General features: G+C 48.3%; 204 protein-coding genes, 3 tRNA genes and 1 riboswitch (2 of these 208 cut by a window edge). Of the genes, 137 read left to right on the top strand and 70 right to left on the bottom strand.

What is annotated here, in order from left to right:
- Positions 1–444, bottom strand: the beginning of a protein-coding gene (locus tag KFF03_RS12325; protein ID WP_255857221.1) for a LysR family transcriptional regulator. 450 nt of this gene lie to the left of the window's left edge; 444 of the gene's 894 nt are visible here — the first part of the coding sequence; the start codon lies at positions 442–444; its stop codon lies off the left edge, out of view.
- A gap of 146 nt (positions 445–590) precedes the next feature.
- On the bottom strand, positions 591–1,460 hold the full coding sequence (locus tag KFF03_RS12320) for a DMT family transporter (RefSeq protein WP_255857220.1): 870 nt from the start codon (positions 1,458–1,460) through the stop codon (positions 591–593).
- 394 nt (positions 1,461–1,854) lie between these two features.
- Between KFF03_RS12320 and clpB the strand changes: the two genes are divergently transcribed.
- Positions 1,855–4,467 carry an ATP-dependent chaperone ClpB gene (clpB, locus tag KFF03_RS12315; RefSeq protein WP_255857219.1) on the top strand — a complete coding sequence of 871 codons (2,613 nt, stop codon included), beginning with the start codon at positions 1,855–1,857 and terminating at the stop codon, positions 4,465–4,467.
- A 94-nt stretch (positions 4,468–4,561) separates the two neighbouring features.
- Here clpB and KFF03_RS12310 read toward each other — a convergent pair whose 3' ends face one another.
- Together KFF03_RS12310 and KFF03_RS12305 are read right to left on the bottom strand one after the other, a co-directional pair.
- Positions 4,562–5,008 (bottom strand): thioesterase family protein, encoded by a 447-nt coding sequence (locus tag KFF03_RS12310; protein ID WP_255857218.1) that lies wholly within the window; start codon positions 5,006–5,008, stop codon positions 4,562–4,564.
- 123 nt (positions 5,009–5,131) lie between these two features.
- Positions 5,132–6,184, bottom strand: a complete 1,053-nt coding sequence (locus KFF03_RS12305; protein ID WP_255857217.1) for an AraC family transcriptional regulator — start codon at positions 6,182–6,184, stop codon at positions 5,132–5,134.
- Positions 6,185–6,395: 211 nt separating this feature from the next.
- On the opposite strand from KFF03_RS12305, the gene KFF03_RS12300 reads away from it, so the two are divergent.
- From KFF03_RS12300 to KFF03_RS12285, 4 genes are all read left to right on the top strand, one after another.
- Positions 6,396–6,472 (top strand) — tRNA-Met (locus KFF03_RS12300).
- Between the two features lie 58 nt (positions 6,473–6,530).
- Positions 6,531–6,607, top strand: a tRNA-Met gene (locus KFF03_RS12295).
- 212 nt (positions 6,608–6,819) lie between these two features.
- A complete protein-coding gene (locus KFF03_RS12290) occupies positions 6,820–9,384 on the top strand; it encodes a penicillin acylase family protein (RefSeq protein ID WP_255857216.1) in 2,565 nt (854 codons plus the stop codon).
- Positions 9,385–9,434: 50 nt separating this feature from the next.
- Positions 9,435–10,160 carry an SDR family NAD(P)-dependent oxidoreductase gene (locus KFF03_RS12285; RefSeq protein WP_255857215.1) on the top strand — a complete coding sequence of 242 codons (726 nt, stop codon included), beginning with the start codon at positions 9,435–9,437 and terminating at the stop codon, positions 10,158–10,160.
- On the opposite strand, the gene folK is transcribed toward KFF03_RS12285, so the two are convergent.
- Complete coding sequence (gene folK, locus KFF03_RS12280) at positions 10,150–10,545, bottom strand: 2-amino-4-hydroxy-6-hydroxymethyldihydropteridine diphosphokinase (protein ID WP_255857214.1); 396 nt, start codon at positions 10,543–10,545, stop codon at positions 10,150–10,152. The two genes, KFF03_RS12285 and folK, sit on opposite strands and share 11 nt — an antisense overlap.
- A gap of 233 nt (positions 10,546–10,778) precedes the next feature.
- On the opposite strand from folK, the gene KFF03_RS12275 reads away from it, so the two are divergent.
- The 7 genes from KFF03_RS12275 (at position 10,779) to KFF03_RS12245 (ending at position 18,285) form a co-directional block, all read left to right on the top strand.
- The gene (locus KFF03_RS12275; RefSeq protein ID WP_255857213.1) at positions 10,779–11,639 is read left to right on the top strand and encodes a DNA ligase; all 861 of its coding nucleotides are present in this window, start codon (positions 10,779–10,781) and stop codon (positions 11,637–11,639) included.
- 36 nt (positions 11,640–11,675) lie between these two features.
- On the top strand, positions 11,676–13,421 hold the full coding sequence (gene recJ, locus KFF03_RS12270; protein ID WP_255857212.1) for a single-stranded-DNA-specific exonuclease RecJ: 1,746 nt from the start codon (positions 11,676–11,678) through the stop codon (positions 13,419–13,421).
- A gap of 12 nt (positions 13,422–13,433) precedes the next feature.
- On the top strand, positions 13,434–13,877 hold the full coding sequence (locus tag KFF03_RS12265; RefSeq protein WP_255857211.1) for a DUF4124 domain-containing protein: 444 nt from the start codon (positions 13,434–13,436) through the stop codon (positions 13,875–13,877).
- A 202-nt stretch (positions 13,878–14,079) separates the two neighbouring features.
- A complete protein-coding gene (locus tag KFF03_RS12260; protein WP_255857210.1) occupies positions 14,080–14,916 on the top strand; it encodes an HDOD domain-containing protein in 837 nt (278 codons plus the stop codon).
- 77 nt (positions 14,917–14,993) lie between these two features.
- Positions 14,994–15,866 (top strand): DMT family transporter, encoded by an 873-nt coding sequence (locus KFF03_RS12255; RefSeq protein ID WP_255857209.1) that lies wholly within the window; start codon positions 14,994–14,996, stop codon positions 15,864–15,866.
- An 87-nt stretch (positions 15,867–15,953) separates the two neighbouring features.
- On the top strand, positions 15,954–16,460 hold the full coding sequence (locus KFF03_RS12250; protein WP_255857208.1) for a TIGR03546 family protein: 507 nt from the start codon (positions 15,954–15,956) through the stop codon (positions 16,458–16,460).
- A gap of 10 nt (positions 16,461–16,470) precedes the next feature.
- Positions 16,471–18,285 (top strand): TIGR03545 family protein, encoded by a 1,815-nt coding sequence (locus tag KFF03_RS12245; RefSeq protein WP_255857207.1) that lies wholly within the window; start codon positions 16,471–16,473, stop codon positions 18,283–18,285.
- Between the two features lie 53 nt (positions 18,286–18,338).
- Here KFF03_RS12245 and KFF03_RS12240 read toward each other — a convergent pair whose 3' ends face one another.
- From KFF03_RS12240 to KFF03_RS12220, 5 genes are read right to left on the bottom strand one after another with little or no spacing between them, the layout of a single operon-like run.
- Positions 18,339–18,962: a hypothetical protein gene (locus KFF03_RS12240; RefSeq protein WP_255857206.1), complete on the bottom strand. Its 624-nt coding sequence runs from the start codon at positions 18,960–18,962 to the stop codon at positions 18,339–18,341.
- 1 nt (position 18,963) lies between these two features.
- Positions 18,964–19,458: an RNA polymerase sigma factor gene (locus tag KFF03_RS12235; RefSeq protein ID WP_255857205.1), complete on the bottom strand. Its 495-nt coding sequence runs from the start codon at positions 19,456–19,458 to the stop codon at positions 18,964–18,966.
- Positions 19,455–20,123, bottom strand: a complete 669-nt coding sequence (locus KFF03_RS12230) for a putative DNA-binding domain-containing protein (protein ID WP_255857204.1) — start codon at positions 20,121–20,123, stop codon at positions 19,455–19,457. Before KFF03_RS12230 ends, KFF03_RS12235 begins: the two co-directional genes overlap by 4 nt.
- Positions 20,120–20,995 (bottom strand): DUF692 domain-containing protein, encoded by an 876-nt coding sequence (locus KFF03_RS12225; protein WP_255857203.1) that lies wholly within the window; start codon positions 20,993–20,995, stop codon positions 20,120–20,122. Before KFF03_RS12225 ends, KFF03_RS12230 begins: the two co-directional genes overlap by 4 nt.
- Positions 20,995–21,270, bottom strand: coding sequence for a DUF2282 domain-containing protein (locus KFF03_RS12220; RefSeq protein WP_255857202.1), 276 nt, complete (start codon positions 21,268–21,270; stop codon positions 20,995–20,997). The genes KFF03_RS12225 and KFF03_RS12220 overlap by 1 nt, the downstream gene beginning before the upstream one ends.
- A gap of 150 nt (positions 21,271–21,420) precedes the next feature.
- Between KFF03_RS12220 and KFF03_RS12215 the strand changes: the two genes are divergently transcribed.
- Positions 21,421–21,738, top strand: coding sequence for a hypothetical protein (locus tag KFF03_RS12215; RefSeq protein ID WP_255857201.1), 318 nt, complete (start codon positions 21,421–21,423; stop codon positions 21,736–21,738).
- A gap of 76 nt (positions 21,739–21,814) precedes the next feature.
- On the opposite strand, the gene KFF03_RS12210 is transcribed toward KFF03_RS12215, so the two are convergent.
- The 3 genes from KFF03_RS12210 to KFF03_RS12200 form a co-directional block, all read right to left on the bottom strand.
- Positions 21,815–24,643 (bottom strand): insulinase family protein, encoded by a 2,829-nt coding sequence (locus tag KFF03_RS12210; protein ID WP_255857200.1) that lies wholly within the window; start codon positions 24,641–24,643, stop codon positions 21,815–21,817.
- A gap of 45 nt (positions 24,644–24,688) precedes the next feature.
- Positions 24,689–24,949 (bottom strand): hypothetical protein, encoded by a 261-nt coding sequence (locus KFF03_RS12205; RefSeq protein WP_255857199.1) that lies wholly within the window; start codon positions 24,947–24,949, stop codon positions 24,689–24,691.
- Between the two features lie 136 nt (positions 24,950–25,085).
- A complete protein-coding gene (locus KFF03_RS12200; protein ID WP_255857198.1) occupies positions 25,086–26,594 on the bottom strand; it encodes a response regulator in 1,509 nt (502 codons plus the stop codon).
- A gap of 226 nt (positions 26,595–26,820) precedes the next feature.
- On the opposite strand from KFF03_RS12200, the gene KFF03_RS12195 reads away from it, so the two are divergent.
- Complete coding sequence (locus tag KFF03_RS12195; RefSeq protein ID WP_255857197.1) at positions 26,821–27,369, top strand: helix-turn-helix domain-containing protein; 549 nt, start codon at positions 26,821–26,823, stop codon at positions 27,367–27,369.
- 28 nt (positions 27,370–27,397) lie between these two features.
- Complete coding sequence (locus tag KFF03_RS12190; RefSeq protein WP_255857196.1) at positions 27,398–29,428, top strand: response regulator; 2,031 nt, start codon at positions 27,398–27,400, stop codon at positions 29,426–29,428.
- Positions 29,429–29,452: 24 nt separating this feature from the next.
- Here the strand turns inward: KFF03_RS12190 and KFF03_RS12185 are convergent, their stop codons facing one another.
- Positions 29,453–29,854 carry a hypothetical protein gene (locus KFF03_RS12185; protein ID WP_255857195.1) on the bottom strand — a complete coding sequence of 134 codons (402 nt, stop codon included), beginning with the start codon at positions 29,852–29,854 and terminating at the stop codon, positions 29,453–29,455.
- Between the two features lie 170 nt (positions 29,855–30,024).
- On the opposite strand from KFF03_RS12185, the gene KFF03_RS12180 reads away from it, so the two are divergent.
- Together KFF03_RS12180 and KFF03_RS12175 are read left to right on the top strand one after the other, a co-directional pair.
- Positions 30,025–31,164, top strand: coding sequence for a 1-acyl-sn-glycerol-3-phosphate acyltransferase (locus KFF03_RS12180; RefSeq protein ID WP_255857194.1), 1,140 nt, complete (start codon positions 30,025–30,027; stop codon positions 31,162–31,164).
- Between the two features lie 33 nt (positions 31,165–31,197).
- Positions 31,198–32,397 (top strand): DUF4377 domain-containing protein, encoded by a 1,200-nt coding sequence (locus tag KFF03_RS12175; RefSeq protein ID WP_255857193.1) that lies wholly within the window; start codon positions 31,198–31,200, stop codon positions 32,395–32,397.
- Here the strand turns inward: KFF03_RS12175 and KFF03_RS12170 are convergent.
- The 6 genes from KFF03_RS12170 to KFF03_RS12145 all read right to left on the bottom strand — a co-directional run bounded on the left by KFF03_RS12170 (position 32,381) and on the right by KFF03_RS12145 (position 38,940).
- Complete coding sequence (locus KFF03_RS12170) at positions 32,381–32,929, bottom strand: YaeQ family protein (RefSeq protein ID WP_255857192.1); 549 nt, start codon at positions 32,927–32,929, stop codon at positions 32,381–32,383. The genes KFF03_RS12175 and KFF03_RS12170 overlap by 17 nt on opposite strands.
- Before the next feature lie 55 nt (positions 32,930–32,984).
- Positions 32,985–33,470, bottom strand: a complete 486-nt coding sequence (locus KFF03_RS12165; RefSeq protein WP_255857191.1) for a hypothetical protein — start codon at positions 33,468–33,470, stop codon at positions 32,985–32,987.
- Positions 33,471–33,516: 46 nt separating this feature from the next.
- Positions 33,517–35,436 carry a bifunctional diguanylate cyclase/phosphodiesterase gene (locus tag KFF03_RS12160; RefSeq protein WP_255857190.1) on the bottom strand — a complete coding sequence of 640 codons (1,920 nt, stop codon included), beginning with the start codon at positions 35,434–35,436 and terminating at the stop codon, positions 33,517–33,519.
- Positions 35,437–35,438: 2 nt separating this feature from the next.
- Positions 35,439–36,563 (bottom strand): FIST signal transduction protein, encoded by a 1,125-nt coding sequence (locus KFF03_RS12155; protein WP_255857189.1) that lies wholly within the window; start codon positions 36,561–36,563, stop codon positions 35,439–35,441.
- Positions 36,564–36,701: 138 nt separating this feature from the next.
- Positions 36,702–37,748: an acyl-CoA desaturase gene (locus tag KFF03_RS12150; RefSeq protein ID WP_255857188.1), complete on the bottom strand. Its 1,047-nt coding sequence runs from the start codon at positions 37,746–37,748 to the stop codon at positions 36,702–36,704.
- Positions 37,749–37,857: 109 nt separating this feature from the next.
- A complete protein-coding gene (locus KFF03_RS12145) occupies positions 37,858–38,940 on the bottom strand; it encodes an AraC family transcriptional regulator (RefSeq protein ID WP_255857187.1) in 1,083 nt (360 codons plus the stop codon).
- A 201-nt stretch (positions 38,941–39,141) separates the two neighbouring features.
- Between KFF03_RS12145 and KFF03_RS12140 the strand changes: the two genes are divergently transcribed.
- Positions 39,142–40,863 (top strand): AMP-binding protein, encoded by a 1,722-nt coding sequence (locus KFF03_RS12140; RefSeq protein ID WP_255857186.1) that lies wholly within the window; start codon positions 39,142–39,144, stop codon positions 40,861–40,863.
- A gap of 188 nt (positions 40,864–41,051) precedes the next feature.
- On the top strand, positions 41,052–42,860 hold the full coding sequence (locus KFF03_RS12135; protein WP_255860911.1) for an acyl-CoA dehydrogenase C-terminal domain-containing protein: 1,809 nt from the start codon (positions 41,052–41,054) through the stop codon (positions 42,858–42,860).
- Between the two features lie 89 nt (positions 42,861–42,949).
- On the opposite strand, the gene KFF03_RS12130 is transcribed toward KFF03_RS12135, so the two are convergent.
- The 7 genes from KFF03_RS12130 to flgA form a co-directional block, all read right to left on the bottom strand.
- Positions 42,950–43,897, bottom strand: a complete 948-nt coding sequence (locus KFF03_RS12130) for a GGDEF domain-containing protein (protein ID WP_255857185.1) — start codon at positions 43,895–43,897, stop codon at positions 42,950–42,952.
- Positions 43,898–44,247: 350 nt separating this feature from the next.
- Positions 44,248–45,822 carry a phosphoglucomutase (alpha-D-glucose-1,6-bisphosphate-dependent) gene (gene pgm, locus KFF03_RS12125; RefSeq protein WP_255857184.1) on the bottom strand — a complete coding sequence of 525 codons (1,575 nt, stop codon included), beginning with the start codon at positions 45,820–45,822 and terminating at the stop codon, positions 44,248–44,250.
- Between the two features lie 158 nt (positions 45,823–45,980).
- Positions 45,981–46,056, bottom strand: a tRNA-Arg gene (locus KFF03_RS12120).
- 45 nt (positions 46,057–46,101) lie between these two features.
- Positions 46,102–46,842 (bottom strand): flagellar brake protein, encoded by a 741-nt coding sequence (locus tag KFF03_RS12115; RefSeq protein ID WP_255857183.1) that lies wholly within the window; start codon positions 46,840–46,842, stop codon positions 46,102–46,104.
- A gap of 71 nt (positions 46,843–46,913) precedes the next feature.
- The gene (locus KFF03_RS12110) at positions 46,914–47,384 is read right to left on the bottom strand and encodes a flagella synthesis protein FlgN (protein WP_255857182.1); all 471 of its coding nucleotides are present in this window, start codon (positions 47,382–47,384) and stop codon (positions 46,914–46,916) included.
- Positions 47,385–47,399: 15 nt separating this feature from the next.
- On the bottom strand, positions 47,400–47,732 hold the full coding sequence (gene flgM, locus KFF03_RS12105; RefSeq protein WP_255857181.1) for a flagellar biosynthesis anti-sigma factor FlgM: 333 nt from the start codon (positions 47,730–47,732) through the stop codon (positions 47,400–47,402).
- Positions 47,733–47,795: 63 nt separating this feature from the next.
- Positions 47,796–48,518 carry a flagellar basal body P-ring formation chaperone FlgA gene (gene flgA, locus KFF03_RS12100; RefSeq protein ID WP_255857180.1) on the bottom strand — a complete coding sequence of 241 codons (723 nt, stop codon included), beginning with the start codon at positions 48,516–48,518 and terminating at the stop codon, positions 47,796–47,798.
- 91 nt (positions 48,519–48,609) lie between these two features.
- On the opposite strand from flgA, the gene KFF03_RS12095 reads away from it, so the two are divergent.
- The 15 genes from KFF03_RS12095 (at position 48,610) to flgL (ending at position 65,422) form a co-directional block, all read left to right on the top strand.
- Complete coding sequence (locus tag KFF03_RS12095; RefSeq protein ID WP_255857179.1) at positions 48,610–49,533, top strand: chemotaxis protein CheV; 924 nt, start codon at positions 48,610–48,612, stop codon at positions 49,531–49,533.
- Positions 49,534–49,570: 37 nt separating this feature from the next.
- Entirely contained in the window at positions 49,571–50,392 is an 822-nt protein-coding gene (locus tag KFF03_RS12090; protein ID WP_255857178.1) for a protein-glutamate O-methyltransferase CheR, read from the top strand.
- 250 nt (positions 50,393–50,642) lie between these two features.
- Positions 50,643–51,041: a flagellar basal body rod protein FlgB gene (gene flgB, locus KFF03_RS12085; protein ID WP_255857177.1), complete on the top strand. Its 399-nt coding sequence runs from the start codon at positions 50,643–50,645 to the stop codon at positions 51,039–51,041.
- Positions 51,042–51,043: 2 nt separating this feature from the next.
- The gene (flgC, locus tag KFF03_RS12080; RefSeq protein WP_255857176.1) at positions 51,044–51,490 is read left to right on the top strand and encodes a flagellar basal body rod protein FlgC; all 447 of its coding nucleotides are present in this window, start codon (positions 51,044–51,046) and stop codon (positions 51,488–51,490) included.
- 10 nt (positions 51,491–51,500) lie between these two features.
- Complete coding sequence (locus KFF03_RS12075; RefSeq protein ID WP_255857175.1) at positions 51,501–52,295, top strand: flagellar hook assembly protein FlgD; 795 nt, start codon at positions 51,501–51,503, stop codon at positions 52,293–52,295.
- A gap of 34 nt (positions 52,296–52,329) precedes the next feature.
- Positions 52,330–55,986, top strand: a complete 3,657-nt coding sequence (locus KFF03_RS12070; RefSeq protein ID WP_255857174.1) for a flagellar hook-basal body complex protein — start codon at positions 52,330–52,332, stop codon at positions 55,984–55,986.
- 288 nt (positions 55,987–56,274) lie between these two features.
- Positions 56,275–57,021, top strand: coding sequence for a flagellar basal-body rod protein FlgF (gene flgF / locus KFF03_RS12065; protein WP_255857173.1), 747 nt, complete (start codon positions 56,275–56,277; stop codon positions 57,019–57,021).
- A 28-nt stretch (positions 57,022–57,049) separates the two neighbouring features.
- Positions 57,050–57,835: a flagellar basal-body rod protein FlgG gene (flgG, locus tag KFF03_RS12060; RefSeq protein WP_255857172.1), complete on the top strand. Its 786-nt coding sequence runs from the start codon at positions 57,050–57,052 to the stop codon at positions 57,833–57,835.
- An 8-nt stretch (positions 57,836–57,843) separates the two neighbouring features.
- A complete protein-coding gene (locus KFF03_RS12055; RefSeq protein ID WP_255857171.1) occupies positions 57,844–58,524 on the top strand; it encodes a flagellar basal body L-ring protein FlgH in 681 nt (226 codons plus the stop codon).
- A gap of 64 nt (positions 58,525–58,588) precedes the next feature.
- Entirely contained in the window at positions 58,589–59,677 is a 1,089-nt protein-coding gene (locus KFF03_RS12050; RefSeq protein WP_255857170.1) for a flagellar basal body P-ring protein FlgI, read from the top strand.
- Positions 59,674–59,976: a hypothetical protein gene (locus KFF03_RS12045; protein WP_255857169.1), complete on the top strand. Its 303-nt coding sequence runs from the start codon at positions 59,674–59,676 to the stop codon at positions 59,974–59,976. Before KFF03_RS12050 ends, KFF03_RS12045 begins: the two co-directional genes overlap by 4 nt.
- A 141-nt stretch (positions 59,977–60,117) precedes the next feature.
- Positions 60,118–60,252: a hypothetical protein gene (locus tag KFF03_RS12040; RefSeq protein WP_255857168.1), complete on the top strand. Its 135-nt coding sequence runs from the start codon at positions 60,118–60,120 to the stop codon at positions 60,250–60,252.
- Between the two features lie 18 nt (positions 60,253–60,270).
- On the top strand, positions 60,271–61,167 hold the full coding sequence (flgJ, locus tag KFF03_RS12035; protein ID WP_255857167.1) for a flagellar assembly peptidoglycan hydrolase FlgJ: 897 nt from the start codon (positions 60,271–60,273) through the stop codon (positions 61,165–61,167).
- Positions 61,168–61,180: 13 nt separating this feature from the next.
- Positions 61,181–64,162 carry a flagellar hook-associated protein FlgK gene (flgK, locus tag KFF03_RS12030; protein ID WP_255857166.1) on the top strand — a complete coding sequence of 994 codons (2,982 nt, stop codon included), beginning with the start codon at positions 61,181–61,183 and terminating at the stop codon, positions 64,160–64,162.
- A 21-nt stretch (positions 64,163–64,183) separates the two neighbouring features.
- Positions 64,184–65,422, top strand: coding sequence for a flagellar hook-associated protein FlgL (flgL, locus tag KFF03_RS12025; protein WP_255857165.1), 1,239 nt, complete (start codon positions 64,184–64,186; stop codon positions 65,420–65,422).
- A gap of 9 nt (positions 65,423–65,431) precedes the next feature.
- Here the strand turns inward: flgL and KFF03_RS12020 are convergent, their stop codons facing one another.
- Together KFF03_RS12020 and KFF03_RS12015 are read right to left on the bottom strand one after the other, a co-directional pair.
- Complete coding sequence (locus tag KFF03_RS12020; protein WP_255857164.1) at positions 65,432–66,631, bottom strand: sodium:proton antiporter; 1,200 nt, start codon at positions 66,629–66,631, stop codon at positions 65,432–65,434.
- 74 nt (positions 66,632–66,705) lie between these two features.
- A complete protein-coding gene (locus KFF03_RS12015; protein ID WP_255857163.1) occupies positions 66,706–67,023 on the bottom strand; it encodes a hypothetical protein in 318 nt (105 codons plus the stop codon).
- A 71-nt stretch (positions 67,024–67,094) separates the two neighbouring features.
- Between KFF03_RS12015 and KFF03_RS12010 the strand changes: the two genes are divergently transcribed.
- From KFF03_RS12010 to KFF03_RS12000, 3 genes are read left to right on the top strand one after another with little or no spacing between them, the layout of a single operon-like run.
- Positions 67,095–68,420, top strand: a complete 1,326-nt coding sequence (locus KFF03_RS12010; protein ID WP_255857162.1) for a DsbA family protein — start codon at positions 67,095–67,097, stop codon at positions 68,418–68,420.
- Positions 68,421–68,464: 44 nt separating this feature from the next.
- Positions 68,465–70,012 (top strand): hypothetical protein, encoded by a 1,548-nt coding sequence (locus tag KFF03_RS12005; protein ID WP_255857161.1) that lies wholly within the window; start codon positions 68,465–68,467, stop codon positions 70,010–70,012.
- A 33-nt stretch (positions 70,013–70,045) separates the two neighbouring features.
- A complete protein-coding gene (locus tag KFF03_RS12000) occupies positions 70,046–71,578 on the top strand; it encodes a hypothetical protein (protein WP_255857160.1) in 1,533 nt (510 codons plus the stop codon).
- Between the two features lie 55 nt (positions 71,579–71,633).
- On the opposite strand, the gene KFF03_RS11995 is transcribed toward KFF03_RS12000, so the two are convergent.
- A complete protein-coding gene (locus tag KFF03_RS11995; protein ID WP_255857159.1) occupies positions 71,634–71,999 on the bottom strand; it encodes a nuclear transport factor 2 family protein in 366 nt (121 codons plus the stop codon).
- Positions 72,000–72,163: 164 nt separating this feature from the next.
- On the opposite strand from KFF03_RS11995, the gene KFF03_RS11990 reads away from it, so the two are divergent.
- The 9 genes from KFF03_RS11990 to KFF03_RS11950 all read left to right on the top strand — a co-directional run bounded on the left by KFF03_RS11990 (position 72,164) and on the right by KFF03_RS11950 (position 81,877).
- Positions 72,164–73,033 carry a LysR family transcriptional regulator gene (locus KFF03_RS11990; RefSeq protein ID WP_255857158.1) on the top strand — a complete coding sequence of 290 codons (870 nt, stop codon included), beginning with the start codon at positions 72,164–72,166 and terminating at the stop codon, positions 73,031–73,033.
- Positions 73,034–73,126: 93 nt separating this feature from the next.
- Complete coding sequence (gene cmoA / locus KFF03_RS11985) at positions 73,127–73,879, top strand: carboxy-S-adenosyl-L-methionine synthase CmoA (RefSeq protein ID WP_255857157.1); 753 nt, start codon at positions 73,127–73,129, stop codon at positions 73,877–73,879.
- Between the two features lie 307 nt (positions 73,880–74,186).
- Positions 74,187–75,185, top strand: a complete 999-nt coding sequence (gene cmoB, locus KFF03_RS11980) for a tRNA 5-methoxyuridine(34)/uridine 5-oxyacetic acid(34) synthase CmoB (protein WP_255857156.1) — start codon at positions 74,187–74,189, stop codon at positions 75,183–75,185.
- A 187-nt stretch (positions 75,186–75,372) separates the two neighbouring features.
- On the top strand, positions 75,373–76,596 hold the full coding sequence (locus KFF03_RS11975) for an efflux RND transporter periplasmic adaptor subunit (protein ID WP_255857155.1): 1,224 nt from the start codon (positions 75,373–75,375) through the stop codon (positions 76,594–76,596).
- 23 nt (positions 76,597–76,619) lie between these two features.
- Positions 76,620–79,790, top strand: coding sequence for an efflux RND transporter permease subunit (locus tag KFF03_RS11970; RefSeq protein ID WP_255857154.1), 3,171 nt, complete (start codon positions 76,620–76,622; stop codon positions 79,788–79,790).
- 111 nt (positions 79,791–79,901) lie between these two features.
- Positions 79,902–80,330 (top strand): GIY-YIG nuclease family protein, encoded by a 429-nt coding sequence (locus KFF03_RS11965; protein WP_255857153.1) that lies wholly within the window; start codon positions 79,902–79,904, stop codon positions 80,328–80,330.
- Between the two features lie 63 nt (positions 80,331–80,393).
- Positions 80,394–80,717, top strand: a complete 324-nt coding sequence (locus tag KFF03_RS11960; protein WP_255857152.1) for a hypothetical protein — start codon at positions 80,394–80,396, stop codon at positions 80,715–80,717.
- Between the two features lie 113 nt (positions 80,718–80,830).
- Positions 80,831–81,298, top strand: coding sequence for a hypothetical protein (locus KFF03_RS11955; protein ID WP_255857151.1), 468 nt, complete (start codon positions 80,831–80,833; stop codon positions 81,296–81,298).
- A 150-nt stretch (positions 81,299–81,448) separates the two neighbouring features.
- Complete coding sequence (locus tag KFF03_RS11950; RefSeq protein WP_255857150.1) at positions 81,449–81,877, top strand: hypothetical protein; 429 nt, start codon at positions 81,449–81,451, stop codon at positions 81,875–81,877.
- 32 nt (positions 81,878–81,909) lie between these two features.
- On the opposite strand, the gene ubiM is transcribed toward KFF03_RS11950, so the two are convergent.
- The gene (ubiM, locus tag KFF03_RS11945) at positions 81,910–83,103 is read right to left on the bottom strand and encodes a 5-demethoxyubiquinol-8 5-hydroxylase UbiM (RefSeq protein WP_255857149.1); all 1,194 of its coding nucleotides are present in this window, start codon (positions 83,101–83,103) and stop codon (positions 81,910–81,912) included.
- A 146-nt stretch (positions 83,104–83,249) separates the two neighbouring features.
- Between ubiM and KFF03_RS11940 the strand changes: the two genes are divergently transcribed.
- From KFF03_RS11940 to KFF03_RS11920, 5 genes are all read left to right on the top strand, one after another.
- Entirely contained in the window at positions 83,250–83,954 is a 705-nt protein-coding gene (locus KFF03_RS11940) for a VC0807 family protein (RefSeq protein ID WP_255857148.1), read from the top strand.
- Between the two features lie 49 nt (positions 83,955–84,003).
- Positions 84,004–85,020, top strand: coding sequence for a DUF3080 family protein (locus KFF03_RS11935; RefSeq protein WP_255857147.1), 1,017 nt, complete (start codon positions 84,004–84,006; stop codon positions 85,018–85,020).
- Between the two features lie 14 nt (positions 85,021–85,034).
- Positions 85,035–85,514 carry a DUF4124 domain-containing protein gene (locus KFF03_RS11930; protein ID WP_255857146.1) on the top strand — a complete coding sequence of 160 codons (480 nt, stop codon included), beginning with the start codon at positions 85,035–85,037 and terminating at the stop codon, positions 85,512–85,514.
- Positions 85,515–85,534: 20 nt separating this feature from the next.
- Positions 85,535–86,380 carry a hypothetical protein gene (locus tag KFF03_RS11925; RefSeq protein ID WP_255857145.1) on the top strand — a complete coding sequence of 282 codons (846 nt, stop codon included), beginning with the start codon at positions 85,535–85,537 and terminating at the stop codon, positions 86,378–86,380.
- A gap of 303 nt (positions 86,381–86,683) precedes the next feature.
- A complete protein-coding gene (locus tag KFF03_RS11920) occupies positions 86,684–86,947 on the top strand; it encodes a hypothetical protein (protein WP_255857144.1) in 264 nt (87 codons plus the stop codon).
- Positions 86,948–87,265: 318 nt separating this feature from the next.
- On the opposite strand, the gene KFF03_RS11915 is transcribed toward KFF03_RS11920, so the two are convergent.
- Complete coding sequence (locus tag KFF03_RS11915; RefSeq protein WP_255857143.1) at positions 87,266–88,117, bottom strand: pseudouridine synthase; 852 nt, start codon at positions 88,115–88,117, stop codon at positions 87,266–87,268.
- Between the two features lie 183 nt (positions 88,118–88,300).
- Here KFF03_RS11915 and KFF03_RS11910 point away from each other — a divergent pair, with 183 nt between their 5' ends.
- Positions 88,301–89,461 carry a major royal jelly family protein gene (locus tag KFF03_RS11910; protein ID WP_255857142.1) on the top strand — a complete coding sequence of 387 codons (1,161 nt, stop codon included), beginning with the start codon at positions 88,301–88,303 and terminating at the stop codon, positions 89,459–89,461.
- Positions 89,462–89,491: 30 nt separating this feature from the next.
- Entirely contained in the window at positions 89,492–89,806 is a 315-nt protein-coding gene (locus tag KFF03_RS11905) for a DUF2007 domain-containing protein (RefSeq protein ID WP_255857141.1), read from the top strand.
- 69 nt (positions 89,807–89,875) lie between these two features.
- Here KFF03_RS11905 and KFF03_RS11900 read toward each other — a convergent pair whose 3' ends face one another.
- Positions 89,876–90,400, bottom strand: coding sequence for a DinB family protein (locus KFF03_RS11900; protein WP_255857140.1), 525 nt, complete (start codon positions 90,398–90,400; stop codon positions 89,876–89,878).
- Between the two features lie 177 nt (positions 90,401–90,577).
- Here KFF03_RS11900 and KFF03_RS11895 point away from each other — a divergent pair, with 177 nt between their 5' ends.
- The 4 genes from KFF03_RS11895 (at position 90,578) to KFF03_RS11880 (ending at position 96,397) form a co-directional block, all read left to right on the top strand.
- Positions 90,578–93,517 carry a hypothetical protein gene (locus KFF03_RS11895; protein WP_255857139.1) on the top strand — a complete coding sequence of 980 codons (2,940 nt, stop codon included), beginning with the start codon at positions 90,578–90,580 and terminating at the stop codon, positions 93,515–93,517.
- Between the two features lie 83 nt (positions 93,518–93,600).
- Complete coding sequence (locus KFF03_RS11890) at positions 93,601–94,920, top strand: NAD(P)-binding protein (protein ID WP_255857138.1); 1,320 nt, start codon at positions 93,601–93,603, stop codon at positions 94,918–94,920.
- A 26-nt stretch (positions 94,921–94,946) separates the two neighbouring features.
- A complete protein-coding gene (locus KFF03_RS11885; RefSeq protein WP_255857137.1) occupies positions 94,947–95,873 on the top strand; it encodes a hypothetical protein in 927 nt (308 codons plus the stop codon).
- Positions 95,874–95,932: 59 nt separating this feature from the next.
- Positions 95,933–96,397: a GFA family protein gene (locus KFF03_RS11880; RefSeq protein ID WP_255857136.1), complete on the top strand. Its 465-nt coding sequence runs from the start codon at positions 95,933–95,935 to the stop codon at positions 96,395–96,397.
- Between the two features lie 94 nt (positions 96,398–96,491).
- Here the strand turns inward: KFF03_RS11880 and KFF03_RS11875 are convergent, their stop codons facing one another.
- The 5 genes from KFF03_RS11875 to KFF03_RS11855 form a co-directional block, all read right to left on the bottom strand.
- Positions 96,492–97,463 carry a fumarylacetoacetate hydrolase family protein gene (locus KFF03_RS11875; protein WP_255857135.1) on the bottom strand — a complete coding sequence of 324 codons (972 nt, stop codon included), beginning with the start codon at positions 97,461–97,463 and terminating at the stop codon, positions 96,492–96,494.
- 37 nt (positions 97,464–97,500) lie between these two features.
- A complete protein-coding gene (locus KFF03_RS11870; RefSeq protein ID WP_255857134.1) occupies positions 97,501–98,544 on the bottom strand; it encodes an AraC family transcriptional regulator in 1,044 nt (347 codons plus the stop codon).
- Positions 98,545–98,663: 119 nt separating this feature from the next.
- Positions 98,664–98,945 carry an SCP2 sterol-binding domain-containing protein gene (locus KFF03_RS11865; protein ID WP_255857133.1) on the bottom strand — a complete coding sequence of 94 codons (282 nt, stop codon included), beginning with the start codon at positions 98,943–98,945 and terminating at the stop codon, positions 98,664–98,666.
- Positions 98,946–99,017: 72 nt separating this feature from the next.
- Complete coding sequence (locus tag KFF03_RS11860; protein ID WP_255857132.1) at positions 99,018–99,884, bottom strand: TauD/TfdA family dioxygenase; 867 nt, start codon at positions 99,882–99,884, stop codon at positions 99,018–99,020.
- A 163-nt stretch (positions 99,885–100,047) separates the two neighbouring features.
- Positions 100,048–101,487: an RsmB/NOP family class I SAM-dependent RNA methyltransferase gene (locus KFF03_RS11855; protein ID WP_255857131.1), complete on the bottom strand. Its 1,440-nt coding sequence runs from the start codon at positions 101,485–101,487 to the stop codon at positions 100,048–100,050.
- Between the two features lie 87 nt (positions 101,488–101,574).
- On the opposite strand from KFF03_RS11855, the gene tmpT reads away from it, so the two are divergent.
- Positions 101,575–102,312 carry a thiopurine S-methyltransferase gene (gene tmpT / locus KFF03_RS11850; RefSeq protein ID WP_255857130.1) on the top strand — a complete coding sequence of 246 codons (738 nt, stop codon included), beginning with the start codon at positions 101,575–101,577 and terminating at the stop codon, positions 102,310–102,312.
- Between the two features lie 26 nt (positions 102,313–102,338).
- Here the strand turns inward: tmpT and tsaA are convergent, their stop codons facing one another.
- The 8 genes from tsaA to KFF03_RS11805 form a co-directional block, all read right to left on the bottom strand.
- On the bottom strand, positions 102,339–103,043 hold the full coding sequence (gene tsaA / locus KFF03_RS11845; RefSeq protein WP_255857129.1) for a tRNA (N6-threonylcarbamoyladenosine(37)-N6)-methyltransferase TrmO: 705 nt from the start codon (positions 103,041–103,043) through the stop codon (positions 102,339–102,341).
- Between the two features lie 83 nt (positions 103,044–103,126).
- On the bottom strand, positions 103,127–104,626 hold the full coding sequence (locus KFF03_RS17685; RefSeq protein WP_304941498.1) for a methyl-accepting chemotaxis protein: 1,500 nt from the start codon (positions 104,624–104,626) through the stop codon (positions 103,127–103,129).
- Complete coding sequence (locus tag KFF03_RS11830; RefSeq protein WP_255857128.1) at positions 104,601–105,110, bottom strand: PAS domain S-box protein; 510 nt, start codon at positions 105,108–105,110, stop codon at positions 104,601–104,603. The genes KFF03_RS17685 and KFF03_RS11830 overlap by 26 nt, the downstream gene beginning before the upstream one ends.
- A 164-nt stretch (positions 105,111–105,274) precedes the next feature.
- The gene (locus tag KFF03_RS11825) at positions 105,275–106,192 is read right to left on the bottom strand and encodes an alpha/beta fold hydrolase (RefSeq protein ID WP_255857127.1); all 918 of its coding nucleotides are present in this window, start codon (positions 106,190–106,192) and stop codon (positions 105,275–105,277) included.
- 94 nt (positions 106,193–106,286) lie between these two features.
- Complete coding sequence (locus KFF03_RS11820) at positions 106,287–106,982, bottom strand: hypothetical protein (protein WP_255857126.1); 696 nt, start codon at positions 106,980–106,982, stop codon at positions 106,287–106,289.
- 39 nt (positions 106,983–107,021) lie between these two features.
- On the bottom strand, positions 107,022–107,810 hold the full coding sequence (locus KFF03_RS11815) for an HDOD domain-containing protein (RefSeq protein WP_255857125.1): 789 nt from the start codon (positions 107,808–107,810) through the stop codon (positions 107,022–107,024).
- Positions 107,811–107,857: 47 nt separating this feature from the next.
- On the bottom strand, positions 107,858–108,700 hold the full coding sequence (locus tag KFF03_RS11810) for an HDOD domain-containing protein (RefSeq protein WP_255857124.1): 843 nt from the start codon (positions 108,698–108,700) through the stop codon (positions 107,858–107,860).
- Between the two features lie 50 nt (positions 108,701–108,750).
- The gene (locus tag KFF03_RS11805; RefSeq protein WP_255857123.1) at positions 108,751–109,740 is read right to left on the bottom strand and encodes a folate-binding protein YgfZ; all 990 of its coding nucleotides are present in this window, start codon (positions 109,738–109,740) and stop codon (positions 108,751–108,753) included.
- A 109-nt stretch (positions 109,741–109,849) separates the two neighbouring features.
- On the opposite strand from KFF03_RS11805, the gene KFF03_RS11800 reads away from it, so the two are divergent.
- Together KFF03_RS11800 and KFF03_RS11795 are read left to right on the top strand one after the other, a co-directional pair.
- Positions 109,850–110,119: a succinate dehydrogenase assembly factor 2 gene (locus KFF03_RS11800; RefSeq protein ID WP_255857122.1), complete on the top strand. Its 270-nt coding sequence runs from the start codon at positions 109,850–109,852 to the stop codon at positions 110,117–110,119.
- The gene (locus KFF03_RS11795) at positions 110,103–110,516 is read left to right on the top strand and encodes a hypothetical protein (protein WP_255857121.1); all 414 of its coding nucleotides are present in this window, start codon (positions 110,103–110,105) and stop codon (positions 110,514–110,516) included. Before KFF03_RS11800 ends, KFF03_RS11795 begins: the two co-directional genes overlap by 17 nt.
- A 47-nt stretch (positions 110,517–110,563) precedes the next feature.
- Here the strand turns inward: KFF03_RS11795 and nadB are convergent, their stop codons facing one another.
- The gene (nadB, locus tag KFF03_RS11790) at positions 110,564–112,171 is read right to left on the bottom strand and encodes an L-aspartate oxidase (protein WP_255857120.1); all 1,608 of its coding nucleotides are present in this window, start codon (positions 112,169–112,171) and stop codon (positions 110,564–110,566) included.
- A gap of 240 nt (positions 112,172–112,411) precedes the next feature.
- On the opposite strand from nadB, the gene rpoE reads away from it, so the two are divergent.
- The 12 genes from rpoE (at position 112,412) to acpS (ending at position 123,058) form a co-directional block, all read left to right on the top strand.
- Positions 112,412–112,999, top strand: a complete 588-nt coding sequence (gene rpoE / locus KFF03_RS11785) for an RNA polymerase sigma factor RpoE (RefSeq protein WP_255860907.1) — start codon at positions 112,412–112,414, stop codon at positions 112,997–112,999.
- An 83-nt stretch (positions 113,000–113,082) separates the two neighbouring features.
- A complete protein-coding gene (locus KFF03_RS11780; RefSeq protein ID WP_255857119.1) occupies positions 113,083–113,760 on the top strand; it encodes a sigma-E factor negative regulatory protein in 678 nt (225 codons plus the stop codon).
- Between the two features lie 6 nt (positions 113,761–113,766).
- Positions 113,767–114,774: a MucB/RseB C-terminal domain-containing protein gene (locus KFF03_RS11775; protein WP_255857118.1), complete on the top strand. Its 1,008-nt coding sequence runs from the start codon at positions 113,767–113,769 to the stop codon at positions 114,772–114,774.
- Positions 114,775–114,802: 28 nt separating this feature from the next.
- Positions 114,803–115,243: a SoxR reducing system RseC family protein gene (locus KFF03_RS11770; RefSeq protein ID WP_255857117.1), complete on the top strand. Its 441-nt coding sequence runs from the start codon at positions 114,803–114,805 to the stop codon at positions 115,241–115,243.
- Between the two features lie 142 nt (positions 115,244–115,385).
- On the top strand, positions 115,386–116,807 hold the full coding sequence (locus tag KFF03_RS11765) for a DegQ family serine endoprotease (RefSeq protein ID WP_255857116.1): 1,422 nt from the start codon (positions 115,386–115,388) through the stop codon (positions 116,805–116,807).
- A 199-nt stretch (positions 116,808–117,006) separates the two neighbouring features.
- Positions 117,007–118,806: a translation elongation factor 4 gene (gene lepA, locus KFF03_RS11760; RefSeq protein ID WP_255857115.1), complete on the top strand. Its 1,800-nt coding sequence runs from the start codon at positions 117,007–117,009 to the stop codon at positions 118,804–118,806.
- A gap of 34 nt (positions 118,807–118,840) precedes the next feature.
- On the top strand, positions 118,841–119,224 hold the full coding sequence (locus tag KFF03_RS11755) for a DUF4845 domain-containing protein (RefSeq protein ID WP_255857114.1): 384 nt from the start codon (positions 118,841–118,843) through the stop codon (positions 119,222–119,224).
- Positions 119,221–119,910 (top strand): ribonuclease III, encoded by a 690-nt coding sequence (gene rnc / locus KFF03_RS11750; RefSeq protein ID WP_255857113.1) that lies wholly within the window; start codon positions 119,221–119,223, stop codon positions 119,908–119,910. The genes KFF03_RS11755 and rnc overlap by 4 nt, the downstream gene beginning before the upstream one ends.
- Positions 119,907–120,812 carry a GTPase Era gene (era, locus tag KFF03_RS11745; protein WP_255857112.1) on the top strand — a complete coding sequence of 302 codons (906 nt, stop codon included), beginning with the start codon at positions 119,907–119,909 and terminating at the stop codon, positions 120,810–120,812. Before rnc ends, era begins: the two co-directional genes overlap by 4 nt.
- 288 nt (positions 120,813–121,100) lie before the next feature.
- Positions 121,101–121,808, top strand: a complete 708-nt coding sequence (recO, locus tag KFF03_RS11740; RefSeq protein WP_255857111.1) for a DNA repair protein RecO — start codon at positions 121,101–121,103, stop codon at positions 121,806–121,808.
- Positions 121,809–121,877: 69 nt separating this feature from the next.
- Entirely contained in the window at positions 121,878–122,630 is a 753-nt protein-coding gene (pdxJ, locus tag KFF03_RS11735) for a pyridoxine 5'-phosphate synthase (RefSeq protein ID WP_255857110.1), read from the top strand.
- Positions 122,630–123,058 (top strand): holo-ACP synthase, encoded by a 429-nt coding sequence (gene acpS / locus KFF03_RS11730; protein WP_255857109.1) that lies wholly within the window; start codon positions 122,630–122,632, stop codon positions 123,056–123,058. Before pdxJ ends, acpS begins: the two co-directional genes overlap by 1 nt.
- A 32-nt stretch (positions 123,059–123,090) precedes the next feature.
- Here acpS and KFF03_RS11725 read toward each other — a convergent pair whose 3' ends face one another.
- On the bottom strand, positions 123,091–125,952 hold the full coding sequence (locus KFF03_RS11725; RefSeq protein WP_255857108.1) for an ATP-binding protein: 2,862 nt from the start codon (positions 125,950–125,952) through the stop codon (positions 123,091–123,093).
- 187 nt (positions 125,953–126,139) lie between these two features.
- On the opposite strand from KFF03_RS11725, the gene cysM reads away from it, so the two are divergent.
- The 4 genes from cysM to mazG all read left to right on the top strand — a co-directional run bounded on the left by cysM (position 126,140) and on the right by mazG (position 131,693).
- Complete coding sequence (cysM, locus tag KFF03_RS11720; protein WP_255857107.1) at positions 126,140–127,078, top strand: cysteine synthase CysM; 939 nt, start codon at positions 126,140–126,142, stop codon at positions 127,076–127,078.
- A 76-nt stretch (positions 127,079–127,154) separates the two neighbouring features.
- Positions 127,155–128,594, top strand: coding sequence for an rRNA adenine N-6-methyltransferase family protein (locus KFF03_RS11715; RefSeq protein WP_255857106.1), 1,440 nt, complete (start codon positions 127,155–127,157; stop codon positions 128,592–128,594).
- Between the two features lie 4 nt (positions 128,595–128,598).
- The gene (relA, locus tag KFF03_RS11710; protein ID WP_255857105.1) at positions 128,599–130,860 is read left to right on the top strand and encodes a GTP diphosphokinase; all 2,262 of its coding nucleotides are present in this window, start codon (positions 128,599–128,601) and stop codon (positions 130,858–130,860) included.
- Positions 130,857–131,693, top strand: coding sequence for a nucleoside triphosphate pyrophosphohydrolase (mazG, locus tag KFF03_RS11705; RefSeq protein ID WP_255857104.1), 837 nt, complete (start codon positions 130,857–130,859; stop codon positions 131,691–131,693). The genes relA and mazG overlap by 4 nt, the downstream gene beginning before the upstream one ends.
- A gap of 17 nt (positions 131,694–131,710) precedes the next feature.
- Here the strand turns inward: mazG and KFF03_RS11700 are convergent, their stop codons facing one another.
- Complete coding sequence (locus KFF03_RS11700; protein WP_255857103.1) at positions 131,711–132,043, bottom strand: type 1 pili tip component; 333 nt, start codon at positions 132,041–132,043, stop codon at positions 131,711–131,713.
- A gap of 133 nt (positions 132,044–132,176) precedes the next feature.
- On the opposite strand from KFF03_RS11700, the gene KFF03_RS11695 reads away from it, so the two are divergent.
- Positions 132,177–132,428 carry a cysteine-rich CWC family protein gene (locus KFF03_RS11695; RefSeq protein WP_255857102.1) on the top strand — a complete coding sequence of 84 codons (252 nt, stop codon included), beginning with the start codon at positions 132,177–132,179 and terminating at the stop codon, positions 132,426–132,428.
- On the opposite strand, the gene KFF03_RS11690 is transcribed toward KFF03_RS11695, so the two are convergent.
- Both KFF03_RS11690 and KFF03_RS11685 read right to left on the bottom strand, forming a co-directional pair.
- Entirely contained in the window at positions 132,404–133,213 is an 810-nt protein-coding gene (locus tag KFF03_RS11690) for a transporter substrate-binding domain-containing protein (protein ID WP_255857101.1), read from the bottom strand. The two genes, KFF03_RS11695 and KFF03_RS11690, sit on opposite strands and share 25 nt — an antisense overlap.
- 88 nt (positions 133,214–133,301) lie before the next feature.
- Positions 133,302–134,195: a LysR family transcriptional regulator gene (locus KFF03_RS11685; protein WP_255857100.1), complete on the bottom strand. Its 894-nt coding sequence runs from the start codon at positions 134,193–134,195 to the stop codon at positions 133,302–133,304.
- Positions 134,196–134,307: 112 nt separating this feature from the next.
- Here KFF03_RS11685 and KFF03_RS11680 point away from each other — a divergent pair, with 112 nt between their 5' ends.
- From KFF03_RS11680 to KFF03_RS11670, 3 genes are all read left to right on the top strand, one after another.
- A complete protein-coding gene (locus tag KFF03_RS11680; protein ID WP_255857099.1) occupies positions 134,308–135,081 on the top strand; it encodes a ferredoxin--NADP reductase in 774 nt (257 codons plus the stop codon).
- A 78-nt stretch (positions 135,082–135,159) separates the two neighbouring features.
- Complete coding sequence (locus tag KFF03_RS11675) at positions 135,160–135,642, top strand: hypothetical protein (RefSeq protein WP_255857098.1); 483 nt, start codon at positions 135,160–135,162, stop codon at positions 135,640–135,642.
- An 83-nt stretch (positions 135,643–135,725) separates the two neighbouring features.
- Entirely contained in the window at positions 135,726–136,724 is a 999-nt protein-coding gene (locus KFF03_RS11670; RefSeq protein WP_255857097.1) for a phospholipase A, read from the top strand.
- 88 nt (positions 136,725–136,812) lie between these two features.
- Here the strand turns inward: KFF03_RS11670 and KFF03_RS11665 are convergent, their stop codons facing one another.
- The 3 genes from KFF03_RS11665 to KFF03_RS11655 all read right to left on the bottom strand — a co-directional run bounded on the left by KFF03_RS11665 (position 136,813) and on the right by KFF03_RS11655 (position 140,012).
- Positions 136,813–138,588, bottom strand: a complete 1,776-nt coding sequence (locus KFF03_RS11665) for a sodium:solute symporter family protein (RefSeq protein WP_255857096.1) — start codon at positions 138,586–138,588, stop codon at positions 136,813–136,815.
- 15 nt (positions 138,589–138,603) lie between these two features.
- Positions 138,604–138,867 (bottom strand): DUF4212 domain-containing protein, encoded by a 264-nt coding sequence (locus tag KFF03_RS11660; RefSeq protein WP_255857095.1) that lies wholly within the window; start codon positions 138,865–138,867, stop codon positions 138,604–138,606.
- A gap of 281 nt (positions 138,868–139,148) precedes the next feature.
- Complete coding sequence (locus KFF03_RS11655) at positions 139,149–140,012, bottom strand: bile acid:sodium symporter family protein (protein ID WP_255857094.1); 864 nt, start codon at positions 140,010–140,012, stop codon at positions 139,149–139,151.
- 376 nt (positions 140,013–140,388) lie between these two features.
- On the opposite strand from KFF03_RS11655, the gene KFF03_RS11650 reads away from it, so the two are divergent.
- The 5 genes from KFF03_RS11650 to KFF03_RS11630 all read left to right on the top strand — a co-directional run bounded on the left by KFF03_RS11650 (position 140,389) and on the right by KFF03_RS11630 (position 147,365).
- Positions 140,389–143,025 (top strand): TonB-dependent receptor, encoded by a 2,637-nt coding sequence (locus tag KFF03_RS11650; RefSeq protein ID WP_255857093.1) that lies wholly within the window; start codon positions 140,389–140,391, stop codon positions 143,023–143,025.
- Between the two features lie 222 nt (positions 143,026–143,247).
- A complete protein-coding gene (locus KFF03_RS11645; RefSeq protein WP_255857092.1) occupies positions 143,248–144,477 on the top strand; it encodes an FAD-binding oxidoreductase in 1,230 nt (409 codons plus the stop codon).
- Between the two features lie 21 nt (positions 144,478–144,498).
- On the top strand, positions 144,499–145,869 hold the full coding sequence (locus tag KFF03_RS11640; protein ID WP_255857091.1) for a DUF5690 family protein: 1,371 nt from the start codon (positions 144,499–144,501) through the stop codon (positions 145,867–145,869).
- A 75-nt stretch (positions 145,870–145,944) separates the two neighbouring features.
- Positions 145,945–146,649 (top strand): UTRA domain-containing protein, encoded by a 705-nt coding sequence (locus tag KFF03_RS11635; protein ID WP_255857090.1) that lies wholly within the window; start codon positions 145,945–145,947, stop codon positions 146,647–146,649.
- 143 nt (positions 146,650–146,792) lie between these two features.
- A complete protein-coding gene (locus KFF03_RS11630) occupies positions 146,793–147,365 on the top strand; it encodes a YceI family protein (protein WP_255857089.1) in 573 nt (190 codons plus the stop codon).
- Positions 147,366–147,436: 71 nt separating this feature from the next.
- Here KFF03_RS11630 and KFF03_RS11625 read toward each other — a convergent pair whose 3' ends face one another.
- From KFF03_RS11625 to KFF03_RS11610, 4 genes are all read right to left on the bottom strand, one after another.
- Complete coding sequence (locus KFF03_RS11625) at positions 147,437–147,781, bottom strand: hypothetical protein (protein WP_255857088.1); 345 nt, start codon at positions 147,779–147,781, stop codon at positions 147,437–147,439.
- 101 nt (positions 147,782–147,882) lie between these two features.
- Complete coding sequence (locus KFF03_RS11620; RefSeq protein ID WP_255857087.1) at positions 147,883–148,215, bottom strand: tautomerase family protein; 333 nt, start codon at positions 148,213–148,215, stop codon at positions 147,883–147,885.
- Positions 148,216–148,355: 140 nt separating this feature from the next.
- On the bottom strand, positions 148,356–149,225 hold the full coding sequence (locus KFF03_RS11615) for a hypothetical protein (RefSeq protein ID WP_255857086.1): 870 nt from the start codon (positions 149,223–149,225) through the stop codon (positions 148,356–148,358).
- A 59-nt stretch (positions 149,226–149,284) separates the two neighbouring features.
- On the bottom strand, positions 149,285–149,827 hold the full coding sequence (locus KFF03_RS11610) for a hypothetical protein (protein WP_255857085.1): 543 nt from the start codon (positions 149,825–149,827) through the stop codon (positions 149,285–149,287).
- A gap of 498 nt (positions 149,828–150,325) precedes the next feature.
- On the opposite strand from KFF03_RS11610, the gene phnW reads away from it, so the two are divergent.
- Genes phnW through phnX form a run of 3 tightly spaced genes read left to right on the top strand, consistent with a single transcriptional unit; the run spans position 150,326 to position 152,868 of the window.
- Positions 150,326–151,429 carry a 2-aminoethylphosphonate--pyruvate transaminase gene (gene phnW / locus KFF03_RS11605; protein ID WP_255857084.1) on the top strand — a complete coding sequence of 368 codons (1,104 nt, stop codon included), beginning with the start codon at positions 150,326–150,328 and terminating at the stop codon, positions 151,427–151,429.
- A gap of 25 nt (positions 151,430–151,454) precedes the next feature.
- Positions 151,455–152,048, top strand: coding sequence for an HD domain-containing protein (locus tag KFF03_RS11600; protein WP_255857083.1), 594 nt, complete (start codon positions 151,455–151,457; stop codon positions 152,046–152,048).
- Positions 152,041–152,868: a phosphonoacetaldehyde hydrolase gene (gene phnX / locus KFF03_RS11595; RefSeq protein ID WP_255857082.1), complete on the top strand. Its 828-nt coding sequence runs from the start codon at positions 152,041–152,043 to the stop codon at positions 152,866–152,868. The genes KFF03_RS11600 and phnX overlap by 8 nt, the downstream gene beginning before the upstream one ends.
- 74 nt (positions 152,869–152,942) lie before the next feature.
- On the opposite strand, the gene KFF03_RS11590 is transcribed toward phnX, so the two are convergent.
- Positions 152,943–154,313: a DUF4397 domain-containing protein gene (locus KFF03_RS11590; RefSeq protein WP_255857081.1), complete on the bottom strand. Its 1,371-nt coding sequence runs from the start codon at positions 154,311–154,313 to the stop codon at positions 152,943–152,945.
- A gap of 263 nt (positions 154,314–154,576) precedes the next feature.
- Here KFF03_RS11590 and KFF03_RS11585 point away from each other — a divergent pair, with 263 nt between their 5' ends.
- The 12 genes from KFF03_RS11585 (at position 154,577) to KFF03_RS11530 (ending at position 167,474) form a co-directional block, all read left to right on the top strand.
- Positions 154,577–155,125, top strand: a complete 549-nt coding sequence (locus KFF03_RS11585; RefSeq protein ID WP_255857080.1) for a DUF2147 domain-containing protein — start codon at positions 154,577–154,579, stop codon at positions 155,123–155,125.
- Positions 155,126–155,192: 67 nt separating this feature from the next.
- Positions 155,193–155,302: riboswitch (TPP riboswitch) on the top strand.
- 174 nt (positions 155,303–155,476) lie between these two features.
- Positions 155,477–157,396: a phosphomethylpyrimidine synthase ThiC gene (gene thiC / locus KFF03_RS11580; RefSeq protein ID WP_255857079.1), complete on the top strand. Its 1,920-nt coding sequence runs from the start codon at positions 155,477–155,479 to the stop codon at positions 157,394–157,396.
- Between the two features lie 8 nt (positions 157,397–157,404).
- Positions 157,405–158,571, top strand: coding sequence for an FAD-dependent oxidoreductase (locus KFF03_RS11575; protein WP_255857078.1), 1,167 nt, complete (start codon positions 157,405–157,407; stop codon positions 158,569–158,571).
- Entirely contained in the window at positions 158,572–158,799 is a 228-nt protein-coding gene (gene thiS, locus KFF03_RS11570; RefSeq protein ID WP_255857077.1) for a sulfur carrier protein ThiS, read from the top strand.
- A 2-nt stretch (positions 158,800–158,801) separates the two neighbouring features.
- Complete coding sequence (locus tag KFF03_RS11565) at positions 158,802–159,608, top strand: thiazole synthase (protein WP_255857076.1); 807 nt, start codon at positions 158,802–158,804, stop codon at positions 159,606–159,608.
- Positions 159,609–159,680: 72 nt separating this feature from the next.
- A complete protein-coding gene (locus KFF03_RS11560; protein WP_255857075.1) occupies positions 159,681–161,309 on the top strand; it encodes a bifunctional hydroxymethylpyrimidine kinase/phosphomethylpyrimidine kinase in 1,629 nt (542 codons plus the stop codon).
- 99 nt (positions 161,310–161,408) lie between these two features.
- Complete coding sequence (gene rarD, locus KFF03_RS11555; RefSeq protein WP_255857074.1) at positions 161,409–162,293, top strand: EamA family transporter RarD; 885 nt, start codon at positions 161,409–161,411, stop codon at positions 162,291–162,293.
- A gap of 56 nt (positions 162,294–162,349) precedes the next feature.
- The gene (locus tag KFF03_RS11550) at positions 162,350–163,696 is read left to right on the top strand and encodes a sodium-dependent transporter (protein ID WP_255857073.1); all 1,347 of its coding nucleotides are present in this window, start codon (positions 162,350–162,352) and stop codon (positions 163,694–163,696) included.
- A 183-nt stretch (positions 163,697–163,879) separates the two neighbouring features.
- Entirely contained in the window at positions 163,880–165,781 is a 1,902-nt protein-coding gene (htpG, locus tag KFF03_RS11545) for a molecular chaperone HtpG (protein ID WP_255857072.1), read from the top strand.
- A 212-nt stretch (positions 165,782–165,993) separates the two neighbouring features.
- Entirely contained in the window at positions 165,994–166,563 is a 570-nt protein-coding gene (locus KFF03_RS11540; protein WP_255857071.1) for a YfaZ family outer membrane protein, read from the top strand.
- A 20-nt stretch (positions 166,564–166,583) separates the two neighbouring features.
- The gene (locus KFF03_RS11535; RefSeq protein WP_255857070.1) at positions 166,584–167,063 is read left to right on the top strand and encodes a DUF6586 family protein; all 480 of its coding nucleotides are present in this window, start codon (positions 166,584–166,586) and stop codon (positions 167,061–167,063) included.
- 159 nt (positions 167,064–167,222) lie between these two features.
- Positions 167,223–167,474 carry a hypothetical protein gene (locus KFF03_RS11530; protein ID WP_255857069.1) on the top strand — a complete coding sequence of 84 codons (252 nt, stop codon included), beginning with the start codon at positions 167,223–167,225 and terminating at the stop codon, positions 167,472–167,474.
- A gap of 96 nt (positions 167,475–167,570) precedes the next feature.
- On the opposite strand, the gene KFF03_RS11525 is transcribed toward KFF03_RS11530, so the two are convergent.
- Entirely contained in the window at positions 167,571–168,014 is a 444-nt protein-coding gene (locus KFF03_RS11525) for a SulA-like leucine-rich domain-containing protein (protein WP_255857068.1), read from the bottom strand.
- A 49-nt stretch (positions 168,015–168,063) separates the two neighbouring features.
- On the bottom strand, positions 168,064–168,663 hold the full coding sequence (gene lexA / locus KFF03_RS11520; RefSeq protein ID WP_255857067.1) for a transcriptional repressor LexA: 600 nt from the start codon (positions 168,661–168,663) through the stop codon (positions 168,064–168,066).
- Between the two features lie 248 nt (positions 168,664–168,911).
- Here lexA and KFF03_RS11515 point away from each other — a divergent pair, with 248 nt between their 5' ends.
- The 7 genes from KFF03_RS11515 (at position 168,912) to KFF03_RS11485 (ending at position 176,456) form a co-directional block, all read left to right on the top strand.
- The gene (locus tag KFF03_RS11515; protein WP_255857066.1) at positions 168,912–169,559 is read left to right on the top strand and encodes a TetR/AcrR family transcriptional regulator; all 648 of its coding nucleotides are present in this window, start codon (positions 168,912–168,914) and stop codon (positions 169,557–169,559) included.
- Positions 169,560–169,706: 147 nt separating this feature from the next.
- Positions 169,707–170,222, top strand: coding sequence for a L,D-transpeptidase (locus tag KFF03_RS11510; protein ID WP_255857065.1), 516 nt, complete (start codon positions 169,707–169,709; stop codon positions 170,220–170,222).
- On the top strand, positions 170,207–171,253 hold the full coding sequence (gene nagZ / locus KFF03_RS11505; protein ID WP_255857064.1) for a beta-N-acetylhexosaminidase: 1,047 nt from the start codon (positions 170,207–170,209) through the stop codon (positions 171,251–171,253). Before KFF03_RS11510 ends, nagZ begins: the two co-directional genes overlap by 16 nt.
- A 1-nt stretch (position 171,254) precedes the next feature.
- Positions 171,255–172,001, top strand: coding sequence for an S-methyl-5'-thioinosine phosphorylase (locus KFF03_RS11500; RefSeq protein WP_255857063.1), 747 nt, complete (start codon positions 171,255–171,257; stop codon positions 171,999–172,001).
- A 271-nt stretch (positions 172,002–172,272) separates the two neighbouring features.
- Positions 172,273–173,232: a hypothetical protein gene (locus KFF03_RS11495; RefSeq protein WP_255857062.1), complete on the top strand. Its 960-nt coding sequence runs from the start codon at positions 172,273–172,275 to the stop codon at positions 173,230–173,232.
- 2 nt (positions 173,233–173,234) lie between these two features.
- A complete protein-coding gene (locus tag KFF03_RS11490; RefSeq protein ID WP_255857061.1) occupies positions 173,235–174,254 on the top strand; it encodes a putative solute-binding protein in 1,020 nt (339 codons plus the stop codon).
- Between the two features lie 87 nt (positions 174,255–174,341).
- A complete protein-coding gene (locus KFF03_RS11485; protein ID WP_255857060.1) occupies positions 174,342–176,456 on the top strand; it encodes a TRAP transporter large permease subunit in 2,115 nt (704 codons plus the stop codon).
- 59 nt (positions 176,457–176,515) lie between these two features.
- On the opposite strand, the gene ccoG is transcribed toward KFF03_RS11485, so the two are convergent.
- Together ccoG and KFF03_RS11475 are read right to left on the bottom strand one after the other, a co-directional pair.
- A complete protein-coding gene (gene ccoG, locus KFF03_RS11480) occupies positions 176,516–177,904 on the bottom strand; it encodes a cytochrome c oxidase accessory protein CcoG (RefSeq protein WP_255857059.1) in 1,389 nt (462 codons plus the stop codon).
- A gap of 209 nt (positions 177,905–178,113) precedes the next feature.
- Positions 178,114–179,577: a sigma-54-dependent Fis family transcriptional regulator gene (locus KFF03_RS11475; RefSeq protein ID WP_255857058.1), complete on the bottom strand. Its 1,464-nt coding sequence runs from the start codon at positions 179,575–179,577 to the stop codon at positions 178,114–178,116.
- 154 nt (positions 179,578–179,731) lie between these two features.
- On the opposite strand from KFF03_RS11475, the gene KFF03_RS11470 reads away from it, so the two are divergent.
- The 19 genes from KFF03_RS11470 (at position 179,732) to KFF03_RS11380 (ending at position 209,971) form a co-directional block, all read left to right on the top strand.
- On the top strand, positions 179,732–180,784 hold the full coding sequence (locus tag KFF03_RS11470; RefSeq protein ID WP_370647410.1) for a DUF2333 family protein: 1,053 nt from the start codon (positions 179,732–179,734) through the stop codon (positions 180,782–180,784).
- 285 nt (positions 180,785–181,069) lie between these two features.
- Positions 181,070–182,305, top strand: a complete 1,236-nt coding sequence (locus tag KFF03_RS11465) for a DUF6160 family protein (RefSeq protein WP_255857057.1) — start codon at positions 181,070–181,072, stop codon at positions 182,303–182,305.
- Positions 182,305–183,747 (top strand): DUF6160 family protein, encoded by a 1,443-nt coding sequence (locus KFF03_RS11460; RefSeq protein ID WP_255857056.1) that lies wholly within the window; start codon positions 182,305–182,307, stop codon positions 183,745–183,747. The genes KFF03_RS11465 and KFF03_RS11460 overlap by 1 nt, the downstream gene beginning before the upstream one ends.
- Before the next feature lie 34 nt (positions 183,748–183,781).
- Complete coding sequence (locus KFF03_RS11455) at positions 183,782–191,260, top strand: lectin-like protein (RefSeq protein WP_255857055.1); 7,479 nt, start codon at positions 183,782–183,784, stop codon at positions 191,258–191,260.
- Positions 191,260–192,762 (top strand): hypothetical protein, encoded by a 1,503-nt coding sequence (locus KFF03_RS11450; protein ID WP_255857054.1) that lies wholly within the window; start codon positions 191,260–191,262, stop codon positions 192,760–192,762. The genes KFF03_RS11455 and KFF03_RS11450 overlap by 1 nt, the downstream gene beginning before the upstream one ends.
- Positions 192,747–193,268, top strand: coding sequence for a DUF6160 family protein (locus tag KFF03_RS11445; RefSeq protein ID WP_255857053.1), 522 nt, complete (start codon positions 192,747–192,749; stop codon positions 193,266–193,268). Before KFF03_RS11450 ends, KFF03_RS11445 begins: the two co-directional genes overlap by 16 nt.
- Before the next feature lie 18 nt (positions 193,269–193,286).
- A complete protein-coding gene (locus KFF03_RS11440; protein WP_255857052.1) occupies positions 193,287–194,420 on the top strand; it encodes a hypothetical protein in 1,134 nt (377 codons plus the stop codon).
- A gap of 122 nt (positions 194,421–194,542) precedes the next feature.
- A complete protein-coding gene (locus tag KFF03_RS11435) occupies positions 194,543–195,847 on the top strand; it encodes an HD domain-containing phosphohydrolase (protein WP_255857051.1) in 1,305 nt (434 codons plus the stop codon).
- On the top strand, positions 195,844–196,410 hold the full coding sequence (locus KFF03_RS11430) for a heme NO-binding domain-containing protein (protein ID WP_255857050.1): 567 nt from the start codon (positions 195,844–195,846) through the stop codon (positions 196,408–196,410). The genes KFF03_RS11435 and KFF03_RS11430 overlap by 4 nt, the downstream gene beginning before the upstream one ends.
- Before the next feature lie 21 nt (positions 196,411–196,431).
- Complete coding sequence (locus KFF03_RS11425; RefSeq protein ID WP_255857049.1) at positions 196,432–197,352, top strand: sensor histidine kinase; 921 nt, start codon at positions 196,432–196,434, stop codon at positions 197,350–197,352.
- A 208-nt stretch (positions 197,353–197,560) separates the two neighbouring features.
- The gene (locus tag KFF03_RS11420; RefSeq protein WP_255857048.1) at positions 197,561–199,156 is read left to right on the top strand and encodes an isocitrate lyase; all 1,596 of its coding nucleotides are present in this window, start codon (positions 197,561–197,563) and stop codon (positions 199,154–199,156) included.
- 387 nt (positions 199,157–199,543) lie between these two features.
- On the top strand, positions 199,544–200,152 hold the full coding sequence (locus KFF03_RS11415; RefSeq protein ID WP_255857047.1) for a paraquat-inducible protein A: 609 nt from the start codon (positions 199,544–199,546) through the stop codon (positions 200,150–200,152).
- Positions 200,145–200,777 carry a paraquat-inducible protein A gene (locus tag KFF03_RS11410; RefSeq protein WP_255857046.1) on the top strand — a complete coding sequence of 211 codons (633 nt, stop codon included), beginning with the start codon at positions 200,145–200,147 and terminating at the stop codon, positions 200,775–200,777. The genes KFF03_RS11415 and KFF03_RS11410 overlap by 8 nt, the downstream gene beginning before the upstream one ends.
- Positions 200,778–202,406: an intermembrane transport protein PqiB gene (gene pqiB, locus KFF03_RS11405; RefSeq protein WP_255857045.1), complete on the top strand. Its 1,629-nt coding sequence runs from the start codon at positions 200,778–200,780 to the stop codon at positions 202,404–202,406.
- 23 nt (positions 202,407–202,429) lie between these two features.
- On the top strand, positions 202,430–203,038 hold the full coding sequence (locus tag KFF03_RS11400; protein ID WP_255857044.1) for a membrane integrity-associated transporter subunit PqiC: 609 nt from the start codon (positions 202,430–202,432) through the stop codon (positions 203,036–203,038).
- A gap of 219 nt (positions 203,039–203,257) precedes the next feature.
- A complete protein-coding gene (locus KFF03_RS11395) occupies positions 203,258–205,639 on the top strand; it encodes an OmpA family protein (RefSeq protein WP_255857043.1) in 2,382 nt (793 codons plus the stop codon).
- Positions 205,640–205,648: 9 nt separating this feature from the next.
- A complete protein-coding gene (locus KFF03_RS11390) occupies positions 205,649–206,344 on the top strand; it encodes a response regulator transcription factor (protein ID WP_255857042.1) in 696 nt (231 codons plus the stop codon).
- 4 nt (positions 206,345–206,348) lie between these two features.
- Positions 206,349–207,377 carry a FecR domain-containing protein gene (locus tag KFF03_RS11385; RefSeq protein ID WP_255857041.1) on the top strand — a complete coding sequence of 343 codons (1,029 nt, stop codon included), beginning with the start codon at positions 206,349–206,351 and terminating at the stop codon, positions 207,375–207,377.
- Entirely contained in the window at positions 207,377–209,971 is a 2,595-nt protein-coding gene (locus KFF03_RS11380) for a CHASE2 and HATPase_c domain-containing protein (protein ID WP_255857040.1), read from the top strand. Before KFF03_RS11385 ends, KFF03_RS11380 begins: the two co-directional genes overlap by 1 nt.
- Positions 209,972–209,976: 5 nt before the next feature.
- Here KFF03_RS11380 and KFF03_RS11375 read toward each other — a convergent pair whose 3' ends face one another.
- Positions 209,977–210,348 carry a DUF3060 domain-containing protein gene (locus KFF03_RS11375; RefSeq protein ID WP_255857039.1) on the bottom strand — a complete coding sequence of 124 codons (372 nt, stop codon included), beginning with the start codon at positions 210,346–210,348 and terminating at the stop codon, positions 209,977–209,979.
- A gap of 169 nt (positions 210,349–210,517) precedes the next feature.
- Between KFF03_RS11375 and KFF03_RS11370 the strand changes: the two genes are divergently transcribed.
- The 7 genes from KFF03_RS11370 (at position 210,518) to nqrF (ending at position 218,210) form a co-directional block, all read left to right on the top strand.
- Positions 210,518–211,966, top strand: a complete 1,449-nt coding sequence (locus KFF03_RS11370; protein ID WP_255857038.1) for a glyceraldehyde-3-phosphate dehydrogenase — start codon at positions 210,518–210,520, stop codon at positions 211,964–211,966.
- Between the two features lie 387 nt (positions 211,967–212,353).
- Positions 212,354–213,688 (top strand): Na(+)-translocating NADH-quinone reductase subunit A, encoded by a 1,335-nt coding sequence (locus KFF03_RS11365; RefSeq protein WP_255857037.1) that lies wholly within the window; start codon positions 212,354–212,356, stop codon positions 213,686–213,688.
- Positions 213,688–214,899 (top strand): NADH:ubiquinone reductase (Na(+)-transporting) subunit B, encoded by a 1,212-nt coding sequence (locus KFF03_RS11360; protein ID WP_255860903.1) that lies wholly within the window; start codon positions 213,688–213,690, stop codon positions 214,897–214,899. The genes KFF03_RS11365 and KFF03_RS11360 overlap by 1 nt, the downstream gene beginning before the upstream one ends.
- Positions 214,889–215,701 (top strand): Na(+)-translocating NADH-quinone reductase subunit C, encoded by an 813-nt coding sequence (locus KFF03_RS11355; protein WP_255857036.1) that lies wholly within the window; start codon positions 214,889–214,891, stop codon positions 215,699–215,701. The genes KFF03_RS11360 and KFF03_RS11355 overlap by 11 nt, the downstream gene beginning before the upstream one ends.
- Positions 215,701–216,360 (top strand): NADH:ubiquinone reductase (Na(+)-transporting) subunit D, encoded by a 660-nt coding sequence (locus KFF03_RS11350; protein WP_255857035.1) that lies wholly within the window; start codon positions 215,701–215,703, stop codon positions 216,358–216,360. The genes KFF03_RS11355 and KFF03_RS11350 overlap by 1 nt, the downstream gene beginning before the upstream one ends.
- A complete protein-coding gene (gene nqrE / locus KFF03_RS11345; protein ID WP_255857034.1) occupies positions 216,360–216,974 on the top strand; it encodes an NADH:ubiquinone reductase (Na(+)-transporting) subunit E in 615 nt (204 codons plus the stop codon). The genes KFF03_RS11350 and nqrE overlap by 1 nt, the downstream gene beginning before the upstream one ends.
- Positions 216,975–216,986: 12 nt before the next feature.
- Entirely contained in the window at positions 216,987–218,210 is a 1,224-nt protein-coding gene (gene nqrF, locus KFF03_RS11340) for an NADH:ubiquinone reductase (Na(+)-transporting) subunit F (RefSeq protein ID WP_255857033.1), read from the top strand.
- A 72-nt stretch (positions 218,211–218,282) separates the two neighbouring features.
- Here nqrF and KFF03_RS11335 read toward each other — a convergent pair whose 3' ends face one another.
- Positions 218,283–219,311, bottom strand: a complete 1,029-nt coding sequence (locus tag KFF03_RS11335) for an AraC family transcriptional regulator (RefSeq protein WP_255857032.1) — start codon at positions 219,309–219,311, stop codon at positions 218,283–218,285.
- A 152-nt stretch (positions 219,312–219,463) separates the two neighbouring features.
- Here KFF03_RS11335 and KFF03_RS11330 point away from each other — a divergent pair, with 152 nt between their 5' ends.
- Entirely contained in the window at positions 219,464–220,465 is a 1,002-nt protein-coding gene (locus KFF03_RS11330) for an AraC family transcriptional regulator (RefSeq protein WP_255857031.1), read from the top strand.
- 22 nt (positions 220,466–220,487) lie between these two features.
- Here KFF03_RS11330 and KFF03_RS11325 read toward each other — a convergent pair whose 3' ends face one another.
- The 4 genes from KFF03_RS11325 to KFF03_RS11310 are packed head-to-tail and all read right to left on the bottom strand — an operon-like array spanning position 220,488 to position 223,917.
- Positions 220,488–220,877 (bottom strand): tautomerase family protein, encoded by a 390-nt coding sequence (locus KFF03_RS11325; RefSeq protein WP_255857030.1) that lies wholly within the window; start codon positions 220,875–220,877, stop codon positions 220,488–220,490.
- Positions 220,878–220,887: 10 nt separating this feature from the next.
- A complete protein-coding gene (locus KFF03_RS11320) occupies positions 220,888–221,205 on the bottom strand; it encodes a hypothetical protein (protein WP_255857029.1) in 318 nt (105 codons plus the stop codon).
- A gap of 25 nt (positions 221,206–221,230) precedes the next feature.
- Complete coding sequence (locus KFF03_RS11315) at positions 221,231–222,463, bottom strand: iron-containing alcohol dehydrogenase (protein WP_255857028.1); 1,233 nt, start codon at positions 222,461–222,463, stop codon at positions 221,231–221,233.
- Between the two features lie 8 nt (positions 222,464–222,471).
- The gene (locus KFF03_RS11310; protein ID WP_255857027.1) at positions 222,472–223,917 is read right to left on the bottom strand and encodes a coniferyl aldehyde dehydrogenase; all 1,446 of its coding nucleotides are present in this window, start codon (positions 223,915–223,917) and stop codon (positions 222,472–222,474) included.
- Positions 223,918–224,179: 262 nt separating this feature from the next.
- On the opposite strand from KFF03_RS11310, the gene KFF03_RS11305 reads away from it, so the two are divergent.
- The 3 genes from KFF03_RS11305 to KFF03_RS11295 all read left to right on the top strand — a co-directional run bounded on the left by KFF03_RS11305 (position 224,180) and on the right by KFF03_RS11295 (position 230,152).
- A complete protein-coding gene (locus tag KFF03_RS11305; protein WP_255857026.1) occupies positions 224,180–225,904 on the top strand; it encodes a ricin-type beta-trefoil lectin domain protein in 1,725 nt (574 codons plus the stop codon).
- A gap of 61 nt (positions 225,905–225,965) precedes the next feature.
- Positions 225,966–228,188 (top strand): ricin-type beta-trefoil lectin domain protein, encoded by a 2,223-nt coding sequence (locus KFF03_RS11300; protein ID WP_255857025.1) that lies wholly within the window; start codon positions 225,966–225,968, stop codon positions 228,186–228,188.
- Between the two features lie 101 nt (positions 228,189–228,289).
- Entirely contained in the window at positions 228,290–230,152 is a 1,863-nt protein-coding gene (locus KFF03_RS11295; protein ID WP_255857024.1) for a ricin-type beta-trefoil lectin domain protein, read from the top strand.
- Between the two features lie 74 nt (positions 230,153–230,226).
- On the opposite strand, the gene KFF03_RS11290 is transcribed toward KFF03_RS11295, so the two are convergent.
- Positions 230,227–230,686: the 3' portion of a phosphoribosyltransferase gene (locus KFF03_RS11290; protein WP_255857023.1), read on the bottom strand. 161 nt of this gene lie beyond the right edge of the window; 460 of the gene's 621 nt are visible here — the last part of the coding sequence; its start codon lies beyond the right edge, outside the window; it ends in the stop codon at positions 230,227–230,229.

Here is a 230,686-nt window from a genome sequence, read left to right as displayed (position 1 = left end):
CAGGGTGCCAATACGCAAGGCAAAATCATAACCTTCCTTGACGATGTCTACCGGTCGGTCAGAGATATGTAACTCAAAGCTGATGTCAGGGTAGAGCTCAGAAAAGTCGTTAAAGATGCGTGCCAGCTCGCGTCGTCCGAAGTTCGACATGGCGGTGATGCGCAAACGCCCACGTGGTGTGACGTCAAAATCGGTAACCAGCTTTTCCGCCTCGGTGATCGATTCAAGAATGTTTTCACAATGCTGGTAAAACATTTGCCCGGCTTCGGTTGGGCTGACAGAACGCGTGGTACGATTCAGTAAGCGGACGCCCAGCTTTTCTTCGAGACTACTGATTTGCTTACTGACGGCGGATGGTGTCACGCCCAGAGAGTCGGCTGCGGATGTGAAATTACGGGAACGTACAACGGAAACAAAGGTTTGCAGGGAATCGATACGTGACATTATTATTAACTCATTGTGGTTAATGGTGTTGATATTTCCACTATATTGGATTTTTAGGAAATAATGGAGTGATTTTTTGTAACGCGAGACTTATGTCTAAGCGGATGCAAGGAATGACATTTGTGATTTCAGGTTCAGATTTGGCGTTATTTACGCAAATTGATGATTCCTGAGGCGATAATCAGTGTGGCTCCCAGCCAGGTGCTCCAGAGCGGCACTTCCTCCCAGAACAACCAGCCCATCAAAGCACCATAGACAACAGCGCTATAGGCGTACACACCAACACTCCCCGTTGGTGCAATTTTATAGGCTTTGGTCAGGGCCAGCTGGCCAAAGGTGGCAACCGCACCGATCAGAAACAGCAGTAACCAATAGGATGGTGGAACAGGCTGCCAGTTCGCCAGTGCTGCAGGAAAGGATACGGTCGCAGCAATCACACCAAAATAAAACACAATGCGCTGGCTGGGTTCCTGGGTCACGGACAGCTTTCGAATGGTGACTTTTGCCAAAGCCGCAAGAAAAGCACCGAGTAAGCCAATCAATGCGGCATAAGTAAACGCAGCATCACCGCCAGGGCGTAATATAAAAGCAACGCCGGTAAAGCCAACCAGCAATGCCAGCAGGCTGTGTTTGCCCGATTTCTCCGACAGCCAGAGCCAGGCTATCAATGGCATAAATAACGGACTGGAGAGCTTGACCAGAAAAGCCTCAGTTAACGGCATGTTGGCAATCGCCCAAAAGTAACAATACATCGCGGTGACCCCTACCAGGCCGCGCATCAGGTGCCAGTGCCAGACCGATGTCTTGAGCAGGGACGGGCCCTGGCGCAGCACCATCGGAATCAGAATGATCAGGCCAGCCAGGTTGCGGAAAAACACAATCTGCTCGGTAGAGAGCTCGTCAGAGACAAATTTGATCAAGGCGCCCATGATCGCCAGCAGTGCTTCACCGCCAATCAGAAACAACGCGCCGAGGCGAATGGCATCACGTTGAGACACGGGGGCTGAGCTGGACAAGGGGGACTCCGGTTGATTCACCTCAAGCGAATCTTTTGTTGAACCTTTAAATTCACAAAAGCAGAGCTATATAAGAGGTAGGTATTATTTAAGGCATTGGATTATAAAGTATTCCGGGTGATCACGTTGAACATTAGATGTTCCAAAGACATTAGCCGCACCCATCGCAAGGCGCGTCCCTGCGCCTGCGATGCGCCCGCAACATCCATGTTGCTGCTATTAATGTCTTCTGGAACACCTAATGTTAATGCCTTATCAGATATTAATTATTTATAAAAATAAACTTTTTTCTATTTTACTTGAAAAAAACTAATCAGCCCGCAAATAGCTTAGTAACAATTAAGAACGCGATTAACAAAACGATTGGGTCACAAGATCGAGGAGTCATCTCATTATGCGTATGGATCGTTTAACCACCAGTTTACAAAACGCGCTGGCCGAGAGTCAGAGTCTGGCGCTCGGCCAGGATCACAATCAGATTGATACCGTGCATGTGTTGTTGGCATTGCTGGAGCAAACCAACAGTTCGATTAAGGATGTGATTCGCCGAGCAGGTGTTAACGTACCTGAGTTAGAGCGTGCTCTGCGCGCGGTGTTGAATGACCAGCCAAAAGTCAGCTCCCCGGACGGTAATATCCAGTTAGCGCAAGAGTTGGGGCGCTTATTAAATCTGGCGGATAAAGAAGCACAAAAGCGTGGAGATCAGTTTGTTTCCAGCGAAATTTTCTTGCTGGTTGCCTTACAAGATAAAGGTGCAGCGGGCAAAGCACTGGCAGACGTTGGGCTAAAAGCCGAGCCCTTAGAAAAAGCCATTAAAGAGATGCGTGGTGGCGAAGCCGTGAATGATGCCAACGCCGAGGATAACCGTCAGTCGTTGGATAAATATTGCATTGACCTGACCGAACGGGCGGAAGAAGGCAAGCTGGACCCGGTCATTGGTCGTGATGATGAAATCCGTCGTACCGTACAGGTATTGCAGCGCCGTACCAAAAATAACCCGGTATTAATTGGTCAGCCTGGGGTGGGTAAAACTGCCGTCGTTGAAGGTCTGGCCCAGCGTATTATCAACGGCGAAGTGCCGGAGAACCTGAAAAATAAACGTATTTTATCGCTCGATATGGGCGCTTTAGTGGCTGGTGCTAAATACCGGGGCGAGTTTGAAGAGCGCTTAAAAGCCGTATTAAAAGACGTTGCCAAACACGATGGCAGCATCATTTTGTTTGTCGACGAATTACATACCATGGTTGGCGCCGGTAAAGGCGACGGTGCTATGGATGCCGGTAATATGCTCAAGCCAGCACTGGCGCGCGGTGAACTGCATTGTGTGGGTGCTACCACACTGGATGAATACCGCGAGTACATCGAAAAAGACGCGGCGTTGGAACGTCGTTTCCAGAAAGTGCTGGTGGATGAGCCGTCTGAAGAAGACACCATTGCCATTCTGCGCGGTTTAAAAGAACGTTATGAAGTGCACCATGGGGTGCAGATCACTGACAGCGCGATTATTGCTGCGGCTAAATTATCCCAGCGTTATATCACCGATCGTCAATTACCGGATAAAGCCATTGATCTGGTGGATGAAGCGGCATCTGTGATTCGGATGGAAATTGATTCCAAGCCCCAGGAAATGGATAAGTTAGAGCGCCGTTTAATTCAGCTAAAAATTGAACGCGAAGCGCTGAAAAAAGAAAAAGATGATGCGGCACGTAAGCGTCTGTCTGGTTTAAACGAAGAGATCAACAAAGCGGGCAGTGCCTATGTTGAACTCGAGGAAGTTTGGAAGAAGGAAAAATCCCTGCTGGAAGGCGCGTCTAAGTCTAAAGAACAGCTGGAGCAAGCCAAACTTGACCTGGAAGCCGCACGTCGTAGTGGTGATTTACAGCGCATGTCCGAGCTGCAATACGGCACCATTCCAGAGTTAGAAAAGCAGCTTGAATCCGCCAACGAAGCCGAAGCAGCGGGTGCGCAGGAATTCAGTCTGCTGCGTAATAAAGTAACCGAAGATGAAATTGCCGAAGTGGTCTCGAAGTGGACCGGCGTACCGGTAAACAAAATGCTCGAAGGTGAGCGCGACAAACTCCTGCGCATGGAAGACGTGTTGCACGATTCTGTTGTGGGTCAGCAACAAGCCATTGCGGCGGTATCCAATGCGGTACGTCGTTCCCGTGCTGGCCTGAGTGATCCGAATCGACCTAACGGTTCTTTCCTGTTTTTGGGCCCAACCGGGGTGGGTAAAACCGAATTGTGTAAGGCGTTAGCCACATTCTTGTTCGACAGCAAAGACGCCATGGTGCGCATTGATATGTCGGAATATATGGAAAAACATTCGGTAGCTCGTTTGATTGGTGCGCCTCCGGGTTATGTTGGCTATGAAGAGGGCGGCTATTTAACCGAAGCCGTTCGTCGTAAGCCGTATTCTGTGATTTTGTTGGATGAAGTCGAAAAAGCACATCCGGATGTATTCAATATCTTGCTGCAGGTACTGGATGACGGTCAGCTGACCGATGGTCAGGGTCGCAAGGTCGACTTCAAGAATACCGTACTGGTGATGACGTCTAACCTCGGCTCGGATGTGATTCAAACTCTGGCAGGCGCATCGGCAGAAGAAGGTGTTGAGGCCAATTATGAAGATATGCGCGAAGCTGTGATGGGTATTGTTGGTACACATTTCCGTCCGGAATTTATCAACCGCATTGACGAAGCGGTGGTGTTCCACCCACTGCAGAAAGAACAGATCCGTGGCATCGCTGAAATTCAGCTGCAGCTATTGCATCAGCGTTTACGTGAACGTGATCTGTCGCTGGTATTAACCGATGCAGCCATCAGTAAGCTGGTGGATGTGGGGTACGACCCAGTATTTGGCGCGCGGCCTTTGAAGCGTGCGATTCAACAATGGATCGAAAACCCACTGGCGCAGGATATTCTCGGTGGCAAGTTTGTTGCGGGACAAACCATTAAAGCGGATGTAGACGGTGAGATGGGTCAGTTGATCTTTCGAGCCAATTAACGCTCACACTGATTGTGACATTTGAAGCACTGTTTGTGTCTTTGAATCATAGAAAAACCACGGTCTGGAAATCCAGATCGTGGTTTAGGCATGATTACACGGTTGCCGAAGCTGGCTGGTAAACCGGAGCGTTGTGAACTGGCTCTGGCACGGGTACCACCTTGCGCTTCACCAGATCAATCCAGGCTGATAACACACTGACGCTGGCCGCTAACTCGCCATCACTTTTGTACAGGTTACAGACCAGAGTGATGGTTTTATCCGAGCCTGTTGGCTCTCCGGCTTCAACATTAACGGTGAGCACATCACTCAGGTGAGCTTCACGGAAATACTCCGTGGTTTCTTTGAATAAAACCGGGCCAATCTGATGTTCTTTCATCCACTGGTCGGTTAACCCCAGTGATTCGAGATATTTAACCCGGGTATGAGCAGCCATATCCGCATAAGCGCTGTGGCGCATGTGCTTATTGGCATCGCAATCGGACCAGCGAACTTCAAAAGTTGTGCTCAGTAAAACAGTATCGTGATGAGATTCACGCATAATCATCGCTCTGTAAAAACAAAGCGGTGATTATGCGTCAGACGGGATGCGGAATTAAAGTCAATTAAGGACGGATTGAATAAACAAGCCGTTGATGTAAACCCTGAATTTAAGCCATGCAGGTTAAACCATGGCGGCCATTCGCTCCAGCGGTGCACCCTGATTGCGATAATTTCTGCGGTATGCTGCGGGAGTTTCCCCAGTCCATTGTTTAAACGCGCGTTCAAAGCCACGTCGATCTGAGAAACCAAGATCCAGAGCCAGTTGCTGCACATCAGCAGAATCCTGCTCCAGTGCCTGTTTGGCTTTTTCCAGGCGAACTTCTTTTACCAGTGTTGAAAACTGGCAATCTTCTTCCTGCAATCGTCGGGTCAGCGTGCGGCTGCTGGTGTTTAATAGCGCGGCAACGGCGGTTTTCGTAATGGCGACCGATTCAGGCCATTGATGCAGGACGTACATCACTTTACGGCTGAAGGCTTGCAAGTGGCTAAAGCGAGACAGGTTGTCTTCGGCTTGCGATCTCAATGTATGAACCAACATCGGGTTGGCATACATCAATGGTGAATCAAGGTGTTTGCTGTCGGTAGAGATCCAGTTTTGAGGTTGGTTGTACTCGATTGGTACACCAAAATATTCCTCAAGTTTGTGGCGGTATGACGGCGGAGCACTGCGGAAACCAATGCCTTTGAGGCGATAATAACTGCCACCAATGGCTTTGCCGATACTATGGATACCGGCCGCAACAAACTCGGCGCGTGCCTGACTGCCAAAATGTTGTCCTTCGCTGACGTAGAACAGCACTTTGATGGATTCCTGACCAATATAAAAATCCGGAGAACGAGAATCGCTGATCAGTGAATAATAGCGCCTCAGAATGGCCAATACTTCGCGGCCAGATTGACAGCTGCTGATCAGGAAGCCGAGCAAATAAAAATTCGGCAGCTCTAAACGCTGGCCAGCCGCTAAGCCGATGGCTGGTTCATCGATCAAGTGGCTACAATGCTCCAGCAAGCGGTCAAAATCGTGGATTGAGATCCGTTGTGTGGTGCTGATGGTATTGGAATTCAGTCCGATTGATTTCAGCAGCTCGCTGCTGGCGTAGCCTTTACTTTCCAATAAACGGAACAAAGGCTGTAGGGCCGCCGTTGCCATGGTATTGGGGGTGCGTTGACTCATGATTGTGATGCTTTTGTTTTTATTTTTGGTATTGAAATAAGCTACCACCAGATTTGATAATAGGCTAGTACCCAAATTGATTGTTTTCAGTAATTCTCGGGGCTGATAATGAAATTCCTGATAAGTAACGGAAGTTTTAAAAAACTTTAGCTTTTTCAAGTTGTTAGTATTGACACAGGGTACTGATCTGCGTACTATGCGCAGCCTCTGACGCGGGGTGGAGCAGCCTGGTAGCTCGTCGGGCTCATAACCCGAAGGTCGTCGGTTCGAATCCGGCCCCCGCAACCAATTATATCTTTACTGCTCGATAATTGGTTTGTTAACAACATGTCAGACACAAAATTGCCGCGGGGTGGAGCAGCCTGGTAGCTCGTCGGGCTCATAACCCGAAGGTCGTCGGTTCGAATCCGGCCCCCGCAACCAATTTCAAATTAACCAGCCATGAGCTGGTTTTTTTGTATCTGAAATTTACCGCCGACCTGAGCGGTCGTCGAGCTAGGCGTCCCCAGCTAGGCGCCCCTATCGAATATGTCCTTGCTGATAATCTAAATTCTGTCTGAATTCCCCCTGTCGTCAGTCAGCGGCAAATACCATAATCGCGTACTTAATAAATCCAATAATAAAAGGATCTCACCATGGCGTTGGTTCGGGTATTCGGCAAGGCAGTGGGTGTCGTGTCGTTGGCAATGGTATTAAGCGGTTGTGATAGCCTGTTCGGTTATTTGGCAGAAAAAAATCTGGATCAGCCAGGCACTGAAGTCCAGGTAATTGGATTACAGCATGAAGTTGCTATCCGGCGTGATGATTTTGGTGTGCCTTACATTAAAGCGGAGACAATGTCAGACCTTGCGTTTGGAATCGGCTATGCCATGGCACAAGACCGCTTAGCCGAAATGACCGGAATGAACCTGCTTGCACGTGGCCGTTTGAGTGAAATGGTTGGCCCGATGGCCGTTGATATGGACGTTTACATGCGCACACTGGGCGTGACTCAGGTGATAGAAGATCGTTACGCCGCCTTAAGCGATGAGCTGAAACAACATTTGCAGCACTTTTCGGATGGCGTGAACGCCTATATTCAACAGCATGATGATAATCTGCCACTGGAATTAACGCTGAGTGGTTATGAACCAGCTGCCTGGCATCCAAGTAATACCATCGGAATTTTTGTCTTACTGAATCTGGGTGTCGGCTTTAATCTTCATGAAGAATTAGGCTTTTTACAGTTTGCTGAACAGTTTGGCTGGCAGAAAGCGGCTTATCTTGCGCCGATATACCCTGACGAAGCCATTGATTTTCCTGAAGCGAAAAAAACGGCGGGTTTATTCGACTCGCAGTCCGATGCACAGGCGATGGCCCGTTTAAACCAACAAATCGATCAACTTAAAAAAGTTGAGCAACAATTAAAAGCGATCAACGGCCAGGGTATTGCGGCGTCTAATAACTGGGCGGTGCATAAAACCCGCACCAAACATAATGCGTCGCTGGTCGCCAATGACACGCATCTGTTATTAACCCATCCATCGACCTGGACATTGATGGCGGTAGAAAGTCCGGAATATTCAGGGGTTGGAATTACTCTGGCAGGCGTGCCCGCCTTAGTAGCCGGTTATAACGGTCATATTGCCTGGGGTGAAACCATGGTGATGGCGGATACTCAGGACGTCTTTATTGAAAAGCTGCGTGATAACAATGGAGTCCGAGAGTATTTATATCAGGATCGCTGGTATCCGGTTGAAGAGCGGCAGGAAATTATTAAGGTCAAAGGGGAGGATGACGTTGAATTTACGGTTCAGTCCACTCGTCATGGCCCGTTGTTAAACAATGCTCTGGCTGTGCCCTCAAAACATGCCATTATCCCGCCGCCGTTAAACGTGGAGTATGGTTTGGCCGTTTCCTGGACGGCACAGTATCCGGATAAAACAATCGAGTCCTTTTTTCAGTTAGGGCAAGCAAAAAATATTGAAGAAATTGAACGCTCGCTGGATGGGGTGGGGTTTATTCATCTGAATGTTGTGTATGGCGATAAAGATAATATCGGTTGGCAAATAACTGGTAATTACCCGCTGCGCAAACAGGGAACAGGGCACTTCCCAAGCCCTGGCTGGAGTGGAGACTATGATTGGCAGGGGCCATGGGGAGGTGAACACACGCCGCGTCGTCAGAATCCGGCTCAAGGTTGGCTGGGTACAGGCAACCATCGCACGGTTGATGCGGGCTTTACCCCAACGTTAACCAGCTCCTGGTATTACCCGGAGCGTTCTGAACGGATTGCACAATTATTATCAACGCCCAAACTCCACGATTACCACAGCATGGAAGCCATGCAGTCGGATCGTCGAGATCTGTTTTTAGCCAAAGTTCAGCAGCGTTGGGGTGACGCGGATGTCAGCCAGGAAGTTGAATCGTCATTGTTACAGCTCAGTGATCAACAACAGCAGAACGCCCGGTTTATTCTTGATCGTATAATGGAATTTAATGGCGAAATGCAGGAAAACTCCGCCAATGCCGCCATCTGGGGAGCATTGGAATACAGTCTGATCCGGGCGATATTCCTCGATGAAATCGGGCCGGAAGACGCCCATTTATGGCAAGTATTTATGTCGGTGAATGGTCGTGCTTATTCGGCGTATCAGGATCATGTGCTGGGCCGTGAAGGCGCGCCATTCTGGGATAACGTTAAAACCCCGCAATTACAGGAACAGGAAAGCGATATTATTGTTCAGGCTGCCGTGGATGCTTACGACTATTTGCAGCAACAACTGGGAAGCGACTCGTCGCAATGGCAATGGGGAGCGTTATTAACGTATCACTGGCAAACCAACTCGACCAAAATGGCAAAATATATGTCGGGTGTACAAGCGTATGCGGTGGATAAACTCGCGGATTATACTGATCGCGGGCCATACCCTGCGGGCGGCAATCGCAATACTTTAAATGTCGCGGGTTATGATCTCGGCAGTGATCATAATGTCTGGAATATTCCGGCGATGAGAATGATCGTTGATTTCAGCAAAGAAGAGCCGCTGCATCTGGTAGTTGCGGGGGGGCAATCCGGTAATCCGGCATCACCCCATTACGACGACGGCATCGATTTATGGTTGAGTCAGAAAAACCGTAATTTGCCGATTAATTCGGATGAAAAAGTTCAGCAACATTATTATCCACACACCTTGTTAAAAGTCGTGGCTGATGAGTAATAACGGCGTCATAATAAAGCACTAGATGAGAACAGCTATATGAGGCAGTCATGAAACAAACCATACTGATCACCGGAGCCGGCAAACGACTTGGCAAATTATTAGCTGAACATTATCTGGGATGTGGCTACCGTGTTATTGCGCATTTTAATACGGTGAATGAATTGGACGAGCATCCTGACCTTGTCACACTTCAGGCTAATCTCAGTAGTCAATCCGATGTGGCTCAATTATGCAATTCACTGAAACAGTATGCGCCATTTTGTGGTGTTATTCACAACGCTTCTTGTTTTGTTGCCGATGGAGTTGCAGCTCAGAATAACACTGACTTTCAGGATCATTTTCAGCAGCATTTTTCGGTGCATGTGTATGCACCGATGATGATTACGGAAGCGCTCAGCGGTCTGTGGGATGAGTCGTCATGGATGACGGTTATCTCCGATATTTACAGTGAAATCCCTAATGAGCGTTTTTCAGTTTATTGCGCTTCAAAGGCTGCCTTACAAAACTGGGCGCTGAGCATGGCACAGCGGTTATCACCACAGGTGCGTACCAACATTATTCAGCCGGGGCCCATTCAGTTTTTGCCCGAGCACTCCGAAGCCTATCGGCAAATGGTGTTATCACAATCTCTGATTAAACAAGAGTTGGGTTACCAGGCGATTATTGACGCCTGTGATTATCTGGCTGGAAGTCAGGCGGTTTGTGGCAATGTCATGCGGGTTGATGGTGGCCGGTTTGTGGCTAACCGGTACGATCAGACGTTTAATAATTAAGCTGCAGTTGCTGTAACCAATGGCTTTGAACCTGTTGGTTATAGCTATCTTCTAATTCAGCATGCAGGCAGTCGTGTTCGGAATTACCCTGATATAAAATATCAATATCGATTGTGCGGTCTTTGTCTTTTCTCGCTGGATTTTTTGCTTCTCTGCCAAGCTGAGTTTCTGTTTTTTGTAACCGAACTTTTAACAGATTGGGTAATAAATCGCAGTCGAAAATCACCAGCTGATTCATAAAAGAATGATGGAAGCTCTGGCCAACAGGTGCAGTTTCTAATGCCGGAGAGGTCAGGCGAACCACGCCATAGTTATTCAAAAGCCGGATCGCTTCTGCCAGGTTATCTTGTGGATTAATATTGCTGCCCAATCCCAGCAAATACATGATCAGCTCTCATTGTGTTTTTGAGGTTCTTTTTTACCAGAGCCATCACATTGTGACAAATGCAAAATATGTAAAAAGCTCTCTGTCTAAAGTCTGATTCTTCATGGATTTCGTCTGCCTCATACTTGCAAGCCATCACAAGATAATTTTTTGTTATACAGAACAAAATATTTCAGCACCCGCTGAGCGCTCTCAAGAGCGCAAGACCATGGCATGTCAGGGAGGACATACCCATGCATTCTTATCTTGTCGTCACCGCTTTAGTCACTGTGTCACTGCTGTTTTCACTGTTCCCTCTTTGGGCTGCTTCCGGGCAACTGGCGCCACCCCCTTTGATGCTCGCCACTCATTACATCAGTGGCATTGATGTTCGTAAATATTATGTCAGTGAAAAACTCGATGGGGTTCGTGCCTATTGGGATGGCCGTCAACTGTACACTCGCAGTGGCCGGGTTATTCCTGCACCGTTATGGTTTGTGGCGGGGCTGCCAACGACTCGGTTGGATGGTGAACTCTGGCTGGGGCGAGGTCGTTTTGAGGAAATGAGTTCGCTGGTGCGAACGATCCAACCGGTTGATCAATCATGGCGAGAGGTCAAATTTATGGTGTATGACCTGCCGGAGATGGTGGCACCGTTTCATGAACGTTATTGGTTGCTGAAAACTCTGGTTGCTGAGCAGGGAACCCCTTGGCTAAAAGCACTGACTCAAAAAAAAGTAGTCAACGAAGCCGCGTTAAATGACTGGCTGCAGCAGGTTGTTGCGGCTGGTGGTGAAGGTCTGATGTTACGCCATGGGCGTGCTTTATATCAGGTGAAACGCAGTCAGGACTTACTCAAATTAAAGCCGCGTGATGATGCGGAAGCTACGGTAATTGATTATGTTGCCGGTGAAGGTAAATATCGCGGTATGGTCGGCGCATTGGTTGTACGGGATCAACAGGGCCGTGAATTCCGCTTAGGCTCAGGTTTAACGGATGCCCAGCGTCAGACCCCGCCAGCGATTGGCTCTGAGGTGACTTATTCCTACAACGGTTTAACCAATACCGGCTTACCCAGGTTCGCCCGTTTTGTGCGCGTACGGCCAGATGAATAAAGCCTGTGCCGCATGAAAGCCTGTTAAACTAGCCCGATGACTCAGATTATTCAGCGCTCGTTACCCTCACAATCGCAGTTATCCGGGGTGTCCCCGATTCTGCAACGCATTTATGCCGCTCGCGGTGTGACTTCCAATGACCAGCTTGAGCTTCAGCTGAACCGTTTATTGCCCTGGCAATCACTCAAAGGGATTGAAGCGGCCGTCGATTTGTTGGTGCCGGTTGTCACTGAGCAAAAAAAGTTATTAGTGGTCGGAGACTTCGATGTCGATGGTGCCACCAGTACCGCCTTGGCGATTCGTGCTCTGGGTTTATTCGGGGCGCAGAATCTCGATTATCTGGTACCCAACCGGTTTGATTTTGGTTACGGCTTATCCCCCGAGTTAGTGGCGGTTGCTGCGCAACGCCAACCGGATCTGATTATGACGGTTGATAATGGCATTTCGTCGGTTAGTGGTGTCGCAGCGGCGCAGGCTCACGGTATTCCGGTATTGGTCACAGATCATCATTTGCCCGGTGATGAATTACCCGCTGCCGCAGCCATTGTGAATCCTAATCAGCCTGGCTGTGAATTTGCCTCGAAAGCGGCTTGTGGTTGTACGGTGGTGTTTTATGTGATGCTGGCATTACGTGCACGATTGAGTGATATGGGTTGGTTTGCTGACCAACAAGCGCCCAATATGGGCCAGTTATTGGATTTAGTGGCCCTGGCGACAGTCGCCGATGTGGTACCGCTGGATTTTAATAATCGCATCCTGGTTGAGCAGGGGCTCAGGCGCATTCGTGCCGGGCAGGTGCAGCCTGGTATTCAGGCATTATTACAAGTTGCCGGAAAAAGTGTATCCCGGGTTGTTTCGTCCGATTTTGGTTTTGCTCTCGGGCCACGCATTAATGCTGCAGGACGACTCGATGATATGTCGCTGGGTATTGAATGTTTATTAACGTCCAGCGCGTCATTGGCGTTGTCGATGGCGCAGGAACTGGACGAGATGAACCGCAGTCGCCGTGACATTGAGCAAGGTATGCAGCATGAGGCGATGCAGTATGTGAAACAATTCGAGCAGAGCGAGAACCTGCCTGTGGGCTTGTGTCTGTATCAGCCGGACTGGCATCAGGGCGTGATTGGTATTCTGGCATCACGGATTAAAGACAAAGTGCATCGCCCTGTCATTGCTTTTGCTGCCGACAGTGCGTTTGCTGACGACAAAGACAGCGCTTTGCCGGAATTAAAAGGCTCTGCCCGGTCGATTTCCGGGTTGCATATGCGCGATGTTCTGGACGAAGTGGATAAACGCCATCCGGGGGTGATCAAGAAGTTTGGCGGTCATGCGATGGCGGCCGGTTTAACACTGAATCCCGGTGGTTATGACACCTTTGCCAATGCATTTAATCAGGTGTGTGCCACACACCTGAAAGCGGAGCAGTTGCAGCAGGTCATTGAGTCCGATGGTGAGCTGAGCCAGTCTGACTTCACGTTAGCGATGGCGCAGGAGTTGAAGTGGGCCGGACCATGGGGGCAGGCATTTCCTGAACCATTGTTTCATGGCGAGTTCCGCTTGATTCAGCAGCGTATCGTTGGTGAACGACATTTAAAGCTGGTGATGCAGCCATTGAACAGTCAGCTGTTGATCGATGCTATTTATTTTAATATCGAGCCAACACAATGGCCGAATTATCGTGATGACGCTGTGGTTGCGGCGTTTCAATTAGATGTGAATGAATTTCGCGGTGAGCAGAATGTGCAGTTGTTGATTCGTCACCTGGAGTTTTCGACACCTTAAAAGGAATATTTTATGCGCTACGGATTGGTGCTTATTGGTGCAATTATGGTCAGCACAGCGGATGCAGAAATGTATCGCTGGCAGGATGAATATGGGCGTTGGCAGTTTTCCGATAAACCGCCAGCGCATACGACAACAACATCACCGGTTGAACAGGTCCGGGTTCCTACGGCTCAGGAGACACAGTCGGTACACATACCGCATCGGCCCAAGTCATCTGGCAGCCCATGGCTAACAAAAGAGCGGAATGCTTACCGACAGAAAAAGTCCCGACGTTTAAAGCAGGAAAAACAACAGCGTCAGCAGCAGAGGCAAGAAGAGAGGTGCCGGGCGGCACGTGATGCCTATCGTTCGATTCAGAATTCTTTTTATCGGGCCAGTAGCCCGAATGCGCTCAATAAGCGTCGCGAGCGATTGAAAAAACAAAAACGAAAAATAAAAGAGAGCTGTGGCTAGAGCCTGTTCGCAGGCCTGAGCATGTTACTGGCGAGCTGATGTTATACGACGGGGTTATTATCTTTTTTGATAAATTTATTGTGTCTGGTTTGTCTCAATGTCTTACCGTTTTATCTAAGTAAATGGTGTGACTTTCTGCCGTTCTTTGACTAGAGTTGCTGATACAGAAATTTGTAAATAACTCTCACTTCGTACGGACGCTATGACTTCAAAACTGCTTATCCCTTCGCGCCCAGATTTATTGTTAGAGATTCAAGATATTTTATCCCAGCCGGACCCGGACCCTTCTGCCATTGTTGAGCTGATTAAGAAAGATGTTGGGCTCTATACGGTATTATTAGCGGCGGTAAATAGCCCCTTATATCGGCGTGAGTTTCTGATTGAATCTGCAGCTCACGCGGTGGCGATTCTCGGAATGCAACGTGTAACGAATATGGTACGAGCGGTTGCGCTGCGCAGTGCGGTGGATCCATCTGGACAGTGGCAGGCTTTTTGGGATGCTGCCGCTGAAGTTGCGACTTTGTGTCAGCAATTATCCGCTCGATTACACTGCCTGTTACCAGACAATGCTTACACGCTTGGCATGATGCACAATATTGGTGTGCCGTTAATGCGTACCCAGTTTGCTGACTATGATGAACGCATCGTGGCTCAGCCAACCGATAATGCGGTGAAAATTCGTCGGGCTGAGCTGGATGCATTTCAACTGGATCGTTTTCAGTTGGCCAGCCAGTTAGCAAAAGAATGGTATATGGGAGACGATCTAGTTGACGCATTAAGGCTTCAGGCACATTCCCAGGCCGCATTGATGGGCAAAGCAGAGGTTCCTGAGAGCGTTTTGCAGGCTAACGCGTTGTTGGTGCTGGCCAAGGACATCAGTCAGGAATATCAGAATTACTGGAATTTTGATTCCTCTGAGGAGTTATCACCGCTGGTGGTTCGTGCGTTAGCTTTGCTTGCCTGTGATTCATACGATTATCTGGATATTAAAGAAGATTTATTGCAACAAATGTCACGTGCCGAAACCGCTCAACATTGATATTCCGGTGGCTGACTGAACTAATGGCAAAAAAAATACTCACAGTGCGCTGACAGACAGCTAACGGGTTCGGGTTTATGGTATTTCAGGTATCACTGGTTTTATTGGCATTTGCCGCTAACTCTCTCTTATGTCGCTGGGCGCTGGATGTTCATCAGTTTGACCCGGCGGTATTTTCGTTAGTGCGTCTGTTATCCGGAGCAGTGACCCTGACCTTATTGCTGGTGCTGACCCGCCAACAACAAACATCTTCAATTTCCTCTCGGCTCAACCTCAGGTCTCAGTTACAACAGCCGCGTTTCTGGTATCTGGGTTTAGGCCTGGGAACCTATGTGCTGGGTTTCTCCTGGGCGTATACCCAATTGGATACCGGTATTGGCGCTTTTATTCTGTTTGCAACGGTACAGCTGGCCATGCAGATTGCCGGATTCATTCAGGGCGGGCGTTTAACCTGGCTGCAATGGGCTGGAGTGGTGATTTCGTTATTGGGCCTGGCAGGATTGTTATTGCCCGGGGGCAGTGCACCAGAGCCATTGGCTGCCGTCCTGATGTTTATTGCAGCACTGGGTTGGACCACATTTGTATTAATGGCTAAGGCGTCGGGTAACGCACTGGAAGATGTTCAGCAGGCGTTTGTGGCTGCAAGTTTATTGCTGATTCCACTGTTTCCGTTATTACTGGAAGAATGGCTGCACTGGAGCCCGATGCCATGGTTGCTGGCCTTGTTGTCTGGCAGCGTAGCATCCGGCCTGGGGTACTTTCTCTGGTATCGTATTTTGCCGCAGTTGGGAGTGCATCGTGCGGCACAATATCAATTATTGGTTCCGGTGATTGCGGTGGTTATGGGTATGGTTGTTTTACAGGAGGCCGTTGCCGTTGAGTCCTTTGTGGCGATGGCAGTCATTATTGCCGGTGTGGTGTTATCAACTTTTGTAAAAAAGCCCGCCTGAATCACAGGGCTTGTCGTCAGATGCTTTTAACCTGATGGCATAACTTTTATAGTTGCGTTGTGAAAATTATTAATCAAGGACGCAACTATGCTCACCTTATTGGCCAAGCTGTTTAAGGCGCTCAATTCTGAATCATCTCCCGGTCAGATTGCTCTGGCTTTTTCGTTAGCCGTTATTGTTGGCCTGACGCCTTTTACCAGCTTGCATAATATTCTGGTATTGCTACTGGCCTTTATTCTGCGTGTGAACTTATCCGCGTTTTTTCTTGCTGTTGCCGTATTCAGTGGCGTTGGCTATCTGATTGATCCAATGTCGGTACAACTGGGTGAAACCATCTTACAGTCGCCAGCTTTATACGACAGTTGGACTGAGCTGTATCAGAATGACTTATGGCGCATGATGGCGTTTAACAACACCTTGGTGATGGGTGGTTTTACGCTGGCAATGATTGCGTTTATTCCGGTCTTGGTTGTATCGCGTTTGTTGATTGTGATGTATCGCGACAAATTGCTGGCCTGGGTGAATAAATTAAAAATTGTTCAGGCATTAAAAGCCGGTAAATTCTATAACATCTATCAATCGTTGGCCGACTAAGGAGTCACTTATGAAACAATGGATTCGCTGGTCTGGTCTGGCAGGTTTTGTGGTTGTTTTTGGTTTAATCGTCGCGTTTTTTATGCTGGCAGCCGGCCCTCTGATCAAAAGCAGTATTGAATATTTTGGCAGTGAGCTGGCCGGTGCCAAGGTATCGGTTGATGACGTCAGTCTGCAGTTCAGCCCGTTTGGTATCGAATTACAGCAGCTGCAAGTCGCGGATGCCGACAAGCCGATGGAAAACCTGTTGCAGTTTGATCAAGCCGTCGCTGAGCTTGAGCTGGCTCCGCTGTTGCTGGGTAAAAGCATTGTCAGAGAGCTGAGTGTCGACAACCTGCAATTTAATACGCCGCGTACCGAATCCGGCGCGCTGGAGAAAGTTGCTGAGGAAGAAGCCGTTGACGAGGAAGCCGAGACTCAGGCTGAGGAGCCATCGATTGCTAAGTTGCCGAGTGTTGATGAAATTCTGGCTCGTGAGTCATTAAAAACCGAGCAGGCTGGACGTGATGTTCAGCAGGCGTTTGAAAGCCGTAAACAACAGGTTGAGCAGGCCACAGCTGCTGTTCCCGATGCCGAGGCACTGGCGCGTTATCAGCGTGAGCTGGAAGTATTGACCTCCGGTGATATTAAATCACTGGAAGACTTTAATCAGCGCAAGAAAAAATTTGATCAACTGAAAAAGCAGTTTAAACAGGACAAAAAAGCTGTTGTTGCTGCAAAACAGGCAATTTCTGATGCACGTCGTGACTTGTCGGAAAAATTATCGGCATTAAAAGCGGCGCCGGGTCAGGACCTGGAATCCATTCAGAATAAGTATCAGTTTAACGCCAGTGGTGCCACCAATGTGAGTGCTTTATTGTTTGGTGAAGAGGCCGGCCAGTGGGCTGAAAAAACACTGTACTGGTATGAAAAAATCAAACCCTACTTAGCCAGCGATGGGAGTGAAAGTGGTGAAGCGGAAGTTGAAGAAATTGAGCCGCAACGAGGTACGGGCCGTTTTATTCATTTCCCATCGAATGATCCCTGGCCAGAGTTTTTGATTCGTAAGGCGCATTTAAGTGCACCGATGCTGGGTGGTCAGATGTTAATCGAGGCAACGGACGTGACACACCAGCAGGCTGTTTTAGGCCGCCCTACGCTGGTGGTTATTCAGGGAGAAGCGTTAACGGATATTCAGGGGCTGGCTATTGAAGCAACGTTGGACCACCGTCAGGCTCCGGGCAAAGACAGCGTGACGCTGGATATGAAAGACTGGAACCTGAAAGGTGTTAATCTGGGCGTTGCTGGGGCAGAAATTGAGTCTGCACTGGTTCAGGTACAAGGCCTGGCGCTGGTTTCCGGCGACCAACTACAAGCCAAAGCCGATGCTCAACTGGGCCAGACGCAATTTGCGGGTCAGGGAAAAACCCAGTTTGCTAAAGAAATGTTGCGGGCTCTGGCAAGTATCGATCAGTTCACGATTGAGTCCAGTGCGACAGGCGAGCTAACCTCTCCAGAGGTGAAATTTGGCTCAGATCTGGATCGCAAACTGAATAAAGCCTTTAAGCAGCGCCTGAAAAAAAAACAAGGTGAGCTGGAAGCTAAGTTGCAATCGCGCCTGGATGACAAGATGCAGTCATATCTGGGGGATTACGCCGATGACCTGAAAGCGTTGAATCAACTGGATGGTTCTCTGGATGACAAAACAGAGCAGCTGACTCAAATGGCTGAAAAGCAGTTGGATGATTATCAGGCACAGCAAAAAGCCAAAGCCGATAAAGAGCTGAAAAAACAAGAAAAGGAATTAGAAAACAAATTAAACGATAAGCTGAAAAGCTTCTTTTGATGAACCACAGCTCTCCGGAATCTATCCGGGGAGCTGCCCGCATAGCAGCTGCGTTATCCTTCTCCGACCAATACCATTAATAGCCCGTTTTCTCGCCACAACTGAACCTCAAGCCCGTTTACTTGTAATGTGTCTGGCATTTGTTGCTGACTCACATCCGGAATATCTCCATGCAATTTGGGATTGTAGGGTACCTGGTAAAAGGTGTGTAAATCCGGTGTCTGATAACGAAGCTGTGCTGCTGTCACTCCTTTAATCGAGCAATAGCGTCCGCCTAACATATATTTATCCGCCAGCTTCATTTTCTGTTCCAGAATATTGGATCGACTGGGGGAAAAGTCCAGCTGAGTAAAATACGCCTGCAGCTCTTTCAGGCGATTGGTCTGGATATCCAGTGGTTTTAATTTCAGGTGGTTTTTGACCACTTCATAAGCGATTTCCTGGCGATAATCTTGTGGCTGCAGGTGATACAGCATGATACCGAGGATCAGTAATACTGAGGCCAACCATCCTGCCATAGGTGATTTCAGTCGTTGTTGCCATGAAGGGGCAGGCTGCAGAAGGGTATTCTGATAATGCAACAGATCATCCAGTTCCTGAGGATTCAATTCAGGCTGCTGGCATATTTCCTTCACGCTTTGTTTAAAGTCTCCCGGTGGTGTTGATGAAGTGGTCATATCAATAGGACCCTCCCTGCGATGAGTCGTCAGCCATCAAGGGTTGGCAACGTTTACGCAAACGATGAATTTTCGACAAAAAAGTACCTCGTGGCATATTCAGTTGCTCACACGCTTCATCGGTACTTAACCCCAGTACAGCCCAGTGATATAAAATCTCTCGCTCTGTTGTACTTAATGTTGCCCATATTTGTTGTAATAACTCTTGATTGATATGTAATGCTTCGAGATTGAGTGGAGAAATATCGTAGGACGATTGTTCCTCAAAAGTATCTTCCTGCCAGCGTTGCTGGTGGCGATAGCGGTCAATATAACGGTGACGAATTGACTGCCTGATATAAGCCATTTTTTGTTTAACGGCGTTTCCCGATTGTAATTCGCGTAAATAACTTTCAACCGCGCTTTGTAATAAGTCTTTGGCGTTGTCATGGTGCTGGGTTAACACCATGGCGTATTGAAACAGGCTTTGTAATTCAGTGCGGTTAAGACGACTCATGAATGACCCCAGCCTGCTCGATTGTGATGTATCTGTATCGTGAAACCAGACGACTGATCGCAGTTGGTTTCACAAGTCATCACAAACTCGTTTTTAGCGTTGGCTTGTGTCTTTACCTGTGTCAGGGCCTGGACGGGGAAGGTTAGTTGTGGATGAAAATGTTTTAACCCCGGAAAAATCTGATCAGCATGGGTTAGCCTAAAAGGTAATACAGTATCGTTGGCCTGATACGTCGGGGTAATCTGATAATAAAATCCCAGAATGTGGTATTCGACCTGAGCGATATCGGCCAATAACAGCCAGTCTTTTTCATTGGCTTTAGGGCCAAATTGTTGCTGTGCTAACCAATCGCAGAAACCATTACCAAACTGATTAATGTCCCAGCGTTGTTGGTGTTGGTGTTGGTGTCGGTGCCGATGTTGTCTGTCGTGATGGATAATGTATTGCTGAGCCAAAGGATAAAATAATTCTTCGCCACATAAATGATGCGTTAGCGGGTAATTATTAACCAAAGCCTGGATATGCCCCGCCAGCTGATTATTACGGTAGATTGGATGTTGTTGCAGAATGTGGTGACAAAACTGTTCGAGCAAATGGTGATAACCTCGCGGGTCTCCATTACTGGCAGCATTGCATAACAGAGGCTGAGAGGTCGCTTGTGTCATGCCGATTCTCCATACAAACAGCGTTGCTCTGCAATGTATTGAGCGCGTTGTTGTTGCTCCAATAGCACTCCAAACGATGGCAGATTGTTGTCCCACTCAATCAGACAAGGTGGTAGGCTGCTGGTTCCGGTTTTTTGCCAATGGTCAATAAAGTCAGCCCATAACTGCCAAACCGGATCGCTAACGGCATTGCCGTGTGTATCCACCAGATAATCATCCTGTTGTGAATGACCTGCTAAATGAATCTCACCAATCGCTTGTGCGGGTATCTCACTCATCACGTGCTGCAGGGAATGTTGTGGGTCGTGCGGAAAATTTTGTTGGTTAACGTACAGATTGTTTAAGTCCATCAACACCCCACACCCCGTGCGTTGGCAGAGCTCGGCTATAAACTGTGCTTCGCTGTAGTTGCTTTCTGGATAGACGCTGTAACGTGATACATTTTCGATCAGGATCTGGCGGCCAAACGCTTCCTGAACCTGATGAATTCGGCTGGCAAAATGATGGATGGCTTCCGTGGTGTAAGGAACGGGTAATAAGTCGTGAAAGTGTTGGCCATTATGAGCTGTAAAACAGGCGTGCTCTGACACCAGTGCTGGCTGGTAATCATGAATCACCTGCTTCAGTGCTGTCAGGTAATGTTTGTTAAGAGGGTCGGTTCCTCCCAGGTTCAGGCTGACACCATGAAAACTGAGGGGGTAATGTTCAGCGATTTGACGCAGATAATACTGGTTCAACGGAGCATTGAGGAAATTACAGATATGAACCTCAAACCAGGCAACGGCGGGCTTTTGCTGCAATATAACGTCCAGATGAGGGGTGCGCAGGCCTAAGCCCACGCCCTCTGCAAGATTGGCTGATACCATGGTCATTATTTCGCAGGTTTTACTTTTGCGACCTGTCCACCAGTAATTTTTTCGCAGGTACCTTTGGGAACATAAACCCATTCGATGTCCAGATTGTCGAGTTTGGCCTGGCCCGCACAGCCATGGGAGCCATCGAGGGCGCCACAATCATTCATGCCCGCTTTAGCAATGCCCGCACATTTTTCCCAGGCTTGTGGAGCATCTGGTACCGCATGGGCACTGGCAGCGCTGAGAGTTCCAAGGCCGATTAAGGTCGCAGAGACCAGTTGTTTATGATTCATTGTTGTTGTCCTCAAATGGTGATGGCACCCACGAATTGATGGGCTTACATACAAAGACGACTCAGCCGGTGCTTTGATTGCGAGGCAATGCGCATTACTATTCGTTTTTTAGTTTTGGTACGCCTGATATCAGTGCAAAGAGGTAATGTTGTGCAGACCCGTTTATTAAGCAAAGAAGAATTTGACGCTACCCGTTCGCAGCCACAACGAGTAAACGACGGAGAGCCGCCGGCGGATTTCTGGACTTATGTTGAGTCGATCCCGGCTGAAGATTTTGGTGTGGCAGATTGCCGTGAAGGGCAGGTGAGCCATGTATATCGTATGGGCGACCTGTATGAGCATGTGTTAATTAACAGTCAGTATCAGGGGCTGGCGATGGTGGTTGTCATTGATCTGAATGAAAAACGAGTTTATGGACATTATTTGTTGGACATTAATCCGGTGAATACTCAAGTTCCTGAAAGTTGATTTAAAAAAACCATAAAAAAACCGGAAGCTGTTTTACAGCTGCCGGTTTTTTTATGCCATCTATGTGGCAAGAGGGTTATTCGGATGTTCCCAAGTTAAATAACGCAGCAGCTTCACGATCAACCTCAGAGAGCGGTTTGATATCTTCGAGCTCGCCACCATTCACAAATAATAACCAAGGCTGTTGCTGGTCGATAATGGCTGATTGGTAGAGCGCCTGAATGTCTTCTAACGTTAGCTGTTTGACCTGTTCAGCGATAGCAGGCATGGAGTCAAAGCTGTAACGCTGATCTCCCAGGTCACGCCAGAAACGGCTGGCTTTTTCAGCCATATTTTTGGGCTTTTCCAGTAACAGGTTAATTAACCCATTCTGAAAATTAACAAACTCTTCTTGCGACATAGTGGTTAATGTCTCAGCAAACTGTTTAAAGAAGGTTTGTGAGTGCGCAAAAATTTTCTCCGGGCTGGCTTCCGGTGACTGCACAATAAAGGCCAGAGCCGGTACGGTTTGTTGTGGGTACGGCGTGGCAAACACAATGTATCCCAACTGTTGTTCGGTGCGCATATATTGGTAATACGGGGCTGACAACACTTGTCCCATCAGGCTCATGGCGGCACGGCTGCGATCTGATGTGTCTGCACCCTGAACGTACAAGGTGAATGCCGTGTCCTGATGATCAACCTGCACCGGTTGCTGGTGTTGCCCGGCGGGTGCTTTGCGGACTTTGGCCGGTGTCAACAGCGCATGGTTGGCCGGGAAGGCTGCCTGAACCTTATCAGCCATATCTCGTGCCTGAGCCTGTGACAAATGACCGTGTAAATACAGCTGGTGTGCCATTTTGTCAGAGAAGCCGGCGGCAAACGACTCGACATCTGCACGGGTGACGTTTTCCAGTTCGGCTAACAATTGTTGTGGGCTGAATGCGGGTTGGTACAACCAGTGTTTCAGCTCTTCCAGCGAGCGTTGATAGGGTTTGCCTTTTAACTGGTTTTCCAGCGCACGCTGCAGTGAGTTTTTATAACGAATAAATTCATCGTCGTTTAACTGCGCCTGCTGCATTTCTGTTAACACACGTTGCAACAATTCCGGCAGCTTATCCTGATAGCCACCAATGTGTAATAACAGGCCCTGACCAGAAACACTGAGGTTGTAACTCAGCCCGGCGATGGCAGCCGGGTAACTATAAGTATTTAACGCTTCATTAACGGTGCGGGTATATAAGCGCGCTAACACACGCTGGCGCGCACTGTTCTGGATATCAGGCTGTTGCAGCAACACACGGACATGCGATTTTGGTTGTTTAAAATCCGGTTCGGCGTAATACCACACCGCACGCTCAGCTTCATTGATCAGTGCCAGCGGTTTTTCTGTGACAACGTCTGCCTGTAATTCCAGGTTTTCCGGTATAAACGGGTTGGCCTGTGGCAGATGCATGGTGTCCAGACCACTGGTGGTTAATTCCAGTGACGGGAAGGTACTTGGACGCAAGCGAATGTTGGTGCCGTACCAGGGGTCGACAATTTCGGTGGTAACGTTGGGCGCAATCAGTGTGCGCAGCATGTTATCGGCTGTTAATGCATCCAGGAACGGTTTAATGGTTGGCTGGCTGATTGGTTGCCACTTGTAGTCACCGTAAATCACGTCATGCGGTTGGTAGACCAGCAAGTTGCTGCTCAGGCGAACGACATAATCGGATAAACGGCTTTGCTCCTGGAAGCGGAACGCCAGCTCACTCAGGTTCGCCTGCTCCTGGCTGATGTATTCAGGCAGCGGTGCCTGCTTCATCAGATCAATATAATGCATCAGTGCCAGGGTAATCTGATCGGTATATAACAAGCCTTTTTGTGTCAGGCTGACCTGTACCACCATGGTGGTTTCATGATCACTGGCCATGGAGCGACCGGCACTTAAACCTTCTGCCCAGCCACGTTGTTTCAGGAAGGCTAACAAGCTGCCTTCGCCTTCATGACCAATCAGGCTGCTGATGACCTGAATCGGTTTGTAGGCATATAAATGTTTTGATGCTGGTAACGGAAAGGTAAATTGCAGACGACGAATTTCTTTCACCGGCTCAATATTCAGATCTAACGGCAGTTGCCCTTCGGTGAATAACGGCACTGGTTGTGGTTGTTTTGTGGTTTGTTGTTGTGGAACGGCATTAAAATGTGAAACCGCCCACTGTTCCAGTTGCTCCAGAGAATAATTACCCGCCAGTACCAATGTCATTTTATCGGATGAATAATGCTTGGCATAAAAATCCAATAATTCATCACGAATATTGCTGCCATCGCGATCGGCCAGCGTGTCCAGGTTGCCGGTTGAGAAGGAGGCAAACGGATGAGCCGGGTTCATTGCTTGTTTTTCAGCGGAAAAAATACGGCGGAAGTCATCTTTGTATTTGGACTTATATTCAGCATGAACCGCATTTTTTTCACGCTCGACGTATTGTGCGTCAAACGTTGGGGAAATAAAGAAAGGCGCAAAACGATCCAGTGCGCCTTCCATTGCAGTGTTATTGACCTCAAAGAAATAAGTGGTCTGGCTGTTGGCTGTAAAGGCATTGTGCGAGCCACCATTACGGGAAATATAAGCCTGGTAGTCACCCGCTTCCGGGTAAGGCTCGGTTCCTAAAAACAGCATGTGCTCTAAAAAATGCGCCAGGCCTTCACGTCCTTCCGGATCATCGCCACTGCCCACTGAAACCGAAACCGCTGCTGCGGCTTTATCCGCGTCAGGGGTCGAAACCAGCAGCGTTTTCAGCCCGTTATCCAGTTCCAGATAACGATATTGATAAGGGTCTGACGGGCTGACGATCAGCTCGGGTTGATCAAGGCGTTGGTACATAGAAAAAACAATCGCTGCAAATACGATGAGTAAAAAAGTCCAGTAACGAGGTGACAACATGCCAGCTCCTTTCCGTAAGGTTTATTGTTATTAGCCGACTCTGAATCAGTGAGCCGTGCCATTGGCATTAATAATGGCCTGGGCATCCGCAATTGAGTGACGCTGAGGGTCCAGTTGATTGATCAGGTTAAGACGTTGTTTGCTGTCTTCAAGTTCCGCCAGAACCAAAGCAAACTGCCCCTGAAATGCCTGGTCGATGGTGTCATACAGTTCCTGGGCGGCATCTTTGGATTCACCAGCATTACTTTCGCGCAATGTTTTTAAACACGCTAATGCAATCTGATGGTAAGCCTGGTCTTTATTCACTTCTGACTCCTGAAAACTATTTTGAGCGTTATTATCGCCGCTAATAATAACTCAGCCGGGTAGGATGAACAGCGTTATCGTGTCGGGAAATGTGAAACCGGGAGTGAATGAATCTGAGATGCTGGAAAGCCACGCTTCAGATTCTGAACCAGGCGAGTTGATCCGCTGTCAGAGGCGGAGACAGAGCATCACCGCTGAGCCAGTCTACATCACTTTGGTGCGCCGCCGCCAAGGCATCGGTGGAGTGAATATCGGGTGCATAAATGCTCAGTTTATGGGTGTGAATGCGTTGTAATAAACGCTTACTTTGCGGCAACGACTTGTTGTTGCTCATATTGGGTAAAAACTCGGGCGCCAGCACCACACCTTCAATGGGCAGAGTCAGGATCTGGCGTGAGTTGAGGAAGCTACGACCAAAATTGGCGACAAATAAGCGACATCTTGCCTGACGCCAATCGTGTCGTAATGATTGCTGAGGATACGATTCGTCCATCAGCTGGCTTTCATTGACAAGAATAACGGGGTCAATTGTATTGATCGAGCCTTGTTCTGCTATCAGATCTTCCAGCGCTTGCAAGTAGTTGCGGTTGGCTGCTTCATCGGCCAGCTGTGCGTCATACACCACACATAATGTTCCCTGAAAGGAAGCTTGCCAGGCTTGTAACATCACTGTTAGCCAGTCATGCCACTGTTGCTGGTCATAGTTAATATGAGGTGTTTTAAGCGCCACTATCTGACCACTGGCGTCGAATAATGCGGTGGTTTTATAGTCGCTATGTCGTTGCAAGCATTGGCCAGTTTCGTGATTTTCAGCAGTTTTTTCAGCGGGGAACGGCTTGTGTGCATTAACATCGTGAGTCGGGTGCTGTGAATATTCCGAATCATGATGTGTGTAGCGTTTGAGTTCATCCTGATAGGCGCTCGGTGCCAGGGTATTCTGGCTGACAAAGCGACACAAGCATACGCGATAGTGTTCACTGACGGAGGTCACTGCCATCCAGGCTGAAATTTTCTGTTCAGACATGGGTAAAAAACTGAAATACCCCAGCCAGCTGTGACTAGATTCAACCTGAGTGGTGATCTCAGCCTCTAACTCAAATGGCATGGCCGACAGGTTTGCAGCAAACAGGTTGATGCCAACCAGATCGGATTCCTCAACCCCTAGTGCTTCACAAACGGATGGGTTGGCCAAACGAATGACCCAGTTAGCATCGGTTAGCAGCAGAGGCTGATCGCCCTGAACATTGTGGCGCAGGAAAAGTGCTTTGCGCAGCAACTGATGTTGTTTAAGGCCTTCGGTGACATCATTTTTGAGCAGCAGGTTATCCCAGGGTTTTGCCACAAACCGGTGAACATCACCATGACGCCAGGCCTGTTGCAGAACGGGGTAATCAACTTGTCCGGATAACAGGATGCGGTAAGTGGCCGGAGAGCGCTGACGGACTTCACGACACAATGCTAAACCATCGGTGTTTGGCATTTTGTAGTCGGTGATCATCAGATGAATATCGTGCTGTGCAAATAACGTCAGTGCCTCGGACGCGTTGTTAGCCTCAAAAATCGTGAATGTGTCAGAGCGGAGCATTCTGCGCAGGGTTTGCAGGATGTCGGCTTCATCATCAACCAGTAATAAATTCCACTGCATCACTTGTCTCGTCACTTTTTAACAGGCCATCTATTACTGTAGCTGGCCTCACCAGTGAATAACAAGCGGATAACCGCATCATTAATGAGCGGTAACACATTGCTACAGAAATAATTCGCACAGAAAACAGGGTTTTTATACCCGTTTCTTGTTTACTACGGATTTTGCCTTGCATTGCTCGCAGGCTATCTATACTGAACCCATGTCCTGCTGAGTTTGAGAGTTCATGGTGAGGGATAAACAAGCATTAACAACCGGCGAAGTCGCTAAATATTGTGGTGTGAATTTTCGCACTGTCATCCGTTGGATTGAGCGCGGTCATCTTGAAGCGTATAAATTGCCGGGGCGCGGAGATAACCGCATACCGATAGAAAGCTTTGTTGCGTTTCTGAAAGGCAACAATATGCCGGTACCTGATGATCTGGTGCTCGGCGGTAAGGTGTTGTTGCTATTAGCGGGTAACAACGACAAGTCGATTGAGATTTCCGCCGCCGTTCGCCGGGCCGGTTGGGATGTTAAGGTGACATCAGACCCGATTCAATTTGGCTTTATGATTGCCCAGCAACAGCCCGGAGCGATCGCTGTCAGTGCAGACAAAGATCGCCAGTCGGTCGAAAAAGTACTTAAAGATGTCGAAGGTCGGGATATTTTGTGTTTGTGCTTCGACAAACCTGTCAATAAAGAAGCTGCTAACAGTCATTCCTGGTTGTATTATCAGTGGCCTAACGATCAACAAGAGCTGATTAATTACCTGACCAGCGATGTTGCTGCCTGATGCTCTTTGCTAATACAACAGGGTTGTGATGAATCTGGTTTGGCTTTTTTTAACAGTAACCCTGTCTCTGCTTGTTTCGTATCTGATTCTGCATTCCCGTAAGTTATCCAAACAGCTGGAGGCGGTTGAAAAAGACCGCACCCGGTTTCGGCTGCTATGGAAGCAAATGCCGGACATTGTCACTGAAATTGACCTCAATGGTTACATCGTTGATATCAATCACCCGGCCAGCGGTTTTGATAAAAGTCAGGTATTGGGAACACCTTGTGAACAATACCTGACGCCCGAGGTGGTCACTATTTTTCGTGACAAGATGCGCCAGGCCATCAGCACCCGGGTGACGCAACAATACGAAATGAGCGTCGATGCCGGCACTCAAGGAACACTGTATTTTTCCAATCAACTGGTTCCGATTATTTGTGATGGTGAATTGCATAGCCTGATGGCCATCAGTTCGGATATTTCGGAGCAGGTGAAAGCCAGAGAAGTGCTCAGGCTGGAGCGTGACCAGGCGGAAGAAGCCAATATTGCCAAAAGCCGCTTTCTGGCGAGCATGAGTCATGAGATTCGTACCCCGATGAATGGCTTGTTAGGGATGGCTTCGTTACTGGAGCAAACTGAGTTATCCAGTGAGCAGCACAGCTTCCTGAAAGTGATTCAAACCTCCTCTGACCACCTGCTGGCCATCGTCAACGATATTCTCGACTTATCAAAGATTGAAGCGAATAAGCTGGCTATCGAGGAAGAGGTATTCAGTTTACGCAGCATGGTGGAAGACTTGCTGAGCATGGTTTCGGCTAAAGCTAAAGAGAAAAGCCTGGTGCTGCAATCCTTTACCGAAGATGAGGTGCCCGACTTATTGCTCGGGGATGCTATTCGTATTCGCCAGATTCTGATGAATTTTCTGACCAATGCCATCAAGTTCACCGAACGAGGTCATGTGTTATTACGCGTTGTTCGGGTTGAGCGTGAGCAGCAGCGGGTATGTTTGCGTTTTACGGTGGAAGATACCGGATTAGGCATTGAAGCCAATAAGGCCATGCACTTGTTTGATGAATACAGCTTTGCTCATGGGCGGTTATCAACCATGGTTGGAGGTACCGGATTAGGGCTGAGTATTTGTCAGCGTCTTGCCAACCTGATGAACGGACAGGTTGGGGTGGTCAGTGCCCCCGGTGTGGGTTCGAACTTTTGGCTGGACTTATCGCTGGCGACTGTTGATGACGTTACCTTGCCGGTAGAAGAAGCCGCATCTGATCGTGTTAATACACACTCGCTTTGGCTGGTCGATGAGGTTCCGGTGAATCGGGCTTTGCTGGTTTCGGTTGGGCGGCGTTTACAAATGCCACTGCAACAGTTTGGCAGTTTGGATGATGTCAGTCAGGCAATTAACCGTGGTGAATCATTACCCGAAATTCTGGTGATCTCGAGGCGTTTATTTGAATCATTGCCGGACGCTATGGAGTGTTTGGTTGAGAAGGGGGTACGCATTGCTGTGACCTTTTCTGAGGCTGTTCATTTTGAAGAATCCAGCCTGAGAAAGCAGGGGGTTTACGGCTATTGGGACTGGCCCATCAGTGAAGAAAAATTACGCTCAATGCTGTTGGCACTGTCACAGTGTGAGACACAGCCAGAGCGCTTAATTACCCAGTACCGTCGAACAGGGGTGCTACCGGATAACTCGAAAGAACGGTTACAGCATAAACGTATTCTGTTAGCAGAAGATAACCCGGTGAATCAAAAGGTGGCGACTCAGATGCTCACCCGGATGGGGTGCGATGTTCGGGTTGCCACCACCGGATCTGAAGCCGTTGAACTGTATCAGGCACAGGCGTTTGATCTGATCTTGATGGATTGCCATATGCCGGAAATGGATGGTTTAGACGCAACGCGAGCGATTCGTAAGCTCGAAGGTGAAGCACACATTCCGGTTCTGGCATTATCGGCCGACGTCATGGCAGAACAGAAAAAAGCCTGCCTTGACGCTGGTATGAATGATTATCTGGCCAAACCTATTCGTGTTAATGAGCTTAAACAGGCTTTGTTAAAGTTTCTGTGATGACTTCATGAGGTGCCCTAGGTTTTAGAGCACGCTGCCATAGGGAATAAAGCGATTATCCGTTTTATTCTTGAGTGCTTTGATAAAATCTTTTTCCGGAAGTTGCTGATTCTTCTTCAGATAGCGGAAAATCCAGATAGCCGGGTTTTTATCCCGTGCTTGCCAACCGCTTAATTTCACTTCTGCAACCGTATAAAAGGTAGCCAGCGCCAGCTGTTGTTCATGGCTTAACTGCGCAATCACGGGTTGCCATGCTTCTTCGGTTAACTGCAGCCAGCTGCGGCCTGAAGCCAGTTGTGCATCATCCAGCAGCGCTGATATATCACCGCTACTCTCCAGCGCTTCTGCGGCCGAGGCCATTTTTTGCAGCACTGTCAAGTCGGGACTGGTAGAAGAGGGGTTGGCGGGTTGCCAAACATCGACCATAGAGGGTTACCTGATTCGCTCGTTGAGAAACGCAAGGATATACTAAAGCAATAATCAGGATAAACCGTTCATAGAATAGGGTTTTGGTTGCGATAAGATAGCTGAAGCATCTGCCAGCCCCCTTTCATAACACAGAACTCTGCGGTTAAACGGTATATAAAGAGAGTAATATGTCTGATCTGTTTGCGGATATTCGTCCGTTTAATGATGATGAAGTTGAATCCGTACTGACGCGGTTGTTGGCATCCGACACCCTGGTGTCTGCCATGCTGCAGTATCGTCTGCCACAACTCCCAAGGCTGTTGCGCCCTGTGGTCAAGCCGTTGTTTCGTACTTTGATGCGTACTCAGTTTAACCGTTTATCGTCAGTTGAGGATTTTCAATTCTGGCTGGAACCCCGGGTTGAGCAACTGTTAAACAGCACAACGACGGAAGTTGAAGTGTGTGGCCTGGACAACCTTGACCCGGAAAAAACACACGTCTGGATTTCCAATCATCGCGACATCGCGATGGATCCGACCATGATTAACTATTCTCTGCACCTGGCAGGCTGGCCAACCAGCCGGATCGCCATTGGTGACAACCTGTTGTCAAATCCAGACGTGGCCGATGTGATGCGGCTCAATAAGAGCTTCGTCGTTAAGCGTAATATTGAAAATAATCGTCAGAAGCTGAAAGAGTTGCAGCGTTTATCGGCGTATATCCGTCATTCCGTCAGCGAAGGTGAATCGATCTGGATTGCTCAACGTGAAGGCCGGGCAAAAGATAATATTGATCGCACCGATACGGCGGTTTTAAAAATGCTGGCCTTACATGGCCGTGCCAATAAAGAATCGTTTACGGACACCATGCAGCAGCTGAACCCAGTCCCGGTATCTATTCAATACGAATGGGATCCGTGTGATGTATTAAAAGCCCGGGAATTGGTGATGTTGGAACAAACCGGCAGTTACCAGAAGGAAGCGGAAGAAGATGTTCGCAGCATTTTATTGGGACTGACCGGGTGTAAAGGTAAAGTAAAAGTGAACTTTGGACGTCCTCTGACGGAGTCAGAATTGCTCGATGCTGATACAATGGCGCGCTGTATCGATCAGCAATTGACTGACATGGCCGAAATTTGGCCGGTTCATCAAGCCGCCGCAGAATTGTTACAAGCAGATGACGGTTTGATGTCTCAGGCTGCTCAGCGCCAACCGATCGATAATAAAAAAGTACAACTTGAACAGCGCTTAACGGGACTCCCGGATGCTGTTCGCCAGCAAATGCTTAAAAATTACGCCGTCGGTTGTTCTGCAGAAATATCTGACTGACCAGCTTGTTGCGGCACAGCAGAGATTGCCATTATGTCGCAACGTTTTGTTTCTCATATCCGTGTTTTTTTCTTATCGCTGTCTTTTGTTTGGTTAACAGGCTGTGACCTGGGCATTGATTACAGCGATAAAGATGAACGTATCGACGTTAATTATTTTAAGCAGCAGTGTGATAAAGACTCCGCCAGTCTTTGCTTTAGCGTCAAAGATGAAGGCAGCGACAGTGATTACGAGGTATTTAATAACCTCAATGGTTTCAGCAGTTATCAGTGGGGAAATTACTACACGATTAATGTTGAAACTTCTTTCGACAACTCAGGTGATGCAGAAAGTTATCGCTTCTTATCCGAACACACTTCCACCGCCAACAATAATGCGTTCAGCCTGACACTGTATCCGCGTTCAGGTGTGATCAGTGCGGCCAACTCAGAAAAAACGTCCTGGTCTTTGGGGGGCGAAATTACCTTTACCACGACATCAGAGCAGGGAACGGATATTGATCAGGCGATCGCCGATGATCATGTCATGCAACTTGAATTCACCGCAGCAAGCAACGTGCTGACGTTCTCTTCCCTGGTTTGTTCCGCTGCTGAAGATGATTTTGCATCGGCTTGTGAAGGCATCAGCAAAGACGAATGGACCATCCGTCATTTTCAAAGTGATTGTAATTTTACCGAGCCAACTCTGTGTCTGGTCTACCGTGCCGACAGTTCGGATGACTGGGAATTATTGCAAACCACATCATCGGATATTTCGGGCTTTTCTCCGGAGTGGGGTCAGCAATATGACATCGAGGTCGAAAAAACACTCAGCTCAGGTGGCCAGCTGACGTCGGCCAAACTGGAAACGAATGATGACTCGCCCGAAACTCTGTCTGGCAGCAGCAATAATTTTTTATTTGTTTTGAATGCCCGAGACCTGGCCGATGCTGACTCGGATAATAAAATTACGCTCTATGATGGTGAGCAAACACTCCTCTGCGACACCCTGTGTAATGATTTTGCTCAGGCTAAAGACGACGAACATATGTTGTTGCTGGATGCTTATGTTGAAGTCAGCGGAGGCAATAACACCCAAAACAACAACCAAAGTGATGGTGATGCGTCAGTGAACCAACGCATTGAAGTTGTGGTGACGTCGATTGTCTGCAACGAAAATGTGGGTAGCGACTTTGACAGCTGTGTTGAGGATCAGGACGATATCGATTGGTGGCCAGCTAACCAATCTCAGTAGCATTGTTAAAATACTGGAACGGAATTTCCAGGTTAATCGTTTCGTCAGTTAGCCAGATGGTATTGTCATCAATGGTCAGCTGTAGATTCATCGTACGTTTGACGATCTGGCCCAGCTGATCACAGCCCTGAAGTTCCAGTACCGAGACATTATCAAAGCGTTCCAGCTTGCTCTTTTGCTGCTCCCACCAGATGGAGAATGGTCGTTGTTGAAATCCTGCAATGACCACGTGTTCTGAGCGACCGCTGGCTTTCCGAACGCGCTTTTCGTCCGGTTGACCCAATTCAATCCATAGCTCAATTTCGTCACTCAGGCTCTTCTGCCAGATATCCGGTTCATCATCACTGCTCAGGCCTTTGGTGAACTCCAGTGAATCACTGGCGTATAAACAAAAGCATAGTAACCTGACCAGCATGCGTTCTTCTGTTTCGGATGGGTGTAATGCCAGAGTTAAGGTGTAGTCCTGATAATGGTGGCGACGTAAATCAGAAATATTCAATTGCGCTTTAAAAATAGTGGCAGATAAAGCCATAAAAAATCCTGGAAAATAAAAGGAGAGTTTGATGATTTAAGGTATCAGCAGGCGCTCATTGACGATTTTCTCTGGCCCATACTTCCAACATCATTCGTACACGGTCATCACACATCTGATCAGACAACTGCAGGTCTTCCCGTACTTCCCGTATCAGGTTTTGATCCTGAACCTGATCATAACAAGCGCTCACTTCCAGGCTGAGGTCACGTCCGCAAGCTTCGTATAAGGTTTCTAATAATTGCTCTGTTCGCGGAGCGTCATCACTGGCAACCAGTGGTTGCTCCAGGTCGTGTTCCAGCTCACGTAATACCGACCAGCAGGTTTCGCCCCGCTGATAGAGTGTGTCCTGGCTGATACCGTGCAGGTCTTCGAGTGCAAAGTCCCAGTCATGCCAATCGTCTTCGGGTTGTATCAGGGTTGTTTTGATGGTGCCATCGGCCAGTGACCAGGCAATGGCAACAGGGTGGGCGTTTTCTTCCCAGGAGCTGCCATCAACGGCCAGAAAATGAGGGTAACGGTGGCTGCTTTCATCGGTCATGTTCAGCGATGCTCGTGGATAATTAAATTCGGGCGAATGTACGACGTCAGCCAGGCTTTGACAAGGGTAGGGGTGTCAGAAACTGTTCGGCCTGTTCGGCCGGCAATGGTCGTCCATAAAAATACCCTTGTGCTAAGTCGCAACCGCTATCAATCAGAAATTTTGCCTGTTCTGACGTTTCAACGCCTTCAGCGACGACCAACATATCCAGATTTTTTCCCAGTGCAATAATGGAAGAGGCAATAGCCTGGTCAGCGTTACTATTGCTCAGATCTTTAACAAAAGTCCGGTCAATTTTAATGGCATCAACAGGCAGGTTTTTCAGGTAATTTAATGATGAAAAACCGGTGCCAAAGTCATCGAGATAAATATATATCCCGTTACTGCGGAAATATTCTAATACCTGCCGGGCATTGTTGAGATCCTGCATCAGCAGGCTTTCGGTAATTTCAATAGAAATCAGATTGTGCGGCAGCTGCAGGGTTTCCAGCGTGCTGATAATGTCTTTATCAAAATCCGGTATTAAAAACTGTTTTGGCGAAATATTAATACTGATATTGGCGTTAAAACCACGCTCATACCAATGTTTTGCCTGCTGCGCTGCCTGGCGTAATACCCAATCGCTGACACGGCCAATCATGCCAGCATCTTCAGCAATGTGAATAAAGCTGTCGGGAGGAATAAAGCTGCCATCTTTTTGCGGCCAGCGAATTAATGCTTCAAAACTGTGTGTTGCCGTTGTACCTGCTGTTGCACCGTGCTGCTGTAAAAAAAACTTGGGTTGGTAAAATAACTCCAGCTCGTCATTTTCCAATGCATGGCGCAGATTGGTTTCCATTGTTAAACGGTGTTGTGCAATCCGCTCCAGTGATGGCGTAAAAAAGTGGAATCGGTTTTTGCCATTTTCCTTGGCTCGGTACATGGCAATATCCGCATTTTTAAGCAGTGCACCCGGTGTTGTACCGTCGTTCGGGTACATTGCAATACCCATCGAAGCGCCAATAAAAAAGGTTCGGTCATTAACCGGAATGGGCTCTGCCAGTGTTTCTAACAAACGTTCGGCCAGGTACAACACTTCTTCCTGATTACGCACTGCGTCGAGCAGGATGACAAATTCATCGCCACCTATGCGAGCGAGAGTGTCACTTTCCCGTATCCGATTTTTCAGACGTTGGCTGACTTGCTGTAATAACACATCCCCCGCGTCATGGCCCAGGCTATCGTTAACCGCTTTAAATGCATCAAGGTCAAGATAACAGACGGCTAAGCGCTTTTTCTGGCGCTGAGCACGCTGGATGGCATTTTCCATGCGATCCAGTAATAACACGCGATTGGGTAGCTGAGTTAAGGCGTCATGACGGGCCTGATGCTCGATGGTTTGTTCTTTTTCACGAATTTCAGTGGTATCCCGTAACATCCAGATAAATCCAGCCACAGGGTCATTGCAGGCATAAGCCTCAACCCAGTGGTTATTATGGCTGCGGTACACTTCATGTAAAAAATCACCGGGAGAATTGATCAGTGATTCCACCTGGTGTTGTAGCTTTTGTGGCTCAGTGACCAAACTCATGGAGTTTTTCATCAGGTCGCGTAAATCCATGCGCTGGATTTCATCTGGACTTAATTGGCTTAACGCCAGGTAACGCTGGTTATAAACCGCCGGGTGGCCATCGGTGTTAATGACTAACACACCTTCTTGTGATGCATTCAGTGTGGCATCCAGAATCTGATAAGACTGCTTCAGTGCTTGCTGAGAGGCGGCCTGTTCCTGAAGGTTGATACGTAATTTATGATTGCGTTGCAGTAACTCTTCGGAGGTGAGCTGTAATGAACGCTCCAGCATTTCCCGATCCACATCCTGTTGCTGATAGGCCTGATCAATGACTTCCAATAAGTCTTTAAAGCGGTGCTGATCTTGTGGATCCGGCAAATAGCGCTTTAGCTGGCGTTTTAACAAACGATGCATGGCTACTCCTGTTCCGAAAAGGTCGTAACCGTCATGGTTTGATTGTGCAGGTTACAAGGGCCGTTCCCCATGATGGGTGCAATTTCACCATAAGAATAAAAGCCGCTATGGGGAATATCCTGGCACAGGGTTTCGGATAACACTTCGACTTCTTCATCGGCAATTTGTTGCAATACCGAACGACGGCCAATACAACTGACCATCAAGGCAAAGTCAGGACAGCTGTCTGCGCAGTCTCCACACGCTTGTGCACTGGCTAGCTGAGCGCCATCAATCAGGCTATCCATGCTGGCATGCATCAACTGGGTGATTGAACCTTCGGGAATATTTAACGCAAAAATCAGGCAGTTATCTTCGCGGTCGATACCAAACACGGTGCAAACAACCTGATCAGTGTCTTGTTCGTGGTAACGTACGCCTAATGGAAAACGCTGGCCTGAGGCTGGCAGATCGGCGGCATGTTCACCCAGGTATTGCTCATACAATGCCAGCGCACTCTGGCCATCTAATTCATATAAACGATTGCCTTCTGAGCGTGTCACATAACGCATTGGGCCAAATGCTTTCCAACCGCCATAACAGCCATATTTCACCTGTAATCGGCTGCCATAAAAACCAACCAGAAGAATGCGATTGCTGGAGATACCATCCTGATGATAGGTGTAGGTTTGCTGATAACGTTCACCGTCGCCGGCCACCCCACCCGAGATGTTATTAAATGGAGCCAGAGCGGTGGTGATTCCCTGAACCGCTGTTTGGGCGTTTACTGATAAGCCATCGGTGAGCATCATCAGGTGTTGAAGATCTGTATGCTTAGCCTGCTGCGCCAGCTGTTCCGCTACAGCCGCACTGCTGTCGGGTGAAGTTACTTCCTGGCTGAATACTTTGATACGGGTATCGGAAAAATACATCAGAGTAATGGTGGCAATATTATCGCGTACGGTGCGTTGCGCAATTTCTCCGCTGGTGGAGCATCCGGCAATGTGAGTTTCCGGGAAATGATGCTGTAGCAGAGGTAATGCTTGTCGTGCGGCTTCATTGCCAAACAGAAGAATTAACTGCGGCGCTTCGTCAGGAAGCTCTGGCGTCATCTTGCCATTCTGCCAGATGTGTTGGCTGACTTTCATACCTGTTCTCCTGTTATATTCATACCGGTGGGGTAGTCATGAAATAAAAGAAACAGGGTGCCGCGCATAAAAGCCTCTCAGGTGGTGCTCCGGAGAAACTACATTCTCCGCTAATCGACTCAGTTTAGCAGTGAAAAACTATCTATGCTGGCTGCTTTTCCCCATATTTTTTAAATGGTTATAGTGCCCGATAAGCGCTTGCCACACGGTTGGGTATGAGCGCATTCTGTTGGCAACCGAAGTTGAACGCAGCATACGATTTAATTCCGGGTAGTGAATATGGCTGATGCGAGGAAATAGATGATGCTCGAGCTGAAAGTTCAGTCCTCCCAGTGCCCAGGTCACCAGTCGGTTGTCGGTAGCAAAATCCACCGTGGTTCTCAACTGGTGTACTGCCCATTCATCAGCCATTTCTCCGTCTTTGTCTCCTCCTTGTTGTGGTGCCGGAAACTCCGCTTTATCAACCACATGCGCTAGCTGGAAAACCACCGCAAACAGAAACCCTAAGGCCGCATGCATGATTAAAAAGCCGGTGATGGTATTTTCCCAGCCCAGCAATGTCGCAGGCAGCATCAGGTAAAGGCCGATATAAAGCGCCTTGGAACACCAGAACTCAACATGGTCTGCGATGCTCATACTATGACTGAAAGCGCGACTGGCAATGCGGCGGGTGAAGTAGGCCTTATAATCTAAAACAAAGAACCAGAATAAACTGGTCAGCGGATACAGAAACCAGGCATAGAGGTGTTGCCAGCGGTGAAAAAACAATCGAGGCTGCCTTGGGCTCATACGGAATAAACCAAATGCATCAATGTCTTCATCCAGCTCATCTACGTTGGTAAAGGTATGGTGATTGCGATTGTGCTTTTGTGCCCAATAAAACCGGTTTGAGCCAATCAGGTTAAAGCTCAGTGCCGCCAATCGGTTGACTTTTTTTGAGCGGCTGAAAGATTCGTGGGCACCATCATGCATGATATTAAAACCAACCAGTGCGGTTGCGATTCCGTGTGCCATCCAGGCCAGCCAGCTACACCCGGAAGGTGCGATAAAAATTAATAAAAAGCTAAGCAGAAATGCGCTACTGATAATGGCCGCTTTGCGATAGAGAGTACGATTGCCGGTTTTATGCGTGTTGCTGTCACGGAAGTACTGATTGACCTGCTGCGATAGCTGTTGGTAAACCACACGATTCCCGCTGGGAAAATGGATCGAATGCATTGTTATTATTGGAGTTAGTTATTTTGTCGTATCTTAGCGAAATCGTGTCTGATATTAAATACTGGTAAGGCATCGGTTAAATATCCGGCACAAACTGCTCGGCTTGCTCCTGATGTTTTTTGCGGAAAGCACGAGGGGACATGCCCAGCCAGCGGCGAAAAGCTCGGCCAAAATTTGATGGATCGTTGTAGCCCAATTGGTGGGCTAATTCATCGATGGAGCAAGGACTATTCAGCAGTGCCTTCATGGCTGATTCGCAGCGAACTTCTTCAATAATGTGCTGATAGCTGGTGTTGATTTGAGCCAGTTGCCGGTTAATTGTCCTGGGACTGGAATCCAGCCGTTCCGCCATCACCGCCAGCGTTGGGTGGGCTTGTAGCTGCTTTAGTTGTGAGCGGATTTTACTGGCCAGATCTTGCCCTTTATCGAGCTGATCGAGTAATTCGAGGCATTCCGCTTTGGCATTTCTCCGGGCAATGATGTTGGCATTGGAAACCTGGGCATCCAATAAATACTCAGGCAAGCACAGCTGATTATGCGTCTGCTTAAACATCACTGGCACGCCAAGAATATCCTCATAACAAAAATCAGGTTTTTGTGCGCTGCCAGTGAGTTTGACGATGGCGGTTAACTCTTCGTGCTGTTGAATCAGAAAACGAAAAATGGTGACAAAGGTGGACAGGATATTGTGTACAACAAAGTCAAATGTATCAGGCATCGCCGCTAACCGGTTAATCTGAATAATGGCGCTGTCGTCTTCCTGAATAAAACGAATGTCCGCCATCAGGGTTTGGCTTCTGGCATAACGAATGGCTAACGACAGGGCATCATTGAGGGTTTCTGAGGCCATCATGGTCAGTCCGAGAAAGCCATGGCTGTGGACATTCATACGCTTACCATGTTCCAGCCCTAGCAACGGGTCATTAGTGAGCCGGAGCGCATTTTCGATAATTTTATGATATTGCAGCGGGGAAACCTGCTCCCGGGTTGATGTCAGGGATTTGGCAGACAGGCCAGTACTGCTAACCAGTTGATGAGGCTGAATACCCTGATGGGCCAGCATTTCAATTAATTGTGATAAATATTCGGTATCGATGCAGGGCGTTTCGATACCAGGTGTTTCTGAATGCTGTCGGGAAGTTGAACTGGCTGATGGCATGGGGCGTATCGGATAGGTATTGGCGTATTATGACCGGAATCATTTCATGATTGGCCCTTTAACTCAATGAAACTTTGCTTCATAGTTCGGGTTATTAAAAAAACAATCAGACCTTCTGCTCGGCAAACTCAGTTTTTCTTACGGCTCAGGGACGTCAGGGCAACGGTTATTCTCTTAAAATCCGCATTGGGGAGACTACACGTGGAAGCATCTTTCTGGGATGGTAAGCGCGCACCTGGCGTGCCAGATACGATTAATCTGAGCGAATACGACGCAGTTGTTGAAGTGATAGAACACTCTTTCAAACGTTATGCTGAGCGTCCGGCATTCACCAGTATTGGTTATACACTCACGTATCAACAGATTGATGAATACAGTGCAGCCTTTGCGGCTTATCTGCAAAATCATACAACCCTGAAGCCCGGTGATCGCATCGCGATTCAGATGCCAAATATTCTGCAATTCCCGATTGCGATGTACGGTGCACTGCGTGCCGGCATGGTGGTGGTAAACACCAACCCGCTGTACACCGAACGAGAGATGAAACATCAGTTTAATGATTCTGGTGCCAAAGCTCTGGTGTGCATGGATGTGTTTGCTCAATCCGTACAGAACATTAAAGACGAAACGGGTTTACAGCATATTATCGTGACGTCGCTGGCGGATATGTTGCCTTTCCTCAAGCGTACTCTGATTAACAACGTCGCTAAGTACGTTAAAAAGATGGTTCCGGCCTACAGCTTGCCGCAAGCGGTGTCTTTTCGTCAGGCCCTGGCTCAGGGCGCGAAACATAATGGTTTTGAGAAAAACTATATTAAGAATCCGGATGACACCATTATTCTGCAATACACCGGTGGTACGACCGGTGTAGCCAAAGGTGCAGAGCTGACCAACCGTAACCTGGTTGCCAATATGATGCAGGCTCACGCCAGCTTGCAGCAGGTTGACGACAAAGGGCAGCCGTTAAAACCAACCAGCGGTGCAAAAATTGTTGCGCCACTTCCGCTGTATCACATTTATTCATTTACTGTGCACTTAATGGCCCTGTTTGAATCGGGTGATCACAGTATTCTGATCGCTAACCCGCGTGATACCGATATGTTTGTACGCATGATGAAACCGCATCAGCTAACCGGCATTATTGGTTTAAACACCTTGTTTGTTTCTTTGCTGGCTCACAAAGAATTCCGTGAGATGGACTTCAGTCAGCTGCGTATCACGTTATCGGGTGGTACGGCTCTGGTGGACGACACCGCCAGTCGCTGGAAAGAATTAACCGGTGTGGGTATTTCGGAAGCTTATGGTTTAACCGAATGTTCTCCAGCCGTGACCATGAATCCGGGTGCCGGACTTGAGCGTCAGGGAACCGTTGGCCTGGCAGTTCCTGGTACTGCCTTGAAGTGCATCGATGATGAAGGCAATGAAGTTGCTATTGGTGAGCGCGGCGAGCTGTGCGTGAACGGCCCGCAGGTCATGAAAGGTTACTGGAATCGTCCCGAAGCGACGGCAGAAACATTCACCCCGGATGGCAAATGGTTCCGTACTGGTGACGTTGCGGTGATTGATGAAGACGGTTTCGTCAAAATCGTTGACCGGATTAAAGACATGATTCTGGTGTCAGGTTTTAACGTTTATCCAAATGAAATTGAAGATGTGGTTGCCGCTCATCCGTCGGTTGAAAACTGCGCGGCCATTGGTATCCCTGATGACAAAACCGGCGAAGCAGTGAAGTTATTTGTGGTTGCGTCAGACTCGAATGTGACGGTCGAAGAAATCCGTAACTTCTGCCGTGATAAATTAACAGCGTACAAAGTGCCACGTTATGTTGAATTCCGAGAGGAATTACCAATGACTCCAGTTGGTAAAATTCTGCGTCGTGAATTAAAAGACGAAGAGAACGCGAAGCAAGCTGAGCCAGCCTGATACGTTTATTCTTCTGACAAAACGCCCGCTTTTAAGCGGGCGTTTTTGTTTCCTTTCTATCTCAATCTAAAACTAAAACACCGAACTGACACCACATGCCTGCTTATCAGGCCAATGGTTTGAGTACTGAGCTGAGTGACAATGCTTACCGTTTTATTGCCATTGTCAGATTAAGGTTAACGTTCATTATGATTCAGTACAAAGCACCGATAAAAGACATTAAGTTTTTAATTAACGATGTCTACAAATTTCAGCAACACTATCAACATATTCCGGGTGGTGAAGAAGCCACTCCGGAGATGGTGGATATGATTTTAGAGGCTTCGGCTTCTTTCTCCGAAGAGGTTCTCTCTCCGCTTTATCAAACCGGTGATAAAGGTTGCCGCTTTGAAGGTGGCGATGTGCAAACCCCGGCCGGTTTTAAAGAAGCCTATCAAATGTATGTTGAGAATGGCTGGCAGTCGATGTCGACACCGGTTGAGTACGGCGGTCAGGGTCTACCCATGTCGTTGTCCGTTGCCAAGTCAGAAATGATCGGTACGGCCAACTGGCCCTGGGGAATGTACCCCGGACTTTCGTTAGGTGCGATGAACACCATCTTTTTGCACGGTACTGAGGCACAAAAACAAACCTTTTTTATGCCGCTGTCGGAAGGTCGTTGGACGGGAACGATGTGTCTCACCGAAGCCCAATGTGGTACCGACCTGGGCCAGGTTAAAACCAAGGCGGAACCTAATGGTGATGGTTCATACGCCTTAACCGGACAGAAAATTTTTATTTCATCCGGCGAGCATGACCTGGCTGAAAATATTATTCATATCGTACTGGCAAGATTACCGGGTGCTCCAGAGGGAACCAAAGGTATTTCTCTGTTTATTGTGCCGAAATTTAACGTGAATGATGATGGCTCGCTGGGGGAGCGCAACCCGGTCAGTTGTGGCTCCATTGAAGAGAAAATGGGGATTCACGGATCATCGACCTGTGTGATGAATTTTGATGGTGCCAAAGGTTTTTTAATCGGTCCTGAAAACAAGGGACTGATGTGTATGTTCACGTTTATGAATACCGCTCGCATCGGTACATCAATCCAGGGGCTGGCATCCGCAGAGTTATCATTTCAGGGAGCTCTGCCTTATGCCAAAGACAGACGCTCTATGCGTTCGTTAACCGGCACCAAAGATCCGGATAAAGCAGCAGATACCCTGATGGTTCACCCGGATGTACGTCGCATGTTATTAACGCAAAAAGCGATTGCTGAAGGTGGCCGTGCCATGATTTATCACGCAGCCCGATTGGCTGATTTGATGATGGCGGCACATTCCAAAGGAGATACTGCACTCTATGAGCAATATGATGATGAATTAGGTTTCCTGACGCCGATTCTGAAAGCCTTCCTGACGGAGCTGGGTTACGAAGCGGCTAACCATGGGGTGCAGATTTATGGTGGCCATGGATTTATTAAAGAGTGGGGTATGGAGCAAATTGTACGTGATGCTCAGATTTCCAAACTTTATGAAGGAACCACCGGTGTTCAGGCATTGGATTTATTAGGGCGGAAAATGCTACTGGGTAAATTTAAATCTTTTGATAATTTTTCCAAGCAGGTTCAGGAATTTACTCGTGCGACTAAACGCCCGGAAATGAAAAAGATGATCCGCAAGCTCAAGCGCACCATGCTTGGCTGGAAACTGAATAACTATCACATTGCTTTTAAGGCATCTAAAAACCGTGACATGGTTGGCTCAGCTTCGGTCGATTACCTGATGTATTCGGGTTACAACGCCATGGCGTATTACTGGGCGATGATGGCCGAAACGGCTTATCAGAAACTGGAGTCCGGAGATGGTGACGCTGACTTTTATAAAGCAAAAATTCAGATGGCAGAGTTTTATTACAAGCGTATGCTGCCAAGAGCTAAGTCACATGCCAAGATGATGGTGCGCGATCCTAAGTCGTTAATGCAAATGAAAGAAGAACATTTTTCTTTCTTAGACTGATGCCAGAAAAAATCCCACTTGAATTCAATTCGTAGTGAATCCAGGTGGGATTTTTAATCTTGCTGGTGAAATGTTAAATAAGCCGCCTATCAGACTCGTTCTGATTCTGTAAAGGCGGTATCCGCATCGCTGATGACCCGGTTACGGCCACCATGTTTGGCTTCGTATAATGCAGTGTCGGCACGTTGTACCAGGCTGTCAGTATTATCTATGCCGCGTAACGTAGCGCAGCCAATACTGGTGGTTACCTGCAGTTTGCCTTTGGCATTTTCAAAGGTCATATCGCTGATGCTCATACGGATGCGCTCGGCGATACGTAAAGCACCTGCCTGGTCGGCGCTGGATAGCATGACCAGAAATTCTTCGCCGCCGTAACGGAAACACATATCGGTTTGTCGAATGCAGGCTGTCATGCAATCGGCGGCATCTTTCAGCACCTTGTCACCCATGCTGTGACCAAACTCATCGTTCACCTGCTTGAAGTGGTCAAGGTCAATCATCAACACGGATAACTGCTGGCCGTGGCGTTTGGCCAATTCGACTTCACGACTGAGTGTTTTATCTAATGCCACACGGTTGCCCGCGCCTGTCAGTGGATCACGGAAGGCGGCAGCCAACGCTTCGTAATACCGTAAAGCATTACGCATCGGATAAACCAATGTGGTCAACAAGCCTTCCAGGTTCGCCAGCTCGTGCTCACGAAAACGAGTCGAGCGGTGAAAGGTCAGGTCACCCATATAGTCCTGCTGTGTTTGCAGGCGATAGCTCACGGAATGTGGTGAGTTTTTCCCCTGGCTGATCAGCAAGTTATTGGCTGAATGGGCAAAGGTAAGTCCGTCGACCAAAACGGCTTGCTGGATCTCTTCAAAAAAGATTTCCAGTAGCTGAGACAATTCCAGCGTGGTCTGTAACTTGCCGGATAATTTTAATAATAATTCCGGGCGTAAATCAGGTTTTAACGCAAGGTCACCAATTGATGTTACGGCTTTTTCTTCTCGTAACTGAGCACGACCATTGCTGTGTAAAGGACTCACCATGAGCAACCTCATAGGGGTAAAAATACTTAAATCGGATAAAGCGATTTCTGTGCCAGTATTTTTTAAACTTAAAAGTCCTTATAAAACAGTGGTTTACGAGGATTTGGCAGGGTTAGCTTAGCAGCTGATGACTATTTGGCGTCGCTAATAAAAAGGTTTTAGCCAATAAAATGACTGATTGATTAGTAAAAGGTGGCAGTTGAACGACGCTGTTGACCTGTCTTAACTGTCATTATTGGGGAGTTGATTGGAATGAAGCACATGGTTGGCAGGCCGCTGTGGCAGCGGCAACAAAGGTTGCCGCTGTTTGCCGCCATGAAATAGCGGCCAGATATTGCTACAAGAGATGGCTACAGGATATTGCTCAAGAGCTTTTGTGCTTCTTTAATCAGAGACTGAAGGTGATCCTCCCCCTGAAAACTCTCGGCATAAATTTTATAGATATCCTCGGTGCCACTTGGGCGTGCGGCAAACCAGCCTTGCTCCGTGCAGACTTTTAAGCCACCTATCGACGCATTATTTCCGGGCGCATTGGTATGTACTGAGGTGATGGCGAAACCAGCCAGCTCACTTTCCGTAACGCTATCCGCCGTCAGTTGTGCAAATGCAGCCTTTTGTTCTGGTGTTGCAGCGGCATCAACACGCTTGTAATGCGGGTTACCATGTTGCTCCACCAGTTTGGCGTAATACTGTGATGGCGTCAGGCCGGTAACAGCGGTGATTTCTGCCGCTAACAAACACAAAACAACGCCGTCTTTGTCGGTGCTCCAGGGCTTGCCATCAAAGGTCAGTAAGCTCGCTCCGGCACTTTCTTCACCGCCAAATGCCAGCTCGCCCTGGAACAATCCCTGAACGAACCATTTAAAGCCAACCGGTACTTCATACAAGGTACGATCATTAGCCGCAACGACACGATCCATCATTGAAGACGTGACTAAGGTTTTGCCAACTTTTAAGTCCGCTGACCACTGTGGGCGGTGTTTCATCAGGTAATCCACACAAACACACAGGTAGTGGTTTGGGTTCATCAGGCCTGCGGCATCGACAATGCCGTGTCGGTCGGCATCCGGATCATTACCGAACGCCAGGTCAAACTGATCTCGAATTTCCAGCAGATTGGTCATGGCCGCGGTGCTGGAACAATCCATACGAATACGACCATCGTGATCTGGCGGCATAAAGGCGAAAGACTCATCAATCTGATCGTTCACCACCTGTAGGTTAAAGTCCGGGTTTTCAGCCAGCTTGTTCCAGACGGGTAATGCCGTGCCGCCCATTGGATCAGCGCCCAACTTCAATGAGCTGCTGGCGATGGCCTGTAAATCGATGACTCGTTTCAGATCTTCAACGTAAACACCGACGTAATCGTAGGTTTGTGTGTTTGCCAGTGCCTGCGCCATATCCAGACGTTTCACATCGGTGCAATTGTTTTGCAGGTATTGGTTTGCACGGTTTTCAATCCAGCTGGTGACCGTACCGTCAGCGGGGCCACCATCGGGGGTGTTGTATTTAATGCCACCATCTTCAGGCGGGTTGTGAGACGGTGTGATAATAATACCGTCGGATTTCTCTGCTGCTTGAGTATTCGCTGTCAGAATGGCATGGCTCACCAGAGGCGTGGCGGTGACTTCATCATCCTGTGCAATTCGCACATCAACCTTGTTGGCGGTTAAAACCTGAATCACAACGTCCCAGGCGGGTTTTGATAACGCATGGGTGTCGCGGCCAACAAATAGCGCACCGCTGATATTATGTTGCTCGCGATAATCGGCTACCGCCTGGGCGATCGCAACGATGTGCTGCTCGTTAAAGCTTCCTTTCAGGGATGTGCCCCGATGCCCTGATGTGCCGAACTTGACCGGCTTTAATGCTTCGCCATTGACTTCAGAAGCTGAAAAAAGAGTTAAAACAGATTCGTTGAACATCCTCATTCCTTGTTTGTAGAAACCGAAAACCAAATAATCGCGGCATTTTCTTACAATCTGATGAGAATGTCTTGTGTTGTGGGGCTTTGCAGCAATGCAGGCATGACAGATCAGCCACTTGCGTTGTTTGGATAATGAAAAAGAAAGGCGAGGCAAAATGGCCTCCTCACAGGGACTCGAACCCCGATCAACCGCTTAGGAGGCGGTAGTTTTATCCGGTTAAACTATGAGGAGACTGGCTGAAGATTTTAATACGTTGTTACTAAGATGTCATGCCTGTCAGAGATCGCCGACTTCGGAGTCTTGTTGTTCTTTAACACGCCGCTCTTCCCACTGGAATTCGGTGATGAGTCGATCAATATAACGTTGTGCTGTGGCTGAAATTAATGTGAAGGCAAAGCCGCAATGGGTGTTGCCTTGGTCATCGAGAATGACGTGGCGAGCTTCCAGAGAGCAGTCCATGTAATGTTCCTGGTTAAAGCGAACTTTAGCGATTGGAAAGTTCCGTATCTCGTCGAGGCGTTTTTTGACGTTGCCATTAATTTTCACCCGAAAGCCATTCGATGACAGATCCTGAATGGTTCCCAATATATTGCCTTCATCATCTGGCATCTGAATTTTCAGGCGAATGTTATGTGCCGGGGGCACCATCACCCGATACGCCGTACGGCGTTGCAAATAAAGCAGGCTCTCAGGAAACTCAACCCGGTATTGTTCTTTGGCGGCGCTGTATTTCATGCGCCCGGTAACTTTGAACTCAATGCGAATGCCCTGGGAGTCACACTCAACGGTGTAACGGTTGCCCTGGCGAATCAGGTCATTGCCTTCTTCGGGAGTCACCTGATCCATAAAGAAGCTACGGCTCTTCAGGTCGGTCTGGGTGATCGCAGAGCGAAATGTATGTTGCTGGCTTTCAATGCGGATTTGCACGGGTGTTTCCATCACCACAATTTTTCGCAATGCGCCATAAATGTCTTCGGGGGCGGTCAGAATATATTCCTGGTTGCTGTCCTGTAACATTGAGAAGTCCGTCGATTACTACCGTTAATACTGGGTGCAGTTAATGCAATTGCAGTTAATGTTAGGTTTAGTCAGGCCGTTGTGTAGCCTGAACCTCGGTTCAGCCCTCTGGCTTTACCAGTTGCACTGTATAATTGTGGATCATTCTGCTTGCCACGCAAGATATTAAGTTGATCAATTGTGCTTTTTCGCGCTTTTAACACCATTTCAGACAGGACTTCTGACAGGTGCTGGTTGGCGGAATAGCTATCGGCTAATTGTTGCCACAGGGTTTTAATTTCATTTTGATCGGCAAACTCCGGCCGTAGCAGGCAATCTCTGGAGTGGGGGAGTTGTTCCTGGGTCATCCAGTCCAGACGTTGTCTGGATTGAGATTGCAGGGTGGATAGCAGCTGGGATTTTTGTTGTTGGAGATCCGCCAGCGGCTTCAGTTCGCGGTTGCGAAAAGCCGCCAGTTCTTGCTCAAGCAACTGATGCAGGGACTGGGTCACCTGCAGCTCGGAAATCAGAAGCTGAGCAAAGGTGGTACTGATATCAGGCATAAGCCCTCGCTGGAATTAGTTTAAACGCTCCTCGAAATCAAGCATTTTTCCTGCCAGCTTTTGATAATCAATTTTGTATTCGCCGCTTTCAATCTGACTGCGGATGCGCTCAACGGTGCTGTCGTCGACATCCGGCAAGCTGCGTACTTCAGCTTCAATTTGCTGAATGCTTTTGCTGCTGGCACTCAGTTTTACCTGGTCAGTAAAGCCAGCGCTGTCTTTGGCTTGTGTCTGCGCTTCTGACCCGGCGGGTGCTTTGCTGGGTTCGTTCCGGGTTCTCGCATGATTATCGAGACCTCCGGTAAATTTATTGATGTTCATTACTAAATCTCCGAGCTGAATAGCCATTATACACTCCTGCATAGGTGTTATCGGCGCCTAAAGTTAGAACTTTAGGAATTTTTTGAAATTTTATTGCACTTGTACTAAATCACGCGCGATCACGGTGGCGCTGATGACTTTTTGCGATTGATTGTTACGTACTCTGATGCGTTGGCCTTTATGGCCTGAGGCCAGTGCGGTGCCTTCCATCTCGACCTGAATGCCGGGCCGCTTGAGCCGAATCGCAACATGCTGGCCACGCTTCACTAGTTGTGGCAATTCCAGCATGTCTGGGTTTAATACGGTTCCCGGGCGAAGTGAACGCTTAATCTGCAGACCAACGACTTCATCAGTGCGGGTGTAAAATCCTTTGTTCAGTTGGCCAATATCCTGGCGGGTCTGATGAATATGGTGTGGTTGCACCAACTCATTACTGCGCAGTGCTGTGCGTAGAGTGATGACGTTCTGATACACGTGTAATTGCACGGCAAAATGTTGTTGCCAGTAGGGTTTGCTGCAACCCAGTTCTATGCCGTTTCTGCCTGGTTGTAATGCTTTCTGGATGCGTATGTCCGGGCGATGTTGGCAGTCAGGTAGTTGGTAGTCACTACGGATACCCACAAAACTGACGGCGGCAGAATCCTGGCCGTTGGTCAGTGTCTGCCAGCGTTGAATTAATTCTTCTTCGAGCACGGTTCGCCAGTCAGAGGCCAAGGCGGAGGCTGAACAGCTGGCCATTAAAAAAAACACAAATACCCGACCAATTTTCAGGTTCTGGACTATGCTCAAGTTATTGTTGAAATTTTGTGTCATAAATCCGGCAATTTTCTGACGATTCGTTGAGTTATCAGGAACCTCAGCAAAGGTTATGCCGGGTTATGAAAAATCCGCTCAGGAGTTTGATATGGCAGGTGTTCTCGACACCGTAAACCAAAGAACACAACTGGTAGGTGAGAACCGGCTGGAGTTGTTGTTGTTCCGGGTTAATGGTGCTCAGATTTACGGCATTAATGTGTTTAAGGTTCGTGAGGTATTGCAATGTCCGGAGCTGACCATTCTGCCGGGAAGTCATCCCGTGGTAAGAGGGGTCGCTCACATTCGTTCCGGTACGTTGCCCATCATGGATATGAGTATGGCAACCGGCAATGCACCCTTGCCGACCTTAGACGACACGTTTGTGATCATTACCGAATACAACGGTAAAACCCAGGGCTTTCTGGTGGCGGGCGTTGAGCGCATTGTGAATATGAACTGGGAAGAGATTCATCCGCCACCGAAGGGTACTGGACGCGACCATTATCTGACGGCCGTGACAGAGGTGGATAATCAGCTGGTTGAAATCATTGATGTGGAAAAAATCCTGGCGGAAGTGGCGCCGATCAATGAAGAAATCAGTGAAGGCGTAATTTCTGAAGAAGTTCAGGAAGCCGCACATGCCCAGTGTGTGATGATTGTGGATGATTCAAAAATTGCCCGTAAGCAGATTACCCGCTGCCTGGAGCACATTGGTGTTGAAGTGGTGGCATTAAACGATGGCAAAGAGGCCTGGGAGCATCTGGAATCGATTGTTGAAGGTGGCGAGTCGCCTTCTGATCGCTACATGATGTTGATTTCCGACATTGAAATGCCAGAGATGGATGGCTACACCCTGACCTCGCGCATTCGCAGTGACAGCCGGATGGGGGACTTTTATGTGGTTCTGCATTCCTCGTTGAGTGGTGTATTTAATAAAGCCATGGTTGAAAAAGTCGGGGCGGATAACTTTATCGCTAAGTTTGATCCTGATGTTCTGGCTGAACAGGTTGCCCTGCGCATTGATAATGCGTGAAAAGGACATAGGCACTAATGGAAAAACAAGGTAAATAATGACGCTTACCATTTCAGCTGACGAGTACAACAAGTTCCGGAAAATACTGGAAGACTCCAGCGGTATTATGCTTGGAGAAGGCAAAGAATATCTGGTTACCAGCCGCTTACGACGGTTGCTGGAGCGGGAATCTCTGCTGACCTTCTCTGATCTGATGGCAAAGATGACAACCGACCGGAAGTTGCAGGAATCGGTTGTTGATGCCATGACCACGAATGAGACATTGTGGTTTCGGGACGATCATCCGTATCGTATTTTTCGCGACAAACTGCTACCGGAAGCGGCTGCAAAACGCAGAGCGCCAAAAGTCTGGTCAGCGGCGTGTTCCACCGGGCAAGAACCTTATTCTCTCAGTATCGAAATTGAGGAGTTTAAGCGTAAAAACCCGGGAGCCTTGCCGGCCGGAGAGCGAATTGTTGCGACGGATATTTCGCCGTCAGCACTGGCATCAGCAAAAGCCGGTAAATACCAGCAACTCGCAATACGCCGCGGTATGAGTGATGCTTACCTGAAAGCCTATTTCTCACCCGAAGAAAACGACAGCTGGAGCATTAATGCGCAAATCAAAAGTCGCGTCGATTTTCGTCCGCAAAATCTGCAGCAGAACTTTTCGTTGTTAGGGAAGTTCGACATTATTTTTTGCCGCAACGTTTTGATTTATTTTTCAGCAGATCTGAAGCTGGATATTCTCAAGCGAATGCACGCTTCGCTTAATCCTGGTGGCTATCTGATGCTGGGTGCATCGGAGGCGATGAATAATCTGCAGGATTATTTTGAAATGGTTCAGTGTCACCCGGGCATTATCTATCGGGCAAAATGAGTTTTGACTCAGCGCTCTGGAATAAGTCGCTCTTCTGCCTGTTACCTATCGTCGTATCACGATGACTAAAACCGCCTTCGGGCGGTTTTTTGTTTGCCGCTGGTTTGCCGCTGCGGCAATCTTCCTCTCTGCTATTGCCGTTTTGCCAAACTGTTAAAATCCTTAAGTGTATGAAAATAAAGGGTTTTTATAGTTGGCATTGTGTTTGCTGTATCCATTGCAAGCGAGATAACACACAAGTGGCAACAACATGGCTTCAATCAATTTCGACAACGCATTAGGACTCCACGCAAGCGCTTTACAACTGCGTGCGGCACGATCCGAAATTCTGGCGAACAACCTGGCGAATGCCGATACCCCGGGATTCAAGGCCCGCGATATCAATTTTCGTGCGGTGTTAGTGGGTGAAGTTGAAGCCCAGCAAAGCTTGTCAGTTGAGAAAACCCACTCCGGGCACCTTAGCGGCAGTACCCGGGTGGATGAGCATTTGTTGTATCGCAATCCAAGTCAGCCATCGATTGATGGTAATACTGTGGATAGCCAGATTGAAAAAGCGCAGTTTGCTAAAAACAGCATGGATTACAACGCTACCTTCGAATTCCTCAGTGGTAAGTTTAAAGGGCTGCGCAACGCAGTGCGGGGAGAATAATCATGTCATTAACCAATGTATTTGATATCGCCGGTTCCGGCATGAATGCCCAGTCCATTCGGCTGAACACCACGGCCAGTAATATTGCCAATGCCGAAAGTGCATCCAGTTCTGTTGAAGAAACCTACCGTGCCCGCAAGCCCTGGTTTGCCGTGATGCAAAAAGAATTTATAGCCGTGAATGAAAAGGGTGAGTTTCAACAGCTCAAAGGAAGCACCGGAATTGGTGTGCAGGTAAAAGGCATTGTCGAAAAAGATGCGCCACTGAAGCCCCGCTTTCAGCCCGATCATCCAATGGCGAATGAAGATGGTTATGTGTATTACCCCAATGTGAATGTGGTGGAAGAAATGACCGACATGATGTCTTCATCCCGTAGTTATCAGATGAATGTCGAAGTATTAAAAACCGCCAAACAAATGCTGCAGCGTACGTTAACGCTGGGTCAGTAAGGAGCGAATCATGACTATTAATAACGTTGGTGATTCTGCTCAGGTGCTTGAGCAATATCAGAATAACAACAAAGAAAATACCAAAAATACCGACAACGAATTGGGTCGCGATGCCTTCCTGGAATTAATGGTGGCGCAGTTAAAAAACCAGAACCCATTAAAACCGACGGATAACCAGGCATTTGTTGCTCAATTAGCGCAGTTCTCGACGGTTGAAGGTATTGGCCAGTTAAACGATACCACCGACAGTCTGGCATCCAAATTCAGCTCCGCTTCGGCACTGCAGGCATCCAGTATGGTTGGCCAGAATGTCATTGTTGAAGGCAATCAAAATGGTCTGTTATTGCATAACGGCATTGTCAGTGGCTACACCGAAGTGCCGGGCAGTGCCAGCAATATGGAATTACGCATCGAAGATGAAAATGGTCAGTTACTCGAACGTTTCTCGTTGGGAGCGCGTGGTGAAGGGCCTATGTCGGTTCGCTGGGATGGTTTAAATCTGATGGTGGATGGCGAAGTGGTGCAGTTTGATGCCAGTAAATTAAATCGCCAGGAATATCTGAAAGATGAAGACGGCGAATTTGTGACTGACGATAACGGCAACAAAATCATGGTTCCTTATCCGCCGGGCGAATACAAATTTAATGTCAGTGCTACGGTTGCCGGTCAGTCGGAACAACTGGGCATGGAAATGAGTTCTCGCGTTGACAGTGTCACGATGGGCCCGGGAGGCCAGGTGACATTGAACCTGACCGGTGGTCAGAAAGCGGGAATGGATCAGATTAAACAGGTTCTGAGTTCGTAACTCAGCTCGAATAAATTCCGACAGGAGTAAAATTATGGCTTTTAATATCGGTTTAAGTGGAATTCGTGCTGCCTCTACGGACCTGGAAGTACGTGGTAATAATATTTCCAATGCCAGCACCACAGGCTTTAAGCAATCCCGTGCTGAGTTTTCAGATGTCTACACCACAACATTATTAGGTACGGGTGTGCAGCCGGTCGGCAGTGGTGTGATGGTGGATAATGTTCGCCAACAATTCAGTCAGGGTAATATCAGCGGAACACAAAACTCGCTGGATATGGCCATCGATGGCAATGGTTTTTTTGTGCTGAATGATCGCGGCTCGGTTTCTTATACCCGTTCCGGCATTTTTTCACTGGATAAAGATGGCTATGTCGTTGCTAACAACGGCTCACGTTTGCAGGGTTATGAAGCCAACGCCAATGGCGTAGTGAACGGTGTGTTAAGCGATATTCAGATTCAGGTTGCCAACCAGCCACCACGATTAACTTCTCTTGTATCGGCGATTGTTAACGTGGATGCCGGTGCCAGTGTGTTACAAGAGCAGGGTCAGAGATTAGTGTCTAATGGCCTGGCAATTGGTGCCGCGGATTCCGGCATTATTGAAGATACCAGTTCGATTTTAGCATCCGAGTCGCAACCAACCAGTGCCGGAGCTCCGGCTCAGGTGGCCTTTGGTACTGACCTGGCGGTGGTTGCTGCAGCGGGTTATGGTGCCATCGCTATTGATATTGATTTGGGTGAGGGAGCTGGTGTGCAGACTGTCACACTGGCCGGTGTGGCTGCCGGTGGCACGGTAGCTGATGTGTTATCGGATATTCAGAATGCACTGGATACCACCCTGGGATCACAACAGATTCGTGCAGGCCAGGTGACCGGTACCGGCGAATTATTACTCAGCCGGGCTGGTTACAATGCTACGAATGGCACCAGCTTTACTATTTCCAATACGGCTGCCTGGGACGGTGCTTTTGGCGCCAGTGGTGCCGTGACTCCGGGCGTGCAGGGCTCACGTTTGTTTGTTGGCTCTAACCCGTTAACCGCCGATTTTCGTAGTATTCCGGGTACCTCAACCACCACACGAACCACGTCAACTCCTCCACTGAACATTGTTGCCAGTGATCCGGGTCAGTTTGCGGTATTAACGGCTGATAACATCACCGGCACGCTGGATGTCAGCACGGGTAGTGGCAACATTCTGGCCTTTACCATTGCCACCGAAACCGGTGCCACTTATCCAATCAACATCAGTCAGGCTGCCTGGGAAACTCAGTTTGGTGCAGGCTCACCACCAGCTTCAGGTTATAACACGTTAAATCAGGCGGATATGTTAACCCTGATTAATGCCCAGATCACCGCAACCGCGGGTGCCGGTAGTGAAGAAGTATTGGCGGTGAATAATGCAGGTCGTATCGAATTCCAGGTGCAGGGCGCTCCGGCAGTACCAGGTAGTGCGGCAGGTCGCGGTGACTTCGTACAAATTGCCGATAACATTGCCGGCTCTAACAACCTGGATCTGAGCAGTGTGGGTTTCCTGGCCGGTAATCGCTTTGATGGTGGTGTTGAGCCAGTACAGGCAAATAATGAATTCCAGCTGGAAGTCACCAGTAGCACGGGTAATGGTGGTGGTCCATTCACGATTACGATTCCGCCTGCGGCTTATGCTTCTCTGGATGACCTGGCTGTCGCGATTCAACAACAAATTGATATCTTTATTGGTGCCGCGGGTATTGCCGGGAAAGTATCCGTTGATGCGGTGGGCGGTCAGTTAGTTTTCACTAATACCCAAACCGGCTCAACAGAAGGCGTGGCCTTTACAGCAACGACTGCCGAGCCTCAGGCTCTGGCCGCGTTAGGGCTGACCAGTACCTTTACCGTGACGGGTCAGGATGAAGTCGATAAAACCAACAGTTTCCGGATTAACCTGACGGTTCCGGCACCGGATAATGACAACCGCAGCGGCTCCGTGCTGATTTCTCTGGATGAAGATTACCGCTCAGTACAACAGTTAGCGGCGAGCATTAACCGCCAGCTGAACAGTCAGGACGCTGATAGCTATATTGGTGTGCGCGCTGAAGCCGTTGAAATTGAACCTCGGGTAGCACCGCCAGAATTTAAACTGCAGCTGGTGGCCGTAGAATCGGGTGAACCATCCATTATTTCCATCAGTGATGTTACCGCCGGTGGTCCGGATATTTCACAAGGCGATTTGTTTGGTTTGCTGCAGGTTGACCCTAACAATGCCAGCTTATTAACCACAGGTATTGCCGGTGTCAGCAATGAATATCCGGAGCAAAAAGTCACGTTGACTGACCCGGACGGTAACGAAACCGTGATCACCATTCCGGAAAATGCCGAAGCGAATGAAATTGTTTCCATTTTTAACCAGCAGCCGGGTGTCACTACTTCCGCTATCAGTACCATGAATATCCCGTTAAGCGGTTTCAACTCGCCGGGTAATGATATGCGCCTGACGTTGAATGGCCAGCAGCTGACGTCAACCTCGATTCCGGATCTGGTTGAAGAAATTAATTCATTACGCAGCACAACCTTGCCAGCCTTTAACGCTTCCACCAATGAAGCGGGTGATTTGATCATTACCAACGATATTGGTCGTGACATTAAGCTTGAAATCAGCAGCCCGGTGGTCACCGACTCGATTGTGGTGCAGGGTGCTCAGAACTCCGGACCGGTTGTGTTAGGTGGCACGGCTACCGCTGATACCGCGGCAGCTGTGGGTGGTGTGGTGACATTCACTCTGAATGAAAATTACTCGCTGAGTAATCCGGATCCGGTTGTTTCCGGTATCTTTGGCGCGTTAACCGAAGATGAATTCACGCCATTCACCTTGAATGCTTTTGATCCAACCGATCAGGACACCTACAACCACGCGACCTCAACCACCATTTATGACAGCCTGGGTAACGCCCATGTGATGACTCAGTTCTTTGTTAAAGAGCCGGTCGACCCAACACGACCGAATGAACAAAATCTGTGGGCGATGTATGTACAGATTGATGGCCGCGAAGTGGGTGATCCGGATGCAACGCTGCCATTCCCGCAAAACCTGGAACCGACCCGTTACCGCCAGGAGCTGTTCTTTAATCAGGACGGCACGCTGGATACTGAAGCAACCGGCGATATCTTTATTACTAACTGGGATCCGGTGGATGCCGATGGCAACCCGAACGGTGCTATTGGTTCGGTGAATGTCTTAGAAGGTGGCTTGCCGTTAACGGAGCCGCCAACCAACTCTAACTTCCAGATTAGCCTGGATGGCTCGACCCAGTTTGGTAGCCCATTCTCGGTCAATGAAGTGAACCAGAATGGCTATTCCACTGGTCGTCTGACCGGTCTGGAAGTCGACAGTGAAGGAATTATCTTTGCCCGTTTCACCAATGGTCAGGCACAGACGTTAGGGCAGGTGGCGCTGGGTAACTTCCGTAATCCGGAAGGACTGACGCCACTGGGCGATACCGGCTGGGCTGAGTCGTTTGAATCGGGTGTGCCGACCATTGGCTCACCAAGAACTGCTTCGTTTGGTCAGATTCGTTCTTCTGCTTTGGAAGACTCGAACGTGGATCTGTCTGAAGAATTAGTCGGGTTAATCATTGCCCAGCGAAACTTCCAGGCCAGTTCCAAAACCATTGAAACGGTGGATCAGGTGACACAAACCATCCTGCAGATCTAATCTCATTTAGTAAGCCAAGCTTTTAATAGCAGCAACAGGACGTTGCGTGCTCATCAGCAGAGCCATGGAGGGCGATTGTGATGAGTGCGGCTAAAAGCTTAGTTTACTGAACATGCATCTATTTCAGAGCGGCAAGCCCCTTCCGTTATCTTGACGGAAAACTTGCCGCTGCTCCCGTCAAAAAACCTTCTTTTCTATCTAAGTGATTGAAAAATAATAAAAAATCTTACTTGGCACAGCCCGTGCAGTATCTCATTCAGATTACCAAAGACTGTTTGAGGTTCCGTTATGGATCGTGCCCTTTACATCGCAATGTCAGGCGCTAAACAAAATACCCTGAATCAAAGTGCGCGTGCCAATAACCTGGCCAATGTGAACACCACTGGTTTCAGAGCCGACTATGCCCAGAGCCGTGCGATGGGCGTTTTTGGTGAACACTTTCCGACGCGTGCTTATGCGATGACCGAGCGCCCGTCCAGTGATTTTCGCCAAGGGCCGTTAATCGAAACCGGCCGCCGGATGGATGTCACCATCGAAGGTGCAGGTTGGTTTGCGGTACAGGGGCCTAACGGTGAAGAAGCTTACACCCGCGCCGGAGACTTAAGTGTCGATCCAACCGGACGTTTATTAAACGGCAGTGGCCTTCAGTTATTGGGTGACGGTGGCCCGGTGGTGTTGCCGGAATTTGAAAAAATTGAAATCAGTCGCGCAGGTATTGTCACGGTACAACCATTAGGTGAAGCACCAACGGCGGTAGCCGAACCCGTGCAACTGAAATTAGTGAACCCAGATCCGGCGTTACTGGAAAAAGGTGAAGATGGTTTATTCCGCTTTCGTGATCCGGCCACACAACAGGCTCCCGTTGACCCGAACATTACTCTGGTCAATGGTTTTGTTGAAGGCAGTAACGTCAACGCCGTAAAAGAATTAACCGACCTGATTGCCATTAATCGTCAGTATGAAATGCAGGTCAAAATGATGAAGAAAGCCGATGAAAATGCTCAGGCGGCTACCCAGATTTTATCCGCGCAATGATCCGCGACTGAATTAAGAGGAAAAAATTATGTTACCAGCACTTTGGGTAAGTAAAACCGGCCTTGAAGCTCAGGATCTTGCGCTATCGACGGTATCGAACAACCTGGCCAACGTTGCCACCACTGGCTTCAAAAAAGACCGCCCGGTATTTGAAGATTTGTTGTATCAAATCCAGCGTCAACCAGGTGCCAACTCATCGGCCGATAGTCGTTTACCGTCGGGTTTGCAATTAGGTACCGGTGTTCGTACTGCCGGGACACAAAAGATTTTTACCACGGGTTCATTGGAATTAACCGACCAGCCTCTGGATTTAGCCATTAATGGACGTGGCTTTTTTCAGATTACCTTGCCAGACGGCAATATTGGTTACACCCGCGACGGTACTTTTCATATTAACGATGAAGGCACCGTGGTGAATGTAAATGGTTATCCTCTGGAGCCACAAATCACCATTCCGGAACAGGCTAATAAAGTCACCGTCAGTAAAGACGGCATTGTTCAGGTCACGATTAATGGTGACCCGAATCCTCAGGAATTAGGTCAGCTGGAAACCATGGATTTTATTAATCCAGCGGGCCTGGAATCCACTGGTGGCAATATATTTCTGGAAACAGCTTCCAGTGGTGCGCCGCAAGGTGGCACACCTTCTGAAGATGGTTTTGGCAGTGTTGAACAAGGCGCACTGGAAAAATCCAACGTCGAAGTGGTGGAGGAACTGGTGAAAATGATCACCGTCCAGCGCTCTTACGAAATGAACTCCAAAGTTGTATCAGCCGCAGATGGCATGCTGCAATTCCTGACACAAAACGTGTAGGAGGATGTATGAAAAAACTCATCACGTTATCATCATTATCGATTCTGACGGCCTGTACTTCGGTTCCGTTTGAGCCAGATGTGTACCCGAATGATCCGGACTATGCGCCGGTTTCTGCCCAAAGCCTGCAGCCGACTCCCAGTGTCAGTGGTTCACTATTTAATCCAGCGTACACCAATGGATTTTTTACTGATCAACAAGCGCGTCGTGTGGGTGACATTATTACGGTCATTTTTGATGAGCGTTATCGTTCCAGTAAATCGGCCGAAACGACGATGGAAAAAGATTCCAGCGCGGTGATCACGCCGACCGCCATTGCGGGTATGGTGCCTGGCTGGCGTAACGTCAGTCTGACTACCGATTATGACAGTGAAAAAGAATTTACCGGTACTGGTGAGGCGGATCGCTCCAACAGTTTAACCGGCCAGATCAGCGTGTCTGTAGCGGACATTATGCCGAACGGCATTTTAAAAATTCGCGGCGAAAAATGGTTAACCCTGAGTGAAGGTGACGAATATATCCGAATTACCGGCATGATTCGTCCGCAGGATATTTCACCGGATAATATGGTGTCATCCAGCAAGGTGGCTGATGCCCGAATTTCTTTTGGTGGCCGTGGTGCGCTGAATAATTCGACCAAACCTGGGTTGGGTGATCGTATCCTGAACTCGCCTTGGTGGCCTTTCTGATGATGGCTTTATGGCAACTTTATGACCACTTTACGATAAGTGTGTCCAGTGTGAGGGAAGCGTAATGAAAGTCCTGGTATTAATGGTTTCTCTGCTGCTGACAAACCTGGCACTGGCAGAGCGTATTAAAGATATCACCAGTATTTCTGGCGTGCGCAGTAACCAGCTGGTGGGCTATGGCCTGGTGGTGGGCCTGGATGGCAGCGGTGATCGCAGTCCGTTTACCACACAAACCTTCCGCAATATGATCACTGAATTTGGTATTACTTTGCCGCCAGGTGTTGATCCCAAATTGCGTAATGTCGCAGCGGTAACCATTACCGCTGAATTGCCGCCGTTTGCCAAACCCGGACAGCGGGTGGATGTCACAGTATCATCCTTGGGTGATGCCAAAAGCCTGCGTGGCGGGGCATTGGTATTTACTCCGTTAAAAGGTGCTGACGGTAATATTTATGCTGTGGCACAGGGCAATTTAATTGTGGGTGGTTTTGGCGCTGAAGGTAATGATGGCTCCAGTATTACCGTGAATGTACCGAGTGTTGGCCGTATCCCCAATGGTGCAACGGTTGAGAGGGCAGTACCGAGTAACTTCGCCCGGGGCGACAGTTTAATTTTTAATCTTGATCAGGCTGACTTTACAACGGCCAGAGCCATGGTCGATAAAATTAATGATTTATTAGGCCCTGGCACGGCAGAAGCAATGGATGCCACATCGGTTCGTGTCAGTGCGCCGCGTGATACTTCCCAGCGTGTCAGTTATTTATCCATTATCGAAAACCTCGAGATCGAAACCGGTAAAGAGCGGGCTAAAATCATTATTAATTCCCGTACGGGTACCATTGTGATGGGCCAGAATGTGATGATAGAACCGGTTGCCGTGACACACGGCAACCTGGTGGTAACCATCACCGAAGATTTTAATGTGGAACAACCCAATGCGTTTGCCGATGGCGATACCGTGGTGGTGCCAGAAACCAACATCAATATTGATGACGGCGGTGATAGCCGGATGTTCAAATTTGGCCCGGGTGTTTCGCTCGATAATATTGTTAAAGCCGTAAATGAAATCGGCGCAGCTCCAGGTGATTTAATGGCGATTCTTGAAGCCATGAAACAAGCTGGCGCATTAAAAGCGGAGTTAATTGTCATATGAATCCTGAAAAATTCGCCCGAATCAAAAGCCAGTCGCTGGAGATTCAGACGCTGATTCGTCAAGGTGTTCGTGAAGGTGTCAGCGAATTAATTGATCAGCGTAATCAGTTATTGCAGGAGTGGTTCAGTGAAATGAATGAGCTGATTAACCTGACCAGCGAACAGCAGAAGTTTCTGGAAGAGTTGTTGGGTGTTGAACAAAGCTTACTGAATGAACTGGAGCAGGAGCAGAAAGAGATTGGCCAGCAAATGCGTGGTCAGCGTAATCTCAGCCAATATGCCAAAATTGCCGGTCAATAACCCCAGTACCAGATTTTAACGGCAGCACCAGATTTAAAAAGTTATACCCGCAGCGGTTTCCGGTGCGGGTATTTTTGTGCCGTTTTACCCATCGTTAATAGTTGGCAAACATCCTGCATATTCCATGTAGAGGTGACAACTATGCTTTCAGAACGATCGACTTCAATACCATTGGGTATTCCAACACAATCGCTTGCGACACATTCCGCACATAATGCGGCTAATGTGTATACCGATGTGAATAGTCTGCAAAGCATTCGCCAGTTGGGGAAGTAGGATAAAAATGCCGCTTTGATGGAAGTGGCCAAGCAGTTTGAATCCATGTTTCTGAACATGATGTTGTCGTCCATGCGCGATGCCAATCAGGTATTTAAAGAAGACTCTTTGTTTTCGTCGTCTGAGTCTGATTTTTACGAAAAAATGTACGATGACCAGATCACGTTATCGATGTCCTCATCACAAAGTACCGGCCTGGCGGATGTCATTTATCGCCAGATGCTCAGTAATTATGAGGTTCAGCAGGATAAGCCTGAGTTGAATCAGACTGAGTTACGTCGTCATCATTCCTCATTACAACGCACTATCGAACAAGTAGATCAGGCGCTGGCCGATATTTCCGAAACCGAGTCTTCAGCCGAACCTAATCCTACTGAATCTGCTCCTGCCAGCGGCAGTGGTCAGAAAGGGCAACAGTTTGCCACTCCACAAGCGTTTGTTGCCGCTGTTTATCCTTACGCTCAACAAGTGGGTGAGCAGCTGAATGTGGATGCCAAAGCGATTGTTGCTCAGGCCGCGTTAGAAACCGGTTGGGGGAAACACATGATCACCGACCAACAGGGCAATAACAGTTTTAATTTTTTTGGGATTAAAGCAGACCAGCGCTGGCAGGGTAGCCGGGTGAATATTGTGACCCATGAATATCGCAATGGCGTGCGGGTCAATGAGCGGGCTGATTTCCGTGCTTACGAATCCATTGAAGCGGGTTTAAACGATTATGCCCGCTTCCTGCAAACCGGCGAGCGTTATCAGCAGGCACTGGGTAAAGGCCTGGCGGGTGACCAGTATGGTCATGTGTTACAGCAAGCAGGTTATGCAACCGATCCGGCGTATGGCGATAAAATCAAGCGTGTCTCCTCCGGCGATACCTTACTTAAGGCACTGAATCAGCTTCAGCCTGCCGCCGCACAATAATCAGGAAATCATCATGGCAGATTTATTACAGGTTGGTATTTCCGGATTAAAAGCACATCAAACGGCACTCACGGTTACCGGCCATAATATTACCAACGCCGGCACCGAAGGTTATAGCCGCCAGGAAGTAAACTTCACCGAAAATAACCCTCAGTTTAATGGTGGTGTTTGGGTTGGTAATGGTGTGTCTGTTGCCTCAGTACGCCGCGTTTATGATGAGTTTTTAAATGAACAACTGCGTCGTGATACCTCGACCTTTAATGAGTTTGAAACTCTGGCCACCAATGCCGGGCAAATAGATAGTTTATTAGCCGATCCGGGCACGGGGGTTCAGCCAGGGTTGGAACGTTTTTTTGGTGCTTTGCAGTCTACTGTGGATGACCCTTCCTCATTGCCTGCCCGGGAAGTCTTAATTTCAGAAGCACAAGGATTGGCGGATCGGTTTTCGTCCATCAGCGATCGCCTGGTTGAACAAAATCAGGTGATTAATGGCCAGATGGAAGTCATTGCCGGACAAATTTCGACCATTGCTGAAGCCATTGCCGAACTCAATGAACAAATTCAATTTGCCACGGCCAGTGCTCAGGGTAATGAACCCAATGACCTGCTTGATCAGCGCTCTCAGTTATTAAAAGATTTATCGGAACTGGTAGAAGTCAACGTGGTTCAGCAGGATAACGCTGGCCTGAATGTTTTTATTGGTAATGGGCAGGCACTGGTCATTGGTAATGACTACAACGAAATGTTTGCCAGTAATGGTGAAGGTGACCCTTCTCGGTTTGATATTTATTTTCGCAAAGGGGATGTGATTCAAAACATCAGCCGCGAAATTACCGGCGGCCAGTTGGGTGGCACACTGGATTTTCGCCGTGAGGTATTAGATCCGACGTTAAACGGTTTGGGTCGTACAGCATTGGCCATTACTCAAACCTTTAATGAACAACATCGTTTAGGAATTGATTACGACGGCCTCAAAGGTGAAAACTTTTTTGAAAGCGTCAACGACCCGGTAAAGGCTTATTCACGAGTGTTTGGCAGTGCCAACAATGCCGACCCGGACGACCGTGTCTTATCGGTGCAGATTACCAACTCAAACGACTTAACCACCAGTGATTATAAACTGACGTTTCCGGGGCCGGATGATCAGACATTCCGCATCACTCGTTTAAGTGATAACGAACTGCTGACAACTCAGACGCTCAGCGGCGAGTTTCCACAAAGTATTGAGGTGGAAGGATTTGAAATTCGTTTGGAAGGTGGCAGTTTTCAGCACGGTGACGAGTTTTTAATTATGCCAACCCGGATGGGTTCGTCTCAGGTCGAGATGAATATTACCCGGGCCGAACAGGTTGCTCTGGCTTCGCCCATTTCGACCGATGCGGCCATTGGCAACCGAGGTTCCGCTACTATTTCACCTGGTGTGGTTTACGATTCAGAAACCCGTTATCTGGCGAACGAAGGTGAACTGGACCCACCAATTCTGATTCGTTTTACCTCGCCAACCACGTACGACGTGCTCGATAATACCGATCCGGGTAACCCGATTCCGCTGTTTCCACCGTTGATGAATCAGAGTTACACACCGGGGATTACCAACTCTATTTTGCCCAGAGATGAAGGCAAAACAGCCTTTACCAGCTTTGGTGGTGTGTTACCCAGCAGCACCTTGTATCAGGCGCCTTTACCGGCTCCTGTGTTGGACGCAACCAACGGCTTTTTTCCGGAACGCATTAATATCAGCAACAGCATTCCTGAAACCGGCTTTTTACAGCAACAACCAACGTTAATTACCCGTGAGAATGCCAGTGCAAAAGAAATTGCAGCCGAGCTGAGCAAGCGAGAAGGGGTGGAAGCGAGTGCCAGAACCACGGTAGAACTGACGGATTTCTCCCAGGACAGCAATCCGTTTTTACCGCTGCGTTTGTCTATGAATGGCATTGATCTGACCGATACCCTGGGCCCGAATCAAACCAAATACGATGCCGATTATCCGGCAACGGTGCCAGAACCCATTACGCCAAACTTTCTGGCCGACCGGATTAATGCCAATCGTGAATTGCAGGATCTGGGGATTGTTGCCCGCAGTGATGGCGGCACCTTAACCGTGATCGCGTTAAATGGTGACGATCTCGATTTTGAGATTACCGGTGACACGGGGGATGGCTTTGCCGTCAGTAACGGCCATGACGTCAGCCTGAAAGCGACTGGTGAAAATCCATTTACGTTATTAAATGAAGTGGACGGTTATGATTTCTCGGTGGGTGGCCCTTACACCTATGAATTTGAAGTGCCAGGGCAGGGAACCTTTAATTTAGAACTAACCGATACCTACGCCGATGGTGATGAATTATTAGCTGGAATTAAAGCCGTAATTGAAGCGTCTGGTGTGGTGTTACCCGGTAATATCGACGTAGAAATTACCGAAAAAGGCAATATTCAGTTCCAGAATCGTCTGGATATGCGGGCAACCGGCGTTAATGGTTCATCAAAAATTGCCATGGGTGGCCAGGTTAAAGTTATTACTGATCCGAATTTCAGCCTGGAGATTTCACCACCCGGCAATAACATCTTTCCGGAAAATCCAGTGGGTGAACCGGTTCATTTTGGTTTTGATATTGATATCGAAGGTTTGGTACAGAGTGGTGATGAATTCACCATCAGTTTTAACGAAGACGGTACCTCGGATAGCCGTAACGGTGGCGCGTTAACCGCGTTGCAAACCGCCGATACCATATCTGGTAATACCAGTTATTCGGAATCGTATGCCCGTCTGGTTGAACGCATTGGTTCCGTCACCAGTCGCGCCCAGATTAACCGGGATTCCAGCGATGTGTTGCTGAATAACACTCAGAACTCCGTCAGCAGTAATTCCGGGGTGAATCTCGATGAAGAAGCGTCGCGGCTGATTCAGTTTGAGTTGGCTTATAACGCCAGTGCTCAGGTCATTCAGGTAGCACGGGATGTGTTTGATACCTTAATTGGCACATTCCGTTAGGTTTTTAATAGGTAAAATATTATGCGTGTTTCCACTCTTCAGACATTTAATATTGGCCTGAATAATATTTTAAATAACCAGACTGCCGTGAATAAAACTCAGCAGCAGGTATCGACCGGACGACGGGTATTAACCCCGGCCGACGACCCGGTGGCCGCAACAAAAATTCTGCAGTTACAGCAGGATCTTGCTCAACGGGAGCAGTATGATCGCAACCTGACGGCCGCTGAAAACCGCTTACGTCTGGAAGAAACCAGCCTGGCTTCGGTGAATACATCCTTGACCCGGTTACAGGAGCTGACGGTAAAAGCCGGTGGTGGCACATTAACCATCAGTGACCGACAGGCGATTGCCGCTGAAGTCGGGGAAATTCAGCAAGGTCTGGTGGATTTATTCAATACCCGGGACCCGAGTGGCGAATATATTTTTGCCGGTTTTAAGGGGCAAACCCCACCTTTTGAAAAACAGCAAAACGGACGTTATGAATATCAGGGTGATGAAGGTCAGCGTATTTTGCCGATTGGCCCATCAACCAATGTCACAACCGGGGATACTGGTAAAGCCTTGTTTGTCGATGTAGCAGCGGCGGATAACAGCTTCACCACCTTTGAAAATCCGATTAATAACGGCACTTTAAACATTAATGCCGGTTTTGTGGTGGATAAGGAAAAATACGCGGATTTTTATCCTGACGACATCGTGATTACCTTTAATTCAGAATCGGAAATCACCCCACCAGGGCCTAATTTTACTGTGCGTCGCCAGTCCGATGACCGTGTGGTTGATGGCTTGGTGAATGTAGGTTACAACCCGACTGCTGAAGTGGTTGCTGCGGGTATTGCTTTTTCACTCACTGGCGAGCCACAGCCGGGTGATGAAGCCTTGGTGAAATCCACGCCAAAACAAAGCATTACGGATACCATCTTTCGTTTGCAGCAAGGATTAAACAACCTGCAGGATAATCCGGTGGATTCTGCCACGCTGGACATTTTGATCGCCGATACCTTAACCAATTTAGAAAACGCACAAACGTCTGTTTCTGAAGTTCGCAGCCAGGTCGGTGCACGGTTAAATATTGTCGACAATACCCGAAACTTATCGGCAGATATTGAACTGGTGAATCGGGAAGTGTTATCCGAATTATCGGATGTGGATTTTGCTGAGGCGGTCAGCCGTTTGTCATTACAGTCGTTTTTGTTAGAGGCGGCGCAGCAAAGCTACACCACCATTTCACGTTTATCACTGTTTAATCAGCTATAAGACAGCCTGCTAACGTTGAAACGCTTTAATCCAGAACTTGGTCGAGGCACCGTGCAGGAAAATACTCATCAGAATCGCCAGCACTGACGTTGCTGCAATGGTCTGCAGCGTTTCGGAATCCTGATTAAAGCCAAATTCTTCCATGACCAGTAACAGGTAAAGCACGCTGGCAATACCGCGAGGGCCGAACCAGGCCAGGAATAATTTTTCTTTAAGGTTGAGCTGAGTGCCGATCAGGCTGATCCAAACTGGCAGCATACGCGCAGCGGTTAAACTGAATACGGCGTAAATAAAGGTGTTCCAGCTGATATACGGCCAGACCATGGGGACAAAAATAACGCCAAAGATGAAAAAGACCGCCAGTGTTAATAACTCACCTTCGGCTTCACCAAACTCTTTCAGGCGCTCAATCACCACCTCATGTTGGGTCTGCAGGAACAAACCGGCCAGGAAAACCGCAATAAAACCGTTGCCATGGAATACTTCCGCCAGGCTGAAGGCAATGATGGCCAGGCTGATGGACGACAAGCGTTGATATACCGGCGAGATCCAGTCTTTCTCACAAGCCTGGTTAATCAGGTAACTACCGATACGACCCACAGCCACACCAATGACGGTACCCGCCAGTAATTGGGTGAGAATAAATTCACCCCAATAAGCGCCATCCAGCTCCTGAGCTGAACCTGCTGTGTGCAGCGCCAGTGCCATTAACAGAATGGGTAAAGCGATACCATCATTTAAACCACTTTCAACATTCACTGAGTTGCGTAAATCGGCATCAATGCTTTTTTGTTCCATCACACTTTGTGCCAGTGCGGCATCGGTGGGGGTCAGGATAATTGCCAGCAGTAAGGCTGCCACCATACCCAGAGGCAATAACCAATAAGCAAATACAGCGCCGGCCAGAATGGTTAATGGTAAGCCGATGGCTAAGAGTTTGATCGGGTAATAATTAAATTGCCCCAGATGTTTCCAACGTACTTGTGATGCATCGGTAAATAACACCAGTGCCAGTGTTAATTCGGCGATAAAAAAGATTTTGCTGTTATCCGGGCTGCCTGATACCAAAGCCAGTCCCAGAGGGCCACATATCACACCTAATAAGGTGAATATCATTGGTGCTGTGATATCGGCCTGTTCAATTCGGCGTGCTAATAAACCGTAAAAAAACAGCGCTACAGCGACCAGTAGCAATATTGTTTCTTCCATTTGAAATCCTTGTTCCTGAGGGTGGAAAGACGCAATGAGCAGAGCCAGTTGTCATTGCTATCAGTTAACAGGCCCTAATCTTCCCAGATAACGCGCAGCGGTTCACCAAAATCATCGTAAATTATTTTTTTACGAGGACGTTTGGCGGTTGACTTCTTTACAGGCTTGCGGCTTTCCTGACGGCGCTGATCAATATCTTTCAGAACATGTTCAACCGGCGTGCGTTCTTCTTTGGGCTTTTCAAACCCGAGAGAGCGATCGTTGTATTTACCATTGATCAGGCCGGTTTCTCCCCGGGCCAACTCCTTGACTTCACCACCTTTGCGCAGAAAATCCTCAACTTCCTGGTTGATCTGATCTCTGACATCATTTTTGCTCGGGCGTTTATTCATCAGAATGCGATAACGGCTTTGTGGCTGATCGGTTAGTATAACTCACAAATAACAAGAGTAGCGTCAATCTTATGTCTCTGAAAAACCACATTCAGCGCCATGCTGCCCGGGCTTTGAGCAGTCGTACCCTTAAGCGTGTTAAACGTACTATCTGGCAAGCGCGTCAGGCGCTGATGGCAGGCCAGCCGCAGGTGGATGTATGGTTGCGGGCAGATGATCCTTACAGTTATCTCTTAGCTCAGGTGTTGCCCCAGCTTCAACAAGATTACGCCGTTAACTGGCGCTTCCGGGTGATTGCGACGTTACAGGACGATATGTACCCGGAGCCGGAAATGTGGCAACGCAATGCGGTGCTGGATGCCGGATTGCTGGCGTCTTTGTATCAATTACAGGCTCCGGAAATTGACCAGCCTTCCATCGCTCAGGTTGAAGTGGCCACCGGGCGTTTATTGCAATTGCAGCAAACAGAATCTCAGATACCAGACTGGCAGGCCGTGATCGCTGTTTTTCAGGATTTATGGTCAGGCACTGCACAAGAAGCGCAACCACTTACCTCAGAACAACAGGCCTTATTAGCGCGTAATGAAGCGCAGTTATTGAACGATGGCCATTATCTCAGCGCCACACTGAAATTTCAGGGCGAGTGGTATTGGGGACTCGATCGGCTTGACCACTTTGAGCAGCGTCTGAATGACCTTAAGCTGAATAGCACGGAACCGAAGGTTTATTTTGATAAAACGTACGCTGACTTTTGTCGCGCCTTTGAACCCTCTGAGATCAACCCGGAACATCAATCCCAGCCATTAACATTATATTTTTCAGCACGCAGCCCTTACTCTTATCTTGGGCTTGAGCGCAGTGTGAAGCTGGCACAACACTACGGTATTCCATTTGAACTGAAACCGGTGTTACCCATGATTATGCGTGGCTTAACGGTGCCAGATAGCAAAAAGTTTTATATTTTTGGCGACACGAAACGCGAGGCGGATAAATTTGGCCTTGATTATGGGTTTGTTGCCGATCCTTTAGGTGCCGGTGTGCAGCGCTGTTATGCCTTATTTGACTACGCCCGGTCTCAGGCAAAAGAAGTCGATTTTATGCTGAGCTTTGCCCGGGCGGTAAATGCCGAGGGGATTATGGCGGAAACCGACAGTGGCATGAAAAAAATCGTTGAACGTGCGGGATTAAACTGGACCAAAGCCGCGGCTATTCTGGCGCAGGACGATTGGCAAACGGCCTGGCTCGACTGGGCGGAAGCCAACCGCCTGGAAATGATTGAACAAGGCCAATGGGGCGTTCCCAGCATCCGTTATGGTGACTTAACGGTATGGGGCCAGGATCGTATTGAATTTATTGAACAGGCTATTCGCCGCCACCTGGGCCTGAAAGACGACTAATGTTATTTAGAACTTGTTAATACTACCTAGAGCAGGGATCGTTTATGAAGCAACACTCGCTACCCGCAAACAAAAAATATAACCCAGAGCAACGTCGCCGCGGCGGTGAGGTTATCAGCTGGATTTTTACTAGCGTGGGCATATTAATGGCCATTTCTGCGTTGTTTAATAATGCCGGTCAGAACTTTCTCGCCGGTCTGTTAGCCGCGATTTTTTTTCTGGTTGTGTTTGGTGGAATCGGGCGTTTTCTTAAACGGCGGTCATCAATAAAAGTGGATTTACAGCAGGAGTTGGAGCAGATTCGCACTCAGGGTATTGCCAGCGATCAGCGCACGAATTACAAGCCATATATGTTGGTGGCGGCGCTGTTCTCTGTGCCAGGCCTGCTGATTTTATTCGAGGGTTTATTAAATTGGGACTTTGGTGGTGTGGTTGGCTCACTGTTTTTGTTAGTCGGCGGCGGTATATTTACTTACGCATATAAGAAGAAAAAAACCTACCAGATTATCGGCCCCAGCATTCTGATTCCCGACCCATTACCGCCGGTGATTGGTCATCAGTTAGGTGGCTCCTTTTCGCTGACGGCCAAACCACACGATGGTCTGAGCTTTCGTCTTGAGTGTGTGCATACGTATACGACCCAGCCAGGCGATGCTCCTACAATGCACCCTCACGCCGGCGGCACCGCAGACAGTGAGCGTCAGACCTATACCGTCACGCTTCATCAGCAGGAAGCCGAAGCCGTAATTACAGATGAGGGGGAGACGACCGTATCATTTCGGTTTGAGTTGCCTGACAAACTGCCGGAAACCGGCAGCGAGTCTTATAGGGGAACCATTCGCTGGCAAGTGATTGCCGAAGGACAGGTCAGCGTGCCTAACAAGGTCGCTTCGGGCACTCAAACTCATGAATTAACGAAATTTAAACGCAGCTGGGAAATTCCAGTGCTATCGCTGGCTTATGCTCAGGCGCTTGGGATTGAACTAACACCTAATCATGTTGAGGCTCCAGAGCCTCCGTCGGAAAGTGTACGGGCTGAGTTACGCCAGCAAGCCAATGAAAGTGTTGAACGACAGATTGATATGGTCACCCGTGCGGATGGAACAACCAAAATTATCAGTGAAGCCGGGCGTAATAAATCGATATCGACCGTAGCGAAGTGGGTTGGTGGTGTATTTGGTTGCCTTGGTCTGTTTTTGTTTTCTCGCATAGACGAGAACCTGTCCCTTTGGATCAGTGCACCAGTCCTTACCCTGCTGGGCTGGGGCGCATTTGTTTATGGTGTGTTTTTATCCGGACGTAAGCTGGAAGCCCACATTCAGGATGGTCATATACAGATTGTGCGCAGCTTATTTGGATTGTCATTGTATCTGCGCAAGGGTCAGATAACCTCGCCTTCGCAGCTGGAATTAGTCATGACCATGAGTTCAACCACAAATAATGTAACCACCGAGTATATGGCAGTTTATGCCAACGTTGAGGGCAAAAAAATCAAACTGGCAGAGGGTATTGAAGGGCGTATGGCGGGTGAAGCTATGCTGAATAAAATCAAAGGGGCGTTAACCCAAACGCTTAATGATGAGTTAGTCTAATACCTGATCGTTAAAGCGTTGTTAAAGGAATCAATGATGGCACAACAACTTCCGCCGAATAAAAAATACAATCCAAAAAAAGGTCGTATAGGTGGTGTTATCTTTGGCGGTATTTTTGCTGCTGCCGGTTGCTTTGCCGCGGGTGGAATATTATTCGATGAGCATCAGAACGATCTTTTATTTCGGTTACTGATGGCGGGCTTTTTTCTACTGGTGTTTGGCGGGTTGGGCGTTTTTCTGATTCGTCATGCGCTGAAAAAAACCAACCTGCAGCAAGAGCTGGATAAGATTCGCCGTGAAGGCATCGCCAGTGACCAGAAAAGTGGCCATAAATATATGACGATATTCGGCCTGGTTTTTTCATTACCCGGGCTGCTGATTATGGTTATCGGATTAGTGAAAGGTGAAGCCGGAGCGTTGGCAGGTATTCCTTTTGCACTGGTTGGCCTGGGGTTGTACGCCTATGGTAATAAACAGAAGCGTACTTATCAGGTGATTGGCCCGACTGTGCTAAAGCCAGATCCATTGCCCCCGGTAACGGGCCATCAATTAGGCGGACGTTTTTCATTGTCGGCAAAACCGCGTAATGGTCTGACACTGCGGTTAAGTTGTTTGCATACTTATTCGTCGGGTTCTGGAGATAACCGTACAACCCATACCTCGGTACTGCATCAACAGGAAACCCGGGCTTATATCGAAACCGATTCTGCTGGACAGCAACATATTCAGTTTTTGTTTGAACTACCCGCTGATGTGCCGGAAAGCGGCAATGAATCGTATAAAGGAACCGTCAGTTGGCAATTGGCCGCCGAAGGACAGGTGACGACTGCACGCAAAGTGCCGGGCACTCAGATTGCGGAATTGATGGAATTTAAGCGTACCTGGGATTTACCGGTATTGTCTCCGGCATTGGCTGAGGCGCTGGGGATTGCATTAACCCAGAGTGATATTGCCATTCCCGAGCAGCATCAGCAGGAAACACGAGCTGAGCAACGCCAGGAAGCGGTTGAAAGCGTCGAGCGTCAGATTGACATGACAACACTGCCCAGCGGCACGACTGAAATCATTAGTGAAGCCGGGCGCAATAAAAGCATGTGGGGGATCTTATTAGCCATTGGTGCTATTTTTGGCTGTGTTGGACTCTTCTTGTTGTACCAAGCGACTCAAGAAGGCGGTGGGTTGTGGTTTATGGCTCCGGTGTTTTGCCTGGTTGGCTGGGGTGCATTTCTCTATGGTCTGTTTTTATCCGGGCGTAAGCTGGAAACTTATATCAGTGCTGATCAGGCAGATGGGCATGGCCAGGTACAAATTATCCGCAGTGTATTTGGCCGTCAGTTGTATCAACGTAATGGATGTATAACTTCGCCGTCGCAGCTGGAATTAAAAATGACCATGAGTTCTACCTCTCAGGATCATGTTAAAACCGAATACATGGCGATTTATGCCAATATCGACGGTAAAAGTATTAAATTAGCGGAAGGGATTGAAGGTCGTCTGGCGGGTGAAGCCATGTTGGCAAAAATCAAAGCGGCGTTAACACAGCGACTTGACGATGAGTTGATTTAATATCTTAGCTCTAGCTAAGACCTGAGGGGACGCTCCCCTCAGGCCCTTGGCGTTATTAGCCTTGCGCCTCAAAATCATCTTCGCGCAGTTTGGCGCTGCCATCTTCCTGTAATACCCACAGCTCTTTATGAATGACGCCACCGGCTTTATTCATCTTCCAGTCGGATGATAAAACTGCGCTGGATTCATCAATGATCTCGATGTTTGTGTTCAGGTATTCGATATCTGAAAAACCATCAGCAATCAGTTGTGCCCAGAAACCCTGAATGGCTTCAGTACCTTCAAAAGTACCAAACGGACGGGCGTGCATCACTGAATCGGCTTCGTATTGTGCGGCACAACCCGCTGCATCTCCGGCATTAAAAGCATCTTTCCAACGTTGGCTGGCGGCGTTTACGGCATCTAATAAGATTTGGCTCATCGTCGTTTTCTCTTCTGTCTGTAATACGTTGTTGATTGATGTATTCAGGTTAAGCAAAACGATCTTTCGGAAAAACCGGCTTTTCAAAAAACCATTGTTTGATTAAATTAAACAATAGTTGAGCTATTCAGAGACAAAATACTATGCAGGATCACCTTCGCCACATGTTGCTGTTCCGCACGCTGGTGGATGCCGGAACTCTCACCGCGGCGGCGGAGCAACTGAGTCTGTCGAAATCAGTATTAAGTCAGCACCTGAAAGCGCTGGAGCAGGCATTGGGAGTGCAGCTGTTACAACGCACCACCCGTAAGCAGGTACTGACTCCGGCGGGGCAGGAGTTTTATCAGCGTTGTGCTGATATCGAGCATTTAGTGGATGTCGCCTGGCAAACCGCGCGTGATAGCCAGCAAGGGTTATCCGGCCCGATACGTATCACCGCGCCGTATGCATTAATGGATTCGGTGGTAGCTCCGGCAATTGCCAGGCTGGTGGCCGAACACCCGGATATCGAACCGGACTTAATTGCTGAAGATAAGCAGCTCAACCTGATTGAGCAAAGAATTGATTTAGCGATTCGGGTAGGTGAATCGCCGGATAGTCATTTACGTCAGCGTCGCATTGGTCACTTCAGAGAGACGCTGGTCGCCAGTGAGGGTTATCTGCAACAGGCTCCCGCGCTCAATCCCGATAATACAGACCAACAGCGTTTTATTCGCAATGCCTGGCAGGGACACAACAGCACGGTGACGCTATGGCGTCAGAACATCTCTCAGCGTTTTACGTTTAAAGCCAGTCGCCATGCGAATAACCTGAATGCGGTGCTGGCACTGGCACGCTCCGGTGTCGGGTTGGCTTATGTGCCGCAGTTTCTGTTATTAGGTGAACCGTTATTACAACAAGTGCTGCCGGGGTGTTACAGCCCGGAGGTGAATGTTTATGCTATTCACCCGTACCAGCCATTGCCACGCCTGGTACAGCAAGCGATTCAGGAAGTTGAAAGCACCTTACAGCAGCTATGTGGTGGTGATGTCTGATAGCACGGCATTCTGCTAGAATGCGCGGCTATTATTAGCGTACCACCTGAGACCTTCAACCCGAGACCTTCAACCTGAGACCCACCGCAACTTATGAGCCAGCACCCCGAACACGAAACCGACCGTATTTATCAGAACGATCAGGGAGAAGTCGCCAACTTTGCCTTTGATGGCGCTGTTGCTCGGGTCTTCCCGGATATGATCAAACGCTCGGTGCCTGGATACGCAGAAACGGTTGCGATGTCGGGTGTGATTGCCGGGCGTTACGCGCAGCCAAATTCCAATCTCTATGATCTGGGATGCTCATTGGGAGCTGTCACTCTGGCGATGCGCCATGGCGTTGATGCCAGGCCTGCGCTGAATCAGTGCCGCATCATTGGTATTGATAATTCGCAATCCATGGTTGAACGTGCCGGGCATTATATCGCGCTGGACGACTCAGACATTCAGGTCGATTTGTTGTGTGATGATATTTGTACCTATCCGCTGGAAAACGCCTCAGTAACCGCATTAAATTTTGTGCTGCAATTTATTCCGTTAGATCAGCGTCTGAATTTGTTGACCCGTATTGCCGATGCAACTTTGCCGGGCGGTGCGCTGATTTTGTCAGAAAAACTGTGTTTTGATGAAACCGAACAGCAGCTGCAAACCGATTTACATCACGACTTTAAGCGCGCCAATGGTTATTCCGATTTAGAGATCGCACAAAAGCGTGCTGCGATTGACAATGTACTGATTCCGGAAAGTGAATCTGTGCATATTGAGCGATTAAAAGCGGCTGGTTTTTCTAAGGTGATTCGCTGGTATCAGTGTTTTAATTTTGTATCGTTTTTGGCGGTGAAGTAATTAGGGAAATTGAATAGTCAGTGCTTTATAAAATTTTCTTGCCGGCGCGCAAAAGCCACGTCCCTGTGATCGTTGCGCGCTCGCAGCATCCATGCTGCTTCTTCAGAAAACTTTATAAAACACTGACTACCTTAGTTACGAATTTACCGACTTAACAGTTTCTAAAATATTGAAGAATGAAGAAATAGGGATTCTTTTTATAGCAGCAACAGGATGTTGCGGGCCTATCGTAGGCACAGGGATGTGCCTTACGATAGGTGCGGCTAAAAGAATGCCTATTTCTTTATTCACGGTTATATAAGTAAAGATGAAAGAAAATATCCTCTCCTGGTTCGACGAACTCACCACCTTTATGCAAGACGGCAAGCTGGCCCCGTGGGCTGAAATATTGCCGCGACAAATGCAGGAAATCCTGATTGATAAAGAACACGGTGATCAGCAGCGCTGGCTGGATGCGTTAAATAGCCTGCCAGTGATCGACGATGTTGCCGCTGATTTAACCGCACATGATTTGTCACTGAGCAGTGAGTTGATCAGCACCGAACAACAACAGCAGGTACACGATGGCTTAAAAGGCTTAATGCCCTGGCGCAAAGGACCGTTCCGCTTCTTCGATACGCATATTGATACCGAATGGCGCTCAGACTGGAAATGGGAGCGGGTATTGCCACATTTATCACCGCTGAAAAACCGGGTGGTGCTGGATGTGGGTTGTGGCTCCGGCTATCACATGTGGCGCATGTTGGGTGAGGGCGCTTACCGGGTAGTTGGGGTTGACCCATCGCGTTTGTTTTTAATGCAGTTTCAGGCGATGAAGCGTTATCTGCAGCAGACTCAGAGTGAACCCGTGCGGGCGGATTTATTGCCGTTAAAAATGGAAGATGTACCGCCGCGTTTAAAAGCTTTTGATACCGTGTTTTCGATGGGGGTTCTGTACCACCGCAAATCGCCATTGGAGCATTTGCAGGAATTAAAAGACGCGTTAAAACCGGGCGGTGAGCTGGTACTCGAAACTCTGGTCATTGATGGTGAATTAGGTGACACCTTAATGCCGGAAGACCGCTACGCCATGATGCGCAATGTTTGGTTCCTGCCATCGACTGAAACTCTATTACTCTGGTGCCGCCGGGTTGGCTTTAAAAACGCCCGGGTGGTCGATTTAAATCAAACCTCTCTCGATGAGCAACGCAGTACTGAATGGATGCAATACAACTCACTGAAAGATTTCCTCGACCCTGACGATGTGAATAAAACCGCAGAAGGTTACACAGCACCATTACGGGCAGTGGTGATTGCTGAGGCCTGATGGCACATAATCAGCTCTCGATGGCAAGAATGGCTCTTGTTGAATTTGGCTGAAAAGTAACCAGAAAGGTCCGAGTAAAACGTTCCATTTATGGAACAAAACTATTCCATAGTGGATTATTGTTGTTTTATACCTGCAAGAGTACAGTGGCGTTCTATTTTGGGAGGCCCTATACGGGAAAATAGGTATGAAATCATTCAAGGAACTTTTACCAGCATCCCTGGTACCAGCATTCTTAACAACAGTGGCGTTAACCACTGTGACACTGCTAGCTGGCTGCTCACAAGAACCGCAACAAGCGGCACCTGCAGCCCAGCAATTACAACCGATCGATGTGGCGACCGTTGTCACCGCTGACGTGGTTGACTGGAGCAACTTCACCACACGTTTACAAGCACCCCATGCGGTTGAATTACGTCCGCGTATTAATGGTGTGATTGAATCTATCGAGTTTGTTGAAGGCTCGCGGGTGAATAAAGGCGACTTACTGGTCAAGCTCGACCCTCGCCCGTTTGCCGCAGAAGTGAATCGTCTGAAAGCTCAGCGCGATGCAGCGGCAGCGGCATTAAAGCAAGCCGAACTCGAAGAAAAACGCAGCAGCAGTTTGCGTAAAAATAAGGCCATTTCAGCCGAGGCGGCCGATGCCCGGGTGTTCCTGGCACAACAACGTCAGGCAGAATTAGCCGCAGTCGAAGCAGCATTAGAGGCAGCGCGTCTCAATCTGGAATTCACTGAAATCCGCTCGCCATTAAATGGCATGACATCCAATGCTTTTATTCAGCCGGGTAACACCGTCAGTGCCAACAGCAGTGTGCTGACTAATCTGGTATCCACGGATCAGCTGCACGCGTACTTTAATATCGATGAGCGTACCTGGAATGCACAGTTTGCTGACGTCACCGCTGATACTCAGTTGGCGGTGTATTTACAGCTGACTGGTGAAAACAGCTACGGCCATCAAGGTGTACTGGACTTTATCGACAACCGGGTTGATTTCAATACTGGTACGTTACGCGTTCGGGCGACCTTTACGGCCGATGGTAACCGCTTACGTCCGGGGTCGTTTGCCCGGGTTCGTATTGCTCCGCATCAGAAAACCAACAGTATTCTGATTCCGGAAAGTGCCATTGGTACCGATCTGAAAAACCGCTTTGTTCTCACCGTTGATGGCGACAATAAACTGGAATACCGCATTGTCACGCTGGGTGCTCGCTTTGGCGATTTACGGGTGGTGAAAACCGGCCTGAATGAAGGTGATCGTGTTGCTGTGAATGGTCCGGCTCGTGTTGGTCCGGGTATGCCGATTCAACCGCGTGAAGTAACGATTGATACCTCAGTACTGGAAAAAGTACCGGCACAGACGCGTGTGCCGTCTGCAACCGAAAACCGTGCTCTGGCATCGGTTGAGTAACTGAACTCCGGAGCAGACAGTTTATGAACTTCAGTCACTTTTTTATTAATCGACCGATTTTTGCCTCGGTGCTGTCACTGCTGATTTTAATTGGCGGTAGCATTTCTTTATTCCAGTTACCGGTCAGTGAGTATCCGGAAGTTGTGCCACCCACGATTGTGGTCACCGCCAATTACCCGGGGGCTAACCCCAAGGTAATTGCCGACACCGTGGCATCTCCGCTAGAGCAGGAGATGGCAGGCCTCGACAATATGTTGTACCAGTCATCCCAGTCGACAGCCGATGGCCGCATGACATTAACCATTACCCTGCGTCTTGGCACCGATTTAGACAAAGCCCAGCAGCAGGTACAAAACCGGGTTAATACGGCTTTGCCGCGTTTGCCGCAGGAAGTGCAGCGCTTAGGGGTAACGGTCGAAAAAGCGTCGCCAAACCTGACCATGGTGGTGCATATTTTCTCGCCGGATGGCTCTCGGGATAACAGTTATCTTGCCAACTACGGCGATATTTACATCGAAGACGAATTAAAAGCCGTTGAAGGTGTGGGTAACGTACAGTTGTTTGGTGGTGGTTCGTATTCCATGCGTTTATGGCTGCAACCGGAAGAGCTGGCCGAGCGTCGTTTAACGGCGGGTGATGTAGTGCGTGCGGTGCGGGAACAAAACCGTCAGGTTGCCGCTGGTACGCTGGGGGCTCAGCCTACCGTGCGTGAAAACCAGTTCCAGATTCTGCTGAATGTGCAGGGCCGGTTAAGCACCGTCGAAGAGTTTGAGAATATTGTTATCCGTGTGGGTGAACAGGGCGCCATTACCCGTCTGAAAGATGTGGCGCGGGTGGAGTTGGGTGAAAACACCTACTCGTTGCGCTCACTGTTGGACGGCAAAAACGCCATTGCCATTCCGGTGTTCCAACGTCCGGGTTCTAACGCCATTGCGTTATCCGATGCGGTTCGTGCCAAGATGGCTGAGCTGTCTGAAAACTTCCCGGCGGGCGTCAGTTACGACATCGTATATGACCCAACGGTATTTGTGCGTGGTTCGATTGATGCCGTCATTACCACGTTACTGGAAGCCATCGTGCTGGTTGTTTTAGTGGTGATTTTATTCCTGCAAACCTGGCGCGCATCGATTATTCCGTTAATTGCAGTACCGGTATCGTTAATTGGTACCTTTGCCGTGATGCAGTGGTTAGGGGTGTCGATTAATACCTTGTCGTTATTCGGATTGGTACTGGCCATCGGTATTGTTGTCGACGATGCAATTGTGGTGGTGGAAAACGTTGAACGGAATATTGGTGAAGGTTTGTCTCCGGTTGAGGCGACCAAACAAGCCATGACCGAAGTAACCGGGCCAATTATTGCGATTGCGTTAGTGCTGTGTGCCGTATTTATTCCGACCGCCTTTATTCAGGGATTAAGTGGCCAGTTTTATAAACAGTTTGCACTGACCATTACTATTTCGACGTTAATTTCAGCCTTTAACTCGCTGACGTTATCGCCGGCGTTATCTGCGATTTTATTAAAAGGTCATGATACTTCTGACCCTAAAAATCGGCCAGACGCGTTGACGCGTGGCATGGATAAACTTTTTGGTGCCTGGTTATTCCGACCATTTAATCGTTTATTCGACAAAAGCTCCGATCTTTATGAAGGTGCCGTACGTCGTTTAATTCGCTTTGGTGCCATTGTGGGCCTGGTGTATTTCGGTTTATTGCTGTTAACCGGCAAGGTCTTTAACGACGTACCGGGTGGCTTTATTCCGGCGCAGGACAAGCAATATCTGATTGGTATTGTGCAATTGCCGGATGCTGCCAGCCTGGATCGTACCGAGCAGGTTGTGCGCGAGATGACTGGCATTGCGCTGGCAACACCGGGCGTTGGTAATGCTGTGGGCTTCCCGGGTTTATCCGCCAATGGTTTTGTGAATTCATCCAACGCCGCCATCATGTTCCTGCCATTAAAGCCGTTTGAAGAGCGGAAAAATGATCCTGCACAAAATGCGTTTGCTATCACCGGTAGCCTGAATGCTCAGTTTTCTACCATTGATGAAGCCTTTATTGCCGTGTTCCCGCCACCGCCTATTTTAGGTTTGGGTACGACCGGCGGCTTTAAAGTGCAGCTGGAAGACCGTGGAAACTTAGGTTTCGATGCCCTGTTTGCTGCACTGCAAAAAGTGCAGGGCATGGGCTGGCAAGACCCGGCACTCACCGGCTTGTTCTCCAGCTTTCGTATTCAGGTACCACAACTGGATATCACTGTTGATCGTGAGCAGGCATTACTGCAAGGCGTTGCATTAACCGAAGTGTTTGAAGCGCTGCAGATTTATCTGGGTTCAGTGTACGTGAACGACTTCAACCTGTTTGGCCGTACCTATCAGGTGAACGCTCAGGCGGATGCACAATACCGGTTAGACCCGGAGCATATCTTGCGTTTAGAAGTGCGTAATGCCGCTGGAGAAATGGTACCGCTGGGTGCCATGGTCGACATTACACCCACCACCGGGCCAGACCGCGTGATGCGTTATAACGGTTACATGAGTGCCGAATTAAACGGCAGCCCATCGCCGGGCTTTAGCTCCGATCAGGCGTTAGCCGCGATGACCAAAATTCTGGATGAAAACCTGCCAGAAGGCATTGCCTACGAATGGACCGAAGTGACGTACCAACAGATCCTGGCGGGCAACACCATGGTGTATATCTTCCCGCTGGTGGTGCTGCTGGTATTCCTGGTGTTAGCGGCAACTTATGAAAGTCTGACGCTGCCAATGGCCATTATCCTGATTGTGCCAATGACCATTCTGTCGGCCCTATTAGGTGTCGCGATTGCCGGAGGGGATAACAATATCTTTACCCGTATTGCGTTGATTGTATTGATCGCACTGGCCTGCAAAAACGCCATCCTGATGGTCGAATTTGCTCGTGATCGTAACAACAGCGGCTTGTCACGACTGGATGCCATTCTTGAAGCGTGCCGCCTGCGTTTGCGTCCGATTCTGATGACATCCATCGCCTTTACCGCGGGGGTTGTACCGCTGGTACTGGCAACCGGCGCTGGGGCAGAAATGCGTCAGGCTATGGGAGATGCGGTATTTGCCGGAATGCTCGGGGTGACCTTCTTTGGTCTGCTATTTACTCCGGTGTTTTATATGGCGATGACCGCCTTTTCCAAAGAGGCCAAAGAAGAAGCGAAAAGTTAATTTCTGATTGCTTCGGCTCTTACAAAAACCGCCTGTTGTCGTGATATAACAGGCGGTTTTTGTATAATTATGTTCCGATTTTTATCTATATGACGAAGATGCACCTCCACTATGAAATTAAAGTTTAAGATCTATCAGGATGAGATTACTTACTTCATTCAAGGAAATATCACACGGCGAATTAAGATAGGTAAAACTACGACTACGGTTGGAGAACGCTTAAGGACTCTACAGACTGGATCACCTGATGAACTTGATATTATTGGTATTTGTTTTGGGCCGGGTTTAACAGAGCACTACCTTCACGATATGTTTGCATCTAGCCGCCTTCATGGTGAATGGTTTACAGAGACACCTGACTTATTAAAATTCATAAAAGAGAATAGTATTAGAGATGAAATCGCGTTTAGCTGGGCCTATTGGAAGGTAAAAGAAGGTGTTATTACTTTCCATGAGGCTGTTGCTATGGGAAGCGAAAAATTGGAGTATGAGGCGGAACAGTCGCTTCGAGAGACTGTGAATAGGCTTCCGAAATTTTGAGTGATTAAAGGGTGAGTATGCTCTGCCTTCTGACCTAGTGGCGCTAGATATTTGAGATAGAAAATGAAGAATTTGATAGTTAAAGTTAAAAAAACAGATGGTAAGTATGAAGCGATGATTGGTGTTTTGTCGTTGCTGTATGCCAGCTATGGTTTGCTGAAGCTATCTTTGCCCGTACCTTTGTTTAGATCGGGTGATTCGGTAACAATTCACCTGATCGGGTTGAACTTGGCTTTCTCTATTATTGGGTTGCTGATTTATGCTGTATTTCTCATTTTGCCGTTTGTTAAAAACTGGAGGGAAGAGCACTGTTCGCTATTGAAGTATTATAGTGTTGCTTTTATGGGGATTCTTATATTTGGCCTGTCTGTAAAGGCATCCGGTTAGTATGATCAACTAGATGGCTTGTAAACTTCTAATAAAAACATGGAAGGGACATTGTTTGTATGATCACGTCAGGTTTTAAATAGGAGGAGGTTTATGAAGGATAATAGATCGGTATGAAAGCAGTGAAGCACTTCTGCATAGTTTACTCAGCACCTATCATATTGATTCTGCTGGTTCTGAATATTGTGGTTAACTCAGAAAAAGTTACCGAAGGCGATATATTACTGATCTCCTTGGTGCCAATGCTTGTATGTGCTTATTTCTACGTTTTGGTTTTAAACGCACCATACCAATGGCTGGGTGATTATTATTCAAAAAATCAGGATGACATCGAATCTTTTTTCAATAAGTTCAGCAAGGTCGCGTTAATACTGTTTCCGCTTTTATATTTTGTGATTATCCCGGCTTTTTTACAAGAAGGCTATCAACGTGTAGACAATCATCGAATGACGCACCTAGATGGTTCGCATCACTATAGGAAAACGGATCAAGTCAGCCCAAAAGACGGAAAAGCCAGGTTGAAGTGTGTAGAGAAGGAAAAAAATGGAGAAATAATAATGACATGCTTTGAAGTCAATTGAGCTCTTTATATTCTCTGCGATTTTCTCTGTATTCTGCGCCAAAGTAGCACATGAGTCGCTTGATAGTGAAGTATGCAATAAACAGTCAGTATGTCATTCTGCAGACAATCAGATAACCTGACACATTCTCTTAATAAATATGACCTTGCTATGAAAGAAGTAAAACCCAGCTTATCGCTCAGCTTGATTCTGCTGGCCTGGGGTCTGTTTATGATCTCAGAAGGCTTGCAGATTACTACCTGGGGTAAAGCCTCGCCGGGAACTCCTCAATGGGTGGTGACGGTTGCAGGTTTTGTCATCGTGATTGCGGGTGTAATGACCTTAATCAAAGACAAACACAGCAAATGGAACGACCTGTTGGCCGCTCTGTTTTGTTCGGCCATGGGCTCGGTGGGTGGCTGGATCGCTTTATTTGTGGATGAGTCGCAAATATCTGGCAGTGGTAAACTGATGACTTCTATCACCGGCTTGCCGACCGGAAAAATTGCATTTGGTATTGGCGCCGTCATCTGCTTCTGGATGGCGGCTTATGCGCTGACTTTATTCTATAAAAAAGGGCAGAACAATCTGCCCAAATAGTATGCTCTGCCTACCAGCACTTATTAATAGGTTTAGCGCTCCTGAATTAACCGCTGGGTTACCAGTTTTTTAAACGGCGTCAGGTGATTCCCAATCCGCAGCGCGGCTTTACGCGCAACCTTCGCCAGCGGGTTATCATCGGTAAATAACTGAACCACCACATTGGTGCCTTCATAAATGGGTTTACTCAACAGTTTATGGCGCACTTCATAATTCCCCAGTACCCATTGCGAGCCAATATCCTTGCCCGATTGTTGGGCTTTAATAATCTGGCTAGCCAGAGTATCGGCCGAGCGCAGGCCGAGGTTATAACCGTGTGCGGTTACCGGGTGCATACCAACGGCGGCATCACCTATCAGGGCAAAGCGTTGGCCAATAAAGCGGTTCGACATAGCACCAACCAGCGGATAAGAATGCCGCTCGGTCAGCAAAGTCATTTTGCCTAAGCGATGGCCAATCATCTGTTCAGCTTCGCGGGTAAAGTCTTCATCACTGAGGTTATTCAGTTCGGCTGAGCGCGCCGATGGGGTGGTAATCACAATTGATGACTGGTTTGGCCCCAGTGGCAAAATGGCACAGGTGCGGCCGTAGAAGAAACATTCACGGGCGGTGTGTTCGTGGTCTTTTTCGTGCTCCATATTGCACACCATCATCACCCGGCCATAGTCTTTCATCTTGGCGGAGATGCCCATCATACGACGCACTGCGGAGAAGCGGCTGTCAGCGGCCACGACCAGGGCTGCGCGTAATGTTTTGATTCCGTCGGTTGTTTCAAGCTCGACCACGCCATCAGCCGCATTGGTATGCACATTGGTGACATTGGCTTGTGTTAACAGCTGAATATTGTCGTGCTGCTGCACTTGCTGATACAAGGCACGGCGGATCTGATGATTAGCAACCAGATAGCCCAGCGGCGCATGGCTATCGTCACTGCGTTCAAAGTGCAGTGTGTAGGGCGAATCACCGTTAATCACTTTGGCGTCTTTGAGTGGATGCACGGCTTCTTGCGGAAAACGCTGCCACACGCCCAGCTCTTCGAGAATACCTTTAGAAAGGTGGTTCATGGCGATGTCTCGGCCATCAAGCTGGGCATTAGCAATCTGTTCCAGTGGTTGCTGGTCAATCACACAGATCGACAAGCCAGAACGTGCCAGGCATAACGCAAAGCTCAGCCCGGCCGGGCCTGCACCAATAATGGCAACGTCCGGATGATTCAGTTCAAGCATGATGGCAACCTCGACAATAATCGTTTGGATCAATAACCGCACAGAGTAACAGGTCTCAGTCTTGCCAGACTGACTTCGATCAAAGGTTCTGTCTCTATCCGAAGGCCGTTATACTGCCTGAAAATTGAAACAAATCAGGACGTTTTATGGCCAATCCGGCAGAACAACACAGTAAACCGAATCACAGCTTTTTCAGTAACCTGATGTTTAACATCGTGATTCCAACCCTGATCCTGACCAAAGCCAGTGGCGACGATATGTTAGGGCCAACACTGGGGGTGATTTGTGCGTTGGCATTCCCGCTGGCGTTTGGCGCCTGGGATCTGCGCGGTGCTGGCAAAGTGAATGTGTTTTCGATTCTGGGTGTGGTCAGTGTATTACTGACCGGTGGCATCAGCCTGCTGAAGTTGCCACCCGAATACATTGCCATTAAAGAGGCATTGATTCCTGGGTTAATTGGCATTGGCGTGTTACTGACACTGAACAGCAAATATTCGTTAATCCGTCTGATTATTCTTAACGAAGAAATTCTTGATGTCGCCCGCCTCAAGCAATTAGTCGCCGAGCGTAACCAGGAAGACGCTTTTAACAGCCACCTGAGCGTGGCCAATAAAATTGTTGCTGCTTCTTTCTTCTTATCGTCAGCGCTGAACTATGGCTTAGCGCGTTATATTGTCACCAGCCCGGCCGGTACTCCGGAATACAATGAGCAGCTGGGTACTATGACAGCGCTGAGCTATCCGGTGATTGTATTGCCAAGCATGATTGTGCTGGGCATTGCCATTTGGTACCTGTTTAAACAGATTAAAGAAGTCACTGGCCAGGGGCTGGAAGACTTTATGTACAAGTAGCCGGATGACGGGGAATAACAGGCTTATGCTCAGGTTGGCGTGTTGTTTTATGGTTGTATTTTTTCTGAGCGGTTGCAGTGAACCTCTGACATCGTTGTCGGAGGATTACCTGCAACGAATCAGCCGGGTCACGGGTGAGTCTCTAACGGATATCCGTGATAGCACAGAGCTTCAGCAGCCTGACTCCTCATTATTTTCCCGTCTTCCCTTAGCGGCCAGCAGCGTCACTTTGCTGGATTTTCTGAAGCTGCAATCCTGTTCGCTGGCACAAACGTTGGGTTATAAGAACAGCCAGTTAGGCAAGGTGGCCAGCCCCAGCCAACAAATGCACCTTGAGCGGGATATCCTGATTCACCTGCCAGATTGTATTACTCAGATTAAGGATGCACAGCCAGAGCTGGCTGATACCCTGCAGCAGGCGTTGCAATTGAAGCAGCAACAACGGATGAAAGTGTGGTGGAATGCCTGGTTTAGCGATGTTGAGTGGCAGTATTATCGTTCCGGTTCCGGGCAAACGATTGAACAGGGTGGTGACGAACCCGGGCATTTATCAGCCGGGTTGGTGGCGCTGGATTATGCCATTGAGCAGGGGCGTGGCTGGCAACAACAGAATTATGCTTATGACAGCCAGCGCATGGAGTTGGAACTACAACAGCTGCTGCTGGCGGAATCTTTGGGGCGCTGGCGCAACAGTTTGAATAAACTGACGGCGATGCTGAATCAGGCGGCGCAGTTACTGGAACAAACCCAGGCCAGGCAAACCTTATGTCGGCAAGGTGTTGAACAACGAGAAGCCACGTATCTTAAAAATGTGTTTCAACAAAAGTATGTCGCTGTGATTCAGCCGTATCTGGCACGGGTCTATCGCTTTGGTAATGAATTAATGCCAAGATTACAGCGGTTGCAGGAGCTTACCCCTGAGCAGCCCGACTATTCGAACTGGTTGACCAACCTTGTTGAGCAAAAACAAGACTTTGAACTGGCGAATAAACGCCATGTAAAAGCCTGGCAGAGCTGGCTTGCTGAATGTGGTGCCATGCCTGACAGGACAAACGGAAATCCATAAAACAGGACGTTATTATGAAAACTTTATTATCGATTTTATTATTCAGCGGATTATTGTTGGCTCAGTTGTGTTTTGTTCAGCCAAGTGTTGCCCAGGTTTATAAATGGGTCGATGAAAATGGCAAGGTGAATTTCAGTGATAAGCCACCGGTGGCAGCCAAAACCGAGACCGTGAATTTAAATCACTCGAAAGTTTCTGATGAACGCCAGCGTGAAATTAAGCAGCAGCGTTTGCAACAACAACAGCAGTTGCTGAAATCGATGGAAGCCGAAAGAAAAAGTCTGGAAAAGCAGCGTGCCGAACAGCGGCAAGCGAAAAAAGAGCACGAAGTGTTATGCGCTAAGCTGAAGAAAAATAAAGAAAAAGCCATCTGGGCAACACATTTTTATACCACGGATAAAAATGGTGAGCGTGTTTATGATGATGAAAAAACAGCTGAAGCCATTCGCCAGAAAGCCATCGACAATTACGATCAAACTTGCCTTAAAAAATAAAATATCTTGCAAAAATAAATATGCCTGATTCAAACTCCAAAAAAATATCGACTTCCCGGCTGGCCAAATCAGCCGGTATTGATAGCCGCCAACTGTTTGCTCGTCTGGTTGAGCGGCAGTGGATTACCCGCACCGTGAAAGAGGGGAAAAATCATTACGCTCTGACGGCGAAAGGGGAGTTTGAAGGCGGGGAATATCAGACGTCCGATAAATTTGGCACCTACATTGTCTGGCCACAGACACTGCTCCAGCATCGCCTGCTACAGGATATGGAGCAACCGCGGCTTAGCGCCAGCGCGATTGCCAAACACGCCGGGTTATCGGCTCGGTTGGTGAATCTGTTATTACAGGAGTTGGGTTGGATTGAGCCACTGGCGAACGGTTGGCAAACAACACAACTGGGGCAGCAACAGGATGGTCAGAACCGCGAAACCCAGGAAGGTGCCAGTTATGTCTCCTGGCCTGAGTCGTTGCTACAACAACCTCAATTGATGCAGATGCTGGCGCAGCTGGACATTGAGCATATAACCGATTTTGCATTGGATGGCCGTGGCGTTAGTGATGCCGGAGAGCGTTTGCTGTGTAACTGGCTTTATCTTCATCGCCTGCATTTTGCCATGCGGCGTCAACTCAAGGATGACTGTGTTGCGGATATTGTTTTGCCGGATCACGCACTGGTGATTCAGTACTGGGGTAATCGTCCGGATGACCGAAGCGCATCAGCCTTACAGCACAAGTTGGCAGCACCAGAAGCCATTACCACAGCGGGTTATCGGCTGCTGGAAGTCCAGCCACAGGCGATATTGCCGTTGGACAAGCTATTGACCCGTGAATTGCAAAAAGCGGGTATTCGGCTGTCAAAATAGTCTTCTCGCGCGGGTTCTCGATGGTTACTGTCAAAAAAATCAAATAATCAGTACGTTGGTTTTATTATCTTTGTAACTTATTGTTTCTTATAGAAAAAATTTTCTGGTCAAAAATACGTCAATCTGTCAAAAAGCCGATAACCACGCATTCTGTAAGAGAGTTTCAAACGGTTGTTAACATACTTATACACAGAAATTGTGAAGAAGTATCCACTTACCTGCAAACGCCGTATTTATCAGATGAGAACGATTGTTAACAATTATCCGCTTAAAATTAAAGGTTATTACCACGGCTTTGTTTAAATGATGAAGTTACGGTTGTCCTTTGTGGTGCCTTATGCACAATGCTTGTGCATGCCAGAAAAGATGGCTGAAAATAGCCAAAAAAAAGTAACTTTTACCGTTGATATTTGTAACTCATTGAAAAATATAGGTTTTTTATTTTGTTCAAAAAATAAACAATTTGTTTCAAGGGTAATAAAACCGGCCCTTAGAGGCACTTTTAACCGTGTTATTCACTCACTTATCCCCAGAATCTGTGGGAAACCTATGATGGCAGATGGATGACTGATGGGCGGCTAAGATGCTGGTATGAGGTTTCAGTTGGATAAAAACTTGGATGTGAATGTCAAGATGTTAAAACGGACAACTCTGCATAAAAAACCGGGTTATGCACAATAATAATTTCGAGGATTCTATCTGAAGAGGATAAGTCAATAGCCTGACACTTTTTATTTGTTTTGTTTAAGTATTTGAATTTAATAGAAAAAAATTTTTAATAAAATAACCCCAAAAACCCGCAAAGCCAGTAATGATGCGGCCTGGCGGGTCTTTTCAAAAAAATATCCAGTTTTTTATCCACAAAGCGATTGTAAAGATTGCCAATCACTCGGGGTCTGTCGTTGCTGAAACCGGAGGTGGCGGCAGAATTTCAGACACACAGGTGGGTTCATCGCGCTCTGGAAAGAACTGATCCATACAGTCTGGCACCCTTTCTGACCAGTCTTGTAGCTCGCCTGGTAAAGACTGCTGCCAGCCAAAGCGCAGACACAAACGGCGCATCACATTATCAACCGGTGCATTTAAGGTCAGAGTTTCACCAGAAACCGGGTGTTGCATGGTCAGCTGCCAGGCATGTAATAACAGACGCGGCGCGTCAAAATGATCACGGAAATAACGGCTGTGTTTGCCTTTACCATAACGGGCGTCACCAATAATCGGGTGGGCCAGGTGTTTCAGGTGACGACGAATCTGATGTTTGCGTCCGGTTTTTGGGATCGCCTCAATCAATGAATAGCGTGACTGCGGATATTTGTCGATGGCGATGGGTAATTCCACCTGAGCCAGACAACGGAAATCCGTAATCGCTTCCTGGGGTGGTTTTACTCGTTCGTGCTTGGCGTATTTATCAACCGGCGGCGACATGGCTTTGTCGAGATGAACCGACTCCGGGAAGTACCCACGAACAATCGCCAGATAACGTTTGTCGACCGCTCGTTCACGCCACTGATCCACCACCAAGCTGGCGATTTCAGAGGTTTTTGCAAATAACAGCACGCCGGAAGTGGGTTTGTCCAAGCGATGCACCGGAAACACATGGTGACCCAGCATATTGCGCACTAACTGCAGGGCAAAGCGGGTTTCATGGCGGTCGATCTCGCTGCGATGTACCAGAAGTCCACTGGGTTTGTTAATCGCGATCAGGTGATCGTCCTGATAAATAACCGGCAATTGCATAAAACTCTCGTGCTCTGGTGGCGTAGGATCAATGGGGAACTAAACAGGCGCGCACTCTATCCTAATTTTCCGCCTTGCTGAAGGTATGTCGTCAATAGCACTAAAAGGGAGGGGGCCTGTATGGTGTTAACAGGCTCTGAGAACTTTGTTAGTGTTGCACAGCTTCAAAAATAATAAGGATTCATGATGTTTGCGCGTATTTCGCTGTTGTTGATTGTTTTGCTGGCTGCCGGATTAGCCGCTGTACGCTGGGGTTATTATCAACATGAATCCTTTCCAGACCTGAGTGGTGCGCCGCTGCTGCCATCCACTGAATTAGAAACTGTTGCCGAACTTCCTTACCCGCCGGGCAATATTGCGGTCAGCGTTGAAAATCGCGTGTTTTTTACCTTCCACCCGGAAGCCGGGCCAGAGATTAATGTTGCCGAGTTGCGCAAAATACCGGGCGAAGCAGATCAGGTCGTTGCTTTCCCGGATGCCAGTTGGCAACCCGGTTCTGGTAAAGACGGCGCTCTGAATGAAGTGTTATCGCTGCGCTTGTTTAACAATGAGCTGTGGTTATTGGATAACGGCAAACATGGCCTGGAATCGGTGCGTTTGCTGGCATTTGATATTAATAATGGCGAGTTGTTGCAGCAATACACCTTTCCACGGGATGTGTTCCCGCTGGGTTCCCACGCCAATGATTTTCGTATCAGCCCAGATGGTCGTTACTTCTATATAACGGATGCCAGTTTGTTAGCGCAGACACCCGCTCTGGTGGTATTTGATCGCCAGGAGCAGGACAGCTGGCGGGTATTACATAAAAGCCATACGGTGACTGCCGGAGATTACCAGCCTGTGGTACAGGGGCGGGCGATGTCGTTATTTGGGGTGTTTACGGTGAACCCAGGGGTGGATGGTATTGCGCTGGATGCAGCGGGAGAGTGGTTGTATTTTGCTGCGATCAGTGCCGAGCAGCTGTATCGGGTGCGTACGGCGGATTTACACGATCACACCTTACCTTATGCCACGCTGGAATCCCGGGTTGAAGCACTTGGGGCCAAAACCATGACCGATGGTATGGCGATAGATGCCACCGGAAATGTGTACCTGAGCGATCTGGAACATTCCGCCATTGTTCGCCGTCGCCCGGATGGTGAGTTACAGACCTTATTGCGCTCAGCTGACTTACGCTGGCCGGATGGTTTCAGCTTGGCTGAGGATGGCTATTTATACGTCACTTGTTCAGCATTGCATCAGGTGATTGGGATTCCCCGCGATGAAATGCTGGCCCGGGCACCGTTTCAGATTTATCGCTTCCACCTTGGTCGGGCAGAACAGCTATTGAATAATGACGGATAATTTCCCAAACGATCGTTATCATTGTGACTTATGAAATGTGTTTATAACGCCGCGGATATGCTCGAAGCGCATGTGCTGGTGGGTCTGCTACAACAACATAAAATCAGTGCCTTTATCGAAGGCGAATACCTGACCGGCGGTATGGGCGACCTGGCGGCGAATAATTACGTCCGGGTGATGGTTAACAATGATGACTTTGAACAAGGGCGCCGGGTGGTTGAACAATACGACGAGGCTAATCGTCGCGATGAAACGCCCTTGCCAGATCCGGTTTTTCGTCACTGGCACTGGTTTGTGATTGCCGTGTTAGGCATTCTGGCAGCTGAAGTGCTGCGTTATTTCTGACGGCGCTCTTTTTTGAGCTCTGGTTTTTTTTAGCTTTAAGTTTTCTTTGTGCTCAGTCTTCTCTATGTTTCAGCCTTCTCCGGGCATAAACAACAAATCGGTTTCGCCATAATCTACCCCCAGTTGCCCGAGTACAGCCGTCACCTGACCACGATGATGCGTTTGGTGATTAAACAAATGCTGCAATGTAGCATCGAGGGGTTTAGCGTATTCGGTGCCAGCGGTTGAGGTGTATTCAATCACGGCTTTGGCATCATCCTGGCGTAATAAATCGGTCCAGCGAATCATCACATCATCAATGCGTTGTCTGAGCTCCCAGAGCTGATCAAGCTCGGTGCTGATCGTGCCATTCAGCTTTGGCGGAAACTCGATATCACGTAATTCTTCCAGAATCGGATAACTGTTGGCCAAACGTTTTAACCATAATAAATCGGTAATCAGCAGATGATTTAAGGTGCCGCACACAGAGTGAAAAAACAGCTTCTGATCGCTGCAGAATTGTTGTTCGGATAGTTGCTGGCAGGCCAGGTAAAGGTTGGTGTTGATCCAGCGGTTATAACGTGCGGCTCTTCGGTGGTGATCAGACCAGGGCATAGCGTTACTCCTGCAGACAAGTCTGCGTCTGATGGACTGTTATCAGCGTAAATCAGTGAATTTTCAGCGGCAAGCTCTGTCATAGGCAAAGGCAGATTATCCACGTTATGATGCTGCCTTTATGGACAAATAATCATCACGGCTTTTAACAGGCATAACAGAAGGCATCGGCATCGTATGGTTCAGCGCGTTTTATCCGTTTTTTACGCCAGACTGGCGCTTTTGCTCCTGTTGCTGACTCTTATTCCCGCTTACCAGGTCGCGGCTGTACCGGTTTCCTGGGATACCGGAGAAGATACTCCCTGGCAGGTGTTGTCGTCGGACAACTTTGAAATATTTTATCGTGATGAGAACCAAGTGATGGCTCAGCAATCACTGCAGATTGCTGAGCAGGTACACCGCGAGTTAGTGCCATTTTTCACCGATGATCAGGGTCAGGTGACATTACCACCAGAACCCACCCGGATTGTACTGGTGGATGACTTTGATACTTCAAACGGGTGGGCAACGCCGTTCCCATTTGCTCAGATCCGTTTATACGCCAGCCCGCCACAGGACCTTAACGGCCTGGAAACCATTGGCGACTGGTTGCCCGGGTTAATTCGCCACGAATACGTGCATGTATTACATACCGAAATGGCTTCCGGTGTGACACAAACCAGCCGTGACATTTTGGGCCGCACACCCTTGTTGCCCGTTATTATACCGTTATCTCCTTTTCCTCATTCGTTAGCGCCACCAATGTTGCTGGAAGGGTTGGCGGTGTATCTGGAAACCAATAAGGAGCAGGGTTACGGCCGCTTGCAAAGCAATTTTTATCAGATGCTGATGCGCACTGAGGTTGCCAGTGGTGAATTGATGTCTTTAGGTGAGGCAGTGACGCCAGGGCGAGAATTTCCAACCAACCGGGCGTATTTATACGGCTCGTTTTTTATTGAATATCTGGCCATCACTTATGGCGAACAAAAATTACGTGATTATCTGCAGCGATACAGCCACGAGTTGGTGGGGTATTTTATGCAGGAAGGCACGGCCAAAGCCGTATTCGGTAAAGCATTCAGTCAGCTGTGGCAGGAATTTTTGCTGTATCTGCAGCAGCGCTTTTCGCCACAAATTCATTATTTAACGGATAATCAGGCGGATATCCATACTGATATTATTGCCGCTGAAAAAACCTCCCCGCCGGTATTCAGCGCGAATGCCAAGGCATTGTTCGCTGTTAATACCAGTCGCTCGCAACGCACAGAACTTATTCGATATTCAGCATCGACCCTGTCTTCAGATATGAGTGAAAGCGCAGAGGTGCTCACGCACAAAAAAGGCATTCGTTATATCGACGTTTCAGAGCGCGGCAATATCCTCGCGTCACGGCAGTTATTTTATGCCGATGGCCGTGCCTGGAATGATTTGTTTTTATGGAATGCCCAGCAGGGCTGGCAACAGCTGAGTGAGCGTCAGCGTTTTCGCAAAGCGCGCTGGCTGGATGAAGAAACGGTATTGGCCAGTCGCAATACTCAGGGTATCAGTGAGCTGGTGGTGCTTAAGCTGAAAAAAAATGATAACCAGGAAAATAAACTGGTAACACCACAAGTGTTATGGCGTGGTCAGCCGGGAGAGGTATTGGCTGACTTTGATGTGCGTGATCAGCGCATTATTGCATCGTTAAAACAGGCCAATCAGGGTTGGAATCTGAGCATAGCCGATATGTCAGCCAACCCTTTTCGCTGGCAGGCCATCACTGACAGCAAGGCAACGGAAAATTCGCCGGAATTTATTTCCGATTCAGACATTATTTTCAGTGCTGATTATCAGGGTGTTTTTAATATTTATCAGCTGAATCTAACGGCACCGGAAACACTGCAGCAATTAACCAACACTTTAACCGGGGCATTTAACCCATCAGTCGTCAACAATATCCTCTATTACAGCCGATACCAGCACAATGGTTATCAGCTGGTTCAGCAGCCGCTGACATCTTATGCACAACTGAACGCGGAATCTGTACAGGGTCGTTATCACTTTGATTATGGTGTATCTCGCGTAACGGCATTGAATAAATCTGAAACTCAATCAGAGCCATACCAATTTAATCATTCAGCGTTGTGGCGCAGTATCCGGCCTCACACCTGGTTGCCTTTTTATCTGAGTAATGACAGTTCAACCAAAATTGGAGTAATTACCGCAGGAACGGATGCATTAGGGCGTCATCGTTATTCGGCACTGGTGAATCGGGATACTCAGCTGGAGCAGTGGAATACGCAGTTAACGTATCAATTCGATAATCGCTGGACGGTGGCTTTTTCCCGTGATCATGACAGCTTAAACAGCGTCCGGGAGGAAAGTGGTCGTTTTATTGAGAATGTTCAGCGTGATGATGAATGGCTGATTCAGAGGTCGTTATTAGCCCCGATGTTTGAAGATCAGTTGACGTTTTATCTGGGCGCGACGATTGAGCAAAAACAGCTGGTGGACACCTCAATTAAACGCGATGAAGCGCTGCTGGGTGGCGCGTTGCGATTTGATAATCGTGAATTTTTTACCGATGTTCCCGGCACCGGGTGGGGCACCTATGTCGATTTGATTTATGAAACCAATGACGTCATTCAATCTGATTTTAGTGGTGACAGCTGGCAGGCTCGTGTGAACCACAGCTGGGATTTACCCGGACGTTTAAGCCTGAGTTATGACCTGGCGGGTGGTATTGCCGACAAAGGTGCTGAGTCTTTTTCTTTGGGGGGCGAAAGTGGTGATGGCGGTCGTTTGTTTGGTCGTAACGATTATTATTTGCGGGGTTATGAGAATAATGTACAACGCGGTCATTACATCCATCGGCAAACGCTGAGTTTGGGCTTTCCGTTATACCGCCTTGAGAACAATTGGGGCCTTAATCCTTTTGGTGCGCTGGATATTGTTGGCCGTACCTTTGTTGATTCCGGGCAGGCCTGGTTTCGCCAGCAAAAACGCGATCAATTGACGGGTATTGGTGCTGAAATTACCACCGAGCTGGTGTTGGGATACCGGGCGATTGTACCGTTTACGTTGGGTTATGCTCAGGGATTAAATGATGCGAATGGCCGAACCACACAAACTTATGTCTCTATTGGGTTGTTCTTTTAAATGTCATTAACAGCTCTGTTTTTTTTAAGCCAAAAACCGTATGGTTATGCCGGAATTTTATAACGTATTAATGCCTTTGTTTTATGGCTAAAGATAATAATCATTTTCATAACGAAAACCGATCAGGTAAACCGACACTGGCCGTAGTGGGGAGTGGCATTGCTGGCTTATCCGCTGCCTTTTTACTGAAGCAGAAATACGATGTCACTCTGATCGAAAGCCACGAAAAAGTCGGGATGGGGATTTTTACCGTTGATTATCCGGTCAACGGTTATACCAATCGTATTGATATCCCGCTGCGGGTGTTTTGTGACGGCTATTATCCCAACCTGATGGCGTTGTATCGTCATATTGGTGTTGAAGTGGAATCCGGTGATCATTCCGGAGTGTTTTTTGATGCTCAGGGAAATGAAATTCTGCACTATGGCAACAAAGAAATTGCCGGTTTTACTTTTTCTTATTTAAAACCCAGTTCTTTTTTCAGTTTGCGCGCCTGGAAATTTTTGTTGGCATTTCGTCGCTTTAATCGTCTGGCAGAAAAAATGTTAGCCAGGGAAGCGGCATTACAGGGCATGACCTTTGGCCAGTTTTTAGCCGAACATCAGGTAAGTGAAGACTTTTCACAGCATGTGTTATTACCGATTCTGGCGGTGACTTGTACCTGTGATTATCAGAGTATTCTGAATTATCCCGCGGATGTTATTCTGATTTACCTCACTTGTGGCATCTGGAAATTTGGCATCGTAAATGCCAAATATGGCGTTGATGATATTGTGCCAAGGTTAACTCAGGGTATCCGGCTGAAAACCGGAGCTAGTGTGCAGCAGGTTGAAAAAACCGCGGATGATAACGTGCGTTTAACCCTGGCTGATGGCAGTGAGATGACATTTGGCCAGGTTGTTATCGCGTCTCAGGCACAGCAGGCCGCGGCCATGTTGCAAGGGATGGAGCAGCAAAAAAGCTGGCTGGCGACAATTCCGTTTGAACACTCAGAAATGATGGTACATACCGATAATCAGTTTTTACCTCAGGCCGACAAATGTTATTCCGCAGTGAGTTATTGTTTACCGGAATCCGGCGAGCAACGCCCTCAGGTCAGTGTTGACCTGAGTAAAGCGATTAATCGCTATCAGGGCCAGCCGATGGTATTTCAGACCTGGAACCCAACCTTTACAGCAGACCAGCAACAAGTTTTAGCGCGTGTCACTTTTACCCGTCCGGTGGTGACGCTCGAGAGCCAGCAAGCAATGCAGCAACTGCGGCAATCTCAGCAACAAGCGGATAACACCGTGTGGTTTTGTGGTTCCTATCTGGCAGATAAAATTCCTCTGCTGGATGCGGCGGTCGATTCATCGGTGGCGATTGCCCAACGTTTGGGTGTTACTGTGCCCTGGCAGAAATAATCGACCGTTATACAGGAGCGTCGTGAATGACCAGGATGCGTAAATTACGTCGACTTTTTGAGTTTTACGGACTGGCTGAAAAGCGTCTGAATGTTGCCGGCAAGCACTGGGGAAACCTGGGTTTTTGGTCGACTCCTGCGCAAGTGGGCAGTGCTCAGGAATATTCTGAAGCAGCTGCCGATCTTGCCCATCAATTAGCTGCAAAAGCCTGTTTAGATAATCACTCGGTGGTGTTGGACAGTGGCTTTGGTTGTGGCGATCAATTGTTGTTATGGCATCAGCATTATCATATCCGCAAGCTGTACGGTGTTAACTGGTCGCACTCACAAACCGATATTGCCCAGCAGCAACTTGAGAATGCCGGACGACCAACTTCGGCCGAGCAGTGTCGCTTTGGTAATGTCTGTGACCCAATGTTATGGCATACCTATGAAGGTTTGGGGATTAACCGGATCATGGCGTTGGACTGTGTCTACCATTTTCCGGATAAAGCGTATTTTCTGCGTCAGAGCATCAAGTTGCTGGCGTCCTGTTGTGATCAAGAAAGTGATCAAGAAGGGGAGCATCATGCGTTGCTGGCTTATACCGATTTATTGTTAGCCAAACCTTGGTCAAACATGAGCGTCTGGCAGCGAACGGTGATTCGTTTAATGCTGAAATTATCGCGTGTGCCCGTCAGTAATCTGTACACTCTGGAGCAAACGCAACAGCAGCTTTCTGGTGAGGCGACATTCTCTGAGCTGATTCAGTCGTATGACATTGAAGATATCAGTGAACAGGTATTACAAGGCTTTAGCCAGTGGTGGCCACGTTTTAAAAACAATCATCAGGTCACCGGGTTTCATCCGAGAAGAATGGTGTATCTGAAGTACGATATTACCGCGGCATTTCTGAGTTGGGCTTATCGCCATAAATTGTTAAATTACCAGCTTATTCAAATAAAAGTTTGCTAACGAAGGTTAATGAAGACTGAGTTTGCAATAAGAAAAATAGTTTCAGGAATCAGACGCTGATGAAAACGGTAGATATTAAAGCCCAATGCCGCTGTGGCAAGGTGAGCTTTTCAATACAAGGTCCGGCATTGCTACGCGGCTATTGCCATTGCAGTATTTGTCAGGCGGTGAACCACGCCCCCCATGCTGATATCACCGTGTTTCGTGCCAGAGACGTGGAAGCGCCTGATGCCTCATTGTTGCAATACAATGCCTATAAGTTTCCACCGATATTACAACGTGGAAAATGCGCCGATTGTGGTGATATTGCTATTGAATATCTGACACTGGGCGTCCTCCCAAAAACAGTGATTGTGCCAACCAAAAACCTGAGTGGTGATTGTGTGTTACCTGAGCCTGCTTTTCATATGTTTTATGAAAATCGTGTGGCAGACGCTGATGATACGCTGCCAAAAGGAAAGGGGTATTTAGCCAGTCAGTGGCTGTTTGCAAAAAAACTGATATCTGTTTTATTCGGGAAATAAAAAACGGTGCTGGCTCTTATGTTACAAATTCTTGAATTAACGTCAGCACCGGTTTTTTGAGTTTTAGACAGCAGAGAGTTAAGTCGCTGTTTGATTAACCCGCACGAACACGGTTACGTTGTACCCCCAAATCAATTTTACCATCCTGGCTGACAATACGGGATTCAACCTTGTCACCCTCTTTGAGGTAACGTGGATTGCCACTTTGTTTTTTGACAAAGGCTTTCCATTTCACTTTTTCCGGTAATAAGCCCAATAACTTTACCAGAGGGGCTGGCGGAACGGTCATTGCTGCGCCACCCGGAGAACCGGTTAAGACAATATCGCCGGTGCTCAGGTGAGTGATCTCAGACAGTTCGCTCAGTGTTTCGGGTGGTTTAAACAGCATGTTGCCGCTTTGGTCGGTCTGGCGTAGTTCATCATTCAATGACAGAGTTAAATTCATTTCGGACAGATAATGCATTTCGTCATTGTTGAGCAAACATAAATACGGCCCGGTAGGGCCAAAGGTGCGGTAACTTTTACCTTTAAAATACTGCACCTGTGGTAGTTGAACGTCGCGTGCGGTCACATCATGTACCATCACAATACCGGCAACATAATCACCGATGTTGTTGGCATTAAGGGTGACAGGCTGCTGAATGTCTTTACCAACCACAACCGCCATTTCAATTTCATAATCCAGCAACTTGATATGTGATGGAATCACAATATCAGTGTTGGGCTCGCTGATGCTGGCATCGGATTTATGAAATAAAGTATTAAAGCTGCGGTCATAAGGGTCCATACCGGTTTCAGCACGGCTTTGTGGATAATTTGACCCCTGACAAATGACCCGGCACGGGGTGGTAATTGGCGATAATAATTCGATATCGCTGTCGTCCAGCTTCTGGCTTTGATAAGCGCTGCTGTCAGCAGCAATATGGAACGCTTGTTCACGCCCTTCGTTAATTAATGCGCGCGTGTCAGGATAGTGGCCTTCCAGTTTATAAAAGCCGTCTGAAACAACGGCCCAACCTGTTTCTCCGGCACTACTGTTCCGGTATCTTGCAATATGACATGGCATACTATTTTCTCAATTATTAAGTCAGATACAGGCGATATCAGGCGCTGTTTTTCAGATATCTGAGTGGTACCTGAGTTGGTTTGATTTCGCTGGGTGATACGCCCCACCACTTACCAAATGCGCGGATAAAACTGGCGGGTTCTGAATAATCTAACCGTGCAGCGACTACTTTAACGGGTAGTGAAGCGGTTAATAATAATTCTTTTGCCAAGGCCATTTTGGTATCCAGCACAATTTCACTGAAATTATGTCCTTCTTCCTGAAGACGTCGTTTCAGTGTTCGTTCACTCATGAACAAAGAACTGGCGACGTCACTGAGCCTGGGGAAGAAGGCTTTATTGGTCAGTATGTAATCGCGGATTTTTTGTGAATGATCCGGCAGCTGTTTGTGTACCCTGAGAACCTGCTCACATTCGGCAATGAAATGCTGGTGAATGATGGAGTCTGACTGAGGGAAGGGGAAATCGAGTAATTCTTTACTGGCTCGGATGCCATAACACGGACTGTCTGGAATGACGGTGAGCTGAGTCAGTTGCGATAGCGCTTGTTCATAATCCGGGTCTGAAAAGGGCAGGAGTAACCGGTAGTCTGAAAAGTCATAACCCGGAACCATCTCCTGAAGAAAGTTCAGCGTTGTTGCGTAATAACGTTCAAAGATAAAACGATGTATGGATACCGGCAGGTGGCTGACGTTAAGCCTGAAGGTAACACGATCATTCATTTCTTCCAGGTTCACCTTTGACAACATAATCGACATTTCTGAATAGCGTGAGGCTGTTTCAAATGCCGAGCGAACATCCGGGCTGGTCAGTATCGCAAGCCCCCAGACACCGCAGTTGTTGATGTGTAACGATTGGCCCGACTCAATACCATATCCGGCTTTGGCAGGTAAGGCAGCCAATGCCTGTTCAATGATTTTGATTTCCAGAAAATCAGAAATGTCGGTATCAATATCCATCACCTGATGTGGGATGATTCCCGTATCTTTCAGGCATAACGCTGGATCCAGCCCGTTATTTTCCAGAATGTTCATGATGGACTGTATGGCCAGGTTGGCCCGATTATTATTTTTCTGAAACATATCGGCCACCAGTATTTAACTCAGAGATGTTATTGCAGCTGTCCGTAAAATTTATAAGTCACTCCGCAGGGAGTCAATGGCACCCCTGTGTTTCACAGAGATGCCAGGGGACTATAAATTCAGAATAATCCCTGAATGCTGATGGCAATTGCGGAGTCACCCTCGACTTCAATATCGCCTTCCATTACAGCAGACATTGGATCGGTATCGCCCGCCAGAATTTGTTCAAAAATTTCTGGTGCCATGGTGATGGTGCAATCCGCGTCTTTATCTTCAGTGGTCACGTCCTTACCTATGATATGAACAATGTCACCACCGATGTTGAATTTTACCGGTTGAGCGAAGCCACCAAATTTATCAACGGCAGGGATGATTTTTTCAATATAAGCATCAATAGACATATTAAGCGTCCTTTTTATTGTTAATTTATCGTTTGGTTTATGCTCCGGGTTTTCCGGAGCCGATGTCTGGAATTACAAGGAATCGTATTTCAGGTCTTCTGGACGGGCACTGATCGTGCTGCGATGCAGTTCGCGGCGATGACCTTCAAAACCACCGGTCGCTTTGTGTAGTACACTGCGGTTGTCCCACATGACCAGCATGTCTTTTTCCCATTTATGGCGATACACAAACTGATCCTGAATCTGCCAGCGCTGTACTTCCATCACCAGGTCCATGGCTTCTTTTTGCTTCATATCTTCGATGCCAACGATATAAGCAATGGCAGAACCGTAAATGGATTCTTTGCCGCTTTCCGGGTGCTTGATAATGAAGGGATGGGTTTCTGACTCTAATGCTTCATCAGAGGCGACCACTTCCATGCTCTTACTTTTGAACTTATCGCCATAAGAGCCTTTTTTGGAGTAACCCATTTTGGCGGAGTGAATGGCCATTTTGCCTTCTACGCGTTGGCGCAGGTCATCCGGCATCTGCTCTGCTGCCGCCACCTGATTGGCAAATAACGTGTCACCGCCAACCGGAGGAATTTCGATACTGAACAGGCAGGTGCCAAAAGGAGGGTTTGCTTTGAAGCTCCAGTCGGCATGCCAGATGTCAGCAAAGATCGGGCTGGTCTCATCTGCTTCACGCTGGATAGAAATCAGGTGTTTTCGGCCTTCAATCGACTTTACAAACGGGTCAATGGCCAGCTCGCCAAAATCTGAAGACACTCGCTCCAGATCGTCGTCAGTCAGCGGCTGATTGCGGAAGATAATGACATGGTGTTCATTCCATGCCTGACGGATATCACGAATGTCTTCTTGTGACAGTGGTTTGGTCAGGTCGACACCAGAAATATAAGCGCCACAAGCCTCACCAGTTGGGGTAACGGTAATGGTCATATTGAACTCCACGTTCTGTGTTTTTATTAGAATCACCATCAAGATACGGTGAATGTGGAGTCAGCTACATGATGTGTCAGGCCATACAATTGATACTTCAGGCCAAGGTGTTGATACCAGACCTGTCATTATGACGGGCCCGGTATGGGGAGTCGGCGGTGGTTTATGGCTGAATGCGGCGCTGCAGCCTGGCATAAAACATACAGTCGGCATCGTCATCTGGTGCGCCGAGCATGCATTGCTCTAACAATTCAAACTCCGGATGCTGCTGCAGGAAATGCTCGATCTGTTGTTCATTTTCGGCCAGCTGCCAGGAGCAGGTGGCATACACCAGCTGACCTCCGGGACGAACCGCTTTGCAGGCATGTTGCAATATCTGTTGTTGTAACTCGACCTGGCGCTGAGTGTCGTTACCATTAAAACGCCAGCGCGCATCCGGGTTGCGTCGCCAGGTGCCGGCAGAGGTGCAGGGTGCATCAATGAGCACCCAGTCAAAACCTTGCTGCTTTTTGATTTCAGCGGGCAGGCGCAGGGCGTCTGAACCATCCCAGCTGAAGCTGCGGATATTCTGAATCTGCGCGCGTTTAGCACGGCGCTTTAATTCATCCAGTTTAAAGCTATGTAAGTCGGTGGCAGTAACGGATCCTTTTCCTGCCAGACGTGAGGCAATAGCGAGGCTTTTACCACCGGCACCCGCGCAAGCATCCCAAACCTTATCGCCTGGTTTAGCGGCGACGGCTGCGGCAATTTGCTGGCTGGCCAGATCCTGAATTTCAAACTGACCTTGCTGATATTCTTCAGCGGTTTGTACCGCTTTGCCGCCATAAGCCGCCAGCATGGTGTCGCCGTTGATGTGTTTCAACTGAGCGTCGATACCTTGTTGCTGCAGCGATTGTTCCAGTGCTGATAAATCGGCATCGACCGCCGTTCGCAACCACAGGGGAGGGAAGTCATTCTGCTTACGAATAAAACGCTGCAGTTGTTTATCATCCCAGCCGCTTTGTTGTGCCCGTTGTTTCAGCAGCGGCAGCCATTGCGGGCGGATACCGTGCCACAACAGCCATAATGGCGAAAGAGGTTGCTCCAGCGCCTCCTCGCGCAGTGCGGCATACAGCCGCTCACGGTAACTGGTGTCGCGCAGGTTTGTTTTGCTTAAGTCATGGCGGCTTTTTAACCACTGGCCACCACAATGCAAACCAATCCAGTACCAGAATGACTCGTCGTTGATGGCGTTGAGCTTCTTCTGGCTCCACTGGTTATCCCACTGCTGCCAGTCAATCATCTCGTCCTGAAAAAACTGGTCTTCCAGTGCCTGAGCCAGCTGTTGAAAACGACTGGCCTGAATCATGGCGGAGTTGAGTAACCAACGCTGTTGCTGGGTTTGTGTTTTGTCCTGATGAACGTGTTTTAACCAGCGATCCAGCGGTTGTGGTGTGTCTTCATTGGCCGTTAACCAGCGTTGTCTTAAATCGGCCAGAGCCTCAAAACTGATCGCATTGTTCGTCGTTGGTTTCCTGTGGCGCTGATAATTGCCCTGGGAGTTGCTTTTACGACCGGCAGGTTTGGACGAAGATCGAGAACGATAAGGTTTTCTGGCTGACATAACACATGACTGGTATCTGAAATTAGGCGCGATTCTAGCAGAGGCGGCGAGGGATAGCTCATTTGTCTTAGCCTGAAAAGGCGAAAAATGGCGAACAGACAAGATATTCCACGGGCGTTATACTGCTCCGGTATTTTTTACCTCAGGTTGTCGAGCTTTATGCAAAGCGAATTTTGGCACGAACGCTGGGAAAACCAGCAAATTGGCTTTCATCTGGAAGAAGTAAACAGCATTCTGCTGAAATACTGGCCTGCCATGGAGATCACCCCCGGACAACGGGTACTGGTTCCGCTGTGTGGTAAAACGCTGGATATTATCTGGCTGTTAAAACAGGGTTATGTCGTCGTTGGGATTGAACTCAGTGAACTGGCACTGGATGAGCTGGCTGATACCATCAGATCCGAGCTGCAGTTTGATATTCAGAAAACCCGAGAACAACACTGTGTGGTGTATCGGGGCGATAATTTATTGCTGATTGCCGGTGATTTTTTTGCAGTAACGGCTGAAGAAATTGGTTCGATTGATGCGGTGTATGATCGGGCGGCGTTAGTCGCGTTACCAGCGTCGATGCGCTCTGATTATTGCCAGCATTTACAGGCAATCAGCCCAGCAGCAAAACAGTTGCTGGTCAGTTTCAGCTACGATCAGAACGCGATGTCTGGCCCTCCTTTTGCCGTATGGCCACCAGAAGTGGCACAACATTATGACGCTGGTTATGACGTTGCCTTACAGGAACAGCGGGAAATCATTCAGCAAGAACCACGTTTTAAGGAACGTGGATTACAGTCTTTTGTGCAGGATGTTTATCTGCTGACTCCCCGTTAAAGTCGGCCAGGCCTTATGAGCCGGTTTCAGACAGGCTCAACGGCTAACACCCGGATGCAATTCACGTCCGGGTAATGCCAGCGCACATTCAGATCCCACAGCTGCACACCGTATTGGCGCTCAGCCGAGGGCACCTGATAGGCCGGTTTCGGATCTTGCATCAAACATTGCTCAATTAAACCGACGACGTCCTGTTGCAGTCTTCGGCCATGTATTCTGGCTTGCTCTAATGCGTTTTCCTGCCAGGTGACCGGGATTAACTCCGGTGATTGGGCGGCAATATGATTTTCGGCGTGTGTAATGGCATCGGCGTAAGGGACGTAAGGTTTGATATCCAGTATGGGTGTGCCATCCAATAAATCGATACCACTGACCCACAGTGAGCAGCCTTCAATACGATCCAGTGTTACCACCGATTGCCCCAGGCTATTTGGGCGGTGAGTCGCCCGGCTGGCAAAAACTCCGATTTTTTCGTTCCCTCCCAGACGTGGTGGACGTACCCGCAAATGAGGGGCTTGCCCGTGTTGCGATAAAGCCTGATGGAACTGAAACAACAACCAGATATGGCTAACCTGCTCTAACCCTTGGAGTGCCAAAGGTGAATCAAAGGGAGGGAGTAAACGGATTTCTGCGGTAGCAGAGGGGGCAAGTGCTGGTTGCCGGGGGATGGCAAATTTTTCTTTAAAGGGAGTGTGTGCAAGAGCAACAGGCTCGAGAGAAATGGGCATCATCAAACAGTATCCGAAAATAATGCCAGCATTGTAGCGCTGGCATTATTTCTTGAATAGTTCGTACTTACTGTTTGTTCACCAGGTTAAAACAAATCAATCTCGGTTTCTTCGCTGGTTGAGCCGGTTTCAAATTGCAGTTTTTCATCCGTCAGCTGGTCTACTAAGGCAACAAGTTCAGCACTGAGTTGTTCCAGGTTTTTAAAACCTTGTTGCACTTTACTGTGCTGCCGAATGTCTTTTTTCCAATTGTCGCTGCCGACACGTTCCAATAGCTCATGCATCTGTGTGTGAATAGCTTCATGCGCAGGGTCAATTTCTGCGTATGTCGGTAGGTGGCTGAAGAACTGGTTGCCAATGCCTGTGCGATACCATTGGCCAAAACGACAGTTATAATGATCCACTTCAACCGCTTTCCAGGCATCTGACTGTTTGCCTTTTTCCATCGCCTGATAACCATTCTGTACGTAAATCATATGGTCGACTTTTACCAATGATGCAAAGCTGACAACCTGTGAGTACGATACACGCTCATAGGTTTTCTGAGCGATTTGTGCCAGTTCAACAAAGGATTGCTCAAATTCATGTGTCGCGCTTTGTGCTGATGAGGCAAGTTGTACCATTTCACTGGCTTGCTGAGCCATGTTGTTACTCGAATGAGTAAACTCATTAATCATATTGCCAATATCGGCGGTGGCCTTTTGAGTGTTTTCGGCCAGACTGCGAACTTCATCGGCAACTACGGCAAAACCACGACCAGCTTCGCCGGCACGGGCGGCTTCGATTGCTGCGTTTAAGGCTAACAAATTTGTCTGTTCAGCAATGCCATCTATCAGCTTCAGCACTTCGGTAATTTTAACCGTATGTTGTTGCAAGCCACTGGCGGTGGAGTGAATGGTTTGTGTCATCTCCGTTTGTTGCTTCAGGTTACTGGTGACCTGATTAATTTCCTGCAGGGCATCGGTTGATAGTGATACCCCTCGACGAGAAATGACTTCGACTTCTTGCATTTCAGCTGACACTTTTCCTAGGTCATCCTGATTTCTTTTCAGGTTCAGTAGCAAGCTGTCAGTTTTAACGCGACCGATATTCGCCTCCAGTTCCTGGCAGTGGGCCAGAAAATACGCGTTTTCCATGGCAGAAAATGCGTCGGCTATTTTATCGAGGGAGGTCTTAAAATCCCCCTGCATGCCCTGGCTCAGAGGCTTGCGATAAAAGCGTTCTTTACTGGCTTCTTTGAAAGAGGACTCAACCTCCCGAATATAAGTTTCCAATTGGTCCAATAAATTATTAATGGAGTGGCTGACAGGGGCCAGCAGGTTTTCATCCCGTATCTGTGTTAGACGTTGTTGCAGATTGCCGTTTCCGGCATTGATTAATAACTCTTCAATTTTTTTCTGTGTATACAATTGATGAGAGTGCTGCAATTTACGTAGCAGAGTGGTGAGTAATAACAGACCAATGGATACTACTACGGCCGCCAGTGAGGCATGAGTGATCGCCAGAATAAAAATACTGACGGCCCAGGACCCCAAGCCAATAATATTAAGTGTTTTAGGGCTAGAGCGATAAAGCGAATTCAGCATAGGTTGCGAACTCCTTATTAATCGCTTTCCACAAGATGGCGGAAGACATAGGGATTTGCTGCTCTTTAGGCAGAGATTTTTCCAGCTCAATCATTTTCTGATACAAGGGTTCAATCACTTGAATAGCGCTTTCACCAGGACAGCGTCTGGCGGATAGATAACCGGTTTTCTGGCCGTTTTCATACACGGGTGCAACGCTGGCAAAGGTCCAGTAATAACCCCCATCTTTTCGGTGGTTTTTAACATAACCAAAAAACTCCTGATCCTGTTTCAGGTGCTCCCACATTAAATAAAAAATTGCGCGTGGCATATCGCTGTGGCGAACAATATTCTGCGGTTGCCCCAGCAGTTCTTTTTCCCGAAAACCGGAGTAATAACAAAATGCCTTGTTGGCGTAGGTAATACGGCTATCCAGGTCGGTTTTGGATACGATCAGATCGTTACATTCCACCTGGATTTCGCCGCTTGATGATCTGGCTGGCATATACAACCTGTAATACGTCAATGCTATTCAGGTGAGTATAGATAAGATTATGAATTTTTCTGTTGGCAAGAAGAAAATAGAAAAAATAAAAGCCCGTAAAATGAATAACTTACAGGCTTTTTGTGGCGGTTTTGTACAACCTTTGTCTATTATAAAATGCTGTTTTATTCCGCTGAGGCAACAAACTCAGCGTACAGCTCAGCCGTTTCTGCGGGAATTTCAACCATAGGCAGGTGACCAATTTCCGGGTAAATTTTCACTTCGGCATGCGGGATTTTTTGCTTAAATACCTCGACGGCAGAAACGTCCAGTACCCGGTCTTCTTCGCCCCAGATAATCAGTGTGGGCATGGTGACGTGTTGTTCCAGTTGAGCTTCAAAGCCCGACTCTGTCAGCCGATCTTTTGTTGCAATCATATCGTTGAAGATTTCGCGGTTGATATCGACTCTGGCCACAGCTTGTCGCATGAGTGCCGGACGTAATGGCCAGGGGAGTGGTGGTGCTTTTGACATCACAAAGTCCATGCGATATTCAAAGCTGTCATTATCCGTAGCAATCAGAGGGTTTTTTCCTTCTTTTAAACCTTCCATATATTCACTTGGCTTAGGTGCATCAACACCTGCCGCATCGATCAGAGTCAGGCTGCGGATTTCCTGTGGATATAGGGTACTGTAAATGGCACTGATCGCGCCGCCCATGGAGTTACCGGCAATATGAAACTGGTCAATCTTCAGGTTTTGCATCAGTTCATGCAGGCGTTCAGCCTGGCGGATTAAACCGTAATCTTCGCCTTTGGGGGCCGGAGTATCGCCATGTCCGGCCAGGTCAGGAATGATCAGCCGGTAGTTCTCGGGTAATTCATAGGAGAATTGCAACCAGTTGTCTTTGTTGGCGGAAAAACCATGCAATAACAACATGACGGGCCCTTCGGCATCACGCTCCAGGTAGGTCATAGAAACGTCGGAGAGCTGGCTCTGTTTCAGCTCCAGGTTGGCGGCATCGCGAGCCATATTGATGGTTTTTTCCAGTAGAGCATCCTGTTGCTGATCACTGCAGCCAGCCAGGCCTATCAGGGTCGTCATTATCAGTGCACACCGTTGAATGATTAAGCGCATGAGTTTCTCTTTTTATTATCGAGGCTTTTAGCGTTAAAGCCGTTTTATTGTTGAGGTTGTTCTATTGTTGAAGTTGCTCAGCCAGTTGATAACCACTGGCTAATGCCGCAGGCAAATCCTCTGCTGCCAGCAAATGGTTTGGCCTGTATAGCAGCAGAATGCCATGACTCCATTCTATGTGAAGGTGCGGATGAGCCAAAAGCCATTGGCGCACCGAATGGTTCAGTTTGCTCGCTAACGTGCCAGGTGTTTCACTGAAGATTTGCAGTGAGCGAATCTCTTCATGCAACTGACCATGCTGTAATTGCACCAGATTGTGAGTGATAGGCTCTGAAAAGACATCGGCATTCAGCCAGTTATCCGGTTGAATACGAAAGCGGCCATTGAGGTGGTTGTCCAGCGGACAGCTGAGCATCAGCAGCGTTTGGTTTGCGGTTCCGGCTTCATACACCAGGCTGTAATCCAGCAGGTTAACGCTACATAGTGGGTTTTTAATTGTTGTGTCATCTGGATGAAAGTGGCCTTCCAACAAATGCCGGAAATGCCTGAACTGACCGATTTCAATGATTTGAAACTGAGCCTCACGAACCTGACGGCTAAGTGAGGCATAAGGGCGGTAAGATAATGTCAGTGAGTCCGCCTGGTGGCGCAGTTTGGCAGAGCGGCTGTTGTGATTGGCAGACATCAGCAAAAACAATACGGCGGCCATCACAAGAATCACCAGCAATGAAACAACCAGACTGAATAGCAATGTCATCACAACCTCTGACTGAGCAACGAGTCAGGAATAATAGGCTTAACCCGTCAGGCTTTGCCAGTGTTGCATTTTTTCCGGCATTTCGTCAGGGGTCAGGCCAAGTCGATCCAGAACTGCACCATCCGGCCATTGTATGTCGCTGGGGGACGACACAAAGTGATACGCTGCCGCGACCAAGTCTGCGCTACTGGCCTGACTTTGATCATTTTGATGACCACTGAAGTTCAGATTATTGTAAGTGTGCGGGATAGCGCACAGAGCGGTCGGGAAGCACCAATCATCCAGCAGTTGCTCGGCCAGGGTTCCCTGATGTTGCTCCAGCAATTGCAAAATCTCTGCGTGGCTGAGTGCCAGTTCTGGCTGCTCGTCGAGCCAGCGTAAGATGGGCAATGCGCCAATCTTATGAAGTAAGCCCGCCAGATAAGCGCTGCCTGGGTTGATGGAGTAGCTTTTTGCCATCACCAGACATAACCCGGCCACCTGGGAGCAATCCTCCCAGGTTTTTTGTATCAATTCAGCAACCACGCTGTGACGTGCCCGGAACAGTTGCTTTAATGCCAGGCTGATTGCCAGCTGGCTGCAATACAAGACCCCAAATAAACCAATGGCTGTTTTCAGGTCAGTCACTTCAGTTGAGCAGCCGACCAGTGGGCTGTTGGCAATTTTAATTAAGTGAGCGGTGATCGCCGGGTCTTGCTCAATCAGGTGTCCCAGCGATTCGGTGGTGAGGTTGTCCCCCTTATTCGCTTGCAGAATTTCCTGAGCAACGGAAGGCAAAGTTGGCAAAGGTAGCTTGCCCGTTTCAATGAGAGGGAGAATTTGTTCCACAAGACTGTCCGTTATTGGCTGATTTGGTTGCATCATCGTTTACTCACTCAGCCACTGATGGCCGATTGTGTAGCACCTACTTCCTCACTCAGCGCTTCCAGCTGAGTGACTTCTTCATCGCTATCCAGTCCTAAACGCTTGAATGAACCGAGCTGACTGCGGTCTACCTTCGCCAGCGGATGGTCGCTGTCGGCATAACTCTGGAAGGTGGCTACCTGAATCAGGTCAGTGTAAGTTGGTTCGTCGGCCTGATAGCTCTGATCGATGTAGTGTTTAGCGACTTCGATTATTTCAGCGGGAAAATCCCAGCTACGTAAAATATAGGCCCCGAGTGCCGGGTGAAGGCGTTCGATGACTTTATCCAGTGACAGGCTGTCAGCCAGCAAGCTGGCGTTGTTTTCGGCATAGGCCAGGATTGGCAGAATACCAATCTGGTGAACCAGCCCGGCCAGCATCGCCTGATCTGGCTTCAGACGGGTGAAGTGGCGCGCCAGTACCTGAGCGGTGGAGGCAATTTCCATCGCTTGTGACCAGCATTGGCGCATCCGGTGATCAATCATATCGTTGGTGGCCTGGAACATTTGCTCCATGGCCAGGCCAATGGCCAGATTTGAGGTGAAATCAATACCCAGTCGTGAAACTGCTGCGACCAGGTCGTCGACTGGCATGCTGGTTCGTAATAACGGGCTGTTGGTGACTTTAATAATACGGGCGCTGAGTGCCGGGTCACGACTGATGACATCACATAATTCATCAATCGTGGCGTTGGGGTTTTCTGCGACTTCGCGAACTTTTAACGCAATTTCGGGCAGGGTGGGCAGCACCAGTTCATCATTTTTGATCTGTGCAACGATGTCATCTTTTACCTGTTTGGCCAGGTCAGTATTCATGGGCAATGTCTCTGAAAAGCCAACGCCCGATGAATGCCAACTGGCGGTAATCAGGCGTCTGAATGAGTTTCCTGCTCTTCAGTATAGGAAAGCTTTTTCAGGGTGGCGGAAAATTGCCCGATTTCTTTATCCTGCAGTGTGACGGATTCAAGGTCATCAAGATCATTCAGCAGTGCCAGGCCCAGGTTACCCTGCCAGCTGGCCAGTTCGCCAAGGCTACTGCCACTATTACTTTCACCACCGCCGCTTTTGATACTTTGCAGCAGCTCTGGTGCAGCGCTGTGTTCACTGTTTAACAGGAATATCGCTTTTTTGCTTTTGCCGAGGTATTGCAGCCGCGCCACAATCTCCTGGCCGGTATAGCAGCCTTTGTTAAAGCTGATGCCGCCCAGGTGTTGCCAGTTTATATTTTGAGGAATCCAGTGTTCACGGCTGGCATCGGTAACCCAGATAATGCCCTGTTGAATATCCGCGGATGCCCAACAATCACTATTGATCAGTGGCAGGCTCGCCTGAAGTTGTTCCGTCAGCAGCTGCTCTGCGGCGTCGTTTGTCAGCCAGTATTCCTGGCGGCCGTCCTGGTGTTGTAACTGCGCGCCGCTTTCTGACCAGGCCAGGGTTTGGGGTAAGTCGGTTTCTGAATGATCGAAGCAACCAATGATCTTGTGGCTATCCGTCATATTCTGCAGTTCGGCTTTAAAGAAAACGGCGTATTTTTTCAGATGTTGCGCCAATGCGTCGACTTGAGACAACGGCAGACGCAACCAATAACCTTGGTCATCACGGCCAATCATAAAATTAGCGACCATGCGGCCTTTTGCGGTGCAACAGGCGCCCAAAAGCCATTGTTGCTGCGAGAGCTTAACCACATCGCAGGTTAATTGACCTTGCAGGAAACGTTCGCTGTCGGGCCCGGTGATGCGTAATAAACCAAACTGAGCCAGCCAACTGAAGCTACCCGCGCTGGAGGGGTGTGTATCGGTTGATTCAGGTTCAAAAAAACCAGCATGATTAATACGGTCGGCAGAAAACAGCGTCATTGATATTGACCATCAATAAAATAAAAATGCCATTCTAAAACAAATGCTCACAAGAGATAACGCCAAAAAGACTGTGGTATAATCACGAACATTCTGAGAGGAGTTTCCTGTGATCGATCAAACCAGTCCTGAAGCTATTGAAAACAAACGTACGCACTGGCACAGCCGTCGTGGCATGCTGGAGCTGGATGTGTTGTTGGTTCCTTTTGCGCAAGAAGCTTTCCCGGGTTTAAGCCGGGAAGATAAAGATCGCTATCTGGCTCTGCTGGACCGCGAAGACCCGGATTTATTTACCTGGTTTATGGAACATAAAATTCCGGAAGATCCTGAATTAGCCAAAATTGTTGCCATGGTTCAGGAGCATGCACGCCAGCGCTGAGTGGTCGCTTCGTTTTTCTCAAAAGCAACAAGGCTTTGATCTGTTAGCCTTGTTGCTTTTTGTCGTTATATCGCTGTATTTATTCCCTATTTCTGGCCTGTTAATCAGTGTGCTGAGTGTTGCAGCGGGTGTGATTCTTTTTGTACTTATTAAAACCTGGCGGCGTAATATTTCTGCCGTGGGTTATGTCTCTGAAGGACTATCCAGACGCTGGTGGTTGGAGATGAATGACCACCGTTACAACGTACGTTGGCGTGATGGCAGCATTCGGCGGCGGGAATGTGTGGTGTTGTGCTGGTCTGTGTGGCCCTGGGATCGGTTGATTCTCAGGGCCGACAGTTTTGCCAGTGATGAAGCTTTTCGGCAGTTTCGTGCTGAGCTTTACGGCGATATCTGATGGCAATGACGCCGCCGTTACCGCTCTGTTTGGCTGTTAAAGCGATGTTAAAGTTCTCCCAGCTCTTTTAAATACTTCGGCGTTAGCACCGTATCAAACGCTCTGGGTAATGGTTGCGGGTAGTCGCGGCTATAGTGTAGGCCACGGCTTTCTTTACGTAATAGCGCCGAACGAATAATCACATCCGCAACATCCACCAGATTCCGTAACTCCAGCAGGTCATTACTGATGTGGTAGTTGCTATAAAACTCCTGGATTTCCTGGCGTAACATTCTTACCCGGTGTTTGGCACGGACCAGGCGTTTAGTCGTGCGAACAATACCAACGTAATCCCACATAAAACGGCGCAATTCATCCCAATTGTGCGAGATCACAACGGCTTCGTCAGAGTCGGTAACCTGGCTGGAGTCCCATGCGGGGGCAACAGGCACATCGGCCTTCAGATCGATATGGTCAATAATATGTTGCGCAGCTGAGCGGGCAAATACCAGACACTCCAGTAATGAGTTACTGGCCAAACGGTTGGCACCATGTAGACCGGTGGAAGCGACTTCGCCAACGGCGTATAAATCCGGAATATCGGTTTGGCCAAAGGTGTCTGTTACGACACCGCCACAGGTGTAATGCGCCGCCGGAACCACCGGAATCGGATCTTTGGTAATGTCGATGCCAAGCTGCAGACAACGCTCATAAATGGTTGGAAAGTGTTCTTTGATAAAGTCTGCCGGTTTATGGCTGATATCCAAAAATAAACAATCAGCACCCAGGCGCTTCATCTCATGGTCGATGGCACGAGCAACAATATCGCGTGGAGCCAGCTCTTCACGTTCATCAAAACGATGCATAAAGGGTTGGCCATCGGGCAACAATAAACGTCCGCCTTCGCCACGAACCGCTTCAGTAATCAGAAAAGACTTGGCTTGAGGGTGATACAGGCAGGTGGGATGAAACTGGTTGAACTCCATGTTGGCTACCCGGCAACCAGCACGGAAGGCCATGGCGATACCATCACCCGATGCACCGTCGGGGTTGCTGGTATACAAGTAAGCTTTGCTGGCGCCTCCGGTGGCCAATACCACTGCGTGAGCGGTGATCACATCCACTTCGCCGGTCAGGTTGTTGAGGAAATACGCGCCAATACAACCCTGACCGTCGAGCCCCAGTTTTTCACGGGTGATCAGGTCGATGGCGATGTAATCGTGCATCAGGTGCAGATTAGGTTTCTCCTGAGCGCGTTTCAATAACGTATCGGAGATGGCATGGCCGGTGGCATCGGCGGCATGAATGATACGTCGGGCGCTGTGTCCACCTTCGCGGGTCAGGTGAAACTGGTTGCTGTCATCCTGGGTAAAGGGCACACCAATATCAATCAGCCACTGAATGGCTTCGGTGGAATTTTCAACGGTAAAACGCACGCTGGGTTCATGGCATAAGCCGGCCCCGGCAATCAAGGTATCCTCTACGTGTGCGTCGACACTGTCTTCAGCGTCCAGTACTGCCGCCACGCCCCCCTGAGCCCAGCGGGTAGAGCCGGCATCCAGCTGGTCTTTGCTGATCACAGCAATATTCATTTGCTCTGGAAGGGATAAAGCCAGGGTCAGACCGGCAGCACCGCTGCCAATGATGACCACGTCGAATGACAATGATTGGGTCATATCAGATTCTTATTACCAATGAAAAAACACGCTCAGCGCAGCATTACCGCAACTGTCGCCGGTGACACTATACTGGTTGTACAGCCGTCATTGTAAATCAAAACAAATGATCGGGAACTTTTACATGCGACTTATGCTCTTACTGTCATCGCGTCGGGTTAACAGCTGACGAACAGGAGAAGAGCAGTGGCAAGTGTAGCGTTGGCTGTGCAACAAGAGCAAAAAACAGCGGATAACAGCATGACAGATCAACAACAAACAGACCGACAACTGGTCGCACGGGTTCAGAAAGGCGACCGTCGGGCGTTTGACCTGCTGGTGGTGAAGTATCAACACAAAATTCTGGCTTTGGTGGGACGTTACATCAGTGATTTTGCCGAAGCTCAGGATGTGACTCAGGAAGCGTTTATCAAAGCGTTTCGGGCGTTACCCGGGTTTCGGGGCGAAAGTGCTTTTTACACCTGGATGTACCGGATTGCCGTCAACACGGCCAAAAATCACCTGGTGAGTCGTGGGCGTAAAACCCCGACCAACGATGTTGATCTGGATGATGCTGAGTTTTTTGCGGATGAATCGCATATGAAAGATGTCGAAACTCCGGATGGTTTATTACACCGTGATCAGCTGCAAAAAGTGGTGTTTGATGCCATCGAAAATTTGCCGGAAGAGCTGAAAATGGCCGTGACTTTACGTGAAATTGAAGGCATGAGTTACGAAGAGATTGCGGCGGTGATGGATTGCCCGATTGGTACGGTGCGTTCGCGTATTTTCCGGGCGCGTGAAGCCATTGATAAAAAGATGCAACCGTTGCTGAGTGCGACCGCATAAACCACGGTTTTAATAACAGATACAAGTAAAACGATTGGCAGCAAAACAGCCACAACTGAACAGCTGACAACAGGTAGGTAAGTATGAACGATCGAATTAAAGAATCTTTATCCGCACTGGTGGATGGCGAAACCGATGAGCTGGAAGTACGTCGTGTGCTTAATGAGTTGGACAAAGACAGTGAATTAAAAGACACCTGGAAACGCTATCAGCTGATGGGTTCACTGATGCGAGAGGAATCTGTTTCTCCGGCTCAACTGGAAGGCGTTGATTTATCCAAAGGCATTATGCAAGCCATTGAAGGTGAGCCGATGGACGAAGTACCCGCACGTCAGGGAGAAACAAGCCATAGCGCTCAGGCGGTGACCCCGCGACGCTTTAACTGGTTAGCTTCCGGTGCTGTCGCAGCTTCTGTAACCCTGGCGGTATTACTGGGCGTTCGTCTGAACAGTGATATCCAACAGCAGGAACTGGTTGCTGACGCTCAGGCGCCAGTGGTTGAAAACCAGCAAGTTGCTTCAGCTCCTGATATGACGCCAGAGCAGTTAGAGCAAGCACAACGCAAACTGCAGGAATATGTTCTGCAGCATACCGAAAATGCAGCACTGAACACTGGCCGCGGCATGATGCCTTTTGCCCGTGTTGCCAGTTTTGAAGAAAATGGTGCTCAAGCAGAAGCAGAGCAATCACTTCAGCAGTCATCTCAGCGACAATCGACTGAGCAGCAACATAACCAGTCTGCTGAAGAGATTCAGGAATAATACGCGATGCGTCGGTTTTCCTGTATCACGATGCTGTGGCTGACAGCGCTGTCGCTGATGTTGACAGTTGCGACGGCCAGCGCTTCGACAGCCCGTGCTGATGTGCAAGGCTCTTCGGATGCCAGGGCTTGGCTGGACCGTATGTCACGCGCTTTTAAAGAGTTGGATTACCAGGGGGTGCTGATTTATGGCGATAATCAGCACTGGGAAACACTCTCCATTACTCACGGGGTTATGGACGGCGTTGAATATGAGCGTTTGTATCATCTGACGGGTGAATCACGAGAAGTGGTACGTAAAGGTCACGACGTGACCTGCATTCACCCGGGTGAACATGTGGTTCGCCTGACACAAAATCCCTTGTCTCAGGGGTTTGTGAATCAGACCTCAGCAATCGATGCTTATTACCACCTCAGCTTGGAACCCGGTGTTCGGGTTGCTGGGCGAGATACTCAGCAAATCATTGTTTCTCCGCGAGATACCTACCGCTACGGTTACCGTTTATGGCTTGATCGCGAAAGCGGTTTGTTATTGCGCTCTGATCTGATAAATCAGCAAGGTAACGTCTTAGAGCGTTTCCAGTTTGCCGAAATTTCCATTGGCGAACCGCTGAGTGCCGATCAGTTTGATCCACAAAGCTCGGGTCATCATGTTGCTTCCCATCTGGCGGGACATGAAACAGAAGCGGTAATGACCCGCCAGAATTGGCACCTGGGATGGTTACCCCGTGGATTTATGGGAGCCGCCAGCCAGTTACGGCAGAGCAATGATTCACAATCGACTCAGGGTGCATTAGCGACCTTAATGTATACCGATGGTTTGGCTGCTATTACGGTTTTTGTTGATGATGCAGGTGAACAGGAGCCGATGCCGGTGATGAGTCAGCAATGGGGCGTCACCGGTGCGGTGGTGAAATATCTGAAAACAGACAACGGAACGTATCGCATCACGGTGGTGGGTGAAGTACCATTGCCGACCGTAGAAAAAATTGCGATGTCAGTGATGCCGCAGTAAGCCTATTCAGAGTTTGTTGGGTGTTCCGATGAGTCAGGAAATCGTTGAAATCGTTGAAATTGGTGATCAGGGTGTGTGGGTCGAAGCCATGCAGCAAAGTGCCTGTTCATCCTGCAATGCCCGAAGTGGTTGTGGCCAACATTCCCTGAGTAAATTAGGTCGTAAAATGCGTTTGTGGGTGCCCACCGATCGACATTTTTCGGTAGGTGAGCAGGCGACGCTGACCTTGCCGGACGGCAGTCTTGCTTTGAGTGCGCTGGTGCTGTACGGATTGCCGCTGTTAGCCATGATACTGCTGGCAGTTATCGGACATGGATTGGCTGGAGAACCGGGAGCGGTTATTTCCGGATTGCTGGGGTTGGTGATTGGTTTTGTTATTGCGCGGAAGGTTTCTGAGCTTAAAAAAGACCAATGGCAGCCTCAGTTCAAAGATGGTTGTCGTCATATTTCAGCGGTTACTGTTCCCTGATTCTCGTTTGCCTTTCTGACATTTGCTGAAATTGTTGCTAAACCCTTGCCCAATCTTACTTTTTTATACATGACAATTCTCAACCCCTGAGCCATCTTTAATCCTTATGAATTAAAGGTTTAAGTGACGCAGGGGAAAATCTATGTCGCAGCTGCTTCGTTCAATTCCGATGGGAATTGTTGCTGTTTTAACGCTATTTGCAGCCAGTGTGCAGGCTTCATTGCCTGACTTTCGTGATCTGGTGAAAGAAACGTCACCCGCGGTGGTGAATATCTCGACGATTCAACATGTTGATCAACGCAGCACCATGCGTCGTTATGGTTTGCCGGAAGATGTACCGGAAATTTTCCGCCATTTCTTTGGTCAACCCATGCCATACGGTAACCCACAATCGCCCCATGGCCCTCGTGGTCGTCAGCAAGAGAAGTCGTCGTTAGGTTCTGGTTTTATTATTTCTGAAGATGGTTATGTGTTAACCAATAATCATGTGATTCAGGAAGCCGATGAAATCATCGTGCGCCTTAATGATCGACGGGAATTAACCGCTGAGTTAATTGGTGCGGACCCAAGCAGTGATTTGGCTCTGCTGAAGGTAGAAGCCAATGATTTGCCAACGGTTGAGTTAGGTAATTCAGACAAGCTGGAAGTGGGTGAATGGGTAGTCGCTATTGGTTCCCCTTTTGGTTTTGATTACTCAGTAACGGCAGGGATTGTGTCTGCCAAAGGCCGCAGCCTGCCAAACGAAAATTACGTACCTTTTATTCAAACCGATGTGGCCATTAACCCAGGTAACTCAGGTGGCCCGCTGTTTAATCTGGATGGCGAAGTGGTGGGTATTAACTCTCAGATTTATACCCGTTCGGGTGGTTTTATGGGGGTTTCTTTTGCGATTCCGATGAATGTCGCCATGAACGTCGCCGAGCAGCTGAAAGAAAAAGGCAAAGTCAGCCGTGGCTGGTTGGGTGTGGTGATTCAGGAAGTGAATAAAGAACTGGCCGAGTCGTTTGGCTTAGACAAAGCTGCAGGTGCGCTGGTTGCTCAGGTGGTGCCGGACAGTCCGGCCGAAGCTGGTGGTTTGGAAAACGGCGATATCATCACTCACTTTAATGGCAATGACATTTATCTGTCTTCCGATTTGCCGCATCAGGTTGGTCGCGTAAAACCGGGCAGTAAAGCCAAAGTGAACGTGGTTCGTAACGGTAAGCGTAAAGTGTTGTACATTGAAATTGGCGTCTTACCCGACGGAGATGGCGCGGTGCTGGCCAGCAATAATGGCCCGAAAGAAAGCCAGAGTAATCGTCTTGGAGTGGTTGTTGCCGAGTTAAACGAAGCGCAACGCAAAAAAATGGGCGATGGAGTTGTCGTCAAAGAAGTGAATCAGGGCCCGGCGGCGTTTGCTGGTTTGGTGAACGGGGATGTCATCACCATGATTTATGGCGAGTCGATTCGCTCAGTAGAAGACTTCGATAAGGTAGTGAAGTCATTACCGAAAAACCGCAGTGTGCCGATGCGCATCGTACGTCGAGGTGCGGCGATGTTTATTCCGTTAAGAATTGCTGATTAGAGGCCACTCTCCTCGGTTGAATTGAAAACCCCGCAACAGCTGATGCTGTTGCGGGGTTTTTATTTTATCACCCTGATATTTTTGTCTGGCTGATCTCAAATCCCTCTGCCAGCTCCGCTAACCATCTGAATCCGTTAGCCTTTAGCCCGCCTTTCCAGTAGAATTCCCGCCCATTTGAATACTTGAGCGGATCTTATTCGTGAGCCAACTGGACCACATTCGTAACTTTTCCATCATTGCCCACATCGACCACGGTAAATCGACGCTGTCGGACCGTTTTATTCAGGTGTGTGGCGGCCTGTCTGACCGTGAAATGCAGCAACAAGTGCTCGATTCCATGGATATTGAGCGTGAGCGTGGCATCACCATTAAAGCCCAGAGTGTGACGCTGGACTATAAAGCCCGTGACGGCCAGACCTACCAGCTGAACTTTATTGATACTCCGGGGCACGTGGACTTCAGTTATGAAGTGTCGCGCTCGTTGTCAGCGTGTGAAGGTGCGTTGTTGGTTGTGGATGCCGCTCAGGGGGTTGAAGCCCAGTCGGTGGCTAACTGCTATACCGCTATTGAGCAGGGCCTGGAAGTGCTGCCAGTTCTGAACAAAATGGACCTGCCGCAGGCCGACCCTGATCGTGTGGCGCAGGAAATCGAAGACATTATTGGTATTGATGCTACTGAAGCCGTGCGCTGTTCAGCGAAAAGTGGCCTGAATATCGAAGACGTACTGGAAGAACTGGTGGCCAATGTGCCAGCGCCAGAAGGTGATCCGGATGCGCCACTCCAGGCTCTGATTATTGATTCCTGGTTTGACCCTTACCTCGGTGTTGTGTCCTTGATTCGGGTGAAAAACGGCTCGATCAAGAAAGGCGATAAGATCCGCATTAAATCGACCGGTAAAGACCATGGTGTCGATGGCGTGGGCATCTTCACGCCGAAGCGCAATGAAACCGGCCAGTTAGGTTGTGGTGAAGTAGGTTACTTGGTTGCTGGTATTAAAGACATTCACGGCGCGCCCGTGGGTGACACCATTGTTGGAGCCAAACAACCAGACACCGAAGAGTTACCTGGGTTCCAGAAAGTAAAACCTCAGGTGTATGCCGGTTTGTTCCCTGTGTCTTCTGATGATTTTGAATCTTTCCGTGATGCGCTTGAAAAGTTGTCGTTGAATGATGCTTCTTTGTTCTACGAGCCAGAAAATTCCGATGCACTGGGCTTTGGTTTCCGTTGTGGTTTCCTGGGTATGCTGCACATGGAGATCATTCAGGAACGTCTGGAGCGTGAATACGATCTGGATCTGATTACCACGGCCCCCACGGTAATTTATCAGGTAGAAAACCGTAAGGGCGAAACCATCTCGGTGGATAACCCATCGAAACTGCCGGATGCTGGCACTATTGAAGAAATGCTCGAGCCTATTGCCGAGTGTAATATTCTGGTGCCACAAGATTACCTGGGTAATGTGATTTCCCTGTGTGTTGAGAAGCGCGGTGTGCAGATTGATATGCAATACACGGGTTCGCAGGTGGCATTGCGTTATGAAATTCCAATGGCCGAAGTAGTGATGGACTTCTTCGACCGCTTAAAGTCTGCCAGCCGTGGTTTTGCGTCGCTGGATTACAACTTCTTGCGCTTCCAGGAAGCACCGCTGGTACGTCTTGATGTTCTGGTGAATGGTGACCGTGTCGATGCACTGGCGGTGATTATGCACCGCGACAATATCCGTCGTCGTGGCGCCTTGTTGACTGAAAAAATGAAAGAGCTGATTCCTCGCCAGATGTTTGATGTGGCGATTCAGGCAGCGGTTGGTAACCAGGTGGTTGCCCGTACTACGGTTAAAGCACTGCGTAAAAACGTAACCGCTAAGTGTTATGGCGGTGACGTGAGTCGTAAGAAGAAACTGCTGCAGAAGCAGAAAGAAGGTAAGAAGCGTATGAAGCAGATTGGTAATGTTGAAATTCCACAATCTGCTTTCCTGGCTGTATTACGCGTTGATGATTAACGTGTATTAATAATGAGTTAAACAGGTAATAACCATGACCAAACAACTAACCATGATCAAAAAGCAGTCTGGCATGTCGATGTTGCCATTGTTGATGATGATTCTGGTCGCTGTGATGCTGATTCGCGTCGCTACTTCCGTCGTCCCTATGTATTTTGACGATAAAATTGTGGCTCAGGTTCTGACCAATGTCGAAGAGTCGGGTGTGATTACCAAAAAAATGCCGGTGCGTAAGATTCGTGAAGAACTAAATGAGCGCCTGACCCGCAATCGTGTTTCGATTTCACTCGATGACCTGGTGGTTAAGCGTGGCCGTGATTCGTCGACACTGACGTTGACTTATGAACAACGAGGTGGCTTTTTTGCCAATATTGAATTGGTTGGCCGCTTTCAACATCAAAAAGAACTGACTAAGTGAATAACCCATTTCTCAAATTGTCCCAACGTTTGGGCCATACCTTTACTGATCAGAGCCTGGTTGAATTGGCTCTGACTCACCGCTCTAAAGGCGTTCAGAATAATGAACGCCTTGAATTTTTGGGTGATTCCATTCTGAGTCTGGTTATTTCCGAAGACTTATACCAACGCTTCCCGGAAGCGAAAGAAGGCAAACTCAGCCGTTTGCGTGCACGTATTGTTAAAGGGAAAACCCTGGCCGAAGTCGCTAAAGAATTTGAGTTAGGTGACTTCTTATTATTAGGTTCCGGTGAATTAAAAAGTGGCGGTCACAAACGTGACTCCATTCTGGCAGATGCGGTAGAAGCGTTAATTGGTGCGATTTATCTGGATGCCGGCATTGATGTGGTTCGTGAGCGGGTTTTAGCCTGGTTTGCTTCGCGTCTGGATAATCTGTCTCTGGAAGATCCTATTAAAGACCCAAAAACCCAGCTGCAGGAAATTCAGCAAGCCGCAGGCTCTCGTTTGCCTAAATACGAGGTGCTGTCGGTGGATGGCCCAACCAATGAGCAGGTGTTTACTGTCACCTGTTTTATTCCTGAAATTGATGCACCGGTTGAAGCGGAAGGCTCCAGCCGTCGTAATGCTGAACAGACTGCTGCTGCGGTTGTCTTAAAACAACTTCAATCAGATGAGGAATCTGCATGACTGATGAAAATCTGATTACCCGCACCGGTTTTGTTGCCATTGTTGGGCGACCGAATGTGGGCAAGTCGACTTTGCTAAACCGCATTCTTGGGCAGAAGCTGTCGATTACTTCACGTAAGCCACAAACCACCCGCCATCAGATTCTTGGTATTAAAACCGAGAATGGCAATCAGGTGGTGTACGTTGATACGCCAGGGATTCATAAAAATCACGACAAAGCGATTAACCGTTATATGAACAAAGCGGCGACCACGGCAGTCAAAGACGTGGATCTGATCGTGATGTTAATTGATCGCATGCGCTGGACCGATGAAGATGAAATGGTGTTGCAGGCTATTAAGCAGCAACGTGCACCGGCGGTATTGGTGGTGAATAAAGTGGATTTCGTCAAAGAAAAAGACGAGCTGCTGCCGTACTTGCAGGAATTAAGTGGTCGTCATAACTTTGATCAGATTGTGCCGATTTCAGCTAAAACTGGTCATAACGTTGAGCGTTTAGAAAGCTTGATTGAGAGCTATCTGCCAGAGAGTCAGCATTTTTATCCGGAAGATCAGATTACTGATCGCAGTTCACGCTTTTTAGCGGCGGAGCTGGTGCGTGAAAAAATTATGCGCCAATTGGGCGATGAGCTGCCGTATGAAATGACGGTAGAAATTGAAGAATTTACCCATGATGGCCGTATGGCGGAAATCAGTGCTCTGATTTTGGTGGAGCGTGATTCTCAGAAGCGTATTGTGATTGGTGATAAAGGTTATCGCATCAAACAAATTGGTATCGAAGCGCGTAAAGACATGGAACAAATGTTTGACTGCAAAGTGATGCTGAATATGTGGGTGAAGGTGAAATCTAACTGGTCGGATGATGAGCGGGCGCTTCGCAGTCTGGGGTATGACGATCAATAGCTTATTGTTAACTAAAAACTCAGGAGTATTTGCTTCCAGGGCGCTGTAAATACGTCCCTGTACGCTAACTGATAACGTCCTGTTATCAACCCTTTCAGCAAATACACCTGAACTTTCAGTTAACAATAGTGTGAATATTCACGGCGGATTACGCTTTATGTTCAGAATAATGGAAACTATTTTGAAGCAGCAACAGGATGTTGCGACCGCGCGGCAGGGCCAGGGATGGCCCTTCGGCGCGGCGGCAAAAATAGTTTCCATTGTTCTTAACTTGCGTTTAATTGCCCGATGAACAAACTGTTTGTATTGCAACGCCAGCCGGTTGGCGAACATCAGTTTTTGTTGGATATTTTCTCTGCCGAACAAGGCCGCTTATCGGTGGTAACGCCAAAACGCAAGTATTCTAAAACTCACCAGTCAAATCTTTATATTCCAGATCTTTTTCAGCTCTGTCAGGCAGACTGGCGATCGGGTGATGAATGGCCCAACATCAAAGCTTCTGAAATGATTCAACAATTTACATTGCAGGGTAATTATCTTTACTGCGGCTTGTATTTAAATGAACTGCTGTCACGGCTACTGACCCGGCAGGATGCTCAGCCTGAATTGTTTCGTATCTATCAGCAAATAGTAAAGGGTTTACAGAACGCCAGTGACGATGCGACATCGGCAGAGCCACTGCTGCGTATTTTTGAGCATCAGGTGTTGCAGCAACTCGGGTATGGTGTTGACTGGCAACAGGACAATCAGCAGCGCCCGGTTTATGCCGGGCAGCGTTATTTTTTTAACGCCCGGGAAGGATTTTATCGGCACGGTGAAGGGAAGTTCTCCGGCCAGGATATTCTTGCATTTTATCACTGGCTGAACGATTTTACTCAGGTTCCGGCCAGTGCTCGTGTCTGGCAATGTGCCAAGCAGGTGCTGCGTCTGGCATTAGAAGAACATTTTGACCGGCCATTAGTCAGTCGCGAATTATTTATGGCGCAGTTATTGTGATCAACACTGTGCAATGCTCATATTAATACTCATAATCATGTGAATTCATTAATGAAAAAAGGATCGGCAATGTCTCAGGTTAAAAACCCACAACGTGTTTTGTTAGGCGTGAATATTGACCACGTGGCAACGCTGCGTCAGGCGCGTGGTACGCGTTATCCTGATCCGGCGCAGGCAGCGTTTGTTGCTGAAGAGGCCGGTGCTGATGGTATCACCATTCACCCGCGCGAAGATCGCCGCCATATTCAGACGCGTGATGTTTATGTGCTGGCTGAAACTCTGTCGACCCGGATGAATCTGGAAATGGCCGTCACAGAAGCGATGCTGGAACTGGCGGAAGAAGTGGGTCCGGAAGCCGTGTGTTTGGTGCCCGAAAAGCGCGAAGAATTAACCACGGAAGGCGGTCTGGATGTGATCGGAAACGAAGCAGCGATCAAATCTGCCTGTGAGCGCCTGGCCGCTGTTGATAGTGAAGTGTCTCTGTTTATTGATCCGGATTATGCTCAGATTGATGCCACTGTTCGCTGTGGTGCACCTGTGATTGAGTTGCATACCGGTGCTTATGCCGATGCGGGCTCAGAAGTGGAGCAACAAGAAGAGTTGGAACGCATTCAGCAAGCGGCAGCGTACGCTCAGGAGCAAGGGTTGATTGTTAATGCCGGTCATGGTCTGAATTACCATAATGTTGAACCCATTGCCGCTATCCCGGGTATGAACGAATTAAACATCGGTCATGCCATTGTTGCTCGTGCTGTGTTTGTTGGTTTAAAAGATGCTGTTCGTGAAATGCGTGCGCTGATCGAGAAAGCCAGCGTTCGTTAATGGCTGTCGTTTCTGAAACTACATTGCCTGAAGCTTTTTCTGGCGTGTCGGGAATTGTCGGTATTGGTACCGATTTATTGGATTCTGCCCGGATCGAAAAAGCCTATCAACGGCACGGAGAGCGTTTGGTTAAACGCTTTCTGACACCTGCCGAGCAACAGGTTTGGCAGCAGCGGGGCCAGAGTATCAATTATTTGGCCAAACGTTATGCCGCCAAAGAAGCACTGGCAAAATCCCTGGGGACCGGCATTGCTAAAGGTATTGGCTTTCAGCAGCTGGAAGTTCTCAATGACCCGCAAGGTGCTCCCATGGTTAACTTATATGGCGCGGCGCTGGAAAAAATGCAGCAGTTAGGAGGACGACAGGCATTGATCAGCCTGTCGGATGAAGGGAACTGGATTCAGGCGTTTGCGGTGCTATCGGCTTGATCCAGCTAGACTCGATATTAGCTGGACCTGAGTTAAGTGGGGCTGACACTGGCCTGCTGTAGCAACTCTTTCCAATTATGATCTTCAGCCCACTGCTGCAGTGCCTGAACCTGAACCATAAAGTTACGCATATGCTCAGGTAATTGTCGTCTGCCACCGGCTTTCAGTTCCGTTTCAAAGTCATTCACCGTTTGGCGCAACAGCGGCACACCACAATAACGACAGGCGCCGTGGATCTTATGCACTTTTTCCAGTAATAAGTCGAAGCCCTCAAGTTCCCACGCTTCCAGTGCGGCATCGCTATCACGCTGGAGTGAGTTCAGCAACATTGAGAACATGTCGCTTGCCAGGTCAAGATTAAAGTTGGCGTGTTTCAGGCCTTCAGTCGCATCAAATATGGCGAGCTCTTGCTCTGGTGTCACTTCCGTTGGGGCATCGTCGATGACGGTATTCTTTGTGGTTTGTATATCCGCTTTGTAGCCGGTCCAGCGCTCAATACAATCCGCCAGTTGCTCCAGGCTGATCGGTTTGGTCTGGTAATCATCCATACCACTGTTGAGCAGCACTTCTTTTTCATCCGCTAACGCATGAGCCGTCAACGCTACAATCGGTAAGTGCGCCTTGCCGGGGAGTGTACGGATATGCTGACTGGCCTCCAGGCCGGTCATATTGGGCATCTGAATATCCATCAAAACCATCTCGACATGAGTGTCGGTAACACAATCAATCGCTTCCTGGCCCGATGTTGCTGAACAAACCTGCACGCCCAGTTCCTGCAACAGGGCGCTGACCAGTTTGAGGTTGGCTTCGTTATCGTCGACGGCCAGTACGCATGGGGCTTCCCGTTGTGGTGTATTGCTTGCCGGTTTATCGTTCTCAGGCTCGTCTGACTGATCTGGCAGCAGTAGTTTACGCAGGGCGTCTCCCAGTTTTTGTTCGTTGACCGGATGTGACAAGGTCGCGCAAGCGCCACAATCAGCCAGCCATTCCAGGTGTTCATGATTAACACTGTTGACCAGTGTGATGACCGGAATGTGGATGACAGCCAGCTGCTGCAAAAAGTGTTTCAGCTGCGGTTGATGAATGCGAGTGCGATCAATGGAAATAACTACCGCACTGAGCCCGGATTCCTGAGCAACCTGATTCAGCAGGTCTTGTTCATCTTCCGCCAGGTGATAGTCCAGCTGCCAATCATCCAGTAGCGAGGAGATCATCTGGCGGTTAAGGTCATTGCTCTCCAGTACTGCAATTTGTGCGGGTTTTAACACTGTTGTATCTGCACCAGCAATATTCAGTAACGGAGCATTTTGGTTGTTCGCCTTGGTATCTTGGTCAATGTCGATATCAATGTGAAAGGTGAAGGTTGCCCCCTGGCCCGGAGCGCTTTCCACTTTAATATCACCATGCATGGCCTGCACCAGTGCTTTGGAAATAATCAGACCTAAACCGGTGCCGCCGTACTGCCGTGTGGTACTGGTGTCCGCCTGGGAAAATGCATTAAAAATCCGGCTGACCTGCTCCTGGCTGAGGCCAATACCGGTGTCACGGACTTCAAACTGCAGGCTGGCACGTTTGGCTGAGCGATTGATGAGTGACACCGAGACTTTTACGCTGCCATGATTGGTGAATTTAACCGCGTTGTTCACCAGGTTAGTGATAATTTGTTTCAGGCGTAACGGATCACCCACGACCTGCAGTGGAACATCCGAAGCAATCTGATGATAGAGGTCGAGCTGTTTGTGATAGGCCTGAGGCGCTAATACGGTGAGCACCTGATCCAGCGTATCGCGCAGGTTAAATGCACTGTGATCCATGATCAGTTTGTCGGCATCGATTTTTGATAAATCGAGAATGTCATTAATGATATTCAACAAATCTTGTGAAGCATTATGGATGGTGCCGAGATAGTCTGCCTGTAAAGCATTCACTTGTGTTCGTGCCAATAAGTCAGTGAAACCAATGATGCCATTGAGTGGTGTGCGGATTTCATGGCTGACATTGGCGAGAAACTGCGACTTCATCTGGCTGGCTTCCATCGCCTGTTTGCGGCCAAGCTGTAATTCACTGTTGCGTACTTCCATTTCGTCCAATGTTTCCTGGAAGTCCTGCATTGTCTGTTCAATGTTTTGTTGATGATCTCTTTCGGCGTATTCCACCGCGCTGGCCAGTGAATTAACACCGCTTGCCATTTGCTCAAATTCGGACCCCGGCTCTACCTGAATGCGGTGGTCATAATGACCTTCGGCTAACCGTCCAACACCTGCGGCCAGTGTGTTGATTGGTCGGGACAGTTGTTTGCTGATGCGAAACGCCAGCAATGAGCAGACAATCAGCACCAATAAAATAATTAATAATGAGTTGGCCAGGTGCTGATATTGTTGCAATTGAGTATTGGTGGTCGACAGCTCAACTTCAGCCCAGCCCAATAACTGAAGCTGTTGCGCTTGCTGAGCATAAAACTGCTCAGACAGTTGTTCTGTGATGTTCAGGTTTTCTGCAAAGATTGGGGCACGTACCCGCACAGACCCAGGGGTGCGCAATAACTGTAGCTGGTTGTGTTGTAATTCTGCAGAGCCAATACGCTCCGTCATCATTTTCGGGCCAGAATGTGCCAGGATATCGACGTCCTGATTATAAATACTGACAGAACGAACATCGCGTTCTTCCAGCATGTTGTTGGCAATATTCTGAAGAATGCCGCGGTTACCCGTAATCACACCGTATTCGCAGGTTGGTGCCAGCTGTTTGGCCATCGCCATCGCACGGCGATCGAGCAGGTCATCCAAATCCTGATTGCGGTCATGAATAAAGAACAGCCCAAGAGTGAGTGACACAATGATGCCCGGCAACAAAGCCATCAACAGAATCCGGGACTGGATTTTCCAATGTTTCATGCGCTTGGGAATTCCCTGTTTGGCGATGGTGAAAAGAAATCAGCAAGACCGATAGGGTAAAGGATGTGAAGTACGAGTGTCATCCAGAAACTGTATAAAGAAATGCCGTTTGGTTATTACCTTTCAATGAAACAAAGCAGTAAACTGCCTGTCTTTAGTTATAAGACAATAACAGTGAGAGTTTTGCGTGAGTGCTTCAACCGTCGTCTACCCCACCATTGCTGATTGTGTTGGCAACACCCCGTTGGTTCGGCTGCAGCGAATTGCGCCAGCAGGCAACAACAATACGGTGTTACTGAAACTGGAAGGGAATAACCCAGCGGGTTCGGTGAAAGATCGCCCGGCGTTATCCATGATTCAGCAGGCCCAGCAGCGGGGTGATATCCAGCCTGGTGATACTCTGATTGAAGCGACCAGCGGTAATACCGGTATTGCTCTGGCGATGGCGGCAGCGATTATGGGCTACCGCATGATTCTGATCATGCCGGACAATGCCACCATGGAACGCCGTTGGGCCATGGAAGCTTACGGTGCAGAGCTGATTCTGGTGTCTAAAGAAGAAGGCATGGAAGGCGCTCGGGATCTGGCGCTGGCGATGCAGAACGACGGAAAAGGGATTGTGCTGAATCAGTTTGGCAATATGGATAACCCTCAGGCGCATTATGTCGGCACTGGCCCTGAGATCTGGCAACAAACCCAGGGAGAAATAACCCACTTTGTCAGCTCAATGGGGACTACGGGCACGATTATGGGGACTTCCCGTTACCTGAAAGAACAAAACGCGGATATTGAGATTGTGGGTCTGCAACCCGCCGATGGTGCTGCCATTCCCGGCATTCGTCGCTGGCCGGAAGAATACCTGCCCACAATTTTTGATCGTCAGCGGGTGGATCGGGTGATGGATATTGGTCAGCAAGAAGCGGAAGACACCATGCGCCGTTTGGCGCGTGAAGAAGGCATATTCTGTGGTGTGTCCTCGGGCGGTTCTGTCGCTGGCGCTCTGCGATTGGCTGAATCGGTTGAGAATGCCACGATTGTGGCCATCATCTGTGATCGTGGTGATCGTTATTTATCATCGGGTGTTTTTGCTCCCTCATCTTTTGACACACAAACATCAGATAACTGATCTGTTTCCTTGAAAATGCCGTAATAACCCCCATTATTGCGGCAAATCCGTTAGTTACATCAGTTCAGGAGTCCGGGTGTCACATCCACGCCAACGCAGATCAGGCAAAAGCTCTGGTCGTTCAGGTCATCGCCATCCAGGTCATCGTCAGGCTCCGGCTGCAAGACCAGACATGGTTGAGCAACAGCTGACGCTGGAAATTGACAGTCTTAACTCAGAAGGGCAAGGCGTGGCTCGTCGAGGCCGTGATGTGTACTTTGTGCCGGGTGCTTTGGCAGGCGAAACCGTTGACGTGCAATTGGATGGCCGTCGCAAAAAAATCTGGTACACGCGGTTGCGCAATGTCGTTGAGGCCTCCCCTGATCGCACTGATTCTGGTTGTGCTCATTATCATCGCTGTGGCGGCTGTGACATGCAGCACCTGAGTTATGACGCTCAGGTCAAGGCCAAACAAGCGCGGGTAGAGCGTGAATTTCAGCGTCAGCACATTGATGTTGAGCAGTGGGCTGAGCCCATTACCGCAGATCCCTGGCACTATCGCCGCAAAGCCCGTCTTGGTGTCCGTTTCAGTAAAGCCGATGAGCGTAACTTTATTGGTTTCCGGGAAGCGGCTTCCAGTCATATTTCCGATATTGATCACTGTCCGGTGTTGGTTGATCACCCGGTGCTGAACTGGCAAGCATGGCGAGATTGTATTGGTGCGTTGTCGGGCCGGGATCGCATCAGTCAGATTGAAGTGGTTGCTGCTGATAATGCATTGGCGTTGGTGTTACGTGAACTGAAACCGCTCAGCGGCGATGACCGTCAGAAGCTGTGTGACTTTATCGAAACCTTCTCAGGCCAGGGAAAGCCATTACAGTTATGGCTGAAAGGAGATCGTGGCTATGACTGTTTGTATCCACCATCAGCACCGGAGACATTGTTTCATCGGGTACAGAACCTGGAATTAACGATGGTGCTGGATGACTTCATTCAGGTCAATGCCGAGGTGAATGGCCGTATGGTGGACCAGGCATTAGCCTGGCTACAGCCCCAGAGTGATGAAACCATTTGGGATTTATTTGCTGGTCACGGTAATTTCAGCATGCCCCTGGCGAAATGCAGCCAACATGTAACAGCCGTTGAAGTGCAGGACTCAATGGTCAGCAGCCTGAAACGCCAGTCGGAAAAACTGGCCTTGCCTTTGCTAGGCACAAAAGCGGATTTATCGCAGCCGGAATGTCTTGTGGGATTGCCGCAACCGGATGCGGTGTTGTTAGATCCGCCACGGGCTGGTGCTGCCGAGGTTTGTGCCGAACTGATTCGACGTCCGGTGCCCAGAGTGGTGTATGTCTCGTGTGATGTGGCAACGCTGGCACGTGACCTGGCACAGTTGACGGCTGCCGGTTATCGCATTGTTAAGGCAGGTATTATGGATATGTTTCCTCAGACGCATCATGTTGAAACCATGGTGTTACTGCGCTACCCATCTGACTCAGTCAAGATGCGCAATAAAAAGAAGATAAGCGAGAGTTAAAAGCATGGTTAAGGTCAGAGACGACCACCCGTTGCTCCATGATGGTTCACTGGATGTGGATCGTTGGATGGAGTGCACCCAGCAATCCCAGGATGTGAATGACCCTGAGACCCTACGTCGGGCGCTGCTGGCGGCTAAAGAATTATCCGATGAAGCCATCGCCAACCGAACTTATTGGTCCATCGACAGTGTGCAGATGGGCATTGAAATGGCTCAGATTCTGTTGGATCTGAGGCTGGATACCGACTCCATTGTTGCCGCGGTGTTGTATCGTGCGGTGCGTGAAGGACGCATGCCGCTGACCCGGGTAGCGAAAGATTTTGGTGAGCCGGTCGCTAAGTTAATCGAAGGCGTGCTGCGCATGGCCGCTATCAGTGCTATCCAGAACGATGCATCCAAAGATGAAACCGTGCTGGGCCAGCGCGAAGCGCAGGTCGAAAACATGCGCAAAATGCTGGTAGCGATGATTGATGATGTGCGTGTCGCGCTGATCAAACTGGCAGAGCGGACGTCGGCGATTCGTGCGGTGAAAGATGCACCGGATGACAAACGCCGTAAAGTCGCTGACGAAGTGTTTAATATTTATGCCCCGCTGGCCCATCGCCTGGGTATTGGTCATCTGAAGTGGGAGCTGGAAGACCTTTCATTCCGTTATCTTCAGCCAGAGTCCTACAAAAAAATTGCCCGCTTGCTGGATGAAAAACGCCTGACGCGTCAGAGCTACATTGAAAATGTGGTGCAACGCATGCGTGATGAGTTATTACTCGCTGGCATTAAATGTGATGTCTATGGCCGTGCCAAACACATCTACAGCATCTGGCGTAAAATGAGTCGTAAAAACCTCGATTTCTCTCAGATTTACGACATTCGAGCGGTCAGGATTCTGGTGCCAGAAATCAAAGACTGTTATGCCACCTTGGGCATTATTCACTCGTTATGGCGTCACATCCCTCACGAATTTGATGACTACATCGCAAATCCGAAAGAGAACGGCTATCGCTCGCTGCATACCGCTGTGATTGGCCCAGAAGGTAAAATCCTTGAGGTTCAGATTCGTACTCACCAGATGCATGAAGACGCTGAATTAGGTGTTTGTGCCCACTGGTTATACAAAGGCACCGACCTGAACGCCAAAGACCAGGGTTATGAGCAGAAAATCGCCTGGTTACGTCAGGTACTGGAGTGGCATGAAGAACTGGGGGATTTACCAGAGTTAATCGGTGAACTGCGTACTGATATCAGCCCGGACCGGATTTATATCTTTACGCCGGATGGCCATGTGGTTGATCTGCCACCGAAAGCAACGCCGATCGACTTCGCCTATCGGGTGCATACCGAAGTGGGTAATAAATGCCGGGGTGCAAAGGTCAATGGTCGCATTGTTCCGCTGACGTACCTGTTGCAAACGGGTGAGCAGGTGGAAATTCTGACCAACCCAAATGCGCACCCCAGCCGTGATTGGCTGTATCCAGAAGCTGGCTATATTCATTCCAGCCGGGCGCGAGCCAAAGTCGCTCATTGGTTTAAGCTGCAGGCTAAAGATCAGAATATTGATGAAGGCCGTCAGTTAGTGTTACGCGAACTGGATCGTCTGGATCTGGCGGATCAGCCGTTGCATGACATCGCCGAAAAAATGAACGTGAAATCCGTTGACGATATGTTCGCCGCGGTGGGGGCCGGTGACTTGCGCACCGGGCAAATAGTGCATGCGGTGTTGCAACAGGCGGATAACAATTCCCAGCGAATGGATCAGCAAGAGCTGCCGCTGTTGCGTAAACCGGAAAGCAGTGACAAACAAGCCAGCGCTGACGATATCTTTATCGAAGGGGTTGGCAATCTGATGACCAATCTGGCGAATTGTTGTCAGCCGGTTCCGGGAGATGATATCCGGGGTTATGTCACCCTTGGCCGTGGTGTGAACGTGCACCGCAGTGACTGCGAAAACCTGATGCACCTGGAGATTACTGAGCCTCAACGGGTGTTGCAGGTTACCTGGGGCTCGCGTCCAACTCAGAATTATCCGGTTGATATGACCATTCAGGCGTATGACCGTACCGGCTTATTGCGTGATGTCAGTAGCTTGCTGGCCAATGAAAAGGTCAATGTGCTGGCGGTCAACACACGCACCAATACCGGCGAAAACACAGCTGCAATGCAGCTGACGGTGGAAGTGGAAAGCCTGGAAGGCTTGTCACGTCTGATGAATAAAATTGTTCAGTTACCGAACGTGATTTCGGCTCGCCGGGTTCGGGGAGGGCACGAATGACGTTTGACTTACAGGACCTGCTGTATTGTATGCAGCGCCTGCGCAATCCACAAACCGGTTGCCCATGGGATTTACGACAAGACTTCGCGGATATTCTGCCTCATACACTGGAAGAGGCGTATGAAGTGGCGGACGCTATTGAGCGTCAGGACTGGCCACATTTGGAGGAAGAGCTCGGTGACCTGTTATTCCAGGTTATTTTTTATGGCCAGATTGCCAGCGAGCGTGAATTATTTTCGGTTAACTCCGTCATCGACAAACTGGTGGCTAAACTGGTTCGTCGTCATCCCCATGTCTTTCCGGGCGGTGAACTCAGTGCCGAACGGGATGCCAGCATTAAACCTGAAGAAGCGCAGGTGAATGCCAACTGGGATGCGATTAAAGCCGAAGAGCGGCGTCTGAAAGCTGGACAAGGCCGCCCGGAAGCGATCGAAACCGGCTTGCTGGCTGATGTGCCTGTTACCTTGCCCGCCTTAACCCGAGGAGTAAAACTGCAAAAGAAAGCCGCTAAAGTGGGTTTTGATTGGCCGGATATGTCGGGTGTTGTGGCAAAAATTCATGAAGAGCTGGCCGAAGTGGAAGCAGAAATTGCTTCTGGTGACCAAACTGCACTGGAATCTGAGATTGGTGACTTATTGTTTGCCGTGACCAATTTAGCGCGTCATAGCGGTATTGACCCAGAAGTTGCCTTGCGTGGTACCAATCAGAGGTTTACCTCTCGCTTTAAGGCGGTAGAGCAACAGGTTGAGCAGCAGGGCGGTTGGCAACAAGCGACTCCGGAAAGTATGGAAGCCGCCTGGCAAGTTGCTAAGCGTCAGGAAAAAAACGCCTAGTGTTATTTATAGGTGCCCTAGTGCTTATCTTTTTGCATGGCATTCAGATGTTTTCGGGTTAAGGCCAAAAACTGTGGCGTTAATCCGACATCTTCATAAATCGGATACCCTTCTTCGTCCTGAGCGACAATTTTATCTCCGGCTTTATAAGGAAAGTCACTGGCGAGTTCATTCAACGCAGCGCTGATTAAATCGCGTAAAATATGCTCGCGGGTTGATGATGGAAACATATCGCATAATGCTTCAATTCTGGCAGCATCTTTGACTTTTAACGGAATGCCATAATCATTATCCGTCAGTTCATCACCAAAATTCTTTTCCCAATGTTTTAATAATTCGCTGGATTTCATGATATTTTCCTTAGAACCTGAATGCAGGCTTATCTGTGCTGAGTTCTTTCAGCATAGGTGCTAATGAAAACAGTGAAAGCCGATTCAACAATTGGTTACACTTTGAAAAGGTTGAGAAACAGGTTGCCCCGTTATGATGGAGCTTTTTCATAAACTGGCTGGTACACGTTCGAATATTGCCCCGGATGGATGCCCGTTGTGTGGTCAAAAAAATCAATGCAGCATGACCTTACCGGGTTACCAGAATCCAAAAGATTGCTGGTGTATGAACCTTGATGAGCGTATTCCAGAAGAATTACTGGAGCAGGTTCCTGAACGTTATCGTGGTAAAAACTGTATTTGCCAGGCGTGTTTGCAACGTTATTGGTCTGATGAAACCCCATAACGCTGTTGCAGTTGTTGATAAGCAGGCTGAGCCTGTACGTTTTTAATCAGGCTATCCAGCTGCTGTTGTGACATCAGTGATGGCCGCATCAGAATACTTTGGGTGTATTGCTGGTCATACTGATCAGAGATCAGAAATTTTGCTGTAAATTTCGGCTGTTGTTTTTGTAACTGCACCCAATGCGTTTCATTGATAATGGCAATATCCCCGTTTTCTTGTTCCAGTAATTCCAACATATTACTTTCATCCCAGGTCAGCGTGATCTGAAAATTCCGTCGTAAAAATGCTTCGTCCGAATTAAAACCGGCAAAGCCATAGTGGTATCCCAATACGCCAACGATGTGGTGTTGGCTCAGATCGTTAAAAAACCGTTGGTCACGATCTGCTTGTGCCAGGGCAATATAACGTTCGCCACTTTGCTGGTAAGGAATGCTGCTGAGAATATCGATATCCGACCAGCCCCATAACAAGCTTTCGTAAAAAAAAGCATCCACCTGATGCATTTTATAAAACTCGTAACGGCGTTTGGGGGATACCGGCGTAGGAATAAAAACAAACTCTGTTTGCGTGTCATTCAGGATGCTGATGAGCTCTGACACCATGCCTTGTGCATTCCCCTGATCATCAAATTCAGTGAAAGGCGTATAGGGATAAAGGCCAACACGAATGGCAATCGGAGAAGTTGTATTCTGCTGCGCCGATATTTCAATAAAACCGGTAAAGATAAACAGGATAAGAGCAGCGATGTACTGCTTAACCGTGGAGGAGCGATTGAAGGTTGTCATAATTTATCCCTGCTGCGACCAACCATATTTTTTACACGGGTATTCTAGCAATCCTTTAGGTTCAGGGTATGTTCTGAGGCGACAAAAGTTATTGACTATTCTGACAGAGAGACAACCAGGCGGTCAGTCCGGCACTGCGATACTTCTGTTTATGAATAATCAGATACAAGGTACGTGAAAAATCCCGCTTGGGTAACTGAATATGAACCAGGCTGCCACGCTGAAAGGCATCTTCCAGTGTGATCAGCGACAAACAACCAATGCCTAACTGAGCCTGAACCGCGCGCTTGATAGCTTCGGTGTGTTGCAATTCCAACTCAATGGTTAATCTTGGTAATAAGCCGTGCATTGCCCGGTCAAAGGCTTGGCGGGTGCCTGAGCCGGGTTCGCGTAAAATCCATTGAGCTGCGCACAGGTCATTGTCAGTAATGGGCTGTTGTGATGCTTGTTTCATTGCCAGTGGGTGTTGTGGGTGGCAAAACACCGCCAGTTCATCTTCCCGCCAGGGGATGACTTCAAGATCCGGATGATTCAGTTCGCCCTCAATTAAACCAATATCCAGCTGGTAATTAAGCACTTGCTGGGCGATATGAGCGGTATTGTCGACTTCCAGTTGGACCCGTGAGCCAGGGTGCTGTTCCATATATTCAGCCATCAGGCCAACGGCCAGATAATTACCAATAGAAAGAGTGGCACCGACGGTCAGTGGACCAGCCTCAGCGTGCTGCATCAATGACTGTTCAAACTCTTTGGCTTGTGCCAGCAACGACTCAGCTTTGCTGCGTATCTGCCGCCCTTGTTCATTCAGTTTCAGGCGCTTGCCAATGCGATCGAATAACTGGATATCAAACTGGGACTCAAAATCTTTCAGTGAGCTGCTGGCAGCACTTTGAGACATGGACAATTCATCCGCTGCTCGTGTCAGATTCTCATGGTGAGCAATGGCCAGAAACACTTCCAGCTGGCGCAGACTATAACGCATGGGTTATCCTAATTCGGTAAAATCAATAACGGTATTAAGAATAACTTGTTTTACCGAAATTGCGACCCCGGATACTCTGGATCTATTCAATGATTACTGACCGGAGCTTGCCATGAGCAACCTGATTCGCGAAACCGTTACCAGTGTGCACCACTGGAATGACACCTTGTTCAGCTTTACCACGACCCGCAATCAGGGGCTGCGTTTTAAGAACGGCCACTTCACCATGATTGGTCTTGAAGTTGAAGATAAGCCGTTGTTGCGGGCGTACAGTATTGCCAGTGCCAACTATGAAGAAGAGATGGAGTTTTTTTCGATTAAAGTGCAGGACGGCCCGCTGACCTCACAACTGCAAAAACTGGCCGTAGGTGATGAAATCCTGGTGGGAACCAAACCGGTGGGTACCTTAATTACCGACAGTTTATTACCGGGTAAAAACCTGTATTTGTTATCAACCGGTACCGGTCTGGCTCCCTTCATGAGCATCATTAAAGACCTGGATGTTTATGAGCAGTACGACAACGTAGTGCTGACTCATGGTGTACGTTATGTGTCTGAACTGGCGTATCAGGATCGCATCGAAAACGAATTACCGAATAATGAATATTTTGGCGACGTAGTACGTGAAAAGCTGATTTATTACCCCACCGTTACCCGTGAGCAGTACCGTAATACCGGCCGCCTGACGGATTTGATTCGCACCGGTAAACTGACGGCAGATATCGGTCTGGCAGATCTCGATCCAGAGCATGACCGTTTTATGTTATGTGGCAGCCCGGCGATGTTGGATGAGCTGACGACCATGCTGGATGAGCTTGGCTTTAAAGAAGCCAGAGCAGGTAAGGCAGGCCATTACGTCATCGAACGTGCTTTTGTCGAGAAATAAACACGGTTGTCCTTGCATCACCCCCAGGCTTATTAGGTTCAAAAAACTGGCATCAAACCTGCTCTAACAGAGCAATAATTGAAAATAGCCATTTTTTTGTCGGAGTATGTTATGCCGGGGTATGGGAAAGTCAGCGCCGTATTACGCAGCCTGAACGGTGCCGGAGAAATTACCAAAGAAATCCGTGATGCCAATTTTATGCTCGAACGCTTAGAGATGAAAAAGCATCTGACGGATTTATCCGGTTATGTCTCCGTCGCCAAAATGGAATTAACGTTGCTGCAGGAAAGCATTGATGAAAAAGACAAAGAGCTGACCCGGCTTGCGGAAGCGTTAGCGTATAAAGGCAATGTTAAACGTCGTGGTGATGGTTATTATCGCACGCTGGATAACCGCCCATATGGCCAACCCTATTGTTCTTATTGCTGGGAGCAGGATCAGCGACTGATCCATTTACACAACCGGGTTCTCAGCAATGACATTCGTATTTGCCCGCATTGCAAAAATGAATATCAGAACGCTCGTACACCCTATATTGAAGCCGATATTCTCGCCGTATAATTTTAAAAAAAGATCATTCCGGCTGGCAGATTGTTGCTGGCCTCTCTATTATTCCGCCGTCTAACACAATAAAGGGAATGATCATGCGCTTTTTATTATTGTGCAGCAGCTTATTGCTGGCACATATCTCCTTATCGGAAGAGCTGGACGTTGACCCCCGCTTTGAAGATTCTGAACTGAAAAAAACCACTCGTGAAATTGAATTGGTTGATCCGGAAGAAATACCGGCGGATATCCGTGAAAATTTACCGAGCCTGGTGGAAAAATTTCAGACTGAGCGGGCAGCAGCCAATAACCGCTTTGTTTTATTGCCTCACCGTCCGAACTATGTGATGCCACTGACGTATCAGACCAAGCCCAGTGATGAAGAATGGGACCGGTTGCTGGAAGGTCTCAGTGATGGTGAATTTGATGGCAGCAATACAGAGTTCGACCATGTTGAAGCCGTGTTTCAGATCAGTGTGAAATATATTCTGGCTGAAGGTTTGTTAGGCAAATACAGCTCGCTGGAATTTGGTTACACCAACCGCTCATTCTGGCAGGCTTACAACAAAGATATTTCAGCTCCTTTCCGGGAAACCAACCACGAGCCCGAGCTGATGTTGAATTGGCAGCCAAAACATTTGTCCTGGCTGGATCTGGTTGGAATCTCACTGAATCATCAGTCGAATGGCCAGACGGCAACCTTGTCGCGTAGCTGGAACCGGGTGATTGGTTATGCCACCAATATTACTGAACATGGTTTATGGCATTATCGTGTTTGGTGGCGTATTCCGGAAACCGATGACGCTGATCCATTTGACCCGCGTGACAACGATAACCCGGATATTGATGATTACATGGGGCCGGGCGAAATTGCTTATACCCACGTTATGGGGAATCACCATCTGACCACAACGGCACGTAATAATTTTAACTTTGATGAAAATCGTGGTGCATTACAGCTGGAGTGGAGCTTCCCGGTGTCAAAACGTTTACGCGGTTATGTGCATTATTTTAACGGCTACGGTGAAAGCCTGATTGATTACAACCGTTATCAGGAACGCTTTGGTTTAGGTATTCAGTTATCCGACTGGTTATAAACTGATTATTGCTGACAATAAAAAAGGCCCGCTTCAATTGAAGCGGGCCTTTTTTGTGCTTTCGCAGTTTGGATATTAAGGGGTTACCTTAGTGATCCTGAGCTGCACCAGCACCTTTTGGTACACGAATGTCTTCGATCATGTGGCGAACATCTTCTGGCACTGGAGCCGTCATGTTCGAAACAATGAAGGCCGTGGCGAAGTTCAGCAGAGCGCCAACCGCACCAAAGGCTTCCGGAGCAATACCCAGGAACCAGTTGTCCGGAGTATTTGGCAGCATGTTCGTGCCTGCTACGAAGAACCAGCCTTTGTAGGTAAAGATGTATACCAGAGTCGCCGTCAGACCAACCAGCATACCGCTTACTGCACCGGTGTTGTTCACCTTAGTGCTGAAGATACCCATCATCAGTACTGGGAAGATCGAGGAAGCCGCTAAGCCGAATGCCAATGCCACTACTTGAGCCGCGAAGCCCGGTGGATTGAGTCCGAGCCAGCCTGCAACCAGGATTGCACCCGCCATGGCGATACGTGCAGCCATCAGTTCCTGCTTCTCGTTGATCTGCGGCATAAAGGTGCTCTTCAGCAGGTCATGTGAGATCGCAGAAGAGATTGCTAACAGTAAGCCTGCGGCTGTCGACAGTGCGGCTGCGAGACCACCGGCGGCAACCAGGGCAATAACCCAGTTTGGCAGATTCGCAATTTCAGGGTTCGCCAGAACCATGATGTCGCGGTCTACTTTCACCATTTCGTTGCCTTTCCAGCCAAACTCTTCAGCTTTGGCAGCAAACTCAGGGTTCTTATCATCGTAGTACTGGATACGACCGTCGCCATTCTTGTCTTCAAATTTCAGCAGACCAGTAGTCTCCCAGTTTTTGAACCAATCAGGACGTTCAGCGTACACCAGGTTACCTTCTTCAGAACCCACAGGACCTGTCTGAATGGTGTTGGTCAGGTTCAGACGAGCCATGGAACCAACCGCAGGTGCAGTGGTGTACAGGATCGCGATGAACAGCAGTGCCCAACCTGCAGAGGTACGTGCATCCGATACTTTTGGTACGGTGAAGAAACGAATAATCACGTGTGGCAGACCTGCCATACCCATCATCAGAGACAGTGTGTACATCAGCATGTTGAAAGTGCCGCCTTTTTGCGCGGTGTATTCAGCAAAGCCTAAGTCAACCAGAGTTTGGTCCAGTTTCAGCAGCAGTGGTGTGCCGTCAGCGGTATCACTCAGTAAGCCCAGTTGTGGCAGTGGGTTGCCCGTCAGGTTCAGTGAGATAAATACTGCAGGAACGGTGTAAGCAAAAATCAGAACACAGTATTGAGCGATCTGAGTATAAGTAACACCTTTCATACCACCCAGAACCGCGTAGAAGAATACGATCCCCATACCTGAATACAGGCCGGTAGCGTAATCAACGTCGAGGAAGCGGGAGAATGCCACACCGATACCTTTCATCTGACCAATAACGTACGTCAGAGAGGCAACGATCAGACAGACTACCGCAACGATACGAGCCGTTTTGGAGTAATAACGATCACCAATAAAGTCAGGCACTGTGAACTTGCCGAACTTACGCAGGTAAGGCGCCAGACACAGAGCCAGCAGTACATAACCACCGGTCCAGCCCATCAGGAAGATAGAAGCGTCGTAGCCTTTAAATGCAATCAGACCGGCCATGCCGATGAAAGAAGCGGCAGACATCCAGTCCGCACCAGTCGCCATACCGTTAGCGATTGGGTGAACACCGCCGCCAGCAGCGTAGAATTCACCTGTCGTTCCGGCACGCGCCCAAATCGCGATGCCCATATAGAGTGCGAAAGTCGCACCCACTACTAAATAGGTTAACGTTGTCAGATCCATAAGTAGCTCCTCGTATTAGTCGTCTACGCCAAACTCGCGATCGAGCTCACGCATTTTTTTGGCGTAAAAGAACACAATGAACAGGAACACATAAATGGAACCCTGCTGTGCGAACCAGAAACCTAAACCAACGCCACCGACCGGAATTGCGTCGAGTACGTCACGAAGCAGAATACCGAAGCCGTAAGACACCACTGCCCATAAGACAAGTAGTTTCATCATTAAGCTGATATTTCTGCGCCAATAGGCTTGTTTATCGTCGTCTGACTTAAAAGCCATAACCCCCTCCTAGTTTTTATTAGATGCACTTCCAACCTAGGGGAGATGGCACAGCTTAAGAAGATAGACCTTGGTAGTAACGATTTTTCAGTGTTACCTGTATTTTAAAAAATTAATATAAAACAAGGGCTTAGGTGTTTTCTTGGGTGTTACTTTATGACACAGGAAGACCTTGGTATTAGCCAGGCTGGTCGATACCAAAGAGAATTTTTTAAGATAGGAAAACAAAAGGAGTATTCAGACCAGCTGTATTAGGCTGGCCTGAATTAAATGACGGGAATCTAGTCCTGCCACTTGCGGTAGACAAAGATAAATGGGATTACCACCAGGTACATCGTAATGGAATACAGTGCCGCAGGCAGCGCTAACTCAGTAATGCCCAGCTCTGAGCCACTGATGGCTGCGGCCAGTGTAATCGCCATCGGAGAGTTCTGGATACCGGTTTCGATGGAAATGGTTTTGCTTTCTTTGCGGGTCAGCTTCAGCAATACACCAATCACCAAACCAATCATCAGCATCACAAACGGCAGTAGCATCATGGAAGTGCCCATTTCAACAAAATTCTCGACCAGAATATTCCAGGATTTGGCGATTGCCAGGAAAACGATAATGACCCACAACGCAATGGCGGTGCGCTCTAATGGCGTTTCAATCTTTTTAACCAGGGCTGGTTTGTGATGGCGGATAAATACGCCCAGCATCACCGGTGTTGTTGTGATTAAAAAGGTGATCACTGCCAATCGCAGGAAAGAAAAATCAGGTGCTTCAGCGCCCATGAAATATTCGATGGAAATGGCCGTCAGGGGAGGAATGGTAATAAAAGATAAAATGCTGACCACCGCTGTTAAGGATACCGATAAAGCGACATCCGCGCGTGATAATTTAGAAATAATATTACTGGTAACACCACCCGGGCAGAAACTCAGCAACATTACTCCCGCGGCTAATACCGGTGCTAAGCCGAATAAATGTGCACTGCCAAAGGCCACCAGTGGCAGCAGGATTACCTGGCATGCTACCGCTACAAAAAATACAAAACGTCGTTCTGCAACCCGTTTGAAATCTGCCACTTCAAGGCCGATGCCCAACGAAAACATGATTGTAAACTGCACCATGAGCAGGGCAGTAAAAATGAGTGATTCCATTGTTTTTATTATCTCTTGGTTAGGTTTATATGCCATTCGAGTTGCAGCACGGAGTTTTGGCGGCATTCTGGCAACATCAAGGCTTATACTACTACAAAGGTCGTATCTCTTAGTCTAACAATACTGTTGCCTAATTCTATCTAATTTTGCTTTTCATGGGCTTTTTGTCAGTTCTTATTCATTAAAAGTGCTGGTAAATAGCTTGTAGGTTCCTTAGTGGATTGAACTATTTGCTTTCCTGTACGCCTTCGTCACATCGCCGTCACAATTAACTTTTAATCTCCTTTCTGTTTCTGGTCTATACCAGTATTTTATTGATTGAGTGTATGAGTAAGTCGATTTTTCGATATGACTTTTTCAAAATCTCGGGGGAATTATGAATAAGTTTGCAAAGCACATGTTATCGGTCGCAGTGGCCGGCGCATTTTCAGGGATCACATTGTCTGCACTGGCTGAGACCGATGCAGAACAGAACATCAATGACCAGAGCAGCGTTTTAAGCTCAGATGAAACGATTGAAGAAGTGGTTGCCGTTGGTGTGATTTTCGAAGGTCAGGCCAAAGCACTGGATACTCAGCGTAATTCTGATCGTATTCTTAACGTTATTTCTGCAGATGGTATTGGCAAACTGCCAGACCGTAATGCAGCAGAAGCGGTACAGCGTCTGCCGGGTGTATCGATTGAGCGCGACCAGGGGGAAGGCCGCTTTGTAGCCGTTCGTGGTTTACCGGCTCAGTGGAGCTCAGCCTCAATGAATGGTGACCGTATTCCAACGGCAGAAGAAGAAACCACTTCTCGTGCCACGGCATTCGATTTTTTCCCAACCGAAATGATCCAGAGTATTGAAGTCAGTAAAGCGCTGACACCGGATATGGAAGGTGACGCGATTGGCGGTAACGTTAACTTTATTACCCGTATGGCTCCGGAAGATACGTTGCTGGACGTGACGGTGGGCACCAATTACAGCGATAAAGCCGGCGAAGCTGGTTACAACCTGAATATCATGGCGGGTGATCGCAGTGAAGACGGTAAGTTTGGTTATATCATCAATGCCACGACCAACTTCCGTCACTGGGCAACGGATAACTTTGAGCCTCGCCGTAACGATGATGGCAGTATTTACCGCCTGGAACTGCGAGACTACACCGGTGAGCGCGATACCCGTGGTTTAAACGGTGCCGTTGAATATAACTTCGATAACGGCGACTCCATTTATGCCCGTACCTTGTATGGCACGCTGATCGATGACGAAACGCACTACAAACACCGCTACCGTTTCGACAAGCAGACACAAAACCCGGATGGCAGCATTGACGGTGGCCGTGTTGAACTGCAGCACATCCACAATATTCTGACCACGGAACTGACGGCCAATGAAATTGGTGGTGAGCACTTTGTTGGCACTGACAGCAAACTGGATTGGAAATTAGCGACCTACGATAATCACTTCTACTACGGCGATGTGCCAAACAGCAGTGATAACAGCTACTTTGTTGCGAAGTTCACACAAAAAGATGTGGTGTTCGACGGTCTTCAGTACGACGAAGATGGCGAAGGTCGCTCCAATAACTTTATTGATGGTGGCAGCAGTTCACCAACAAGACCATCGACTCATTTGCAGGATGGTTTCCAAATGGATCCGTCACAAATGAAACTGGCGGACATCGAGCTGTATAAAGTAGATGTGCGTGAAAAAGATAAAATTGTGGCACAGCTCGATTTTACGCACGACATGAGTTATGACCTGCAATTAAAAACCGGGATGAAATACCGTCAGAAAGAACGTATCGCGCGTTTCTCGGATGAGTTCTACACCTTAAAAGCGGGTGAAGCGGATGTACTGCTGTCTGATTTTAATCTCAGAAATCAGCCGGGTCGCAGCGACTTCCTGAACGATATTAATGCTAAGTACGATCAGGATTTCAGTCAGGTCGCCAGTATGTCGGATGTTGAAGACTTCTGGACCGATAACCGCGACAAGTTCGAACTGGATAACGGTGAATCGGCAACGGTTGAAAACGGTGGTGCTCTGAGTCGTAACTTCGATGTTGAAGAAACTCACATGGCCGCTTACGGCATGGCAACCTACCACCTGAATGATGAAACCAAAATGGTGGGTGGTCTGCGTATCGAACAAACCGACACTCAGGTTGACGGTTATTTAAGTGTGGATGGTGTCACGACACCGCGTAAAGAAAACAAAAAATACACCTCTGTATTGCCGTCTTTGCATGTGACTCATGCATTGGCTGAAGAACAGAATCTGCGTTTTGCCCTGACCCGCAGCTTTGCTCGTCCTGACTTCGGCGCGTTGACTCCGGGCGGCAGCTACAGTGAAGCCGATGGCACTCTGCAGAGTGGTAATCCGGATCTGGACCCAACCTATTCCGATAACCTGGATGTGATGTTTGAACAATACTTCGGTAACGTTGGCATCGTTTCTGCGGGCGCTTTCTATAAGCACATCACTGATCCGATTTTCCGTGAGCGTGGCACCGGTGAATTCCGTGGTCAGAGCGTCAAAACAGTACGTGAAGAAAACGGTGATACTGCCTGGTTGGGTGGTGTTGAGTTTGCTCTGAGCCGACGCCTGGACTTCCTGCTGGATGATTTATACAACTTCGGTGTGCAGGCAAACTACACCCGTATGCGTTCTGTGATGGAACTGCCTGATGGTCGTAAAGCTCCGATCACCCGTCAGGCTGATGAGTTGTACAATGCTTCGGTATTTTATGATGACAATAAATTCGCCGTTCGTTTAGCCGTTAACCACAAGGGTGATTACATTCTTGAACACGGTTCAAGCAGCGACTTTGACGAAATTTATGGCGGCAATACCAGTGTTGATTTCAGTGCATCTTATACCCACAGTGACGACCTGATGTTCTACTTTGATGCCAATAACATCACTAACGAACCTCTGAAATATTACCTGGGTAATAAAAACCGCCCAACTCAAACGGAATACTACGGTTACCGTATGAGTGCCGGTGTTAAATACAGCTTCTTCTGATCATTGCCTGGCGCCTTTTTAAAGGAGCCAGGGTAATTAATAACTCTCCAGATTGCCGTTGCAAAAGTGATTTTGCAGCGGCTTTTTTATGGTTTCAGGCAGTCATTTGATGTGATAACCCGATGAACATATTTGTCATCGGACTGTCATTTAATTTTGGTTTTATTGGACTAGACCAGATTAAAAATACAACATCGAACAGACAGCCGAAACAAGAATCAAATGAAACACGTCATTATTATTGGTGGTGGAATACTGGGTTTATCCTGCGCTTATTATTTGCAGCGCAGTGGTCAGGCTCAGGTGACTGTGCTGGAAGCCGGCGAGTTTGCAGCAGGAACCACATCGCAAGCAGCAGCATTGCTGACCCGTGCCCGTGCTGATCTCAACGCCAGCCATTTTGTTGCAGAAACACACGACATCATCAAACGCTTCGAGCGTGAACGCAATGAATCATTAATGCAGCGTAGCGGTTGCTGGCATCTGGTGGACGATGGGTGCGCGACAGATACCTTAAACCGCTATCAGGAAATTGCTCTGTCGCAGGGAACAACTGCTGGCTTTCACAATGATGAAAGCATCCAGGCACAATTTCCATGGCTGAATCTGAAAGCCAATGCAACGGCGCTGGAATATGACGACGACGGTTTTATTGATCCGTATTTATTGGCCGTTGTGTATATGCAACAAGCCAAAAACAGCGGTGCCCGGTTGTTAGCCAATACCCGTGTCACAGCATTGCAAGCAGAAAATGGAACAATATGCGCGGTTCGTAGTAATGACGAAACATTCAAATGTGATGATGTCATTCTCGCGGCGGGGCCATGGGGAAAATCGTTCGCCAGGCAATATGGGGTTTCGTTACCCATGGCGACGGTAAGAAGTCATTACTGGATTACCAACCCCCAGGATCAGATTACGCGTGATATGCCCATGCTGATTGATCAGGCAAACGGTTTTTATTTCCGCAGTGAAAATGGCGCTTTGTTGTTTGGTGTCAGAGACAGTCTGGGGTGTTACACCAATGCTGAGCAGCTGCCTGATGATATTCATGCACTGGGTTTTCCAGAAGACCCACAAGGCTGGGCTGCACTGGAAGAAAACTGGCAGGCATTAATCGAGCGTTGTCCTTTGTTAGAGCAGGCACAGTTGAGTCATTACATCGCCGGAGTGTCCAGTTATACCCCGGATGGTAAGCCTTTGTTAGGCAAACCTCAGGGCTGGAAAAACCTCAATGTGGTTGCCGGATGCTCGGGAGCGGGTATCGCCTGGAGTGGCGGAATCGGCAAAGCCATGGCTGCCAGCATCCTCGATGATACATCAACTGAGCGGCTGGATATCGCTCCTTATGGTCTGGGTCGTTTTGGCCAGGGGGCAGCGGCGCCGGATGTTTTCAGTGACGAGTTTCAACAGCAATGTGCCCTGGCACGTAGCCAGAAAAAAACAGGTTAAGTGCCTTAAGGGTAAAATGTTATGCATCAGAAAATTCAATCAAAAATTCATCACTGGTTAGAACGAGCACCCACTTTCTGGTTTGTGGTATTTGCCATCAGTGCCGCCTTTTTAACCTACTTTTCAATGTATGCCTTCCGTAAACCGTTTGTGGTCGGACACTATGAATACAGCGACTGGTTTGGCATTGATTTCAAAGTCATGCTGATTTTATCTCAGGTGATTGGTTACCTGTGCTCTAAGTTTATTGGCATTAAAGTCGTGTCGTCGATGCTGCATAACCGCCGTGCCATCGCGATTCTGGCACTGATTATGTTTGCTGAACTGGCTTTATTATTATTTGCGGTATTGCCATTGCAGTGGAAACCTCTGGCGATGTTCTTAAACGGGCTTCCTCTGGGGATGATCTGGGGACTGGTGTTCAGTTATCTGGAAGGGCGGCGTACCAGTGAACTGCTGGGCGCTGGCTTAAGTGCTTCGTTTGTCGTGGCCTCAGGTATGGTGCGCTCGGTGGGAAAATCACTGATTGTTTATCTGGATGTGCCCGAATTCTGGATGCCGGTTCTGACCGGCCTGATTTTCACGCCGTTACTGTTTATCTCGGTTTACGCATTATCGTTATTACCTGAGCCAAATGCTGCGGATGAAGCGGCACGTCAGAAACGCCAGCCAATGACCGCAGCCGACCGCTGGAACTTATTTTCAAAATACTGGTTTGGGTTATTGTCACTGATTCTGGCCTTTTTATTATTCACCGCATTACGCGACTTCCGTGATAATTTTTCGTCGGAAATCTGGATGGCCTTGGGCTATGGCAACACGCCCGAAATTTTTACTTATGCCGGCGTGCGTATTGCGGGCATGGTGCTGGTTGCATTGGCGCTGTTGATGTTTATTCGTGATAACTTCAAAGCGTTTACCGCAAACCATATTGCCATTATTTTGGGCTGTGTCATTCTCGGTGGATCGACCTGGGCCTATCAATACGCAGGATTAGATAGCAAAGTCTGGATGGTTTTATTAGGTAGCGGATTGTATTTATCTTACATACCGTTTAACTGCTTTTTATTTGATCGCTTTGTCGCGATTGCTGGTGGTGTGGCAAATGCCGGTTTCCTAATTTACCTGGCAGACAGTGCGGGCTATGTCGGTAGCGTCGGTCTGATGTTGGTGAAGAACTTCTATTCACCGGATCTCAGCTGGCTAACCTTTTTTATTAACGCTATTTACGTCACAGCCACTGTTGGCGGCAGCCTGACGTTTATTGCCTGGGTGTATTTTCGCTGGCGCTTTTTTATTGATGCCAAACGAGGAAATACTGCTTCAGCGGAGCCTCAGCAGGGCGGAAATGACGATGCCACCGCGTCACTGACCCCTTCTTTTAAATCATAGCGCCTTCTTTCAAATCATAGAGCAGAGTAGAATCCACCCAAGATGAATAATGCCAGGGCGTTTGGAAAACAAACCATGCAATCAGCCAGCTTAGAAATACGAGACCATTTATCCAGTCAGATACGCTCAGGTAAGTTGGGCATCAATGACCGCCTGCCATCTGAGCGCGAACTGGTCGAACAATTTAACAGCACCCGGATTACGGTTCGGGATGCGTTATCAAAGCTGGAATCGGAAGGACTTATTTATCGTTCAAACCGCCGGGGCTGGTTTGTCACGCCATCACGACTGGAATATGACCCATCATCGCGGGTTAATTTTTATATGTTGGCCGAGCAGCAAAACAAAGAACCCAACACTGAGCTGGTTAGTAAGCGGTGTATCAAAGGGCCAGCGAAAGCCCGAGAGGTTCTGCAGGTTAAGGATAATGAGAAGCTGGTTGAGCTGGTGCGGCTGCGTAGCCTGGACGACCGCCCGGTGTTATACGAAATTATTTATTTGTCTGCGGCTCGTTTCCCGGGCATTGAAAAAAAGGACCTGGAAGCCTCATTAACGACGCTGATGCAAGACGACTATAACGTAGCGATTACTTACGAAGATAACCGCATTCGCGTATCGGCTGTTTATGATCAGGTTGCTGAATCCTTGTCTCACATTAATGGTGCCCCGTGTCTTGGGGTAGAGCGGATTCGTTACGAAGGTGACAGGGTACCGGTAGAATATGACCAGGAATTCTGGGTGCACAGCGCGATTGAATTGCGCGCTTTTTGCATCAGCTGAAATGATTGATTAGTGGTTTTGTCGTAATTTAGCCCTGCCTGATAGCTTTCAGCGATCAGTACTATCAATAATCCTGATTAGAGCCTGGCCTGATGATCACCCACAATGGCCAGCCAATATTGATTGCTGAAGAGGAAATAACAATGAAAAAAGCCATAGGCGCCATGCTGCTGTTAGCGGCATCCTATCAATCATACGCACAGGGCGGTTATACGATTGATGAAGCGGTATCGACGGTTAACTTTGCGACCATTAAGAAACAATACGTTGTTGAACCGGCGTCTGTCAGCCAGGTTTCAGGTCAAGTCAGTGAATCCGGTGAGCTTAGCGCCAGTGTGCCACTGAATAAGATCAGTACGGGCGTTTCTATTCGTGATGATCGCCTAAACCAGCTGTTTTTTAACTCAGCAGCCTTTCCCACTATCGACGTTAAATCCAACATTCCGGCCGATTTGTTAAAAGCCGATTCAGTGGTTAAACAGATCACATTACCCGTCGCATTAACCATTATGGGTAATACCCAAACGGTGGATATGAACCTGAATGTGGTGAAATCGGGTGATATTGTTGCGGTTTCAAGTGCTCGCCCGGTGATTATCAGCGCCAGTGCATTTGGTATTCCGGCAGAGAACCTGACTCAGTTAGCCGCAACTGTGGGTGGTATCGACATTTCTGACACCGTACCGGTTAACATCTCTCTGGTGTTGAAAAAATAGTTAGTGTTTACTTCGGTTATCCATAAAAAAGGGAGCGATTGCTCCCTTTTTTATGTCAGTCTGACCCGGTTTTATACCAACCGAATCTGGATGTGTTGAATTTTCCCCTGATGAATCACGATATGCTCAATTCCTGAATACTCAACCTCATCCCCTGCGTTAGTTTTACCCTTAAAGTCAAAATCAAACCGAATGATGCCTGGTTTAATCTCGGCAACCTGAGTGATATGCCAGTGTAACGCTTGATAAGAGCCGTGATGCGCACGTTGCATCGACATAATTTCTGTAACTCCCAGAAACAGGTCATGTTTGCCAGAGTAAAAGGTAGAACTGTCGGTGAACATCGGAGTAATTTCATCAAAATTACTGTCGTTTGAAAGGTCAAAGTAGTGTTTTGCCAGTTGCAGAGGAGTCATTCAGGTATCGCTTTGATGGTTGATTTTACACCATGATAATAGCAGTAAGGTGAGGGTTTCGCTTAAGTAAAACTGGCTCAACTTGTTTGGAAACCCGGGTATCAGACATCGACCTTGTAATTTAATTTAGCCTCATCGCCGGTGATGCCCCGGAAGCCCCAGCAGTGAGCCGGTTGCTCTTTGATGGTGATTTCCAGATCAATAGGGGAGATGCTCAGTTGCTCTTCAAACTGCTTAAATAACGCACTAATCAGCGCTTTTTTTGTATTAACTTCCCGGCCTTCCATCATATTGATTTCCAATACGGTGTATTGGTCGGTTCGGTCTTCAGGGTAGTAATAGTCATCTTTGTTGAGCGGCACAAAGCGGTGAGCGCGTTTGCCTTCTGGCATGCCCAGTACATCCATCATACATTGATGAATGACGTCTGACATGTGGGCCTTAATCGGATTCAGCTGTTCTTAAATGCCGTAGATGATGATCATGGTTGTGCCTTGTTTTTGTGCTTTCCTGACTATTGATGTGTTGAGCGTTTTGTTATCTAAATATTCAGGGAGGGGGTAAGTTCGGGTATTCAGCAAGGAGTCAGGTTCGCAGCATGTCCGATTGCTTGTAAACATCCATTGATCACTTCTGTGGTAACCCTCGCTCTATTAAACAGAATGTCACAGAGAATTGCGAAGACGATACTGAGGTATCCGATGTAGGCGATACCGGTATAGTCGTTATAGATTATGGTGTATAACCAGTTTTGTTCGAATATATAGAAGTAAGAGCAAATCACTGTAGAGGTTAGCAGTAGGAAGCTGGGCAGAAAAAGATGCTTCATTGCTCTGGGCTGAACAAAAGAAGCGAGCAATAAAAGTAAAAATACAGCCGCATTGGTTCCCAGGAAAATACGAACGTCTCTGGTTAACTTGTGAACAATTTCCATGTATTTGATATGACTGAAGTTTATTAATGCAGACTTAGCTACTTCAAGAGATAGAAGTTTTGATTCCATCGATGACCTGATTGATTTTTCCCACTTATTTCGACAGTCACAGTCAAGGTTTCGGAGTCTTGAAATTTGTTCCGCTAATATGCCGGGAGCATCTGCTTTTAATCGCCTTTTAACCTTTTCAAGCTCTTTTTCGGTTTGGCTTCTAAGCTCTTTTACTTTTGTTCCGAAAAGTGATTCTAATTTTGTAGGTTCAGGTAAATTAAAAGAATCTATTTTCTCGTTAACCCCTTCTTTTAATTTCCAGCTGATGAACGACTGGCCTGCTCGTTCCACAAGGTATGGATCAGTGAACGTAAACAAGAATAGTGGCAGGAAAATCATGATTCCTGCTGCTCCAAGTGTTCTGAGCGACAATTTTTCCATTTTTTCTGTCATTTTATTCTTACTGGCTTCATGGAGGCTATCTAATTTGGCACCAATGATATCTGGAAAGCTATGCATTAGTAATTAGCTCTTTCGCATAACGTTTTAATTACGTACTCGTCGTGAGCATTGGCTTGTTATGGTTTTGATGTACACGTTTTATCTAAAGTTTTTAACACATATTTAAAGGCAAACTTACTTTCCCCAGCCTGTCTGCCATTGTTTGCACGCGTTCTAATTACTTTCTCATACTGACAATGCCATACATTAATTAGCGCACCTGCAGATTTTTCTGCCAACCACCTACTTTTAGAGTTTAAATTCTTTAAGATAATTGGTAATGCTCTATCCTTTATTTCTGGCTTCGCTTTATCTAAGTATAGGTAATAGTTGCCATTTCCTAGGTTAATGTATCTGGCACCAAATATGTCCGTGATGGATCCGGCTGTTATTGGATCTTTGAGTGCCAGATAAAATAAGTTTATATTATCATCAATTATTTTTGGATCTGACGATCCTGAGCCATTGTCAGTAAAATAACTAGAAAGACTAAACGCTGCTTTCCTTTTAATTTTATCATCGTTTGAACTGAGATTTTTGATGCTATGTTCCACATACAGTGGTACTGCAAAGACATTTTTAAAAAACACGATCAAAAATAAACCGAATATATATCGCATGACTTCCTTTCTTATTTAGCTATAACATCTTAATTGTGAGTATACGCATTTTCACAGATCGCACGAACTTAGAAAATTCCTATAGCCGATTGAATTTTCAATAAAAACTTCCATGAGACTGATCTTCTCATCCGTATAAGCGTGCATTATCCCTAGAACCAGCTGATCATGAGGCCCTTGGGATTGTCGAGGGTTACCATTGATATAACAAGATTTTTATTCTGCTACAGACTTTCACCACAGGCCAGTGCAAATAGGAAAAAGTGACTATTTGTTATGTTGGAGCAGACCTGAATATGTCCGGCCTGCCGATTGTGCTGGTTATGCATCCATAAAGTTGGCTGTCAGAAATTTCTGCCCTGATGTAACAAAAACTTCATCGAACCGTCATTGCCGTTCACTACGGCCTCGCTTATATTTGCGTCTAGTTAATCTGGTCTAGACCAAGGCTAAGCCTCAGGCGTCAGGACTGGTTGTCATACTTAAAGAGATTGAACCATGAGCAACCCATACTTGCTGTTAACACCGGGCCCACTGAGCACCAGTGATTCCGTTAAAGAGACCATGCTGCGCGACTGGTGCACCTGGGATGATGATTACAATCTGGGGGTGGTGCAGCCAATTCGCCAACAGTTGGTTGAGCTGGCACATTGCGCAGCCGATCAGTACACCAGTGTGTTGATGCAGGGCAGTGGTACGTTTGCGGTGGAGAGTGCGATTGGTACTTTGCTGCCCAAAGAAAATGGCAAGTTATTGGTATTAATCAATGGCGCTTACGGCCAGCGTATTGCTCAGATTGCCGAATACCTCAATATCGAAACCGCCACGTTAACGGCCTCTGAAAGCGAGTGGGTAAGCGCTGAAGCGTTGCGTACTAAGCTGGCTGAAGACTCGGCTATTACACACGTGGCTACGGTTCATTGCGAAACCACTTCCGGCATTCTGAACCCGGTTGAGCATTACGCTGAGGTAGTAAAAGCGGCGGGTAAAACGCTGATTGTGGATGCCATGAGTTCGTTTGGCGGTATCGACATCGATGTGGCAGGCCTGAATATCGATTGTTTAATCAGCAGCGCCAATAAGTGCATTCAGGGTGTGCCAGGTATGGGATTTGTGATCGTAAAAACCTCGGTGCTAGAGCAATGCCAGGGCAATGCACGTTCATTAAGCCTGGATCTTTATGATCAGTGGCAGGCGATGGAAAGCGGTAACGGAAAATGGCGTTTTACGTCGCCCACACACGTTGTGCGTGCCTTTCAGCAAGCAATGAAAGAACTGGATCAGGAAGGTGGTATTGGTAAGCGTGCCGAACGTTACAGCAATAACCATCAGACACTGGTTGCAGGCATGAAAAAGCTGGGCTTTGAATGTGTGGTGGAAGATGAAAAACAATCGCCATTTATTACCACGTTTAAGTACCCGCAATCCGACCGTTTTGATTTCAAACAATTATACGACCGCTTAAAAGAAGCCGGTTTTGTGATTTATCCCGGCAAGGTAACCGATACCCCATGCTTCCGCATTGGTCATATCGGTGAAGTGTATCCGGTGGATATGGAAACACTGATCAGCGCTATTGAAGCCAATATCTTCTGGCAATAACTGATCTGAAACAAAGGAAAGTGTGATGCGTTTACGCACATTAGCACGCAAAAAAGTGGATGAAGTACTGAATCCGTTTTTGACCTTTGGGCACATGGCACTGGGAGAGGAGGTGTCTCAGTTGCAGCATGCGCTGCAGTGTGCCTGGTATGCGGAACAAGATAATGCACCCGATTATCTGGTAATCGCTGCGTTATTACACGATATCGGCCATCTCCTGACCTGGGAAGAAAGCGGTAAACATCCGGAAGAAACCGGAGAAAACGGTTATCACGAAAAAATTGGCGCGCAATTTCTGGCGGAATATTTTGATGACGAAGTCATTAAACCAATTCGCCTGCATGTTGCTGCCAAACGTTATTTATTTTCTACCGATAAACGTTACCGCGACACGCTGTCGCAGGCCTCCATTGACAGCCTCATGCTGCAGGGTGGCGAAATGGACGACAGCACTTGCCGGGCGTTTGAAAGCTCGCCCTGGTTCAGTGATGCATTACGCATCCGCAAATACGATGAGTGCGGCAAAAAAACCGATCTTGCTGTACCCGATTTATCTCATTATCACGAACGTTTAATTCAACACACCCGTGTTGTGAAGGAGAGACTGCAACATGCTTAAGTCACACCGTTATTTTGCTGGCCCGGTTGAGGCCGTAATTCTGGATTGGGCCGGAACCACCATTGATTTTGGTTCTCTGGCACCGGTTTATGCCTTTATGGAATTGTTTAAAGCCGAAGGCATTGAAGTCTCTCAGGATGAAGCACGTGAACCGATGGGTACCGAAAAACGCGTACATATTTGTCGTATGCTGGCCAACCCACGCATTGCGCAGGCTTGGTTGGATGTCAAAGGCAGTGCACCAACAGAAGCTGAAATTGATCGTTTGTATCAGGATTTTCAACCTATTCAAACGCGCATTGTCAGTGACCGCAGCCAGTTAATTCCAGGTTGGAAGTCCGCTTACGATGAACTGGTTTCGCAAGGAATTAAAATTGGCAGTAATACCGGTTATGGCCCGGGCATGATGGAGCCTGCGGTTGCGGCGGCGAAAGAGCAGGGGTACGAACCCGCTTCTTGTGTGTGTGCCACACAAGTGGTGCGCGGTCGTCCATACGCCGATATGGCGTTAACGGTGGCCATGGAACTGCGTGCTGACCATGTACAGGGTTGTGTGAAGGTTGACGATACCATTCCGGGAATTGAAGAAGGTTTGCGTGCCGGTATGTGGACGGTGGGCGTGAGCATCAGTGGCAATGAAGTGGGCCTGGAACTGGCTGATTGGCAAGCACTGTCAGAAGACGAGCAGCAGCAGCGTCGTATCGAAGCGGAACAACGTTTGTACGATGCGGGTGCACATTATGTGATTGATAGTGTGGCTGACTTACCCGCTGTGATTGATGAAATTTCTGCCCGCCTGGCAGCAGGTGATAAGCCATAATTTTATTGCTTGCTACCAATAAAAAACCGCCCTCTGAAAAGAAGGCGGTTTTTTTATACACGGCTGGTTAACAATCAGCGCTTATCATTGAGTAAGATCGCAGACAGACCAGAACCATTACCTACCGCAATGGCAGTGTTGATAGCACCGGCAGCAACCGGCACTGCATTGGTACCCGGTACGGCTGCCGCAGTGGTGCCATCGGCCGCAATATCCACAGTGTAAGTGCCTGCTGGCAACGCGGTGTAGCCCCCGGTCTTGTCTGGTCTGGCCTGTCCAAGTACAACATCGGCAAAGGTTGGTGTTGCCGGTTGAGTGCTGCCCTGGGCGTAAACAAAGATATCAACCGGATCGGCTGCATCAGCCGATGAGGCATGTACCAGGCGTACGTCCCCGTTTTCGGTTGATGTGTTTTCGCGTTTATCTACCAGAGTAATCAATTCGGCATCAGCTACTGCGGCCAGGTCACCGGCGGCAATCACGGTATAAGATTCACCACGCTCCAGTGTCAGTGTGCCACTCAGGTTAGCCAGTGCATTTTCAATACCCTGGTTTGCCGGGGCAATGGCAACGGGTAATGCACCAGCAGCGACCTTCACATAACCACTTGGATTGGCTTGGGTCACGGTGGTGTCGAGGTAATTAAAATCACCCAACAGTTCCGCACCACCGGCAAAGACATCGACACTGACCGAATCAACCGCGTGGACAATACGAACCTCGGCTGTGTTATCCAGTACCGGGGTCACCGGTGACTCTGCTTCAGCCCAGATCAGTAAGGATACCGGTGACGCACCTTTGTTGCTGTTAACGGCAACGGCTGTGACATCGGTGTTTACCGTCAGACTGCCAGAGTTGTATACCACCTCAGAGCTGCCAGCGCCGGTGATACGAACCTGATAGTCACTATCGGCGATGTTAGGCAGTGTCGCATTGGCATCAAACGGCACACCTGGCAAAGTGGCGTCACCCAGATCGGCGCCATTGGCCGTTACGTATACATCAACCGAACCGGCATCTGGAGAGGCATGCACAACGGTCACATCATTGCTGTCGTTGCCACGACGTATGGTGTCGTCCAGTACTTCGAATTCAATGTTGGCAACGTCATTTTGTGCAATCACTGAATAATAACCATTGGCCGACAGTGTCAGTGTTTGCTCAAGGGCAATGGTCTCAGTGCCGCTAACCCGCAGGGCAACGGTGTTATTGCCTTCTTCAAGACGCAGATAGCCAGAACCTTGCTGGTAGCTGACGCCGGTCAGGGCGGCGCTGCCATTCACCAGCACGTCGACTGCCGGAGCATCCGGTGATGCATGCAATACACGCACGTAAGCCGGATCGTCATCATCGTCATCGCTGCCACAGCCAACCAATGTCAAAGACATCACCGGAACCAGCATCGCTAAGCGGGTCGCTTCTCGGGCAAGTTGCTGAATTTTCATAAAAACCTCCTTTAATTAAGAAATACCTGCCATGCGGGAATATTTTTCTTATACATGTTGTACAGGTGATGCATAGGAATTAGTGGGGCGAAAAAAGTTCCTGTCTCGGTAGAAAAAAATCGATTTCTGCTATGAACGGTCGTAATGAGGGGATAAGCGGCTAAAAAGAACACGCTGAACTTGCAATTAGCCGGCGGGGATTTAAAGTGGTCAGGCCAATCAGGCCCTAATATAATAAAAAACACTTTTTCCTTGAGGTTCACATGAAAAAACTTCTCACTACGGCCATTGCTGGTTTGTTTTCATTGGCTGCACAGGCAGATACAGCGGAAGGCCGCTGGGTAACCATCGACGATGAAGATGGCTCTAAAGCATCGGTTGTTGAAATTAAAATTGCTGAAAATGGCGAATTGCAGGGCACGATTGTTGAGTTACTGCGCGAAGACGATAAGGGCAAAAGCTGTGAAGAATGCCCGGATGAGTTTCACAATAAGCCGATTGAAGGCCTGACGTTCATGTGGGGACTGGAAAAGGAAGCCGAAGGCGAATGGGAAAGTGGTCGCATTCTGGACCCAAAAACCGGCTCCATCTATAAGTCCAAACTGAAAGTTGCCGAAGATGGCCAAACCATCGAAGTGCGTGGTTACGTTGGCGTATCCTGGATCGGTCGCAGTCAGGAGTGGCAGCGCTATGAAGCACCTGCTGTAACCGCAGAGCCAGAAGCTCAGGTTGAAGGCACACAGGTTGAAGGCACCGAGGTTGAAGAAGTGCTGGCGGCTGATGCTGTCGCAGATCAGGGTGAAAACCTGTAATACCTAAGGCTATCTCTTTTACATAAGTCGCGGCTTGTATAAGTTTGCAAGCCGCCTTATTATCGTGGTGATTCTGTCGGGGTGCTCCATCTGCAATGAGGAGCTGAGATCGCATAAGCGGATCCCGTTGAACCTGATCTGGTTAGAGCCAGCGTAGGAAACAGAAAAGCCGTTTGCAGTTTATTTTTCTGAAGCTGTTGATGTCATCAAGACTTGCTGTCGTTATCACATGGTTGTTCTGACCTTATTGAAACGACAACTTGTTCCTTTTTCTTCCTTCCCGCTGCCTGACTGATTGTTTTCTGTGATTAGCACATCTCCCAGAGATGGCCTGAATAAACGAGACTCAGCATGGCAAATAAAGATTCTTTAACAAATGGCGCATTAAAAGACGCCATCAAAGTCGATGAACTGTCTACCCAGCCTTTCCCTGCTTCCAGCAAGTTATACGTTACCGGTAGCCGTGATGATATTCGCGTGGGATTGCGTGAAATCGAATTAACCCCGACCCAGCTGGCCGATGGCAAAACCGAATACAATCCGCCGGTTCGGGTTTACGATACCTCGGGCCCTTACACTGATCCGGATGTGGCGATTGATGTGCGTAAAGGTTTAAAACCGATGCGTGAAGCCTGGATTAATGAGCGTGACGATACTGAAACGCTGGATGGTTTCAGCTCGGATTACGCCAAAATCCGCGAGATGAATATTGCATTGGAAGACTTACGTTTTGAATTAAAACGTAAACCTAAACGCGCCAAAGCCGGTAAAAATGTAACCCAGCTGCATTATGCACGTCAGGGTATTATCACCCCGGAAATGGAATACGTTGCCATTCGTGAGAACCTGGCACTGGCTGAAGAAGAAATTGAAAAAGCACTGGAAACACAGCATCCCGGTCAGAACTTTGGCGCTAATATTCCGAAAATGATCACGCCGGAATTTGTTCGTGATGAAGTCGCACGTGGTCGTGCGGTTATTCCGAATAATATTAACCACCCGGAAACCGAGCCAATGATTATTGGCCGTAATTTCCGCACCAAAGTGAATGCCAATATTGGTAATTCAGCGGTGACGTCTTCCATCGAAGAAGAAGTGGAGAAAATGGTTTGGTCAACCCGTTGGGGTGGCGATACCGTGATGGATTTATCCACCGGTAAAAACATCCACGAAACCCGTGAATGGATTATTCGTAACTCACCTGTGCCAATTGGTACTGTGCCTCTGTATCAGGCACTGGAAAAATGTGGTGGCATCGCCGAAGACCTGACCTGGGAATTATTCCGTGACACTTTAATTGAGCAAGCCGAGCAGGGCGTGGATTATTTCACCATTCATGCGGGCGTGCGTTTGCAGCATGTGCCATTAACCGCTAACCGAGTAACCGGTATTGTTTCTCGTGGTGGTTCGATCATGGCTAAGTGGTGCTTAGCGCATCATAAAGAAAGTTTCCTCTACACGCATTTCGAGGAAATTTGCGAAATCATGAAAGCCTACGACGTGTGTTTCTCACTGGGTGATGGCTTACGTCCAGGTTCGGTGGCGGATGCCAACGATGAAGCGCAATTTGCTGAGCTGCGTACATTGGGTGAACTGACTAAAATCGCTTGGGAACATGACGTACAAACCTTTATTGAAGGCCCGGGTCACGTGCCAATGCACATGATTAAAGAGAACATGGAAGAGCAGTTGAAGCACTGCCATGAAGCGCCGTTCTACACCTTAGGGCCACTGACGACGGATATTGCACCGGGTTACGACCACTTCACCTCGGGTATCGGTGCGGCATTAATTGGTTGGTATGGTTGCGCCATGTTGTGTTACGTCACGCCAAAAGAGCACCTGGGTCTGCCCAATAAAGACGACGTAAAACAAGGGTTAATTACCTACAAAATTGCGGCTCACGCAGCCGATTTAGCGAAAGGTCATCCGGCGGCACAATTGCATGATGATGCGATGTCGAAAGCACGTTTCGAATTCCGTTGGGTTGACCAGTTTAATCTGGCAATTGACCCGGATACCGCGCGTGCGTATCACGATGAAACCCTGCCAAAAGACGGCCATAAAGTAGCGCACTTCTGCTCGATGTGTGGGCCAAAATTCTGTTCGATGAAAATTTCTCAGGAAGTACGCGATGCCTCCTCAGACAATCCGAACTGGGCCGATGAAGCACAAGAGAAATTAGCGCAGGAAGCGGTCGACGGCATGAAAGAAATGTCAGAACAATTCCGCGAACAGGGCAGTGAGCTTTATCATATTGCTGAAAATTAAGAGGCTGTATGACACACACAAAACCTCAATCAGTTGTGGCTCCTGTTGTGATTGTGGGTGCCGGATTGTTGGGCAGCTTATTAGCCTGGCGTCTGGCACGTCAGCAGCCTGAAAGGGCTGCTGATATTACGGTGCTGGAAAAATCGGCACCGGATCAATTACAAAGTGCTGCGAATACGGCGGCGGCCATGGTAGCCCCCTACGCTGAACGCAATGTTTGTGACGCTGACATGTTTGAGCTGGGCAAGCAAAGCCTAAGCCTATGGCCAGCTTTATTGGCCCAACTGGGTCAGGATAGTGGAGAAAGCATTGCGTTTGGACAGGATGGTTCACTGGTGGTGGCTCATCAGGCAGATCAGTCTGAGTTACGTCAGTTTGAACAGGAAATGGCTTCGTTTGATTTGTTGGGAGATAAAACTGCAACAGCTGTTAGTCGCCAGCAAATTCAGCAACTAGAACCCGGAATTAACCCGGAATTTCAGCACGGCTTTTTCTTGCCTCAGGAAATGCATCTGGATAACCGTTCCTTGTTGCCTTTATTGCACCAGCAGGCGCAACAACTGGGGGTGCAATTTCGTTTTAATACCGATGTGTCGGATGCGGAATTGCAGGCTTTCTCTGACGATACATTGGTGTTTGATTGTCGTGGCGTCGGTTCCAAAACAGCGCTGGCAGGTGATGCACAAACGTTACGAGGCGTTCGTGGCGAGGTGTGTTGGATCGAAACACCTGAGGTAAATATCACGCGCCCGGTGCGTTTATTACACCCACGTTATCACTTATACCTGGTGCCGAAAGGGCAAACCGAGCAGGGAGCATTTCGTTATATTCTGGGTGCTACCGAGATTGAATCGGAAGATAAATCGCCGGTCAGTGTGCGCTCGCAATTAGAAATGTTAAGTGCCTTGTATTGTTTAAGCCCGGCGTTGGCGGAAGCTCGTATTATCGAAACGGATGTGAATTTACGCCCGGCATTTCCGGATCATAAACCGAAAGTGGTTCGCACTGCAGCGAAGCTGTATCGATTAAATGGTTTATTCCGTCATGGCTATTTATTGGCTCCGGCATTTTTGCAGCAGTTTGAACAGCAGCTGACTCGCGAATATCAGCTGTCTCTTGGATTAAAAGGCCTGCTCAATGCTGAGGCTGATGTCGCTGTTGAGGAGATGGCATAAATGGCAGAGTTAACATTGGCAATTAATGGGGCTACACAGTCATTCAGCAATATTAAAACCCTGCAACAATTATTGATTCAGCTGGGTTATTTTAGCGATGACGGAGAGCCAAAAGGTAATATTGTTGTAGCACTCAATCAGTCGATAGTTTCAGCTTCTTTATTCGCTCAAACGGAATTAAAAGCGGATGATCAGCTGGATATTTTGGGTGCAATCACTGGCGGTTAAATATGACGACTGAAAATACAATAAACATCGCTGGCGAGGAAATTAATGGCCGCCTTTGGTTGGGTACTTCCATGTATCCATCGCCAGAAGTCATGCGCGATAGCCTTCAAGCCGGAAAGCCAGGGTTTGTTACCTTGTCGTTGCGGCGACAGACCGCGCAGCAGGTTGCGGATAATGGCCACTGGCAATACGTGCAGGAATTTGTCGAGCAAAGTGGCTGTAAAATTCTGCCTAATACCGCCGGTTGTCATACCGCCGATGAAGCGGTTTTATTATCCAATATGGCGCGTGAATTATTCAAAACCGATTGGATTAAATTAGAAGTCATCGGTGATGACTACACGCTTCAGCCGCACACCACTCAATTGGTGAAAGCCGCTGAAACCCTGATTCAGCAAGGTTTTAAGGTGCTGCCTTATTGCACCGATGATTTAGTGCTGTGCAAAGAATTACTTGCCGTGGGTTGTCCGGCGGTGATGCCCTGGGGCGCCCCCATTGGTACGGGTAAAGGTTTATTAAATCGTCATCAACTCACCACCTTGCGTGAGCGTTTATCCGATGCGGTACTCATCATTGATGCAGGCTTGGGCAAACCTTCTCAGGCGATGGATGCCATGGAGTTAGGGTTTGATGCGGTGTTGTTAAATACTGCGGTTGCTAAAGCGCATGACCCGGTATTAATGGCACGGGCGTTTTATGAGGCTGTGAATGCTGGGCGAATGGCTTATTCAGCAGGCATGATGCAGGAGCGTCAGGCCGCCAGTGCTTCAACCCCCACACTCGGTATGCCATTTTGGCATCAGAATTAATAATTTTTTTAGAATTATGCAGCGAAAAATAAACACAGTGTTATTTTTTGCCGCCGCGCCGAAGGGCCATCCATGGCCCTGCCGCGCGGACGCGACATCCTGTCGCTGCTCTCAAAAACAACACTGTATTTATTTAACGCTTTAATCGAATTGATTATGAAAGAAACCAACCGTAAAAAAATCTGGGCAATCAGTGCATCTGATTCCTGCTCTGGTGCTGGCCTGCAAGCCGATTTAAAAATGGCGCATGCGTTAAATGTCGAATGTGGAACACTGGTTTCAGCGTTAACCGCACAAAGCAGTTTTGGTGTGGATGCGGTTGAAACCATTTCTGTCGAGTTTTTCGAATCGCAGTGGCAATCGTTAAAAAAAGACGGCTGGCCACAAGCCATTAAAATTGGCTGGTTTCCCAAAAATGAAATCTTTATTACCTGGTTAATTGAAAAATTAGCGGCGTATAAAACCGAATGCCCTCAGGGTTGGGTTGTCTGGGACCCGGTGTTATCCGCTTCACAAGGTGGTTTAGAAACCGGAGAGCTTGCTCAATTAAAACCGTTGTTTTTATTCGTGGATGTGATCACCCCCAACGAACAGGAAGCATTACAACTGACTGGCTGTGCAACGGCTCAGGAAGCAGGAGAAGCCTTGCAACAAGCAGGTATTGCTTATGTGGTGATCAGTGGTGGCGATTCAAACACGGATAAATCAGTGGTTGAAAGCATCTGCTTTGCAGGCCCGAATATTCGTCGTGTTGAATCACAGAGTGAGCCTGAACAGTCAGTACTTACCAACTTTATGATTCAGCAACCACGGATTGATAAAAAGGTACACGGCAGCGGCTGCCATTTTGCTTCTGCCATTGCGGCTTATCTGGCCAATGGTGAACGTATTTATGATGCGTTGCTGTTGGCTTCTGCAACCATGAGTCAGGTTATTCAGCAAGCGTCTGAAACACCGTCCGGTTATTGTAATGCGTGGGCCACAGCTGTTGATCGCAATGGTTTGGGTAATCTGCCTGCTGCACAGTGGCCAGTGATTGTTCCTTTGAGTGATGCCACCGAATTTACTTTTCCTCGTGTTGAGCAGGCATTAGGACTTTACGGTTTGGTGGATAATCTGGATTGGCTGGACTCCTTGCTGGAGCTGGGTGTGGATACACTGCAGTGGCGAGTGAAGTCGCCAGCACTGTACGAACAGCAATATGGTGAAGGCAGTTATCAACGAGATATGCAGACGGCGATTGAGCGATGCAAGCAGCAGAATATTCCGTTGTATATTAACGACGACTGGCCTATGGCGGTTGAGTTGGGTGCTTATGGTGTGCACCTGGGCCAGGAAGATATGCTTGAGGCGAATCTCAGTGCCATTTCTGAAGCCGGGTTGGCACTGGGGGTGAGCACTCATACCGAGTGGGAAATTGCCCGCGCGCGTGCCTTTAAACCTTCCTACATTGCATTTGGTCCGGTGCATCCGCCGTTATCAAAAAAGCTCAAGTATCCACCTCTGGGTTACACCAATCTGAGCAACTGGTGCGCTCGCATTAGTCAGGAATTTCCGGTGACTTGCATCGGTGGTATCACCACAGAAAATATTGCCAATATCAAAGATTGCGGTATGCCATCAGCGGCTATTGTCACCGATTTAATGGTTGATAATAAATTGCCACAGCGCCACCTGAAACTACGTGGCGTTTATCCGTAGAAATACCTATTTATATCAAAAGACAGGTCATTGATGTTGAGATAACTGGCTTAATGGTCAGAAATTCGCTAGCCTCCGCTTTTTGCGAATTCTGACCTTATGACAACAGATACTCATCGCGGTGCTCTGTTCGCCGTCTTAGCCTTCGGTTGGTGGGGGCTGTCGCCTCTGTATTTTAAGTGGGTTTCTCATATTGCACCGCTGGAAGTATTAACCAATCGGGTGGTGTGGTCGTTTGTGCTGATGTCGGTTTTATTGTGGTTCAGCTACAAAGCCACTGGCATTAAGTCCATTCTTAAAAGCCGCCGTCAGCTGCTAGCGATGTGTGGTAGTGCCTTATTAATTGCCGCTAACTGGTTAACCTTTATTTGGGCGGTTAATGAAAACCGCGTGCTGGAAGCAAGCATGGGGTATTACATTAATCCGCTGGTGTCGATTTTTCTTGGCATGATTTTCTTGCATGAACGCCTGACTTCAGTACAGACAATCGCCTTGTTGCTGGCTGCAACGGGTGTATCCATTCAGGTAATTGCAGTGGGGGAGTTGCCCTGGGTCAGCCTGGTGCTGGCATTTTCATTTGGCTTTTATGGGCTGTTGCGCAAATTAGTTCCGACTGACGCGTACACCGGTTTATGGTTTGAGACCGCGTTGGTCACGCCATTGGCTCTGGGGTATTTAATCTGGATTGGCGGTGGTGCTGTGCTGGTGAATGAAGTCGAATTTGGTAAATTATTCCTGGCCGGTATTGTTACCACTGCACCGTTAATCTGGTTTGCGATTGCCGCCCGACACCTGCCATTAATCACGCTGGGCTTTATTCAATATCTGGCACCGACCATTGCTTTGTTGCTTGCTGTTGGTGTTTTTGGTGAGCAATTAACTCCGGTAAAAGTGACGACCTTTGCATTTATTTGGGCGGCGTTATTGCTGATTGTATTGCATAGCCTGAAGCAAAAGCGCCAACTCAGAAAAGCAACGCACTGATCCCCTGACTGTGGTTTGCCTGCAGCCTTTTTTATCAACCTGACAGAGTAGTAACTATGACGACAGAAGCATCGCGCGGACATTTTTCGTCACGAATCGGATTTATTATGGCAGCAGCAGGTTCTGCTGTTGGCTTGGGTAATGTTTGGGGATTTCCAACTAAGGTCGCCGAAAATGGCGGCGCTGCCTTTATTCTGATGTACCTGGCGATGGTTTTTGTATTGGCTTTTCCGATGTTGGTTGCCGAGCTGACCATTGGACGTTATGGCCAGGGTAACCCGGTTACATCATTACGCCGGGTTTGGCGCAATAATCGTTTTGCGCCAATTGTGTTTGGTGCTTTGGCCCTGTTGGCCGCTTCGTTAATTCTGAGTTTTTATTCTATTGTGGCCGGTTGGCTGGTTGCTTTTGCCGCAGAGCCATTAGCCACGGCTGTTGGTGCTGACGGGCTGGCCGCCTGGCTGACTGAGTTTTCACAACCGCGCAATGTGATCATGACACTGCTGTTTTCTCTGATGACAATTTGGGTCGTCAGTAAAGGTGTTGCTGACGGAATTGAAAAGTGGTCCACACGTCTGATGCCGATTCTGTTTGTATTGTTTGCCGGTATGATCATTTACATTCTGATGCAGGAAGGTGCGATGGATGGATTGCGGGTATATCTGGTTCCGGACTTCTCTCACCTAAATGGGCGTCTGATTGTTGATGCCATGGGGCAAGCCTTTTTCTCATTGTCATTGGGGGTGGGCTCAATGATGGTGTATGGCTCCTATCTGAAAAAAGACATTAATTTGCCAAAGGTCGCGACGCAGGTTGCCATTATTGATACGTCTGTGGCTTTTGCAGCTGGGTTATTGATTATTCCGGCGATGTTTGTAGCAAAACACAACGGCGTGGAAATTTTTAATGCGGCGGGTGAATTAATCAGTTCGGGAGATCTGGTGTTTCAGGTGTTGCCATCTATGTTTCATACCATGGGGTCATCCGGCCCTGTGATTGCGGTGGTTTTCTTTGTATTGATGGTGATTGCGGCGCTGACGTCTTCAATATCCATTCTTGAAGTCCCGGTCGCCTGTGCGCAGGATGAGCTGGGCATGTCACGTCAAGCATCATCCTGGTTGATTGGTTTGCTCATCGCTGTGGCGAGTGTGGTTATCTGCCTGAACTTTGGCGCGCTGTTCGGCTTGGTGATTGATATATCGACCGTTTATATGCAGCCATTGTTAGGAATTATCTGGGCTGTTGTGGTGGGGTGGGTCTGGCACCGAAATGAGCTGCTCAAAGAATTACAGCAGGGTAATCCAGAGATTGCCGACGGCTGGTTCTGGAAAATCTGGCCCTGGTATGTCCGCTTTATTTGTCCTGTGGCCATTGTGGCTGTGATGTTTGTTTCCATCAGTTGATCTTATTGTATCTGACTCCCACTGTGGTAACCCGCTGTGGGCGGTCTGCACAAGCTTTGTCATTTTTTCTCTTGAAATCTTCTGCCTGGCCCCCAGATAGGAATCCATACACGATGTTCAGATAGAAGGCGCAGGTTAAAAAGCCGCGTCGACTGAATGATTTAGCGATTGAAGGAGAAAAGCATGACCGCAGCCAGTAAAGAGACACTGGGCTTTAAAACCGAAGTAAAGCAGTTATTACACCTGATGATTCACTCTTTGTACTCCAACAAAGAAATCTTCCTGCGCGAGCTGGTGTCGAACGCTTCCGATGCGTGTGACAAGTTGCGTTTTGAAGCGCTGCAAAATGACGGTTTATACGAAGGCAACAGCGAGCTGGCTGTTCATATTGATTTTGATGCTGAAGCAAAAACCGTCACCATTGACGATAACGGCATCGGCATGAACCGTGATGACGTAGTGAACCACCTGGGTACCATTGCTAAATCCGGTACGGCTGAGTTCCTGAGTCAGTTAAGTGGTGATCAGGCGAAAGATTCGCAATTGATCGGTCAGTTTGGTGTGGGTTTCTACTCTGCCTTTATTGTGGCTGACAAAGTGACGGTTGAGACCCGTCGAGCAGGCGACGCGGCAGATTCAGGTACGCGTTGGGAATCTGCAGGCGAGGGTGACTTCACCTTAGAGAACATTGATAAAGCCGAGCGTGGTACTCGTATCACCCTGCATCTGAAAGATGGAGAAGAAGAGTTTGCCGATAACTTCCGTCTACGTTCTCTGATTAAAAAATATTCAGATCACATCGCGGTACCGGTGTTCCTGCCGCAAGAAGTAACGTCTGAAGATGAAGACGGTGAGAACAAGCAGGTTCCTGAAGCGGTTAACGAAGCCAAAGCACTGTGGACTGTGTCTAAGTCAGACCTGAAAGACGAAGACTACAAAGAATTCTACAAGCACATTTCTCACGACTGGAACGAACCACTTACCTGGATGCACAACCGTGTTGAAGGCAAGCTGGATTACACCAGCCTGTTGTATATTCCGGCAAAAGCACCGTTCGATATGTGGAACCGTGAAGCGACACGTGGCCTGAAATTATACGTTCAGCGTGTGTTTATCATGGACGATGCCGAGCAATTCCTGCCGATGTACCTGCGTTTTGTCAAAGGTGTTTTAGATTCCAACGATCTGTCACTGAACGTTTCGCGTGAAATTCTTCAGCAGGACAAACAAGTGGACTCCATGCGCAGTGCGCTGGTGAAACGTGTGCTGGATACCCTGACTAAAATGGCGAAAAAAGAGCCGGAACAGTATCAGGAATTCTGGAGTCAGTTTGGTGAAGTTTTAAAAGAAGGCCCGGCGGAAGATTTTGCTAACAAAGAAAAAATCGCCAAGCTGTTCCGTTTTGCTACAACACAAAGCGACGGTGACGCACAAACGGTTGGCCTGGAAGATTATGTTGCGCGTATGCGTGAAGGCCAGAAGAAGATTTATTTCATTACTGGCGATAACCACGCGGCGGCATCGACCAGCCCACATCTGGAATACTTCAAAAACAAAGGTGTTGAAGTATTGCTGTTAACTGATCGTGTGGATGAGTGGATGGTGAGCCATCTGACGGACTTTGACGGCAAAGTATTCCAGGACGTGACCAAAGGTGAGCTGGATCTGGATGAGCTGGCGGACGAGTCTGAAAAGACCCAGCAAAAAGAACTGGAAGAGAGCCATAAAGATCTGGTTGAACGTCTGCAAAAGGCTCTGGAGGGTGAGGTTAAAGAAGTACGTGTGACGTCTCGTCTGACCGATTCTCCAGCCTGTCTGGTGGTGGGTCAATACGATATGGGCGGTCACATGCGCCGTATGATGGAAGCGGCTGGCCAGCAAATGCCAGAAGCGGAAGTGGCGCTGGAAGTGAATCCAACCCACCCATTAATCGAGCGTTTAGATGCCGAGCAGGATGAAGATCGCTTTAACGAGCTGACGCAAATTATTCATGCTCAGGCACAGTTGGCGGAAGGCAGTCAGCTGAAGCAGCCAGGTGACTACGTTACTAAGCTGAATAAACTGCTGTTGGATCTGATGAAATAATCGATCAGTGATTAAGAAAATGCCCCGCTCCTGTTTCAGGAGCGGGGCATTTTTTTGTGGCGCAGGAAGCAAAGACTGGAATAGTTTGTTTTACTTTTCTTTTAATTTTGCCTGTGACTCACAGTTTCGTCTGAGTGGCAGCACTGTTATGATGCGGCCAATAATAATGGTTAGCAGTGTCATGGCCCTGCTGCGGAATTTTGGGGAATAGTATGTCTCAGCTTAAAAAACTGGCTCTGGCTTCTTTAGTAGCAACTTCAGCAACCGTTAATGCTGGCGGTTCTCTGGACCTGAGTATTGCCAACGAAATGGTTCGTGTTGCGTATGATGCAACCAAAGTGGGTTCTGGCCTGCATGTCAGCGCTGATTTCCTGCATCACACCGATGACGGCAATATTGGTTCTGTGGGTCTGCACGTGGTGGATGTTCGTAATGAAGATCCGGATTTATACATCGGTGTTGGTGGTAAATTATACGGTTTTTCATCCGATGACGATGCGGACGTAAGCGGCGGTGGTGTTGGCCTGGGTGGTTTCTTCCGTTATCGCCTGCCGGGTGTTCCTGAAGTGAGTGTTGCTGGCTACGGTTATTATGCACCTCCGGTGATTTCTTTTTCAGATGCCGATAATATTTTTGACGCAGACCTGCGCCTGCAATACAGCCTGATTCCTACTGCTCGTGTTTATGTGGGTTACCGTTACACCGGTATTAAAATTGAAGACGTGAGTGATCGTTTTGAATTAGGTGACGGCGCACATGTTGGTTTGCGCCTGGATTTCTGATTTCGGGAAGCAAATACCTTATGGCAAGCTGGTTAAGCTTTACCAATCATAAGCTGTATCAGAGTCAGCTGCTTATGCAGCAAGCTGCTGATACAACTGAACCTGCCGTGCTGCAACAAGCACTGCAGGACAGTGCTTTGTACCTGTTAAGAGATGCTTACCTTTCTTACCTGCATGAGTTAGCTGAGTTGGCGACTTTCAGACAGCCATTCTCTTCACTGGCCGATCTGTTATCGCAGACACCTTTGATTACCGGCGAAATGCGAGAGTTTGAGCATCTCGAAAACGACAGCTTTTCATGGCTTCGTGCCATGTTGACGGCCTGTGATGCGATTGGACGTGCCGATGCACTTGAACCTCAGATCAGCCGCGTCTCACAACCCGGAATGATTAATCTGGTTGACGCCAGTACGTCATCGCATACCACCAATATCGGGCAATGGCATCATCAATTATCGCAACTGATTGATCTGCAAAGAGAAAATCGTCAGGAAAGTTAAACCACTGAAAAACTATGGTTTTAACAGGCATTGAAGCGTATTTTTCAGTGCTGTTTTGAGTCATCAGTGACACGTTAAAAACGTAGATTTTCTTGTGAATTTCCCTCCTATTAGATGACTGCTGTGTTACACTCTCGCGCCCGAAAACGAGAGGCGGTTATGGCACGCTTTTTTGAAATTGTAGAGTTATCAAACGGTGACATTGCGTTGCGTCGTGCAGACGAGCAAGAAGGCGATGCACTGGTCAGTATTCATTTTTCTGATGATGCCAAAGCGAGTTTGCAGGCTCATCATATGGATATCGCACGTGTAATGATTGAGGCGGGCGTCCGCAAAGTGGGTGAGTTATCCGGTATGGAAGTTGAGCGCGATGATTTTGCTCAGCCGGAATATCATAATCAGCTGCACTAATTGTTTATCTGATTAATAAAAAGGCCTTGTGAGCGTCATTCTTTCGTGAATAGACCCACAAGGCCTTTTTTGTTGGTTTGTTATCGGGTTTCTGTATTAACGGCGTTGAATCAGAATAACGTGGCTGCCTGACAGGTTGGCGCGTTGTTCAATGTCCTGGCGTTGTGTTTCTTCAAGCTTCCCCTGCCATTCAATAATCAGATGGCTGTTGGCGGCTTCCAGTGCCTTCTCAACTAAAATTGCCTGTGTATCCTGGCAAACATCCAGATGAATCACCGGAGAGTCCTGTAGCCCGAGGCTATCAAGATAGTGTTTATTCATTGGCATTTCAGGGCTCAGCCACATCAACCAGCGTTGTTGTGCCGAACATTGGGCCAGCAAAGGTAATAAGTGCATCGGTTGAATGGCGCTGCCTTCACTTAAAATCATCTCTGTCAGGCTACCACTGATCACACGTGGCTGACGTAAGGCCGAACTGCTGAGAGTCAGACCGCCTTGTTCCATACCAAGTGGTTCCATTCCGAGAGTTAACTGACGCATAACTTCACCCTGAGTGCTGAAAACAATGAATAAAATTGACGATTAAAAATTAGTTGCGGCGCAGAACACCAACATACAAACCTTCGATGGCGAAGTCGGCTTCTTTCAGGTCGACCTCAATAGGGCTGTAGTCTTTGTTTTCCGGGAAGAGAGTGACTTTGTTGCGCTTTTTCTCATAACGCTTAACGGTCACTTCATTATCAACTCGTGCTACCACAACCTCACCATTACGTGCGGTGTCCATGCGATGCACCGCAATATAATCACCGTCCAGAATGCCCATTTCCATCATCGAGTCGCCATGAACTTCAAGCAGATAATCCGCTTGAGGTTTAAAGAAGCTTGGCGGAATTTCGCAATAATCTTCGATGTGCTCCTGGGCCAGGATTGGCTCGCCAGCAGCAACACGGCCAACAATGGGTAACCCAGGGTTGCTTGCTTCAACAATGCGAATACCACGTGAAGCACCCGCCATCATCTCGATGGCGCCTTTGCGTGCCAGTGCTTTCAGATGTTCTTCTGCTGCGTTAGGAGAACGGAATCCTAATTCGTTAGCAATCTCGGCACGAGTGGGCGGAAAGCCAGTCTCTTCCAATGATGCTTTAATACAATCGAGAACCTGTTGTTGACGCGCGGTCAGCTTGATCATGATATTTATCCAAACTGGTAATCCATACAGTGACTGTAAATGTATACAGTATTTTATACTGTGTAAACCCCTGTATAAAAAATTGTAGTGGCCGTCGAGTGTGCTGGGTGTTGACCTCGTGTGTTAGCTGCCAGCTAATTCGGAGAAATACTGATGGTAGTTGGCAGTACTTGCCTTTCAGCTGTTTTAAACGTATGTTTGAAACACTTGTTTTGTAACTATCGTTAAATGCTGAGGAGCTTGCCGTTATGGCGAACAAAGAGACGGCCAAAGCCATTCTGAATGCTGCAGAGGAACTGTTTTCAGAAAAAGGATTTGCCGAGACCTCCTTACGCAATATCACCACCAAGGCCGGAGTCAACCTGGCGGCCGTCAACTATCATTTCGGCTCTAAGAAGGAGCTGATTCAGGCAGTTTTTGCCCGCTTTCTGAATACCTTCTGCCAACAGTTGGAAGAAACGCTGGATCAGTTTGAACAGCAATTGGGTGGAGAAACACCGGATCTCAATGCGGTGCTGATGATGTTGCCGGCTACCGCCCTGCAGAGTGAAAATAAAACCGAACTGGACGACGACCACCGTCATCGTCTGGGTATTTTTATGCGTTTGCTCGGGTTGGCGTACAATCAGGGGCAGGGTCACGTGCGTAAGTTTCTCAAGCAAGAATATGGCACCGTATTTAATCGTTACATGGTATTGGTCACTGCTGCGTCCCCCCAATTAAGCAACGAAGATCGCTTCTGGCGTATCCATTTTATGTTGGGTGCCACTGTGTTCACCTTGTCGGGTGCCGATGCGTTAATTGCAATGGCCGAGCATGAATTTGGCATTGATGCCGATATCAGTGGTGTCTTTAATAAATTAATTCCATTCCTGGGGGCTGGCTTCCAGGCATAAGTTGTTTGGATGCAGTTTGTTTCAGGCATAGCTTGTTTCAGGCATCGGCGTCAGTCGCGCGTTTTATGAAAACACTCAGCAGTACCGAACCATCGGCAGCTTTGATAAGCTTCCTGCTTTAGTAATATCAGAGCTGTAGCTGAGTTCATGACCAACAATCTGATCGAAATATCCATTGCTGATCAGGCATTACGGATTTCCACGGCAGGGATCTGCCATCTATATTCTGTTTCCACCGCCATTAATGGTATTGGTGAGCTATCTGGCTCAGGCAAAACACCACAGGGGTGGCACCGTATTGCCGCCAAAATTGGTGCCGGCCAACCTGAAAATGCGGTGTTCATTGGCCGTCGTCCAACTGGCGAAATTTATTCTGATAGCCTGGCAAAAGCTGAGCCCGGGCGTGATTGGATTCTCAGCCGTATTCTGTGGTTGCAAGGTCTGGAAGTCGGTCGTAATCGCATGGGTAATGTCGATACCATGCGGCGTTATATTTATATACACGGCACACCGGACTCTGAGCCTATGGGGCAAGCGTTGTCACACGGCTGTATCCGGATGCGCAACGAGGATGTGATTGAGCTGTTTGATCTGATTGAACCAGGCACCGAAGTCTGGATACAGCCACATAGTTTTTCGAGAATTCCATGCAAGAACCTGTAAATTTTCACCATCATGTGGGTGTTATCGCTGATATTGCTGGCACAGAATTAACGGCTTCGGATCGCGAGTTTTTATTGCAGCCGGAAATTGCCGGACTCATTCTTTTCAGTCGTAATTATGAAAGCCCGGCACAACTTAAACAGCTCACTCAATCGATTCATGATTTACGGTCAGATTTGCTGATTTGTGTCGATCAGGAAGGGGGGCGTGTACAGCGTTTTCGCCAAGGGTTTACCCGTCTGCCTGCTATGTTATCGCTGGAAGTGGTTTATCGAAAAGACACCTCCCAAGCTCTGGGTCTGGCCGAGGATCTTGGTTGGTTAATGGCGCTGGAATTAATTGAGCAGGGCGTACACCTGAGTTTTGCGCCGGTACTGGATATTGAGCGGGATTGCTCTCGTGTTATCGGTGATCGCGCTTTTGGCCACGATGCCAATGCCGTCGCTGAGTTAGCCGGAGCATTTATCGCTGGAATGCAGTCGTTGCAGATGGCAGCGGTGGGGAAACATTTTCCGGGCCATGGTGCTGTGGAAGCGGATTCTCATCTGGACTTGCCGGTTGATGAACGAACACTTGAGCAAATTCAGTACGACATACAACCGTTTGCCCGACTGATGGCGCAACACAAGCTTGCCGGTGTGATGCCTGCCCATGTGTTGTATCCCAGTGTCGATGACACAACCACGGCCGGTTTTTCTGAGGTTTGGCTGCAGCAAATTTTACGTCAGCAGCTGGCCTTTTCGGGTGTTATTTTCAGTGATGATTTATCCATGGCTGGCGCCGCTGCGGCGGGCAGTTACAGTGAGCGCAGTGATAAAGCCATCGCAGCAGGCTGTAATGCATTGCTGGCTTGTAATCATCGTGACGCAGCGGTTGAGGTGGTTGCTGCGGTACGTCAGGCGAGGCAGAAAAACCCACAATTAACAGCACTCGATTTATCGTCGTTGATTCCGCCAGCCATCGAGATTGATGACAACTGTCAGCAGCGGCGTGTGCAGATTCAACAGCGCATTAACGATTTATTAAATTAATATGAAAGCAAAAAAAACAGCCATTATTGGTGGCACCGGCCTGACTCAGTTGCCAGAGCTTGACGTTATTTCAGAACAGGCGGTGGAAACTCCACTGGGCATGACATCCGGACTGCTGACCGAGGGCAAGTGGCATGGCAATGAGGTTATTTTTCTCGCCCGTCACGGCCATCCACATTCTGTACCTCCACATAAAATTAATTACCGCGCAAATCTGCTGGCTCTGCAGCAATGTGGTGTGGATGCCATTATTGCCGTGAACGCCGTAGGCGGTATAACAGAGGCGATGGTGTCTGGTCATATTGCCGTGCCGCATCAGGTGATTGATTACACCTGGGGTCGTGAAAGCACGTATTTTGATGGTGAGTTTATGCCATTGGATCATGTGGATCTGACTTTTCCTTATGACGAAGTATTACGCCAGAAGTTATTGAGTGAAGCGACAGCCGCCGGCTTTTTGGTTTCAGGTGCTGGTGTGTATGGTGCAACCCAGGGGCCAAGGCTGGAAACCATCGCTGAAATCTCTCGTATGGAAAGGGATGGCTGTGACCTGGTGGGGATGACGGGCATGCCAGAAGCTGCTTTGGCGCGTGAGTTAGGTATTCCATATGCCAGCATTTGTTTAGTGGTGAATCCAGCGGCAGGCAAGGCTGAAGGGGAAATTACCATGGAGCAAATTCGTGCTGTTTTAAACGGCGGAATGGAGCAGGTAAAAGGGCTCTTATCGCACTTTCTGATGGCAGAATAAGCAATGGGTGGTGCTGCTTTGGCAGATATCCACCTTTTTATTTGGCCTCATTGGTCATACCCTCGCAAGCTTGAGTTAGATTGGTCAGTTGAAGCTGGTTTGGTTTCAGGTAGACTCTGCCTGTAGAAATCAGGCTCAAAATGACCTGATCCGGGGCGTTTGGTCCCCGAAACAATAACAACAAATACTCATCAAAACTGGGGTCCGCATGTTCACTCTGATGCGTTTTACGCTGCTTTCGCTCGCTCTTATTATTTCATCTGGCTGTAGCATGATTTATAAAACCACGGGTTGGTTTGCTTATGATTATGCTGAAGATTACGCCATTCCTTACAGCCTGAAAGCGGATGACCCGCAAATGGCCTGTGCTCTGTCTGAGGGTATGACCGGCGCGTTAATGTCTTTTAGCGAAGTCGCGTACACGCCGGATCGTCAGGCCATTGCGATGCATATGATGGCAGGTGCGTGTGCTGAAGAGCGTGCGCGAGAACATGCTCTGGCTTACCTGCGTGCGTTTAATGCACAAAATATCAGTGAAGCGAAAGATGCACGAATTCGCGAAAAACGTGAATTTGCTCTGGCTGCCAATCGCCAGTACAAAGCCTATCAGCATATGCTGGCGGAATTTGTTGAAGAAGGGGATGTGGGGGGCGAGTGCCCGGATCTGAGTGAAGAGGATGAAATGCTCTGGATGATGGGTATTCTGGCTGGCTTCCAGTCGGTGATGAGTGATGTCCGCTCGCAGGGCCAGGTGGGTGTACCCAAAGATATCGCCATGAAGTCTGTTCGTGGTATTCAGTGCATCGACAACGAGCGTTGGTGGGGTGTCCCTCAAGCGATTAATGCCGCCGTTGGCATCATGCTGCCAAGTGCTGATGACCTGAACGCCACCGACGCCTGGGAAGAAATGCATCAGGCCAGTCGCATTGCTTCTGAGTCCGGTGTTCGCCTGGCCCATGCCATTGAAGTTACCGTGGCTGATGGTGCTGATAACCCACAACAATTGCGTGATGCCATTCGTCGTCATGCTGCCTCTGTTAAGACCACGCCAAGTAATCCGGATTTCCGCATGATGGATATCATTGCCAACCGCCAGATTCTGGCCATCTCTGATCGCTTATGGACGGAGGCTACCGGCTCCCGTACACCCATCGATGGTTTAGGCACCTTCTGGGATGATCAGCGCAATCAGGCTCCTGCGCTGGATATTGATGATCTGCTGGGAGAATAAGCATGCGTGTTATTCATCTTCTGGCATGGTTTACGGTCTCACTGTTCGTCAGTTTTGCTGCGCATTCGGCTGTTAATCCGTCGGTTATCGACAAAAGAACTTTGTGTGTGTTTGATCCTCTGGGGGCGAACGGCCCTTTGTATGGCACCGCAAAAGACTACGCCGCTGAAGCGCTGGCCTGGGGTTATGATTTTAGTCTGCGAGCCTATCCGGACGAAAAAATTGCTTCTGATGATTTTAAAGCCGGCCAGTGTGATGCTGTTGTGATGACGGGCGCCCGCGCTCGTCCATTTAATCGCTTTGCTTCAACCATTGAAGCCATTGGCGCGATTCCCAGCGAAAGTGTCATGCGTAATCTGGTACAGATGTTGGCCTCGCCAAAAGCCGCCAAATATATGTCAGAAGGTCGTTATGAAGTGGTTGGCCTGATGCCTGCCGGGCCTATCTATTTGTTCTTGCGTGATCGTACGGTGGATAGTGTTGAGGAAATGTCCGGCAAGCGCGTTGCCACGATTGATTACGATGAACCGTCAAAACGACTGGTGCGTCATGTAGGGGCATCCATGGTGCCGTCTAATTCCGCTAATTTCTCCGGCAAGTTTAACAATGGCAGTGTGGATGTGGCTTATGCCCCGGCAGTCGCTTACAAGCCTTTAGAGCTGTACAAGGGGATTGGTGAGAATGGCGGTATCCTGCGTTTTAATCTGGCTTATCTGGATTTTCAGATTGTGGTTCATAAAGAGCGCTTCTCTCCGGAGTTTGGTATCAGCTCGCGCCAGTTTGTAGCGAGTTCATACGATAAGGTGGTTGAATTGGTGCAGCGCGATACTCAGGAAATTCCGGAAGAGTATTGGGTTGATCTGAATCCGGCGGATGTCGAAAAATACAATCTGATGCTGCGTGATGTTCGTTTGGCATTACGGGAAGAAGGCATCTATCACCCAACCATGCTGAAAATTCTGCGTAAGCTGCGCTGTCGGGAAAATCCGGCTAATGCTGAGTGCGTCGAAAAACTTGAATAACAACCAAAACCCGAATAATCGCCGGGGATAGCATCAGCCAGCTTTCCGGCTGGCTGATCATAATAATAACATTACAGGACTCTCACTATGGAGCAGGCAATCCGCGTAGGCAATCGCAGTGCCTATGAATGGCTCGCCGCTTTGCCAGCCTTTCTTGTGCTGGTATTTGTCGTCATTCTCAACACCAGTCATGCCCTTCATGCGCAGCTGTTGCAGGTGGGTGAAAGCATCTGGGATGGCTACTTTATGCTGCGTTCTGATCCAACAGAGCCCAGCTGCAATATTCAGATGGATATTGATGCACAATTGGCCGCTCTGGTTGCAGAGGCCGCAGCCGAAGAAGACGAGTGGGATCTGTTTGATGCTGAACCGGTTGATGAGCAGGCCATGCGTCAGTCTCTGGTGGCGGCGCAGCAGCAGTGTGAGACCAAACATCAGCAATATGCTGAAACCATTGAGCGTATCACCCCGGGAGTCGAAATTTTCCGTAGCATTGAGCTAGGCGTTGCTCAGTTTGGTGAAATCGGCATGAGCGCCCAGCGTATTATGCTGGCGGTGCTGGTTTTGATCTGTGGTTTAACCGCATTATTTCGTCGCCACCATATTGCTTTAAGGCCAATGGAAACGGTGATGGATTATCGCGTGTCTTCCGCGGCGCAATTATTGGCTTCGGCCATTCTGTTTTATTCTGTTTACAGCTTCCGTGATGTGGCGTTTTCTTCCGGCGTTGCGGTCAGTACCGAGCACGGCATTCTGCATCATTTATGGATTTTTGGTTTCGCCTTTATTTTATTGCTGAGCCTTTATCAGTTTTTATTTATTCCAAAAGAAGCCAAGCCGGGTGGCAGCTTTTTAAAAGCGCAGTTGTCGGTGCCTTTGTATGCCACCATGTGCATTATTTCCGGCGGTTATTTTATTGCCAGCGGGCACGGTGCCGGTATCGGGATTTATTTAGGGCAGATGATGGAGCTGTCTCAGTTATTCCTGAACGTTGGCCTGTATGTTTGGATTGGTATGCTGCTGAAGCGCACTCAGCTGGCTCAGGTCGTATTTAATCTGTTTCGTCCATTCAAATTACCACCCGAGTTGTTATCCGTTGCGGTGGTTGCTTTGGCTGCGATTCCAACTGCTTATACCGGTGCCTCGGGCATTTTTGTCATTGCCGTGGGTGGCTTGATTTATGCCGAATTGCGTCGTGCCGGTGCGCGTCGTCAGTTGGCTCTGGCGGCGACGGCGATGTCAGGTTCTCTGGGTGTGGTATTAAGGCCGTGTTTATTGGTTGTTATTATTGCGGCACTGAATAATGAGGTAACCACCGATCAGTTATTCGGTTGGGGTGTGAAAGTCTTTTTCCTGACCACCATGTTGTTTGCATTAATGGCGATGTTAACCAGCCAGACGTCACTAAAAGTACAGTGGTCGGGCGATACCTGGCCTGAATTTAAGCAAGCATTGCTGCCATTAATTCCGTATGTGGTGATTATTGGCGTCACTTTATTGTTGTATGCCTTTTTATTAAATGCGTATTTAGATGAATTTTCTGCGCCGATTATTTTGCCGGTTTTATTACTGGTGGTACTGGTGTATGAGCGTGCCGTTCAGGAGAAAGGCATTCTGGCGCGAGAAAATATGAACATTGATTATCTCGAGCAGCGCTGTGAAAAAGGCTTTTCAGATCTGGTTGCTGGTCGTGATTCATTGGAAAAAACCATTCGTGAAGCGACTACAGAAACCACCGGCCATATCGGTGCTTTGTTAATGTTAATGGGCCTCTCCGTCAGTATCGGTGGTGTGGTTGAACGTGCTGAGCTGATGCATATGGTGCCTACCACGTTTGAATCCGCCTGGCTGGCGATGGCGTTATTGGTAGCCATTCTGGTGGTGGTTGGCATGGTGATGGACCCTTATGGTGCAGTGATTCTGGTCAGTGCAACCATCGCTACCATTGCGTATGACAGTGGTATCCATCCGGTGCACTTCTGGATGGTCACACTGGTTGCATTTGAGCTGGGTTATCTCAGTCCGCCGGTGGCGTTAAATCATTTACTGACGCGACAAGTGGTAGGGGAACAGGAAGTGGCACTGGCATCACAGGAAGGACATAACTTCTGGTATCGGCATGAAAAAATTCTGCTGCCGCTGGTGACAATGTTTATTGCGCTGATGATTGTAGCGTTTGTTCCTTTGTTGGTCGGTTATTAGAATCTACGCTTGGCTCCCACGCAGAGCGTGGGAGCCAGAAACTCCGGGGTGCCTTGAGCTCAATTCGCTGCTAATTGATTAGCGAAAGGATTTGAGTAACTCACTTCTACGGTTTGTTGCTGGCCATCAAATGCCAGTGTCAGATTAACCTTGCCGGAAGGCGTCGATAAATCCCGTTCAATGTTAATTGCCTGTCCGGCGCGAGCCCCCGGGCCAATCACTAACTGCGCTAAGTGCAATTTGTTATCCAGTATATCGACGGTCATTTGTTCTGCCGTGCGGTTGTGCAGGCTGAGAATATAGCGGTTGCTGACAGTGTCGTCGGGTGTGAGCTGATACAAGGATAAGCGATCACGCTGAATGCTGATGCTCAATGGATCATGATTCAGCACCGATACCAGCGTTAATACCGCAGTAATGGTGACAGCCATACCATAACCCCACAAACGCCAGCGTTGGCCACTGCTGCGCTGCATTTCAGGTTCGTAAGTAATCAGGCCGCGTGGCTTACCAATTTTATCCATCACCCGATCACAGGCATCAACGCAGGCGCCACAATCAACACAGGCGATTTGTAAGCCATCACGAATATCAATATTGGTCGGACACACGTGGACGCACATATCACAATTAATGCAGTCACCAGTGGTCGAATGAGGGTTGCGACGGCCGCGTGGTTCGCCGCGCTTTTCGTCATAACGCACGGTGCGGGTGTATGAATCAAACATGACCGACTGGAAACGCGAATAAGGGCAGGCATCGGTGCAGAATTTTTCACGTAACCAGCCCGCATTCACAAAGGTCAGTCCGCCAATAATGATGACCCAGGCCAGTGCCATCATTGAAATATCACCCGCCATTAAATCGGCCAGCCAGATTTCCAGCGGATAAAAATACGCCAAAGCAGTAACGGCGGTGGCCAGTGATAACAGCCCCCAGATGACAAACTTCAGTAAGCGACGCAGTTTCTGGCTGCTGCTGCCTTTTCCCTGGTCCAGCTTGCGGCGTTTATTGCGTGAGCCTTCCAGCTTTTCCTCAATCCAGATGAACATAAAGGTCCAGGTGGTTTGTGGGCAGGCATAACCACACCAGAGTCTGCCAGCATACATTGAGACAAAAAACAGAGCAAAGGCACCGCCGACTAACATACCGATGATGATGGTCAGATCTTCCGGCCATAATACCCAGCTCCACAGGTGAAACTCTTTTTGCACCAGGTTGAAATGAATGGCGGGGTTGCCTTCCCAGGTAAGCCAGGGAGTCAGGAAGAAAAATAATAATAGCGGCCAGGTGCTGGCACGACGCCAGTTGCGGAAGCGCCCGGCGATAGTTTTCACGCGGTGCGGGGTTACTTCGATGGCATCAATGCGACGTGCCTGCCAGTCGACGGCTGTATTGGCGTCGCTGTTTGGGTCATCTGATACATCTGTGTGGAATACATCGGACATGTTGCTCTCTCATACGGCAATCTAATTGCTACCGTTATGGCAACTGCTGTACCAGATTTAAAATCCCATGGGCATGGGCTTTTATCGGCAAAAAACACCTCTTGGTGTGATATATGGATGCGAAATATCGCTTATGGCGAAATATCGCATTTTAATGATTGATACTTGGGGGTTAAAGAAGATGATGCGTATCGCTAAAGGAGGAAGCTTTACTTCAGCTGAATTTCCAGTTTTTTCATGCGTGAGCGTAGCGTTGATACCGGAAGGTTGAGGAGTTCTGCCGCACCCTGTTTGCCACCAACAATGCCATCACAGTATTTCAGTGCTCGCAAAATGTGCTCACGTTCGGCATCGGCCATCGGTAAGGGTTTTTGTTGCCGGTCCGGATGCAGGTTGGCACTTTGCAGCGGCGGAATGATCAGCTGTTGCTGGCTGACAATCAGTGCATGTTCGATCACATTGCCCAGCTCACGAACGTTACCCGGCCAATCGTAATGCATCAGTTCCTGGAGGGTGGAAGGGGATAATTCCGGCTCTCGTTTGCCCAGTTTCTGCGCCAGAGTGCGTAGGAAGTGTCGTACCAACAGAGGGATATCGGCTTTTCGGTCACGCAGTGGGGCAATGGTGAGCGGAAATACTTTCAGACGAAAATACAAATCGGCACGGAACTCACCGTCGGCGACCATTTGTTCCAGGTTGCGATGGGTTGCGGTGATCACACGCACATCCACTTTTATGGTCTGACTGCTGCCCAGTCGCTGGATTTCACCTTCCTGCAATACCCGCAGCAGTTTGACCTGAGCCGCTGAGCTGAGCTCTGCGACTTCATCCAGAAACAGGGTGCTGCCGTCGGCTTGTTCAAAGCGACCAATACGGCGCTGGTGGGCGCTGGTAAAGGCCCCTCGTTCATGGCCGAATAATTCGCTTTCGAGCAGGGTATCGGCGATGGCCCCGCAGTTCACTTTCACCATCGGTTGCTGAGCACGTGAACTGAGGCGGTGTAATGACTCCGCGACCAGCTCTTTGCCGGTACCACTTTCCCCCTGGATCAACACGCAACTGGGGGTGGGAGCAACCTGTTCAATGGCATGTTGCAGGCAGAGCATGGCATCACTTTGGCCGATCAGGTCGCGGTGATTTTGTTGTTCCCGCAGTGCCTGGTGCAAATAGCGGTTTTCGGCCTGAAGTTTTTGTTGCAATTGCTCTACCTGAGCGAGAGCGGCCTGCAGCGAGCGTTGATGTTCAAGACGTTCGCTGATGTCTTTAAATACCACCACGGCACCGGTGATTTCGCCGTTATCAATGATCGCGGTGCTGGAATATTCAACCGGAAAGAAGCTGCCGTCCTTGCGCCAGAATACTTCCTGATCGCTGTGCGCGGTTTCTCCGGTTTGCAGGGTGTGGTAAATCGGACATTCCGTTTGTGGATAATGGCTGCCATCGGCATGACTATGGTGATGGAACTGATGGATACTTTTGCCTTTGATTTCATCCTGATTCCATCCGGTCAAACGCTCAGCGGCTTGATTCACAAACGTCGCATGACCAGCCGCATTCAAACCATATACCCCTTCCGACATGGATTCGAGAATGCGCTGGTAGCGGTGGGTCAACTCACTGTGGGTCAGCGCTGCTGCCTGTGATGAGGGTGTTGATGTGTTGGACTGGCTCATGCTGCATGTCATACCGGACTGATAACAGAACGAGGAGTATATCAGCCCTGATCAACAGCGCCTTAGTTTTGCGCGCTCAACCCTTGTCGCCTGCAAGGATGACGAGTAGGCTTTGCAGCTATCTGATAAAAAACAAAATTTTAAAGGAAGCAGGATGAGTGGTCAGTTAAAAGATCGCGCGTTGGATATGAAAGAACGTGCGCAGGACTGGTGGGCCGATGGCGGCTTTGCCCGCAGTGGTATTATGGTTGTGCTGGTAGTGTATTTACTGGTGGCGCTGGTTCTGGGTTTTTTCTGGAGTAATGAACCAGAGACCTTCGCAGTAAAAGACAATGCGGCGGCCCAGGCCGAAGCCATGGGCGTTGAAACGGTAACGGGCTTCACCACCACTGCTACCTTGATGAAGGTGACCGACACTTTATTAAACAAGCAGGGCGGTTATCTGAGTAATGACATTTTCCCTCCGGGTTTGTGGTTAGATAATATTCCAAACTGGGAATATGGCGTGTTGGTGCAGGTGCGCGACTTTTCTCGTGCGCTGCGCAAAGACTTCAGCCGTTCTCAAAGCCAATCAACGGAAGACAAAGACCTGGCGATTGCTGAGCCTCAGCTTCACTTTGACAGTAACAGCTGGGCAGTGCCGTCTACCGAAGCGGAATATCGTCGTGGTTTAAAAGCACTTGGAAACTATCTGGCGCGTTTGTCTGATCCGAATACACCTACCGCTCAGTTCTATGCTCGTGCCGATAACCTGCGCCAGTGGTTGTTTGATGTGGAAACCCGCCTGGGTAGCTTATCCCAGCGTTTGAGTGCGTCGGTGGGTAAACGTCGTTTAAATACTGACCTGGCAGGTGATGCTGCTGCGACACAGTCCACACCAACGGATTATGATCAGGAAGTAAAAACTCCCTGGACACAAATCGATGATGTGTTTTATGAAGCGCGTGGAACGGCCTGGGCTCTGGCGCATATTTTACGTGCCATCGAGGTTGATTTCCGCGATGTGTTGCAGAAGAAAAATGCCCTGGTAAGCCTGCGTCAGATCATTCGTGAACTGGAAGCAACTCAGGAAAGTGTTGGGTCTCCAATTATTCTCAATGGTGATGGTTTTGGTATTTTTGCTAACCATTCTCTGGTGATGGCGTCTTATATCTCGCGGGCGAATGCCGCGATCTTGGACTTGCGTGAGCTGCTGTCGCAGGGCTGATGGCCAGTCTTTCTTATTCAATACCTCTGATACGACAAAGCGCCATTGATTGGAGCTTTTTTGTGCATGTTCATTCATTGGTATTACAAATGGCAGGAAAAATTTACATTTGTTAAATAATTCCTTAAGTGACTGATTTTTATAAATAAAAATCAGTTTTGTATTATGCCTAGTAGTACTGACGTTCTGTTTTTTCTGGTGCACTTGTTCCAAATCTGATAACGTCTGCCGCTGTATTCTCATTCGTCCGTTCAAATAAAAATTATAAGAACAGGGAGTTAGGAGATGGCAGCAAAATGCTATCTGGGTCTGTTGGGCCTGTTATCGTGTGCCAGCGCTACCCAGGCGCTTGAAGCCTTGGATGATTCTGCAATGTCGGCCGTTACGGGTCAGGCGCAGGCTCAGGGTATTCGCCTGACTTCTGAATTTGATACCAGCATCAATGCCATTACTTACACCGATGACGATGGTTATTACCGTACCGATCGTAATGAAGACAATGCCAGTCAGAATGCCGGGACCATTCGTTTAAGCCCGATTCGTGTTGCCACCCCCACCAACCGCCCCATTGTTATTGACTTGTCTGTTGCAACGAATGCCGCGGGTGAGACCGGGCTGGTATTAGAAAACAGGGACATGGCGCTTGATGTTGATATCGGCAAAATTGAGATTAACGGCGTTTCTATTGGCTCTTATGGGCAGAATAACTTTCGTATTGGTACCGAAAATGGCGGTTTAGCATCGGATTCATTCCGGATCGAGCTATACGGTGGCGGTGCCGATGTCGCTTCCGGCCCGAATGATGATGTGGGTGGTACCAGTGGCATGACGTTTAATGTCAGCCTGCCAAACAGTCTCTCGTTTGATACCTATTTTGAAGATCCTGATGGTAATGGCAGCAATCCCGGTGCCCGGCTGACCAGTACCGTGAGCTTCCAGTCCAACTCAGGTAAAGACGGTTTAGAACTGAATAATATTACGCTGGATATTGTCGATGATGGATTACGCATTGGTATTCCCGAGACCAATGGCGGCGATATCAACGTTTATAACGCTCGCCTCGGCGATGCCATTCTGAACAGTGTGGCTTATCGCAATATTGATATAAAACCGGGCAGCTATCTGTTGCTTAAAAATGCCAAAGGCCAAAATGAAAGTGGCATTGAGATGGATGCGGTGCTGGCAAATCGCAGTGCCGTTGATTATGTGTATATCGATGGTGAAGTGGATGTTGCCAGTGGTGCTGTCTCCGATGCGGCAATTTATGAAGGCTCTGCATCGTTTGTATTGCTTGATGATATGACGGTTAAAGGTGCTCGTGTCAATGTCGATGGAGAACGGGGGCTGGTGGTTGATTTTGATCCGGCACAAGCGGATGCGGGCCTTTCTGCACACGTGTTAGTGAATGATGTGAAGTTTCGTCGTACGGATCGTGATATTGCCACGACACCAACGCTCGGCACCTTTGACGCTCAGATCAACCTGACGAATAACAGCTATTTACAGGTGGAGGGGCACTGATGAAAACATTCTGGTTCACTCCTGTTTTGTTCGTGTCCTTCTCCGTCAATGCTTTGCAGGCGATCGATGACTCGGATATGGCGTCGGTTTATGGTCAGTCAGGTCTGACGATAGAAACTCAAGTTGAGGAAAATGACGGCACGGTATTAACCATCGGTTCTGTGACCTATACCGAAGAAAATGAAGACGACTCTGATGATGAGTTTTTATCGTTGCAGAATATTGGCCTGCAAATTATTGAAATTGATGATGCCGGTAATTTATTAGGGCCAGGTTCGGTAACGACCACCATTGATATATCCGAAGATGGTGACCTGACCATCCGTGCGGCGGATATTGGTGCGGTCAATTTCACGGTTGGCTCTATCGAGTTCAGTGGTCGTTCTATTGGTGCTTTGGGGTTAAACCGTTGGCGTTTTGCACCGGGTAGCTTTCTGGAAACGACGGTTGTTAATGAATCGCCGGTTAAAATTCGTAGCCGTGCTTTGATGGCCGATGGCAGCGGCATTGATTTTCGTTATATCGAAGATGATTTGTTGTTAACCAGTAATATTGCTTTTAAACCGGATTCTTCTAATCGCCCGTTCCAGAGTGAGTTTTTCTTCACGGCAGTGGATGACACGTTAAAAATAGAGTTTGGTGAAACCCGCGGCACGCTGGAATTTAATGATCTGAAACTATCCGATCGTGATGGTAATCCACTGTTGAATGACCAGTCTTTTGGTGATGTGGGCTATGGTGATGTGGTTGTGAACCAAGGGTATTTCACCGTTCGTGCCAATGACAGCGCCGAGGGGATTGCCGGTGAATTTTTATCAGACTTAACCATAGGCACGGCTTTTTACCGCACGGATGCAAACCGACTGAATTTTGAAAACGTCAATTTAAAAACCAATGGTGAAATTAATTATCAGCTGGAGCTGGTGGGCAGCGAATCAGACTTTGCCAGAGGAATCAGTGCAACGCTGACTGGTATCTCGGATATTGATCTCACCATTGGTGCCATTATTTTCAGCCAGGACGATGGCATCACTGGTCGTTCTGACAGCCTCGGTTCATTTGCTATTGAAAACCTTGATTTAAACGGTGGCGCCATAACCGCCTCTGTATGGGCATTGCCGGGTGCGGGCTCTCAGGGGGTTCGCCTGGATACAGCCATTACGGCAGGCACCGAATTTGATTTCACTTATCGTGATGAAGAGTCCTCTGATGCACGCCTGACAGCCGAGGTTGTACTGGGTGAGTTCTCGTCAGAAACGTTATTGGATATCACGCCAAAAGGCCTGCACTTTACGGTTGAAAGCCTGGAGGGAGAGGCGCACATCAACGCCATTCGTATGGGAGATGGTTCCACCTATCAAGGGCAAACCGGACGCATTGATGTTGATGGGCTGGTGGTTCAGCCCGGTAGTTATCTGCGTGTAGAACCGATACCACTTTAATTTTCAGGCCTGGCCATTTAATAAAAATAAGATTATGAAAATAAACATTACAACGTTCTTATTATTGGTGTTATTGAGCTTTGGTTTGTCTGCCAACGATGACCCTACTGTGCTCGGTGGTGATTTGGCTCAGGACGTCTGGTACGACACCATTGATGGCAGCAGTGATATCAGTGGCCCATTCCGGAATTATGAAACCGGCCAGAATAATATTTCGTTTGAACAAGCACGTTTAATTAATACCCAGGCGCTGGATCAATGGAAACAAGCGGGCGGTATTCTTTTTCCGAGTCAGCGACCGACAACCAATGATAATCAGGATTGTGCTGAAATGATCGCTGATGACAACGGCTTGTGGGAAGCAGAAGACTGTTATGATCGTTTGCCAGTCGCTTGTTTTAATGGCTTTGACTGGAAAGTGTCGAACCGCAATACACGATTTGGTGATGATAAAGACGATGGCGGTACAGAAACAAACAATAATATTCAGGACACGTATAACGCGTGTCTTGAATTAGCGGATGATGATGGTGTCGTCGGTAATTATCGTTTTTCAGCTCCCACTTCGTTTGTGCAAAATAAAAACCTGCAAAAAATCGCTCAGGATCGAGGCATTGATAACCTCTGGATTAACCTGCAAGACAAACGTTACGAAGGTGTTTGGAAATTTAATCTTGAGTCTGATGTTATCGCACCTTTTTGGGCGGCAGGAGAGCCAAATAATGTTGGTGAACAAGACTGTGCGCAATTGTATGGCGCTTCTGGTCAGTGGGATGATGCACTGTGTAATACACCAAAACGATTAGCCTGTTATGACCCGACTGCAGGTAATAATGGCCGCTGGGAGCTGACTAATAACAGTTATGTGTTCAGCGATATCGAAGCTCTGAACCAGGCCTGCCAATCCGATTTGCCGGCATCGATTCCGGTCGCTGAGCGCTCATTATTTAAATTCTTTTCTCCCATTACGTTATCGCAAAACATCGCCTTGCAAGCCAAGGCCGCTGGTAATGACGTCTGGATTAATGCAACCGATAAAATTACCGAAGGTATTTGGTTGCGAAACCGTGAACTGAATAACTGGGCGCAAAATCAGCCGTCAACGAATGGAGCCGAGTTGTGTGCTTTAGCCGATATCCAGAATAATTCGGGTACTTATACTGCAAAATGGCGGACTCAGAATTGTTCATCCGATCTTCCGGTTGCCTGTTCCAGTGGCGGACGCTGGTATTTTTCCGGCTCATCACAAACAACCCGTTTAACCGATTTCTCTGCTGGTCAGGCCGTTTGTGACCAGGTACGTTCAGGTTATTTATTCTCTGCACCTAAAAATAATATTCAGATTGAATCACTGGCATTTTTTGCAGAGCAAGCAGGTGTGACCGGGCAATTCTGGATTAATGGTAACCGTATCGCCGATGCTAATACCGGCTTAGATGATTGGGTGTGGAATGAGCGTAATTTTCAGATCCCCAGCTGGGTGAATGGTCAGCCGGATGGCCTGACCGGAGAAAACTGTGCGGTACTCGATGCCGTGAATAATGGCTGGACTGATGCTGACTGTGCAGGCTCCAGTCGCCGTTATTTATGTCGTAATGGTAGTAACTGGCAACTGTCTCCGGCGGCATCCGCCGGTAATTTAGCGGACTTTTCGAATGGTGCTTCCGCTTGTGGTCAGCTGGGAGCTGGTTGGATATTTGCAGCACCGGAAACTTACAACGAAAATCTGTTGGCCTTGTCGGTTATTGCAGCCGCTGGTGTTTCTGATGCCTGGGTGAATGCCACTGACAATCTGCAGGAATCTGTTTGGCTGAGCAATGCCAACTCAATCACTGTGTATCCTAACTGGGCTGCAACTCAGCCGGATAATGGTTCTGTTGCGGCTAACTCTGCAGCAGATGGTGAAGATTGTGTCTATCAGGGTGACGACGGTTACTGGTATGACGAATCGTGTACCACGGCGGCAGAAGCGCCATGGGCTTGTTCCAATGGTTATGAATGGCGGGTGACGAAAGCATCTGGTGCTGCTCGCCAGATTGCCGATGGTTATAAACAGTGTTTCCTGGAATATGGAGCGGATTATATTTTTGCCGCGCCGTTGACGGTGGATGACGAAATTCAGCTGGATTTTGCCCGCTTATTGGCGGATCAGAGTCGTGGTACTGCAAAACCAAGCATCTGGCTGAATGTGAACGATGGTGGAGAAGAGCAGGATTTCCGTTTTAATCTGCCGTTTTCTAACTGGCAAGACGTGTTGTATCCAGGGCGCGAGCCGGATGCCGCCGTGGCGAATATTTGTGCTTATAAAGAAAGTGCCGATCCCGGCGAAAATAACCCTTGGAAAACACAAAACTGTATTACCGGTACAGCCCATTATGCCTGTTTTGATGGCTCACGCTGGGAGATCGCGACGTCTCAGGGCGTATTAAATCAGGGCGTGCGTGAAATTATTCCGATTGATGATGATTATTGGTCGGTTGAACGTGCGGATGAATTATGTAAACAGCAATTTGGCCGCTCTTACTATTTTTCTGCACCCGTGACCGGGGCGGAAGAGTTTGCGCTGGATGCTGCGATTCGTTCTTTTAATGCCCAGCAAAAACGTATCTGGATTAATTATTACCGCCTGAATGACGCCATTCGGGATTCACAAAATAACCGTTGGTTTGCCAATCGTCTGAAAACCGGAATATGGCAAAAACCCGAATTTGATAATATGAACGGCTCTGACTGTGTGGTGATCCACAACGATGGCTCTTGGTCTGATCGTTCTTGTAATGCAACCGATGTTGGGCGTTTTGCCTGTTTTACCGGTAACTGGACAGTATTTGAAAGTGCCGGTGATGTTTGGGCGGATGGCTTTAAACACTGTGATGATGGTGCGGGCAGCGGCTTATTTGCAGTGCCCAGAAATCCAACGGAATTACAGCAACTGCTGACTCAGCTGAGTGCGGTTTCTGGTGATTCTGTTTGGGTCAATATGAATGACCGTGATCTGGAATCGCAGTGGATTGTTAACAAACCCAGAAATGCATTTTGGGATGCCAATGAGCCAAAAAATCTGGGCAACCTGGATTGTGCATACACCTCTGCTTCAGGGCGTTGGAATGCAACGAAATGTTCGACCGCTGAGGCCCATTACGCCTGCCGTGTGATCCCGAACGGTAGTCAGACGGTTAGCTGGAGAATCACGGCAGCAAAAGGCATCTGGTCACAAGGTTTTGCCGCCTGTTCTCGCGAGTTTTCTGAGTTGGGTAAAACTCAGTTTTATTCGGCCATCGCCTTTGGTGAGTTTTCAGCCAAGGAAAATAACGACTTAATTACCGCGGCTGTGATTGCCAGGAATTTACCTGCAGGGGAAAAAGTCTGGCTCAACTATAGTGATGCCAGCAGTGAAGGCGTTTGGCGCCCAAGAACTGAATATGTTGATTGGGGAAGTGAGTCACTGATTGATGACTCCCGTGATTGCGCCTATTTTGATCGTGAAGCAACCGGACGTGGTACCTGGCATGCCGATACCTGTTCCGGCACATCGGTACGCCAATATGCCTGTACCAATGGTTATGAATGGCGACTGGCTGAAGCTCTGCCGGGGGAGTCTGGCTGGGGTGCCGGATTCACCGCTTGTCAGGCAATGAGTAGCGCCGATGAAAACTGGTATTTTGCAGCGCCAGCCAATGCGGTTGAAAATGCCAAACTGAAACTGGCAATGGAGCTGCAAGGCAGCTCTGGCGTTGCTCAGGTCTGGATTAATGCTCAGGATTCTCTGGATGAAGGCAACTGGACCGTTAATGGCGATAAAATCAATTTCCCGATTGAAATTGCGTTAGCCATTGAAGCAGGCTCGTCACAGCCATTACAACCGGCAACAGAGGTTGTTAACGAAAGTCAGACCGTTCGGGTTAGTTATACATTGACGGATGCTGAGGGTGAGCTGATCGATCTGAGCGGATTCACAGCAGCCAGCCCGACGGCACGAATTACACTGGAACTGATATCGGCAGAGTATGTTGATAACGGCCTAGGCATGCCAACGAATACACCGGCTATTTCTTTGTTGAATCGCACCGCTGCGGGTGGCTCTCCGGCGTCTGGCAGTTCAACAGCAACGGTGTCTGCAGAATTTATTACTCCCGCGTTACTGACACACGATATGTTAGTGACTCTGAAGCTTTCTGCGTTAGATACAGCACCCGCTGCAGCGACCGAATCCTTTAGTGAGCTGATTACTCAAATTACCATTAAGTCGCCACTACAAGCGGCTTACAACTTTAATGATCCGGATGCCGCTAATCAGGATATTTCCGGTAATAACCGTGACATTCTGAATACTCAGGCGTATCCATTACCGGATACCGTTTCGTTATTGGGCGTTTCCGTACCGGGGGCAAACGATCAGCGTGCATTAAAACTGGCTGCGGCCAGCCGTGCCAAAATAGAAGGGGTTGTCAGCGATGCTGATAACGGTTTGTCTCTTGGTGACGAATACGTTGTTGCGTTACGAATCAGCATTGAGCAGGGTTCTGACGACGACGCGGATAGTAGTAAAACCCGGGGTATTTTCCAATTAGGTGATCAGACGGCTGGCGATCAGAGTTTTGCATCCAATGTTGCCAGTTACCTGAAAGCAGATTCAGAAGCCATTTATTTTCAGGATGCCTTAAGCGGAGCCAATAGCGGTGCGGAAACGCCAGCACAGCCTCTGCGCCAATGGCTGAATGTGATTTACAGTAAGCGTGCGAATGCTCTGGATGTGTATATCGATTCTGTATTGGCAGCAACCTATACCTATGGCGCTGGAGATAGTTACAGTGCCACAACGGGTGATTTCTGGCTGGGAAATATTCCCGGAGCTGATGAATCACTGGTGGGGTTAATCGATGATGTCTTTATTTTTAATCGCCATGTTGACGTTGCCACGGTAACCGCTCTGCTGCCTGCGCCGCCGGTTGGTAACGTAACATTTTCTGAATTCAGTACAACATCCTCGGAATACGATGCCAGTACCATTATTGATGTTGCTTTAGAGCGTGTTCGTGGCCAACGTGGCGCATTGGATGCCTACATCCAGTTTGCCTCCGGCAGTGCTGATTTCAGTAATTCAGCGTTGGCGTCAGTCGATGCTAATGCATTGGATATTGCCTTTGTTAATTATGCTACCGATGGCGGCAACTCGGGTGCCAAGGTGAGCTGGTCAGCTGGTGAAATTGGTGAAAAGTCCATTCAATTACGGATCGATAGTGTTGATGATGGCCTGAAGGAAGGAACGGAGCTGGCAACATTAACCATTAACGCCTTAAACCCGGCTGAATCATTTGACGCTACGCTGGATGGTAAGACAGGGAATATTGCTGAGCATTCTGTTGCTTTAGAAGATTTAACACCGAACGAATTTGGTAACTTCTCGGTATGGGCGGTTGAGCGTGATCAGTCGGGCACCATTATCTCTCGTAATCTGAGACTGACCCGTAATGAAGGTGATTCCGGTGAAATTTGTATTTTCCGGGACAGTGGCAGTGTTGGCCAGGTAACGGTGAATTATCAGGTTGTTTCCAGCTTGCAGGATGGTACTCAGGCTTCTCCTAATGACTTCTACTTTGCCGCGAATGACGGTGAAGGGAATGCAGCGATTGTTCCTTCAGCGGCTAATGATGCCGTGGTGTTTAGTGATAATGGCGCCGGCAGCGGTGATAGTTATCAGTGTTTTGTTATTCAGTTCACCAATATTCAAAACGATGCCGACTATGCCGATGATGATACGCCGGTAACCATTATTCTGACGGGCTTCAGTAATGACTCTCAGGCGGGAGCCGTGCTGACGCAACAAACCCAGGCGCAGTTATTTATGCGTGAAGTGGCGCAGGGCGTTTTTGGTTTCACTCGCGATAGCTACAACTGCCCGGAAACTATCCCGGCGGGTAGCAATCCATTAACGGCGTGTGCAGGCATTAAAATTCAACGGGACTTATATTCACGTTACGCCAACGCATCGACATTATCTTTCTCGTTGGAGCGTGCTACCGCATTTGATGGCAGTGGCGTTCCTACGGCCTGGGCTGCGGTTGTCAGTGATACTGATTTTAGCCCGGCAGTGAATAGTGATCAGGCTGATGTGGATTTCCCACAAATCACCCCGGTGAATTTTATTGATCGTGAACGTGATGTGGATCTCTCGGTATTAAACGACAACGTTCAGGAAGAGCTGAATGAGGTGTTCCGGGTCAGCATTATTCCGAGTGAAGGTGCCGCTGCCAGCTCTGGGCCACTCTATGGTTCTGCCATTATTCGTGTGACGGACGCAACTGAGCCGGCCAACCTGGATCTTTCAGGTGGAGCAACTCTGAATCAGACGCAAACATTACCTGTGATTATTACCCGTTCAGGTAACCCCAATACATCTTTTGATGTGACGCGCACGGTGCAAGTCACACCGAGCTTGCCAACTGGTTGTGCTATCTCTGATTTTATTGATGGCGCTGATGTTGAAGTGATTAATTACAGTACGGGCGGAGCGCAAAATCAGGGCAGCTCCATTTCATTAAAGCCGACCTTCCGGGGTAATGCGCCTTATACCATCCAGGCTTCACTCGGTGCGCGTTCACCGTCACGTATTGTGACTCTGGGTGGTGATTCGGCAAATAGTGAAATTTTCCAGTTATACAGTGTGACTGCCGACAGTAATGGTGTTGTTAATAGTGAGCGTGAAAACATCATTACCGCTCCGGATTATGTAACTTCAGATCCGGAGGCTGGTACCAATAAAGCTTCAAAGGCACCTGGAACACATGTCTTTTATCCGATTCAGGATAAATTGGCTCAAAGAGCAAGTGCAGACTTTTCATTTACGTTCCCTAATTTCACCAATTGTGTCAGCGGAAAAATTGTATACAGCTGGCAACAACAAAGTACTCCAGCAGCCAATATTGAGCATGCTGCAGCTTTAACGGCTACCTCTGGTGAATATTTAATGACAGCTATTTCTGGCCAAACTGTATCGGGAAGTTTGCTGTTGCCGTACACCTTTAAAGGGAACGTAACAACAACCATCACTCTGAATATGGAATATCGAAGTGAGAGTGGCGCAGAGCTGTATGGCACGTTCTCTAAAGATATGGTTATTACCACCACACCACGCTGGCGTGAAATTCGTGTCAGAGCAGGAGAATGTATACGTTGGGATACCAGCAGTAATCGTTATGAAGGCTTCTCGTGCTCAAGTGGCCTGGCCAGCTCTTTCTGGACCTATGATCCTGTTAATAAACGAATCTATAACCAGGATGGCAACCGTTGTGTCAGGGCAAATAACTCTTGGTATTCCAATTTAGAAAATGCCAATACTGCATGCAGTAATGCGACTTCATGGAATATCACCAATGAAAGTGGTAGTGAAATTCGTATTTATATTGATGGTAGTAGCAATCGCTGGTGTACAACCGGGGGGCAGGCTGTACTGCAAATGCTGGGTGGCCAGTGCTCGGATAGCGATGAATATTTTACCTGGGTGAATAACTAATGAAAAAAATAATAACGACGCTCTGTTTTTTTCCGGCTGCAGGCCTGGCTTTAGAAGCATTAGATGACGCCCAGTTATCCGATGTGACCGGGGAAGGTCTGGGTGCAACCTTTGAAAATGTGGTGTTGTACTCGGGTGATCTGGGACAACCGGATGATTTTGAAATTAAGTTGTATCTGGAAGAAGGTGATCAGTCACAATCTGACTTTTTGCGTTTCAGTGAATTGCGCCTGAATAAATCCGGTGAAACGCCCGGGCTTTCAACCTCAGGTGGACGTTTTGGTACGTTTCTGGATTCATTTAATTTAGGCACGATTGTCGATAAAACCGAAAGTTATGGCGCGCAACGCGTGCATACGGTTTGGGAAACCGCTTTCCCGGCGGCTGATCTTGCTCAGGTGGAGCGTAGCTTCCTAACCTACGGTAAAAATAATGGTTTAAGTTATCTGTCCAGTGGTGGTCATGATGCTTCGCGTTATGAAACCTTACCAAATGGTTTTTTCCCTGAGCCATTTGAGGATAATAGCGGAGAAAAACGGTTTGTTACCGATTACCCAGACAACTATACCCCTGGAACGGTGACTCTTGGGAATTTATTATCGGTCAGTAACAACTTTTCTGCGTTAGCGGGTGTGTTTGATTCTGAACTGGATAAAGCCTCGGATAAATTTGATCTGCATTTACGGGTTGATTCTGTCACCGATTTAAATCGTAACCAGAGTTTTGATGATCAGTTTTTTGCATCCATTGATTTAAAAGGCCTGCGTTTATATGGTACGCAAGCCAATGTTTGGGCGCGTGATGTATCCGAAGCAGGCAACAACAGTGGCCTTGCTTTTGCCTTGAATACCGGTCTGGTTGCCGACAGCATTGAAATTAATGCTGATCCCAATGGTGCATTAGGTAGTCGTTTATCGCTTGAAGGTGTGGATGCGTATTTGCCTTTGGGAACGATTGATCAGCCACTTACTATTAGTACGGTTCAGTTCAGGCAGCAGAAGCGTTACAAATGGCGCACAACTCCTCATAGAAATGCCAGTGGCGATATTGTTGATTCACTGTCCGATGTTGGCAGTGGTGGCACTGTCGGTGGCGCTGCAATTTTTGATAATGACGACATTGCGACGACCCAGCTGCGTATCGAAATTGCAGCGTTGCCACAGGCAGCTCAGCAATCAGTACCCGGCCATATCACGATTCGCCAGCTGAATTTTGGTGACCCGGACGATCCGGAGATTATTACCGGCACCGAAGATATTTATTTGCGTAACTCTGCAGGCCAGGTGGTGGCAAAAGTAGATGACGTCAAGCATCGGGCATTTGTTCCTAAAACGGTGACCTATAACGAAGAAGTACGCCGTTATAACGAAGCTAACCCGGGTGCGAACCTTCCTTATATTCCTAATGAAAATGTGATCGAGCTAAAAGGCATTGAAATTCAGCGCTTAGTGATCACAACTCAGGATCTGAACAGGAGTTGTGATGTATGTATTACCAACTAATCACGCTGAGCTTGTTTGTTTTTACATTACCGGTTATTGCTGAGTTATCTCAGCTGTCCGAAGTGGATATGGGTGATGTTTCCGGTCAGGCAGGTATTACTATCAGCGCAAAAGCCGACTTTGACGACGGAACCAAAATTGCGTTCAGTAATGAAAATATTCCGCAAGCTGATTACGACCAGAATGGTAATTATATTGGCAGCGGTGCGACCTGGATGGTGGTGGATGATATCAGTGGCTCGGTCGAAGTAAAAAATATGGACATTGATTTAATTGATGGTGTTGGCCCGAATGAAGATAAAGGTGCCATTCAATTAACTCTGCCGGAATACATTGATGTTAATGAGCTGAAAACCAAAGGTGTTTATTTGGGCAACGGCCCGGAAGTCGCTTATGACAGTTCTGATAATTCAACTTCCCATTTGTTTTTAATTGGGCTGGAAGTGGATGGCCGATTGACATTGCCGGCAGCCACTAAAGTTAATATTTTTCCTGTCGAACGATAATAATAAAAGGACATGGTCATGAATAAAAAATGCGTTTTAATGTCTTTATTGCTCTTTTATGTGCTCAGTATTGAATCCGTGTATGCCGATCTGACACCCATGGCCGAGCAAGAGCTTGATGCGATGTATGGTCAGGCGATTTTTGAAGTGCGCGATCAGGTAGTGGCGCAAAGTAATGGTACGGATTTATCCATGTTGCGTTTAACGGTGGGTGCGCAGGTAGAAATTAATGCCAACGTCGCTGAAGTTTCATTAGGTCGTTATTGGCGTCCGGAAGGTACCAACTGTACGGGGGGTAATGGCGATCGTGTGTGTTACAACAATAATCCGCCAGCCAGCTATAACGATAATATTGATTGGGCCTGTACTGCAGCGCCGTGTGGCTCGGTCGGGCTTGATGATGCGCAATATGTGTCTTCGGCAATTACCCATGGTGAAGAGCGGGCTTTTTCTGAATATCCGTCTGGCTTTTTTCCGGATGCTGGTATTGATGTCAAAATTCGTGATCTGACCATGGGGCAGGTTAATTGTAATGGTGGCACTTGCACCATGACCCCGCTGGTTCAGCAGAATCCGTATCTTGAGTTTGCTTTTGATGAAACGTCCGGCTCGCGTAAATTAGTTGGTTTTCGTGTTGGTGCTGAAGACGGCTTTGGTTATCAGGGGAATGCTATTGATGTGATATCGGGTTTTATTCGCCCGGCGATTACAGCGGATGCAGGTTTTCTGGGCATTATTAATCTGGAGACTCAGTTAGGTGGCGTGCGTACGGTGGGCTGGATCGATCAGAACCAGACCATTGTTACCGGCGGCAGTGGCCTTGCTTCTATTCTGGGGGCGGGTGCGGTCGAAGGCATTTCTCCAACCGCACAACTGTTCCCGGTACAGTCAAACTATCTGGACCACACGGCGGCATTCTTCTTCTCCATGGGTACCCGTGCAATTGACTGGAGTGAAGTGGCTGGTTATTCACCTGAAACAACCCGTCCGGGTGTCTGGATTAACCTGGGGGGTGATGGTGGCCTGGTTGCGAATACTCGTCAGGGGGATCACCCGATTAACTACTTCCCGGGGCATCCGAACTACGACCGTTACAACAGCGGTACCAACTATACCCGCCCACAAGCAAGCTGGTCGGAGACCTACCAATAGCCCGGTTTGTTGTCATGATTGTTCTTTCAGCCACTGCAAAGCAGTGGCTTTTTTGTTTTTAAGCTACATCACTTCGTGTTTCTTCTACACTGAACACAACAGATCAGAGAAGGAGTTGTGAAGTGGAAGTGACTGCAGAGATAGCGACTAAGCCAATCGTATTACTGGTTGATGATGAAGAAAATATTCTGAAATCGTTGCGTCGTACCTTGCGACGTTCGGAAGTCGACATTGTCACGGCCACGTCCGGGCGTGATGCTTTGTATATTATGGAAAATACTGAAGTCGATCTGGTTATCTCGGATATGCGCATGCCGGAGATGAGTGGTGCTGAGTTTCTGGCCGAAGCTGCGCGCCTTTATCCGAACACCATTCGTATTCTGTTGACAGGTTATGCCGATCTGGAATCCACCATTGCTGCGGTGAATGAAGGGCGAATCAGTCGCTACCTGAATAAACCCTGGAATGACGATGAAATTCGTCAGATCGTTGAAGAAAACCTGCGCAGCAAACTGCTTGAAGTTCGTAATCAGCAGCTCAGCCAGCAGCTGTTGGAGAAAAATCAGCAGCTGGAAATGATGAATGCCTCTCTCGAAGAAAAAGTAGCTGAACGAACCGAAGGGTTGAAACAAGCCAATCGTGAAATCATCCAGGGCTACGAACATATGGTGATGCTGGCATCCAGTATTGCTGCCATGCGTGATGAGTCAGCCGCCGATGCCGCTTCAGTGAAGGCTGCCATGGCGGAGGAAATTGCTCGTCAGCTGGCGATGGATGAAGCGGATATCGCAGCGGTTCGGGATGCCGCGTTATTGTCTGATTTAGGGAAAATGGGATTCAGCGACCAGATGTTGCGTACCCCGTACAGTCAGTATGATAAAGATCAATTGCAGCTGTTTAAGCAATACCCATTGATGGGTGAAGCCGCCTTGTTGGGTGTGCCTCAGCTGTTTATGGCGGGCGTTTATATTCGTAATCAGTTTGAGCGGTTCGATGGCTCTGGCTTCCCCGATAAGTTAGCCGGAGAACGGATTCCTCTTGGAAGCCGGATTCTGACGGTTGTGCGTGATTTTATTGATTTGAGAATGGGGAAATACACCGGAACTGAATACGAAGAAAAACAGGCCGAAAGCGAAATTGTGCGCTTCTCCGAAAGCCGCTACGACCCTGAGGTTGTAAGTGTTTTCAGTTCGGTATATCAACAGTTTGCAACGGATGGCCTGCGCGAAAATGAACAGCTGGTGAAGTCGAATGATCTGCAGGCGGGGATGATCTTGAGTCGTCATCTGCTGTCCAGTAAAGGCATGGTGTTACTGAAAAAAGGGTTTCAGCTCAACCAGGCCGTGATCGATAAGGTCATAAACCTGGAACATACCTCGGGAGAAAACCTGGATGTTTATATCGACAAAGGGGCGACTCAGGTATGAAAGGTATCGTCTTTGACATGTTGCGCGATATGGTTGAAGAGCAGTATGGCCTGGAGGGCTGGCAGGCTGTGATTGATCAGGCTGGCTCTGATGGTTTGTATATTTCAACCGACAGTTATCCCGATGCGGAGCTTTTAGGCCTGGTGGCAGCGGCTTCCGACATTACCGCCATCGAAGCATCCGATCTGGTCTTTGCCTTTGGCCAGTTTATGGTCGGCGAGTTTTATAAGCGTTTTCCCCGTTATTTTGATGACTGTGATGGTTTAATCGACTTTTTGTTATCGGTGGACCGGGTGATTCATGTGGAAGTGCGTAAATTATTTCCGGATGCCGGGGTGCCGGAATTTCGCTATAGCCAGTCAACCCCGGAACAGAAGTCCCCAGATCAGCAGTCTCCCGATCAGCTGACGATGATCTATCAATCTCAGCGCAAGTTGTGCCGTTTGGCGGAAGGACTGATTGATGGTAGCGCGAAGCACTTTGACCAGAGCTACTCGCTCAAGCATCCAGTCTGTATGCATCGTGGAGACTCCGCTTGTCATTTAATTATTACGTTGCAATAACGGGCTGGCTAAAGGTCTTTCATGGTTGATTATCAGAAGGCTTACCTCCGGGAAAAAGAACTGCGCAAACGTGCGGAGCAACTGTTAGAGGATAAGGCGCGTGAGCTTTACGACTCCTATGAGCAGCTGCAACAGATGCATGATGATTTTAAACAGCAGCAAGAGCGGTTAATTGTTTCTGAAAAAATGGCCTCCCTCGGTATTATGTCAGCGGGTGTCGCACATGAAATTAATAACCCTCTGGGATTTATCAGTGCCAATCTGAATGCCATTGCCGATGTTGTTCAGGCGTTTCGGTCGTTTCTTGATCAGCTTGAAGGTCAGTTATCGGCTGATTCCACCGTCCATTCCAATGATATTCGTGAAGCTATTCAGCAGCATGAGTTGCGTTACTTATTAGATGATTTTAATGATCTGTCGGAAGAGACGCGCGAAGGGCTGGGACGGGTAACACAAATCATTGCGGACTTAAAAGCCTTTGTGCACGAAGGGGATGATGAAAAACAACCATTGGATGTGAATGAATGTGTCCGTGGTGCCATTAATATTCTCAATAACCAGATCAAATACCACGCTAAATTGAGCGTTTCCTATGGCGAACTTCCTCTGCTGCCTGGTTGTTTTGGCAAGCTGAATCAGGTGTTTACTAATCTGATTGCAAATGCCAATCAGGCGGTCTCTGACAATGGTCAGATCCAGGTCCGTACCGCGGTTGAAAATAATCAAATTGTTGTTCGTGTGATCGATGATGGTTGCGGTATGACCGATGATGTTCGCAAAAATTTATTCACGCCTTTTTACACCACTAAGCCGATTGGTCAGGGGACGGGCTTGGGGTTATCGATTTCTTTAGGTGTCGTGGAGGAGCATGGTGGCTCGATTCTGGTCGACAGTGAGCCTGGGAGAGGCAGCTGTTTTACTGTGGTCCTGCCCATCGCCTGAAACGATCTTGTCCGGCACGTTTTGTCTTAATTCTGTCACGTAAGTGAAAAACCTTAGCTTCTCTCCGTCTATTCATTCTGAAAATAGTAGATATACATACTATTGATTGTAATTATGTGGCCGAACTCTCTAGTATTCTCGGCAGTTACTACTACACCAGCTGTTGAGGTGTAGTGTCTTCGCAAACTCACTTTGAAGGATTGACCTTATGTCAGCTTATCAAGACGACATCAAAGCGGTTGCAGCTCTGAAAGAAGCAGCTGGTAACCCTTGGGACGCTATCAACCCAGAATCTGCTGCACGTATGCGTGCTCAGAACCAATTCAAAACTGGTCTGGATATCGCTCGTTACACTGCCAAAATCATGCGTGAAGACATGGCAGCGTTCGACAAAGACAAGTCTCTGTACACTCAGTCTCTGGGCTGCTGGCACGGTTTCGTAGGTCAGCAAAAGCTGATCTCTATCAAAAAGCACTTCGGTACTACTAAGCGTCGTTACCTGTACCTGTCTGGTTGGATGGTTGCTGCTCTGCGTTCTGAGTTCGGTCCTCTGCCTGACCAATCTATGCACGAGAAGACTGCTGTTGCTGGTCTGGTAAACGAACTGTACACCTTCCTGCGTCAAGCTGACGCTCGTGAACTGGGTGGCCTTTTCCGTGCGGTTGATGCAGCTCGTGAAGCTGGCGATGCGGCTAAAGAAGCTGAACTGCAAGCTCAGATCGATAACTACGAGACTCACATCGTACCTATCGTTGCTGACATCGATGCTGGTTTCGGTAACGCTGAAGCGACTTACCTGATGGCTAAGCAAATGATCGAAGCGGGCGCTTGCTGTCTGCAGATCGAAAACCAGGTTGCTGACGAGAAGCAATGTGGTCACCAGGACGGTAAAGTTACTGTTCCTCACGCTGACTTCCATAACAAGCTGCGCGCTCTGCGTTACGCTTTCCTGGAACTGGGCGTTGATGACGGTCTGATCGTTGCACGTACTGACTCTGAAGGCGCTGGCCTGACTAAAGAAATCGCAGTGGTTAAAGAGCCAGGCGACCAAGGTGACGTTTACAACTCCTTCCTGGATGTTGAAGAAGTTGACGTTGCTGACATGGCTGAAGGCGATGTTGTATTTAACCGTGGCGGTAAGCTGGTTCGTCCTAAGCGTCTGCCTTCTGGTCTGTACCAATTCCGTCAAGGCACTGGCCACGAGCGTTGTGTATTCGACTGTATCGAAGCTATCAATGCTGGTGCTGACCTGCTGTGGATCGAAACTGCTGTACCTACAGTACACGAGATCAAAGGCATGATGGACGAAGTACGTAAAGTACACCCAGATGCGAAGCTGGTTTACAACAACTCTCCATCTTTCAACTGGACTCTGAACTTCCGTCAGCAAACTTACGATGCGTGGGCTGCTGAAGGTAAAGACGTTTCTGCATACGATCGTAACAACCTGATGTCTGCTGAATACGACAACTCTGAGCTGTCTGCTGCAGCTGACGAGCGTGTTAAGACCTTCCAGGCTGATACCTCTCGCGAAGCGAACGTATTCCACCACCTGATCACTCTGCCTACTTATCACACAACTGCACTGTCTGTTGATAACCTGGCTAAAGAGTACTTCGGTGAGCAAGGTATGCTTGGTTATGTTGCTGGCGTTCAGCGTAAAGAGATCCGTCAAGGCATCGCTTGCGTTAAGCACCAAAACATGGCTGGTTCCGACATGGGCGACGACCACAAAGAATACTTTGCTGGTGAGAACGCTCTGAAAGCGGGCGGCGCTAAGAACACTTCTAACCAGTTCTCTTAATCTGAACTGTTAGAATTGTTTGAAGAAAAGGTCTCTTAGGAGGCCTTTTTTTGTGCCTGGTGACTCTGGATAATATCAGCTCTGAAAGCGGGCGGTGTTAAGAGCACTGTTAATCAGTTCTCTTAGTTCGAGGTTGGCTAGATAGTTTAGTTCTGAAAAAGGCGATCTTCGGATCGCCTTTTTTGTGCCTGTTTGAAACGCTCTGAAAAGGTGACCCTTGTAATAAGGAGGTCGTCTTTTTTGTTTGGGGTCATCGTTTTGCGGAAATTACATATCAATGTCATGTTTTATGCATTATTTTCCGCCATTGTTTTTCACTGCTGTTCAATTCAATTATGATTTTCCGGGTGTCGGCTGTCATGGCTGTGTGAGGTACTAATGGAGTCAATGGAAAATCAAACCGCTTGCCATGCCTGCGATCTATTAATCGAATTGCCCTCTGAGCCACGCTATCAATTACGTTGTCCTCGTTGCCATTCGTTAATCGCCAGTTTTGACTCGCGAAATGCTGAGCGGCTGCTGGCAATTACCATTTGTGCGCTTTTATTGCTGGTGATGTCAAATGCGTTTCCTTTTCTGGCATTTGAGGTATCGGGCCAGTATCAGCAGATTACGTTATTGCAGAGTGTTACTACGTTGTGGCACTACGATTACCCCGGGTTAAGCATTCTGATTCTTATCTTTATCGTTCTGGCGCCTGCAGCCTATCTTTTGTGTGTGCTTTATTTGTTAACGCCGCTCTTTTTTAACCGAACTCCCGTGTATGGCAAAACAATCATCACTCAGCTATTTCGTTTGGCTGACTGGTCGATGGTGGAGGTTTTTCTGATTGGGGTGCTGGTCAGTCTGATTAAGCTGGCAGGGATGGCGGATGTGATTCCCGGGATTTCACTTTGGGCCTATATTGCCTTCAGTATTGCTGTGACTTATGTGTTATCCAAAACGGATCGTTTGCAGTTGTGGCAATGGCTGCGGCGGGGAAGTTGCCGTGGATAGCCCTGATTGCCGCTACTCATCGGGCAGTGCAGCGCAGCAAGGTCTGGCCTGTTGTCATGTGTGTGGGCGTTTGTCGCATCACACTCAACAACATTGTCCTGAATGTGGGCATCATTTGATGTTGCGCAAAAAACACTCGTTACAAGTGACCATGGCGTTGGTGATTGCTGCAATGATTTTGTACATTCCGGCGAATGTATTGCCTATCATGGTGACCAGCTCCTTAGGAGTGAGTAGCAGTGATACCATTCTGAGTGGTGTTGTGTATTTTTGGATGCATGGTGACTATCCCATTGCATTGATTATTTTTATCGCCAGTGTGGTGGTGCCATTGGCTAAGTTATTGGCGCTTATCTGGCTGTGTTACACCGTTAAGCGTGGCCGCCAGCAAACGCCACGACGCCGAACCCATTTGTATCGAATCACAGAGTTTATTGGCCGCTGGTCGATGGTGGATGTGTTTGTTGTAGCCTTAATGGTTGCGTTGGTTCAGTTGGGAAATCTGATGTCGATACTGCCTGGGCCTGCTGCATTGGCCTTTGCAGCGGTGGTGGTAATTACTATGTTTGCTGCGAAAAATTTTGACCCGCGCTTAATCTGGGATGTGTTGGAGGACAAAGAATAAATGGAAGCAAGTCGCCCTGAAGTTGAAGAGTCGGGTTGGTCACCGGTGTGGCTGATTCCTTTGGTTGCGTTATTGATTGGTATTTGGATGGTGTACAGCTCCATGGCGAACCAGGGGCCGTTAATCACTATTACGTTTGCGACTGCCGAGGGGCTCGAAGCCGGTAAAACCCGGATTAAAACCCGCAGTGTGGATATTGGTACGGTTGAGTCGGTGATGCTCAATCCTGGTCTGGATGGCATTACTGTGACTGCCAGAATTGATAAAACGGCCGAGTCTTTACTGACACAAGATGCGCGCTTGTGGGTAGTGCGTCCTCGTATAGGTACAACCGGGGTTTCTGGTCTGGATACCTTATTATCCGGCGCTTACATTGAACTGGATCCTGGCAAAGAAAGTGCTGGTGCAAAGACCTTTACAGGGCTGGAAGATATTCCATTAACGTCACCCGGTACGCCGGGGTTGGCATTAAAATTATTCAGCGATACCAGTCACTCTTTGACGGTCGCAGATCCGGTGTTGTATCAGGGCTTTCGTGTGGGGCAGGTTGAAAGTGCCAGCTTTGATGCCGATATGAAACAGGCGGTATATCAGGTGTTTATTGATGCCCCTTATGACCGTTTAATCACAGAAAACACTCGTTTCTGGAATGTTGCAGGCATTGAGTTTGATGCTTCTGCTGATGGTTTGCGTGTGACAACGGGTTCGCTGGCGTCCATGTTGGCGGGTGGTATTACCTTTGATGTACCGCCGGATTTGCCCTTGGGTCAGCGTTCTGACGGCGATCAGCCTTTTCATTTGCACCCTGATAAGCGCTCAGCCTTCGAGCATCGTTATCAATATCGGGCGGAGTATCTGGTGTTGCTGGAAGACTCAGTACGTGGATTAACCACAGGGGCACCGGTTGAGTATCGCGGTATCCGCATTGGTACGGTTGCCAAAATCAATGTGGATGGCATTGAGCGCTCGGGTGATTCCCATTTGGATAAAATGATTCCGGTATTGATTTACCTGGAGCCCGGGCGGATTGATTATGGCGATAGCCAGCAGGGGATTGATCGCTTTCGTCGTGACTTTTCCGAATGGATTACGGCTGGCTTGAGTGCCAAATTGCAAACCGGCAATTTGCTGAGTGGCAGTCAGTTTGTGGCCATTAACTTTCATGATGATGAGTTGCCGGAATTTCCCGAGTATTACTCTGGCTACTCTGTGATACCAACTTCTCAGGAAGGGTTAGAGCAAATTACCCATAAGATCGAAAAATTGCTCGATAAGGTGAATGGTCTGCCTTTGGAAAATACCATGCAACAAACCAATCAAATGTTGGTTCAGCTGAATGCAACTCTGGAAAAAATCGAGCAGTTCGGGCATCACACCAACAGCCTGCTGGCGGATGAAAATACCCGTCAATTACCAGCGCAATTAGCAGACACTCTACGGTCGATGGATAAGGCGTTGGCGGGGGTTGGTCCCGAGTCTGAAAATTACCGCCAGGCCCGCCAATTGATGACGGATTTGCAAGCTGCGCTGGGGGATTTGCAGCCATTGCTACATGAGCTTAATAACAAACCAAGCGCGTTGTTGTTCAGTGAACCCAAAGGCGATGATATTCAGCCGGTTGCCCCTTAAGTGTGTTCTGATTTTTGGAGTTGATGATGAAAAAGTGGTTAATGTTTTTGCTGGTATTTATGGTGACCCTGGTCACGGCTTGCGCCAGTAAAGTTCCGGCAACGCAGTATTATTTATTGAGCGCTGACAACGGCCCTTTTAAACCAGTGACGAATCACCAGCAAAGTTATTTTATTGAACCTGTGGTGTTAGCCGATCATCTCAATCGTGCTGCTTTGGTGATGTTACGCGCAGATAATCAGGTTCAGCTAGCGCATTATCATTTGTGGGCTGAGCCTCTGGCTTCGGGTATTACTCAGGTGCTTGAATATGAGTTGAATCAGCAATGTGCCTGTCAGGTTTCCAGTGCAAGGCAGGGCTATTCTTTTCAGAAAGCATCGGCCCGGAAAAACTCTGATGAGAAAAATAACGATGTTATTCGTTTGATGGTTGATCAGTTTGCCGTGAATGAATCTGGTTTGGTAACACTGTCTGGTAGTTATCTGGTGGGTGAGTCAGGCATGCAGCGGTTTTATTTGCAGCAAACGCTGAGTGGTAATGGCTTTGCTCAGGCGGTTTTGGTTCAGAAGCAATTGCTTGCTCAGCTGGCCGCTGAAATGACTGCTCAGACTGAGGCGACGGCAATCCAGTAATAATGTTGCTATCAATACTTTGGTTGTAATATAGAGCTGTGCCAAAAGGTTGATGCTGCATTGTGATAATATGCGGTTGTTTTTAGTTAGTCGTTTTTGAGGTTGTAGCCTGGGTGTAATGTGGGGTGTTATACGAGGCTTATTGGGGTTAAAAATGGATTGTGATCTGATAAAAATCGTGTCGGGCACAAATATTAAGGTAGTACGGACGGTGCGTCAGTGATTCGTGTAGTTCTTTTTCTGATCAGCTTCGGGGCTTCAGTGAGTGTATTTGGCTCGGTGAATGACGTAGATAATGATGGCTTGTGCCGCGACAATCAGAGCCGTGTTGGTGAATGTATCGCAGGCCCGGATACGGATGATAGTAACCCGGATGTGAATGGCGATGGCATTTGTGATGGTATTCGTTCCGTGATTCGCAGCAGCAACTTTATTGGGTGTATGCGGGGAGTTCATGCCGGGCAGGACTCCGACGGTGATGGCATTAATGATGAACTAGAAGTAACTGATACTGATGGCGATAACATCCCGGACTATATTGACCCGGATGATGATGGCTCTGGTGCAGGTGACTCGGATGCTGATGGCATTGATGATTTAGCCGAGTGTGGACGTTCGTTGCCATGTCTAGACAGCGATTCTGATGGCACGTTTGATTACCTTGATCAGGATTCCGATAACGACGGCCTGGTTGATGACCTGGAAGCAGATCATATTGCGGGCAATGGTTCTGGAGCAATTGTGACGGCTCTGAATATTGATGGTGATGCTCAGGAAGACTTTCGCGATACGGATTCCGATAACGACGGCCGTCTGGATGAAATCGAAAGGCCTGTTTCATCCGATCAGGATAGCGATGGTATCCCGGACGTTTATGATTTTGATGATCGCTCTTCGCTGCAGGGCGGTGGCGATAGTGATAATGACGGCCTGAGTGATGCTCAGGAGTGTCCGGTCTATCCGGCTTGCCCAGATTCTGATTTACCGGCTGACGGGAGGCCGGATTATCTCGATAGTCGTCTGGATACCGATGACGACGGTATTCCCGATAATATCGAAGACCCTAATTTCGATCAGGATAATAACCCGGCTACACAAGTGTTAGATACTGACCAGGACGGTGATGCCGATTATCGTGACGCGGATTCTGACGGTGATGGCTTGTTGGATGAAAATGAGCGTAATAATCCATTTGATGCCTCACAGCGGCTTGATACCGACCGTGACGGTATTCCGGATGTGGTGGATTTTGATGGACGTTTAAATGCCAATGGTGCCGGTGGTGACAGTGATTCCGATGGGGTTGCTGATGCCGTTGAATGTCCGGATTGGCCTCTGTGCCCGGATACCGATGGTGACGGTATTTTTGATTATGTTGATGGTGATTCATCGCCTCCGCCTCCACCTCAGCTCGAATTAGGAGAGGTGTCGACAGCGAATGATGGTGTTGGTGCATTGTGGTGGTTGTTACTGTTGTTTCCGCTATTGGTTGTGACACGAGCTCAGGCGACAGAAGCTCAAGAACCAGAAGCTGGCAATGAAGCATTTGCGCTAACCCAGAGTGGTGGTTTTGATTGGTATTTATCCGCCGGTTTTGGGCGCAGCCAGCTTGAGCCAGATACCAGTGGCAGCTTGTATTCCGTTGACCGTAAAGGTGATTGGGCATATCGCGTTGCGGGTGGTTGGGACATAAATCACTTCTGGTCGCTTGAAGCGGCTTATGCGGATCTTGGCCGTGCCAGGCTTTCTCCTGATATCGGATCGGCTCCGGATGGTTACTTGTCTTACCAGTCATTGGCTGCTTCTGTGGTTGGTAATTATTGGATTCTGGGCGGCGAGCGATTGCCCTGGAGTTTATCTCTGGTTGGTCGGTTAGGTTTCGGGACTTTGATGAACCAGGGAGACGATGTTGAATTTGAGCAACAGACTTCTATTCAGCTGATTACCGGAGCTGGGTTGGAGTGGTATCTGCCTGGTAATTACAGTACGGCGCTGCAGATTGACGCGTTTGATACCGATGCCATGATGCTGTCTCTTTCGCTGACTAAGCGCTTTGGGCAACAACAGGCATTAGTTTATGCCTTGCCTGCCGTTGAGCCTGAAATTGTTCCCGTGCGTCGTGCCATGATTGTGCCGTTGGTCGTGGATAGCGACAGTGATGGTGTGTTGGATGATAAAGATGCTTGCCTCAGCACTCCGGTCAGCGATGGGGTGCGCGTTGACGAGTCAGGGTGTGTCTTTTTTCAGGGGGTTATTGGCGGCATTGATTTTGTTTCCTCCTCGCATGAGTTAACCGGCAACGCCAGAAAAGTGGTTCAAGAGCTGGCTGAGCCATTACATACTCAGATGAAAAATTTTGAAAAACTGCGACTGCAAGTGAGAGTGCACACCGACAGTCGTGGAAGTGATCATTATAATCGTCAACTTTCTCAACAGCGTGCTGAGTCAGTTGTGCGTGAATTATTAAACATGCAGATAGAAGCTGAGCGTCTGAGTGCGTTGGGAATGGGAGAGCGAGAGCCTGTTGCTGATAACCGCACTGTTGAAGGTCGCGATAAAAATCGCCGGGTTGAATTTATATTGACCGGAATCGTTAATTAGGAGTTTTTTGTGTTAATTGCTTATCTTGAAGATGATCCGGATCAGGCTGCTAATGTCACTGGCTGGTTTGAGGAGTTTGGGTTCGAATATGAGCATTTCAGTCAGGCTCAGGCATTGTTGAAGCGCCTTAAAGATCGCAATTTTGATGCGGCAGTACTCGACTGGGAGCTGCCGGATATGCCAGGCACGGAAGCATTGCGCCAGATTCGTGAGAAGTACCATCAGGACTTACCAGTGCTGTTTTGCTCCATGCGCGACAGTGAAGAGGATGTCGTTACAGCACTGGAATTAGGGGCTGATGACTATATGCGTAAACCGTTGTTGAAAACGGAGCTGAAGGCGCGTCTGACATCTTTGTTACGCCGGATTAAAGGCCCTGAAGCTGGAGATGGGCGTGTTTTAGAGCATGGCCCTTATCGTTTTGAAATGCAGAATCGTCAGGCTTTTTGTGATGGTAATCCGGTTGATATGACGGATAAAGATTTCGAATTGGCGACCTGCCTGTTCGATAACATCGGCCGAATTATGTCCCGTAGTTTCTTATTAGATGCGGTCTGGGGTGTGTCAACGGATCTGAATACCCGCACCGTTGATGTGCATATCAGTCGTGTGCGCAAAGCATTAGGAATAACTCCAGCCAGTGGTTTCCGTATTAAAACGATTTACCAGCATGGTTATCGGTTAGAGCGTATCGATCAGGGATAAGGTTATGTGGCGTGTTGTTTTATTGTTGCTGCCGTTTTTATTCTTTTCGCCTGTGGCAAGTGCAGAAGAAAAAGATCCGGATTGGTTGTATGAAGTCAAAGTGACGGACACCATCTGGGATATTTGCAAAAGTTATGTCGCTGATAACCAATGCTGGCGTAAGCTGGTGGAATACAATCAGGTTAAAACGCCCAAATATTTGCCGCCTGGTACGGTGCTTAAAATCCCAAGGTCCTGGTTGAAGCCGGCCTTGGCTCAGGCACTGGTAATTGCGGTTGAAGGTGAGGTGAGTGTCTCCCGGGAAAATCAGCCGGATGAAACCATGCTGGCGATAGGCGATAAGCTCAATCGTTCTGATGTTGTGACTGCCCGCAATGGTAGTGCAATGATTCAGTTTGCGGATGATTCCAGGTTATTGCTCAAGCCCAATAGTTCTGTCCGTATGGAAGGTCTGCGTTATTACCAGCGTGGTGGTATTGCTGACACTCAGATTCGCTTATTAAAAGGGCGTGTCAAAGCCAGTGTGGAAAAATTACGCGGTGCCGGAAGTCGCTTTGATATTACAACACCTGCAGCTGTTGCTGCGGTGCGTGGCACTGAATTCCGCGTGGGGCTGGATACCGAAGACGGTAAGGCGGTGATGTTAACTGAGCTTTTGGAGGGTGGCTTGAACCTTGAGAACGATCAGGGTGAGCAAACACTCAGTTCGGGTGAGGGGTTGCGGGCGATTGAAGGTGAGGTGTTGCCTGAGCCGGTGAAATTATTGCCACGCCCGCGATTGGACTTTTCGGCCAGTAAAGAAATCACATTGCCCCATCAGTTGCGCTGGTTTGCGGTTGAGGGAGCCCAAAAGTATCGCGTATCGCTGCGTAAAAATACTGTTCTGTTGTGGGAGATGGAAACCTTTGACCCTGAGTTTGAACTGGACTTACCTCAGGACGGAGAGTACGAAGTTCAGATCAGTGCGGTTGATCAGTTTGGTTTCGAAGGGCAGGCCAGGCGTCTGAAGATGGCGACCGCGACGGATATTTAATGACAAGGAATACGTTGGTTTCTGACCGGCCATTGCTGATTCTTGCTGTGGTGCTCATTATTCTGGTTAATCTCAACCTGGATTATCACTGGTCGAGTTCTGCTGATTTTTTTATTTATGATCGCATGATGCAGCAGTCCGGTCTGCCTGAATCGAATGACATTGCGGTGATTGAAATTGATGATCAGAGTCTGTCATTGATCGGTGAATGGCCCTGGGATCGGGCGTTTCATGCTGAGTTAATCAACGTACTGTCGGATGCCAAAGCAAAAGTGGTTGCTTACAATCTGGCGTTTGGGTCTGGCAATGCACCATTGACCAGTAGTGATTATGTGCTGGCTGAGGCTATTCGCCGCAATGGTCATGTTGTTTTGCCGGTATATTTTGACCGGGTGTTTAATGCGGGTCCGCTTGAGCTGGTGTTGCCGCATGCAGCGCTGGTCGATGAAGCGGCGTTAGGGCATGTTAATGTCTACCTTGATGATGATGGTGTTTATCGCCAGCTGAAAGTGCATGATGCACTCCATACCAATGTTCAGGCCGACTCTCTTTTTCCTGCTTCTGTGTCGCAGAATTGGCCACACTTTTCTTTGCGGGCGTTCTCATTGGTGAATCCAGAGAAAAGCCAGAACTATCAAAACCTGGATGAGCTGTTTATTCGCTTTTCTGCCAATCCTCACCCATTTCAACACTATTCGTTTGTGGATGTGATTACCGGCGAAATTGATCCGGCAGCGTTTTATCAGAAAGTGGTATTTGTTGGGGTTACGGCGACATCCATTGGTGACCCCTTAATTACTCCGGTGAGTCAGGATGGCCGGCAAACGGCAGCGGTCGATATCAACGCCAATGTGTATCAGATGTTGGCGCAGGGGAAGGGGATCCAATCCTTGCCACAGTGGCTCGGATATATTCTTAATACCTTGGCGATTGTTGTAATGGTTGTGTTAATTCCCAGACTCTCCATTGCTTCTCAACTATTTTTTTCGCTGGTGATGTTGGCACTTTTTGTGGCTTCTCTGTCGGTCATGATGCAGATGGGGTATTGGTATCGTATGGCAGGCATTGGCCTGACATTGCTATTTATTCCTTTTGCCTGGAATGCCATTCGTTTGTCTCGTTTATTTGCTTATTTCAGAACGGAAACGTTACGTCTGGAAAAGACACGCCGTGAAAATAGTTTCCACTTTTCTGATCACCTTTCGCTAAGAGATGAAGCAGCTCTTGAAAACCTGTTAAGGGTGTTGGGTGTTGAGCGTTATAAATTGTCGGTGCAGGAAAATATTTCAGTAGAATCACACTATGCGCTGTATAAAACACTACCGGTTCAATTATCCGATGATGCGTATTTTCTGCATTTGTTATTTAAAGAATACGGACGCAAGGAGCAGCGGCAGGTGTCTTTGTTGTCAGCTTCGTTATCGGCACATTTGTCAGAAAGTTCGAGGCAGTCTCAGTCTGAAAATAGTAGTGATATTTTTTCCCGACAAATGAATCTGGTTCAGGATTATCAGGATTATATTGCCGCCAGTCAGCACTTGTTTGAGTCAAGTATTCAGGGACTGAGCTCGGCAGTTCTGGTTGCGGATTTAAGTGGTAACCTGCTGTTTCGTAATACCCTGGTTGCCTCATGGCTGGATGGCGGGAAAGCAGAAAACCTTTATGTCATGTTAGAGCGTTGTCAGTTGGTTGGCCGTGTTACCTGGTCCGATGTCTGGCAGCAGGCCGTGCTGACAGAGCAGGAGATGGGTTCAGAGTCGGTGGCGGGTTCTCAGCAGGTAGTAGGCGTCGAGGCCCGGCTTGAACGTGACAATGATGTCATGGATGTGGCTATCAATATTGTCTGCTTTGAGGATAAGCGAACTGGTTTACCCGTACTTGTGGTAAATATCTCGGATATCTCTCAGATCAAAAAGGCGCAGCGTGCACGTAACGAAATGATCGACTTTATTTCGCATGATATGCGCTCTCCGATTGCCTCATTGCAGTCGCTAGTGCGCCAGGCGGAGGACTCTCCTGGGGTGTTGTCGATGTCAGAGTTGCTGAAAAAAGTGGATGGACATAGTCGCCGCGCACTGAATTTTGCTGAAGAGTTTCTCAGTCTTGCCAAGGTCGAAAGTGACGATGATGTTCAGGTTTATGAGGTTGACCTGTATTCCGTCTCTCAGAATGCCGTTGATACACTGTATGAGCAGGCTGAAGAAAAGGGCATTGAGCTTAACCTTGAGGTTGATGATGATTGCTGGGTGATGGCTAATGGCGATTTACTCGAGCGAGTGATGATGAATTTATGCAGCAATGCTATTAAATACAGTCCGGAACATACGCAAGTCTCTGTGCTGATCAAAAGGGATGCGGAAGAGATTTGTGTTGAGGTCAGTGATCAGGGGCCGGGTATCCCGGCATCGTTACTACCCAACTTATTTAAGCCATTTCAACGTGGGGTCGGTCAGCCGGAGGCAAAAGCAAAAGGACTTGGTTTGGGGTTGAGATTTGTTGATGTTGCGCTGCAACGTCATGGAAGCCAGATTCAGGTTCGTTCTACTGAATCTGGGAGTACGTTTTATTTCAATTTGCCGGCTATTGATCTGTAGGTAGCTTAGTAATAGAAGCTACTGTTATTTGAGCCACGATCAGATATTTTAGTGTTTTGGTCATCGGCATGGATCTCATTGCCGTCGCCTGTGATGGTTATTTTTGTGGTGTTCCCAGCTGATACAACGAAGTTGCGGTTGCCGCGGATATCAATCTCATATGGCTCGCCATCAATATAAACATAGTTCTCGTTCCCGGTGACTCTGTATATTTCGTCGTCTGTTGCCGTGAAGTTGTAACTACTTATATCACTTTCGGAAATAGTGATTATTTCTCTGCTGCTAGCGAAGCCTCCGCCGGCTTCAATGATATTCTCGTCACCACCGCAGGCAGTTAAGGCTAAAGATAAGATAAGCGCAAGAGATGTGTTTCTCATGTAAAGTCCCTTTACTATTTAGAATCCTGATTAGCCTGTAATTATGTTTGTAACTGGCTCCTGAGTAAAGCCCGATAGTTGTTATTGATTAATTGTGCCATTGCTTAAAAAACGGCATAATACGCACCCCAAATTTTGCCACTCACTTTAAATATTGGAAGGTGACACCGTGAGCCAAGATATGCGCGAAGCTTGTTTACAGGACTGGATGGATCGTGAATCAATTGCTGAAGCAATGATTCCTCTGATTGGTGGTCTGTACCGTAAAAATAACGTTGTGACTGCTTTGTATGGCCGTCCAATCATCAATCGCTCTGTGATTGAGCTGCTGAAGGCGCATCGTTTTGTGCGTCATATGGAGTCTCAGGAGCTGTCTGTTCATGACACCTATCCAATCCTGAAAGCGTTAAGCGAGCTGAACGTTGCCCGTGCTCACGTTGATCTGGGTAAGATGGCAGTTAAATTCCGCAATGAAGCGAATGGTCGTGACGTTAACGAATTTGTTGCTGATGAATTAAAAGACGTTGTTGGTCAGTCTCCTGCTGAAGGTGAGAATCGCGATGTTGTTCTGTACGGTTTTGGTCGTATCGGTCGTTTGTTAGCTCGCATCCTGATTGAGAAATCTGGTGGTGGTAATGGCCTGCGCCTGCGTGCAATCGTTGTACGTCGTGGTAAAGGCGATGACCTGGTTAAGCGTGCATCTTTGCTGCGTCGTGACTCTATCCACGGTACTTTCCGCGGCACCTTGACCGTTGATCACGAAAACGAAGCGCTGATCGCTAATGGTAACTACATCAAAATCATTTACGCCAATAACCCGGCTGAAATCGATTACACCGAGTACGGCATTAACAATGCGCTGGTGATCGATAATACGGGTGTGTGGCGTGATGAAGCTGGCCTGGGTCAGCACCTGGAAGCGAAAGGCACTGCTCGTGTGCTGCTGACGGCTCCGGGCAAAGGTGATCTGAAAAACGTTGTATACGGCATTAACAATAATGTTATTGAAGCTGAAGATAAGATTCTGTCTGCTGCTTCTTGTACAACTAATGCCATCACTCCGGTTCTGAAAGTCATGAACGATGCCTATGGCATTGATAACGGTCACGTTGAGACTGTTCACTCATACACAAATGACCAGAACCTGATCGATAACTATCACAAAGGTGACCGTCGTGGTCGTTCAGCACCGCTGAACATGGTTATCACTGAAACCGGTGCTGCTTCTGCTGTAGCAAAAGCCTTGCCTGAGCTGAAAGGTAAGCTGACGGGTAACGCGATTCGTGTTCCTACGCCAAATGTTTCTATGGCGATTCTGTCGCTGAACCTGAATAAAGACGTGACTGCGGAAGAGGTGAATGACTTCCTGCGTGAACAGTCTCTGCATTCTGACGTTCAGAAGCAGATTGACTGGGTGAACTCTCCAGAAGTGGTTTCTACCGACTTCGTAGGTAACAGTCATGCGGGTATCGTTGACGCTAAAGCAACCATTGCTAACGGCAATCGCGTGAATCTGTATGTTTGGTACGATAACGAATACGGTTACAGCCGCCAGGTTGTTCGTATCGCACAGCAAGTGTGTGGTGTGGATTATCCGGTATTCCCGGCGCGTGGTTAATTCCCTGAATTAATCATTTTGCTGAATAAAAAGCCATTGCCCTTGCAATGGCTTTTTTTTGTCTAAAATTTAAACATGGAGTGGCTGGCACCTGAGTCCTTAATCTGAACCAGAGTAGCGAATTGATTGCAAACTGAAGTTGTGAAGTGAAAAGGGCAATCAATTGGTCTTAACAGCGGTAGATTAATCATGGTGTGGTCATTATACTTAGCGCGATTTTTTACTGGGAAATGGGTCCAAGTGCTTGTTTCCAAATATAAAATTGAACAGAACTTAACCAAGAGTTTGTTTTGCGTACAGCAACCCTGGATGAGAGGGCTTTGGTGTGCGTCTTTTTGTGTATTTGGAAATCAGTATCTTAGGGTCAACTGTGATTAGGCGAGGCGTATGATCAACATCAAGAAGGGTCTCGACTTACCAATCACCGGAACACCTGAGCAAGTCATTTCAGATTCGGCCAAAGTAACGGAAGTTGCTTTGGTTGGTCCGGATTACGTGGGTATGAAGCCTACGATGGCGGTTCAGGTCGGTGATCGAGTCAAGAAAGGCCAGGTGATTTTCACCGACAAAAAAACAGAAGGGGTGCAATACACAGCACCAGCTGCGGGTACAGTGAAAGCTGTTAACCGTGGTGAGCGTCGTGTGTTTCAGTCGGTTGTGATTGAAATCGACGGTAACGACGAAGAAACCTTCAGCTCTTACTCAGCGGGTCAGCTGGGTTCACTGTCTGCTGCAGATGTACAGGATAATCTGGTGAAATCCGGATTGTGGACGGCGCTGCGCACTCGCCCTTATTCCCGTGTTCCGGCACTGGATAGCAAGCCGGAAGCGATTTTTGTCACCGCAATGGATACCAATCCGTTGGCGGCGAATCCTGAGCTTGTGATCAATGAGCAGGCTGACAATTTTAAAGCAGGTTTACAGGTACTGAAGCGTCTGACTGAAGGCACTCTGTACGTATGTAAAGCGCCTGCTGCAAATATCCCAACCGCGGGTGTTGAGCAGACTGAAGAATTTGGCGGTAAGCACCCGGCTGGTCTGGCGGGTACGCATATTCACTTCCTGCATCCAGTCAGTGAAAACCGCACGGTATGGAGCATTGGTTACCAGGATGTTATCGCATTTGGTGCCCTGTTCCTGACCGGCAAAATTTACACCGATCGTGTGGTTGCTCTGGCAGGTCCACAGGTGAATAAACCTCGCCTGGTTCGTGTACCTCAGGGCGCTAACCTGGATCAGGTAACAGCAGGTGAAACCAAAGGCGGTGAAAACCGTGTGGTATCTGGCTCTGTATTTGGTGGCCGCACGGCTGCTAACGGTCATCAGTTCCTGGGTCGCTTCCACAATCAAGTATCTGTGCTGGAAGAAGGCCGTGATCGCCCGATGTTGCATTACCTGACAGCGGGTACTGAGCGCTTCTCTGTGATGCCGATCTACCTGTCAAAATTGATGAACAAGTTGTTCCCAATGACCACAACCACCAATGGTTCTGAACGTGCCATGGTACCTGTGGGCGCTTACGAGCGTGTGATGCCATTAGATGTTCTGCCGACTCAGCTGCTGCGTGCTCTGATCGTTGAAGACATGGAAACGGCCATCAACCTGGGTGCGCTGGAACTGGACGAAGACGATTTAGCCCTGTGTAGCTTTGTTTGCCCGGGTAAATACGAATACGGCCCAATCCTGCGTCAAAACTTAACTCGAATCGAAGCGGAGGGTTAATCATGCTGCGTTCTATGCTCGATAAACTTGAACCTCACTTCGTGAAGGGTGGCAAGTACGAAAAAATGTATCCACTGTACGAAGCCATTGATACTGGCTTGTACTCTCCGCCAAACGTTACCAATAACACGGCACACGTGCGTGATGGTATCGACCTGAAGCGTATTATGATCACCGTGTGGATCTGTACCTTTCCGGCGTTATTTTTCGGCATGTACAACATTGGTCTGCAGGCGAATGAAGCCATTGCAGTCGGTGCAGGTACTGTAATCGAAGGCTGGCGCGAATGGCTGATCGCTCTACTGGGCGGTGGTGCTCACAATGCGGCCAGCGTGTGGGACAACATGGTGTTTGGTGCCGCTTACTTCCTGCCAGTATATGCCACGGTATTTATTGTGGGTGGTTTCTGGGAAGTATTATTTGCCACCATTCGTAAGCACGAAGTGAACGAAGGTTTCTTCGTAACCTCGGTACTGTTTGCTCTGATCCTGCCGCCAAGCATCCCGCTGTGGCAAGTGGCCCTGGGTATCAGCTTTGGTGTGGTGATTGGTAAGGAAATTTTCGGTGGCACCGGTAAAAACTTCCTTAACCCGGCACTGACTGGCCGTGCATTCCTGTTCTTCGCCTATCCAGCCGACATGTCTGGTAATGCGGTTTGGACTGCAGTTGATGGTTTCTCTGGTGCAACTGCGCTGGGTACGGCTGCTGAGCAAGGTGTCGTGAATGGCCAGATTGGTGATATCACCTGGTTTGATGCCTTCTTTGGTTTGATTCAGGGTTCTATGGGTGAAACCTCTACTCTGGCGATCCTGATTGGTGGTGTTGTGCTGATGACCATGGGCATTGCTTCCTGGCGTATTGTGCTGGGTGTGTTCCTGGGCATGGTAGCAACCACGCTGCTGTTCAACGGTATTGGCTCTGACACTAATCCAATGATGGCGATGCCTTGGTACTGGCACTTAGTGGTCGGTGGTTTTGCCTTCGGTATGATCTTTATGGCAACCGATCCGGTATCCGCTTCCATGACCAACAAAGGCAAATTCGTCTTTGGTGCGTTGATCGGCTTCATGGTGGTCATGATCCGTGTGATCAACCCAGCCTTCCCGGAAGGTATGATGCTGGCGATTCTGTTTGCCAACCTGTTTTCCCCTCTGATCGACCACTTTGTGGTTCAGGCCAACATCAAGCGGAGGACTGCTCGTGTCAGCTAATAACGACAGTATTCAAAAAACCTTATTGGTAGCGATTCTGCTGTGTCTGGTGTGCTCGATCATCGTCGCCGGCGCTGCTGTATCCCTGAAGCCAATTCAGCTGGCAAATAAGCAGCTGGATAAAAACTACAACATCTTATTAGCAGCAGGTCTGGTTGAAGGCGGTGTTAAGCCGTCAGCGGATGAGATCAAAAAGCTGTTTGAAGAGAATATCACGCCAAAAGTTGTGAACCTGGCTGAAGGCCGTTACGCAACGGCTGCTGAGCTGGACGAAATCAAAGCGGCAGGTTACAACCCTGAAGCTTATGACCAGCGTAAAGCGGCCAAAGATCCAGCGCTGTCTGCCAAGCTGGCAGCTGATAAAGATCTGGCCAGCATTCGTCGTCAAGCTACGTTTGCTGCGGTTTATACCGTAGAAAACAATGGCATCGTCGAGAAGATGGTTCTGCCGGTACACGGTTATGGTCTGTGGTCTACCCTGTATGGCTTCCTGGCTTTGGAAGGTGATCTGCAAACCGTTGTGGGTTTAGGTTTCTACTCTCACGCTGAAACCCCAGGACTGGGTGGTGAAGTGGATAACCCATCCTGGAAAGCACTGTGGAACGGCAAAAAGCTGTATGACGCAGAGGGTGATCTGGCGATTCAAGTGGTTAAAGGTAAAGCACCCGCTGATGACATGAACAGTGTTGATGGCCTGTCAGGTGCAACCCTGACCAGTAAAGGTGTTTCTAACCTGGTTCAATTCTGGGTCGGTGAGAACGGCTTCGGCAAGTTCCTGGCGACTGCTAAAGGAGGTGCTTAATGTCTGTTAAGTCCGTATTAACCGAACCTTTATTCTCCCAGAACCCGATTGCGGTTCAGATTCTGGGTGTATGTTCTGCGCTGGCGGTAACCACCAGCTTGCAGGTAACTCTGGTTATGTGTATTGCACTGACCTCGGTAACTGCGTTTTCTAACCTGGGTATTGCACTGATTCGTAACCATATCCCTAACAATATTCGTATCATCGTACAGATGATCATTATTGCCTCGCTGGTAATTGTGGTGGACCAGATACTGAAAGCCTACGCTTATGAAATCAGTAAGCAGCTGTCGGTATTCGTCGGTCTGATTATTACCAACTGTATCGTAATGGGTCGTGCCGAAGCATTCGCTATGAAGAATGGCCCGGTACTGAGCTTCTTCGATGGTATTGGTAATGGCTTGGGTTATTCCGTAGTACTGATCGTGGTTGCTGTGGTACGTGAGCTGTTTGGTGCTGGTTCTCTGATGGGTATCGAAATCCTGCCGCTGGTCACTAACGGTGGCTGGTATCAGTCCAACGGTCTGTTGTTGTTACCACCAAGTGCGTTCTTCATTATTGGTCTGTTCATTTGGGCACTGCGCAGCTGGAAGACTGAACAAGTGGAAGCAGCAGATTTCAAAATTCTGCCGAACACTGAGAATGGAGGTCACCACTAATGGAACACTACATCAGTTTATTCGTTAAGGCTGTGTTTGTTGAAAACATGGCGTTGGCCTTCTTCCTGGGCATGTGTACCTTCCTGGCAATCTCCAAGAAGATTCAGACCGCTCTGGGCTTAGGTGTTGCCGTGATTGTGGTACTGGCGATTACTGTGCCGGTTAACAACCTGATCTACACCTACGTATTAAAAGAAGGTGCCTGGGCTTGGATGGGGCCGGATTACGCTTCTGTTGACCTGAGCTTCTTAGGTCTGCTGACTTACATCGGTGTTATTGCAGCGATGGTTCAGATTCTGGAGATGGTTCTGGATAAATACGTACCAGCGCTGTACAACGCACTGGGCGTATTCCTGCCGTTGATCACCGTGAACTGCGCCATCATGGGTGCCTCCCTGTTCATGGTAGAGCGTGACTACAACTTCGCTGAGTCGACCGTTTATGGTATCGGCGCAGGCGTAGGTTGGGCGCTGGCGATCACTGCGCTGGCAGGTATTCGTGAAAAACTGAAGTACAGCGACGTACCGGCAGGTCTGCAAGGTTTGGGTATTACCTTTATGACTGTTGGCTTGATGTCTCTGGGCTTTATGTCTTTCTCCGGCGTATCACTGTAAGGAGCGATCACTATGAGTCCAGAAATTATCCTCGGCGTAGTGATGTTCACGGTTATCGTACTGTCTCTGGTAGCGGTAATTCTGAGCGCACGTGCCAAGCTGGTTAGCACCGGTAAAGTAAAAATCCTGATCAACGGTGAAACCACCGTTGAAACTGAAGCCGGTGGCAAGCTGCTGCAAACACTGGCGGCCAACAACATCTTCCTGTCATCGGCTTGTGGTGGCGGTGGTACCTGTGCCCAGTGTAAGTGCCAGGTTACCGATGGTGGTGGCTCTATGCTGCCAACCGAAGAGTCTCACTTCACCAAAGGTGAAGCGCGCGAAGGCTGGCGTCTGTCGTGTCAGGTGCCGGTTAAGCAAGACATGGTTGTTGAAGTGGATGAAGAAGTATTCGGTGTTAAGAAGTGGGAGACCACGGTTGAATCGAACCCGAATATGGCTACCTTTATTAAAGAGCTGACCCTGCGTCTGCCAGAAGGTGAAAACGTTGATTTCCGTGCCGGTGGTTACGTTCAGTTGGAGTGTCCTCCATTTGAAATTAACTTCTCTGACTTCGATATCGAAGAACAGTACCGTGGTGACTGGGAACACTTTGGCTTCTTCGACCTGAAGACAGTGAACAAAGAAAACGTGATCCGTGCTTACTCCATGGCTAACTACCCGGAAGAGAAGGGTGTGGTTAAGTTCAATATCCGTATTGCAACGCCACCTCCGGGCACAACCGGAATTAACCCGGGCATCATGTCGTCTTACGTGTTCAACCTGAAGCCAGGTGACAAGGTAACCGTATATGGTCCGTTTGGTGAGTTCTTCGCTAAAGACACCGATGCCGAAATGGTATTCATCGGTGGTGGTGCGGGTATGGCGCCAATGCGTTCTCATATCTTCGACCAGCTGAAGCGTCTGAAGTCCGATCGTAAGATCAGCTTCTGGTACGGTGCACGTTCCCTGAAAGAACTGTTCTATCAGGATGAGTACGATGCTTTAGCGGAGCAATTCCCGAATTTCGAATGGCACGTGGCGATGTCTGACCCGCAGCCAGAAGATAACTGGGAAGGTCTGACAGGCTTTATTCACAACGTGCTGTTGGAGAATTACCTGAAAGATCACCCGGCACCGGAAGATTGTGAGTTCTACATGTGTGGGCCACCAATCATGAACCAATCGGTGATCAAGATGTTAGAAAACCTGGGCGTAGAACCAGAAAACATCTTATTGGATGACTTCGGCGGTTAATTGCTAATCTCTGATGATCCTGAAAAGCCCGGCTAAGTTTACTTAGCCGGGCTTTTTTATGTTGTGCTGTTGTCAGGGAAGAGAGCGTTGATACTCGCCAGGTGTCAGACCGGTCCAGCGCTTGAAGGCTTTATGGAAAGAGCTGAGATCATGAAACCCCAGATTGTAAGCCGTTTTGGATATAGGCTGTTTTTTATTATTGAGCATGTTTTTCGCCAGCACGGCTTTAAATTGATTCAGTTCATATTGGAAACTGGTCTCTTCTTGCTGGAGATGACGCTGGAGCGTGCGTGGTGTCATATTAAAGTGACAGGCCGTTTGCTCAATATCGGGTAGCGCTGCGAAATCCTGAGTTCTTAAATAACGCCAGATACGGGTTGCGAGAGCATCACTCAGTTCGATGTCTTCGATTAAGGATTGCAGCTCAGCTGCCAGCAATTTGGCAACTCTGGGGCTTGGGTTATAGATGGGCTGTTCCAGTACCGCGATGGGAAAAATAACCTGGCTGTATTGTTGATCAAATTTAACCGGGCAGCCGAGAGTGCGCTCATATTCGGCCACAGAGCCTCCGGCCGAGTGCCGGAAATGTACTTCGATAGGCCTGTCGCTGTCGCAATAGTCGCGATTCATCACGAACGCTCCGATGTTGATCAAGGCCGATATATCTTGCTCTGCGACATGACGCATTGTATTTGCTTCATACTGACCGTCATAAATACGGTTGATAGCCAATTCCTTGGTGATGATGACCTGTGAGGCAAAAGCATTATTCAGTACAAACTCGGCGGCAAAAACCTGCTCAATGGCTTCACCTAATGAGTGGCAGTTCATCATGAGCTGACCAAGCAGGCCGAAATCCATTGGATGAATTCGCTCGCCGATGTGCAAACCAATGAGAGGGTCTTGTGTAAGCTGCTCCGCCTGTTGCCAGGTATCAAACAAAACATCAGCGGATACACGCTGAATATAGCGCTCGTCTTCATTCAGGGTGTTATCGTAATCATTGCCCTGAATAGCAGGGTAACCCATGCGTTTCAGGGCATTGGTAATAATGGACAGATAATGAACACTGACGGATGGGGTTCTCAGAGACTGCTTCATATACGCGATAGGTACTTTTTTCCGAGTATACAAAGAGTGGGCTCAAAAGGAATGAGTTGGTCTCATTTGGCTCAATGAGATGCATTCACAATGATATAAAGGAATAATAGCTTTATTGAACTGGATTAAACAAAGATGTGGCCTGAACCAGAATGAGATATGCCAAGAGTCTGAACCTGTTGTTTGAAGCCGCCAAAGAGCGGAATCTAAGTCCTGAGGATTGTCTCGTGGGCACGGGACTGAGTGTTGCCGGGTTGGCTGACGAAACAATGCGTTTGACGACGGCTCAGGAAGCCATCGCCATTGAAAATCTGGTGCGTGCTGCAGATGATGAGATCGGACTAGGCAGTGATGTTGGCCGTCGCATGCATGTGCATATGTTTGGTATTTGGGGCTTTGCTATCTTAACCAGCCCAACGTTACGTGCGGCGATTCAAACGGCAATTAAATTTATCAAACTATCGTTTGTGATTGCAGACATGAAATTATCTGAGTCGGATGATCGTGCCAGATTGGTATTCGGTATGAAACAGCTGCCGGAATCTATTCATGATTTTATTCTTGAGCGTCATGCCACGGTTGCCATAACTTTTATCAAAGAAATTCTGCAGCTATCGTATACAGATCCGTTTACGGTTGAAACGGTACGGAGCTCGCCACAGTATTGTGATCGTTTGTCAGCGGTAATGACGGTTAATGTGGCTGCTCGGGCAGTTCAGCCTGCACTGGCGTTTCCTGCTGAATGGCTTGATAAAGCGCTACCCAAATCAGACCCGCAGACTTTGCAATATTGCCTCAAGCAATGCGAAGTTTTATTGAAAGACAGTGACAATGAAATGATGCCGTGGTCAGCCCGGGTTCGTGAGGTTCTGATTGATCATATTGGCGAAGAAATCAAAATTGAACCTGTTGCCAGTCAATTTAACGTTACAGAGCGGACCTTACGCCGGCGGCTGACAGACGAGGGCAGTAGCTTTCGAGCTATCTATACCGATGTGCGTTTATCTGTTGCCTATGAGTTACTGGAAACAACCGGAATGAATACAGAGACGGTGTCGTGGCGTGTTGGCTACGCCGAGTCGGCCAGCTTTATCCGGGCTTTTACGAAAAAGTTCGGTAAAAAGCCCGGCGAGATAAAAAGAAAAAAGAGTTAGGCTTGCTAGGGCCTTCAGGTAGTTAGCTCTGGTGGTGCTTCAGCCATTGTTCTTCTTCTCCGGGCTCGGGTAATACTTCTCCGCCTTCCATTACCCAACTGGCCGGAACATCTAATAAAGTCATTCCTATTTTTTCATTCTCCAGAGATGCGTGATGGGCTATTGCGGCAGACATTTTTGTCGTTAGTGATATTTTTGTATCGTCATCACGGCCGTGCCTGATACTGCCCATTAGCATCACAGAGTAATCCGATAATGGTGGCATCGTAGCGTCTTCAAGAAAAAATACATGAACAAAGGTTCTTGGTGCGCCAGTCAACTGGCAGTGAATGTCCGTGATCTCAGTGGCAATGCGGGATTTCGCTGTGGCGGGAATCGTGCCTTTTATGGAATTACAAATATACAGTGGCATTAGATAATCCTTATTCTTGAGGGTCACGAACAGAAGTGACAATCTCATTGGCGGATAAACCGGTGTGGTGTTGAGCCAGGTCGCATAACTGATTTAATAAAGTGACGCGTTTATCCGTGGTTAATGCTTCATTCGCATGCAGGGAAATAATGATGGTTTTTGATGGCTCTGCAGCAGTAAAACCATCGCCTTCAGGAATGGAAATCCAGTTAATCTGGGCCTGTTCATTAAAAGCACGTAACGTGAAATGATTGATATCAGCTTGCAGTGCTTCAATAATGCCGTCTGATATCTGATTCTGTTGGACAATGCACATGACCGGAATCATATAAAAACTCCTGTTGGTTTTGTTATCAGGAAAAACAAAGATGACGACTACCGCTATGAACCGATTTAAGGATGACGGTGGCCTGTTCTTTTTTCATTACCCGCGGAACTGCATACGAACGCCGTGCTTCAGCAATCGCTTGTTGGGCAATGGCATTAAAATCTGTTGGCTGCAGATCTGTCAGGTTCACTGGGATATTCAGTGCATCCGATAACCGATCCACCCTGGCGATAAATTGTTGCGCCAGTTCCTGATCGGTTTCAGTCGTGGTTGTAACGCTTTGTCTGGCAGAATTGTTGGTTAATAATTGCTCAAGAGCGGCATAACGTTTTTGACAGCTTGACTGATTAAAACGCAGTACCCTTGGCAGAATGACAGCGTTCGCTAAGCCATGGGCAGTGTTGTAGTGAGCGCTGATCTGGTGAGAAATAGCATGCACATACCCCAGGCCAGCCTTATTAAACGCGTAACCAGCAAGAAACGATGCCACAGCAACCATCTCACGCGCATAAATATCGTCACCATTTTGATAGGCGGCGGGCAAAAAGCGAAATAATAAGCGAATAGCCGTTTCAGCATCCTGATCACTGTCGGCAAAATGATTTTTGGATGTATAAGCTTCAATCGCGTGTGTTAAAGCGTCCATACCGGTTGCTGCTGTTATGGCTGGCGGCAATGATTTTAATAATTCTGAATCCAGAGCAATGGCTTTTGGAATGTATTTAGGATCAACAAAAAACTGTTTTTTATGTGTTTCGCTGTCAGAAATAACTGCGGCACTGGTCACTTCAGAGCCAGTTCCTGATGTGGTTGGTACGGCATAGAATGGCAATAGTGGGTTGTCGACTTTTAAAATTCCGGTTAACTGAGTCAGTGGTTTTTTATTGGTGCTTGCTGCAGCTATGACTTTGGCAGCATCAATAGCGGACCCCCCGCCAACGACAAACACGGCGTCACAGTGGTTTTTTTTACTGCTGGCTAAGCCAGATTCGATCACTGCAAAGGTCGGGTTGGGAATAATGTCGGCATAGGTTGTCACAACACAACCACGTTTTTTCAGATGAGTTATCAGGCCATCCAACATGCCGTTGTCTAATAAAAAACGGTCAGTGATTAATAGCGGCCGTTGAATGCCACTATCAATCATAAAATCCGCCAGTTTTATGGCTGAATGCGCGCCCGAAAACATTAACGGTTTTTGTGAGGGGTAAAACGTAGCAAGTGCGCGCAATGCAAGTGTCATGATGGAATTAAACATGTGCAACCTCAGAACTTTTTGAAGCGACGTAATTGGAAATTAACAAAGAAATTGAAATATTTATTATTCCACGGAGCACCGATCAGATGATTGGCATCCAGTTTCCCTTTGATCACAACGCCTTTGGCTTTAGAAAAGTTCAGGAAGCCTTCTTTACCGTGATAATGCCCCATACCTGAAGGGCCTACGCCGCCAAATGGCATATCATCAACCACAGTATGCGTCATGACCTCATTGATGCAGACGCCACCTGAATGGGTTTTTTTTAATATTTTTTCACCACGGTTGCTGTCCCAGTCAAAGTAATACAGTGCCAGTGGGCGGTCGCGCTCGTTCACATAGTCAATAGCATCGTCGAGTGTGTCGTAGGGAATCACGGGCAGAATCGGACCAAAGATTTCTTCCTGGAAAACACGCATATCCGGAGTGACATTGGTCACCAGGTGCATAGGTAATTTTCGCGTGCCTTCGAAACTTTCATTCGCCGGATTAATGGTTCGAATGAGTGCCCCTTTTTGCTTGGCATCGTTCAGGTTATCCACTAATCGATCGCGCTGACGTTCAGTGATAATGGCGGTGTAATCCGGGTTATCACGGAGCGTTGGGTAATGTTGGCTGAAACTGCTGGTGAAAGCCTCGGCAAATTCTGAGACTTTACTTTTGGGGACTAAAACATAATCCGGTGACACACAGACTTGCCCGGCATTCAGGCCTTTACCAAAAGCGATGCGTTTAGCTGCTTCTTCGATTGGGAAACTGTCGTGAATAATGGCAGGTGACTTTCCTCCTAACTCCAATGTCACGGGGGGCAGGTTCTCTGCAGCAGCACGCATCACAATCCGGCCAACCTGAGTTGAGCCGGTAAAGACAATGTGGTCGAAGGCTAAGCGGGTAAATTCGGTCGCGACTTCAACGCCGCCATTAACCACGACCACTTCGTGCTCAGAAAAATGTTTGCCCAGCATCTCCTCGAGAACTTTGCCGGTTTCCGGTGCAAATTCCGAAGTCTTGATCATGGCACGATTACCGGCCGCAAATGCTCCAACCAGTGGGGATAAGCCTAAAAATATCGGGAAATTCCACGGTACGACAATGCCAACCACACCTAACGGCTGGTAGTGAACTTTGGTTTTGGCCCCCATCAGCATGAGAGGGGTATGTCGATCAGATTGCTTCATCCATTTGCGCAGGTTCTTTTTGTTATACCGAATGCCTTCCAGAACCGGCAAAATTTCAATCATCATGGTTTCCGCACTGGCGCGGTTAGAAAAGTCCTGATTTACAGCGCTGACTAAGCGATCTTTATATTCCAGTAGTCCGGTATGCAATCTCTTTAATCGAGAGATGCGCTCATCGTATGACGTATCCGGAGTGCAATTGTAAGATTTTCGCATCGCGCCAAGAGAAGCGTTGAGCTGATCGTAGATAGAGTGACTGGTATCGGCTGAGGTCATGCTGTTACTCCCGTGCAGGTGTGAAATTGGTGTGGTAACAGAATGCAGTCAGATGGCCGGTTTAAACAGATTCGCCTCGGACAAAACATTGATATTTTCGGACAGCTGTTGTGTGATTTTTATTCATTATTAAGTATGAGTTTTCGGTAAGTGGCTGGATGTCGCCAAAGGGCAGTGTTTTGTCACATTTGGCCAATGGCGAATAAATCAGAATCTTATAGTGTACGGTTGTCCCAAAATAATAATTAAGCAGGTTCTCACTATGACGGCTTTTCGTCTGTTTATGACTTTCTTGATCGTATCTTTTGCCGCTCAGGCTCAGGCTGAAAGTTACGTTTACCTTACTAACAACACGGCTAAAACATTGGCGCTTGATATTCGTCAGTCGGGTTCGCCGTTGGTGAAAGGTGAGCACTGGTGGCAGCTGGCCACTAGTGTGCCACCTTATGCAACGGTTCGATTTCTCGAAACGAATCGCGATACGGGTATCAAATGGGGTAAAACCTATTATTACGACACAACCGTGACGGCTGAAGACGGCAGCTCTGTCGTTTTGCAGCAAAGGCTGAAAGGCACCTGGAACTTCAGCAATATCTGGCACGGCACCAGCAATTCTCACTGGTACGATGACCGCGGCCTTTATTCAGTTCGTCAGGATTTTGCTGGTAAACCATCGACTGTTGCCTTCAAAGCCGAAAGTGCGCGTGTCAATGGAGATGATATCTATTATGTGATTCACCCGGATGTTGAATCACCAACCCTGGGTTTGTCGAATCAGCTGAATGTATTGGCTTATAACGTTTGGGCGTTATTGCCGGGTCTGGTCGCAAAAGATACCAGTGATCGGTTAACAGAGATCAGCAAACAGCTGGATGGCTACGACGTTATTGTTTTTTCTGAGTTATTCGAAAATAACCGCCGCGAGACATTTCTGGATCGCATTCGGGGTCAATACCCGTACCAGACACAGGTGGTCGACCGCAGTGGAGCCATTGAAGATGGCGGTGTGTTGATTGTCAGCCGTTGGCCAATCGAGCATGAAGATCAGATCACTTTCTCAGATTGTGATGCCGATGATTGCCTGGCTGCGAAAGGCGTGGTGTATGCCCGAATTAATAAAGGGGGCCAGAAATACCATGTCTTTGGCTCACACACCCAAGCCTGGACGGCTGCTGAGAATCAAGCGACACGAGCACAACAGTTCAGCGAAATGAAAGCCTTTATGGATCAGCAAAACATCCCGGCCAGCGATGCTGTGATTATTGCGGGCGATTTAAACGTGGATAAAACCAACTTCCCGGCCGAACATCAGGCGATGTTAAACACACTTAATGCTTCTGAAGTTCAGCAGGTTGCTGGCAGCTATGCTTACACCGCCGATGGTAACGTCAGTGCCTGGACCGACGGCCGGCCTGAGTTTCTTGACTATGTATTAACTTCAAATGCTCATTTGCAACCCCAGCAGGCATCTTCTGATGTGCGTGTACCTCGCAGTATCGATGCCAGTGTATTTACTAAATACGACTTATCGGATCACTTTGCGATCGAAGCTGAACTGACGTTTGATACGCCGGCAGTAGACCCTATGAGTGTGTTATTCCGTCAGTTAAAAGATGGTCGCAGTGGCAAGTGTCTGGATTTTCCGGGTACGTCACCAACCAATGGCTCGGCTGCTGTGATTTACGATTGTGCTGATGTTGACTGGCAAAAGTGGCAATACAACGCGACAACCGGGCTGTTGCGGAATAAAGCGAATCCGGATTTTTGTCTCGATAATAAAGGTCAGCGTTATGCCGGTGGCGGCGTACATATGTGGCAGTGTGTTGAAGGCAGTGTGAATCAACAATGGGACTTTGTTGGCGAATCGCTGCGCCCTCGAGCGAACCAGGGGGTTGCTCTGGATGCCTATGGAACTGACAACAACAGTGCGGTTGGACAGTGGACTGTTCATGGTGGTGAAAACCAAAAATGGTCATGGGGTCGTTAAAAACGCTCCTTAACACTGAATAGATAAATACGAATAACAATAAAAATGTAACAGGAAGGTCATGATGAAAAAAACCTTACTTTCGGTGGCATCCGGATTGATGTTGTCCACTTATGGTCATGCCATGAGTGGTGCTCCGGCCAATGCGGATATCGATAACACCGCCATCGGTAATCATCAGCAAAGCTGGGAATACCGGGCACTGAGTCATCAGAATTTACTGGATAACGCGACACCTTTGTCCCAAGGGTTTCAGGTGATGGCACATAACGCCTATAACAGCAGTGCTTACAGTGCGATTGTTCATATCGACCCGAATCATTCGTTATCCATTACTGAAATGCTGGATCTGGGCGTTCGCACCATTGAAATGGATTATCACTGGGTATGGCAGACAAAAGACCTTCCGGGTGGCAATGCGTTATTGATGTGTCATGCCGGTGATAACGATGTTGGCTGCAGTGGTCTTGAGCGTTATTTGCACGAAGGGGTTGAAGAGGTAAACCGCTGGTTGCGTAAGAACCCGAAAGAAGTCGTGGTGTTGTATTTCCAGGATGACGCCGAAGGTAATGATGGCGAGTTGGTGAAAGCGGTCGCTTCGATTGATGACTTAATCTACAAACAACCTGCAGGCCAGTGCGACAACTTCAGTAATATGGTCAGAACCACCTCTGAAGAAGACGTGCTGAAAGCGGGCAAACAGGTGGTCATCATGGGCAGCAGTTGCTCTAACCGTGGCCCCTGGACCGGCTATTCCTGGAACAGTATCCACAACTGGGTGTCTGGTGGAACCCAGGCGATTCTGGATCGCAGTGAAGCCGATTGTCTTGCGAATAGTAGCATGCAAGATGGCGCTCACCGTATCTGGGAAGACGCCACCAATCTGAGCGCGGCGTTTGGTGATCCGGGTCCTCGTATTGATGCGAATCTGGCTGCCAAGGCAGGACGCTGTGGTATTGGCGCATTAGCACTGGATGAAATTACCATTGGTGATGCGCGTCTGCGTGCGTCTGTCTGGAGCTGGGATAACAACCAACCGGATAACTGGAATAATGAAGACTGTGCTGAGTCCTGGGCCAATGGTCGATTTAACGATCGTGCTTGTGGTGACAGCCTGCGTTTTGCCTGTAAAACCAGCGATGGTAAGAACTGGACGGTTTCAACGGCCAGCAATGCCAATACGCCAGCCAATGGGCAAGCTGCTTGTCAGGCAATGGGCAGTCAGTGGCAATTTGCCGTACCAACCAATAGCCAGCAAAACGAGTGGCTGAAGCAAGCGAAAACGGCTGCGGGTGTTGATCATGTTTGGCTGAGTTATTACGACGATGCGGAAGAAGGCCTTTGGAAAACGCCACAACACAGCGTGGACTATGGTGACGGCACAGTGACTCTGAAAGGCCTGCAACCGGGTCTCAAATACGAGTTCTATATGCGTGCCGTGCAAAATAATTGCGAGTTGCAATGGCAAGGTGGCGATATTGGTGGCGGAGAGCGTAATGCTAAATTCGACTGCCTGAATAAAGGCGACCCAATGATTTTTATTGCGGACGCCCCGGCTTATGTTGATGGTAACGGCAATACTGCTATTCATGGTGTGATTAAGTCCTGGGCCGGTGGTCACTTATGTGGCCTGGAATGGGATGGTTCTGAATCAGGTGGCGAACGCAATGCTAAGTTCGATTGTTCCGGTTCTGCTGATCCATTGACGATAACCAGCACCTCAAATGGTTCAAGTCAGCGTGTTCATATCACTTCTGACAACAATTGTGGCCTTGAGTGGAACGGTGGTGACACGGATGGTAATGGTGAACGTAATGCCAAGTTTGATTGTGCTCCTTCCTGGGATGACATGACGTTATACGGCGTGAAGTTACCGTCTGATTACCGCGAGCTAAAAGTCAAAGGTGTGTGCATGGATGCTAACGCTCAGGACCTGGCAAACCACAAAGATGGTACCAATGTGTTTGTGCATCAGTGCTGGGAGCCTGCTGCCTGGCAGAAATGGTATTACGAGCCACACACTGGGTTTATTCGCAATAAACACAACCCGAATATGTGCCTCGACAGTACTCATGGTAATGACGCTGGCACCAATGTTCAGATGTGGACCTGTGAAGACCATATCAATCTGAAGTGGGACTGGGTTGGCAGTACAATTCGCCCACGTAAGAACCACCAGTTGGCGCTGGATCTGAAAATGGGTGACACCAGCAATGGCCAAACACTTTGGTTATGGCACGCGAACGGTGACGCTGCTCAGAACTTTGTTCCGGGCACAAACTGATCGTTTGCCCATGTGATCGGTATAAAAGCAAAAGCCCGGATGAGTACTCGCTGATCCGGGCTTTGTTTTAAACATCAATTATAAAAACAAATAGGTCTGATATGCGCTTATCCAAACTTATGTTGCTGCCGGTTGTTGCTCTGGCGACCAGCTTGCAAGCCGCGCCGCGAAACTTTGACTTTTTCATCACTGCCGACCCTCAATATGACAACGCTGCGTTTTCCCGGAATGCCGTGGCTGATCGAACGTTATCGGCTGTTGGTAATCAGATTCTGAGTAACCCAGCGCACAGCAAAGGTCTGCTGGTGGCAGGGGATTTAACTCAGAACACTCGCCCCAATGACGAATACAAGTTTTACCTGAATGCCATTGATCCTTTTAAACAGTATGTTTTTGATGGCCAGGGCAATCATGATGAACATGAAGCGGATTGGGTTCAGGCTTCGGGTTGTACTTTTGGTACGTCTTATTGTGTCGATAAAGACCGGATTATTAGCGATATTCGCTCACGAAATCGCAGCACTAAGGTCAATTGGCACTCAGAAGGCAGCGTGTATTCCTGGGACTGGCAAGGCGTGCACTTTATTCAGCTGGGTAACTTTGGGGGTAACCGTAACCACGATGCCAGTTGGGCCAGCTTTGTTGAGCCCTATTCCAGCCTGAACTTCTTGCGTGATGATCTGGCCAGTCGTGTTGGTCCATCTGGCAAGCCTGTGGTGTTGGTGATGCACTATACCTTTGATAGCGATATTGGCGATAACGCCGCCTGGTCAAACCAGCAAGCAGCCGATATGTGGAATGCCCTTGAGGGCTATAACGTTGTGGCGATCTTCAGTGGCCATATTCATTACGGGCAAGGCGGTGGCTGGTACCGCACAACTCAACGTCCAGCGGGTGCCACCAAGGGCCCGGATTCTTTGCCTAACATTGTTGCCGGTGGTGCTTTAAACGGTATTTACGTCAAAGCATCGGTGCGTGATAACAATATGGCAATTGAACGTTACTACGTCGATGACAATAACAATAACGTGCTCATCAATGGCGCCACTCATATTGATATCCAATCTGAAAACGCCGGTTATGCCGAACTGGTGAATGCTCGATCAGGCCAATGCCTGGATCATGATGGTACCAATCCTTATAACGGTGCTGGTGCGATTTCCTGGGGATGTGCGGGTGTCGAGTGGCAGCGCTGGAAGTACGATATCGACACGGGTCTTCTGCATAGTCGAAAAGATTCAGGGTATTGTCTTGATAATGCGGCGCAACGCTACAACGGTGGTCTGGTGCACACCTGGGGGTGTTGGGCGCCGAGTGTGAATCAGCAATGGGACTTTGTGGATGGTTCATTGCGTCCACGAGTGAATCACGCGATCGCATTGGATGCTTATGGTACTGACAATGGTTCTACGGTTGGCCAGTGGGGTGTTCATGGTGGTTCAAACCAAATCTGGTTATGGGGCGAACGTGATCCGGCTTCTGCCATTCCATCACTGCTTCAGACCATGCGTTCGGGTAACCAATACGACATGAAGATCCGTGCCAAAGATAATCACTGCAGCCTGGAATGGGATGGTTCGTTGTCCGGTGGTGAGCGCAATGCTAAATTTGATTGTCGTTCCAATGGTGATGCCATGACCTTTATGGCCAGTAGTCAGCCGCGCCACAACGGTGATGGTACTTATTCCATTGATGGCCGAATCATGACGCACAACGACAGCTGTGGACTGGAGTGGGATGGGTCTTTGTCGCGAGGTGAGCGCAATGCCAAGTTTGATTGCAGTGGTTCTTCAGATCCTCTGACGCTGACGACCACCGGGCTTGGTTCTGCTGAAGTAACAGTTCGCTCAAATAATTGTGGTTTGGAGTGGGATAACTCTGAATCGGGCGGAGAAAGAAACGCTAAGTGGGATTGCTCTCCATCGTATGACACCTTCATTATTTCAGAGCTGCGTATGAAGTAGTGTGCTTTGATCAGTGTTGGGTTCACAAAAAAGCCCGGGCCAGTATTCACTGGCTCGGGCTTTTTTGTGCGGAATTATTCAGAGGTGCCCTTGATGTATTCCGGATGAATCATCGGTGCAACAAAGGCTTTGTGTTCTTCAATTTCCTGCTGAGTCAGGCCATTTAACTCGTAAGGGAACACCAGCCAGTCATTGGTTTGGTGCAGGCAGAAATCCGGGTTGATATCGGTACGGTTATAATCCGGGCGTTGCCACAGCGTTGCCACTTTCACTTGTGACGGCATATTACGTTTCAGTTTGCCCTGTAAGCGATTAATCACTGCCTGAATGTTATGTCCGGTACTGAACACGTCGTCGACAATTAATAAGCCATCATCAACATTCAGGTTTTCGACCAGATATTGAGTGCCATGCACGCGGATCTCTTCCGGTGATTCCATGATGTCCTGATAAGCTGTTTGTCCACGGTAAGACGTACGCAGGGCAATATGGTCAGTTTTAACCCCTAATGTCTGTAAGCATTCTTGAACATAA

The organism is Bacterioplanoides sp. SCSIO 12839 (assembly GCF_024397975.1).
GTDB lineage: Bacteria > Pseudomonadota > Gammaproteobacteria > Pseudomonadales > Oceanobacteraceae > Bacterioplanoides.
The sequence above is the reverse complement of the archived record's forward strand: the minus strand, read 5'-3'. Positions and strand labels throughout refer to the sequence as shown.

Bases quoted from the DNA above. Each gene is read 5' to 3' on its own strand.
- clpB (WP_255857219.1), top strand. From the start codon at position 1,855: ATGCGTATGGATCGTTTAACCACCAGTTTACAAAACGCGCTGGCCGAG.
- KFF03_RS12310 (WP_255857218.1), bottom strand. From the start codon at position 5,008: ATGCGTGAATCTCATCACGATACTGTTTTACTGAGCACAACTTTTGAA.
- KFF03_RS12305 (WP_255857217.1), bottom strand. From the start codon at position 6,184: ATGAGTCAACGCACCCCCAATACCATGGCAACGGCGGCCCTACAGCCT.
- KFF03_RS12290 (WP_255857216.1), top strand. From the start codon at position 6,820: ATGGCGTTGGTTCGGGTATTCGGCAAGGCAGTGGGTGTCGTGTCGTTG.
- KFF03_RS12285 (WP_255857215.1), top strand. From the start codon at position 9,435: ATGAAACAAACCATACTGATCACCGGAGCCGGCAAACGACTTGGCAAA.
- folK (WP_255857214.1), bottom strand. From the start codon at position 10,545: ATGTATTTGCTGGGATTGGGCAGCAATATTAATCCACAAGATAACCTG.
- KFF03_RS12275 (WP_255857213.1), top strand. From the start codon at position 10,779: ATGCATTCTTATCTTGTCGTCACCGCTTTAGTCACTGTGTCACTGCTG.
- recJ (WP_255857212.1), top strand. From the start codon at position 11,676: ATGACTCAGATTATTCAGCGCTCGTTACCCTCACAATCGCAGTTATCC.
- KFF03_RS12265 (WP_255857211.1), top strand. From the start codon at position 13,434: ATGCGCTACGGATTGGTGCTTATTGGTGCAATTATGGTCAGCACAGCG.
- KFF03_RS12260 (WP_255857210.1), top strand. From the start codon at position 14,080: ATGACTTCAAAACTGCTTATCCCTTCGCGCCCAGATTTATTGTTAGAG.
- KFF03_RS12255 (WP_255857209.1), top strand. From the start codon at position 14,994: ATGGTATTTCAGGTATCACTGGTTTTATTGGCATTTGCCGCTAACTCT.
- KFF03_RS12250 (WP_255857208.1), top strand. From the start codon at position 15,954: ATGCTCACCTTATTGGCCAAGCTGTTTAAGGCGCTCAATTCTGAATCA.
- KFF03_RS12245 (WP_255857207.1), top strand. From the start codon at position 16,471: ATGAAACAATGGATTCGCTGGTCTGGTCTGGCAGGTTTTGTGGTTGTT.
- KFF03_RS12240 (WP_255857206.1), bottom strand. From the start codon at position 18,962: ATGACCACTTCATCAACACCACCGGGAGACTTTAAACAAAGCGTGAAG.
- KFF03_RS12235 (WP_255857205.1), bottom strand. From the start codon at position 19,458: ATGAGTCGTCTTAACCGCACTGAATTACAAAGCCTGTTTCAATACGCC.
- KFF03_RS12230 (WP_255857204.1), bottom strand. From the start codon at position 20,123: ATGACACAAGCGACCTCTCAGCCTCTGTTATGCAATGCTGCCAGTAAT.
- KFF03_RS12225 (WP_255857203.1), bottom strand. From the start codon at position 20,995: ATGACCATGGTATCAGCCAATCTTGCAGAGGGCGTGGGCTTAGGCCTG.
- KFF03_RS12220 (WP_255857202.1), bottom strand. From the start codon at position 21,270: ATGAATCATAAACAACTGGTCTCTGCGACCTTAATCGGCCTTGGAACT.
- KFF03_RS12210 (WP_255857200.1), bottom strand. From the start codon at position 24,643: ATGTTGTCACCTCGTTACTGGACTTTTTTACTCATCGTATTTGCAGCG.
- KFF03_RS12200 (WP_255857198.1), bottom strand. From the start codon at position 26,594: ATGCAGTGGAATTTATTACTGGTTGATGATGAAGCCGACATCCTGCAA.
- KFF03_RS12195 (WP_255857197.1), top strand. From the start codon at position 26,821: ATGGTGAGGGATAAACAAGCATTAACAACCGGCGAAGTCGCTAAATAT.
- KFF03_RS12190 (WP_255857196.1), top strand. From the start codon at position 27,398: ATGAATCTGGTTTGGCTTTTTTTAACAGTAACCCTGTCTCTGCTTGTT.
- KFF03_RS12185 (WP_255857195.1), bottom strand. From the start codon at position 29,854: ATGGTCGATGTTTGGCAACCCGCCAACCCCTCTTCTACCAGTCCCGAC.
- KFF03_RS12180 (WP_255857194.1), top strand. From the start codon at position 30,025: ATGTCTGATCTGTTTGCGGATATTCGTCCGTTTAATGATGATGAAGTT.
- KFF03_RS12175 (WP_255857193.1), top strand. From the start codon at position 31,198: ATGTCGCAACGTTTTGTTTCTCATATCCGTGTTTTTTTCTTATCGCTG.
- KFF03_RS12170 (WP_255857192.1), bottom strand. From the start codon at position 32,929: ATGGCTTTATCTGCCACTATTTTTAAAGCGCAATTGAATATTTCTGAT.
- KFF03_RS12165 (WP_255857191.1), bottom strand. From the start codon at position 33,470: ATGACCGATGAAAGCAGCCACCGTTACCCTCATTTTCTGGCCGTTGAT.
- KFF03_RS12160 (WP_255857190.1), bottom strand. From the start codon at position 35,436: ATGCATCGTTTGTTAAAACGCCAGCTAAAGCGCTATTTGCCGGATCCA.
- KFF03_RS12155 (WP_255857189.1), bottom strand. From the start codon at position 36,563: ATGAAAGTCAGCCAACACATCTGGCAGAATGGCAAGATGACGCCAGAG.
- KFF03_RS12145 (WP_255857187.1), bottom strand. From the start codon at position 38,940: ATGCCATCAGCCAGTTCAACTTCCCGACAGCATTCAGAAACACCTGGT.
- KFF03_RS12135 (WP_255860911.1), top strand. From the start codon at position 41,052: ATGATTCAGTACAAAGCACCGATAAAAGACATTAAGTTTTTAATTAAC.
- KFF03_RS12130 (WP_255857185.1), bottom strand. From the start codon at position 43,897: ATGGTGAGTCCTTTACACAGCAATGGTCGTGCTCAGTTACGAGAAGAA.
- pgm (WP_255857184.1), bottom strand. From the start codon at position 45,822: ATGTTCAACGAATCTGTTTTAACTCTTTTTTCAGCTTCTGAAGTCAAT.
- KFF03_RS12115 (WP_255857183.1), bottom strand. From the start codon at position 46,842: ATGTTACAGGACAGCAACCAGGAATATATTCTGACCGCCCCCGAAGAC.
- KFF03_RS12110 (WP_255857182.1), bottom strand. From the start codon at position 47,384: ATGCCTGATATCAGTACCACCTTTGCTCAGCTTCTGATTTCCGAGCTG.
- flgM (WP_255857181.1), bottom strand. From the start codon at position 47,732: ATGGCTATTCAGCTCGGAGATTTAGTAATGAACATCAATAAATTTACC.
- flgA (WP_255857180.1), bottom strand. From the start codon at position 48,518: ATGACACAAAATTTCAACAATAACTTGAGCATAGTCCAGAACCTGAAA.
- KFF03_RS12095 (WP_255857179.1), top strand. From the start codon at position 48,610: ATGGCAGGTGTTCTCGACACCGTAAACCAAAGAACACAACTGGTAGGT.
- KFF03_RS12090 (WP_255857178.1), top strand. From the start codon at position 49,571: ATGACGCTTACCATTTCAGCTGACGAGTACAACAAGTTCCGGAAAATA.
- flgB (WP_255857177.1), top strand. From the start codon at position 50,643: ATGGCTTCAATCAATTTCGACAACGCATTAGGACTCCACGCAAGCGCT.
- flgC (WP_255857176.1), top strand. From the start codon at position 51,044: ATGTCATTAACCAATGTATTTGATATCGCCGGTTCCGGCATGAATGCC.
- KFF03_RS12075 (WP_255857175.1), top strand. From the start codon at position 51,501: ATGACTATTAATAACGTTGGTGATTCTGCTCAGGTGCTTGAGCAATAT.
- KFF03_RS12070 (WP_255857174.1), top strand. From the start codon at position 52,330: ATGGCTTTTAATATCGGTTTAAGTGGAATTCGTGCTGCCTCTACGGAC.
- flgF (WP_255857173.1), top strand. From the start codon at position 56,275: ATGGATCGTGCCCTTTACATCGCAATGTCAGGCGCTAAACAAAATACC.
- flgG (WP_255857172.1), top strand. From the start codon at position 57,050: ATGTTACCAGCACTTTGGGTAAGTAAAACCGGCCTTGAAGCTCAGGAT.
- KFF03_RS12055 (WP_255857171.1), top strand. From the start codon at position 57,844: ATGAAAAAACTCATCACGTTATCATCATTATCGATTCTGACGGCCTGT.
- KFF03_RS12050 (WP_255857170.1), top strand. From the start codon at position 58,589: ATGAAAGTCCTGGTATTAATGGTTTCTCTGCTGCTGACAAACCTGGCA.
- KFF03_RS12045 (WP_255857169.1), top strand. From the start codon at position 59,674: ATGAATCCTGAAAAATTCGCCCGAATCAAAAGCCAGTCGCTGGAGATT.
- KFF03_RS12040 (WP_255857168.1), top strand. From the start codon at position 60,118: ATGCTTTCAGAACGATCGACTTCAATACCATTGGGTATTCCAACACAA.
- flgJ (WP_255857167.1), top strand. From the start codon at position 60,271: ATGGAAGTGGCCAAGCAGTTTGAATCCATGTTTCTGAACATGATGTTG.
- flgK (WP_255857166.1), top strand. From the start codon at position 61,181: ATGGCAGATTTATTACAGGTTGGTATTTCCGGATTAAAAGCACATCAA.
- flgL (WP_255857165.1), top strand. From the start codon at position 64,184: ATGCGTGTTTCCACTCTTCAGACATTTAATATTGGCCTGAATAATATT.
- KFF03_RS12020 (WP_255857164.1), bottom strand. From the start codon at position 66,631: ATGGAAGAAACAATATTGCTACTGGTCGCTGTAGCGCTGTTTTTTTAC.
- KFF03_RS12015 (WP_255857163.1), bottom strand. From the start codon at position 67,023: ATGAATAAACGCCCGAGCAAAAATGATGTCAGAGATCAGATCAACCAG.
- KFF03_RS12010 (WP_255857162.1), top strand. From the start codon at position 67,095: ATGTCTCTGAAAAACCACATTCAGCGCCATGCTGCCCGGGCTTTGAGC.
- KFF03_RS12005 (WP_255857161.1), top strand. From the start codon at position 68,465: ATGAAGCAACACTCGCTACCCGCAAACAAAAAATATAACCCAGAGCAA.
- KFF03_RS12000 (WP_255857160.1), top strand. From the start codon at position 70,046: ATGATGGCACAACAACTTCCGCCGAATAAAAAATACAATCCAAAAAAA.
- KFF03_RS11995 (WP_255857159.1), bottom strand. From the start codon at position 71,999: ATGAGCCAAATCTTATTAGATGCCGTAAACGCCGCCAGCCAACGTTGG.
- KFF03_RS11990 (WP_255857158.1), top strand. From the start codon at position 72,164: ATGTTGCTGTTCCGCACGCTGGTGGATGCCGGAACTCTCACCGCGGCG.
- cmoA (WP_255857157.1), top strand. From the start codon at position 73,127: ATGAGCCAGCACCCCGAACACGAAACCGACCGTATTTATCAGAACGAT.
- cmoB (WP_255857156.1), top strand. From the start codon at position 74,187: ATGAAAGAAAATATCCTCTCCTGGTTCGACGAACTCACCACCTTTATG.
- KFF03_RS11975 (WP_255857155.1), top strand. From the start codon at position 75,373: ATGAAATCATTCAAGGAACTTTTACCAGCATCCCTGGTACCAGCATTC.
- KFF03_RS11970 (WP_255857154.1), top strand. From the start codon at position 76,620: ATGAACTTCAGTCACTTTTTTATTAATCGACCGATTTTTGCCTCGGTG.
- KFF03_RS11965 (WP_255857153.1), top strand. From the start codon at position 79,902: ATGAAATTAAAGTTTAAGATCTATCAGGATGAGATTACTTACTTCATT.
- KFF03_RS11960 (WP_255857152.1), top strand. From the start codon at position 80,394: ATGAAGAATTTGATAGTTAAAGTTAAAAAAACAGATGGTAAGTATGAA.
- KFF03_RS11955 (WP_255857151.1), top strand. From the start codon at position 80,831: ATGAAAGCAGTGAAGCACTTCTGCATAGTTTACTCAGCACCTATCATA.
- KFF03_RS11950 (WP_255857150.1), top strand. From the start codon at position 81,449: ATGAAAGAAGTAAAACCCAGCTTATCGCTCAGCTTGATTCTGCTGGCC.
- ubiM (WP_255857149.1), bottom strand. From the start codon at position 83,103: ATGCTTGAACTGAATCATCCGGACGTTGCCATTATTGGTGCAGGCCCG.
- KFF03_RS11940 (WP_255857148.1), top strand. From the start codon at position 83,250: ATGGCCAATCCGGCAGAACAACACAGTAAACCGAATCACAGCTTTTTC.
- KFF03_RS11935 (WP_255857147.1), top strand. From the start codon at position 84,004: ATGGTTGTATTTTTTCTGAGCGGTTGCAGTGAACCTCTGACATCGTTG.
- KFF03_RS11930 (WP_255857146.1), top strand. From the start codon at position 85,035: ATGAAAACTTTATTATCGATTTTATTATTCAGCGGATTATTGTTGGCT.
- KFF03_RS11925 (WP_255857145.1), top strand. From the start codon at position 85,535: ATGCCTGATTCAAACTCCAAAAAAATATCGACTTCCCGGCTGGCCAAA.
- KFF03_RS11920 (WP_255857144.1), top strand. From the start codon at position 86,684: ATGATGAAGTTACGGTTGTCCTTTGTGGTGCCTTATGCACAATGCTTG.
- KFF03_RS11915 (WP_255857143.1), bottom strand. From the start codon at position 88,117: ATGCAATTGCCGGTTATTTATCAGGACGATCACCTGATCGCGATTAAC.
- KFF03_RS11910 (WP_255857142.1), top strand. From the start codon at position 88,301: ATGATGTTTGCGCGTATTTCGCTGTTGTTGATTGTTTTGCTGGCTGCC.
- KFF03_RS11905 (WP_255857141.1), top strand. From the start codon at position 89,492: ATGAAATGTGTTTATAACGCCGCGGATATGCTCGAAGCGCATGTGCTG.
- KFF03_RS11900 (WP_255857140.1), bottom strand. From the start codon at position 90,400: ATGCCCTGGTCTGATCACCACCGAAGAGCCGCACGTTATAACCGCTGG.
- KFF03_RS11895 (WP_255857139.1), top strand. From the start codon at position 90,578: ATGGTTCAGCGCGTTTTATCCGTTTTTTACGCCAGACTGGCGCTTTTG.
- KFF03_RS11890 (WP_255857138.1), top strand. From the start codon at position 93,601: ATGGCTAAAGATAATAATCATTTTCATAACGAAAACCGATCAGGTAAA.
- KFF03_RS11885 (WP_255857137.1), top strand. From the start codon at position 94,947: ATGACCAGGATGCGTAAATTACGTCGACTTTTTGAGTTTTACGGACTG.
- KFF03_RS11880 (WP_255857136.1), top strand. From the start codon at position 95,933: ATGAAAACGGTAGATATTAAAGCCCAATGCCGCTGTGGCAAGGTGAGC.
- KFF03_RS11875 (WP_255857135.1), bottom strand. From the start codon at position 97,463: ATGCCATGTCATATTGCAAGATACCGGAACAGTAGTGCCGGAGAAACA.
- KFF03_RS11870 (WP_255857134.1), bottom strand. From the start codon at position 98,544: ATGTTTCAGAAAAATAATAATCGGGCCAACCTGGCCATACAGTCCATC.
- KFF03_RS11865 (WP_255857133.1), bottom strand. From the start codon at position 98,945: ATGTCTATTGATGCTTATATTGAAAAAATCATCCCTGCCGTTGATAAA.
- KFF03_RS11860 (WP_255857132.1), bottom strand. From the start codon at position 99,884: ATGACCATTACCGTTACCCCAACTGGTGAGGCTTGTGGCGCTTATATT.
- KFF03_RS11855 (WP_255857131.1), bottom strand. From the start codon at position 101,487: ATGTCAGCCAGAAAACCTTATCGTTCTCGATCTTCGTCCAAACCTGCC.
- tmpT (WP_255857130.1), top strand. From the start codon at position 101,575: ATGGCGAACAGACAAGATATTCCACGGGCGTTATACTGCTCCGGTATT.
- tsaA (WP_255857129.1), bottom strand. From the start codon at position 103,043: ATGATGCCCATTTCTCTCGAGCCTGTTGCTCTTGCACACACTCCCTTT.
- KFF03_RS17685 (WP_304941498.1), bottom strand. From the start codon at position 104,626: ATGCTGAATTCGCTTTATCGCTCTAGCCCTAAAACACTTAATATTATT.
- KFF03_RS11830 (WP_255857128.1), bottom strand. From the start codon at position 105,110: ATGCCAGCCAGATCATCAAGCGGCGAAATCCAGGTGGAATGTAACGAT.
- KFF03_RS11825 (WP_255857127.1), bottom strand. From the start codon at position 106,192: ATGACGACCCTGATAGGCCTGGCTGGCTGCAGTGATCAGCAACAGGAT.
- KFF03_RS11820 (WP_255857126.1), bottom strand. From the start codon at position 106,982: ATGACATTGCTATTCAGTCTGGTTGTTTCATTGCTGGTGATTCTTGTG.
- KFF03_RS11810 (WP_255857124.1), bottom strand. From the start codon at position 108,700: ATGAATACTGACCTGGCCAAACAGGTAAAAGATGACATCGTTGCACAG.
- KFF03_RS11805 (WP_255857123.1), bottom strand. From the start codon at position 109,740: ATGACGCTGTTTTCTGCCGACCGTATTAATCATGCTGGTTTTTTTGAA.
- KFF03_RS11795 (WP_255857121.1), top strand. From the start codon at position 110,103: ATGCACGCCAGCGCTGAGTGGTCGCTTCGTTTTTCTCAAAAGCAACAA.
- nadB (WP_255857120.1), bottom strand. From the start codon at position 112,171: ATGACCCAATCATTGTCATTCGACGTGGTCATCATTGGCAGCGGTGCT.
- rpoE (WP_255860907.1), top strand. From the start codon at position 112,412: ATGACAGATCAACAACAAACAGACCGACAACTGGTCGCACGGGTTCAG.
- KFF03_RS11780 (WP_255857119.1), top strand. From the start codon at position 113,083: ATGAACGATCGAATTAAAGAATCTTTATCCGCACTGGTGGATGGCGAA.
- KFF03_RS11775 (WP_255857118.1), top strand. From the start codon at position 113,767: ATGCGTCGGTTTTCCTGTATCACGATGCTGTGGCTGACAGCGCTGTCG.
- KFF03_RS11770 (WP_255857117.1), top strand. From the start codon at position 114,803: ATGAGTCAGGAAATCGTTGAAATCGTTGAAATTGGTGATCAGGGTGTG.
- KFF03_RS11765 (WP_255857116.1), top strand. From the start codon at position 115,386: ATGTCGCAGCTGCTTCGTTCAATTCCGATGGGAATTGTTGCTGTTTTA.
- KFF03_RS11755 (WP_255857114.1), top strand. From the start codon at position 118,841: ATGACCAAACAACTAACCATGATCAAAAAGCAGTCTGGCATGTCGATG.
- era (WP_255857112.1), top strand. From the start codon at position 119,907: ATGACTGATGAAAATCTGATTACCCGCACCGGTTTTGTTGCCATTGTT.
- recO (WP_255857111.1), top strand. From the start codon at position 121,101: ATGAACAAACTGTTTGTATTGCAACGCCAGCCGGTTGGCGAACATCAG.
- pdxJ (WP_255857110.1), top strand. From the start codon at position 121,878: ATGTCTCAGGTTAAAAACCCACAACGTGTTTTGTTAGGCGTGAATATT.
- acpS (WP_255857109.1), top strand. From the start codon at position 122,630: ATGGCTGTCGTTTCTGAAACTACATTGCCTGAAGCTTTTTCTGGCGTG.
- KFF03_RS11725 (WP_255857108.1), bottom strand. From the start codon at position 125,952: ATGAAACATTGGAAAATCCAGTCCCGGATTCTGTTGATGGCTTTGTTG.
- relA (WP_255857105.1), top strand. From the start codon at position 128,599: ATGGTTAAGGTCAGAGACGACCACCCGTTGCTCCATGATGGTTCACTG.
- mazG (WP_255857104.1), top strand. From the start codon at position 130,857: ATGACGTTTGACTTACAGGACCTGCTGTATTGTATGCAGCGCCTGCGC.
- KFF03_RS11700 (WP_255857103.1), bottom strand. From the start codon at position 132,043: ATGAAATCCAGCGAATTATTAAAACATTGGGAAAAGAATTTTGGTGAT.
- KFF03_RS11695 (WP_255857102.1), top strand. From the start codon at position 132,177: ATGATGGAGCTTTTTCATAAACTGGCTGGTACACGTTCGAATATTGCC.
- KFF03_RS11690 (WP_255857101.1), bottom strand. From the start codon at position 133,213: ATGACAACCTTCAATCGCTCCTCCACGGTTAAGCAGTACATCGCTGCT.
- KFF03_RS11685 (WP_255857100.1), bottom strand. From the start codon at position 134,195: ATGCGTTATAGTCTGCGCCAGCTGGAAGTGTTTCTGGCCATTGCTCAC.
- KFF03_RS11680 (WP_255857099.1), top strand. From the start codon at position 134,308: ATGAGCAACCTGATTCGCGAAACCGTTACCAGTGTGCACCACTGGAAT.
- KFF03_RS11670 (WP_255857097.1), top strand. From the start codon at position 135,726: ATGCGCTTTTTATTATTGTGCAGCAGCTTATTGCTGGCACATATCTCC.
- KFF03_RS11665 (WP_255857096.1), bottom strand. From the start codon at position 138,588: ATGGATCTGACAACGTTAACCTATTTAGTAGTGGGTGCGACTTTCGCA.
- KFF03_RS11660 (WP_255857095.1), bottom strand. From the start codon at position 138,867: ATGGCTTTTAAGTCAGACGACGATAAACAAGCCTATTGGCGCAGAAAT.
- KFF03_RS11655 (WP_255857094.1), bottom strand. From the start codon at position 140,012: ATGGAATCACTCATTTTTACTGCCCTGCTCATGGTGCAGTTTACAATC.
- KFF03_RS11650 (WP_255857093.1), top strand. From the start codon at position 140,389: ATGAATAAGTTTGCAAAGCACATGTTATCGGTCGCAGTGGCCGGCGCA.
- KFF03_RS11645 (WP_255857092.1), top strand. From the start codon at position 143,248: ATGAAACACGTCATTATTATTGGTGGTGGAATACTGGGTTTATCCTGC.
- KFF03_RS11640 (WP_255857091.1), top strand. From the start codon at position 144,499: ATGCATCAGAAAATTCAATCAAAAATTCATCACTGGTTAGAACGAGCA.
- KFF03_RS11635 (WP_255857090.1), top strand. From the start codon at position 145,945: ATGCAATCAGCCAGCTTAGAAATACGAGACCATTTATCCAGTCAGATA.
- KFF03_RS11630 (WP_255857089.1), top strand. From the start codon at position 146,793: ATGAAAAAAGCCATAGGCGCCATGCTGCTGTTAGCGGCATCCTATCAA.
- KFF03_RS11625 (WP_255857088.1), bottom strand. From the start codon at position 147,781: ATGACTCCTCTGCAACTGGCAAAACACTACTTTGACCTTTCAAACGAC.
- KFF03_RS11620 (WP_255857087.1), bottom strand. From the start codon at position 148,215: ATGTCAGACGTCATTCATCAATGTATGATGGATGTACTGGGCATGCCA.
- KFF03_RS11615 (WP_255857086.1), bottom strand. From the start codon at position 149,225: ATGCATAGCTTTCCAGATATCATTGGTGCCAAATTAGATAGCCTCCAT.
- KFF03_RS11610 (WP_255857085.1), bottom strand. From the start codon at position 149,827: ATGCGATATATATTCGGTTTATTTTTGATCGTGTTTTTTAAAAATGTC.
- phnW (WP_255857084.1), top strand. From the start codon at position 150,326: ATGAGCAACCCATACTTGCTGTTAACACCGGGCCCACTGAGCACCAGT.
- KFF03_RS11600 (WP_255857083.1), top strand. From the start codon at position 151,455: ATGCGTTTACGCACATTAGCACGCAAAAAAGTGGATGAAGTACTGAAT.
- phnX (WP_255857082.1), top strand. From the start codon at position 152,041: ATGCTTAAGTCACACCGTTATTTTGCTGGCCCGGTTGAGGCCGTAATT.
- KFF03_RS11590 (WP_255857081.1), bottom strand. From the start codon at position 154,313: ATGAAAATTCAGCAACTTGCCCGAGAAGCGACCCGCTTAGCGATGCTG.
- KFF03_RS11585 (WP_255857080.1), top strand. From the start codon at position 154,577: ATGAAAAAACTTCTCACTACGGCCATTGCTGGTTTGTTTTCATTGGCT.
- thiC (WP_255857079.1), top strand. From the start codon at position 155,477: ATGGCAAATAAAGATTCTTTAACAAATGGCGCATTAAAAGACGCCATC.
- KFF03_RS11575 (WP_255857078.1), top strand. From the start codon at position 157,405: ATGACACACACAAAACCTCAATCAGTTGTGGCTCCTGTTGTGATTGTG.
- thiS (WP_255857077.1), top strand. From the start codon at position 158,572: ATGGCAGAGTTAACATTGGCAATTAATGGGGCTACACAGTCATTCAGC.
- KFF03_RS11565 (WP_255857076.1), top strand. From the start codon at position 158,802: ATGACGACTGAAAATACAATAAACATCGCTGGCGAGGAAATTAATGGC.
- KFF03_RS11560 (WP_255857075.1), top strand. From the start codon at position 159,681: ATGGCCCTGCCGCGCGGACGCGACATCCTGTCGCTGCTCTCAAAAACA.
- rarD (WP_255857074.1), top strand. From the start codon at position 161,409: ATGACAACAGATACTCATCGCGGTGCTCTGTTCGCCGTCTTAGCCTTC.
- KFF03_RS11550 (WP_255857073.1), top strand. From the start codon at position 162,350: ATGACGACAGAAGCATCGCGCGGACATTTTTCGTCACGAATCGGATTT.
- htpG (WP_255857072.1), top strand. From the start codon at position 163,880: ATGACCGCAGCCAGTAAAGAGACACTGGGCTTTAAAACCGAAGTAAAG.
- KFF03_RS11540 (WP_255857071.1), top strand. From the start codon at position 165,994: ATGTCTCAGCTTAAAAAACTGGCTCTGGCTTCTTTAGTAGCAACTTCA.
- KFF03_RS11535 (WP_255857070.1), top strand. From the start codon at position 166,584: ATGGCAAGCTGGTTAAGCTTTACCAATCATAAGCTGTATCAGAGTCAG.
- KFF03_RS11530 (WP_255857069.1), top strand. From the start codon at position 167,223: ATGGCACGCTTTTTTGAAATTGTAGAGTTATCAAACGGTGACATTGCG.
- KFF03_RS11525 (WP_255857068.1), bottom strand. From the start codon at position 168,014: ATGCGTCAGTTAACTCTCGGAATGGAACCACTTGGTATGGAACAAGGC.
- lexA (WP_255857067.1), bottom strand. From the start codon at position 168,663: ATGATCAAGCTGACCGCGCGTCAACAACAGGTTCTCGATTGTATTAAA.
- KFF03_RS11515 (WP_255857066.1), top strand. From the start codon at position 168,912: ATGGCGAACAAAGAGACGGCCAAAGCCATTCTGAATGCTGCAGAGGAA.
- KFF03_RS11510 (WP_255857065.1), top strand. From the start codon at position 169,707: ATGACCAACAATCTGATCGAAATATCCATTGCTGATCAGGCATTACGG.
- nagZ (WP_255857064.1), top strand. From the start codon at position 170,207: ATGCAAGAACCTGTAAATTTTCACCATCATGTGGGTGTTATCGCTGAT.
- KFF03_RS11500 (WP_255857063.1), top strand. From the start codon at position 171,255: ATGAAAGCAAAAAAAACAGCCATTATTGGTGGCACCGGCCTGACTCAG.
- KFF03_RS11495 (WP_255857062.1), top strand. From the start codon at position 172,273: ATGATTTATAAAACCACGGGTTGGTTTGCTTATGATTATGCTGAAGAT.
- KFF03_RS11490 (WP_255857061.1), top strand. From the start codon at position 173,235: ATGCGTGTTATTCATCTTCTGGCATGGTTTACGGTCTCACTGTTCGTC.
- KFF03_RS11485 (WP_255857060.1), top strand. From the start codon at position 174,342: ATGGAGCAGGCAATCCGCGTAGGCAATCGCAGTGCCTATGAATGGCTC.
- ccoG (WP_255857059.1), bottom strand. From the start codon at position 177,904: ATGTCCGATGTATTCCACACAGATGTATCAGATGACCCAAACAGCGAC.
- KFF03_RS11475 (WP_255857058.1), bottom strand. From the start codon at position 179,577: ATGAGCCAGTCCAACACATCAACACCCTCATCACAGGCAGCAGCGCTG.
- KFF03_RS11470 (WP_370647410.1), top strand. From the start codon at position 179,732: ATGAGTGGTCAGTTAAAAGATCGCGCGTTGGATATGAAAGAACGTGCG.
- KFF03_RS11465 (WP_255857057.1), top strand. From the start codon at position 181,070: ATGGCAGCAAAATGCTATCTGGGTCTGTTGGGCCTGTTATCGTGTGCC.
- KFF03_RS11460 (WP_255857056.1), top strand. From the start codon at position 182,305: ATGAAAACATTCTGGTTCACTCCTGTTTTGTTCGTGTCCTTCTCCGTC.
- KFF03_RS11455 (WP_255857055.1), top strand. From the start codon at position 183,782: ATGAAAATAAACATTACAACGTTCTTATTATTGGTGTTATTGAGCTTT.
- KFF03_RS11450 (WP_255857054.1), top strand. From the start codon at position 191,260: ATGAAAAAAATAATAACGACGCTCTGTTTTTTTCCGGCTGCAGGCCTG.
- KFF03_RS11445 (WP_255857053.1), top strand. From the start codon at position 192,747: ATGTATTACCAACTAATCACGCTGAGCTTGTTTGTTTTTACATTACCG.
- KFF03_RS11440 (WP_255857052.1), top strand. From the start codon at position 193,287: ATGAATAAAAAATGCGTTTTAATGTCTTTATTGCTCTTTTATGTGCTC.
- KFF03_RS11430 (WP_255857050.1), top strand. From the start codon at position 195,844: ATGAAAGGTATCGTCTTTGACATGTTGCGCGATATGGTTGAAGAGCAG.
- KFF03_RS11425 (WP_255857049.1), top strand. From the start codon at position 196,432: ATGGTTGATTATCAGAAGGCTTACCTCCGGGAAAAAGAACTGCGCAAA.
- KFF03_RS11420 (WP_255857048.1), top strand. From the start codon at position 197,561: ATGTCAGCTTATCAAGACGACATCAAAGCGGTTGCAGCTCTGAAAGAA.
- KFF03_RS11415 (WP_255857047.1), top strand. From the start codon at position 199,544: ATGGAAAATCAAACCGCTTGCCATGCCTGCGATCTATTAATCGAATTG.
- pqiB (WP_255857045.1), top strand. From the start codon at position 200,778: ATGGAAGCAAGTCGCCCTGAAGTTGAAGAGTCGGGTTGGTCACCGGTG.
- KFF03_RS11400 (WP_255857044.1), top strand. From the start codon at position 202,430: ATGATGAAAAAGTGGTTAATGTTTTTGCTGGTATTTATGGTGACCCTG.
- KFF03_RS11385 (WP_255857041.1), top strand. From the start codon at position 206,349: ATGTGGCGTGTTGTTTTATTGTTGCTGCCGTTTTTATTCTTTTCGCCT.
- KFF03_RS11380 (WP_255857040.1), top strand. From the start codon at position 207,377: ATGACAAGGAATACGTTGGTTTCTGACCGGCCATTGCTGATTCTTGCT.
- KFF03_RS11375 (WP_255857039.1), bottom strand. From the start codon at position 210,348: ATGAGAAACACATCTCTTGCGCTTATCTTATCTTTAGCCTTAACTGCC.
- KFF03_RS11365 (WP_255857037.1), top strand. From the start codon at position 212,354: ATGATCAACATCAAGAAGGGTCTCGACTTACCAATCACCGGAACACCT.
- KFF03_RS11350 (WP_255857035.1), top strand. From the start codon at position 215,701: ATGTCTGTTAAGTCCGTATTAACCGAACCTTTATTCTCCCAGAACCCG.
- nqrE (WP_255857034.1), top strand. From the start codon at position 216,360: ATGGAACACTACATCAGTTTATTCGTTAAGGCTGTGTTTGTTGAAAAC.
- nqrF (WP_255857033.1), top strand. From the start codon at position 216,987: ATGAGTCCAGAAATTATCCTCGGCGTAGTGATGTTCACGGTTATCGTA.
- KFF03_RS11335 (WP_255857032.1), bottom strand. From the start codon at position 219,311: ATGAAGCAGTCTCTGAGAACCCCATCCGTCAGTGTTCATTATCTGTCC.
- KFF03_RS11330 (WP_255857031.1), top strand. From the start codon at position 219,464: ATGAGATATGCCAAGAGTCTGAACCTGTTGTTTGAAGCCGCCAAAGAG.
- KFF03_RS11325 (WP_255857030.1), bottom strand. From the start codon at position 220,877: ATGCCACTGTATATTTGTAATTCCATAAAAGGCACGATTCCCGCCACA.
- KFF03_RS11320 (WP_255857029.1), bottom strand. From the start codon at position 221,205: ATGATTCCGGTCATGTGCATTGTCCAACAGAATCAGATATCAGACGGC.
- KFF03_RS11315 (WP_255857028.1), bottom strand. From the start codon at position 222,463: ATGTTTAATTCCATCATGACACTTGCATTGCGCGCACTTGCTACGTTT.
- KFF03_RS11310 (WP_255857027.1), bottom strand. From the start codon at position 223,917: ATGACCTCAGCCGATACCAGTCACTCTATCTACGATCAGCTCAACGCT.
- KFF03_RS11305 (WP_255857026.1), top strand. From the start codon at position 224,180: ATGACGGCTTTTCGTCTGTTTATGACTTTCTTGATCGTATCTTTTGCC.
- KFF03_RS11300 (WP_255857025.1), top strand. From the start codon at position 225,966: ATGATGAAAAAAACCTTACTTTCGGTGGCATCCGGATTGATGTTGTCC.
- KFF03_RS11295 (WP_255857024.1), top strand. From the start codon at position 228,290: ATGCGCTTATCCAAACTTATGTTGCTGCCGGTTGTTGCTCTGGCGACC.